Origin of the sequence: Saccharothrix ecbatanensis (genome assembly GCF_014205015.1) — a bacterium.
Lineage (GTDB): Bacteria > Actinomycetota > Actinomycetes > Mycobacteriales > Pseudonocardiaceae > Actinosynnema > Actinosynnema ecbatanense.
Map to the genome: position 1 here is coordinate 1 of NZ_JACHMO010000001.1, position 230,686 is coordinate 230,686.

Sequence of the window (230,686 nt, forward strand, 5' to 3'; positions counted from 1 at the left end):
CCGGACACCCTGATCCCAGACAGCGGTCTGGGGAAGGATGTCCCTCGTGTCAGGCAAGTCGAAGTACCCCGAGCAGTTCCGCAAAGACGCCGTCGAGTTGGCCCGCTCGTCGGACCGGCCGTTGCGGCAGGTCGCCCGCGAGCTGGGCGTGAACCACGAGACCCTGCGCAACTGGGTCCGCACCGCCGAACAGGCCCAGCCCGGGCCCGTGGACACGGCGGCGGTGGACCAGGAGGAGCTGCGGGCACTGCGCAAGCGCGTCGCGGAACTGGAGTTGGAGAAGGACATCCTGCGCAAAGCCGCCGCGTATTTTGCCAAGGAGATGGGTCGTTGACCCGCAGCTACCGGTTCATCTCCGAGCACCGCGCCGTCTTCGGCGTCACCCGGCTGTGCAGGGTCCTGCGGGTGCGGCGTCCGGGCTTCTACGAATGGCTCGCCGCCGCCCAGACCAGGGCGGAGCGAGCCGCGGACGACGAGCGCCTGGCCGCCGAGATCGGCGAGGTCCACGCCGATCACCGGGGTGCCTACGGGCGACCGCGGATCGTCGCCGCGCTGCGTCATCGCGGCCGCCGGGTCAACCACAAGCGGGTCGGTCGGGTCATGCGCGAACGCGGGGTCGTCGGTCTCACCCGCAGGCGGCGACGGTCACTGACCAGGCCAGACGTGGCCGCGGCACCGGTTCCGGACCTGATCGGCCGGGACTTCACCGCCCCGACCCCGGGGAGGCGACTGGTCGGCGACATCACCTAATGGGTGGGTGAGACCTGCGGCGATGGATCGTCTGTGGGTCGAGCGATTGGCAGGTGTCCACTGAGATATCACCGACCCGAGGTCTGGGAGGGTGTGCTCGTCGAGCCGCTGACGGGTGACCACTCCTGTTCCACCGACCATGAGGTCTCTAGGTAGACGGTGGCCCTGCCAGTCGCTGGGCTTGCAGCCGGCTGGTGAGGTGTCGTGCCTCGAGCACTGTCCATTAGGTCGCCGCGCAGGCCCTCGGGCTCGTCACACCCTGTCCGCGATCACGACCCCCGAAAGGGCACATGACGATCACCTGCGGGATCGATTGGGCTGAGGGACACCACGACGTCGCCTTGCTCGACGCCGACGGCCGGCGGATCGCGAAGTTACGCATCGACACCGGCCTGACCGGATTCACCGAGCTGATGACACTGCTCGCCGAGCACGCGACCGACCCGACCAGCGTGTCGGTCGCGATCGAGACCGACAAGGTGCTGATCGTCGCGGCACTACGCGCTGCCGGGTTCGACGTCTACGCGATCAACCCCCGGGCGGTGGCCCGCTATCGGGAACGGTGGGGCCAGGCGGGCGGGAAATCCGACCGCGGTGACGCCCTAGTGCTGGCCAACGTGCTGCGCACCGACCGCCACCTGCACCGGCTACTACCCGCGACCAGCGAGACAGGACGAGCGGTCAAAGTCCTTGCCCGCCAACACCAGGAGGCGATCTGGGTCAGACAGGCGACGGTGAGCCGGCTGCGTTCCCTGCTGATCGAGTACTACCCCAACGCCCTGACCGCCTTCCCGATCCTGACCCACCACGCGGCGTTGCACGTCCTGGCTGCCGCGCCGACGCCGACGGCCGCGGCCAGGCTGACCCGAACACGGATGGCGACCCTGCTTCGCCGAGCAGGCCGTCGTAACGACCCCGGCCTTGCCGAGCGGATCGTCGCACAGCTGCAGACGCCGGCCCTGCGGCAACCGTCACCGGTGGAAGCCGGCTACGGTCGCGCCGTCGCGGCGCTGCTGGCCGTCGTGACCGTGATGCAAGTCGGTATCGCAGACCTCGAGGCCGCGTTGGCGACCGAACTCGGCCGGCACCCGACCGCCGGACTACTGCGCTCGGTGCCTGGGCTGGGACCGATCCTGGCGGCGCGCGTGCTCGGCGAGATCGGCGATGACACCACCCGCTTCGCCACCGCCCAGAACCTGCGTGCCTTCGCCGGAACCGCACCGATCACCAAAGCCTCCGGCAAGTCCACGGTGGTCCGCGCCCGCCACATCCGCAACCGGCGCCTGGGCGACGCCTGCCACTGGTGGGCCTTCGCCTCGATCACCAAGTCCACCGGCGCCCGAGCCCACTACGACCAACGCCGCGCCACCGGCGACAGCCACAACGCCGCCCTACGCAACCTGGCCAACAAACTCCTCGGCCGCCTCTGGTGGTGTCACACCAACAACCAACCCTGGCGCGAAGACGCAGCCTGGCCGCAATCACAACCACCAAACAAACCCCCACTTGACACCTGACCCGCGTGAGGTGTCTACCTGCCCACGCGGGAGGGCTGGCTCTACCTGGCCACGGTGATCGACCTGCACAACCGCGAGGTCATCGGGCACGCGATGGCGGAGCACATGCGCGCCGAACTGGTCCGCGACGCCCTCGCCCTTGCCGTCCGACGCGGTCTGACCAGCGACGATGTGATCTTTCACGCCGATCGCGGGACTCAATACACCTCTGGGCTGTTCCGCTCCGCGCTCGCTGGTCACGGCATGCGGCTGTCGGTGGGGCGGACCGGGTCGTGCTTCGACTGTGAGACTGGTAGTTGCCACCAGGCGGCCTGACTCCTGTTTACGACTGACCCCGCAGTTCGGGTGTCCTTGCTGTTGATCTGTCGTCCGCCTGGTGGTGCACCACCCAGTGGTGCCGGCCGGACGGGCAGTGACCTCATAGGAGCCTGATCGCAGCAGGTCCCGTCACAGTCCCGTCCACCCGACCGGCCGGCGTCACGAACCCCGTGTCCCCGGTCCCGGAGGTGGAGCCCGCGATGCCCAGTGTGGAGCGCGATCCCAGGTTGCGTCGAGTCGTCATCGGCGTCGACACCCACAAGCACATTCACGTCGCCGTCGCCCTGGACGACATCGGCGGCCGCCTCGACACCCGGTCCTTCCCCGCCGACCAGGACGGCTATCGGCAACTGCTGGACTGGGCCGCCGGGTTCGGCGCGAAGCGGCTCGTGTTCGGCATCGAGGGCACCGGCTCCTACGGCGCTGATCGCGCTGGCGTGCTCGCAGCCGCCGGCGGGGCATGCCTGTGGGGTGTCAAAAGCCAGCTACGTGGTCTGACCTGCGGTTAGGCTGCCGTGGGTTCGTACTCGTTGATGAGGCCGCCGGTGTTGATGGCCGACGGATCGACCAAGCCGATCTCCGAAGTCGACATCGGCGACAAGGTCAAGGCAACCGACCCGACCACCGGGGAAACCACCGACCGCGACGTCGTCGCCACCATCGTCCACACCGACGAAGACGACATGACCCGCCTCAGCGTCGAGTCGGAAGACGGCACGACCGGCACCGTGGACGCGACGTCATGGCACCCGGTCTGGGTCGACGCCGAAGGCCGCTTCGTCAACATCGGCGACCTCAAACCCGGCCAGCACCTCACGTCGGCGGCACCTTGCCGACGGTCACCGCCGTCGACCGCTACACCCACTTCGAACCGGTCTACGACCTCACCATCGACGGCGTCCACACGTACTACGTGTTAGCAGGGCATGCCCCGGTCTTGGTGCACAATTGCGGCCCTGGTGGGGCACCTCGAACTTCAGACGGCAAGTATGCGAAGCGCGACGGCGAGCCAGGTCGGCATGGTGCAGGTCATGAGCAGGAGGTCTGGGACCTTCTTGAGGGCGAGGGCTACGACGTGATCCGCGGTGAAGTTCGCGTCCAAGGCGGCTGGAGTGGCGGTGTACGGATCTATGACGGAGCCATCCAGACTCCTAATGGCCTGATCGGCGTTGAAGCCAAAACCGACGGTCGCATACGTACCAGTCAGAGAGCCTAGGATGCCTGGATCAACACACCTGGCAATACAGGTGAAGTGGTCGGCAGGAATAACAGGGGTGCGAGTGTGATCGGAACCGTCATTGTGCAGATATTCCGGTGATCACGGACCGGGCAACCGCTAAACGGTCACTGGATGCAGCGCTTTCCGAGGAGGTTGATACCCCCGCAGCCGAATACGGCTTCCGTCGCCGATCAAATACTCTGGCGTATCGGCGCTCCGTCAAGAACGGACACCAACGACTGGTGTTTGATTTTGACTTGCACCCGCGGTATGCGAGGGACGGAATTCTGATGTTACCTTATGGAGAGGTCACGTTTCCCGAAGTGATGGAACTGACCGTGAAACTGGACCCTCCCCGGTATGTGTCCCGCGACTTCACCCTACGTTTCGACCTGCGAGAGTTCGCCGTGGGATCCAGGCGGGAACTCCTCGTCCGAGGTGATGAGGATTCGGTGGGTGTGGCGGGGTGGGTTGGCAGCTTGCTGAATGGGAAGCTTGGAATTCTGTTCGAAGAGTTGAACTCTCCGTCCTCGTTCATCGCGTGGGCGCATGGCGATCGAGGCGGTGTCGGAATCGATAATCATGGCTGGGTCGCAGTTGCGGCGGCTCACCTTTGGCTTGATGATCCAGCAGGGGCTTTGGCAACGCTGGCGACCCGTATCGATCCGGACGATCCCAACAACAAGAGGTATCTGAAGGCTTTCGAATTGGTCCGTTCGGCGAATGGATGACGGCGCTCCATTTCACATCCTGTCGTCCCGGCGACCAATTACAAAGTAAGGATGGCGTGTCGCCAACAACACCACCAGCGTGACCTTCGCGAGCAATGCGTGATCTTGGCACACTCCGGGTGGGAGCATATGAGCATGCCGCTGGGAAGCAGATCGAAACCCCGGCGATCAGGAAGTGGCTCGCGGCGCACCCGAGGTTCCACGTGCACTTAACCCAACCGGCTGGTCGTGGATCAACCAGGTCGAGCGCTGGTTCGGATTCCTCACCGACCGGATAACCACCCGATTGGCGAACGGCACGACCAAGCCGATCGCCGAGGTGAGAGTCGGCGACAAGGTCAAGGCAACCGACCCGTCAACCGGCGAAACCACCGACCGCGAGGTCGTCGCCACCATCGTCCACGACGACGAAGACGATATGGCACGCCTGACCGTCCAGTCGGAAGACGGCTCCACCGGCACCATCGACGCCACCTCCTGGCACCCGGTCTGGATCGACACCGAAGGCCGCTTCGTCAACATCGGCGACCTATCGGAGTCCGGACATTCGACGGTGCGTGTCATCATCAAGGATGATGACGCAAAGGAGATGGTCGGCGCCCTGCTCCGCAGGTTCGGGTGCTCATGGGAGATCGATAGGGCCGGGTACTTGTGGGCAATCGACGTCCCATCACACGTCGATTACGCTCCCATGAAATCCGCTCTCCTCCACATTGCCGATAATGGGAATATCGGCATCGAGAAAAGCGCCCTGGCAAGGGCTCACCGCCACCGGGTCGACTCGTTCGGTTCTGATCACTGAATGCCCTGTGAGAAGCCCCCGCGCGGGATTTGCCCCGGAGGGGTCCGGCATGGTCGACAATGCCAGGGCATCCTGCTGCCAAAGTCGCTGGGTGGCGACGGCAGAGTGGCGGCGAACATCGTCCGGCCCTGATGGAGTCACTTCTTCACTTGGCACCTCAAAGGTGATGGAAGTGGGGTTCCCTGAACCGCCCGGGTTCGATAGAGACTCGATCAGTTGACTGCGCCAGCCGCCGAAGATCAGCAGCGTGGTCATCCCGTGCTCCCTCGCGGGCCGTGTTCGCGGCTGTTGAGTCTGCGGGTGAGGTTGATGCCTGAGGAGATGACGCCGATGTGGCTGAACGCCTGCGGGTAGTTGCCGAGGAAGGCGCCGCTGGCGGGGTCGATCTCCTCCGGCAGCAGGCCCAGGTTCCCGGCACGCGCGCAGAGCGAGCCGTAGAGCTCCAGCGCCCGGTCGAGTTCACCTTGGGCAGCGAGGTTGTCCACCAGCCAGAAGCTGCACAGCAGGAACGCGCCCTCGTGACCGGCCAGTCCGTCGGGCGATCGCTCGTGCAGATAGCGGTAGAGCAGGCCGTCACCGGCGTCGAGGTGGTCGGCGACGGCACGGGTGGTGGCGATCATGCGGGGGTGGTCGGCGGGCAGGACGCGGCGCAGGGGGAGTGTCAACAGGCTGGCGTCGAGGCCGCCGCCGCCGAGTTGCTCGGTCAGCGAGCCCAGCTCGTCGTCCCATGCCTCGGTCAGGATCAGGTGCCGCAATGCCGCTGCCTCGGCCTCCCAGCCGTCCGCGTCGCCGGGCAGATCCTGCTTGCGGGCCAGACGGGCGGCGCGGTCGAGGGCGACCTGACACAGGGCCACCGAGTAGGTGAACGGGCGTCCTGGGCTGCGTACCTCCCAGATGCCGTGGTCGGGCTCGCGGGCCTTGGCCCGTGCGGTGTCGGCGAGCACCGCGAGCCGCTTCCACAGGTGGGGGTCCAGCTCACCACCCGCGCCTGACCACTGGTAGGCGCAGTCCAGGATCTCGCCGTAGACGTCGTTCTGGGTCTGCTCGGCGGCGGCGTTGCCCCACCGGACCGGTGTGGAGCGCCGGTAGCCTGCCAGCTCGGTGTCGATCCACTCGGTGGGTGGCTGTTCACCGTCGATGGTGTACATCACGCGTGCCACCCCGTCGCGCTCCACCGCGTCGAGCACCCAGCTGAGGAACTGACCGGCCTCGTGGGGCAGGCCGATGCGGCGCAGCGCGTACACGGTGAAGGCCGCGTCCCTGACCCAGGTGAAGCGGTAGTCCCAGTTGCGCTCGCCGCCGATCTCCTCAGGCAAGCTGGAGGTGGGCGCGGCGACGATCGCACCGTTGGGCAGGTGGTCGAGCAGCTTGAGGGTCAACGCCGACCGGCGCACCAGTGCGCCCTGCGGACCGTCGTAGTGGATGAGGTTGGCCCAGCGCCGCCACGCCTCGGCGGTGTCCCGCAGCACCCCGCCGCGACCCCGGCGCTCCTGCCGCGCCGAGCCGGGTGCCCAGCGCAGCACCACGTCGACCTGCCGGCCCGCGTCCAGTTCGACCACCTCGTCGAGGGCCAGGGGCTGCTCGACGGACAGGTGCAGTTCGACGTCGTCGCGGCCGTGGGGGCACAGGCGCCAGCCGCCACCCGAGCGGCTGACTCGCGCGCCGCCCCGCAACTCGACCCGGGGGCGCAGCGACACCCGCCCGGACAGCACCCGGACGCGGCGTAGCAGCTCGCCACGACCGGGTGAGGTCTCCTCCTCCAGCCTGGCGTGCGGGTGTAGCAGGAACGCGTCGGTGATCGCGGCCACGCCTGTGGCGGTGCGCACGGTGGTCACCACCACCCCGGTGTCGGTCAGGTACGACTGATCCGCCTCGACCACCTCCTGCGCCAGCAGGCTGATGACGCCGCCTCGTTCGGGGTCCAGCAGCCCGCAGACCAGCGGCGCGGAGTCGAACCGGGGCACGCAGAGCCAGCTGATCGCCCCGTCACGCCCCACGAGGGCGCAGCCGTGGCCGTCGCCGATCAGGGCGTGGTCGGCGATCGGCAGGTAGCCGTCCTGACGCCGCAGCGGTCGCAGGTCCGTGCCCGCCCGCACGATCTCGTCGAACTCATCCACCGCCGTCTTCCTCCTTCTCCGCGGTTCGGGCCGGTCCGTGTGCGGCGGTGGCGCTCCGCCTCGTGAGGCCGATCAGCAGGCCGCTGCCGAGGACGGCGGCCACGGCGCTGGCGGCGAAGATGCCCACCTTGGCATGGGTGATCAGCACCGGGTCGGTGTAGGCGAGGTCGGCGATGAACAGCGAGACGGTGAACCCGATCCCGGCCAGCGCCGCCACGCCCCAGACCAGGCGCATCGGCATCCCCGTTGGCAGGGTGCCCAGGCGCAGGCGCAGCGCCAGCCACGTCACGCCGCCGATGCCCACGACCTTGCCGACGAGCAGGCCGACCAGGACCCCCCATGCCACCTGGCTGCCCACCGCGTCGCCCAGGACCCCGCCCCGCAGGTCCACCCCGGCGTTGGCCAGGGCGAACAGGGGCACGACGGTGAAGGCGGTGATCGGGTGCAGGTTGTGCTGGAGGGAGTCGAGGACACCGCGGCCGTCCACCGGCCGCGCCGGAGTCATCAGGCCAAGCACCACGCCCGCGATGGTGGCGTGCACACCGGAGTGCAGCGTCGCGTACCAGACGAACAGCCCCACCGGGACGTACGCCGCGACCGAGGCGACACCCGCCCAGCGCATCACCGCGACCACGACCAGAGCACCCACCGCCGCGAGCAGCCACCCCCCGTCCAGCGCGTCGGTGTAGACCACCGCGATGATCCCCACCGCGATGATGTCGTCCACGATCGCCACGGACAGCAGGAACAGCTTCGCCCCGGCCGGGATGCGCGATCCCAGCACCGCCAGCACGCCCACCGCGAACGCGATGTCGGTGGCCAGCGGGATGCCCCATCCCCGCCCCTCCGGCCCACCGCCGACCAGCAGCAGGAACAGCAACGCCGGGAGCAGCACACCGCCCAGGGCGGCCAGTGCGGGCAGCGCCGCCGCGCGCCGGTCGCGCAGCTCCCCCACCACCAGCTCGCGCTTGATCTCCAAGCCGACGACGAAGAAGAACAACGCCATGAAGCCGTCGTTGACCCAATGCCGCAGGTCCTCGGTCACCGCCACGGGACCGGCCCCCACGGTCAACCGGAAGTTCCACAAGCCCTCGTAACCCGCCGCCGCAGGGCTGTTGGCCCACACGAGCGCCGCCACCGTGGCCATCAGCAGCACAACACCGCCCGCGGCCTCGTCGTGGACGAACCGCCGCAGCGGGTTCACCAGGCGCTGCGCCAGACCGGAACCGACTTCGCGGTCGTCGGCCAAGATCCCTCCCCGCTGATCGACCTCTTTCGAGGACGTCCGCACCCGGACGCGTTCGACGATCTCGGGATGGTGTAGCCGTGAGTCCGGGTCTCAACCGCGTCGAGCACCACATATCCCCCTGAAGTGGACTCGCCTCCAGGTGCACGGCATCTCGCCCAATGCTCCGGCGACGCAGTGGCCACCTGCTCGCTCGATTCGTCCCTGCACCGAGAGCACGGCGCCGGCGATGAGGAAGAGATGATCAACCCGGTGGCGTCGACGAGGGTGGTGACCGGGGGTGCGGAGATGACGGCGGGGTCGATGCCGACGCGTTCGGCCATCAGCGGCGTGGTGGCGCGATCGTGGCAGACCAGGAACAGATCAGCACCAGGGACAGAGTGACGGCGACGGCGACCGGGAAGTCGACCAGGAGGGTGCCGACGACGAGACCGACCGCGGCGAGCATGGTGCCGAGGAGCAGACCGACGCGACTTTCGCCGTCACCACGACGGCGCCGATCGCGCCTATGACCGGATCGGCGCGCACGACCACCGGATGGAGCACCGGACCTCGTGGGGCACCGACCCGACGGTAAGACACGGCACCTAAAGCGTTCACGGTCGACGGGCTCAGCACGACCGCCTGTACGAGCAGGTTTGACACCGATGGCGTCGGCTTCGAGTCGCGCACGCCGGCACGGATGGCCATCGATCGGCCGGCTGTTCCGAACCGTGTCGGCCAGGCGGACGTGCTGCGCACGCGGACCGCACTCCGCAGGAGACCAACGGGAATGGGACTGAACTGGGGACTGACATTTCCGCCCTGATGCCGGCCCTTCAACGGGAACAGGACTGACCTGCGGAAACGCTTGATCATTTTGGTGCCCCCGGCGGGAGTGCCAAAGGATGGGAACAGGGCTGACCAGCGGGTTTATCGCGGCAGCCTGGTGGTCGAAGACCGCTTTAGACTCCAGCATTCCGGGTGAGTAACTAGCGGTGGGTGGAGCGTGACCAAACCGCCCACCGCCTACCTGCTGCTCGGCTCCAGTGCACCCTGCCGGGACCGGATCGCAACAACAGCAGCTTCGTCTGCTAGCGGTGATGCGCCGATCTACCGCAACAGTCGTGATCGATGTGGATCGTGCTGAGCCGTGCCTTCTTGGAGCAGCCGCGGTGAGAGCAGGTCGTGTAGCCGGCGCTGCACCAGTCCCCATGCCGGTAGCCGCCGACCATGTGGGCGGCCTCATCCTGCTCGGTCCCGTACCGGATCCACTCGTCGACGGTCGGGCCGGGGACCTCGGCCGAGGACTTGGTGGTGTCTGGGCGACGTTTGGGGAATCCCAGCGCGTTCGTGATCGACATCGGCGGCCCTCTCGGGTTAGTTGGTTCAACGATAAGGGGCGGCGGCATGCCCTCCTGGCGATCGGTGATCCCGGTGCGTGCCGCCGCCCTGGCCGGACCTCGGGGAGGGCGCCAACCTGCGCGAGATTGTTGTGCGGAGGGCCGGACCTCGGGCGGGAGTACCAAGGATGGGAACAGGCCTGACCAGCGGATTCGTACCGGCAGCTTGGTTGTGGAGGCGCGCTTCGCGCTGGCGCGGCCGGATGTGCCAGGAGGCGGCGGAGGGTAGGTGCTGACCCGCTCGGTAAGACCAGTCGTTACGGACAGGCCTTAGCTTCGCGTGCCATGAACGTCCGCTTCTGCCGGAAGGCGGACGTTGCAGGTTGAAGTCGAGGACGGGTCGGCGACCCCGCCCGCGCGGCGCGGACCACACCGCAGTTCCTTGCGGACCTTCTTGTCCCCGGCGTCGCTCTCCGTCCATCCGGTATAGGCGACTTCCAGGACGATCGAGTCGATCCTGGAGACGATGTCCGGCACGATCTTGTGCAGGCCCCGTGGTGTGTTCTCCTCGACGATCTGTGTGAGCGCGCCGCGCTTCGGGTCGACGAGTGGCTCCAGCTCCTAGCTCTACGGCCACCCAGGCCTTCGTGGTGACCAGCCGTGATGAACGGGCATTGGCCGTTTCAGTTCCGCTGGTCTTCACGGTTCTTGCGGTAGCTGGAGAACAGCGTGATGCCGCTGGCGACGGCGATCAGTCCGAAAGCGGCGCTGATGTAGGGGCTCAGACCGAAGGCTTGAGTGGCAACGTTGGCCGCGACGCTACCCACCAGGACCGTCGCGAGCAGAGCTTGGCTGAGGGCGGGCGAGATGTTCATGACGAGGAAGTTAGTAGTGTTTGCCGGCGTCGCCGATACCGCTGGCTACCAGGTGTCGGGTAGAGCAGGCTGCACCTCGATTCTGTGCGCTGGTGCGATGAGTTCGAAGCGCAGCAGGACTTTGCTCGGTTCTGCGAACTCGTGTGCCGTCGGGATCGTGCGGACGCAGCAACGCGCCCGTGTCTGCCGCTGTGCCGACGACGGTGGCTGATGTCGCGCCGATGACGTCCGTGTCGTCGAATCCAGGCTGGGACTACCGCGGAGCAAGAGGTACAGCCTGCGCTACCGGAAGCCACCTGCTGCCTGGGTCGTTCCGGTGGCCGGGCGAGATTACCGTCCTGCCTGGGAAATCGACGAATAGGACCTCGGGTTTTTGTGATGTCAATCCATAATATGCAAGTTGACGGGTCTTCTGGTGCGGGCGTTGGCAGGCCCGGGCCGGCTGTGCGGGTTCAGGGCCTGAGAAAGGTCTACGGCACGGAACTGCAGGCGGTGACCGCCCTCGCGGGCGTCGACGCGATGTTCGAGCGCGGAACGTTCACCGCGGTGATGGGGCCGTCCGGTTCGGGCAAGAGCACGTTGTTGCAGACCGCGGCGGGTTTGGACCAGCCGACCGGCGGCCAGGTGTGGGTCGGCGACACGGAGCTGTCGCAACTGTCGGAGACGGAGCTGACGAAGCTGCGGCGGTCGAAGATCGGGTTTGTCTTCCAGGCGTTCAACCTCATCGGAGCGTTGACGGTGCAGGAGAACATCGTGTTGCCGCTGCAACTGTCGGGGAAACGCGCCGACGCCACCTGGGTGCGGCAGGTCGTCGATCGGGTCGGGTTGACCGACCGGCTGTCGCACCGGCCGTCGGAGCTGTCCGGCGGTCAGCAGCAGCGGGTCGCGATCGCGCGGGCGTTGGCGACGCGCCCGGAGGTCATCTTCTGCGACGAACCGACCGGTGCGTTGGACACCCAGACCGCGGCCGAGGTGCTGAGCCTGCTGCGTTCGGTGGTGGACGAGGCGGGGCAGACGGTGATCATGGTGACGCACGACCCGGTGGCGGCGTCGTACGCGGATCGTGTGATGGTGCTGGCCGATGGCCGGATCGTGCACGACATGCCGCAGCCGGGTGCGGAACGCATCGCGGAGCACTTGGCGATGCTGGGCCGCCGTCCGCGCGTGACGCAGGTGCGCTGACCGATGCTGAAGCTAGCCGCGAAGATGCTGCGCCACCGCAAGGGCAGCGCGGTCGCCACCCTGCTGGCCTTGACGGCCGGAGTCATGATCTTGATGTCGATGGGACTGCTCGTGGAGTCCGGCCTGCGGTTCGAGGCCGCGTCGCAGCGCTACGCCGCAACGGACGTCGTCGTCGCCAATCGCGACATCACGCTCACGACGAACGGCCAGGAGGCCACCGTACCGCTGCCTGAGGGAGGCACCGTCCCGGCCTCGATGGTCGAACGGCTCCGGCGGGTACCGGGCGTGGCCGGCGTCGTGGCGGACACGTCGGTGACGGCGATCCTGGCGAACGGCGGGGCCACCGGGCACGGGTGGAGCAGCACGGTTCTCACCCCCTACCAGCTGACCAAGGGTACCCAGCCGAACAACGACAACGAGGTCGCGCTGGACGAACGCGTGGCCGGCTCGGTGGCGCCCGGCGACGAGGTCCCGATCCTGATGGAGGGGACGGCACGCGTGTACCGGGTCAGCGGCCTCGTGCGCAACGCCGGTCCCCGGCCGGGCGCCGACGCGTCGCCCGCGGTGTTCTTCACCGACGAGCACGCGGCGGCCGTGTACCCGCGGAAGGGCCGGGTCGACGCCGTCGGCGTCATCGCTGAGCCAGGTGCCTCCAGCGCTGCACTGGTCGCCGACGTGCGCAAGCTGGCCACCGAGGCCGGTGTCAAGGCCCACGCCGGCGCCGAGCGCGGGCAGCTGGAACAGTCCGCGGACGTGGCGGCCGGCGCCATGCTGATCCAGCTCGGCGCCATCTTCGGTGGGTTCGTGGCGCTGCTGGTGATGTTCGTCGTGGTCGGAACCATCGGCCTTGCGGTCCGGCACCGGCGACGCGACCTCGCGTTGCTCCGGGCCGTCGCCGCGACTCCAGGCCAGATCGCCCGGTTGATCCTCACCGAGGTGGGGCTGCTCAGTCTGTTGTCGGTCGTGATCGGTGTGCCCTTGGGCTGGTTCGCCACTCGATGGCTGCGGGGGGAACTGGTCGACCGCGGGTTCATCCCGAACACGTTCCCGTTCAGCGGCGGTGCACTGACTGCGGCCGCCGTGGTGGGGGCGACAATGGCGGCGGCGGTGGGGGCCGCGCTGATCGCCGCCCGTCGGACGATGCTGATCCGCCCGACGGAGGCGCTCGGTGAGATCGCCGTGGAATCCAGTCGGAACAGCAAGATCCGCCTGTTCGTCGGGTTCGCCACCCTGGCGGGTGCCATCTACCTGACCACGCTCAGCACGACGCAGAAGGGGAACGCTGCCCTCGGCACCGCGCTCGGCATGCTGTTCGCGCTCGTCTTCGCGGTCGCCCTGCTCGCCCCCTGGATCAACCGGGTGGCCGCCCGCCTTCTCGGCCCGGTGCTGCGTGCGGTGTGGGGCGACAGCGGCTACTTGGCCGCGGCGAACCTGCGCGCCAACGCCCAGGGCATGGTCACCGTGCTGACCGCACTGGTGCTGACGGTCGGCCTCGGTGGCTCGATCTGGTTCCTCCAGGACAACCTGCAACGACAGACCGTCACCCAGAACCGCGCCGGGATGCTTGCCCAGCACTCCATGAGCTCCGCCACCAGCCTGCCTGAGACCGCCCTCGCAGAAATACGCGGGATTCCCGGCGTGGTGGCCGCCACCGGAGTGCGGAACACCTCGATCATCCTCGGCGGAGGCGGGGAAGGCGGCGGTGTGCAGGCGATCGATCCGGACGGCGTCGAGCACACCATGGACCTTCAGGTTCGCAGCGGCAGCCTGGCTGACCTGCGCGGGCCCGCCATGGCGGTGTCGACCCTGCAAGCCGATTCGAACGACTGGAAAGTCGGCGACCAGGCCGAGGTGTGGCTCGGCGACGGCACACCGGCCACCCTGCGCATCGTCGCGATCTACGACCGGGGCATAGGCTTCGGCGACTTCACCGTCACCAAGGACGTCATCGAGGGCCACACCGCCTCCACCGGCTACGAGCGGATCCTTGTCCGCGCCGAACCGGGCACCGACATCACCACCGCCCTGGCTGACGTCACCGACCGGCACCCCGGCAGCACCATGACGAACACGGCCGGGCTCACCGGCCGGCTTGCCAACGACCTGGCGCTGAGCGCCTGGTTGAACAAGCTGCTGATGGGCATGATGATCGGTTACGCCGCCCTGGCCGCCGCCAACACCATGGTCATGGCCGCCCTCACCCGTGGCCGCGAACTGGCTTCACTGCGCATGGTCGGCGTCACCCGGAAGCAGGTGAAAAGAATGGTCCACGCGGAACAGTCCGGCCTGCTCGGCGTTTCCCTGCTCATCGGCGGATCCATCGCCGCGCTCACCCTGGTATCAGTGGTGCGCACTCTCACCGGGCAGAGCGTTCCTTATGTCCCCACGCTGGGATGGGTGTCCATCATCGGCGGCACGGCGCTGCTCGCCCTGCTCACCACCATCCTGCCCATCGCACAACTGCTCCGGGTCCCACCGATCGCCGGCATCGGCGTCAAGGAGTGACGGTCACCGGGGACGGCAGACGTCCCTGATCCGGTTGAACGACAACCGAAGGGCGTGTCCGCACTGCGAGGACGCCCTTCGGTTGTGGTCGTCAAGCGTCCGGCCGGAGAGAGCGCTCGCGGCGGTCGAGCATCGAACAGCTGCGGTTGTTCCCCCACCGCTGCGTCACCGAGACGCGATGCTCAAGGCGGTGCTCACCGCCCATGCCGAAGACGGGGATGCTGCCCAAGCGCGAACACGGCTTGGCCGGGATCACCCGCCGCACACGCCGCACGACCGGAGCCGTATTCGTCCGGGCTGAGCCAGCCGAGTCCTTCTGGATGCGCTCGGTAAGCGGCGCTACCTCGGTTCGGTGCCTTGGAGGTAGCGCAGGACCGCGGTGACGCGTCGGTCGGCGCGGTCGTCGGGTGCGAGGTCGAGCTTGGCGAAGATGCTGCGGATGTGCTTGTGCACTCCTCCCTCGGTGATCACGAGCCGCTCGGCGATGGCGGTGTTGCCGAGTCCTTCGGCCATGAGCGCGAGCACATCCCGTTCCCGGGGGCTCAACCGGCCCAGCGCGCTGGTGTGCGGGTTGCGTGCCAGCAGCTGGCCCACCACCTCGGGGTCGACGGCGGTGCCGCCACCGGCCACCCGGTGCAGCGCGGTCAGGAATTCGTCGACCCGCCCCACCCGTTCCTTCAGCAGGTAGCCGAGCCGGTCGGCGCCGGTGGTCAGCAACTCGGTGGCGAACGCCTGCTCCACGTACGCCGAGAGCACGAGCACCGCGAGGCCGGGCCGGCGGCGGCGTGCCTCGACGGCTGCCACGATTCCCTCGTCGGTGTGGGTGGGTGGCATCCGCACGTCGACGATGGCGACGTCCGGCTCGTGCTCGGCCACCGCGGCCAGGAACGATCCCGGCGTGTCGGTGGTGGCCACCACGTCGAGCGACTCGGCGCGCAGCAGCAGCGCCAACCCCTCGCGCAGCAGCGGGTCGTCCTCCGCGATCACGATCCGCACGGCAGCTCCACTCGCATCGTCGTCGGCCCGCCGGGCGGGCTGTCCAGGGTGAATCGCCCGTCGTGCGCCTCGACCCGCCGGCGAATGCCGGACAAGCCCGACCCGCCGCGTTCGTCCGCGCCACCCCGGCCGTCGTCGCCGATCCGCAGCAGCAGCCGATCACCATCCCGGCACACCGCCACCACAGCGCTCGCGGCGCCGCTGTGCTTCGCCACGTTGGAGAGAGCTTCGGCCACCACGAAGTACGCGGTGGCCTCGACCGAGGCGGCGCAACGGCCCGGCACGTCCACCACCACCTCGCACGGCACACCGCAGCTGCCCGCGAGGCCGGCCACGGCGGTTGCCGCACCAGGGCCGCCTCACCATTCAGGCACTTGGCGTAGACCTTGTGCAGGACCTCCACCGAGTGCCCCGCCCACTCCGCCACTGTGGTCGACGGCACGCCCCGTTGAACCACGACACCGCAGCGTGCCGCAGGTCGTGCTCCAGTCCAAAGGAATCGGCATCAAGGCCGATGGCACGGTCGGCAGTGTCGTCTACGAGGACATCATCACGCGCCAACCCGACGGTTGGAAGATCAGCTACCGCAAGGTGACTGCCAGGCGATCGGCACTTGGCGACCACAAACCCGGTCCCCGCATGGCTCGGCGATCGATGCGCCGGCCGGCCATCTGTTCGCGTTCCCCGCAGAGGTTGTGGGATCTCGAATGCGACGGCGGATCTCGCGCTGGCAGGCAGTTGGCGGATACGTCATAGCGGCCAGGAATCCGCAGGCGAAGTCGAGTGTCGCAAAACGGTGAAGGCGAGTAGGAAACGACGCCCGAATGAGACTGATCTTGGTGATGTCCTGGTGAGACAAGCGGGAAACCCAGGTCAGCCGGCGAAGTCCCCGCGCCGTACGTCGTCCAGCACCGCACCCTCGAACCGGGTGCCGGTGAGGGTCGCGCCGAACAGGCTCGCACCCGTCAGGTCGCTTCGGGCGAAGTCCGCTCCGGTCAGGTCGGCCCCGGTGAACGCGGTGCCGCGCAGCCTGGCGTCGACGACGGTCGCCCCGGTCAGGTCGGCCATGGCGAGCAGTGCGCCACCGGCGTCCACGCCGGACAGATCGGCGCCCGCCAGGTTGGCGTGCGCGAGCGAGGCGTCCCGCAGCACCGCGCGCTCCAGACGGGCGGCCCCCAGGTCCACGAACTCCAACTCGGCGCCGGACAGGTCGACACCGGTCAGGTCCCGTCCCGCGCACGGCGCGGCGCGGAGGTCCCGGCCGTCGGTGTCCGCCACCTCCGGCAGCTCCACCAGGTGCGCCCGCCAGTCGCCGCCGGTCCGCAGGGCGGTCAGCGCACCGTCCAGCATGACCCTGCCCCGCTCGGTCAGCCAGCGCTCCCGGAGCAGGCGCTCCCGTCGACGCGTCTCGTCCAGCACGACATCTCCCCTGGTCAGCTACCGGGTGGCCATTCATGATACGGCGGGAACGAGCCGTGCCCGACCTCGTTGAGGAACCCGGCCAGCCGGTTGATCAGCCGGTTGACCTCGCTGAGCCGTTCCAACAGCACCGTCATGCCGCGCTCGGTCATGGTGTCGGGCGGGTTGTGGGCCTCGCGGGTCAGGGCCTCCCGCACCTTGAACAGGCCGTCGCACGCCTCTTGCAGGTCGCGGATGTGCGAGAACGGCCGTCCGTCGGACCTCCGCGCGACGACCTCACCCCGGGCTTCCCTCCGGGCGGCGCTGTAGTGGTTGTGGTTCGGTTCGCGGTTGATCTCGCCGACCGGGTTCCTCTTGAGGTTCTCCAACTTGGCGATGGCGTTCACGGCCTCCTGCCGCAGACCCAGCGACCGGTTCGGCACCGGCGGTTCCTCGACCACCGGCGGCTTCTCCGCCGGCGTCGGGGGCTCCTCGACGGGCGGCGGGCGCACCGGCGGCTCCTCCACCGGAGGCGGCCGGACGGGTGGTGGCGGCGGATCGACCGGTTTCGGCGAGGCCCGCAGGGACCGGACGATCCGGCCGCCGAAGAAGAGCACGAAGATCTGGAAGATGCCGCCGACCACCAGGTCGTACTGCTCCTGCGAGGACATCTCCCGGTTGCTGAAGAATCGCTTGCCCCGCGCGCCCTCGATGATCTGGGTGAGGCCGACCAGGCTGCCCACGCTCGCCAGCACGATCCCGGCGGTGACGCCCAACGTCTGCCAGAACCCCGACGTGGGCCCGTGTTCCGCCCGGTACGCCTCGGCTCTGGTGACGCACTCGTAGAGGAGCGCCCCGACCGCGAGCACCACGGCGGCGATCACCACCGCGGCGGTGAAGCTGATCGCGGCGACGATACCGAACTTGGCCAGGATCAGCGCGCCGACGAAGATCACCGCCGCGATGACCAGCGTGGCCAGGATCGCAGCGGCCAGGTAGAGCACGGCCTTGCCGATCGCGAGCAGCACCTTCTGCCACGCGGGCCGGTCGTACTCCTGCTCCGCCTCGGCTTCCGCGCGGGCCAGGTTGCCGTCCAGCGAGGCGAGTGCCGAATCGTTGTGCGCCAACGAATCCGTGACGCCGTCGGTGATCGTCGCGCGCGACCGGTCGTGGGTGGCGCCGACCTCGGCGACGGTCTTGCCGGACGTGTCGGCCAGCGCGGTCAGCAGCTGGTCGGCACTGCCCGTCGCCGCCTCCCGCCCCTGCCGGACCTGCCGGTCGGCCCCCTCCTGGACGCGGGCGGTCACCGTCGCCGTGGCCTGTCGCACGCCCGCCTGAGCCTGTTCGATCCCGCCGCGCGCCGTCCCCTCCAGCTCGGTCCCGGCCGTCCGACCCCGCACGATGACGGTGTCGAACTCCCCGCCCACGGTCGCGTCGAGCGCGTCCAGGGCGCCGATCGTCTGGGTGGCCACGCTGTCCACCGCGGTGAACCCGGAGGATCGACCGAGGGTGGCGAGCGCCGCGTCGTCCAGGCCGCGCAGCGCGAGGTCCGCGCCGTGCCCGGCCTGGTCCAGGGCCGCCCGTTCCACCGCGTCGACCTGGACAACGAGCCGCCCGCCCAGTTCGCGGGCGGTGGCTAGGGTGGCGGCCCGCAGGTCGCGGAGTTCCTGGACGGCCCGGGTCTCGATCGCGTTCAGGGCCTCGGTCGCGCCGGTCGCGCCGGTGTCCAGACCGTCCTGGACGGCCGCCCCGATGTCCCGGATGGCGTGCTGTCCGCCGGGCAGCGCCGCGTCGACCTCAGCGGCCACCTTGGTGGTCTGCTCGCCGATCCCGGCGGCGATCCGGTTCGCCTCGGTGAGCGCGAAGTCGGCGGCGGGCGGCGCGACCTGGCGCAGCTCGTCGGCCTGGGCGGTGCCGACCTGCCGCACCGCCTGGGCCCGGGCGGCGGCCCGGTCGGGGTCGGCATCGGTGATCGCGCCCACCCGGCCCTGGCCGCGCCGTGCGGCATCGGTCGCGTGCCCGGTCGCGGTGTCCCGGGCGCGCTGCGCCTCCGTCCGGCCCAGCTCGCGGGTCGCGGTCGCCTTGTCGGTGCCGGCCGCGCGCACGGTCGTGGCGTGGGCGTGCCCGTCGACGCCCAGCCGGGTGCTCTGCCCGGTCGTCGCCGTGGCGGCTTCGGCCCGGCCGGCGCCGATCGCGGTCCGGACGGCACCGGTCTGCTCGGCGATGTGGGCGCGCACCGCGGCTTCCGCCGCGTCGAACCCGTCGCTCAAGCGGGCAGTGAGGGCGCCGACCTCCTGGGTGGCGCTCTCCCGGCCGGCCGCCGCGCGCACCGCCACGGCCTGCCGCGCAGCGGACAGGGCGGCGGTGATCTCGCCCTTCTTCGCCGTGACGTGGGCGCGGAGCCGGGCGAGGGCGTTCCGCTGCCGGGGAGCGACCTCCACCGAGTCAAGGGCGTCGCCGTTGTCCGGCACGGGCGGCGCGGTCGGTTCGCGCGCGGTCCCCACGGGTGCCGGCGCGACCGCCGGCGCCGGGGCCTTGCGCTCCACCGGACCGGACGGCCGGGCAGGCTTCCGGGGCGGTGTGGCACGGGCCGGTTTCGGCGACTGGGGCGACTGGGGCGGCTGGGGTGACTTGGGCGGCGCGGGCTGGGGCGCCGGGGTGTACGGGGCGGGCTTGGCGGGCGGTGCGACGGGCGCCTCGCCACCGCGGAGCCGAGCCGGGAGCCGGTCGCCGAGTTCGGCCACGGCCCGCCGGCGCGTCTCCGGGTCGAGTGCCGCCAACTGCCGGCGCACCGCGCCCGTCCGGTCCTCGGGGTCCACCTGGAGCCGCGCCCGCAGCCGGGAGACGAGCGCCTCCTGCTCCGACCCCAGCGCCCCGGCGACCGCCGCGTTGCCCGCCGTGGCCTGCAACCCGAGCAGTCGGCGCACGGTCGGCGGTCCGCCCGGACTCGGGACGGTTCGCACCGGACGACCTGCGCGGGCGGGTTCCGGTAACCGGTCCGCGCCCTCGACATGTCCGCCCATGCAAGCCCGCCTCGATTTCTAGGTCCTCCGGGCAGGATGGCAACCGACCGGGTGCCCGACAACGGTCGCGGCGACGGCCAAACGGGCAGGAACCGCTGCCCTTCGCGGCACCGGTCGGCGCGCGGGACGCAACCCCGAACCGGGTGTGCTCCGTCCTGGTGTCAGCAAGCCGAACGCGTTGGTCACACCGAGGTAGGCCAGTCGGAGCAGCACAGCCGGTCATCATGCCGTGCTGGACGACATCACGCGGATGGCAACCGTGGCCCGTGAGCGCTTCGGGCACTCGGGCTACGTACGCCTTCTACCTGCGTGGATGAGGTTATCGGCATGCACAATGCCCTGCGCGGACAACAGCACCATCTGCGCCCGCCGCCACGTCACCACGCCGCCCGGAACAGGACCCGAGCGGCGTGTCACGTCAGGCCGAACGTTGCCTGATGCGGCACTAGGCCTCCCTGGACCACGCCTTGGAGAGGGCGAGCTTGCCGCCGGTGTGCAGCAGCGATCCCGAGTACACGCGGCTCGCCAGCAGCACGGTCAGCACGACCGTCCCGGCCAGCAACCCCATGGCCAGCAGCGGTTCCCACAGCGCCGCGTCACCGGCGAACAGTCGCACCGGCATCGCGATCGCCGACGAGAACGGCAGGAACGACAGCACGGTGAGCACGGTGACGTTGTCGGAGAAGAACATCACGCCGAAGTACGGTCCCATCACCAGGAGCATCACCAGGCCCATGCTCGAACCCAAGTCCTCCTGCCTGCTGACCAACGACCCTGCCACCGCCCACATCGCGGCCAGCAGCACGAAGCCCAACACCAGGAACGGCACGAACCAGCCCAACGCGGGCGCGACCAGCGCCAGCAGCTCCGAGTGGCCGCCCAGCCGCATCGCCACCGGCGCGGCCACCGCGATCACCAGCACCTGGCCGATCGTCAGCAGCGAGTGGCCCACGATCTTGCCCGCCAGCAGCGCGCGCACCGGCACCGTCGACACCAGGATCTCCACGATCCGCGTCTGCTTCTCGGTGACGGTGCTCTGCGCGATCGCCGTCCCGCCCATCCCGAACATGAGGAACAGCAACGCGAACACCATGATCACGAGCTGTCGCTGACCCTGGCCGACCTCGGCCGGGTCGAGCAGGTCGACCGGCGGCGCGGTGCGCAGCGCGGCCACGACGTCGGTCGGCGGGTCGGCCAACGCGACCACCCGGATGCCCGTGGCGGACTCGCCCGTGGTGTCCGGCACGACCGCCGCCTCCACCTCCTCCGACCGGATCAACGCCTCGGCGGCGGCCAGGTCCGCAACCTCGCGGACCTCAACACCGGTGTCCGTCAACGCCTCCGCGGCCTGCGAGCCGACCGTGGCCACCTTGGTCTCGCCGCCACCGAGCACGGTCGGCAGGATCGACATCGCGAACAACCCGACCACGATCACGCCGAGACCGATCCAGAACGCCTTGGCGCGCAGGAAGGTCTTCATCTCCCGCTCGGCGACCAGCCTGGTGGCCGCGGCGAACCCGCGCGACCCGCCGTCCCGCTCCCGCTCCGTCACACCGGTCATCAGATCGCCTCCATGAAGATCTCGCCGAGCGTCGGCACGACGGGGGTGAAGCTGCGCACGGAACCTCGGCGCAGGGCGGCTTCCAGGACCACCTGGTCCACCTGGTCCACTTCGGCGTCACCGTCCGGTTCGAACACCACGCGCGGGCCGTCGACGTCGACCACCCGGACGCCCGGCACGTCGCGCACCCACCCGGCGTCGGACGCCACCACCAGCTCGAACCGCGTGGTGCCGTACCGGGTCCGCAGCTCGTCCCGCGCGCCGCTGACCGCGATCCGGCCGCCGGAGATGATCACCACGTCGTCGCACAGCCGTTCCACCACGGACAGCTGGTGGCTGGAGAACAGCACCGGCACACCGCTCGCGGCCCGGTCGCGCAGCACCCCGAGCACCGTCTCGACCGCGATCGGGTCCAACCCGGAGAACGGCTCGTCCATGATCAGCATGACGGGGTCGTGCACCAGTGCGGCGGCGACCTGCGCGCGCTGCTGGTTGCCCAGCGACAGCTCTTCGAGCTTGTCCTTGGCCCGGTGGCCCAGTTCGAGCTGGTCGAGCAGGCGTTCGGTGTTGCGCCGCGCGGTGTCCTTGTCGAGGCCGTGCAGCTGCCCGAGCCAGGCGATCTGCTCGGCGACGGCCATCTTCGGGTACAGGCCGCGTTCCTCGGGCATGTACCCGAACCGCTGCCGCACCGAGCCCGTCACCGGCGAGCCGTGCCAGGCGACCGTGCCGCCGTGCGCGGCGAGGACACCGAGGACGATGCGCATGGTGGTGGTCTTGCCGGACCCGTTCGCGCCCAGGAACCCGGTCATGCGGCCGGGCCGGACCTCGAAGGACACCCCGTCGAGGACCTGGTGGTCGCCGAAACTCCGGCTCACCGACGTCACTGTCAACATGACCGCAACGCTAGGCCGCGCACGCCTCCGGCACGTCCGGCGCGAGATCGACTCCGGGGGTCATCCTCGCGGAGGACCCCCTTGGCCCGGTTCCACGATCCCGTGCTCGTAGGCGAACACGACGGCGTGCGTGCGGTCGCGCAGGCCCAGCTTGGCCAGGATGCGCGACACGTGCGTCTTCACCGTCGTCTCCCCCAGGTACAGCGCGCCGGCGATCTCCGCGTTGCTCGCGCCGCGCGCGAGGTGGACCAGCACCTCGAACTCGCGGTCGGTCAGCTCGGACGGCCGGCGCGCGGGCGTTGCCGGCGCCGGTCCGGTGAACCGGGCGATGACGCGCCGCGTGACCTCGGGCGACAGCAGGGCGTCACCCCGGGCGACGATCCGGACCGAGTCGACCAGGTCCTCGGGTGAGGCGTTCTTGAGCAGGAAGCCGCTCGCGCCCGCCCGCAGCGCCTCGAACAGGTAGTCCTCGCGGTCGAACGTGGTGAGGATGACGACCTTGATCGGGTTGCCCGCGCCTGCCGGGCCGAGGATGCGCCGGGTGGCCTCCAGCCCGTCGACGCCCGGCATCTGCACGTCCATCAGCACGACGTCCGGCTGGAGCCGGCCGACCACGTCCACGGCCTCGGCGCCGTCACGGGCCTCGCCGACCACCTCGATGTCGTCCTCGGTGCCGAGGATCACCCGGAAGCCCGCCCGCACCAGGTCCTGGTCGTCGGCGAGCACCACGCGCAAGGGGGTCGTCATGCCGGGAACCTCGCACGGACCCGGTACCCGGCGTCACGGCGGGGTCCGGCTTCCAGCTCGCCGCCGTGCACCGCGACCCGTTCCCGCATGCCGACCAGGCCGAACCCGGCGCGGCCCACCGACGTGCCCTTGGAGCCGCGGCCGTCGTCGGCCACCTCGACCTCCAGCGAGTTCTCCAGGAACCGCACCCGCACGTCCGCCTTGCGGGCGTCCGCGTGCTTCACCACGTTCGTCAACGACTCCTGCACGATCCGGTACACCGACAGCGCGACGCCCTCCGGCACCGGCCGGGGGTCGCCGTAAACGCCGTGCTCCACGTCGAGCCCCGCCGACCGCGCCAGTTCGGCCAGCTCGGACAGCTGGTCCAGGCCCGGTGACGACGTCTCACCCTCCTTGTCGCGGACCTCCTCCTGGTCGGCGCGCAGCACGCCCAGCAGCCCGCGCAGTTCGCCGATCGCGGTGCGCGCGGTGTCCTCGACGGTCCGCAACGCCTCGCGGGCCAAGTCGAGGTCGCGGTCGAGCACCCGCCGCGCCGCGCCCGCCTGCACGCCCATCACCGACACGTGGTGCGCGACGACGTCGTGCAGGTCACGGGCGATGCGGACGCGTTCGGCGACGATCGCGCCACGCGTGTTCTGCTCCTGCGACCGGCGCAGTTGCTCGGCGCGGTGCTCCAGCTCGGCCTGTCGGCGGGCTGATTCCCACGCCATGTCGCCGAAGAAGTACGAGGAGAGGAAGAACAGCAGGTTGAACCCGATGCCGTAGAGCACCGACGCGATCACCGGGTCCAGCGGACCGGCCGCTCCCTCGAACGACGGCGCGGGGCGCACCAGGAACCGCACCAGCCCGAACCCGAGCCAGGCGAACATCGCCACGATCACCGCGACCCGCGCCCACCGCGCCCGCGTCCGGTCCTGCCCCCACGCGCCGGCGCTGAACATGGCCAGGAACAACGCGACCGAGGGCACGAGGTTGTCGCCCACCTGTCGTGCCTGCGCCGCGATCAACAGCGCGCCGACCACGAGCAGCACGGCCACCGGGAACCGCCGTCGTGCCACCAGCGGCAGCGTCAGGGCCGCGCCCCAGGCGAGTTGCTCCGGCATCGACACCACGTCGTCGAACACCATCGCGCCCATGCTGTTGACCAGCACCGTCACCGCCGCCGCGCCCGCCAACGCCGCGAGCGCCAGCCAGACGTCGTGCCGCCGCTGGGCCGCAGTGGGGCCGGGACGCCGCCACTGCGCCCACACGGGCTCACGCGACCATTCGTCCGCCATGCCGAGAACGTAACCCGACCGGCGTTCGCCCAGCGCGCCCGACCACCACGGTCCAGCTGTGGTCACCGCGAGGCGTGGGAGGGTCGCGGGTGGTCACCGCCGAGCCGAACCCCGTGCTTGCCAAAGATGTAGTCCGGGCAGGTCAGGTGGCGTGGTGGTTACGCGTCCAGATCGTCGGCTGGCCAGTGGCCTGCGGGACGTTCCGTCGGCGATGCAGGCGTACCGCTCGCTCCATTGAGGACCGTCGTCCGGGCGGAGGCATGTCGGACCTGGCGACCCAGCTCCTTCGTTGGAACCACGAAAGTCGACTGGGGAGGACGACCTCCCGCCCATTGAGGAAGATGCATCTCACCGAGACCTGCGACGACCCATCGTTGTGGGATCGCCGCACTTGGTCGTGAAGGTGGTCACCACCGACGCGACCGTCACCGGACGTGCAAGTCCTCGGAGAACCGATGCCGAGCTCGATCGCCGCGAGCTGCTGCACACGGAGCACATCGTGGACGCCAGACACCTCCGTCGAACCACGCGGTCATCGGATCTTCGACTTGGCGGTGTTGCGCACTCGCTTGGTCCGGCCGACTTCGGCCAACACCTCCAGCACCGAAGGCCTGGTCAGGTTGTCGGCCACCTTGCGCTGCAACCAGTCCGACGCCTCTCGCAGTCGGTCGCGATCCGGTTCACCGCCCGCCACCAGATCCCGGTACAAGAGCCACTCGGCGACTCGGCGCGTCGGGAACTCGCGACCACCGAGCACCGGCAGCACCGCTTCCGCCCAGGTGTCGAAGTCCGGGTGTGACTCGCCCAATCGATCCAGGTGCCGCACGACGGCGGACACCGCCATAACCTGGTCCGGATCTCCGAGCACGCGCGTGATGACCTGGAGGTCGTCGGGTGGTGTGGCGTCCGCCAACGCACGCAGATACACCTCGTGCCGCACGTGTTCGTCGTGCACGCCCACGTTCACGTCCACGTCCTGGAGGCCGGTCGCCGCGACGAACTCCGGGAACCGATCGTGCTCGGTCACGACGACCCTCCTCCCGAGCCCTCGCAGGGTCGGTAGCGGCGCATGTCCCGGCGGATGGCGTTGCGGATCTCCCGGATGTGGTCGTCCACGACCTGCTGCTGCCTGCGTGACAACTCGGGGTCGCCCTCCAGCGGTTTGCCGTTCTGGCCGATCCGGGTTTCCGCGCCACCGCCCTTGACGTGGGCGTGCGGGGGAGCGTGGTCGTTGGAGTAGATCTGCACTCGCACGCCCCTGTCGTTGACGACCGTCCCGACCGGGCTGTCCTCGGTCAGACCTAGCGGGTCGAACCACGTGCCGGGGTTGCGGACGCAACTGTGCGGAGCGTAGCCGCCGCCGAGCCCCAGCGGATCGGCGGAGACGTACCTCGCGGTCCTGGGGTCGTAGAACCGGAAGTGGTTGTAATGCGGGCCGGTCTCCGCGTCGTGGTACTGGCCCGGGAAGCGCAGGGGCACCCGGTCGGCCTGGTCGGGCGTGATGCCCCACACCGTGGATCGGGCCCGCCACACCACGTCGCCCCGTGCGGAGAGCAGTTCGGTCGGCGTGCCGACCAGGTCGGTGACGATCGAGCGGACTGCTCATCCACGCGCTCCCGGTCCACGGGGACGCGCTCGACCTGCGTCACCGGCCGGTGGCTGTCGGGCAGGTAGTCCCACGTCGTGGTGCGGCCGGAGCGGGACTGCTCGACGAGCGTCTCGCCGTCCCGGGTGAAGTCCACCCGGTCGACCGGCGTGCTGGAGCCTTCGAGGATGTGCTCTTTCGCGATGCGCAGCCCCAGCGGGTCGTAGAGGTAGCGCCACGTGGAACCGTCCGGCGTGACGACCCGCACCAGGCGGTCGTCGCTGTCCCAGGTGTACCGCCATGTGACCGGGCCGTCGTGCCTGGTCACGAGACGACCCTGTGGGTCGTGCCGGGGGCCCGTGGATCAAGCCGCGCGCCCTAATGGAGGACCTCGCCGGTGCAATCACTTCATTGAAACACGGTATTCCCCTCGTGCTCACGGCCGTGGTGATCGTGGCCGTACAGCAGATCAGGGAGTTGGCATTGGCGTCGAAGTTCGGCGGGTCGACTTGGTAGCCACCGTGATGGCCTACGGCAAGGACGACACCGAAGCCTTCACCGGCATCGACAAACCCCAAACCCAGCAGCCCGGCAACGAGCCCTACAACTTCTACCGCTACAACGGCAAACGCTGGGACCGGGCGTCCGGCAGCTACGATATGGGCTTCCGCGACTACAACCCCGGCCTCAACCGCTTCCTCACCCGCGACAACTACAACGGCACCGTGGACGCGACGTCATGGCACCCGGTCTGGGGCGACGCCGAAGGCCGCTTCGTCAACATCGGCGACCTCAAACCCGGCCGGCACCTCACGTCGGCCGACGGCACCTCGCCGACGGTCACCGACGTCGACCGCTATACCAGCTTCGTACCGGTCTACGACCTCACCATCGACGGCGTCCACACGTACTATGTGCTGGCCGGTGGTCTCGACTTTCTGGTCCACAACTGTGGTACTGGCAAGTGGTCGTCGGATGACCCAGATGTAGGGGAGTTGGCCAATGCGATCGATGACCGCTACCCAGGTCATGTTTTGGCAGTGAACCGTACTCGCGGCGGCCTCGAACTCGACATTGAGACTGCGAACGCCACCATCGAGGCGAAGGGTGGCGACGGTCGCGGTCTGACGAGGCAGATCGTAGGTCGTCAAGGGCCGTCGGCTGTGAACCCCGAGCGGTCCTAATGGAATCGCTTCTTCTGCTCGTCGCGCGTGAAGTCGTGTTGGCTGATGTGGCAGACGTTCTCGCGAGGCGAGCCGTGCAGGTGGAGACCAGATCTGCGTCTGGTGATGAGTACCTTCTGTGTAGGTTCGGCGACCGGCCGTCATGGGAAGTATGGGTCGAAACGCCGAACTCGCCCACTTTCCATGAGTTGGAGGACGATGACCTTCGTTGCATCGACCGACTTGGGGCGCCCACGGTGGTTTTGATCGCATTCAGAACCACTGTCTTCGCTGACATCCACCGGATCTTGCGAGGTGTGGACTGGGGTGGTCCCGCGTGGTACCTCAGTCAGTGCCGAACGACCCGGGGCTGAAGGGCCGTGGTCAGGCTCCGGGCGGCTGCGGTGGCGTGTCGGCGTTCGACGAGTCACCCTGGTCGCGGGCGGCGGCGATGGCGGTGACGATGTTGTGGTAGCCCGTGCAGCGGCAGAGGTTGCCGGAGATCGCGGCGCGGATCTCGGCCTCGGTGGGGGAGGGGTTGTCGCGCAGCAGTTCCGTCGCCACGGCCAGCATCCCCGGTGTGCAGAAGCCGCACTGCAGGGCGTGGTGTCGGCGGAACGACTCCTGCAGGGGAGTCAGGGACGTGGCCGCCTGGCCCTCGACCGTGGTGATCTCGCTGCCCTCCGCCTGAACCGCCAGGACGCAGCACGAGCGGGCCGTCGCGCCGTCCAGCAGGACCGTGCACGAGCCGCACGCGCCGTGCTCACAGCCGACGTGCACACCGGTGAGGCCCAGATCGTGGCGCAGGAAGTCGGCGAGCGTGCGGCGGGGTTCGCAGTCGGCGGTGCGGGTGTGGCCGTTGACCGTGACGGTGATCTTCACTCGGCCACCGCCTGCCGCAGCGCCCTGCGGGTGAGCACGGCCGTCATGTCGCGGCGGTACGTGGCAGGGGCGTGCACGTCGTCGACGGGGTCGGTCGCCGCCGCCGCCGCGTCCGCCGCCGCGGTCAACACATCCGGTGTGAGGGCTTGGCCTCGCAGCAGCTCTTCCGCCGCGTGAGCACGGATCGGGGTGGGCGCCGCACCGGCCACGGCGATGCGGGCCTCGGTGACGACGCCGTCGGTGAGCGTGACCAAGGTGAAGACCGCCGTGATCGCCAGGTCGTTGGGGCGGCGGCTCAGTTCGGCGATGCCGTGCCGGGCGGTCGGCGGTGGCAGTGGGACGCGGATGCCGGTGAGCAGTTCGTCGGAGGCCAACGCCGTGCGGTGGGGGCCGAGGAAGAAGTCGTGGGCGTCGATCTCCCTTGTGCCACTGGGACCTTGGGCCGTGAAGACCGCGTCCAGCGCCAGGAAGACCGCGGGCAGTTCGGCCGCTGGGTCGGCGTGCGCGACGCTGCCGCCCACGGTGCCGCGGTTGCGCACGGACACATGACCGACGTGGGTCAGGGCCTCGGCCAGCAGCGGCACGGCCCGGCGCACGACCGGGGACGTCTCGGCGGCGCGCAGCCGGGTCAGTGCCCCGAGCACGAGCGTCGAACCGTCCTGCACGACGCGGGTCAACGGCAACCGGGACACGTCGACCACGACCTCCGGCCGTCGCGTCCGCGTGTTCAGCAGCGGGATGAGGCTCTGGCCGCCCGCCAACGCGACGGCGCCCCGCGCGAGCGCGTCCACCGCCATTTCCGCGGTGGATGCCCGGACGTAGTCGAAACGCGCCGCCTTCACCGCTCGGCTCCCGTCCGGATCGCGGCCAGCAGGTCCGGTGGTGTGATCGGCAGCGACGTGATCCGCACGCGGAACTCCGCCAGCGCGTCCTGCACGGCGTGCGCGATCGCCGCTCCGCCACCGATCACCCCGGCCTCCCCGGCTCCCTTGAAGCCGCCGGGGATGTGGTCGGCGGGTGTCTCCATGTGGCTGATGCCGAACGGCGGCACCACGCCGGCCGTCGGCAGCAGGTACTCGGCGAACGACCGGGTCAGCGCTTCTCCCGACGTGCCGTAGGCCAGCCGCTCGTACAGCGCGCCGCCGATGGCCTGCGCCGCGCCGCCCTGGAGCTGCCCCTCCACGATCATCGGGTTGATCATCGTGCCGCAGTCGTGGGCGATGAGGTAGCCGAGGAGTTCCACGACACCGGTCTCCACGTCGACGGAGGCGAGTACGGCCGTGCAGCCGAACGCCGTGGCGACGTTGACGGGGTCGTACACCTCGCGCTCGTGCAGCGTCGGTTCTTCGTCGTCGGGCAGCACGCCGTGCGGTCGTCGGTAGGCCGCGTCGCCGATGGCGGCCAAGGTCACGCTCCGCCCCGGCACGCCCTTGACCGATACCACGCCATCGCTGATCTCCAGGTCGTCCGGCGAGGCCTCGAAGACGTGGGCGGCGATGCGCAGCACCTTGGCCCGCAGTCGGGTGGCGGCGTTGAGCACGGCCGCGCCACCGACCGCGGCGGCACGGCTGGCCGCGGTGCCGTACCCGGTGTACGGAGCGGAGTCGGTGTCACCGGAGATCACCGTGACGTGGTCCAGCGGCACGTCCAGCGCGTGCGCCGCGACCTGCGCCAGCGCCGTGTGGATCCCCTGACCCATCGACGTTTGTCCGGTGTGGACGGTCACGCGCCCGGTCGAGTCGATGCGCACCGCGGCCTCGTCGAACCCGGAGTGGTCCAGCCCCGACATGTTGACGATCCGGGACGGCGCGAACGCGGACACCTCGTTGTGGAAGGCGTAGCCGATGCCCATGTGCGCACCCTCGGCACGCGCACGGGCCACCCGGTCGGCCCACCCGGCACGGCGAACGGCGTCACGGCACAGGTCCAGGCACTCGGCGTACCGGCCGCTGTCGTAGACGAACACCGGGCTCTGGTAGGGGAAATCGGTCACGAAGTTGCGCCGCCGCACATCGTGCGGGTCGAGGCCGAAGCGTCGGGCCACAGCTTCCACCATGTGCTCGTGCACGAAGTTCGCCTTGGGCAGCCCGTACCCCCGGTATGCGCCGTAGGGCGGCTTGTTCGTGACCACGCCGACGACGTTCAGCTCGACCGCCGGGATGGCGTACGGCCCGGTCATGATGGCGGCGGTCGTCCAGCACGGGCTGAGGCCGACGGTGCTGAAGTTGGCGCCGAGCACGCCGTGCACGGTGCCGCGCAGACCGGTGATCGTGCCGTCGGCCCGAGCCGCCACCTCGACGTCGATGCGCTGCTCCCGCGCGTGCACGGTGGCGACGAAGCTCTCCCTCCGGTCCTCGAGGAACTTCACCGGCCGCCCGGACACGCGGGACAGGACCGCGGCCACCACCTGGTCGCCGTAGAAGCCGGACTTGCTGCCGAAGCCGCCGCCGATGTCGGGCACGCGCACCCGCACCTTGTCCACCGACAGGCCGAGGACCTCGGCGAACAGCTCGCGGATCAGGTGCGGGCTCTGGGTGTTGACCCACGCGTCCAGGTGCGAGGTGAACGGATCCCAGGTCGCGACGACACCCCGCGTCTCCAGGGACGCGCCCCACTGCCGGGCGAAGCGGAACGTCTCCCGCAGCACCACGTCGGCCCGCGCGAACGCCGCCTCCACGTCGCCCTGCGCCACCACGGCGCGGCCCGCCACGTTGTCCGGCCAGTCCTCGTGCAGTCGGGGCGCGTCCGGCGACAGCGCCTGCTCCAGCGTCGTGACGGCCGGCAACAGCCCGTACTCGACGTCGATCAGCTCCAGCGCGTCCTCGGCAGTGGCGCGGTCGACCGCGGCGACGGCGGCCAGACCGTGCCCGGTGTAGAGCACCTTGTCGACCGCGAGCGGATACGCGACCGTCTCGGGCCCGTCCGGCGCCGGCCGCCAGATCAGCGGCTGTGGCCGCCGCACCATCGACTTCACGTCCGCGCCCGTGACGACGGCGAACACACCGGGGTACGCGGCGGCTGCGGTCGTGTCGATGCGCACGATCCGGGCATGCGGGTGCGGGCTGCGCAGGATCGCCGCCTCCAGCACACCGGGCGGCCGCACGTCGTCGATGAACACCGCCCGCCCCGTGAGCAGCCGCACGTCCTCCGCACGGCTCACACGAGCGCCGATCACCCCACCGCCCACGGTCACCCCCTGTCGTCCACCTCGACCCTGGCACTGACCGGAAGGGCGGGGAAGCACTCAGTCGGGTTACGTGTTGCGGCGGGAGGGGGATCACGCGGTTGCTGCCAGGTCAAGGTCTGCGGGTGACGTCGGCCGGCGTCCTGTCAAGGTGTGGCAGGACGCCGGCCGACAGGTTCAGCGGACCGGGACTATTCCGGTCGACGTGCGCTTTCCCACGAGTAGAATCGCGCGGCCTCGTCCAGCACCGATGGGCTGAGGTCCGTGTACCACTCCAGCGTCGTCTTCATGGACTCCTCGTAGTTGGAGTGGTCGTAGAGGCCGAAGTTCGTCGTGAGTTCCGTGAGGTTGGCGGTCAGCACGGCGCGTGGGGTCTCGCCGCTGCGCATCGGCAGGTACTTGATGCCGGCGTTGTTGCCGAAGTGCTCGTTGACGAGCGCGGCGACCTCGTTGACCGTCTTGCCGACGCCGCTGCCGCAGTCCGGCACGACGTCGGTGATGCACTGACGGGTGAACTTGATCGTCAGGTCGGCGAGGTCGCGGGAGTAGATCATGTCTACGATCTGCTCGCCGTCCCCGAAGACCTCGAGCGGGAGCCCGCGCATGGCCTGCGCGGCGAACGCCGGGACGATCTTCCGGATGGGGTGGAGCGCCTGACCGGGACCGTAGGCGTTGTAGTAGCGCAACGAGCAGATCTTGGTGTCCGGGTGTTCGAGGTTGGACATGCGCGCGAACTGCTCGGCGGCGTACTTGGTGATGCTGTAGGTGTTCAGCCAGACGTTGGGCTTGCCCGGGTAGAAGACCCTCGGCACCCCGTGCTCGACCGCGGTCTCGAACACCGCGACCGTGCCCTTGATGTTGACGTCGATGGCCAGTTCCTGGCTCTCCTGCAGCTCCGCCGTGCCCAGGACACCTGCCAGGTGGAACACCTCGTCGGCGCCGTCGAACAGCTCGGCGAGCAGTTCCCGGTTCCGCACGTCACCTTGGACGAATCGGCAGTCGACGTGCAGTCCTTTCGAGCCGGGTGGCAGGAGGTCGACCACCACCACCTCGTGCCCCTGCTCCAAGAGCAGCTGCGCGATCGTGCTCCCGAGGAACCCGCTACCCCCCGTGACGACAGATTTCACTTGGCTTCCCTCCTCGGATGCCGCCGCACCGGACGGTGCCGCGGAGAACATCCACCCCTGTGGTGACCGAATCGAATTGATCGTTGAGAGTCGTTCGTTGAACGCGTGCGTCTACTTGACGGACAGCGCACCCAGTTCGAAGTACTGGATCCCCCTGCTCACCAGCTCCTCGCGGAACAGGCCGAGGTTGTCGACGATCAAGGGCGGTGAGCTGAGCTTGGTGATGATGTCCGGCAGGTCGCGGTACTCGGCGTGAGCCGTGGCGACGACCAGCATGCGCACCTCGGCGAGCCCCGTCGGGTAGGCCAGCGGAGCGCTCCCGGTCAGATGAGTGGCTTCGTCCGGGGTGAAGTACGGGTCGTGCACCCGCACCTCCACGCCCAGTTCGCGGAGGCAGCGCGCCAGTGCGGCGGCGGGGGAGCCCTCGCTGATCCGGGCATCCGGCGCGTAGCTCACGCCCAAGATGCCGATCGGCCCATCGGCGAGGTCGCGGAGCTTGGCCGCCAACTGCCGAGGATAGGCGGCGGACCACTCCCGGGCCGAGTGCACGATGGGCATCGCCTGGCTCTGTGCCACGTCCTCGACGATGAACTCCGGGCTCAGCGGGATGCAGTAGCCGCCGATGCCGATCGAGGGATGGTAGGTGGGCATGTTCCACTTCGTGCCGGCCAGCTTCAGCACCTCGACGACGTCGAGATCCGGGTACGCCTCGGTCAGCTGGTTGGTGAGCACGAGATCCAGGTAGCGGTACAGGTTCTCGACCGGCTTGGTCAGCGCGGCGTGCGCCCAGTCCCGGGCGACGTGGACGTGCTCGGAGACCGACGAGTACAGCGCCTCGGCCAACGGTCGGGATTCGTCGCGCCAGGAGCCGACCACCCGGGGCAGGGTCTTCAGGTTCATGTCCGCCGACAGCATCCAGTCCCGGCGGGGTGCGGCGATCAGGTGAAGGCCCGGCCAGTCGGGGGCGTCACCCAGCAGCGTGGGCAGCACCTCCTCCCGCAACCACCGGACGTTGACCGTGCTCTCGATCGAGACGATCACCTCCCCGCCGGCGCCGTGCAGCGCCCGGATCCGGCGGAGCACGTCCAAGAGCGGTTCGACGACCGGTTTTCCCGAGCGGTCGGTGTTGACGCACACCACGTGGACGGCGGCCGGCCACGGGACCTCGTCGGGGAGACCCGCGCTCAGCCGCCCGTCGTCCACCAGCTCCCGTCGCAGTGGGATCCGGTCCTCGAACCCGGGCACCGGGACCCTGGCGTTGTTGATGGAGACGACGCGGTCCGCGTCGATGTCCACCACGTGGCACCGGAAGCCGACATCGGCGAAGGCGACCGCCGCCGACAATCCGATGAAGCCTCCGCCCCACACCATGATGGGCGCGTCGCGGCGAGCGATGAGGTCGGCTAGGCCGTGTTGCGTGTTGGGCCGGTCTGGCATGGGGTTCACCTATCGGTCGACGAAACTGTCAATTCGGGCGACTAAGAGGGTGCGTGGACGGCGGATGCCTTGCTCCGCAAGGGGACCTCGAACGACAGGCTGGCGTCTGCGGCGTTGCGCACCGTCACGGCTTGGGCTTCCTGTTCCCTGGAGCCGACCAGGGCGACCCAGACCCACGGGTCCGGTGGGATCCGGCGGGCGCCCCGGCCGGACCCGTGCGGCTGCCAGTGCTCCCGGACGTGGTGGCCGGCGGCCCGCATGTCGGTGGCGATGCGCAGGAACTGGTCCGCGTCGAAGTCCCCCAGCCGGTAGAGGTGCACCAGCGGTGCGCGCGGCAACGTGATGACACCGGCGATCCGCTCCGCGCCGCCGGCCGAGCTCCAGCACGATCGCGTGCCGGGGTCGAGTTGGCCGACGATGTGGTGGTACCCGCCACCGTCGGCGAGGATCCGGCCGTCGGCGCCGCGGAGGAGGAAGCTGAGACCGGCGTGGTACTGGGTTCCGTGCTGCCAGGACCAGTCCAGTACGACGTCGGTGCCGATCCGCCGGGATTCGGCGAGCACCGCGTGGATGTGGTCCGTCCGCTCCGCCAGGTGCGGTGCGGCTCTGCGCACCGCGATCAGCGCGGCCTCCGGATCCGACTTCGGCTGTGCCGCGGCACGCACGAGGCCGAGCCGGTCGAGCAGTTCTTCCGCCCGGTCGTCCTCCTGGGGAATCGCCTTGCGCTGCCGGTACAGGGCCAGGCGGGCTTCGCCGGGGCCGAGGCCGAGCTGTTCCGCCACGACGTCCACGACGCCGAAGTCCGTGTACACCGCCCGGAAAGTGACGTCGAGGCGCTGGAACACATCCGTCCACAACCGCGCCAAGGTGAGGTCGGCGGCCAGTTCCACCGGGTGCTGCCACATGACCGCGGTCAGGTGGGTCCAGCTCCGCAGCGGCTTGCGGACGTATCGGGCGATGAGCACCTCCCCGCTCGCCGCCACCGGTGCGCCGCCGTGGAGGAGTCCCGTGCCGTGCAGGGCGCGGAGCACGGCAGGCAGGGAGTCGGCGGTGAGGGCCAGCCTGCGTTCCTTGCGGTCCGGGAACACGAACATCCGCTCGTGCGCGGCCGAGCCGAATCGTTCGAAGGTCTCCGCGTACCCGACCGGCGCCGGCGTGAGCGGGATGAACCCGTAACGTGCCGAGATGTCCTGGAAGGAGCGCACGACAGCGGTGATGCGCTGCACGTCCTCGCCGGCGCGATCTACGAAGCCCCGGGGTGTTCGGGTGAAGGGGGTCTCCAAGGAATCGCTCCGTCCTTTGTCGACTGCGTCTGCACGCGCCCGTGAACGGGCGGGCCCTGTCCGGCCGTCGGTGCGTTCGTCCCTTCGCGACTCGCCGGGCCTGGTGAGCCGAGTCCCCGGCCGTCGCGGTGAACCGCTACCGGTGGTCGCCGGCCGCCTTGTCCCGCGTCGGGCGGACCGCGAGGTTGAGCCCCTGCCGCATGAGCGAGCGCTGGGCGAGGGTGACGTCGGTGCGAGTCCCGGTCGCGATGGCCACGTCCGAGCGGTTCATCGCGGAGAAGAGCAGTTCCGACGCGCGCCCGAAGGTCATCCCGGGGAACGAGTCGAGCAGCGCACCCACCAGGTTGTCGTAGGACAGGTCGTACGGTGAGTACCTGAGGTAGGTGGAGTACGCGCGCTCGCCCGGTCCGGAGACCTGCCACGGTTCGGGTGTCCCGAGCGACCAGAAGTAGGACTGCGGGTCGTTCCAGATGGGCGCGACGTGCTCCATGATCACGTCCGGGTTCCGGAGTTCTTCGGGCAGCAGGGTGCCGCCCGAGAACGCCTGCGGCGTGTCGTGGTCGCTCGTGATCCTCGTCGCGGCCGCCGAGCACCGCGGGCAGCCGGTGTCGAACCCGCCCAGTTGCAGCCGGAACTCGAAGTCGCTGTCCGGGGCGTGGACCATGTTCCGGAACGCGCCCCGGGAGTAGTCGTTGCGGATCCGGGCCTTGGCCAGCAACGCCGCCTGGTGGGCGTGGTGTTCGGTCTCGACGAGGAGGAGCTCGACCGGCTTGCCGGCGAACCACAGTTCGAAGACCACGTGTTCGAGCGGGTGCAGGTCCTTGCGGAGGTCGGACCAGCCGAGCTCGAAGTGCCTGGGCTGTGCGATGAACTCGTGTTGGCAGACGACGTTGAGGCCGGCATCCTTGACCGATTCGTAGATCTCGCTCCGCAAGCCGCACTCGATGGCCTCGGGTTTGATCAGTAAATATGATTGGCTGGTCATACGGAATGGTCTCCGTCCGAGTGGGGTCATCGGTCGAGGCGCGCTGAGGTGAAGCCGCGCCAATCCATTGCGCAATAGGCGTTCAGTGGTGCTCGACCGCTCAGCAGATTCGGATCGTCGGGGTTTGATACCCCTGATTCGGAATCAGCGCCGTTCGACGACCGTCGACGGTCGGTGGCGAAGAAAGGGCCGTGAATACTTACCGCACTGCGTCTTCACCGGCGTGGTATCGCCAAGTCGAGAGTACCGCAAACGGTGACGGAGGAAAAGGATTGACTTGTTGGAATTTCACTGCGGAACGCATGTGGTTCCGCTCCTGCTTGTTGTTCGGCTCTTGCTTGTCGTTCCGCTCTTGCTGCGATGACCGCCGGTGCCGTGGCCTGCCCGTGGTTCGACACCACGGGCAGGCCCGACCGCATCCGACGCGATCGCTACCGCGAACCGGTCGAGTTCGTCACGCGGGTTGCAGCGCTGCCTTCACCCGCTGCGTGAACTCGGCGACGGGGACCTCGACCTGCTCCTGGGCGACCAGGTCGCGAACGATCACCACGTCCCGCTCCCATTCCCGAACGCCGACGATCACCGCGACCCGCGCGCCGTCCTGGCTGGCGCGGACGAGTTCTTTGCCCAGTTTGCGCGGCTCGATCGGCACGGAGGTCCGCACGCCTTCCTGGCGCAGCCGACGTGCGAGTTCCCGGCACTCCGGCATGAGGGAGTCGTCGATCGGCACGACCGCCGCGTCCACCTCCGCGCCCGGCTGCGGGCGCAGCCCGTGCACGCTGAGGAAGTCGTGCAGCGTCACGTCGCCCATGCCGAAGCCGATGCCCGGGATCCGCTGCGTGGTGAACAAGCCCGCCAGGTCGCTGTACCGCCCACCTCCGAAGAGCGACCTCGTGTTGTCGGGGTGGAGGTCGAACACCTCGAACACGGTGCCGGTGTAGTACTGCAGGCCACGCACGATGAACGGGTCGAACTTGACCAGGTCCTTGGCCTCGCCCTTGAGCACCGTCGCCAGGTTGGACCGGCTCAGCGCGTCCGGCGAGATCTCGCCCAGCACGTCCTGGCCGCTCTGGAGCACCTCCTCCAGGCGGTGGAACTGCTTGTCGTCGATCCCGAGCTCCTCGGCGTCGGCGACGAGCCGCTCGCGGGGGACCTTCGCCCACCGGTCGATGAGCGAGGACGCCGGGGCGAGCTTCTCCCGTTCCACGCCGACGATGTCGATCAGGATGCTCTCCAGGATCACCCTGTCACTGGCGCGCAACACCCACATGTCCTTGGTGGCGCCCAGCGCGGACATCATGTCGTGGATGAGCTCGAAGATCTCGATCTCGCAGTTCGGGCTGTCCGAACCGAAGACGTCGACGTTGATCTGCCAGTGCTCGCGCAGCCGCCCGCGCTGCGGCCGCTCGTAGCGGTGGCAGTTCACGTTGCAGTACCAGCGCACCGGGAACTGGAGCTTCCCCGCGTTCCCGGCGATCATCCGAGCGGCCGAGGGGGTCATCTCGGGGCGCAGCGCCAGCCGTCGTCCACCGCGGTCCACGAGCGAGTACAGCTGCTGGTCCGCGATTTCCTGGCCGGACTTGGCCTCATAGATCTCGGCGGGTTCCAGAATTGGGCCGTCGTAACGGGCGTAGCCGTACTTCTCGATTGTTTCGAACAGGCGATGGAAGACCTGCTGCCGCACGGAAACCTCCGCTGGCAAGAAATCCCGCGTGCCCCGATAAGGCACGGTTGGCAGCAGCTGGCTCACAATTTGCCCCTTCTATCGAACCTGATTAGCCCATTCGATTATAACATAACGCATATGCAGTGGATCACCGGGTTCCGCGGAAAGCGAGGCGGGTGCCCGGCCCATCCGGTGACCCGGCTTTCGGTCGACTGGACCCCGTCGGTGGTGGAGCGTGGAACCAGGTCGTGGAAAGCGAGCCGCAGTCCGACGTCTCGTTGTTAATACCCGGCCCGGCGGGTCAGGTCGGTGCGAGGAAATGTCGAGCCGGCGACCTTGCGCCGGGTGCGGCACTGCAATGCAGTGTCGAACGGGGTGTTGCGGTTGTGCCCGCGGTACGAGAGGGGGCATGGCTACGAGTCCTTCCGTTCCAGCGCTCGGGCGCGAACCCAGTTGGTCAGCCACGCGCGGTCGGCCTTGCCGGTCGTGCCGGTGGGGATCTCGTCCAGGAAGTGGATGGCATCGGGCACCTTGTACCGCTCGACGCGTTCCGACAGCCACTGGCGCAGGTCGTCCGGGGTGCTCGTCGAAGTACCCGTCGGCACGACCACCGCGTGCAGCCGTTCGCCGAGCACCGGATCCGGGACGCCGCAAGTGATCGCCGTCGCCACACCGGGGTTCTCCTCCAACGCGTGCTCCACCTCGGTGGGCATGATCTTGTTGGCGCCCTTGACGATCACGGTGTTGGCCCGACCCCTGATGGCGATGCGCCCCTCGGGGAGGCATTCCACGAGATCGCCCGTGACGAAGTACCCCGTCCCGATCGCGTTCCTCGTCAGCTCCGGATCGCCGAGGTAGCCCCGCAACACCCCGGCACTGCGCACCCAGAGAGTTCCCTGATCGCCCGCGGCGGGCACGCGCCCGGGTGAGCCGAGGTGCCACCGCACACCGGAAAGCGCCCGACCCACGGAATCGGAATGCGCGTCGTACTCGTCCGCGGGAAGGAGGAACTCCGGTGCGCTGGTCTCCGTCAGGCCGTAGATGACCGCGATCCCGCTGTGCGGCAACAGCCGCCGGTACTTCTTCCCCAGTTCGGGGGTCAGCAGCTCACCACCAACGATGATCTTCCCGGGGGAGCCCACGTCGTGCAGCGCCTCGCGCACACCGCGGTCGTCCAGCAGCGGCAGCAACCGGCGGAGCATGGTGGGCACCATCGCCGCCCTGGCCACGGGCGCCGCGGTGAAGGCCGTGACCACGTCCTCCGGCGAGAAGCGTTCGAACAACCGCATCGAACCGCCGGTGCCGAGGGTCAGCAGCAGGTCCCATTGGCAGAACGAGAAGCTCGACCGCAATAGGGCGACGGCGTGTTCCTCCGGTCTGTAGTCCAGCACCTCCTGCAACATCGGGAGCTTGGCCAGGAGGTTGTCGTGCCCCAGGACGACTCCCTTGGGTTGCCCGGTCGAGCCGGACGTGAAGAGCGTCAGCGCCGCGCCGTGGAGCAGTGGATCCCGTGCGCCGTCCGGCGCCGGCAGCACCACGAGACCACCGGGGGCTGTTCGGCCCGACGAGGTGAGGTCCGCGCGGGACGTGGCCAGGTCGCCGAGGCTCAACAAGGTCGCCTTCGTCCGGGCGGCCGCCTTGGCCACCACCGGTGGCGGCACCGACGCGTCCAGCGGCACGGCGCACCGGCCGGCACTCCAGGCTGCGAACAGGCGGACCACGCTGTCGACCCGGTTGGCCATGAGCACGACCACCGGCCCGTCGTCCGCGGCGGCGCGGAGGTGCGCGGCGCCTTCGGCCACGGCCGCGTCCAACTCGGCGTAGGTGAGCGTGCGCCGGCCGTCGGACAAGGCGGTGCGCCCACCGTGGGCCCGGCACGCGAGCGAGAGGAACTCGGCGAGATCGGTCGCGCCCGCCGTCACGTCGAGGTGCGTCGTCACGCGTGCACCCCCTCGGTCGCTGCGGTGAGCGCGCGGAACGCGGCGGGCACGATGCTGCTGAACGTGCGCTCGTCACCGCACGGCATGGTGCGGCGGCGCAGGTGGTCCCGCAGGTCTTCGACCAGCTCGTCCGTCGGTCCGGAGAAGAGCCGCCGCCGGACGACGAAAAACGGGGTGTCGCCCGGCTCCGGGTCGGGCTTGCCGTCGACGGCGACCACGATGCGGTCACCCCGCTCATCGGGTCCGGCCGTCGCCACCTCGGCCGCGTCACCCCGGAGCTCGACGAACCTTGCGCGGCCGGCGTGCTGCACGACCACGCCGTCGTCCACGAGGTCGGCTTGGACCCCCTTCCAGCGCAGCTCCCGGTGCCAGGACCGCAGTGCCTCCCGCACCGCGTCGAGCGCCTGTTCGTCGGACAGCACCGGCTGGTCGAAGGTGGTCTTCTCCTTGGCCGGAACTCCCGCGAGCAGCCGGCGTGCGGGGAAGGACCGGGTCACGACGGCGCCGGACGCGACGATGCACTCCTCGCCGATGTCTGCGCCCGGCATGACCGAGCAGTGGTACCCGAGCCAGACGCGATCGCCGATGGAGACCGGCGTGAAAGCCGTGTGGTAGCCGTCGAGCACGCTGTGGGCGAAGTGGTAGCCGTGCGTCCAGAGGCTGACGTAACCACCGGAGCCGACGTCGGACCCGAGGGTGATCTCGCAGTTCGCGTTGAGGATGTTGTGCGGCCCGATCGAGACCCGGTCGCCGATGCGGACCACCGCGGTGGACTCCAGCGTGCCGCCGTACCCGACCACGGTGTGCGGTCCGAGGTAGAGGAGCCGACCGGCGTCGAAGGACCTCGCCACCACGTCGACGCCGGCGCAGACCCGGGCCGCGTCGCCGACGCGGAAGCTGTCCGCGCACAGGACCCTGACCCCGCCGGCGATCTCGCTCCCGGCTCCGATGGAGATCGTGCCGGCCCGCAGGTCGCTGTCGGCGCCGATCCGGACATCACGACCGAGGTGCACGGTCTCACCGACGAGGTGGACGCCGTCCCCTATTCGGACACCGGGTTCCACCCGCAAGTCGTGGGCGTGGACGACGACGCCGTTCCCGACATCGCAGTGGTCGGGGAGGACTGCGCGGGGAATGGTGCCTGCCCGCGTGGCTTCAGACATGGGAACCCTTCTTCTGCGTAGGTGGCGGAGGGTGTCGTCGCGGTCAGGACGGCAGCGCCGCGAGGGCATCGCAGATCCGCCGCACCGCGTCGTCGGACATGCTCGGGTGGAGGGGGAGTGACAAGGTCCTCGTCACAGCCGCTTCGGCGGACGGGAACCCGCGCGGGTCGAGGCCGAGTTCGCGGTGCAGCAGCGCTTCACCCTGGATCAGCCTGCTGGCGTCGATCCGTCGTTGCCGGAAGTGGCGGTGGAGGCGCTCGCGTTCGGCTTCGTCGGCGCACCGGAGCACGAACCGGTAGACCACGCGCTCCGCGTCGGGCAGCCCGATCGGCGCGAGCCGGGCTGGGCAGGCGGACAGGAACTGGTCGGCGATCCACGCGCGCCGGGCGCGAACGCCGTCGAGCCGGGCCAACTGGGAGCGGGCCAACGCCGCGTGCACGTCGGAGAGGGTGAGCACCAGTCGCGGCCACCGCCGGCTGCGGAACCCCGCCTCGGTGTAGCGGTGCATCCGCGCCGCGGCGTCGGGGTCTGCGGTCCAGCAGAAGCCACCGGTGGCGCCGGTGATCACCTTCGTCGCGTAGAGGGAGGACACGGCGATCTCGCCGAAGTTCCCGTGCTGTCCGTACGGGCCGTTCGTGCCGAAGGACTGGCAGCAGTCCTCCACCAACCTGGCGGAGTGCTGCCGCAGGTCGGGAAGTGGCGCGGTCGCGCCGTAGGTGTGCACGACGATCGCGGCGTCCACCGGGCCGAACCGGCGGCTCACGTCCGCCAGCGACTGCGGCGACATGGTCAGGTCGTCCGGGTCGACGTCCACGACCAGTGGGTGGCAGCCGGCGAGCCGCACGGCGTCGAGCAGGGCGACGCAGGAGTAGGTGGGCACGGCGACGGACGCGCCCTCCGGCAGGTCCAGCCCCACCATCGACAGGAAGAGCGCGAGCGTCCCCGACGTGGTGGCCACCGCCGCACCGCCGCCGAAGTGCCCGGTCAGGTCGGCCTCGAACCGCCGGCGTTCAGGTCCCGGCGCGATCCACCCCGAGCGCAGCACCCGGTCCACCGCGGCCCGGTCCTCGTCGGTGATCAGCGGTGCGTTGTGGTCGATCGACGCCGCCGTTTCGATCATCTGCGGTTCTCCTCGAGGTGTGGCGCGGCGACCTGGCGCAACCAGTCGAGGGTCGCGTGGTCCGGTGCGACCCGGTCGGACGACTCGTGCTCCAGCACCACCGCGGCCGGCCGGCAGGTGCGGATCACGTGAGCGATCACCTCGTGCGGCACCGCGGGCGCACGCCCGTGGCCCGGCGCCGGGTACGGGTGGTGCCCCGGCACGTCGGGGTCGGTGTCGTACAGGTGCACCGACTTGATGCGGTCGCCGACGAGGTCGGCGAAGGCGAGCACCTCGTCCGGGCCGGCGCGCAGGAACGCGTGGCCGACGTCGAGGCACAGCCCGAGGTCGGGCCACCCGTCGAGGACCTTCGCGTACTGCTCGGCACTGGAGCAGTGGGTGTTCGGCGTCAGGTTCTCCAGTAGCACCGTCACGCCGTGCTCGCGCGCGAGCACGGCGGCGAAGTCGAGGAACGGTCCGGCGAACCGGTCGAATGCGTCGGCCGGGTGCGGCGGGTAGGGCGTCGGGAAGTGCACGACGACGTGTTGCGCGGCGAGTTCGGCCGCGCAGCGGACGGTCGCCTCCATCGCCACGGCTGCCGCCTCGGCCTCGTCCGGGTCCGGCCCGGTCGGGCAGTACCGCGTGATGCCGGTCGGGTGCGGTGTCGGCGTGTGCAGGGCGGGCACGATCCCGTTGTCCGCGCAGAACTCGCTGATCACCGGTATCGCCGCCGGGGGATAGGTGTAGAACTCGACGATCTGCGGCCCGTACTCGAGCAGGCCGTCGAAATTCGCCTTGTCGACGAGGACGCTTGTGGACACACCGAGCATCACGGACCCTCCCCGGAGTCGGAACGCGCGATTTTCGAGGACGTCGACGCCGGTGCGCGCCGGCCCGCAGCGGACGACCGAGGAAGCCGCCGCGGAACGCAGGCGGCGGTGCCGCGCAACCCGCGCGCCTCGACCCGCTGATCAGGTCGAGCCACGCGTCTCACCCCGGAGCACACCCTCGAACGCCGTCAGGTAGGAGGACAGGGCCTTCGTGGACGGCCCGCCGGACGCTTCGACGGCGGCCTTGAGACCGGGACATCGGTCGACGAAGAACGGCGGGGAGACGGCGTCGAACTTCGCGTCGTGGCAGTCGACCTTCACCCACGTCGACTGGAACAGCGCGGCGCCGGACAGGTCGGCGCGGGACACGTTGGACTGGCTGAACCGGCTGTACGCGGCGTTGACGCCCCTCAGGTCGGCGCCCCGGAGATCAGCCGCGACGTACGCCTGGACCAGGATCGCCCCGGTCAACGAGGCGTCCGCCAGGCACATCCCCTGCGGCGGGTCGCCGGTGAGCATCGCGCGGTAGAGGTTGCTCTCGGACAGGTCCACGGCACGCAGGTCAACGTCGCGGAAGGTCGCGCACCGCGCGGTGAACCCGCGCATCCGGGCACCGCGGAACTGGCTCTCCACGACGTGGAGGTTCTCCGCCTGCGCAGCGGTCAGGTCGGCCTCCACGAAGGTGGAGTCACCGATGGACGCCGATACCAGGGACGCCGAGCGCAACCTGCTGCCGTCGAGGTTGCTGCTCCGGATCCGCGCACCGGTCAGGTCGGACTCGGACAGGTCGGCGCCGGGCAGCATGCACTCGGAGATGTCCGCACCGCGGGCGCCGAGGCGACGTGCCGCGACCTCCCTGCCGCGAATGCCGTTCAGGCGCAGCAGCGGCAGCACGGCGCCGGACAGCTCCAGGTTGTCGGCGCCGGTGGCTCGTTGCAGCACCACGCCCTGTCCCGCGGCACCGCGCAGGCTCAGCCCGCTGATGTCGCACTTGGTCACCACCAACTGGTCGCACTGGGCGGCGTCCAGGCGAGCGTTGCGCAGGATGCACTCGTTGATCGACGCACCCTGGAGGTTGGCCGCGCCGAGGTCCGCGCCGTCCAGGTCGCACTGGTAGAACGCCGCGCCCGCGAGGTGCCCGTCGGTGAGCTTGGCGCCACGCATAGAGCACCCGTGGAACAGGCTCCCCGTGGCATCCCGGATGTTGGAGAGGTCCGCGCGGTCCATCTTGCACGTCTGCGCCGCCAGCGCGTGCACGTACGCGTCGCGCATGCTGCAGTCGGTCAGATCGGTGCGCTCCATCCCGGGACAGATCATCGTGACCCGGTCGAGCTTGGCGCGGCGGAAGGACGTGCCGTGCAGCACGGCCCGGTTCAGCGTCGCCCCGGTGAGATCGGCCTCGGACAGGTCGAGGTTCGCCAGGTTGGCCTCGCTCAGCTGCAACCCGCGGCTGGTGGTCTTCAACAACAACGCGGTCAGCTCCGCGATGTCGGCAAGGACGTGCGCCCGGTCGTCTGCGGTGTCGAGCTTCTCCAGCAGACTCACGTGGTGGCTATCGGCCACACCAAGCTCCTCTCTCGACGTCGACTCGTGGTCTTGGGTTTGTGCTGTCGCACGTCCGCCAGTGGTGTTCGTCAGGTGGGGACGCCGCTCAACCCGTGTTGCCGTTCCACGACGAAGGCTTCGGCGCGGTCGCAGCCGCTCAGCCGTCCGTAGAACTGGTCGGTCGCATCGATCGGGAGGGGATCGACGGGGCGGAAGCCCGGCCTGGGCAGGGTGAACGGGTGAAGAGCCGCCGCCTTGACGTGGGTGTGATCGGTGATGTCGACGAACACGGTGGGAGAGAACAGCGCTGCGGCGGGGGTCTGCGGCTCTCCCGGACGGAACGCGTACAGGTCGATCTGGTGGTTGCGCAGCGCGGCCAGGGCGGCGTTCGCGGTCAGTCGGTGATCAACGTGCCCATCGCCCCTCCAGTGGGTGAGCACGGTCGACGGTCGGACTTCACGGAGGAGCTGGTCGACCTCCCGGACGGCCTGGACCTCACCCATCGCCTCGACCTGCAGGTAGCGCCGGGGGAGCCAGCACAGCTCGTAGCCGAGCGTGGCCGCGGCTTCCTCGGTGTGGCGCACCCGTTGGTCGGCGGAGTTCCCTTCCTCCGGGACCGTCATCACGGCGACGACCACGCGGACGCCGGCGCTGCGAAGCTTGGCGATCGTGCCCCCCACCGCGATCTCCGCGTCGTCCGGGTGCGCGACGAGCACCAACACCGGCGACCGGTCTCCAGGTGTCGAGATCATCGATCCGACAGGTCGTCGGACACCGGCCACCGTGAGCCCGTGTCGAGCGGCGGGTGCGGGCGCGGCACGCTCTCGAACGCCGCGGGCCAGGGGACTACCGACATGGGTTCACTCCTTCCGGTGGCGGTCAACGAAACGGGATGGTGGTGGAACCGGACACCCGGCTGCGGCGGCCGACGTCGAAGAGCCTGGTGAGGAAGGGGATTTCCCACCGCCCTGGAGCACCATCGGCGTGGCCGTACTCATCGAGGTAATCCAGGTTCGCGGGGCGGAGCGCGTCCAGCACGGCGCCCGGGACCAGGCCGTCGAACAGGATCTTGGTGTGGTGCAGGGAGAAGTACACGTGCTCGGCGACTCCCGCATCGACCGCCCGCCGGTGGAACAGCGGCCAGTCCCCGCGCTTGTCCATCTCGGCGCAGGTCAGCGCGACGTCCTGGAACTTCCGCAGCGTGAGGTCGGTGCCGGCCTTGATGTAGCGCAGGCTCGTCGCCTCCTTGTGCAGGTGCACGCACAGGTCGAGGAGCTCGTCCTCCAGCGACAGCGCTCGCGCGTCCGTCCCGCACAGGGTGAGGTCGACGGCGCGGTCCAGCAGCTCGTCGGTGTCGGGGTAGTTCCCGCCGACCGGGAAGATGCTCAGGCAGAGGTCGACGCTGTACTGATCGACGTCGTCGTGGTCGGCGGGTTTGACGTAGGGCAGCTCGTTGTTCAGGTTGAGCTGCCAGAACATGCGCGTGGCCCGCTCGAAGGGGATCACCCGAGTGCGGTTCCGGTCCAGCTTGCCCTGGTGGAAGCCCCGTTCGCTGAGCGCCTCCGCGCACGCGGGCAGGTCGGCCCGATTAACCAGGATGTCGATGTCGCCCATGTGGCGCACCCCGATGTCCCGGTACCGGTGTTCAGCGAGCACGGGCCCCTTGCGCACCGCGTACTTCACGCCGTGCGCGGCCAACGCGCGGAGCAGGTGACCGGTGTCGTCGGAGATGGCGCGGTTGCGCGACCGGTTGGACGTGTATGCGCCGCTGTACAGCCAGCAGTACGGGACCACACACCGGTTCTCGTCGTTGATGTTCACGTGGTGGCGCAACATGTTGCGACCGATGAGCGGGAGCACGCCGTGCCTGGCTGCCTGGTCGACGAAAGCGCCGAAGTCGAGCGCCTCGTGGTGCTCGGCCAGGAGGTCCCGGCACTCCTGCGCCTGCGCCGGGGTCAGCTCAGGCTTGGCCACTGCCAGGATCAGGGTCGACTCGGGGGAGAGGGTTTCCAGCGTCGGCATCCGCGACTCCAGTTCAGGCGAGACGAGCGTTGCGGTCGAGCAGCGTGAATGCGCCGGTGGCGGTGAGCAACCGGTCGTCGGCGTAGTCGGGTCGGTCGAATACAGGCCCCGCCGCGTGCACTTCAGCGGAATCGCGGCGGTAGTCCGGTGAATACCGGACGCCTGCACGAGTTCGCCAACGGCCGAGTGGATTTGCGTCGCGGACTGGTCCGGCGACCTTCCCTTGTCAGGAGCGGTCGCTCACAGCGGCAGCACGACTGGAATCGAGTCTGCCACGGATTCGCTTGGGGGACAAGGCTTTCGTTCCCTTCCGGCCTATTGTCAACGCATCAGTGCGGCACCCCGGTATAACGACGTCGAACACCCACCGAAGAACGCACACGCGAATTCGAATCCGGCACCGCTTCTCCAAGGTCTGGCGAGGTGTCGGCTATAGGGTGCCGCAATCAGCGCGTAAGGCCGGCCCCGCGGTCGAGCACGCTGTGCTCGCCGACCGAGGTCCACAACCGGTCGTTCGCGTAGTTGAGGCTGGCCGAGCGCAGGTCCCGGTAGATCCGCTCCAGTGGGATCGGAGAGTCCTTGCGATAGCCCACGGACAGTCCGGTCAACTGCACCAAACCGTCCACCGCTCGAAAGCTGAGCTCCGAGGCCGCCAGCTTCAGCGAGTTGATCGTGACCTGGACCGGCGGTCGGTCCAGGGTGCGGCCCGTCGCTCTGGCCGACTCCACCTCGGCACGTGCCCGGTCGAGGTAGGCGCCGACGAGTTCGAGGTCGACCCGGATCCGCCCGATGCGCTCCCGGGCCAGGTCGGAGGCCAGGTTCACGCGGATCGCGGGGTCGCGCTTCCGCACGGCGTTCATCACCCCGGTGAAGGCGCCGTTCGCCGCACCCAGCCAGCATGCCGCCCAGCCCAGGTGGCCCACGGGGATCATGCTCTCGACGGCCACTTCGCGGAAGCCACCTGGAGGTCCTACGACCTGCCAGTCGGGCACGCGGCCGGTGATCCGCAGCGCCACGCTCTCCGTGCCGCGCATGCCCAGCGTGTCCCACCCGCCGGTCTCCTCCGTGGCCACCTGGGACCTGTGCGCGTAGACAAGCGTCGTCTCGGTGGCGGCGGCGCCCGGGGCGTTCCGAGCGGTGAGCAAGTACCCGTCGGCGTGCGCGCCGCCGGTGACCACCGGGGCGTCGCGATCGACCACGATCTCGTTCCCGTCCGCGGTCAGCGCCGAATCGGCGCTGAGCAGGTGCCCGCCCTTGCCCCGCTCGGTCGTCACCGAGGCCAGGTAGAGGCCGTCCCGCGCCACTCGGGGCAGCACCTCGCCGCGCAGCCGCTCGGATCCGAAGCGCACGACGGTGTCGACCTGTTGGCAGTGCATCGCCCAGATCAGGGCGGTGGACAAGCAGCCCGAGCCCAAGCCGGCAGCCGTCCTGGTGAACTCCGCCAGCCCGCCACCCAGTCCGCCGTACTCCTCCGGGACCATCAGCCCGAACAGACCGCGCTCCCGCAAGGCGGCGATACCGCGTCGGGGGAAGTGGGCTTCCCGGTCGACTTGGTCGGCCTCCTGGGCCAGGACGGCCACCAGCTCGCCCAACTCGTCGTCTCGGCTCATCGGACGCCCTCGCGCTCGGCCAGGGGACCGCGGCCGAATTCGAGCCGCTCGGCGGACACGACGTGGTCGCCGTCGAGGACCACGATCCCCGGCATCGGTCGGCTCAGGAACGCCAGCAGGCTCGCGTGCAGCCCGTAGGCGCCGACGTTCGGCACAGCCAACGCCGAGTCGACGTCGGGCACCATCGTGATCCGGCTGCGGGCCAGCACGTCCAGTGGCGTGCACAGCGGCCCGACCAGCGCCGCCTCCCGGGGAGCGCCGACCAGTTCCAGGTCCAGCGGCACGGCGCGCACGCCTGTGGGCATCAACCTCCCGAGCCCGGACATGCCGCCGAGCGCGTTGGTGCCCGCATCGAGCACTACCTGAGTGGTGCTCCGGCTGGTCTTGACGTCGGTCACCGTGCACACGAGCGTGCCGCAGTCACCGACGAGTGCGCGGCCGGATTCGAACGCGATCCGCGGCGCACCCTCCCGCCAGCCCGGCAGTCCGGTGTGGAGCATGTCCGACACGGCCGCACGCAACGCGGAGTAGCGCGGTCGCGTGCCGGGCTCGGCGAAGGGAGCCGCGAACCCGCCGCCGAGGTTCGCCTGACCGCCGACGATCCCCAACCGCCGCCGGACTACCGCGGTCACTTCGACGCCGACCGCGAACTCCGCGATCAACTCCTCCTCAGTGCGCACATTTGTGCCGAGGAAGACGTGGGTTCCCACAATGTCGAGGCTGTCCTGCCTGACCGCCATGAGTTCGTCCAGGTTGCCGAGTTCGATGCCGAACTGGGAGGGCTTGCCGGACATTCGCAACCCGGTCCCCGCCGCACCGCGCTCCGGGTTCACCCGGACCAGGCACCGCGACTGGACGGCGTGAGCGGCTGCCGTGCGGGCCACTCGCCGATAGTCCCCGACCGATTCGACCGAAAACAGCCGAATGCCCGCCAGGAGGGCGTTGTCGATCTCTTCTGCGGTTTTGCCCGGTCCCGTGTAGAGGCACTGATCGGCGCGGTAACCCGCGGCCAGGGCCGCAGTCAGTTCTCCCGCCGAGCTGACCTCCGCGCTGAATCCGGCACCGGCGAGTTCGGCCGCGATCGGGACCTCCGGGTTCGCCTTCAGCGAGTAGTAGATCAGCGCATCGTCGGGCAGCGACGCCTTCAGGTCGGCTGCCGCGCGCCGTACCCTGTCGAGCCGGTAGACGTAAATCGGGCTTCCGTAGCGCTCGCGCAGAGCTGCCAGGGTCTCCCGTTCCCGGGCTTCCAGCGAGGCGCGGTAGTTGTCGTCAACCACGCAGCACCGCGCCATCACGCAGCGCGGAGATCGCGGTCCACAATGCCGCGGGCGTGGCGAACACCTCGAACGTCAACGCCTCGTCGGGGAACTCGACGCCGTAGGTCTGCTCGATGTCCATCAGCATCTCGACTGTGCCCAGCGAGTCCAGTCCGGCAGCCCGCAGGTCGAGACCCGCGGTCAGCGGCTCGGACTCGGGCAGTTGGGACAGGAAGCCGCGGAGCAGGTGCTCGAACCCCTCGTCCACCGTCTGGTCGTTGGTCCGCTGTTCAGACATCGTGTCCCCCGGATCGTGCGGTGTTCTCGACGAGCAGTTTGCGGTCGACCTTGCCGTGCGCGGTCCGGGGCATGTCCCGCAGCGGGACACAGCGGTCGGGCACGCGCGCCGGGTCCAACCGCGTGGCCAGCGTTATCCGCAGCGCTGCCTCCGCCAAGTCGCCCGTGTACCACAGGACGAGGCCGGCGTCGGGAACGTCCGCGACCGCGGCGGCCTCCAGCACACCGCCCACCGCCAGCGCGGCGGCCTCGATCTCCGTGGTGCTGACACGGACGCCGCGTCGCTTGAAGATGTCATCGCGGCGGCCGACCAGGTGCAGGTCGCCATCGTCGTCGAGCCAACCGTAGTCACCAGTGTGCAGTTGCACGGCTCCGGTGACCGGATCCCGGCGGAAGCGCTCGACGGTTTCCACGGAGGCGTTCCAGTAGCCCGCCATCACGTGGGAGCCGCGCACCAGGATCTCGCCAACGGCGCCGGGCCGGACCTCGGCGCCGCTCTCGTCGACGATCGAGACCTCCGTGCCCTTCAAGGGCTTTCCCACGGTCCCCGGCCTGAGCAGGTCGTCGTCGGGCTCGGAGATGGTGATGCGCTTGCACTCCGTCATGCCGTACATCGAGATGATGTCCGCACCGGGAAAGGCGGCACGCAATCGCCGGGTGTGCTCAACGGTCAACTCCGCGCCCGTGTTGGTGAACCGTCGCACCGAGGTCGGGCGCGGGTCGCGGGTGACCAGCAGGTGCAGAGTGGTAGCCAGCGTCGGCACGAGCGGGACCACGGTGACACCGTGGTCCCGGATCTGCTGGAGCGCCTCCAGATCGGTGGGCTTACGGGGCAGGGCCAGCGAAGCCCCCGTCAAGGCCGCCAGCAAGATCTGGTAGAGGCCGTAGTCGAAGGAGAACGGCATCCTGCCATACACCACGTCGGTCGGCCGGTACCCCAGGCGTTCACCGATGGCCTTGGCCGCGAAGACGACCCGATCGTGTGGGCAGACAACGCCCTTCGGTGCTGCGGTGCTCCCCGACGTGTAGACGAGCAACGCGACGTCGTGCGGGGACACCTCGGTCAGCGTCTCGTCCACCTGTGTGCCCGCCGCATCGGCCACGGCCGCCGCCACGTCCATCGAAGGAACACTGGTGCTTCCCCATTCCGCGTCATCACTCTCGACGACGGCCAGGGTGGGGGTGCAATCCCGCACGATGTGGTCCAGCTGCGGAGCCCGCAGGTCGGGGCTGACCGGTACGACCACCGCGCCGAGCCGGAGCACCGCGTGGAACAGCGCGACGAACTCCCGGCTGTTGGTCAGCCGCAGCAGCACGCGGTCGCCGCGCCGGACGCCACGGGTCCGAAGCCAGGTCGCGAACCTGCCGCTGTGCGTCCAGAGCTGCCCGTATGTCAGGTCTCCACGGTGGTCGCGTACGGCGACGGCGTCGCGGTGCTTCCCGACCGCGGCCGCGACCACCTCGTGGACGAGCGCGCCGCGTGCGGGTCGAGCAGTCGGGATCGCACGCCCTTGTGCGCGAATTTCCTCATGTATCAAGTGTTTCCCCCATTGCATACCTGGCGGCGCGGTGGACGCTTCGGCACGGTGGCTTGCCGTCACCCGTACGCCTATCAAGCCACTAGGACAGTCCGCAGCCGACCCTCCCCAGCCGACATGGTGCGTCGGAAAGCGCTTGCTCCCGGGGTCGACTGCTCAACACGTCACCCGTGTGGGTCGTATCGGTAGTGGCGTTGCAATTCACGTTGCCGCACACGTCTGTTTCGAACTGCGGACTGGTCGGACGCGTTCCTGGTGCTGTGTCAGCAGTGGAACGGATTCCCTGCAGCCGTGTCGGCGGCGTATCAGGTCCAACGAACGTTACCGTGCCGCGCCCGACGGGATCAAGCCCTCGGCCGGCTTCACCAATCGTCGTAATCCACTCCGACTGGCGGTTGACCGCCTGAGCGGTCTGCCTCCGCCGAACCGCCCCGGCGATAGTAAGGACGAGAATCGTCGGTTTGCGCAACAGTTGCGCAAGAGTGCGTCGGAGTTTCACGAATATCGTCTTGAGGATGTGAGCCAGGGTGTGCTTTGATGGCGAGAGGGGCTTTCACGGGGGTGAGTCGCCGGTGCTGAACCGGCCGCTCCGTGGTATTAGAGAAAACAAGGGGGCACGTCATCGCTTTCACATTTGTGAACCACCTCGGTTCCACGGGATGTCCGAGTTCACCGGTCGGGACGGTCGGAGATACCCCTTCCAGTCGGCGGAAGTTCCTTGAAGGTCGTCCTCGCAGCTCGGCGTGAGCACGGCCGGCTCGGACGATCAAATCCGATCGGAACCAACCGACTGCGGGAGCGGAATGTCGACGTCAATACCGTTGCTGCCGAACCAGAGATGGTTCTTCGAAGAGCTGTATGGAACCATGGTGAATCCCGGCCGTTGGACGATCGGGGCCATCTACCGGCTGACGCCGGGAACCACTGAGCACATCACCCGTGACGCGGTGTCCCACGTGCTGGCCCAGCACGAGTCATTACGCGTCCGGTTCCGACGCGACGACGGCGAGTGGCGCCAGTGGGTCGCACCGCCGGACGCCCCTTTCGCGTTCCGGGTGGTCGACCTGTCGCTGGTGCCACCGGCGAGCCGGAAGACGTACATCGGACGCCTCGCGGAGCAGCTGGGCGCGGCCGTCAACATCGATCAGGGCGCGTTGATCCAGTTCGCCTACGTCGACCTGGGTGTGAGCGAACCGCCGAGACTGATCATGATCGCCCATCACCTCCTCCTGGATGCGTTCTCCATGCGCATCATCGTCAAGGACCTGGCGCTCGCGTTGAAGTCGCTCCGTGACGGCACCCCGGTGCGGTTGCCCCGCGGCACGGCTTTTTCGGATTGCGTAGCCATGCTCCACCGCTACGGCGAACAAGGCCTGCGCCAGGAGTTGGAGTACTGGAGGTCCATGTCGCGGCAGGGAGCTGTGCGGCTACCCGTGGATGCCGATCAGGAACCGTCTGAAGCCATCAGGCTGTGGGACACCACCGCGTCGGAAGTGGAGTTGCCCGCGGTTTCCGGCACAGGGGCCGGCGAGGCGCTCGACACCGTTGTATTGGCCGCTGTCGCGGGTGCTGTGACGACGTGGGCGGGCGGTCCTGTCTGGGTGCGCTCGGTTCACCACGGCCGCGATCTGGTATCGGCCGGCGAGAGTTCCGAAAGGGTTCTCCCGACCCGGTCCATGCGGACCGTCGGGTGGTTCGCCACGGCGGGTCTGCATCTCCTCCCCGTGCAAGGGAACGATGACTTGTCCTGCTACATCCGTGCCATATCCGGCGCCGTGAACGCCCCGCCGAACCACGGGATCGGGCTTTCCCTGTTGCGCTGGCTACCGGTGGACGGAGACGTGGATCCTGCTGTTGCCGACATCTGGGCAAAATCGGGGTTCATGTTCAACTACATGAGTGTCACGCGGGACCAGTCGTACGAAGGAATCGCGAGAAGCGATGAGCCCATCGGCGGCTACCGCGACCTCATGGAGCCGCGGCTGGCTCTGCACGTGCGGGCACGCGCCAAGCCAGGGCGCTTGTCGGTATTCTGGGATTTCGACCCGACCCGGCGGGCCGGTAGCACGATCGAGCGGCTTTCCGAGAACGCGAAGACCACCCTCGCGGCACATTCACTCGATTCAGTCAGTTGACACTTGTCCGGTGGTTTCGCCGTGCACCGGGACGATCCCGATCGCACGGCTTGTCGATAGTGCGACTCGTCTTCGACCCACGAGCACCGACCTTTGGCGCCAGACGACTTGCGGGGGCACCATGACAACCTTGACCCCTCCTGTGGCGGAGCCCGCGGCGGCCACTGCACTGCAGGCATTGCGGGTCACCTGGTCCCACTGGATCGAAGAAGCTGTGCGCTCGCGGCTGCGGATCGTGCGGCTGTTGCCGTCCGGGGGATGGGGCCTGGTCGCGTTCCTGGCCGCCTTCAACGTCTTGCTGGGATTGTTGCCGGTGGTGTTCGTGGTGGTGACGAGCATCCTGGTGGGCGGGGTGCCGGCCGCGATCGCCGGTGGTCTCGACAGCGCGGCGTGGGAGCGGCTCACGGCGCTGTTCCTGCTCGCCAGCGCCGTGTTCTTGGCCAACCAAGTCCTGGCCCCGGTGGCGAATGCGGTGAACCTGCGGTTGCGACGTCGGGTGGACGGCGTGCTGCGGGATGAGGCGATGGCGTTGATGCTGCGCCCGGTGGGCATCGGCCCGCTGGAGGACGAGCGGACCCTGGACGAGTTGAGCGAGACCGTCCGCAACTTCGACCGGGACTGGGGCACACCCGGCCAGGCTTGTGTGGGCATGCTGGTGCTGGTTGCCCGCTACACGCGCCTGCTGGCCCTGGTCGTGGTCATCGGGGTGGCGATCGCCTGGCCGGCCGGACTGGCGGTAGGCGTGGCGGTGCTGTTGTTCCGGTACGGCCAGCGCGGTGGGCTGCGGAAGTACTCACGCGTGTCACGGGAGGTGGTGGGCCGCAATCGGGAGATCGAGTACCTGCACCAGGTCACGATGACTGCCGTCGCGGCCAAGGAGATACGGTTGTTCGGCCTTACCGAGTGGTTGGCGGACCGCTACTCCACGGCGTACGAGGCCGTGCAGCAGCACAAAGAGCGGGCGCGTCGACGCGTCTACCTGGCTCCGTACCTGGTGTTGACGTCGGTGGGCGTCGTGTTCGCGGGCTTCGCGCTGGTGCTGGCCGCGGAGTTGGCGACGAGCGGCCGAATCGACCTGACCGAGCTGGCCCTGGGCGTACAGGCAGTGGTGTTGGCGATCGCGCTGGGCGGGTACTACGCCGAGGCGGACACGAGCACCCAGTACGCGATGCTGTCGCTGTCGGCGCTACAGCGGCTGCGGGCGCGGCTGGACGAGTTGGAGGCGGGGCAGCGGCGGCCACCCGGTCGAGACCCAGTCGCCGCGAGCACCCCGAGCGCCGCCCTGGTCTTCGACTCCGTCGGTTTCCACTACCCGGGGTCGAGCCGGACCGTGCTCGACGGCATCGACCTGGAGTTGCCCGCCGGGCAGTGCACCGCGGTGGTCGGGGTGAACGGGGCGGGGAAGACCACTCTGGTGAAACTGCTGACGCGGCTGTACGAGCCGACCTCGGGCACCGTCCGCGCCGACGGCACGGACATCGCCGGGTTCGACCCGGTGCTGTGGCGGCGGCGGATCGGGGTGATCTTCCAGGACTTCGTGCGCTACGAGCTGACCGCCGCGGAGAACATCGAGTTGGGTGCCGCGCACGCATCGGCCGACCGGGCGGCGGTGCTGCGCGCCGCCGAGCGCGCCGGGATCGCCGAAGCTCTGCTAGCCCTGCCGGACGGCCTGGACACGCCGCTGTCGCGCGCCTACCCCGGTGGCACGGACCTGTCCGGCGGCCAGTGGCAGCGCATCGCCATCGCCCGCGCGTTCTACGCCCTTGAGGCGGGGGCCACGGTGCTGGTGCTGGACGAGCCCACCGCAGCGCTGGACGTCCGCGCTGAAATGGCGTTCTTCGAACGGTTCGTCGAGATGACCCGAGGAGTGACTTCGCTGCTGATCTCGCACCGGTTCTCCAGCGTCCGGCGCGCCGACCACATCGTCGTCGTGGACGGCGGGCGGGTCGTCGAGCGCGGTTCGCACGACGAGCTGATCGAGGCGGGCGGCCACTACGCCCGCCTGTTCGCGTTGCAGGCGGAGCGGTTCGCCCGCGGGCTGGACGCCGATGGCGACAGCCTGGAGGCGGGAGTGGGGGAGGAAAGCCGGTGATCGACGTCGTCCGCGGCGGTTGGGAGCTGTTCGCCCTGTCCTGGCGCGAAAGCCGGTACCGGCTCGTGCTCTCTGTCGTGCTCATGATCGCCCAGGCCGCAGCGATGCCCCTGGCCGCACCCGCCCTGGCCGCGCTGACCGACGCGGCGTTGGCAGGGGACGCACGCGGCGCCACCGCGGCAGCCGCACTCGTCGCGGTCGCGGTGGTCGCAGCGCTGACCGCCGGACACTTCGCGCACATCTTCTACTTCGAGCTGGGCGACCGAGCCGTGCTGCGCCTGGAACGCGAGTTGATCGTCCTGTCCAACGGCTCCGCGGGGTTGGAGCACCACGAGCGCCCGGAGTACGCCGACAAGCTCCAGGTCCTGCGGCAGGAACTTCACCGCGCCGCCTGGGGATCGATGGAAGGGCTGCTCAACAGCCTCGGCCTGCTCGTGGCCATCTCGATCACCGCGGTCCTGCTGGCCAGGCTCAACCCGCTGCTGTTGCTGCTGCCGCTGGCGGCCGCGCCACCGCTGCTGCTCGGGCGGCGGGCCGAGTCGATCGTCAACGCGGCGCGCGAGCGCGCCGCGCCACCGTCGCGGCACGCCAGGCACATGTTCGGACTGTTCGGGAACGCGGCGTCGGCCAAAGAGCTGCGGGTCGGCGGGCTCGGCCCGGGTTTCCGGATCCGCCAACGACATGCCTGGGACAGCGCGTCCGAGAAGCTGTGGAACGGTGAGCGCCGGGCCGTGCTGCTGCGCACCACCGGGCAGCTGATCTTCGCCGTCTCCTACGTGCTGGCCACGCTGCTCGTCGTGCGCGACGCGGTGGCGGGCCGGCACAGCGTCGGCGACGTACTGCTGGTGCTGACCCTGGCGGGTCAGGTGAACCAGCAGGTGGCCTCGGCCGTGAGCGCCCTCCAGGAAATGCAGCGCACCACCCGGGTCATGTCCACCATGCGCTGGGTACGTGCGCTCCTGGCGGGCATGGAGCCGCCCCCGCCCGATCGGGAGCTGCCCGACCGGATCCGGCACGGCATCGAGCTGCGCGGCGTCTCGTTCGCCTACCCCGGCACCGACCGGGCCGTGCTCGCCGACGTCGACCTCACCCTGCCCGCCGGCACCACGGTCGCGATCGTCGGCGAGAACGGCGCGGGCAAGACCACGCTGATCAAGCTTCTGTGCCGGTTCTACCAAGCCACCACGGGCGTGATGACGCTCGATGGCACGGACCTGACGCGCTTCGACTTGGCGCGGTGGCGGGCCTGCATCGCCGCCGGATTCCAGGACTTCGCCCGCTTCGAACTGCTCGCCCGTGAGAGTGTCGGAGTCGGTGAACTTGCCGACATCAAGTCCACCGAGGACGTGCGCAAAGCACTGCGCCGCGCCCGCGCCGAGGACATCCTGGACCGCCTCGACAACGGCCTGGAGACCCAACTCGGCAAGTCCTACGCCGACGGCGCCGAACTGTCCGGCGGCCAATGGCAGAAGCTCGCCCTGGGCCGTGCCATGATGCGGCAGGCACCCTTGTTACTCGTTCTCGACGAACCCACTTCCGCCCTCGACGCGCAAGCCGAACATGAGCTGTTCGAGCAGTACGCAGCGGGAGCACGACGCGTCGGCCAACGCACCGGCGCCATCACCGTGCTCGTCTCCCACCGGTTCTCCACGGTGCGCATGGCCGATCTGATCCTCGTGGTCGCCGACGGCCGCATCAAGGAACGTGGTTCCCATGACGAACTCATGGCCGCAGGCGGCCTGTACGCCGAGCTGTACGGCATGCAGTCAGCGGCCTACGCATGACACGCCTCACGTGTTCTGCATCCGACCGGCGGGACACAGAACACGTGAGACGGTCGCGTGCCCTCAGGGTCACGGCCGGTCCGGTCGGGCCGCCGCATCGGCGAAGTCGAGCACGGTCCACACCAGTCGTCGACCGCCCTGCTGGAGCGTGACGAGCACCGGCAGCAACCCCACTCCGCTCGACAATGACCCGAGTGCCTTGCCGAGGACGGCTCCGAAGGACCACAACCGGTCGTGGTGGGCCAGTCCCGTCCTCGGTTGCTCAGATCTGGTACTTCAGCTCCGCCGCGATGGCGCGCATCCTGGTTCGGACCTCCCCATCGCGCACGTGGGTCGCCAGGCGGTCGATGTTGTCCAGGGCGGGACCGGCGACCTGGGGCAGGCCCGCCGCTTGCGCCGTCTCGGCCCGGGTCAGGTGGAGCTGGGCCAGCATGGCCAGGAGCGGGGTGATCCGGCCCGCCTTCTTGAACTCCGCGATCTCCGCCTTGGCCTGCGCGTAGGTCAGCGGCTGAACCGCCAGCGTCCACACCTCGCTCCGGACGAGGTTGACGCTCTGGGCGCGGTACTCGACCGTGTGGCTGCCCTTGCCGACCGTGACCGGGCCCTGGTACTTCGTCCACGCCCCGCCGTCGACCCGGTACTCGATGGCCGCCACGCCGTGGCCGCCCGTCAGCGTGACCGTGCCCAGGCTCACCGTCGTCGTGATCGGCCCGCCGATGTAGGCGAGCGGCTCGACGCTCTCCAAGGTCGGCACGACCTTCCGGATCGAGCCGTCGGGCTCGAAGTGCAGCCGGTCGATCGTGGTCTCCCGGTGCGTGCCGTCCCCGCCTGGGATGGCGAACCGGTGGTAGGCGATGTACCAGTCGTCGGTCCCGGGCACCTGGACGATCGAGTGGTGGCCGGTCCCGAGGATGCCGTTGGCCGTGTCCTTGGTGAGGATCTCGCCGCGCGAGGTCCAGGGGCCGGTCGGGCTCGGGCCGGTGGCGTAGCCGACCCGGTAGTTCTCACTGCGGGTGTCGTCGATGGACCAGGACAGGTAGTAGACCCCGGCCCGTTTGTTCAGGAACAGGCCCTCGCGGAAGCCGGTCAGCCCGCTCAGCCTCTGCTCGGTGCTCTTGTCCAGCGACACCATGTCCGCGTTCAGCTGCGCGATGCGCGGGGTTCCGTTGCCCCACAACAGGTAGCTGCGACCGTCGTCGTCGGTGAACACGGCCGGGTCGATCTGCTGGGCGTTGTCGTAGCCGGCCTTGTCGACCAACGGCCGGCCCAGCGGCTCGGTGAACGGCCCGAGGGGCGAGTCGGCCACCGCGACGCCGATGTTCTGGTCGGCGGAGAAGTAGAAGTAGTACTTGCCGTCCTTCTCGATCGCGGTCGGCGCCCAGGCCCGGGAGTCGGCCCAGGACACGTCCGGTCCCAGGTCGAGGATCGTGCCGTGCTCGGTCCAGTCGACCAGGTTCTTCGACGACCACACCTTGAACGACGAGCTGCTCCAGCCGGGGAACCCGTCGGTCGTGGCGTAGATGTAGTACGTGTCGCCGAACCGCACGATGTTCGGGTCGGCGTTGAGGCCGGGCAGCACGGGGGATCGCATCTCCAGTGCCCGCACGGTCCACTGGCGTGACGTGCCGTCCTTCGCGGTGACCGTCACCGTGACCGGCTTGGAGTAGTCCTGCGGACCGGACGGGGTGACCGTCGACCCCGATGCCACGACGAACCGCGGGGCGAGGGTCTTCAGGTCGGTGCCGGGGCGTACCGGCAGCACCACGGTCCCCGCGGCGGTGTCGATCCGCGCGTCGATCTTCAGGCTGTCCAGCCCGACCCCGATGACCCCGGTGGTGTTGCCGCTGAGCGACGCCACGTCCTCGGCCGACAACGCCCTGGCGTACAGGGAGAAGTCGCGCACCTGACCCTTGAGGTACTTGTCGGCGGCGTACAGGGACCGACCGATGTAGTTGGCCGTGGAACGACCGCCACCGATGTCGCCAGGATCGACGGTGACCCCGGTCTTGGCGCCGACGAGCACGCCGTCGAGGTAGACCTTGGCGGTGTCCGCCTTGTCCAGCGTGTAGGTCAGGTTCCGCCAACCGCCGCGGGGGACGGCCGCCCCGGACGTGACGGTCTGCTCACCGGTCCAGTTGCCCGGCGAGATGGACGACCGGTAGCTGTCGCCGGTGGTGAACAGGTAGCCGTCACCCGCGTTGTCGGTCGTGTTGCCCAGGCCCCAGATGAAGTAGGGCGTCGGCTGGGTCGGGTCGATGTCGACGTCCAGCGAGACGGTGATCTCGTCGAGCCCGGTCATGATGTTGTCCGGCAGGCGCACGTGGCCGTTGGCGCCGCCCAGCTTCAGCGCGCCGTCCGACCAGGTGGCGTCCCCGGAGAGGGTGGCGTTGTAGCCGTTGCCGGACGTGTCGTCGACCTGTGTGCCGCCGGCCTGGTCGAGGTCGTAGTGGGCGACCAGGCCGTTGGAGTCACGCTTGACCGGCTCCGGTGGGATCGGGCCGTCGAGCGCCTTCAGCAGTGCGGTGTGTTCGGTCGCGGTGACCGGCACGACGGTGCCGTGCCGCGGGCTGGCGGGCAGGTCGAACGCGGCGGGGACTCGCCAGTCGGGCGCATCGAGGTCCGCCGTGCCCAGCGGGATGTAGCCACGGCCGCCGTACTCGTCCACGAACAGGTAGTACGGGGAGCCGGACTTGTCGCCCGGGTTGGCCTTGAACACCGTCGGACCCTCGACCGCGGAAGTTCCCGCGTCCCGGCCGATGCAGCCCTTCTGGAACTCCCACGCCGGCGTGCCGGGCAGGTCGACCGCGGTCAGCGAGGTCGCTTTCTCCTGGATGATGTCCGAGCAGCCCGTGCCGCCCGCGCCCTCGTCCTTGGTGAACCGGTAGTAGATCCCGTTGTCCCTGATCACGGTGGAGTCGATGCGCGAGGAACCGCGGTCCTGCCAGATCTTCGGCTCGCTGAAGGTGGTGAAGTCGCGCGTGGTGGCGTAGAGCATCCGGTTGTACGTGCTGCCGACGTGCTGCGGGTCGTTGTCCGCGTACAGCTTGGACGCCCAGAACACCACGTACTGCTTGATGGTGTCGTCCCAGTACGCCTCGGGCGCCCACGTGTTGCCCGCCGTGGGCGGGGATACCTTCACGTGCCGCTGCGCGGACCAGTTCACCAGGTCCGTGGACTCCCACACCTCCAGGTACAGGCTGCCTTGGCGCTGCGCCCGGTCCCAGTCGCCGTCCCGTCCGATGGACAGGTCGGTGGCGATGAGGAAGAACCGGTCTCCCTCGGGCGAGCGGATCAGGAACGGGTCCCGCAGGCCCTGCGTGCCCTTCGTGGACGTCAGCACCGGGGCGCCGTTGTTCAGTTCGTCCCACTGCAAGGCGTTGTTGCCGCGACTGGCGGCAAAGTAGATCTTCTCGCCGCTGATGGAGTTGCCGGTGAAGTAGGCGAACGCGTAGCCCGCGTAGGGCTCGGCCTTGGGCAGTTGGCGCACGGTCAGGTCGAACGTCCTGCTCACCGTCGCGGCGCCGACGGTGACGGTCGCGGTGAGGTGGACCGCCGCGTCACCCGCGCCGTTGGCGGGCCGCGTCACGACCCCGTCCGTCGCGACTACGGCGGGCGCCGACGACGACCACGCCACGGTCGCGTTGTTCAGGCCCGTGGTTGGCAGGGTGAGGTGGCCGCGCACGTCATCGGCGTGCGCCACGCTCAGTGCGGCGGCGGCTTCCTCCGCCCTGGAACGGTCGCCGGGCAGGGGGAGCACCGTGGCTCGGAAGGACCTCTGCGCGGTCGAGTCACCGCGGGTCAGCGTCGCGGTGAGCATGACCTGGGCCGGGTCGGCATCCGGTGCGGGCCGCGTGACCTTGCCGCTCGACGCGATCACGGCGGGGTTGTCGGACGCCCAGGTGATCGTCGAACCGTACGCGGCCTTGGCGGGCAGTGCCAGGTCGGCGGTGACGGCGGACAGGTCGCCGAGCGAGAGATCGGTGAAGTCGCCCTGCAACCGCTCGGCGTCGCTAAGCGCGATCGTGGCGACCTCGGCGTCGTCCAGGGCACGGTTGTAGATCCGGAAGTTCTTGACCTTGCCGCGCAAGGTGTTGTCGGCGGCGTAGTTCGACTCGCCGAGCACGTTGACGGTCGTCGTGCCGTTGCCGATCTGTCCGGGCTGGACGGTCACCGAGGTGTTGCGCCCGACGGCGACGCCGTCCTCGTAGAGGGTTCCGGTCGTGCCGGCCTGCGTGTAGGTGACCGACTTCCACACACCCCGGTCGAGCCTGCCACCGGAGGACCGCGCGGTCACCTGCTCGCCGGACCAGTTCGTTTTCGACGCTGCCGCCCGGAAGTTGTCACCGGCGGCGAACAGGTACCCGTTGCCGGAGGAGGATGTCGCCGGGTTGCCCAGACCCCAGATGAAGTACGGCGTGGCCTGCGCGGGGTCGATCAGCACGTCCACCGAGACCGTGATCGAGGACAGGCCGGTGGCGATGTTGTGCGGGATCTTGACGTGGTCGTCCACGCCGTCCAGCGCCAGCCCTCCGGGGCCGAACCACGTGCCGCCGGCCAGCGTGCCGTTGCGGCCGTTGCCGGAGCTGTCGACCACCGTCGAACCCGAGGTCTGGGCCAGGTCGTAGCGCAGCAGGAGGCCGTCCGTGACGTCCTCCGCCGCAGCGGCGGCCTGTGGTATCGCGGCTATGCCCCAACACAACGTGACGGCCACGCCCGCAGCCAGTTGTCGGAACGTCCGTCTGTCACTGGCCAAGCGCAGCATGCGGTCCTCGCTACGTCGCGGGTGATGTTAGCGTTAACGCAACGAGTGTGGTTTGCCCGCTCTGGCCATGTCAACAGGCCTATTGGCGGTAGTGACCGCTAATAGCTGCCTGGCTACCGGCCGCTTCTGCCGACGACAGTGCGTCGTGGTTATGACTCTGGGGCGCACCAACTACCGCTGATCTCGCGTTGCTTAGGCGCACGGAGGGCGGTTCGCCTTGGCTCAGCTGCAGAGCTCGATGCCGTGAAAACTGCTTGTCCTGTGTGGACGTGGTTGCGGTTGTTGTGGCCGTATGTGGGTCGGGGTGTCGGATGCGGATCCAGACGGCGTATCCGATGGCGGGGACGACTACAACCCCAAGGCCTCAAGCGCCTGGACGCGGCGCAGACCCCCTGATCCGTTCGACCAGCTCGTCCCGGTACTCGGTGGCCGCCTGGAACTCCGGCTCGTCGCCAACCGCTTTCTTCAGCGCGCCTTCCATGATCTTCAACCCCTGGCGGTCGTCACCGTGCGAGTCGGCCATGCGCGCGGCGTTCTCCATGGCCTTGGCCAACCGGGTCGTGGCCTCGGGTTCCGCCTGCGCCCTGGTGATCCGGATCCAGTTGCCACCCGGATCGACGACCGCGAATCCGGTGTAGCGGTCGTTGCGCAGCCGGGGTCGGGTCATCCGCGGGATGCCGGAGATGAGCAGCTTCCCGTGCGTCTTGCGCATGGCCGCCGCGAACTCCTCGAACAACGCGTGGATGTCCGGCACGACGACGATGCACGTGCTGTAGGACTGCGCCGGGTCGTAGTCGTCCATGCCGAAGAAGTGCAGGTTGATGTCTTCCCGCCGCACCGCCAGGTACGGGTTCGGCCGCGTCTGCCGATAGGTCACCTCGAAGCCGAGCATCTCGTAGAACGACGCGATTTCGTCGATGGAAGGACAGGGCAGGGCCGGAATCGTCAGTTCGTTCGCCACCGCCCGAACCTAGGCCCGAACCGGCCGAAACGACACGGAGCTATTTGCTCAAGCACATGGATGTGGAGTGCAGGGGGAGCGTCCCGTGCTGTCGGGCATTGCCCGGGGCGCCACGGACGAGGATGTCAGTGGGCGGCTTGGCGTTGCCCTCGTGCGACGGTCAGGCACAGTGCGGCCAGTGCTGCGATGATCGGCGCCCAGCCGAAACGTTCCCACGGGCTGGGCGAGGCCAGGTTCATCAGTGTTCCCGCCGTGAGCAGCCCGACCAACGCCCACGTGCCGACCTTGGCGATTTGTTCCGGTATCCACCGCACGCGGTAGCCACCTCGCCGCAGCACCACCGCTGCGGCCACGAGCCAGAACGCGGTGGCGACCCCGCTGGCCATCCGCAGGGTGTCGGGCAGTTCGGCCGACGCGCCGCCGTACGCTGCCCGGCCCAGCGGGACTCCGGCAGCCAACAGTGCTTGGAACGCCGACACCACAGCGAAGCCTGTTCCGGCAGCGGCGGCGGCCCGTCTCAGTCGGTGAGTGGACGTTGTCGTCATGAGGTTCTCCCTCGTCGTGTTTCGGCTGTGTCGTCGAGTTCGGCGAGAATGGACAGTGCTTCGTGGGCCCATTCCCGCGCGGCGCGGGCGGAATGTTCTCCCGCGGAGACGGTGAGCAGCCAGTAGTCGCGGTCCTCGCTGTCCTGGCCGTCGATCTCCGAGCGAATCCGCGCGTACCGCTCCAGCGCTTCCTGTGCTTCGGTCAACGTTGCCTGGACCAGCGTCCGGCAAGCGGCGGGGCCGAGATGACGGCCGAAGTACAGTCGCAGCAACAGTCCGTTGCGTGGTGGCGTGGCCTGTACCGGCTGCGCCAGCAACTCCTCCAGGTGGCGGATTCCCGCTGGTGTGATCGCGAACGTCGACGCACGGGCCCGAGCCGCGTCCTGTCGGCGCACGAACCCCTGTTGTTCGAGGTTGGCCAGGGTGGGATAGATCTGGCCGTAGCTCTCGCTCCAGAAATGTCCCAACACGTCCCGGATCGCTTCCCTCAGCGCGTATCCCGTCATCGGCTGGATGCTCAACCCGCCCAGCACGGCGATCTCGGTCTGACTCGCTCTCGCCATCACGCTCCTCTCTGCCAGATATATCTATCAGAGACATGGGTTGATCGGCAAGACTCTCGCATCGACCGGAAGTCCACCGCTTCAGGTGATCGACATGGCGCCCAGTCCACGCCATGCGGTCGGGCGGGGACCTCCCGGCGCAGCGCCCGACACGGCTGATCGCACGAGTCGACCAGCCGGACACGGTGAGGGTTCGCCTGTGCACGCCGCCACCCGTGCAGGGCGCTTGGGTCATGGACGAGACGCCGGCCGGGGCCCGGCCGTTCCGCCCTGACGAACGGCCCGGTGTCAGCGGCTTCGCCGATCAGAAATCCTCCGCCACGTCGTCAGTTCTGGTAGCCCTCTCGCACCGGTGGAAGGATTGACGACCATGACCGACGCAAGACCGCTGGGCGCCGACGAGGCCACGTTCATCGCGGCGGTCCGCTCGGGCGATCCGGCGCGGTTCGCGCTCATCACGGAGCGCCACCGGCGCGAGCTCCAGGTGCACTGCTACCGGATGCTCGCGAACTACGAGGACGCCCAGGACATGACGCAGGAGACGTTCCTGCGAGCGTGGAACAAGCGGGAGTCGTTCAAGGGGCACGCCGCGCTGCGGACCTGGCTGTACCGGATCGCGACGAACGCCTGCCTCGACTTCCTGGAGAAGCGCAACGACCGCACACCCGTGCCGTCCGAGCTGTCGGACTCCGGCTCCGAGGCGCTGTACCTCCAGCCGTACCCCGACCGGATGCTCCCCGAGGACCCGCAGGAATCGGTGGTGGCGCGGGAGACGATCGAGCTGGCGTTCGTCGTCGCCGTCCAGTACCTGCCGCCGCGGCAGCGGGCGGTGCTCATCCTGCGCGACGTCCTCGGCTGGCCGGCGTCGAAGGCCGCCGACGCCCTCGAGCTGACCGTCGCATCGGTGACCAGCGCACTGCAACGGGCGCGCGTGACGATGCGCGAGCAGCTGCCCGACCGCCGCCTCGACTGGCGGAGCCCCGCCACCCACGAGCTGACGAATGACGAGCGCGGAGTGGTGAGGTCGTACATCGACGCCCATGAGCGCAACGACCTCGACGGGCTGACGTCCCTGCTGCGCCACGAGCTGCGCTTCGCGATGCTGCCCGAGTTGGGCACCTCGGTCATGACGGCCAAGGACGCGGTGGACGGCTGGGTCTCCGGCGGGCTCTTCCAGCGCGGCCACGACGACTGGCGCGGTGTCGCCACGACGGTCAACCGCATGCCTGCCGCCGTGCTGTACCTCCGCACACCCGACGACCCGGAGTACCGGCTGTTCGCCATCGCGGTCCTGCACATCGTCGACGGGAAGATCGCCGAGCTCACCGGATTCGACGCCGCCGGCAAACCATGGCTGGACCTGCCCCCGACACTGTGAGCGCCCTGACCGCCTGAACACCGACGCGAACACCACCGCCCCGCCGGCGTTACCGGCGGGGCTGGAGCCGGCGTCACGAGCCGGGCATGTGGCCTGTGCTCATCGCCTCGTCTCGTACCGGGTCAGCACCACGCCGCCGGGGAACGTCCGCGTCTCCACGAGGTTCAGGTTCACCCAGCTGTCCAGCGCCGTGAAGAACGGCGTGCCGCCGCCCACCACGACCGGGTAGGTGGCCAGGGCGTACTCGTCGATCAGCCCGGCCCGCATGGCCGACCCGGCGAGCGTCGCGCCGCCGATGCCCATCGGGCCGCCGTCCTCGGCCTTGAGCCGGGTGATCTCGGCGACCGCGTCGCCGGTGACCAGGCGGGTGTTCCAGTCGACCTCGTCGATCGTCGAGGAGAACACCACCTTCGGCGTGTCCCGCCAGTTCCGCGCGAACTCGATCTCCGCCGGGGTGGCGTCGGGCTGCTGGTCGCCGGTCGGCCAGTAGGAGCTCATCGTCTCCCACAGCTTGCGCCCGTACAGCGACAGGCCGTGAGCCCGCTCCTGGTCGAGCCACCACTGGAACAGCTCGTCGCTCGGCGGCCCGCCCCAGCCGATGTCGTCGCCGGGCGCGGCGATGTAGCCGTCCAGGGTCACGTTCATGCCGAAGATCAGTTTCCGCATCGTGCCAGCCTTCCGTGAGTCGATCTCACACATACAGACGGGCGCGGCACGAAAACCTGATCGGTGCGCGATCCGCGTCCGCAACGGGGACGGGCATGGTGTGGCAGCGGCGGCTTCCAGACCATGCCCGTGTGCGGGATCAGGCGTGTCAGATCCGGGTGGTCAGGGGGAGGCCCAACTGGAGCACGGGTCCGGGCGGCCCGACTGACCGGCGGCCGGCCGCCACCGCCACCCTTCTGACACATCCTCCGGCAAGGTCACCTCACGTGCGGCTGGGGCGGGCGACTTCGTGTAAACGTTTACTGCTGGTGAACCGGAAACCAGGTAGGCCAGCTGCATGTCAAGATCCAGCGGTCGCAAGGGTTGCAGGCGGATGGACTGTTGACAGAGGCTGACGATCCTCTACTCTGAGCCAGAGGCGTAAAAACGTTTTAACTGCTGGTCCTATTTACCGCTCGAGCCACGTTGTTAGCGCTAACAGAACGAACGCCGCGCAGGGCACGACTCCGAGGGCGGTCCCACCCTCCGTTCAAGACTCGGCCGGCTCGCCGCAGGTCGTCCGAACCTCATCCGTTCCCGTCATCAGGAGTGGTCATGATGCTCGTCCACCGGCGCGGTGCGAGCCAGCGAGCCCTGTCGTTCGTCGCCGCGCTCGTCGTCGCCCTGTCCGTGATCACGGTGGGCCAGGACCGCGCAGACGCAGCGCCCGGCCCTTCGTTCACCAACCCCGTCGTGCCGGCTCCCAACAGCGCCGATCCGACGTTGGTGCAGTACAACGGCCAGTACTACTACGTGGCCACCACCTGGACCTCCGACATCCTGATGCGGCGATCCGCCACCATCGCCGGGCTGCGCAGCGCGCCGGAGCAGACGATCTTCCGCGCCTCGCAGAACGAGGGCTGCTGCACGATGTGGGCGCCTCACCTGGAGCAGATCAACAACCGTTGGTACATCTACTACTCGGTCGAGCCGCGGGCAGGGTACGGGTCGCGCCGCACGCACGTGCTGGAGAGCGCCGCGAACGACCCGGCGGGCCCGTACACCTACCGCGGCGTGCTCAACCTCATGCCGAACAACGGTTGGGCGATCGACGGCGCGGTGCTCAAGCTCAACGGCGCCCTGTACTTCCACTACTCGGCGTTCCACGCGGACGGGCTCCAGTCGATCTACATCGCGCCGATGAGCAGTCCGACCACGGTGTCGGCCTTCGGTACCCGGATCTCGGCGCCGACGCTGGCGTGGGAGCGGCAGGGGCAACCGGTCAACGAGGGGTCGTTCGCCCTGCAACGGGACGGTCGCACGTTCCTGACCTACTCGGCCAGCTACTGCGGCACCGCCGACTACAAGCTGGGCATGCTGGAGTACCGCGGCGGCGACCCGTTGGCGCAGAGCTCCTGGACGAAGCACGCCAACCCGATCTTCCAGCGCAACAACGCCGCGGGCGTCTACGGTCCGGGCCACCACTCGTTCTTCACCTCGCCGGACGGCACGGAGATCTGGATCGCCTACCACGCCAACTCCTCGGCGTCCCAGGGCTGCGGCACGAGTCGAACCACCCGCGTGCAGAAGATTTCCTGGAACGCCGACGGCACACCGAACCTGGGAGTTCCCGTCTCCACCTCCACGGTCCTCGCGGGGCCTTCGGGTGAGACCGGCGGGTCCGGCACGCGCGTGCGCATCCGCAACCAGCACAGCAACCTCTGCCTGGACGACTACAACGCCGTCACCACACCGGGTGCGGAGGTGCGGCAGTGGACGTGCAACGGGCTGGCGGTGCAGGACTGGTCCCTCACGCCGACCGACAACGGCTACTACCGGATCGCCAACGTCCACAGTGGCCTGTGCCTGGACAACAAGGACTGGGCAACCACCGCGGGTTCGGTGGTCCAGCAGTGGACCTGCAACGGCTTTTCCGTGCAGCAGTGGCGGCTGACCACCACCAACGGCACCACCACCCTGGTCAACCGGTACAGCAACCTCTGCCTCGACAACTACGCCTGGGGCACGACCCCCGGCTCCGAGGTCCGGCAGTGGACCTGCACCGGCGCGGCCAACCAGCAGTGGGTGATCGGCTGACCGCCACACCCGGACCACCCCGCCGCCACGGCAGCCAACCTCATACGAGATCAACTCATACGAGATCAACCTTGTGGAGAAACCATGGCACCACGTGGAGACCGGTCCGAGGACTCAGGTTCGCGGCTGCTGAGGCGGCGGTCATTGCTGGCGGCAGGCGCCGCGCTGCCGGTGCTGGCGGTGACGCCATCAGCCTCGGCGGCGACCAGGGTGGTCGTCGAACCGTCGATCGTGCAGCAGACGATCCTCGGCTTCGGCGGCATGAACCACCCGGGCTGGATCGGCGATCTCACCGCCGGCCAGCGCGAGACGGCCTTCGGCAACGGCGCGGGGCAGCTGGGCTTCACCGTGCTGCGCATTCCCGTTCCCGAGGACCGCGCCAACTGGAGCCGCGAGGTCGCCACGGCCAAGCGCGCCGGTGAGCTCGGGGCCAAGGTCTTCGCCTCGCCGTGGAACCCGCCGGCTTCGATGTCCGAGACCTTCTCCGGGGGCAAGCGGCTGCGCTACAACTCGTACGGCGCGTATGCGCAGCACCTGAACGACTTCTCCACGTTCATGAGGAACAACGGGGTGAACCTGTACGGGATCTCGGTGCAGAACGAGCCGGACTACGCGCACGACTGGACGGCGTGGACCCCCGGCGAGATGGTGAGGTTCCTGCGCGAGAACGCCGGTTCGATCAACACCAGGGTCATCGCGCCCGAGTCGTTCCAGTACCGCAAGAGCACCTCGGACCCCATCCTCAACGACGCCGCCGCGTTGGCGAATGTGGACATCATCGGCGCCCACCTCTACGGCACAAGGCACGAAGACTTCCCCTACCCGCTCTTCCGCGAGAAGGGCGGCGGCAAGGAGCTGTGGATGACCGAGGTCTACCACCCGAACAGCTCCGACTCGGCCGACCTCTGGCCGCAGGCGCTCGACGTGGGCGAGCACATCCACCGCGCGTTGGTCTACGGCCGGTTCCAAACCTATGTGTGGTGGTACATCCGCCGTTCGTACGGCCCGATGCGCGAGGACGGGCAGATCAGCAAGCGCGGCGCCAACATGGCCCACTTCTCGAAGTGGGTCCGCCCCGGCTACTCCCGGATCACCGCGACCGCGAACCCGCAGTCGAACGTCTACATCACGGCGTTCAAGAGTGGGACCAAGATCGTCATCGTCGCCATCAACAAGAACGCATCGGCGGTGTACCAGCCGTTCACCATCCGCGGCGTCGTTTCCGCGACGATTCCGACCTGGGTCACCACCGCGACACGCACCCTCGCGCAAGACAGGACCATCACGACGTCGAACGGCTCCTTCGACTCCCAACTGCCGGCCCGCAGCATCAGGACCTTCGTCGCGGGTTGACGACTCTCGCTCAATTCATCCGCTCAGACCCCTCGCCGCCGCTGGAGGAGGAACTGTGAAACTTTCGCTCTGGCGACGTCGGCAGGCCGTACTGGCGGTCCTGCTCTCCGTGGTCGGCTTGGTCGTGGGGTTGAACACCGCCGCGTCCGCGTCGACCGCAACCGCCTCACCCGACACCGAGTCCGGCTTCGAGGTCGGTAGCCTGCCCAGCAGGTTCCGCTGGAGTTCGAGCGGGCCGATCATCGCGCCGAAAAACGACTCCACCCACAGGCTGTCCGCGATCAAGGACCCGTCGGTGGTGTTCCACAACGGCAGGTACCACGTGTTCGCGACGGTCACGAGCTCGACCGGCGGCTACGGCATGGTGTACCTGAACTTCACCGACTGGTCGCGGGCGGGCTCGGCGACGCACCACTTCCTGGACCGCACGCCCATCGGCGGCGGCTACAAGGCGGCGCCGCAGATCTTCTACTACTCGCCGCAGCGCCTGTGGTACCTGGTCTACCAGACCGGCAACGACGCCTCGTACTCCACCAACCCCGACATCGCCAACCCCGCCGGGTGGACCGCCCCCAAGGGCTTCTACGGCGGCATGCCGCAGATCATCCGGGACAACATCGGCAACGGCCACTGGGTCGACATGTGGGTCATCTGCGGCTCGGTGAACTGCTACCTGTTCTCCTCGGACGACAACGGCCACCTCTACCGGTCGCAGACGAGCATGGCCAACTTCCCGCGCGGGATGAGCCAACCCGTCATCGCCCTCCAGGACAGCAACAAGTACGCGTTGTGGGAGGCCGCCAACGTCTACAAGATCTCCGGCGCACAGCAGTACCTGCTGATCGTCGAGGCGATCGGCTCCGGTGGCCGCCGCTACTTCCGGTCCTGGACCACGACGGCGATCAACGGCGCGTGGACGCCACTGGCCGACACGCAGACCAATCCCTTCGCCGGCAGCGCCAACGTGACTTTCGCCAACGGCACCGCCTGGACCAACGACATCAGCCACGGCGAGATGATCCGCAACGGCTACGACCAGATGTCGACCATCAACCCGTGTCGGATGCAGTACCTCTACCAAGGCCGTGACCCGTCCGTCGACACCGGCAGCTACAGCACCCTGCCGTGGCGGCTCGCGCTGCTCACCCAGACCGACTCCACCTGCTAGAGGCACGTGGGGCGCGTCGCCGTCGTGCCCCCGGCGTCCGTCCCGGGTAACGGTCGGACGCGACCACCAGCACCATCCTGTGTGGACACGCCGCGGAACTCCGGGGCGAGGCAGGCGGCGGTCAACCGTGACACCCGATTAGCCCAGCGGGCGACGTTACCGCTGGTCAGAGAACAGTTGCGCCACTTTGTTGCCGGCCCATACAATTTCGTGGGTAAGACGGTCGACACTCAGAGTGGAGTGCACATGCGCCGCCGCACAGGTTTTCGACCTCTCCTGACAGTCTTGGCCCTGCTCGCCGGTTCCGTCGGGGTCACCGCCGCTCCGACCGCCCACGCGGGCTCCGACTGCTCGCTCCCGGCCCCCGGCCGCTTCCAGGACGCCACCGGCTCGGCCACGCTGAGCGTGATCGCCGTCGACGCCCAGTGCCTGCGCACCTACCGGCTCGTCAGCTCGATCACCGGTGAGCGGCTCTTCCGCGAGCTGCCGGGCACACCCGTGCTGCGCACCGGTTCCGCGATGCTCGACGGCCTGTACGCGATGGCCCACGACGACGCGGAGCTGAACAAGACCGACCAGGTCAGCGACGGCTCCTACAACTTCGGCAACCCGACCCCGTGCCCCGGCGGCTGCTACATCACCGGCAAGAGCTGGACCTACGTCTGGACCCGCGACGTGTCCTACTCCGCCGACCTCGGGCTGGCCGCCGTCGATCCGGCGCGGATGCGCGACACGCTGCTGTTCAAGCTCAGCGACCGCCGTGACGGCTCGGGCGACACCCAGATCATCCAGGACACCGGCACCGGTGGCAGCCACCCGAACTCGACCGACCGGGTGGTGTGGGCGCTGGGCGCGAGCGAGATCCTCGACTGGCTGCCCGACGGCGAGCGGCAGTCCTTCGCCACCAAGGCGTTCGACGCGATCCGCAACACCGTCGAGTACGACCGCAAGGTCGTCTACGACCCGACCGACGGCCTGTACCTCGGTGAACAGTCCTTCCTGGACTGGCGCGAGCAGTCCTACCCGGCGTGGACGAAGGACGACGTCGCGCCCATCGCGACCTCCCGAGCCCTGTCGACGAACGTCGTGCACTGGTCGGCGCTCGACGCGGCGGCCCGGCTTGCGTCGGGTGCGGGAGACCACGGCGCCGCCGCGAAGTACCGGGGCTGGGCCGACAGCCTGGCCACCGCCATCCGCACCCGGTTCTGGCTGCCGCGGCAGGGGCAGTTCTCCCAGATGCTCACCACCGAGCTGGACACCGCCCCGGTGCGCCGCTACGACGCCCTGGCGACGTCGCTCGCCGTGCTGACCGGTGTCGCGACCGCGGACCAGGCCGCCCAGGCCGTGCGGAACTACCCGATGACCCCCCACGGACCGGCGGTGATCTGGCCACAGCAGCAGGACATCCCCGCGTACCACAACAACGGTATCTGGCCCTTCGCCACCGCCTACCTGATGCGTGCGGCTGCCAAGGTGGGCAACGACGGCGTCGCCACCGCCCAGGCCCGATCGCTCGTGCGCGGCGCCGCGTTGTTCGGGACCAACAAGGAGAACCTCAACCTCCTCACCGGCGGCACCGACACGGAAATCAACTCCGATCGGCAGCTGTGGAGCGTCGCCGGGATGATGTCGATGGTGCAGCAGAGCGTGTTCGGCGTCGATGCCCGTCCGGACGGGCTGCGCGTCGCGCCGTTCGTGCCCGCGCAACTGCGCGTGGAGCACTTCGCGGGCAGTGACCGAGCCGTCCTGCACAACCTGCGCTACCGGGGCCGGACGCTGAACGTGGAACTCCGGTTCCCGCAGACATCGATCAGGCAGGGCGCGTACGTCGTGCGCTCGTCGACCCTGAACGGCAGGCAGATCCCGGCGGGCACGGCCATCACCGAGAGCATGCTGGGCAGCGGCGAGTCGACGTTGGTCGTCCAGCTCGACCCGCCGACGTCGTCCACGGCCGCGCCCGTGCCGGTGGACACCTCGGCCAAGGAGGCGCTGTACGGCCCGAGGACACCGGCGGTCCGTGACGTGTCCGTTGTGGACGGCCGGGTCCGGCTGGGAGTCGACGCGGCCGGCGAGGACCCCGCGCGGGTCACCATGGACGTCCTGCGTGACGGTTCGGTGATCGCGCAGGGTGTTCCGGTCACGAGCACCTGGACGGACGGCGGTTCGGCGGGGCTGGGGACGGACTCGTACTGCTACAGCGTCCGCCTCACCTACACCTCCAGCGGCAACACGTCGCAGCACGCGCAGCCGAACTGCTACTGGGGACCTGGCTACGACCGCGTCCTCAAGGTCGCCGGCGACGGTTTCGAGGCGGTGGGCGGCTACCGATCCGCCAACGCCAACGGCACGTACTACGCGAACTGGGGCAACGCGCCCGGCGACCGGCTCACCGCCCGCATCCGGCCCACCGTGACCGGTGACTACCTGCTGCAAGCCGACGCGGCGGTCGGCAAGCCGATCAACACCGGGGTGGGCGGCGGCATCAAGCTGCTGCGGGTGGTGGAGGACGCCTCCGGCGCGGTCGTCACGGAACGCCCGATCGCGATGCCCAACACCGGGTCCTGGTCCCGGGTGAACCACTCGACGTTCGTGGACGCCCACCTCACCGCCGGCCGCGAGTACCGCGTGGAGCTGGTCAACGACCGGACAGCGGTGAACATGAGCTACTTCACCACGAACGCCGCCTACAACGACACCATGGGCGGCCACTTCAACTACAACGACGTGTTCGCGATCAAGGCATTGCTGAAGAAGGCAACCGGTTGATCGGTGGCGGGTCCAGGCGGTCGGTGGCATCGTCGGACATCCTCGTGGTGCGCGCTTTCGTCCGTGGAGGTATCAGGTGGCCGTGATGCCGTGGTGGACGCGGTAGGGGAGTCCTCGCCGGCGTGGCGGCGGCCGACGCCTGGCGAGCACCGGTGGCCGGCCGCCGTGACGGTCGTGGCGACCGTGGCACTTCACGCGAGCCTTCCCGCTCATCTGGTCGGACCTGCGCGGTGGCCGTTGGCCGGGTTGGCGCTGCTGCTCTTCGCCGTGCTGGTGATCGCCGATCCGGGTCGGATCAGCCGGGAGTCGGCGTCGCTGCGGGTGGTCGGTCTCGGTCTGATCGCGGTCATCAGCGCCGCCAACGCCTGGTCCGTCGCCTTGCTGGTCGACTGGCTGATCAGCGGGCCGGGCGCGCCGAACGCGACCGAGTTGCTGCGCTCGGGAGCGGCGGTCTGGCTGACCAACGTGTTCGTGTTCGCGCTGTGGTACTGGGAACTCGACCGCGGGGGACCGGCCGCGCGGTCGGCCGGACGCCGGGACCTGCCCGACTTCGAGTTCGCGCAGATGACCGAGAAGTCGCTGGCGCCGGCGGACTGGGAACCGCGCCTGGTGGACTACCTGTACCTGTCGTTCACCAACGCGACCGCGTTCAGCCCGACCGACGTGTTGCCGCTGTCCCGGTGGGCGAAGCTCACGATGATGCTGCAATCCGCCGTGTCGCTGGTGACCGTCGCCCTGGTGATCGCCCGCGCCGTCAACGTCCTCAGCTGAGGCGCCGGTCCGCCTCGTCTCAATGGCGATGCGGCGCGGAACGGCCTCCCGCACAATGGAGCGCGTCGCGCGACGGGATCCACGGCGAGCGGAGGCCGACCCTGTCACGGGTGGTGAGAGGAAGGGGCGTGCGCTTTGCTCGAGTTCCTTCAGCGGATCGGTGGGCAGGTCGGCGCCTGGTTCTACCTCATCGCCGGTGGCCTGGCGTTCGCTGAGGCGGCGGTCATGGTCGGCCTAGTGCTGCCCGGCGAGATCGCGTTGCTCGTGGCCGGGTTCGCGGCCCACCAGGGCTGGATCGGACTGTGGCCGATGGTCGCGATCGCGGTCGGCTCGGCCGTCCTCGGCGACAGCGTGGGCTACGAGGTCGGCCGCCGACTCGGCCCCGGTCTGCGTGCCTCCCGCGTGGGCCGTTGGGTCGGTGAGGACCGCTGGCGGCGAGCCGAAGGGTTCCTGCACCGCCATGGCGGCAAAGCGGTGTTGCTGGGTCGGTTCACCGCCCTCTTGCGCGCACTCACCCCGGGCATGGCCGGCGTGGTCCGCATGCCGTATTTGCGTACTTTTCTGCCCTGGAACGTAGCCGGCGCGGTGATCTGGGGTGCGGGCTGCGTCCTGCTCGGCTACGGCTTCTCCGCCTCGCTGACCGCAGTCGGGCGCTACCTCGCCTACGGGCCGCTCGTGCTGATCGCACTCGCCCTGGCCGGTTACCTGCTGCTTAGACGACCCCGGCGCCCCACCACGTGACCGGACGCAGAGCCACCTCGGTGCACGCGCAGCTGACGCTGTGGTGACGACATCAGGCAGGAGGAGCCACGTGGATCTGGTGATCGACCCACCGCGAGGTGTGGGGCCGTTGAGGGTCGGAATGCCGTTCGTCGAGGGCGTCGAACTTCTGCGCTCCCTCGACGGGCACCGACCGCCGAGTCCGGGACGCAACAGCCCGCCGGGATTCGCGCATTACGAGTCCGAGCTGACCATCTCGCTCGGCCCTGACCGGGACGGCCGGGTGAAGGCCATTGAGCTTTACCGGCCCGAGCGCGACGTCACCGTCGTCTTCCGGGACATCGAGGTGTTCGGCACCCCCGCCGACGAGGTGATTCGGCGTCTTTCAGAGGTCACGCGTCTGGAGGTCGAGGACGATGGGGTCCGCGTGGTCGCGCCCGACCTGCTGCTGGCCCTCGGGCGACCGTTCCGGTCGGACAGCGCCGAAGAGCCTGAGGGATGGTATTTCGAGTCGGTGCTTGTCGCTGCCCCTGGGTATTACGACGGACTGAAATGACGCAGCACGGCGGCCTTGTGCCGCAACACCAGACAACAGTCGTAACGCTACGGCTCACGATCATGTCCCCGTGGCCATGGCCACGTTGCCGACGACGGATCCGTGGGCGGGCCGGTTGACTGAGCCGGCCCGCCCACGGATCGGGTTTAGCGGACGTAGATGTTCGGTTGGGGTGGGGTGCTCATGCCGCCGCCGAGGAAGAAGCTCGGGTGGGGCGGCTGGTTGTAGGCGGTGTTCTGCCACGCGATGGCCACGCGGTACTGGGAGTCGTGCATGAGGGTGTGGATCCGCCGGTCGGTCTGCGTCGACGTGGCGTAGATGCGCAGCGCGGCGTTGTCGTCGCGCGGCAGGATGACTTCCTCGCGCCAGTCGCCGAACAGGTCGCCGGAGAGCGACGGGGTCGACTTGGTGCCGTTGATGGAGTGCGCCCCGGTGCCGGTGAGCAGGCGGGTGTCACCGCCGGTGCCGTACTTGTCGACGTGGTTGCCGTCCAGCAGTTCCCGCACCGGGTCGGCGTCCCACCAGGCGAGGAAGTTCGCGCTGCCCGGTGAACGCCCGACGTTGCCGCCGGAGCCGTTGAACAGGCTGGTCAGCCCGGTGCCCCTGCCCCAGAACTCGGCGCCGGCGTTCCCGGCGTGCACGTCGCCGGCCGCGCCGCGAGCGGGACCCTCGCAGCTGCAGGTGTTGTTCTTCTGCATGATCGTGGCGCCGCTGTTGCCGTCCCGCAGGGTCGCGGCGGCTCCGGAGCTCTGCTCGTGGATCATCCAGATTTCCTTGCCTGGGCGGCTGGGGATGAAATCACCGACGTGCAGCGCGTCACCGTGGGCGTAGAAGTTGGTGGTGTACCGCCCGGTGCCGTTGGAGTTGATGGTCATGCCGCCGTAGATGATCTCGTCGGTGCCGTTGCCGTCGACGTCGGCGATGGACAGCGAGTGGGCGCCGCGACCGGTCCACTGGCTGCCCGCGGAGCCGGAGTCGAACTTCCAGCGCCGGGTGAGCTGCCCGTTGCGGAAGTCCCACGCCGCGATGGTGCTCTTCGCGTAGTAGCCGCGGCCCATGATGATGCTGGGACGCTGTCCGTCCAGGTACGCGGTGCCGGCCAGGAACCGGTCGCCCCGGTTGCCGTTGCAGTCGCCCCAGTCGCAGATGTTGCCGCGGGCGGGGTCGAAGGGCACCGTGGACATGGCGGCGCCGGTGAGCCCGTTGAACACGGTCAGGTACTCGGGTCCGGTGATGATGTAACCGCCGGAGTTGCGGTGGTCGGCGCTGCCGTTGCCGATCACCTGACCCGTGCCGGACACCGAGCCGTCGCCCGTCTTGACCGCCATCTCGGCCCGACCGTCACCGTCGTAGTCGTACACCTGGAACTGGGTGTAGTGCGCGCCGGCGCGGATGTTGCGGCCCAGGTTGACGCGCCACAGCCGCTGTCCGTTGAGCTTGTAGGCGTCGATGTAGACGTTGCTGGTGTGACCGGACTGGGAGTTGTCCTTCTGGTCACTGGGGTCCCACTTGAGGAAGATCTCGTACTGGCCGTCACCGTCCGCGTCACCGACGCTCGCGTCGCCGGCGGAGTAGGTGCTTCCCGGCCGGGAGATCGGCACGTCGAGGTAGTTGCCGCCGGAGAAGCGCAGTGACGCCTCGGACGGCGCCTGTTCCACCCCGCCCACGACCGCGCGGACCGTGTACGACGCGTCCCCTGCCGCGCCGGAGTCCAGGTAGTTGGTGGAGTTGGTGATCGGGGAGGCGTTCAGCTTCGTCGCGCCCCGGTAGACGTTGAACCCGGTGGAGGTCGGCTCGGTCCCGAGCAGCCGCCACGAGACCAGGTTGCCGGTCCCGGAGCGCACGCTGACCAGGCCGCGGTCGAGGTCCTCCATCTGCTTGCCGGTGGGCGGGTCGCCGGCGGCGTCGATCTCGAGGTAGTCGACGTTCGCCAGGCCGGCCGCGGTGGTCGGGCTCAACCGGATCGTGTTCGTGCCGGCGTTCACCGGGACGGTGAGCGTCTTCGTGACCCACGTGGTCCAGGCGCCGGTCGGGTCGAACGCGGTGCCCGAGTGGGCGACCGCACCGTTGACCAGCACGTCCGCGGGTCGGTTTGCGGTAGCGCCATTGGCGTAGCGGATGGCGATGGTCGCGGAGCCCGCCGCGGATGCCGTGACGGTGAACTGCGCTGCCGCGCCGACCGCGTTGTCCGCGTTGCAGAACCCGCTGCCGGAGTAGCCGGCGTGGTTGGACTCGATGGCTCCGGCGCAGGTGGCCGGCGAGCTTTCCGCCTCGTAACGGGTCGGAGCCGCCGAAGCCGGGGAGATGACTACGCCGCTCCCGGCGACGGTCAAGGCGACGCCGGCAGCGAGCAGTGCGGCGCGCTTTCTGTTTAAGGGCATGACGGACCTCTCCAACAGGTAAGTCGGATGACATCGGGGTTGTGGAGCACAGACCGGTGGCGGGGTCGGCGGGGAATCCGGGCCGACCGACCGAGCGCTAGAAGACGGTGCGGACACCGTGCGGCGTTACCAGCCGATCTGACGGTCCGTGCGTCGTGAGGTCGTCACGGCAATAGCTTGCACTCTGAACAAGATTGGTGAGCACCGTTGCTCCTCCGTCGCAGAGTCTGGGAACGCTCCCAGAAGTGGCGAGGCGCATCCCGCGGCCAGCAACGCCGCGAGGATGGCACCAGGCCGGATGTGAAACGATTCAATTGGCCTGACAATACCGTGGAAAGCGCTATCCAGCCAGTGGACACCTCGGCCGTCAGGTCGTGCGGCGGCTTCGGTCATCGTCCGATTCCATTGGCGCCTATGATGTTCGAGCGCCAACGCTGCTGAGGTAGACCGTACGAACGCCGCCGTGCCGCTGTCAACAGCCTCGGCGAAATGTTTCGGATGGGGTTGGTGTCAGGGCAGGACCGGCAGGTCGAACACGCAGGCCCTTGACATGAAGGCAGGAAAGCGCATTCCATGAGCTCGCGCCTCCACCGCGGGCCGGTCCGGTCAGTCGCTCCGGCGGATCGGCCGGTTCGACGACTCGTTCGACACCGTCCCGCCGACGACCAGGGGTATTCGATCGTGATTGAAATCCCGGCCGCCGAGGGCCGGCCGTTCGACCGCAACCACTTCGACTACTCCCCTTGGTCCTTTTGGGACGAGGCCGACGAGCGGGCGAGGCAGCGCCAGCTCGACGTCCAGCAGGACCTCGTCCGGCACCGCGGTTACGAGATCGGCGAGCGCTGCTTCCTGTCCGAACTGGCCTCCGTGCAGAACGAGGAGTTCCGCCTCGGCCACGGCAGCTACGTCGCCGCGGGCGGCTACCTGAGCGGGTCGCTGCGCGCCGGGCGTGACTGCACGATCAACGCGTACACGGTGGTGCGCGGCGACATCCGCCTGGGCAACGCCGTGCGCATCGGCGCGCACACCTCGATCCTCGGTTTCAACCACACCGCCGAGGATCCCGACACCGAGGTGTTCCGGCAGCCCCTCCGCTCGCTCGGCATCACCATCGGCGACGACGTCTGGATCGGCTCGCACGTCGTCGTCCTGGACGGGGTGGCGGTCGGCGACCGGTCCGTGATCGCCGCCGGCGCCGTGGTCACCAAGGACGTCCCGGCCGGCGCGATCGTCGGGGGCAACCCGGCCAGGGTGCTGCGTTGGCGCGTGCCCGCGCTCGCTCCGCGGTCGGACGACCTCGTGGGTGCGCTCACCGCGTTCACCGAGACCGTCCACGCCCAGGCGCACCAGGTGCTGGCGCGGTCCTGGGACCCCGGCGTCGGTCTGTTCGCCGACCGACCAGGGGCCGCGCCGACCGTCCGCGCCCAGTGCGACGCGATCGAGATCGCCGACCTGCTGCTCGGCCGTGCGCCCGACCAGCTGCCCGCCCAAGCCCAGGTCGACCGGTTGCGCGGCTGGCAGGACCCGGAGACCGGCCTGGTCGGCGCGCTCCGACCGGACGGCACCGTCGAGCGTGCCCGCGACGGCCTGTCCGACCCGGACGCCGCCTATCACGTCCTGTCCGTCGGCTATGCGCTGGACCTGCTGGGCAGCGGATTTCCCGAGCCGATCCACGTCGCGGCCCGCGCGAGCGCCGAAGACGTGGTCGCCGGGCTGGCGCGGCAGCCGTGGACCACCAACGCCTGGTCCGCCGGCGCCTGGGTGGACGCCCTCGGCACCGCGCTGCACTGGAACCGGCGGCGCGGTGACCTCGGCACCCCCGGCGCGACCGAAGCCCTCTTCGGCTGGCTGGTCACCACCGTGGACCCCCGCACCGGAACGTGGGGCCGACCGGCGTCCGACGACGGCCTGCTCCAGGTCGTCAACGGCTTCTACCGCGCCTCGCGCGGCACGTTCGCCCAATTCGGCCTGCCCGTGCCCCACCCGGAACGGGTCGTGGACACGGTCCTGGAGCACGTCCGCGACGCCCGCTTCTTCCGGACCGAGAGGCAGAACGCCTGCAACGTCCTCGACGTCGCCCACCCGCTCTGGCTGACCCGCCACACCGGGCACCGCGCCGACGAGGTCCTGGAGGTCGCACGCCGCCTGCTCACCGACGCGCTCGGCCACTGGACCGACGGCGCCGGCTTCGGCTTCCAGGCGCCGCACCCGACGACCACCGGCCTTCCCGCCACGGCGCCGGGTTTGCAGGGCACCGAGATGTGGCTGGCTGTGATCTGGCTGCTCGCCGACCTGCTGGGCCTCGCCGACACCCTGCGCTACCGCCCGCGCGGCGTCCACCGACCCGAACCCGCCATCAGGGCCTGAGCTGCGAGTTCAAGCCCGGCAGGCACCTCACGCCGGCCGACGGGACGATGTCGAGAGAGCGATTGGTGGTGATGCACGGGTGGTTGACCCGGCTGGGTATGACAAGGACATGCCGCTTGTCCAAGAGCATCTGACGAAGTTTGATCGGGCTGTGGCGAAGGTGCGCCAGACCCACAGCGGCCGTCCGGTGGATGAAATTCGGCCGGCCCTCCTGGAGGAGTTCGAGTTGGAGGGTTTGGTTGTGTGGAGGGAAGTGGCGGATGATGCGGCCTTTCACATCTCGCGAGTGCCGGGTGCCGGTTCTCGACCGGCACCCGGCACTGCCGGGTCGCCTTAGATGAAGCGCCAGAGGTGGTCGTTGGTGCCGTTGTCGTCCCAGATGACGATCTGTGCGCCGCGCGTGGCCGAGGCGCCGGATACGCCTAGGACGCGACCGCCGTTGGCGCACTGGATGCGGAAGTAGCCGTTCGTGCCGTAACGGAGCCGCCAGCGGTGGTCGTTCGTTCCGTTGTCGGCCCACTGGAGCACACGGGAGCCATTGGCGGTCGCGGCGTTCTCCACTCCGAGGACCTTGCCGCTGTGCGAGTTGCGCAGCTTGAGGTACCCCCCGGTGTCGGGCACGGCGGTCCAGAGGTGGTCGGCGGTGCCGCTGTCGTCCCACTGGACGGCCAGGCCACCATCCACAGTGGACATGTCCTGCACGCCGAGCACGAGACCGCTGTTGAGGTTCTGGATGCGCCGGACGCCATTGGGCACGAAGCGCCACCGGTTGTCCGCGCTGCCGTTGTCGGGATCCTGCACGGCCTGCGCGCCGGCGGCCGTGGAGCCGTTGAGGATGCCCAGGAGCTTGGCGCTGTTGGCGTTACGGATGCGGTGCGTGCCGTCGCCGTTGTCCAGCACGGTCCAGCGGTGGTCAGCGGTGCCGTTGTCGGTCCACTGGAGCACGCGGGCATTGTCGGCGGTCGACATGTCCTGCACGCCGAGCACCTTGCCGCTGTTGCCGTTGCGGAACCGCACCGCCGAGCCGTCGACGATCAGCGCCCAGTTGTGGTCCGGCGTGCCGGTGTCGTTCCACTGAACAGCCGCGCCGCCGTCCGCGGTGGACATGTCCTGCACGCCGAGGACCAGGCCGCTGGAGGCGTTGACCAGCCGGTAACCGGCGGTGGTCGTGCCGCCTTGACCGGCCGCGCGCCAGTAGACGGTGTAGTTGTGGCCGTGGGCGTCGTAGAACGGTCCGAGGTTCACCCTGGAGCCGTTGGCGACCGCGGTGAACGCCAGCGCGGTGGTGCTGGTGCGGGTGATCGACGCGGGGTCGAGGGTGGGCAGGGTGTTGAACGCGGTGTTGCCGTAGTTGCCCGACAGCACGACCGGGCCGTAGGTGACCGCGGAGACGCCGGGGTCGTCGTTGGCCGCCCGCATGACGACCCGCATGGGCAGGCGGACGGTGACGGTGTCGCCGGGCGCCCAGTTCCGGGTGAGGGACGCGTAGCTGCCGGGCGTGGTGGTGATGCTCTGCGCGACGCCGTTGACGCTGATCGCCGCGCCCTCGGTCCAGGAAGGGATGCGGACGCGCATGGTCCACGAACCGGCCGCGTTGCCGGTGACGGTGAGGGCGGTGGTGTCGCTCGCCGGGTAGGTGGTGGTCTGGGTGACCGTGATCCCGCGTTGCGACCAGTTCAGCACCGACGGCAGGAACAGGTTCACCGTCAGCGTGGCGCCGTTGTGGAAGTAGATCGAGTCCATCAGCTTGGTGTTGGTCTCGATGCCCGTGCCCTGGCAGCACCAGAACGTGCCGTAGTCGGTGCTGAAGCTGCCGCCGCCGACCACGGGACCGGCCTGGCCGCGGCGTCCACCCGGGTTGAGCGCGGTGAAGTAGCAGACGTGGCCGTGGGCGGAGGCGGGGTTCTGCTGGCCGATGAGGTGGTTGAGCAACGCCTGCTCGTAGTAGTCGAAGTAGGCGGCGTTGTCCGGTTGCAGCTGCCACAGCTCGCGGGTCAGCTTGAGCATGTTGTAGGTGTTGCACGCCTCCGCCGTGTCGGGCAGCAGGTACCGGGCGATGGCGCCGGGCGCGCGGAAGTGCTCGGCCTGGCTGTTGCCGCCGATGGCGTAGGTGTGGGCGGACACGGTGATGTTCCACGCGTTGGTGGCGATGTCGCGGTAACGGGTGGTGCCGGTGGCCTTGTACTCACGCGCCGCGCCGACCCACTTGGGCACCTGGGTGTTGGCGTGCAGCCCGTCGAGCCGGTCCTGGCCCGCCGCCAACGGGTCGAAGACGGCGGCGTGGTCGAACCGCTGCGCCACCGTGAGCCACCGCGCGTCGCCGGTCTGCTGGTACAGGTCGGCCAGGACCTCGTTCATGCCGCCGAACTCGGTGCGCAGCGTGATCTGCATCTGGCTGTACGACAGCCTGGCCGTGCGCCAGTCCACCCAACCCGCGAACCGCAGCAGCACGTCGCGCGCCTGCGTGTTGCCGATCAGCCGCCACACGTCCAGCAGACCCGCCAGGGTCTTGTGCAGGCAGTAGTACGGCACGCCCTTGCGCGTGCCCTGCTCGACCGTGTTGAAGTCGGACTCCGGGAACCCGGACAGGTAACCGGCGTTGAACCCGGCCGCGGCGTTGTTCGCCTGGCACTTGGCCAACTCCGCCACCATGTGGTTCGCCTTGTCACGGCAGACGGTGTCCTCCAGCACCGCCCACGCCTGCGCCCACGCGGTCAGGAAGTGCCCTTGGCTGTGGGTGCGGAACTCGAAGTTCGGCGCTTCCCACCCGCCCAGCGCCGCCGCACCGCCGGTGGACAACCGGTGGTTGGCGCGGAAGTTGTAAAGCAGCCGGTTGACGTCCACGAACCGCAGGTAGGTCAGCGTGCGGTTCTGGTTGTCCAGCCAGCGGCTCGCGGTCAGGCGCACTTGGCCGAGGTCGAACGCGAACGCCGAGACGCCGGTGTCACCGCGCACGGGCGGCACCACGGCGGCCAAGGCACTGCCGGCGCCGACAGCGACGGGAAGGGCGGTGGCAACGGCGGTCGCGCCCGCGGCCTGCAACAGAGCACGTCGGCTGAGCGAAGGGGACACGAGAACGCTCCAGGGAGGTGAAGGGAGGAGGAAGGCGTTGGAAGGCGCGCCAAACCGCTCCGGGCCGATGAGTTCCTTCTTCATCGGCCCGGAGAGAGGCTGTCGGTACTGCCGGTCGTATCGCCGGACCTGGTTGCCGGGGTGCGGGTTCAGCTCGTCAGTCGGAAGGTCGCGTCGGCGCGTTCGGTGGCGTTGGTGATCGGGTCCAGTCGGAGCTGGTACGCGTAGTGACGGATGTAGCGGTCGGGGAAGTTGTAGGACTGGAACGACGACCACGACGACGAGGCCAGCCCGGCCACTTGGCGGAAGGTGGAGTCGGCCTTGAACGTCGCGCTGCCGTCATCGGCTGCCAGGACGAAGTCGTAATTGCTGTGCCGCAGGTAGTAGCCGGGGTAGTTGACCGACTGGAAGGAGACCGTGCCCGAGCCGGCCAGACCGGCGACGACGCGGAACTGGGCGTCCTGGGCGGGGCTGACGTTCGAGTCGATGCGCACGTCGTGGTCGGCGTGCCGCACGTAGCGGTCCTGGAAGTTGTAGGACTGGATGCGGTTGAACGGCGCGGTGGTGCCCCACTTGGCCAGCACGCGGCTCTCCTCGGCCCCGGTGAGGTTGAGGATCGAGCCGTGGCGCTTGCGCGCGACGCCGAGGTTGTAACCCGTGACGGTCTGGAAGTTGCGGGTGCTGCCGAGGTTCGTCGACGTGATCGGCATGTAGCCGCGGCTGGTGGCGTACTGGTCCAGCCAGAGCGCCCACTCGTTGCGGCCGTTGAACTGCATCCACATCGGACCCTCGACGACGTTGCCGCCGCCGGTGCCGTTGGAGATGCCCATGTGCGACAGGTTGCCGATGGTGGTCCACGAGCCCAGGACCGAGTTGCTGCCCTCGATCGTGATGTGGCCGTCGGCGGAGGCGCGGTAGAAGCGGTAGCCGCCGACGCTGCCGGGCGACTCGATGATCTGGGTGTCGATGATGCCCTGGCCTGCGCCCCGGTCGATGTAGAGGACGGGGGAGGTGAACGAGCGGAAGTCGCGGGTGCGCACGTAGTAGATGCGGTGCTTCTTGACGCCGTTCAGCGTGGCGTTGGTGGCCCAGTAGACGACGTAGTCGCCGGACGCGGGGTCGTAGATGGCTTCCGGCGCCCAGGCGTCGCCCGCGCCCGAGATGCCCGCGGCCACGTTCAGCAGGCGCGGGGCGGACCAGTTGACCAGGTCGGTGGACTCCCAGACGACCAGTGACGTGCTGCCGCGGTTGGCGGCGTCGGACCACGACGTGCCGGACGCGATGCGCAGGTCGGTGGCGATGATCCAGTACCGGTCGCCCGCGGGGGAGCGGAGGAGCGCGGGGTCGCGCACACCTCGCGTTCCCACGGTGGACAGCAGCACGGGCGCGCCGTTGTTCAGATCGGTCCAACGCAGACCGTCGCGGCTGTGCGCGAGGTAGATCTGCTCGCCGTTCGAGTGCTCGCCGGTGAAGTGCGCCATCAGGTAGCCGGTGAACGGCTCCAGCGCCTCGGCCCGCCGGTCGGTCGTGACCGACCAGGTTGTGAACAGCAAAGCCACGGCCGCGACCAGCGCGCCCAGCTTCGTCAGTGCTCGTGACATGGGTGATCTCCCTTGATCACAGGGTGGGGACGATCGGGGCGATCGTGCCGTCGGCGTTGAACGTCATGCGGTCGACGGCGGTCTCGCGGTTGGTGCCGTTGCCGGCCGGCACGGCGAAGCGGTGGTAGGCGACGTGCCAGGTGTCGCTGGTCGGCGCCTTGACCACGGAGTGGTGGCCGGGGCCCTTGATGCCCGACTCCAACCGCTTCTGGAGCACGACACCGCGCTTCGTCCACGGGCCGAGCGGTGAGGTGCCGGTGGCGTAGGCGACCTGGTAGTCCTCGTCGCGGGTGTCGTTCTCCGACCACATGAAGTAGTAGGTGCCGTTGCGCTTGAACACGAACGACGCCTCGCGGTAGCCGGTGGGCGTGATGTTGCGGACCTTGGCCGGGTCGAAGGAGACCATGTCGGCGTTGAGCGGGACGACGTACGCGGTGCCGTTGCCCCAGTACAGGTACGACTGCCCGTTGTCGTCGGTGAACACCATCGGGTCGATGGCCTGTCCGGAGTAGGCGCCCGCGCGGATCAACGGCCTGCCGAGGGCGTCGCGGAACGGACCGGTGGGGGAGTCGGACACGGCGACACCGAGGTGCTTGGCCGTGTCGCCGGAGGCCGCGCCGCCGCTGAAGTACAGGTAGTAGCGGCCGTTCTTGGCGATCACGGCGGGCGCCCAGGCGGAGTTGTCGGCCCAGGACACGTCCGGTCCGTGGTCGAGGATCACGCCGTGGTCGGTCCAGTTCACCAGGTCGGTGGAGGAGAACGCCTTGTAGTACGGCGACGCCCAGCTCGCGTAGCCGTCGGTGGTGGGGTAGAGGTAGTAGCGGCCGTTGAAGTTCGTGATGTGCGGGTCGGCGAACAGGCCCGGGATCACCGGCCCCTTGGTGGTCTTCGGCGTCCACGGCGCGGTGAGGCGGAACGAGCTGTCGGCGCGGAACAGGGCGGTGTCCTGCCGGACGTCGATCCACAGCTCGTTGTTGCGGTGCCTCAACCGCCGGTCCGGGAAGTTGAACGAGGCCAACGACATCGAACCGGACACCGACCCCGGGACGGCGCAGAACGTGGCATCCGCGCGGAACTGCGCCGTGCCCGTGTTCGCTTCCAGGTGCACCCGGTAGTCGCGGTGCCGAAGGAAGTGGCCGTTGCGGGCCTGGAACGAGTAGCACGACGGCGAGGCCAGCCCGTTGACGACGGTGAACGTGGCGTCGGACTTCACCTGGTCGGTGCTGCCGGACGTCACCGGGTCGAGCCGGCCGAGGTAGTCGGCGTGCCGGACGAACCGGCCGGGGAAGTTGACCGACTCCAACGACCGCGCGCCGGTCGGCAGCACGTCGGCGGATGCCGTGGGAGGTAAGGCGATCGTCGCGGCGATCAGGGAGAACAGCACCGCGCACGTGCGTGTTCGATGGCGCATGGTCAGCTCCAGGAAACGTCGGTACGTGAAGTGGGAAGTGGCGTTCGCGCACGAGAACGTCGCGCCCGCGAAGACCGGCGCTGTTGCCGTGTGGGGGCGACCGGGTGGAAAAGGCTAATCAACACCTGATGGTCTGCTCGCGCCGATGCGGCGCGTCGGGTTCTGTCGCCTGACGGCTTCCACCCGGCCATGAGATGCGCGCACTGCCATGCCTCGCCTCCTTGCGAGCTGGTCCAAGCGTGCTCCAAGGCCCGGCCGGGTTCCGGGTGCGGTGGAGCGGCGCCCCGACCGTAACCGTGGCCCTCGTAGCGGGCAATACTCCGGCGGTAGGAAATGTTAGCGATAACAGGGAGTAGTGACCTGCGGGAGCGGTCGGTGAGTGCTGCGGCCGGTACTGCGACGGGCGGCTACCCGACCACATCTGGCCTGGTAGCCGCCCGGAGATCGGCAAGGTCGTGCAGGTTGGACGCTACGACCTGTTAGCGCTCACAGCTCATGCTCCGGCGTTATCGCGGTTGGTGCGCGAGAGCGCTCGGCCGGGCACCCGACCGGGCGGAAGACGGCGGGATCTCTCCCGAACCGCGGCGCACGAGGGTGGCCGGGACGACGGCGTGCGTCGGTGGGGACTGGTCGCCCCGGATGCGGGCGAAGATGAGTTCCGCGGCCATGCGGCCGAGTGCGGGGACGTCCTGGCGCAGCACGGTGACAGCGGGTTCGAGCATGTCGGCCAAGGGGAAATCGTCGAAGCCGATCAAGGCGACCCGGTGGTGCAGGTCGCGTTCGCGCAGGGCCCGCATCGCGCCGACGGTGACGAGGTTCTGGGCGGTGAACAGCGCGGTCGGCGGTTCGTCCAGGTCGAACAGCGCGGCGGTGGCGGTCTGGGCGGCGTCGGGGCCGTGCAGGTCGGTGCGGACGAGTTCTTCGTGCAGCGTCAGGCCGGTGTGGGCGAGCCCTTCGAGGTAGCCGGTGTAGCGCTCCTGGCTGGTCCACAGGGTCTGCCGGTCGCCGAGGAAGGCGATGCGCCGGTGACCCAGGCCCGCGAGTTGGACCACGGCTTCCCGTGAGCCGTCACGGTTGGTGGTCGTGACGCTGTCGGTGCCGCCGAAGGTCGGTGGTCGGTCGACCAGCACCATCGGGGTGCCGCGTTCGCGTTCCTGCTGGAGGGCGTCCTGGTGGCCGCCGACGGCCATGACGACGATGCCGTCGACCCGGCGGGTGGCCAGGGACGTGAGCAGTTCGCGTTGCAGGTCCGGGTCGTCCTCGTTGCTGCCGGCCAGCACCAGCACGTCGTCCTGCCGCGCCCGGTCCTCGACCGCGCGCAGGAGGGCGGCGTCGAACGGGTTGGACAGGTCCTCGAAGAGCACGCCGATGGTGGCGCTGCGCCGGTCGGAGCGGCGCAGGCTGCTGGCGGTCAGGTTGGGCCGGTAGCCGAGGCTGCGCGCGGCGGCGCGGACGCGCTCGACCACCTCGGGACCGGCGCCGGGCAGGTCGTTGATCACCCGCGACACCGTCTTCGTGCTGACCTTGGCGAGTGCGGCGACGTCCCTCATGGTCGGCTCGCGCCGTGCACCCCGTGGATCCATGATCCCCTGCTCCATCCTGCGTAACGCTTGCGTAACGGCGACTTGTCGTGACCTGCACCACGAAGCTAGCGTCAACGATGACTTAACGAAAGCCCCACTTCCTCGAACGGTCCGCACAGGTCCGGAAGTACGGCATTCGCTGCTGTTATTCGCGTGATGGGCAACCCGGGTGGTAATCGCATCGTGCCCGCAGGCCCATTACGTCAACGTTGACGTAGGAGGAGACATGACCGGACGGTCGCGTACGGGCGTCAGGCTCACGGCGCTGGTGTCGGCGTCGTTGCTGGCGCTGGTCACCGGGTGCGGGGACGGCGGCGACACGGCCGGCGGCGGCACGCTGGTCGGGTTGGTCACCAAGACCGACACGAACCCGTTCTTCGTGAAGATGAAGGAGGGCGCGCAGCAGGCCGCGGGCAACTCCGGCGCGACGGTGCAGTCGTTCGCGGGCAAGCAGGACGGTGACAACCAGTCCCAGGTCGACGCGATCGAGAACCTGATCGGCGCGGGCGCGAAGGGCATCCTGATCACGCCGAACGACTCCAAGGCGATCGTGCCGTCGGTGGACAAGGCCCGCCAGGCCGGTCTGCTGGTCATCGCCCTCGACACCCAGCTGGAACCGGCCGACGCCGCCGACGCGACCTTCGCCACCGACAACTACCAGGCCGGGCTGCTGATCGGGCAGTGGGCCAAGGCGAAGTTCGAGGCCGAGGGCAAGCAGGCGAAGATCGCGCTGCTGGACCTCAACCCGAACCAGGTGTCCGTCGACGTGCAGCGTGACCAGGGCTTCCTGGAGGGCTTCGGCGTCGACGTGAAGGACAAGAACCGGATCGGTGACGAGAGCGACCCGCGGATCGTGGGCCACGACGTGACCGACGGCGCGCCCGAGGGCGGCCGGACGGCGATGGAGAACCTGCTCCAGAAGGACCCCGGCATCAACCTCGTCTACACGATCAACGAGCCGGCCGCGGCGGGCGCGTACGAGGCGTTGAAGGCCGCGGGCAAGGAGAAGGACGTCGTGATCGTCTCGGTCGACGGCGGCTGCCCCGGCGTGGAGAACGTCAAGTCCGGCATCATCGGCGCGACCTCGCAGCAGTACCCGCTGAAGATGGCGCAGCTCGGCGTCGAGGCCATCGCGAAGTTCGCCCAGGACGGCACCAAGCCGCAGAACACCGCGGGCAAGGACTTCGTGGACACCGGCGTCACGCTGATCAGCGACCAGCCCGCGTCCGGGGTGGAGTCGAAGGACTCCGCCTGGGGCCTGCAGAACTGCTGGGGCTGAGTCATGTCGACGACGCTGTCCACGAGCCACTCGCCGGGCGGGAACCCCCTCGGCGGTGACGACGCCAAGCGCTCGCCCCTCGCCCGGCTCCAGCACCTGCTGCACGCCCAGGCGACCATCGGTCCCGCAGTGGTGCTGCTGGCCTCGGTCGTCGTGTTCGCGCTGCTGTCCGAGCGCTTCCTCACGCCCGGCAACATCTCCCTGATCGTGCAGCAGGTCGCGGTCGTCGGCACGCTCGCGGTCGGCCAGACGATCGTCATCCTCACCGCCGGCATCGACCTGTCGTGCGGCGCGATCATGGTGCTCTCCTCGATCGTGATGGCCAAGGTCGCCGCCGACACCGGACTGCCCGGCCCGTTCGCGCTGCTGCTCGGCTTCCTGGTCGGCACGCTGTGCGGCCTGCTCAACGGACTGCTGGTCACGCGGCTGAAGCTGCCGCCGTTCATCGTCACCCTCGGCACGCTCAACGTGTTCTTCGCACTCAACCTCTGGTACTCGGAGAGCGCCACCATCCGCGGCACCGACATGCCGTCGCTGCTGCTGTGGACCGGCCAGACGATCAACATCGGCGGCACCCGCATCACCTACGGCTCGATCATGATGGTGGTGCTGGTGGCCGCGATGGCGTTCGCGCTGAAGAACACCGCCTGGGGCCGCCACGTCTACGCCACCGGCGACGACCTCGAAGCCTCACGCCTGTCCGGCATCCGCACCGGCCGCGTGCTGCTGAGCGTGTACGCCGCGGCGGGGGCGGTGTACGCGCTGAGCGCCTGGATTCTGATCGGCCGCATCGCCTCCGCAAGCCCGCAAGCCGGGCAGATGGACAACCTCGACTCGATCACCGCCGTGGTCATCGGCGGCACCAGCCTGTTCGGCGGACGCGGCGCGATCGTCGGCTCGCTGATCGGGGCGCTGATCGTCGGCGTGTTCCGCAACGGCCTCGCGCTGGCCGGGGTGGACGTGCTGTGGCAGACCCTCGCCGTCGGCGTGCTCATCATCGTCGCGGTCTCGCTGGACCAGTGGATCCGGAAGGTGAAGCCATGACGACACCGGTGTTGCAGGCCCGAGGCCTGGTCAAGCGCTACGGCCGGGTCACCGCGCTGGCCGGCTCCGACCTGGAGCTGCTGCCCGGCGAGATCCTGGCCGTCATCGGCGACAACGGCGCGGGCAAGTCCAGCCTCATCAAGGCGCTGTCCGGGGCGGTCGTGCCGGACGAGGGCGAGATCCTGCTCGACGGAGAGCCGGTGTCGTTCACCTCGCCGATCGACGCGCGCGACGCCGGCATCGAGACCGTGCACCAGTCGCTGGCGGTCGCGCCGTCGCTGGACATCGCGGCCAACCTGTTCCTGGGGCGCGAACGCCGCCGTAAGGGCGTCCTCGGCTCGGTGTTCCGCATGCTCGACCGCAACGGCATGCGTGAGGAGGCACGACGCCAGCTCGACGCGCTGGGCATCATGACGATCCAGAACCCCAGCCAAGCCGTGGAGACCTTGTCCGGTGGCCAGCGCCAAGCCGTCGCCGTGGCCCGCGCCGCCGCGTTCGGCAGCCGCGTCGTCATCATGGACGAACCCACGGCAGCGCTGGGCGTGCGCGAGTCCCGCGCCGTGCTCGACCTCGTGCTCCAGGTCCGCGACCGCGGCCTGCCGGTCATCCTGATCAGCCACAACATGCCCCACGTCTTCGAGGTCGCCGACCGCATCCACATCCAGCGCCTCGGCCGGCGCAAAGCCGTCGTGGACCCGAAGACCATCTCGATGTCCGACGCCGTCGCGATCATGACCGGCGCCATGGAGCCTCCCGACCAAGCCGCCTGACCCCGCGGCGCACGGGCCTGCCTACGTGGTGGTGGAGCCCGGCTCCAGCTCCACCACCCCTTCGACAAGGAAAACCTCACATGATCATCGTTGGTGGCGAGGCCCTCGTGGACCTCGTGCCCGACCGCGCCGGCGGCTACCTCCCCATCCCGGGTGGCAGCCCCGCCAACACCGCCGTCGGCCTCGGCAGGCTCGGCACGCCGACCGCGTTGCTGGCACGGCTTGCCGACGATCGCCTGGGGGCGCTGCTGCGCACCCACCTCGAAACCTCCAACGTCGACCTGCGCTACATCGCCACGTCGTCCGCGCCGACCACGCTCGCCGTGGTGGGCGTCGACCAGGACGGCGTGGCCGACTACTCGTTCTACATCGACGGCTGCGCCGACGGCGGCTGGCAGGTGACCGACCTGCCGGACGCCCTGCCACCGGACGCGGCACTGCACGTGGGCGGGTCGTTCGCGCTCGCGGTCGAGCCGATGGCCACCGCGTTCGAGACCCTGCTGTCGCGCGAACACCCGCACCGCGTCGTCACCCTCGACCCCAACATCCGACCCAACCTGATCGGCGACGACACCGCCGTGCGCGCCCGATTGCGGCGCTGGCTCGGGATGGTGGACGTCGTCAAGGTCAGTGCCGACGACCTGCGGTGGATCGCCCCCGACCGTTCACTCGCCGATGTCGTGTCCGAGTGGCACGACCAGGGGCCCGTTCTCGTCGTCGTCACCCGTGGAGCGGAGGGCGTGTACGCCTCCGGACCCAGCGGCCACGTCGACCTCCCCGCCCTGCCCGTCGACGTCGTCGACACCGTCGGCGCGGGAGACGCCTTCATGGCCGGCCTCCTGGCCGCCTTCGACCGCAACGACCTGCTCACCCGGACCAACCTGACCACCGTGACCCGCGCCGAGTTGACCGACACCGTCACCTACGCCCAACGCGTCGCGGCCATCACCTGCACCCGCACCGGCGCCGACTCACCGTGGTTCGACGAACTGCTCCCCACCGAAGTCCGCTGCGCGACCTCCTGAAGTCCGGTCGACCAGCGCACGCGGCCGGCCGGACCAAGCTCCCTTCCCATTGACGTGAAGTGAGGCCAGCATGCGCAGATCCACCTTCCGGCGCCACATCACCGCCCTGTCGGCAGTGGCGATCCTGATCGCGATCGCGGCAGTCGCCGCACCCTCGGCGCAGGCGGCGCCCTACCCGGAGTACCCGTACGACGCGACGGACTACAACGAGCCGATCCGCGGCCAGTTCCACTTCAGCTCGCAGGGCGGCTGGATGAACGACGTGAACGCGCCGCTGTACTACAACGGCGTCTACCACCTCTTCTACCAGCACAACCCGCACGGCGTGTACTGGGACACGATGCACTGGGGCCACGCGACAAGCAGGGACCTTGTGCACTGGACCCAGCAGCCGATCGCCCTTGAGCCGAGCTTGCACAACGCCACGCTGTTCTCCGGCGGCGGCTGGGTCGACCACAACAACGTCACTGGTCTCAAGACCGGCACCGACGCCCCGATCCTGCTGTTCACCAACACCGACGGCGTGTCCATCGCCTACAGCACCGACGGCGCCCGGACGTTCCGCATGCACAACGGCGGCGCCAAGGTGATCTCCACCCCGTACGAGTCCCGCGACCCCAAAGTCATCTGGGACGCCGCCCGCAACCGGTGGAGCATGGTCTTCTGGGGCAACGAAGGCGGCAACGTCGCCAAGTTCTACAGCTCGACGAACCTGCTCGACTGGACCTACCGCGGCGAGTTCCGCGCCGACTGGCTGTTCGAGTGCCCCGACCTCTACCAACTGCCGGTCGACGGCAACACCTCGAACCCCAAGTGGGTGCTCCAGGACGCGAGCGGTGAATACGTCATCGGCACGCTGAACAGCGCCGGCGTCTTCGTGGCCGACCCCGGCTGGTCGCGGCCGCAACGGATGGACATGGGCCGCACGGCCTTCGACGGGACCGCCTACGCCGGCCTCACGTTCACCAACATGCCCGACAACCGGGTGGTCCAGATGTTCTGGCAGCCCGGCAACAAGGGCGCTACCTGGACCGGCAACGCGTCGTTCCCCGCGCGGCTCGGGCTCAGGACGTTCCCGGGCGAGGGCATCCGGGTGACCCGCAACCCCGTCAGCGAGATCTCCACCATCCGCCAGCCGTCGCAGACCTGGAGCAACCTGACCATCTCCAACGACCTCGCGACCAACCCGTTCAACGGCATCGCCGCCGACACCTACGAGATCGAGGCGACGTACAACCTGACCGGAGCGACAGCGACGGACTTCGGCTTCGAGCTGCACCGACGTGCCGACGGCACACGTGACGCGGCGATCGGCTACGACCGCGTCCGGCAGACCCTCGCCGACGCACCCATGCCACCCGTCGACAACCGGGTGAAGCTGCGGGTCCTCGTCGACCGCGGGCAGTTGGAGACCTTCGGCAACGACGGCAAGGTCTCCGTCACCGACAACGTGGACTTCGACTCCTCCAGCCACAGCCTCGGCATCCGCACGTACGCCAACAACGGCACGGTGCGCATCGAATCGCTGACGTTCCGGCGACTGGGCAAGGCGTGGACGAACGCGCCCAGCGGACCGGACCAGGGCGTCGGCATGATCAAGCACAACGGCGCCGACAAGTGCGTCGACCGCGACAACGCCACCGCCGTCGTGCAGGTCTGGGATTGCTGGAACAGCGCCAACCAGCGCTGGACGTTCACCGCCGCCGGGAAGATCAAAATCGGCGACGAGTGCCTCGACCAGCCCGGGGAGACCATCGGCAACGGGGCGAAGCTCAAGACGCACCCGTGCTGGGGCGGCGACAACCAGCGGTGGATCCGCATCGGCGCGAACCAGTACCAGAACTCGTGGTCGAAGCGCTGCCTGGACCTCGAAGCCGGGAACGCGACCAACGGCCGCCAGTTGCAGGTGTGGGACTGCGTCGGGGGTCCGAACCAGAGCTGGAGCATGCCGGCCTGACTGGTCCGTACGGGTCCAATCGCCCCGGTTCCGTCGCCGGGGCGATTGTGGGCGGTTATTTTCTAACTGCCTACCAGGCGAAGCTGAGCCTGACCTGATCGCGTTCCACCGCCCGGCAAGGGGTTTCGCATGCTCAAGCTCATCTCTGCCGTCCTCGCCGCGTGCGTGGTCGCCGTGACGGTGCAGGGCGCGACCGCGACGGCCGACGTCTCGGTCGCCGCAACCGAGTCGACCTTCCCGCTGGCGGACCCGGACACGGTGCGCGCGGAGGACGGTCGTTACGTCACGTACGGCACGACCGTCGGCGCCGGTGTCGGCAACCGGTGCGGCGCCACCGGAAAGCTGTTCGTGCCGGTGCTCGTGCACGGTTCGGCGAACACGGTCGGCATGTCCGACTGCGCCGCCGCCGACGCGATGCCGGGTGGTCCGGGCACGTGGGCCGAGGGCAACATCTGGGCGCCGGGCGTGGTGCGCTTCGGCACCCGCTACTTCATGTACTACACGGCGTCCAAGCGCGGCACGGGGCAGAAGTGCATCGGCCGGGCGGTGTCCGACGGCGCGCGCGGCCCGTTCACGAACGCGGGTGGCTGGGCCTGCCCGCCGGACGGCCGGTGGGCTCTCGACGCCAACCCGTTCGTCGCGGACGGGCGGCTGCACGTCGCCTACCGGGACGACGCGATCGCCGCGGGCGCGGAGACCGGCATCTCCGTGGTGGCGACCGACGCGAACGGGTGGGCGGTCTGGTCGACCCGCCGGGACGCGTTGAAGAGCACCGACATCACCTGGGACACCGCGGGGACCAGCGGCGGCACGCACGTCGTGGAGAACCCGTCGATGTTCCGGGCCGCCGACGGCCTCTGGTACCTGGCGTACTCGGGCAACAACTGGGACAGCGCCCGCTACTCGACCGGCATCGCCAGGTGCGGCGGCCCGCTCCCCGGATCGCGTTGCACACCGCTCCAGAACGGCGTCGAACGGCCGTACTTCGGGTTCACCGGAACCGGCGGCCTCAACCCGTACCGAGGCCTGCCCGGCAACCACCGCGGCCCCGGCGGCATGGACGTCTTCACCGCGGCCGACGGCAGCCACCGCGTCGTCTACCACTGGTGGAACGGCAGCAGCCGCTTCCCGATCACCGGTGTGCTCGGCCGCGACGCCGGCGGCTTCCTTGTCAGCTGACAGTCTCGTCAGCTGACCGTCGGGACAGCCGGGAACATCGGCAACGCGCTCCTGGCATCTGTCAACCACCTCTAGTCGGTGTCATCCGGGCGTCGGAAGGGGTTGACTTCCGGGACTACGCTGCTTGGAGCAAGGAGTGCACATGCGCACAGCAACCGTGGCCGCGGCAGTTGTCGCCTTGGCCGCTGTGACCGCGTCGCCCGCGTTCGCGATCAACACCTACAACGCCGTACCCGCCCCGGAGCGCACCGAGGTCGGCGCCCTGGTCGCGACCTGGGACAACGACGACAACCCCGCCACGCCGGACCGCGTCGACTGGGTGTGCAGCGGCACGATGGTCGACGCCGACACGTTCCTCACCGCGGCCCACTGCGTCGACGGATTTGCCTCGAACGTCAAGTTCTACGTCTCGCTGCTCCAGGACGTGCAGGGCGCGCTCGACGCAGCGACCGGGACTCCGGCGCAGAAGGCGGCGGCGGTCGGCGTGCCGGGCACGGCCCACGGCGACCCGGCCTATCCCGGCAACTCCGCCGATTCGCACGACATCGCGGTGGTGGAGCTGCCCGCCAAGCAGATGGCGTCGCGCTGGAGTTTCACGCCGGCCACCCTGCCGACGGCGGGCAAGCTCGACACGATGAGCCCGAAGGCGCTGGACGCCACGGAGTACACCGTCGTGGGCTACGGCACGGAGGAAGCCAAGAGGGGCCCCGGCGGCCACACCCATCCTGGCGGCGGCGTGCGGATGAAGGCTCCGCTGGGCTTCAACGCGCTCAACAACACCTGGCTGCGACTGTCGATGAACGAGTCGCAGGGCAACGGCGGAGCCTGCTACGGCGACTCGGGCGGTCCGAACTTCGCGACGATCGACGGCAAGCGCGTCCTGGTCGCGACCACGATCACCGGCGATGCCCCGTGCTACGCGACGAACGTCGTGTACCGCCTGGACGCCCCGTCGGCCCGCTCGTTCCTGACCCCGTTCGTCGCACTTCCGTAGTACGAATCCACCACGCAGCGCTGGTTCCCACCGCACCTCGGGGACCAGCGCTGTCGTGTCGGCGCACTTTCCTCCGTCGGTGGCCGCTTCAGGCCGCCGCCCGGCGTTGTGAGCGCTCACTGCGAGCCTGCCACGCAGTCCAGCGCCCGTGCACCCGGTTTTAACTATCCCTTGACGGTCACCTCTGTTAGCGCTCACACTCGCCGGTGGTAAACGCTGGCATTTCCCACGGCGGTGGAACTCAGAGTGGAGCACGCCTCATGACGACAGCGCAGCGGACGGTCGGCAGACCGGGCCGACGGTGGCTCAGTGCCCTGGTGGCCGCGGCTCTGCCGGTCACTCTCGGGGTCACGCTCTCCACGGTGGCCGCCCCCAGCGCGGGGGCCGTCGAAGGAGAGACGTGGACGGACGACTTCGCCTCGACGGCACTCCGGTCGGAGTGGGAGATCGTCAACGAGGATCCGGGCGGGTGGACCCTCCTCGACGGCTCGCTGCGGGTCACCGGCCAGACCGGTGACACCTACCAGGCGGTCAACACGGCGCGGAACGTGTTCATGGTCGACATCCCGGCGGGCGACTTCACCGCCGAGGTGACCGTGCGGGCCCAGGTCGCCAAGGTCTACCAGGGCGCCGGGCTCATCGCCTGGCAGGACATGGACAACTACGTCCGCTCGGGCCTGACGTTCGTGGGCACCCTGGCCGCGTCCGGGATCGCGATCGAGAACGACATCGAGACCGCCGCGGCGTTCCGCGCCGAGCGGTTCGTCGACCGGCCGGGCTCGACCGGCGAGACGTTGCAGCTCCAGCGGGTCGGCGACACCATCACCACCCGGTACAAGGACGCCTCCGGAGCGTGGGTGGACGCCTCGGCGGTGAACGCCGGGTTCCAGACGACCCAGGTCGGCGTCTACGCCCTTGGCGCGCAGGACGGCACGACGCTCGACGCCGCGTTCGACGACTTCCGGGTCACCGCCGCCGCGGGCCGGGACATCCAGCCCGGCGGCACGTTCTCCATCAAGAGCGCCGCGGGCGCACACCTGGTCGAGACCGAGGCCGGGCTGGCGCTCTCGCCCGAGCCGCCGCTGTCGACCCTGGTCTTCACCGCCGCGGCCCAGGCCGACGGCGCGGTCCACCTGCGCACCGCCGAGGGCGACCGCCCGGTCGTCGTCACGGACGGCCGCCTCGCGCTCGGCCAGACCGGCGGCGCGGCCTCGCCCGTGCGGCTGACCGACGCCGCGGGCGGCGAGCTCTTCCTGCGTGACGCCGAGGGCGCCGGCTACGCGGGCGGCACGGGTCCGCTGGTGTTCGGCGACAAGGCCGCCGCGGTCCGCCTCAAGCTCGCCCAGGTCAACACGTCCAACGCCGAGCTGGCCATCGACGGTGACGCGTCCGCCGCGCAGATCAGCGACACGATGTTCGGCATCTTCTACGAGGACATCAACTACGCGGCCGACGGCGGCCTCTACGCCGAGCTGGTGCGCAACCGGTCGTTCGAGTTCAACTCCTCGGACAACGCGAGCTTCACCGGCATGACCGGCTGGGAGGTCGTCAACGGCGGCGGCACGGCTCCGGAAGCGCTGGTCGTCAACGACGACACCCGGCTCAACGCCATGAACCGCAACCACTTCCGGCTGATCGCCGACGGTCCCGGCGACGGTGTGCGCAACCTCAGCTACAACCGCGGCTTCGCGGTCAAGGCGGGCGCGACGTACGACGCCTCGGTGTGGGCGCGCACCACGACCGCACAGAACCTGGCCATCCGCCTGGTCAGCGCGGACGGCGCCGTCACCTACGCCGAAGGCGCCGTGGCCGTTGACGGCTCGGACGCCTGGAAGCAGTACCCGCTGACGCTCACCGCCACCGCCACGACCGACGCCGCACGCCTCGTCGTCACCGCCGGCGTGGCCTCGACCGTCGGCCTCGACATGATCTCGCTCATGCCGCAGGACCGCTGGGTCGGCGCGGTGAACGGCAAGTCCGTGCTGCGCAAGGACCTGGCCGAGAAGATCGCCGCGATGAAGCCGACCTTCCTGCGCTTCCCCGGCGGCTGCGTCACCAACGTCGGCACGTTCCGCACCTACGAGGAGAGCGGCTACACCGACCGGCGCCGCACCTACCAGTGGAAGGAAACCATCGGCGCGGTCGAGGAGCGGCCGACCAACTGGAACTTCTGGGGCTACAACCAGACCTACGGCATCGGCTACCTCGAGTACTTCAAGTTCGCGGAGGACCTCGGCGCCGAGCCGCTGCCGGTGGTGTCGGTGGGCGCGAACGGCTGCGGCAGCAACATCCCCGAGATGAAGGACCCGGCGATGATCGCCCGCTGGGTCGACGACACCGTCGACCTCATCGAGTTCGCCAACGGTGACGTCACCACCGAGTGGGGCGCCAAGCGGGCCGCTCTCGGCCACCCGGAGCCGTTCGGGCTGAAGAAGATCGGCCTCGGCAACGAGGAGAACACCACGACCTTCGAGGCGAACTTCCCGGCCTTCCGGGACGCCATCGAGTCCCGGTTCCCGGAGATCACCATCATCTCCAACTCCGGCCCGGACGACGCGGGCGCGCGGTTCGAGACCTTGTGGGACTACAACCGCCGCCAGAACGTCGACATGGTCGATGAGCACTACTACAACGACCCCGACTGGTTCCTGCTGAACAACCACCGCTACGACAGCTACGACCGCAACGGCCCCAAGGTGTTCCTGGGCGAGTACGCCTCGCGCGGCAACACGTTCTACAACGCCTTGGTCGAAGCCTCGTACATGACTGGTTTGCAGCGGAACGCCGACGTGGTCCAGTTGGCGTCCTACGCGCCGCTGCTGTCCAACGAGTCGTACGTGCAGTGGAACCCGGACGCGATCTGGTTCGACAACGACGAGTCCTGGAACACCCCCAACTGGGAGGTGCAGAAGATGTTCGGCAACAACGTCGGTGACGAGGTCGTGCCGAGCACCTTCAACGGCTCCGTCAACAAGTCGGTCATCGACGGCGGCATCTTCTTGTCCACCTGGAACACCGCCGCCGCCTACGACAACGTCCGGGTGACCTCCAACGCCGGCGGTGAGACGCTGTTCTCCGACGACTTCGCCAACGGCGACCAGTGGAACCAGGTCGCCGGCAGCTGGGGCGTCTCCAACGGCGAGTACGTGCAGTCGTCCGCGACGACCACGGACGCCCGCAGCATCATCGACGACGCGTACGCGAAGGACTGGACGAACTACACGCTGGAACTCGACGCCAAGAAGATCTCCGGCGCCGAGGGCTTCCTGATCGGGTTCGGCGCCAAGGCCACCAACGACTTCTACTGGTGGAACCTCGGCGGCTGGAACAACACCCGGTCGGTGCTCCAGAAGGCCTCCGGCGGCAGCGCGGTCGAGGTCAAGTCCGTCGAGGGCCACAGCGTGGACACCGGCGCGACCTACCGCGTGAAGATCGTCGTCGCGGGCAACACCATCTCGCTGTACCTCAACGGCGAGTTGCAGATGACCTACGAGTCCGGCGCGGACGAGAAGCTGTTCCAGGTCGTCACGCGGGACAAGGCCAGCGGCGACATCGTGGCCAAGGTGGTCAACACCTCCACCGAGACCGTCCGCACGCGGGTCACCGTCTCGGACGCGGGAGTGCTGCCCGACGGCGAGATCACCCAGATGACCGGCGCGCCCGGCGACACCAACACCAAGGGTGATCCGACCAAGGTGGTGCCCGCGACCCGGCAGATCGGCGGGCTGTCGAACGACTTCAGCTACGACTTCCCCGCGCACTCGATCTCGTTCCTGCGGATGCACACCACCGACGGCGTCGCTCCGGTCGTCGATGACGTGACGTTGCGGGGCACGACCGTCAACGGCTGGTACGGCGACCCGGTCACCGTGTCGGCGACCGCCACCGACGACCGGCGGCTCGACCGGATCGAGTTCCGGGTCGACGGCGGCGCGTGGCTGCCCGGCACGGAGGTCCAGGTCAGCGGCGACGGTCAGCACACCGTGGAGGTGCGCGCCGTGGACGCGGCGGGCAACGTCGGCGTGGTACGTCCCGTCACGTTCGGCATCGACAGCGCCGCTCCGGTCTCCAACGCCACCGTGGACGGTGCCGCGCGCACCGTCGCGGTCCGTGCCGCGGACTCCGGAGTCGGGGTCGACCGGATCGAGACCCGGATCGGCACGGCCGACTGGCAGCCGTACACGGCCCCGGTCGTGGTCGGCGACGCCGAGACCGCGGTGCAGTTCCGCGCGGTCGACCGGCTGGGCAACGTCGAGCAGCCCGGAACCGTTGTGGTGCCCGCGAAGCAGGCGCAGCTGAAGTCGACCACGACGACGGTGACGCCGTCGAAGCCGCGGGTCGAGCAGGGCACCGCCCTCCCGCTGACCGTGAAGGTCGGCAGCACCTCCGGCGGCACGACGCCGACCGGCGAGATCCGAATCCTGGAGTCGTCCGTGCCACTGGCATCAGCGACCTTGACCAACGGAACCGCGACGGTGTCGCTCGACACCAGCGGCCTGAGCATCGGTGACCACACCCTCGTCGTGCGCTACCTCGGCGACGGCGGGCACAGCCCCTCGCAGACCAGCGTGGTCGTGCGGGTCACCAAGCGGAGAGGGTGATCGGGATGAAGATCGGCATGCGGAAACGGACCACCCTTGTGCTGCTGGGCGCCGCACTACTGGCGGGCGGGCTCACCGCCATGCCTGCCCACGCGACCGGACCGCGCCTGATGGCCGCGTACGCGGTGGAAGAGACGGCGCAGGCGGCGGTCGACGCCGTCACGCTGACCGACGCCGCCGGCGTCCGGGGGAACCTCACCCTTCCCCTGACCGGCGTCAACGGCGCGACGTTGGCGTGGCAGTCGAGCGACGGGAATGTCGTGACCGACACCGGCGAAGTCACCCGGCCCGCGCACGGCAGCGAGCCGGTGACTGTGGACCTGACCGTCACCGCCACGCTGGGCGGCGGCACGGCGACCCGCACGATCCCGGTCACCGTGCTCCCGTTGCCCGCTCCGGCGGCCAGTGAGGCGTACTTCTTCCCGTACTTCGTCGGTGAGAGCACCGAGGACGGCGAGAAGATCTACTTCGCCGCGTCGAAGGGGAACGACCCGCGGTCGTGGGACGAGCTGGGCAACGGCCGTCCCGTGCTCAACTCGACCATGGGGGAGCAGGGTCTGCGCGACCCGTTCCTCATCCGGTCGCACGAGGGCGACAAGTTCTACCTGCTGGCGACCGACCTGAAGATCTTCGGTGGCAACAACTTCAGCGAGGCGCAGGAGTCCGGCAGCAAGCACCTGGCGGTGTGGGAGTCCACAGACCTGGTGCACTGGTCCGAGCAGCGGATGATCAAGGTGTCGTCGGACTTCGCGGGCAACACCTGGGCGCCCGAGTCGTTCTACGACGAGGCGTCGGGCAACTACGTCGTCTACTGGGCGTCGAACCTCTACCCGACGACGGACGTCGCCTCGCGCGACTTCCGGACCTCCTACAACCGGATGATGTACGCGACCACGCGCGACTTCCGCACGTTCAGCGAGGCGAAGCCTTGGGTGGATGTCAAGCGGGGCAACGGTCTCGGCATGATCGACGCGACCGTGGTGCGTGACGGCGACACGTTCTACCGGTTCATCAAGGACGAGGCGTCCATGACGGTCCGGCAGGAGAAGTCGGCCGACCTGATGGCCCCGGTCACCGGGACGCTGCCGACCACGACGTCCACGCCGTGGTCCCTGGTCCGCGAGCGCATCGGTGTCGGCCAGCCCAACCCGTGGGGCGGGACGTTCACCGGCGGCGAGGGCCCGACGGTGTTCCGCGACAACGTGGTGCCCGGTCGCTGGCACATGTTGATCGACCAGCCGAGCTACCACGGTGGTCAGGGGTACATGGCGTTCCAGACCGATGACATCGCCTCGGGTGTCTGGACGGCGGTTCCGGACTCGGCGCTGCCGCGCAGCCCGCGGCACGGCACGGTCATCCCGATCAGCCAGGCCGAGCTGGACGGGCTCCGCGCGGCGATGCAGCCGAACCTGCTGGCCAAGTCGGTCGCGTCGGTGTCGGTGCGCACCCGCGAGGGTGTGGCTCCGCCGCTGCCGTCCACTGTGGACGTGACCTACGCGGACGGCTCGACCCGTGCGACCGCGGTCGACTGGGCCGACGTGGACCCGGCGCAGTACGGGACTTGGGGTTCGTTCCAGGTCTCGGGCACGCTCCTGGGGCAGGCGGTCCGCGCGACGGTGACGGTGATCGTGACCGACCGCCTGGACCCGACGGTGTCGTTGAGCACGACGCCCGCTTCGCCGACCGGCGACTGGTTCACGGTTCCGGTCGACGTGAAGGCCACGGCGGCCGACGAGACCGGCGTGCAGTCGGTCGAGATCGCCGTGGACGGCGGTTGGCGGACCACTGACGTGGTGACGTTGACCGATGGCAGGCACACCGTGCAGGCGCGGGCGACGGACGTCACCGGGAACGTGTCGAGCCTGGTGACAAGGGAAGTCAACGTCGACACGCAGGCGCCGGTCAGCCGTGCTTCGTGGAACACCGCGGCCCGGTCCGTGTCCATCGCGGCAGCCGACGAAACCTCCGGCGTCACGCGGGTCGAGTACCAGGTGGGTGACGCGGCCTGGACGACGTACACCTCGCCGCTGACCTTCGGCGACGTCGCCACGACGGTGCGGTACCGGGCCGTCGACCAGGCGGGCCTCGTCGAGGAGATCAACACGATCTCCGTGCCGAGGGAGACCCTCGACCCGAGCACCACGACCGCCACCCTCAACCGGGACGCGGTCAAGCCGGGCGGCGACGCCTTCGCGCGGGTCGAGGTGAAGGGTGGCCCGTTCGCCCCGACGGGCGCCGTCCGCATCATCTCCGGCGGTGACCTGGAGGTGGGTCGCGCGACCCTGGTGAACGGCCGTGCCGGCGTCGCCATCGACACCGCCACGCTCGGTGTCGGCCGGTGGCAGCTGACCGTGGTCTACGACGGCGACGCCAACCACGCCCCGTCGTCTACGACGGTCGTGCTGAAGGTGAACAAGCGCTAGTGCCCTCCGGGAAGCGGCCGTCCTGACAACTGTCGGGACGGCCGCTTTTCTTTGTCCGGAGCACGTTCAAGAGTGAAGGCGACCTGGTCGCCGTTCCGGCGGGAGGCGACAGGACATCGGAGTCAGCTCTCCCACGGTCGCCAGGTGACCGCCGATGACCTGTCACCGGAGATGGGGAACGCCCCCGACCGATAGTGGCGGCCGGGGGCGTTCCGTCGTCGATGGTCAGGCGTCGAGTCGATCCGCACCTGTCCCTACTCGTCGCCCCGCTCGAGCCGTGTACGAGACCAGGTGCGGATCACCGGCCATTGTCGGGCATGGAACCTACAGGCCCCACGTCCGCCAGTTGACGATCGTGGACCGCTTACCATCGGTGGCGACGAGGTCGTGGGCGGCCCTGATCACGTCGGCCAGCGGCAGCTCGGAGTCGGAGGGCCACTCCCGGGCGTGGGCCTGGTGGTCGTAGAGGACGGGTTCGCCGTCCGGGTCGCCGCCATTGGTGGTGATGTAGGAGCCGGTGGCGTCGGCGTGGGCGATGAAGCCGCGGTCCTGGGCGATGCCCAGCCGGACGGCGACCCAGCCCTCGGCCCACGGGTCGGGGCGGGCCAGTTCGACCATCGGCGGGACCGGGCCGCCCTGCGCGGCGAAGTCGGCGGCCATGCGTTCCAGCAGCGCGTCGAGATCGGCCGCGCTCGTGATCGGAGTCGGCTCCTCGCCTCTCTTGTACCAAGCCATCAACGACGCCACGGCGGCTTTCCTCCGGTGAACTTCTTGTAGTAGCCGTCCGGGCCGTACACGGCGAGCGTGTAGCCCTCGGGCAGCACTGCGGGCAACAGACTGTCACAGCCGAACGGGCCTACGCACGGCGCGTAATTCAGCGCCAGCGTCAGGTGACGCATCGCAGGATCGAGGGTGCCCTGCTCCCGCATCCGCGCGGCCAGCTTTAGCTCCACGTCCGCATCGGTGACCACCGGCAACCGCGGACATCCCTCGGCCGCCAGCGCGGCGTTGACCTTCGGCGTCCACTCGTCGTGCCCACTGACCGCGCGCTGCGTCGACCCGTCGGGAGCGGTCCACCGGCCGTGGGTCTTCTGCCCGGTACCGCCGATCACTGCCGGCGGCAGGTCGCGCAGTAGCTCCTCGACGCGTTCCGGGGGAAGCGGCGGTGGTGGGGAGGCCGGTGCCGCTGGCGGTTGCGCGGCGGATGGCGGTCTCGATGGGGCTTCCGGCGGCGGAGCACCGGTTCCCCGGATGGCGTCGAGCGCGGCTTGGGCGTGGTCCACGCCCTTGGACAGGACCTTCCACAGTTCCCTGACGCCGTCGACCACCGCTTGGAGGCTGGCCAGGACCTTGTCCTTGTCGCCCGTGGTGTCGCCCTCCAGAGCGGACCCGAGGACCGCCTGGGCGTCCTCGGCCAGATCTCCGGCGGTGCCCAGGGCGTCTTTGCACTTCGACGCCTTGTCGCACGCGGCGGCGATGGCCGCGTTCACCTCTCCCAGCGACGCCATCGTGTCCCCTTTCGCCGCGAGTCCCCGGCGATTCCACCATGCCGCAGGTACGGTGCGTGACGGGTCGGAGGATCCCGGAGATGGGGAACGCCCCCGGCCGATAGTGGCGGCCGGGGGCGTTCCGTCGTCGATGGTCAGGCGTCGAGTCGGTCCGCCTTGATCGCCGTTAGGAACGCGGCGAACGCCGGGCCCGACACCCGCAGGTGTCCGGCCTGCGGGTTTTCGAGTCCCGCAGGCCGACGGTCGGCGCGTCGGGCCGGGCGACCTCGACACACTGCCCGTTGCTGACGGACCGGCTCGACTTCGGCCAAGTCCACGTGTTCATGGTTGGTACTCCCTCCACGACGACGGGACGACGACACCAACGGCGCCACGGTCACCCCCTTCGCCCGATGTGCAGGCGATGGCCGATCGTGCCGGGTACGGTGCCAAGGCGGGTCCAAGACCCGAACAGCGCGATGCCCCGGCCGCCATTTTCGGCCGGGGCATCGCTGTTCGAGCAGTCAGGTCAGGCGCGGCCGTCCCTGATCGCGGTGAGGAACGCGCCGAACGCGGCCGGGGACACCCGCAGGTGTCCGGCCTGCGGGTTCTTCGAGTCCCGCAGGCCGACGGTCGGCGCGTCGGGCCGGGCGACCTCGACACACTGCCCGTTGCTGACGGACCGGCTCGACTTCCGCCAGGTCCACGTGCTGCTCATGGGTGGTACTCCCTCCGGATGGTGTCGATCAACGCCAGCGACTCCCGTTCGGATAGTGCCTGCTCCAGGAGCCGATCTTCGAGCTGCGTGTACTTGGCGATGAGGTCAGTATCGTCCCTGTACCGACCACCCGACAGGTCTTCGAGGTAGACGACACCCGGATCGCGCTCGATGGGAAACTCCAGCCGGGTGAACGGTCCTTGCAGCGCGGGGTGCACGTCGCCGGCGTACGGGATCACGCGAATCGTCACGTTGTCGCGCTCCGCTACGCCGAGCAGGTAGGCGGCCTGTGCCGCGGCGACTGCCCGACCGCCGAGTTGCTTGCGCAGGACTCCCTCGTCGATCACTGCCGTCAGGTGCACGCCGGGTCGGTCGAGGATCGCCTGCCGGGCTGTGCGGAGGCGCACGCGTCCTTCGACCTGTTCGTCGGTCAGGTCGTCGCCGAGGTGCGCTCGGCGGATCATGGCCGCCGCGTACTCAGGGCAGTGCAGGATGCCCATCACCACCACGGCGTCGTAGGTGAAGATCCGGCTCGCGCCCTGTTCCAGGCCCACGTACAGGTCGAAGCCCGTCAGCAGGTCCAGCGACGGGTCCAGTTCGAACGTGTTGCCTGCCCTCTCTGCCTCACGCACCTGCACGATCAGGTCCTGGATGCCTTCGATCAGGTCGGGTGCGCCGTAGAGCGTCAACAGCATGTCGACCTCGGGCAGCTTGGGCATCGTCCGCCCGTTCTCCAAGTGCCCGATCCTGGCCTTGCTGGTGTCGATGTGCTTGGCGGCGTCGGGCTGACTCAGGCCGGCGGCTTCGCGTAGCCGTTGCAGCTCGAACCCGATGTAGCGCTTCACCACATTGGGTGCAGTCGATAGCGGCACGTGACTGTCCTTTCTGCGCAGGTCACCCCATCGGTCGACTAGCCTCCTGAGACCCTCAACTCTAGGGTCTCAGGAGGAGGGTCTAGGCGCTAGCGGTGCAATCTTGATCGGCGGCAACTCTCCCACAAGCCGTGAGCGGCCCTGTTCATGCCCCGACCTGGCCTGGCGCGGATCGCTCACGGTCCACCGGAACCAGGGAGGCGTGTGTCGTGAGCCTGAGCGGATGCCATGCCGATCAGCCTGAGACGGTCCGCGGGGAGGCTTCCGCGCCCTGGGCTCGGCCCAGCCTCCCGCCGACGTCGACCGTCGCCTCCTGGGCGGCCCGTGCCGGTTGTCCGACCGCAGCGGCGCGGGCCGCCTTCCACATGCGGCGCCTGGCGGCATTCGGCGGACCGGCCCCGGCGAGGCGGTCATGAGCACCTGGCCGGGCGCGCGGAGCGACCTGTCGCGGTGGTGGGACGACCATGACAAGGGCACAGGTGATCGGCCCAGGCCGGGGACGCGCGTGCTGATCCGGGACGGCCGTAGCGGCACGGTCCAGCCATACGAGGGCTGCTGGAAGTCCTGCACGTTCCCCGTGCTGGTCGACCGGACCATGCAGTCGCTGATGCTGTCGACCTCCGACGTGACCGAACTGGCAACCGGTGGCAAGCCCGCCGACGCGGTCGAGGACGCGGGGTGACCGCCGTGACCGAGGCCACCGACGCGGTCACCGACGACGGCGCCGACTACGACACTGCCGCCGGGAGTGCCGGGCACCTGCCGGGCATGTGGGATGTGTTGCTGCACAACGGCTTCCGGCTCGATTCGGTCCGCTGGATGCGGGCTGCCGGGCGGATGCGGTCACTGGAAGGTGCCCCGGTGACCGGTGATCAACCAGGAGAGGAATCAGAGGTGTCGGTGAAGGTGTACGGCAACGGGCAGGTGGGGACGTCGTGAGCTGGACGGGAGAGCAGATCGTCACGAGCATGGGGATGCGGCTGGACGAGAGGATGTCGATCGACCTGCGCGGCAGCCTGGAGACCCAGGCGTTCCTCACGATCGGGAGCAGCGTCGAGATCATGCTGGGCGAGGTCCACGTGCGGACCCTGCGCGACCAGAGTGCGGCGGCGCTGGACGACATGGCGCTCGTCGAGGCGGCCGAGAACGTCGTGGGCGACGCCTACCACGCCGGCGCGCAGGCACTGACCGCCGCCGCCCTGGCGCGGAAGAACGCCGAAGCCGCCAGGGCGGCCGGCGCCGACGAGCAGGCCGGCGTGGCGGAGCAGGCAGCCACACGAGCTTCGGAAGCGGCGGAACGCGCCCAGACCACCGCGCACGCTGCGGCCGAGGCGATGGGCCTGGCGGACGAGGCGGCTGAAGAAGCCAGGGCGGCGGCGACCCTGGCGGCCCAGGCCGCCGGCCAGGAACCGCCCGACGAGCAGGCCGGGCCGAACCTGCACCTCGTGTGACGGGCCGGCGCAATGGCTCGCACGATCCGACTCCGCGCGGACGTGTTCAGCAAGGCGGCGCGCTTGGCGGGCTACACCTCCGACTACGGGCTGTCCAAGGCCATGGAGGTCAACCGCAGCACCGTCGCACGAGTGCTCGCCGGTGAACTCCAACCCGGACCGGCGTTCATCGGCGGCGCATTGACCGCCCTCGCGCCGATGCAGTTCGACGACCTCTTCACCGTGGTGCAGCTCGAAGCCGCCGACCAGGAGTAACGCCGATGATCGCAGCACGGCGGCCTTCGCATCTCAGGACGCGAAGGCCGCCGTGCTGTCGGCGCCCAGGAGGTGGCGGCGTGCCCAGCACCTGCAACGGATCAGGGACGGCCGCTTCCCGGACTCACGGCAAGATGGTCCGCCGTGCCCTGGCGAGGTTGGAAACCAGTTCGGTGCGGGTCTGGTACTCGTGCGCTACCCATGCGGGTTGACCGGGACCGCTGCGCCACGACTCGCTGAGCGGGCTGTTGTCGGCGGTGTCGAATCCGAACTGGTCGTACAGTCGCGTCACGAGTTCCACGGCTTCGGGAAAGTCGCTCGAGACCGACAGCGCGTGACGGCCGGGGGTGGCCGCCGCTTTACCCGTGGTGGTGATGCGGGGAGCTTGGATGTGGCTGAAGGCCTTGACGACCTTGGAGCGTGGAAGGTGCTCTTGGCGTAGCTCGTGAACTGTCTTCTCACCCGAGTCGATGACCGGGATATGGCCATCCCGCCAGACCATGTAGTTGTTCGTGTCGAGCACGATCTTGCCCGCCAGTTCCTCCACCGGCATATCGTTGACGACCTTCAGGGGGACGGCGACGACGGCGAACTCGCCGGCGGCGGCAGCACCGGCAGCGGTCGCGGCACGCGCTGATGGCCCGAGTTCGTCGATGAGGTCCTTCAAGGTCTCGGGTCCTCGTGAATTGGCGATGACGACGTCGTAGCCGTTCATGATCGCCGCACGCGCGATCTGGCTACCGACCTCGCCCGCGCCGATGATGCCGATCACGGTCATGGGTCCTCCGCCTCGACCAGGGTCTCCGGAAGTCAGATCTGGTTCAGGCCGCCGTCGACGTACAGGCTCGAACCGGTGATGAAGCTGCTCTGCTCGGAGGCGAGGAAGGCCACGGCGGCGGCGATCTCCTCCGGACGCCCGAGCCTGCCCAGCGGCACAAGCGTGGCCAGGTGCTGCTTGAGGCCTTCTGCCTGCTCCGGATCGGGAGCGAGCCCCGACAGGCCAGGCGTGTCGGTCGGGCCGGGTGTGATGGTGTTGACCCGGATGCCACGTCCCTTGAGTTCGTTGGCCCAGGTCCGGGCGAACGATCGAGTGGCGGCCTTGGTCGCCGCGTACACGCCGAACGCCTCCGCGCCGACGTCCACGTTGGTCGAGCCGTTCAAGATCACCGAGGCGCCGTCGTTGAGCAGGGGCAGCGCCTTCTGAACGGTGAACAGCGTGCCCCGGACGTTGATGCCGAAGATGGTGTCGAAGTGCTCCTCGGTGACCTGTTCAAGCGTGGCGAACGTGGCGACGGAGGCGTTCGCGAACAGCACGTCCAGGCCCCGTCCGCGGCCGCGGATCGTTTCGTAGAGCCGGTCCAGGTCGGCCGGGTTCGAGATGTCGCCGACCACCGCGGTGGCCGCTGAGCCGATCACCTCGACGGCCGCGTCGAGTTCGGACTCGCGCCGGCCGGTGATGAACACGTGCGCGCCCTCGGCGGCCAGTCGTACCGCACTGGCCAGGCCGATTCCGGTTCCGCCTCCGGTGACGAGAGCGGTCTTGCCTTCGAGAAGTCCCACCTGGACCAGCCTCCGACGAGTTCTGTAGCAATCGATGCAGAACTCGACCGTAGCACGTTCTGTATCGATTGATGCGGAAGTGGTAGCCTGGTCCAGGTGGAGACGAAAAAGTCCCGCCAGACCGGCCGGCCGCGAGGATTCGACGCGGACGAAGCTCTTGAGCGCGCCATGCTGGTCTTCTGGGAGCTGGGCTACGAGGGCGCCAGCCTGTCCAACCTGACCGACGCGATGGGTATCTCCACCACCAGCATGTACGCGGCCTTCGGCAACAAGGAGGAGCTGTTCCGCAAGGCCTTGGAGCGCTACACCGAAGGTCCGAGCGAGTACCTGGCAGGGGCCTTGGAAGAGCCGACCGCCCTCGGCGTCGCCACCGCGATCCTGGCCGGCGTCATCCGGACCACCACCCGCCCGACAGGCCCCCACGGGTGCCTGGGCGTCCAGGGTGCCCTGGCCACCGGCGAATCAGGGCATGCGGTCCGCGACCTTCTCGCCGCCTGGCGCAACAACGGCTGCTCCCGCGTCCGAGAGCGCTTCCAGCGGGCCGTCGATGACGGCGACCTGCCTCCGGAGACCGACCCGGCCCTACTCGCCCGCTATGTCACCACGTTGGCCTTCGGCATCGCCGTGCAAGCCGCGAGCGGTGTCGACCGCGGTGAACTCCAGGAAATGGCCGACGCCGCCCTGCGCAACTGGCCGCTGGCCTGAAGGCGGATCAGGCCGCACCCGGACCTGCTCGGACATCGTCCACACTGGACACTTGCGCGTCGGCCAGGCTGGTGGCTATGATGCGTGACATCTCGTTCTCGTGGCCGTAGGCGGCTCTGCCCCACCCACGAAATCCTCTTCACCGATCCCGGCTCGGACGTGGCTCGACGCAGCCTTTCCCGACGTGTCGCCGGGTCCCACCGCGGCGTGGCCGCGGTATCCACCATTCCCGCGATCAGGGAGAAACCCTTGAACCACAACGATTTTACTGAAACTCGACTCGTGTCCGGTGTCCTCGACGTCGTGAACCAACGACCCGTGCTGCGGACCGACGGTTACCTGCCGGGCCCTGACGACGCCACCGTGCCGCCGCGGCTGGTGGCCGAACACGGGTTGCGGCGGGGCGACGAGGTCCACGGCCGGGTCGCGCCACCGCCACGTGACGGCAGGCCGCCGTCGCTGGTCACCGTCGAAGCCGTCAACGGCGCGCACCCGCGCTACTCCCGGGCCCGGCCGGCCTTCACCGACCTCGTGCCCACCCACCCGCAAGAGAGGCTGCGGCTGGAGACCGAGCCGCATGAGCTGACCACCCGAGTGATCGACCTGCTCATGCCGATCGGCAAGGGACAGCGTGCCTTGGTCGTCGCGCCGCCCAAGGCGGGCAAGACCACGGTGCTGCGGTCGATCGCGCACGGCCTCGCCAAGAACCACCCGGAGTGCCACCTGATGCTCGTGCTGGTCGGCGAACGCCCGGAGGAGGTCACCGACCTGGCGCGCGCCGTGCCGGCGGAGGTGGTGGCCGCCACGTTCGACCACCCACCCCGCGACCACACCGTGCTCGCGGAACTGGCCGTCGAACGCGCCAAGCGCCTGGTGGAGCTGGGCCGTGACGTGGTGGTGCTGCTGGATTCCGCGACGCGCCTCGGCCGTGCCTACAACCTCGCCGCGCCGGCGTCTGGGCGGACCCTGTCCGGTGGCGTGGACGCCGGTGCCCTCACCGCGCCGAAGCGGTTCCTGGGCGCGGCGCGCAACGTCGAGGGCGGTGGGTCGCTGACGATCATCGCCACGGCGCTGGTCGACACCGGCTCGGTGGGCGACGCGCTGCTGTTCGAGGAGTACAAGGGGACCGGCAACGCCGAACTGCGACTGGACCGCAAGACTGCCGCACGACGGGTGTTCCCGGCCGTGGACGTCCACCAATCCAGCACCCGTCGTGACGACCTCCTGCTCACGCCGGCGGAGATCGCGTCGACCCGACTGCTGCGCCGTGCCTTGGTGGGCAAGGAGAATGCGGTGGACGCACTGCTCGACGGCCTGCGCAAGACGGGCGACAACGCCGAGTTCCTGACCCGCCTCACGGCCACCACTCCCCGCTGAGCGCCCGATGCGACGGGGAGCAGGCACGACGCCCGGAATGCACTTCAACGGGGAAGGCCTGACCGGCCTTCGGTGAAGAAGGCCGGTCAGGTCGTTCACCACTGGAACCTGGGTCAGCTCAGGACCAGCGACAAGCCGTAGGCGGACAGGATCGGGTTGACTTCCTGGTAGTACGTGGTCCCGCCGGTCGAGCAGTTGCCCGAACCGCCCGAGGTCACGCCTTGGGCCTGGTTCGAGCTGAGCCACGAGCCGCCGGAGTCACCGGGCTGGGCGCAGACGTTCGTGCGGGTCAGGTTGTAGACGACGCCCTGCGGGTAGTTCACGGTCTGGCCGCGGGCCTGGATGTAGTTGCACCACATGCCGGTGGTCGAACCCGAGCGGCACACGCCGGAGCCCACCGGGACCTGCGCGGAGCCGCGCACGTAGTACCAGTAGCCGTTGTAGCCCTCCATGTAGCCATGCAGGTTCACACCCGCGACGGTCCGGACCCACGCGTAGTCGTAGTAGGGGAACGTGCGGCCCGCGAAGTAGCCGTAGAGCGCGCCGTTCTGGTCGGTGGCCTGCGATCCGACGGTGCCGCAGTGGCCCGCGGTCACGAAGCCGCCGTGCACGGCGAAGCCGATGGAGCACCGGCCCGCGTTGTTGATCCAGTACGGCCAGCCGCCGACGACATCGGCGTACGGCACCGGCGAGTGGTCCTCCTCGACCACGCGCACGGCCCCGTGGGCAGCCTTGGCCTCATCGACGAACGTGCTCACCGCGGCGTCGACCTTGTTCCGGTTGACGTTGACGACGACCGTGTTGGTCTGCACGTCGACGTACCAGCCGTTCACGCCCTCCGGAGCGGCCTTGCCGGCCTTCCGGTCGATGGCGGTCTTGGCCGCGTCGAGCTGGGCGTAGCTGTGCGCGACGGGCACGACGGTGACGTCGAGACCGGTCTTGTCGCTCGCAGCCTTGCCTGCGACCGCGACGGCGAGCTTGCCGGTCGCGGGGTCGAACCAGCTACCCGCGTACGAGGAGCCGTAGTACTTGCGGGCGACGACCTCGGCGCCTCGGGCCTTCTCCTCCTGTGCCAGGCGAGTGGTGACGCCCTCGGCTGAGAGTCCGAGGTCGCGCTTCATCGCCTCGGCCATGCCGAGTGCGACGCGCTGCGCGGACGTGGGGGGAGTGACGGCCACATCGTTGGGCGCGGCGACCGCGGGTAGCGAAGGAATGGCGAGACCGATCGCGAGTACGACCGCGCTCGCTAATCGGATCGTGCGTGAAGAAGTCACTTGGGCAGCCCTTTCACACAATTCGGCAGGGATTACACCGATCGGTTACCCGGGATGTGCACGTGAAGACCCGGGGCGGCCGGTGTCGCCGTCGGGGAAACCCGGCGGAATTGGAACGATACTTTCCGCGCCGGGCGTGCCCATACCGCCGAGACGGTGGCGTCTGAAGCCTGTTTGCCCAGTTCAGTGCACATGGAATCATTCGGTGGCGTAGGTTCGGACGTCCATGTGCTGAATTCGTTATTCCGTAGTGACCGGCCCGATGGGGTCGAGTAAGAATCGCGCGGTCGACACCCCCTCAAATGGGGTAATCAATCACCGGCATCGGGACGAACGGAGCAATCCCGTGACGTCTTCCGGTCGACAATTCGGATGACGGGCGGATTCCACCTCGCATTGCGCGGACTACGGGGCGCCGAGTCGGCGCCCCGCAGTTCAGCGGAGAGGGGTCGGCACCCGGAGTGCCCACCTGCGCACTTGTGCGGAGTAGAGCCGGCGGGTCAGCGGACCGCAGAGAACGGCCACGACGTCGGCCGCACGGGGGCGGATGCCGAGGCGCAGCAGGGATCGCAGGTGCGCGACCGTGGTGCGTTCCGGATCGGCTCCCCGCTGGAACCGCCGCCACTCGCGTGCTCGCGTGAGGTCGTCCGCACCGACGAGGCGCACGGCGAAGGCCAAGCGCGCGCGCCGCACGGGCGCCGAGGCGTCCGGGTCCTCCGCGTCGAAGCGGCGGTTGACCGGGTCGGCGCAGAACCGGTGCTCCGGCCACGTGCCCGCGCCGGGTCGGTCCGTCGCGGCGGTCAGGGGCGCGGCCGGGTGGGCGGCGGGCCACCGGTGGTCGACTTCCAGGCCGCACCACCAGCACAGCGCTCCCGGGTCCACCGCGGACGGCGCCTGGTTCGGCGGCGCTGCCTCACGGTGGGGTCCGGAGGGAGAAGGCGTGATGTTGACGGCGAACTCCATAACCGCAAGTTACCGCCGTTCGGGGTCCCGCACCTCCGTGACGATCATGGTGCGCCGAAAGTTCGGTAGAGGTGATCGGCTCTACCGATCACCTGGCGTCCACCCTGGACCGTTCCTCACGTCAGAGTGCTCGCCCACCGCTCCGATCACGCATTTTGGGGCAGATCCGCTCGCTTGACCCCCGCCTGTTCCTGGCGGCGCACCGCGTCGGCGAGCCGCGCCGTGTCCTCCAGCACGTAGTCGTCGACCATGCGACCCCACCGCAGTCCGACCCACTGGATGCCTTCGTTGCGGTAGGCCGTCCCGTCGGCGAGCGTCGCCTCGGCCCGGAACCGGGTGACCACGGTGGTGTTCCACGGCCAGCCCTTCACCACGATGTCCCCGGCCGTGATGCGGAGGCCGGGGAGCACGGCCTCCACGTCGCGGAACCACTGGGCGAACGCCTCCCGCCCGGTGAACTCCGCGCCGGGCGGCCCGTCGCCGACGAACCGGAAGTGGACGTCGGGAGCGGCGAGCCCGACGGCCGCCTGGTAGTCGCCGTCGGCCATGCGAGCCCAGAGTGAACGAACTTTCGCGCGCACGATCGTGTGGTACATGGAGTCCTCCCCGTAGTGGCTTGCAATCAGCAAGTCACCCGCGACGCTAGTCCGGTGACTTGCCCATCGCAAGGCACTACGGTCGGAGCCGTGAACAGAGACCGCTTCACCGCGATGGCGTGCTCTGTGGCGCGCACGGCGGGCTTGGTCGGCGACCCGTGGACCCTCCTGGTCCTCCGTGACCTCTTCCTGGGCCTGACCCGCTTCGACGAACTCCACCGCGACCTGGGCGTGGCCACGAACGTCCTGACCGACCGCCTCGAACGGCTGGTGGCGGCCGGCCTGGTCTCGCGCACGCCGTACCAGCGCAATCCCGTGCGCTACCGGTACCAACTCACCGAGCCGGGGGAGCAGCTCTACGGGATCGTCCTGAGCCTGCTCGCCTGGGGCGACACCCACTTGGCGGACGAAGGTCCGCCCATGCACCTGGTGCACACGACGTGCGGCTCGTCCACGACGCCCGTCGTGACGTGCGACCACTGCGGCGGCGAACTGGCCGTCGACAACGTGGAGGTGCAGCCCGGTCCCGGCGGCAGGGCCGCGCCGGGCACGGTCGTGATCGCGGAAATGCTCACCGGCAACGCGAGCTGAGCCGGTTCACGAGGGTCGCCCGCCTAGGCCGGCGTCCGCAGGGACGCGATGGCCTTGGCGATGCCGGTCTTGTCGTAGCTGTTCGTGGGCATGGTGGCGCCGTGGGCGTGGCGGATGACGCCTTGGCGGTCGATGAGGATGCTGCCGGACTGCTGCATCGAACCGAAGACCTTCCTGCCGAGTCCGATCATCTCGTGCGGGCTCTCGCGGCGGCCGGTGAGGACGGGGAACGGAATCCGGTGTTTCGCCTTCCACGCGCTCGCCTGTTCGCGATCTTCCGGGACCGCCAGGAGGACGCGGACGTTGTCGGCCGCCAGCTCGTCACCGCGGTTGACGAGATCTCGGACGTGCCGGTTGCAGACCGGGCACGACGTCGATCGCACGAAGTAGAGCAGGACCGCGTGCGCACCCTGGTAGTCGGACACGCGGACGGTCTCCCCGGTCGTGTCTTCCAGGACCATCTGCGGTGCGGGCGAACCGGTTTCGAGCATGGTGAGGTTCCTTGTCTCCGGAGCGGGGTTTGTCAGGACGTCGGGTCAGATGTGGGTGGAGTCGTGGGGACCTTGGTCGCACTCGACGCCGCCACGCAGGCTGAGGCGGAGCGTGGTCCTGGCCCGGTGCAGGTGGGACTTCATCGCCGCGGTGCTCAGCCCGAGCGCTTCGGCGACCGTTCGTCCCGGGTGGTCGAGCACGTCACGCATGATCAGCACGCGGCGCTGGATGTCGGGCAACGCCCGGATCGCCTCCGCGACGCGTTCGGCTTCCAGCCGCTTGAGGACTTCGTCCTCGGCCGATGCCACCGGGCCGTCGCCGTTGCCGCCGCTGTCGCCGGACGTGTCGTGGTGGTCGAGCAGGCGTCGGGCACGGCGCAGGCACTCGTGCCGGACGATTCGGAACATCCACGAGGCGAGCGCCGCCGTGGCGCGCAGCGAACCGATCTTGCGGTAGAGGATGATCAACGCTTCCTGCGCCGCGTCCTCCGCGTCCTGCGGTGACGTGCACAGATGTTCGGCGAAGCGCCGCACGTGCGGATGAGCGCCGTGCACCACGGCGACGAGCGACTCCGGGTCGCCGTCCTGTGCGGCCTTGACGAGCTGCTCACTCGCCCAACTCCGGTCAACCACGTCCCACCCCCGCAGCACGTGGCGAACCCGTCGCACGTGTCCCTCTCGACGTAACCATCACCCATAAGAGGGTCCGACGTCGCGAAAGGGTTCACCCCGACGAACCGGCCGCAACCGCTACACAAAGTTTCGTTGAAGTTTCGCTGAGTGACGTATAAGGTGATGAGTGCTCTGGGAGCGCTCCCATGTTTGATCACACCGCCGCTCAATCATCGTCGATTGAATGGAGGACCATCCATGCGTATGCGCAGCACCTCCGGGTCTGTTGTCAGACGACGTGGAATCATCGTATTGATCGTCAGCTTGCTGGCATGCACGTTCGTCTGGACCCCGACGGCGTCGGCGCACGGCACCATCGTCGGTCCCGCCACCCGTGCCTACCAGTGCTGGCAGTCCTGGGGCAGTCAACACACGAACCCCGCGATGCAGCAGCAGGACCCCATGTGCTGGCAGGCCTTCCAGGCCAACGCCGACACCATGTGGAACTGGATGAGCGCGCTGCGGGACGGACTCCGGGGGAACTTCCAGGGATCGACCCCCGACGGGACGCTGTGCAGCAACAACCTGTCGCGCAACAACTCCCTGAACAACCCGGGCCGGTGGCGGACCACCAGCGTCGGCAGCAACTTCTCGGTGCGCCTGTACGACCAGGCGAGCCATGGTGCCGACTACTTCCGGGTCTACGTCAGCAAGAACGGGTTCGACCCGACCACCCAGCGCCTCGGTTGGGGCAACCTCGACCTGGTCACGCAGACCGGCAGGTACGCACCGGCTCAGAACATCTCGTTCAACGTCCAGACCAACGGCACCTACAGGGGACACCACGTCGTCTTCACGATCTGGCAGGCTTCGCACCTGGACCAGGCGTACATGTGGTGCAGTGACGTGAACTTCGGCTAGAAGTCCCGTCAACCAACCGGAATTCGGAAGTGCCCGGTCCGGCGTCGGCAGCACCGGCGCCGGACCGGGTCGGCCGCGTTGACCTCGCCAAACGAGATGCCAATCGTCTTGACGCCGGCGAAATCGAAGCGCTTAGCTCTTGATCAGCACGTCGTCCCGGGCAGTCCGCCCGGCGCCGAGGCGACGGGCCGCCGTGGGTCGGGCCGGCCGCAGCCCTGTGACCCCTCCTGCCCTCGGAAGGACACAGATGCACGTCACCCGTCGTAGAAGCCGGTTGGCTGCCGCCATCGGAATCATCACCACCGCGACCGCCGCCGTCACCCTCGCCACGATCCCGGCCCAAGCCGCGGCGGGCTGCAGGGTGACGTACCAGGTCGGCAGTCAGTGGCACGGCGGCTTCACCGCGAACGTGAACGTCACCAACCTCGGCGACCCGGTCCCGAGCTGGCGGTTGACGTGGTCGTTCACCGCGGGCCAGGCGGTCACCCAGCTCTGGAGCGGCAAGGCGGCCCAGTCCGGCGCCCGGGTCACGGTCGACAACGCGAGCTGGAACGGCTCCCTGGCGACCGGTGCGAGCACGGCGTTCGGCTTCAACGGCTCGTGGAACAACTCCTCGAACCCCGTGCCCTCGGACTTCGCGCTCAACGGCACCCCGTGCAACGGCAGCACCACCACTACGACGACAACCACCACCACGACCACCACCACGTCCACCCCGCCGTCGGACGTCCTGGCCCAAGCGCACACCGCAGGCCGGGTAAAGGTCGACGGCAGCTCCGCGCAGTACACCTGGCCCGGCGTCTACTTCGAGGGACGTTTCCGCGGCAATGGTGTCGGGATCGTGCTCAACGACCCCAACAACGACTACGACGTCCAGATCGACGGGACGACCGTCGCCACCCTGGTCACGCCCGGCCGCATCACCCACCAGGTCCAGGGCCTGACCGACGCCACGCACACCGTGCGGTTGGTCAAGCGGACCGAAAGTCCTTGGGCCGCGGGAGAGTTCGGCGGTTTCGTCGCCGCGCCCGGCGGTGAGATCCTCGCCAAACCCGCCGCCCGCCCCCGGCAGATCGAGTTCATCGGCGACTCCCTGACCGCCGGCTACGGCAACACCTCCACCACCCGCGACTGCTCGGCCAACGGCGGCGTCAACCGCAACACCAACACCGACCTGAGCTTCGGCGCCCTCACCGCCCGCGGCCTCAACGCCGACTACCAGGTCAACGCCCACTCCGGCCGCGGCGTGGTCCGCAACTACAACGGCGGCGAACCCGGCACCGACTTCCGCACGTTCTACGACCGCGCCCTCCAGCACGTTCCCGGCGACGTGTGGCGCAACCCCGGCACGTGGCGACCGCAGCTCGTCGTGGTCGGCCTGGGCACCAACGACTTCTCCACCGCGATCAACCCCGGCGAACCCTGGACGTCCGACAGCCTCGTCGCCGCCTACAAGAGCGCCTACCAGGGCTTCATCGACAAGCTCCGGACCCAGTACGGTCCCGGCGCGGTCATCGTGGTCAGCGCCTCGAACCTGTTCGCCCAGACCGCCGAGCAGGTCGTCCGGGACCGCAACGCGCGGGGCGACGACCGGGTCCGGTTCTGGAACAACGACGACCCGAGGCTGGACCGCCTCGGCTGCGACTGGCACTTCTCCCTCAACGACCACCGGCTCCTCTCCACCCTGCTCACCGACTACATCGCCACCCTCCCGATCACCTGGTGACCACACCCGCGGGTTTGGGGACACTGGCTCCATGGGGATCGAGCTGTTCGACATCGAGGACGCCGCAGAAGGGGATCTTCGGAGCGTTCACGGGGTGATGCTGGCCGCGCAGGCGGTCGACCGGCCGGACGAGGTGCCGGTGACGTTCGAGGCGCTCGTGGGGAGCATGCGGACGCCACCGGCCGGGTTCGGTCCGCGCAGGTACTGGGTCGCACGACGCGACGGCGGGATCGTGGCCGTCGCGTTCGTGAACCTCCCGGACGCGGAGAACAGCCATCTCGCGCTGGTGACGATCACGGTGCACCCGGACTTGCGCCGCAACGGAATCGGCACAGCGTTCCTGCGGGACTTGTTGCCCCGGCTGGAAGGCCGGACGGTCGTTGAGGGGTGGGAGATCACCAGCGGTGGCGCCGGTGAGCACTGGGCAACGTCGGTGGGGTTCCGGGTCGTCAACACGATGGTCTTGCAGCTGTTGCCGGTGGCCGAGGTCGACCGGACCACCTGGGACGTTCCGGTGCCCGCCGGTTACCGGGTCGAGGACTGGGCCGGTGCGGCGCCCGACGCGATGCTGGAGTCCTTCGCCCGTGCGCGCAACGCGTTGCGCGACGCTCCGTTCGGCGAGATCGACTTCCAAGCTCCACTGTGGACTGCCGACCGGGTGCGGGAGGCAGAGGCCGACTTGCGTGCCCGTGGTGTCGAGCAGCGGGTGGCGGTGGCGGTGCACGAGGAGTCCGGTGACGTCGTGGGCGTCACGGAGGTCGAGGTGCGGCCACACCGACCGCACTGGGCGTCGCAGCGCGAGACGTCGGTGCTGCACGCGCACCGCGGCCACGGGCTCGGCCGGTGCGTCAAGGCGCACATGGCGCGGCGGTTGACGGCCGATCGACCTGACATCGACCGCTTCTACACCACGACGAGCGCGGACAACACGCACATGATCCGGGTCAACGAGGCGATCGGGTACCGAACCGTCCGGACCCAGGTGTCGGTGAAGCAGGACGTCGTGGTCCTCACCCTCGGCGGCACCCAGTGACCGACCCGCTGACCGGAGGCAAGGGCGAGGTGGGAGCCGCCGCCGTCCCGCCGCGCACCACCACCCTGGTCGTGGACGACGGCACCGAGATCGCCGTCCACCAGTGGGATCCCGACCCCGGCACCGAGCCCGACCCGGTCCCGGTCGTGCTCCAGCACGGCTTCACCGTCAACACGATGGTCGAGTGGGCCGGACGCGGCATGGTCGCCGACCTCACCGCCGCCGGACGTAGTGTCGTGGGAGTCGACGCTCGCGGCCACGGCCTGTCGCGGAAGTCCCCCGACCCGGCCCGTTACGGCGAGAGGCGGATGACCCGTGACCTGCGCGCCGTCATCGCCACCCTCGACGCGCCCGCCGTGGACCTCGTCGGCTACTCGATGGGCGCCATCATCGCCCTCCTCACCGCGGCCGAGGAACCCGCAGTGCGCCGCTTGATCGTCGGAGGGGTCGGTGCCGGAGTGGTCGAAGTCGGGGGCGTCGACACCCGCGCCCTGCCCAACGACGTGCTCGCCGAGGCGTTCCTCGCCGACGACCCGGGCACCCTGCCGCCCGAGATCGCGGGCATGCGGGCGTTCGCGGAAGTGGTGGGGGCGGATCTGCCCTCTTTGGCCGCACAAGCGCGCTCCGTGCACCGGGACGGCGTGGACTTCGCCGCTATCACCGCCCGGACGCTCGTCATCGCGGGGAACGACGACCCGCTCGCCGAGCGCCCACACGTGCTCGCCGACGCCATCCCCGGGGCCCGACTGCTTGTGGTGGCGGGGGATCACGGCGCCGCGGTCGGCAGTCCCGACTTCCGGTCCGCGATCGTGCTGTTCCTGCTGAGTTGACGCGCTCCCGGCCCATTGCCCGGGTTGATCAACTCGGGTAACCGGGACATGTTCCTGTCATTCGCCATACAGAATGGTTATAGGTCTAGCGCCTGGATTGCCCGGAACAGGGCATCTCACGGACGGGCGGGCATTCCTCGTGGGTGACATCGGCGGACGGTGGAACGTCCGCCGCGACGCGCCATCAATGCCTGCCGCGGGACGGCGTGGGGTTCGAAGTCGTTCCGTGCCCCGGCCGCCCGCGCCGATGGCCGACAACTTCGCCGAGCGCACACTTCGCCTCACTCACCGTGAAGACCGCGCCCGGCGGTGTGTCATCTTGTGTTCGCTTAATTGTCGACTGCGGTTGCGAGCAGCTTCTCCAGTCCGTCGAGGATCAGTTCCAGGCCGAACTCGAAGTCGGCGTCCTGGTATTCCGCGTCGATGATCCGCTGGGCGAGGGCGTGGACGTGCGGGTACTTCGCGGGGTCGATCTGCGGCATGTTGCGCTCGACCCACGCGTCCATTTTGTCCGGGTCGAACGGCAGGTCCAGCCTCCGGACGAGGAAGCCGAAGACGTGGCTGTCAATCAAGGAGAGGGCGTGGCCGGCGAGTCGGTACGAGAACCCGGCTACGTGCAGACAACCGAGAGTGGCGTCGTAATGCGCCAGTTGCAACGGTCCCACGAGCTGCCTCGAAGCGATCATGCCGACCGCCCAATGGTGCTGCCGGAGCACCTGGTGCGCGGAGACGGCGCGGCGGTGCATTGCGTTACGCCACGGTTCGCCTACGGAGGGTGTGTTTATCTCTCCGATAACCAGATCCGATACTCCGTCGAAAAGGTCTTCCTTGCTCGTCACGTGGTTGTACAGTGACATCGCCTCGACACCGAGTTCACCAGCGAGCTTACGCATCGACAGGGCATGCAGCCCCGATTCGTCGGCGAGCTGAATCGCGGTCGTCAGCACCCGGTCCCGGGTCAACCGCATGCGTTTCAAAATTTCTCGCACCTCCCTGTTGACAGCCTTACTGCGTAAGTGTAACTTACCGCCAAGACTTACGATGTAAGCTTCGGGGTGTGCCGTGAAGGGTGTGACCCACCCGTACGGCCGTGGCGGGAAATCAGCAGATCAGAGCTAGTCAGGGCGACGGGCGCACACAGGGGTTTCCCGAACCGTCCTCGACTCCCGGCGATACGCCATGGGCGGCGCGGGCGTGCGGGGTCGGGACAGCCGTGCGGTGACCAGCGTGGTTCGTTCATGATCAGAAAGCACAGTGGGGGGTCCCGATGACAATTGTGACCGAGAGCAAGAACCTTCTCCAGGGCAGCGCCTTGGGACGTCTCGACATCGAGACGGTGCACGGGTTGTTCCGGTGGTGCGCGCAGCGGTGGCCGTCCGCGGTCGCGATCGTGGCCGGTGACCGACAGGTGACTTACCGCGAACTGCAACTGCTCGCGGACGATTACGCCGTCGAATTAGCGAACAAGGGCGTCAGACGGGGCGACCTGGTGCCGGTGCTCATGCCGCGCACGCCCGAGTTCATCGCGGCGTTGCTCGCGGTGCTGGAGTGCGGCGCCGCCTACGCCGCCCTCGACGTCCGGTGGCCGCAGGAGCGGCTCACCTCGCTGATCACCGCGTTGGACGCGAAGGTGCTCGTGACCGCCGCCGAGGGCGCGTGGCCGGTGCCGGTCGCGGCGCCGCCCAGCACCGAGAGCGCCACCGGTCGCCGGCCGCACCGGATCGAGCTGCGCGGCGACGAGCCGTGCGCCGTGTTCTTCACGTCGGGCTCGACGGGCACGCCGAAGGCGACCGTCACCCCGCACAGCGGCATGGTCCGCCTCTTCGCCGACTGCGACTTCGCCGATTTCGGCCCCGGCAACGTCGTGCCGCAGCTCGCGCCGGTGTCCTGGGACGGGTTCTGCCTCGACGGCTGGGGCGTCCTGCTCAACGGCGGCACGTCGGTGTTCCTCGACGACCCGGTGCTGGTGCCCAGCACGCTCCGCCGGTTGGTGTCCGAGCACGGGGTCAACGGCGTGTTCCTGACGACCACCCTGCTCAACATGATCATCGACGAGGACGTCGACGCGTTCGCCGGCGTCCGCTGGCTGCTCACCGGCGGGGAACGCGCGTCGGCCGCCCACATGGGTCGACTGGTCCGACGCTTCCCGGCCATCGAGCTGAACAACATGTACGGACCGGTGGAGTCGACCTCCGTGGTGACCGCACGCCGGGTCACCGTCGAGGACTGCGTCGACCCCGGTGGCGTTCCGCTGGGCCGCGTGCTCAACGGGACGCAGATCTTCGTGCTGGACGGCGACCGCCCCTGCGGTCCGGGCGAGACCGGTGAACTGTGCATCGCCGGCTCCGGGCTCGCGTTCGGGTACATCGGCGACCCGGAACTGACGGCGGAGAAGTTCCCCGACATCACCGTGGACGGCCAGACCCACCGGGTCTACCGGACCGGCGACCTCGGGCACTACTCGACTGACGACGTCCTGTACTTCGACGGCCGCCTCGACCGCCAGGTCAAGATCCGGGGCCACCGGATCGAGCCCGCCGAGATCGAGTTCGCCGCCGCCCGCATCGCCGGTGTCACGGCGGCCGTGGTGGTGCCGATCGCGGACCCGGAGGGCCGAGGCCGCAGCCTGTGCCTGTGCTACTCCGGCAGCGGTGACGACGTGCCGGACGAGCGGGCCGTGCGCGCCGAACTGGCCGAGCGGCTGCCCGCCTACCTCGTGCCCGACCGGATCCGCCTGTTGGCGGAGATGCCGTTGTTCTCCAACGGCAAGGTGAACCAGCGTGCCCTCGAACAGATCGCGACCGAAGAGGACCACGCGGACGACCACCTGCCGGACGCGCAACCCCTGCTGGACCCCGTGGAGGCGCGTCTGGCGGCCGTCTTCGGCCAGATCCTCCAGCGTGGCTTCGTCCCGCCGGACTCCTCCTTCTTCGAGCTGGGCGCCAACTCCCTCGACGCGGCCCGGTTGTGCGCGAAGGTCGAGGCGGAGTTCGGGGTCGCGGTGCCGGTCTCGCAGGTGTTCGCCACCTCGACCGTGCGTGAACTCGCGGCGTCGCTGAAGCCGCGGCTGGACGACGTCGTGCCGGCCGATGTCCCCGACGCGACCACGGAAGCCGGCGTCCGTTCGGTCGAGTTGCCCGTGCACTACGCGTTGGCCCTGTGGGAAGGGATGTCCGAGGCGTCGGATCTCGCCTACCTCTGCACGATGGCCTGGTGGATCGACGGCGCACCGGATGTCGACGCGCTCTCCCGGGCGATCCTCGACGTCCACCACCGGCACGAGGCCCTGCACTCGCGGTACGTGATGGACCCCGGTCCGATCGCGATGCCGTCCGACGACGTGCCCGGCCCGGACCTGACGCTGCTGCCGGATGCGCCGACGGAGGACGCCGCGCTGGCCGCGCTGCACGCCGAGCTGTACCGGCCGCTGTCCATCGCGGAGGGCAAGATCTGGCGTTGCGCCCTGGTCCGGAGTGCCGACAGCGGACGTCTGGCGTTCGGTCTCACCGCGCACCACGTGGCGTTCGACGGCGCGTCCCAGGAGCCCATGGCCGCTGACCTGGGCACCGCCTACCAGGCGAGGCTGCGCGGAGAGGCTCCCGTGTTCGCCGAGCCGGCCGAGACGCTGGCCGAGATCGCCGACACCTACCGCCGGCGGCGCGCGGCGGCCGACCTGGACGCCCAGATCGACTACTGGAACAAGGAACTCGACGGCCTGCCGCAGATCACCCTGCCGGGGCGGTTGTCCGCGGAGACCATCGACGGTCCCAGGGTGACGGTCGCACGGCACGTGTCGGCGCAGGAGATGGAGCCCTGGGACGAGGCTGCCCGCGAACTCGGGTCGACCCGACTGGTGGCGCTGTCCGTGGCCTACGGCTCGGTGCTGCGCCGGCTGTCCGGTCAGGACGACTTCGGCATCCTCGTGCCGTTCTCCAGCTGGATCGGGGACCCCGGCCGGTCCATCTCGACCCGGATGGACATGTTGTGCCTGCGCATGCGTCCGGCGTCGGCCGGGAGCGACATGTGGGACAACGTCGGCAAGGCGGTCGGCGCCGCGCTCGTCGCCCAGGACGTCTCGTTCGTCGAGGCGGCCATGCCGGTGATCACCGCGATCGGCGACGACGCCATGGGCAGGCTGCCGGTGCTCCTCGTGGAGAACCTGGCCGACCCGGAGCTGACGCTGCCGTCCTGCCGCACCGAGTTCGCCCATTTGGGCGCACCCACGACGATGAGCGAGCTGGAGACCGAAGTCTGGTACGCCCCCGATGGTGGCGTGCGGCTCAACGTGGCGGTGTGGACCGACTACCTCCCCGTAGAATTCGCCACCGAGTTCGCCGAGGAGTTCCAGCGCGTCCTGTGCGCCGGGCCGGCCGCGTTGGCCGCACCGGCCGACGCACCGTGAGGACCGCCCTGGTCCCCGGTGCTCGGGACGAAGGGGGATCAGGGTGATCACGACCGATGTCGAGATCGCGGACGGAGTCGTCCGCGGCTCCCAGGGCTCGCGCGCGCTGCGGTGGCGGTCGATTCCGTACGCGGCCGCGCCGGTCGGGGAGCTGCGGTTCCGCGCGCCTCAGCCGGTGCGGCCGTGGGTGGGTGTGCGTGACGCCACCAAGTTCGGGTATCCGGCCGTCCAGCGCCGGAACCCGATGGTGGGCTTGCGCCGGACGGACGAGGACTGCCTGACCCTGAACGTGACCACGCCGCCGGATCCCTCGACGCGGCCGCGACCGGTGATGGTCTTCATCCACGGTGGCAGTTACGTCTCGGACACGGCGTCCCGGTACCCGGGCGACTCGCTGGCGGCGCGTGGCGACGTGATCGTCGTGACGCTCAACTACCGGCTGGGCGCGTTCGGGTACGTCGACTTCACCGAGTTCTCCACCGCGGACCGGCCGATCGAGTCGAACCTCGGTCTGCGGGACCAGGTGGCGGCGTTGCAGTGGGTGCAGCGCAACATCGCCGCGTTCGGCGGGGACCCGGACAACGTCACGATCTTCGGCGAGTCGTCGGGCGCGGACGCGGTGCTGACGCTGATGACGACCCCGTCCGCGGCCGGGCTGTTCCACCGCGCGATCGCGCAGAGCTCGGCCGCGGACTGGGCGGCAGTGGACGTGGAGGAGGCCCGGCGGTTCGCCCGCCGGGTCCTCGGCAAGCTCGACGTCGCACCGGACGCGGCGGCGAAGGCGTTGGCCACGACGGGTGCGCAGGACCTCTGCGAAGCCGCCCACCGGGCGTTGCTGGACGTGCTGGGCGCCTATCCCGGCACCTTCCCGGTGGCGGTGGTCGTCGACGGCGACTTCCTGCCGGAGGACCCGTTGGACGCGTTCGCCGCGGGTCGGTCGCACCCGGTGCCGCTGATCGCCGGCACCAACCGCGATGAGTGCACCCTGTTCCAGTTCGACCCGACGGTGCCGACGAGCGAGCCGATGCTGCGGGCCGCGCTGGAGCGGTGCGGCGCCGACTACGAGCGGGTGGTGGCCGCCTACCCCGGTTACCCGAAGCGGTCGGCCGCGGTCGAGGTGAGCACGGATTTCGTGCTGTGGCGGCCGATGCAGGCGGTGCTCGAAGGGCACAGCGGCCGGGCGCCGACGTTCAGCTACCGACTCGACTTCGCTCCACGCGTGTTGCACCTGCTCGGGTTGCGGGCACTGCACGGGCTGGAGCTGCTCGCGGTGTTCGGTGGCGTCGACAGCGTGCCCGGACGGCTGTTGACGCTGGCGGGCGGACGGCAGGGGTTCCGGGCCGTGCAGGACGAGTTCCAGGACAACTGGCTCACGTTCGCCCGCACCGGCCGGACCCTCCCGTCGTGGCCGGAGTACACGGTGGAGCAACGCAACACCCGCATCATCGACCACCCGTCACGGGTCGAAGTGGACCCGCAGCGGGAACGCCGGCTCGTCTGGGAAGGCATCCGCATCCCGGCGTCGGAGTAGGGACCGTTCGAGCTCAGCTCGACGGTTCCACGATGGCGACCTCGGGGTAGCTCGCCGACGGCCCGTCCAACAACGGCTGCGGCTCGCCGCGCAGGTGCAGGTCGAAGAACGCCCGGACGTAGGTGCGGGTGATCGCCGCGCCGCGTGCCCAGCCGACGTCCGCGCCGAAGTCGAGGCCGAGTTGCGCGCCCAGCACCCCGATGTCGGTGAACGACGGGTGTTCCATGCCCGCGACCACCAGCCAGCGCTTCCACCCGGTCAGCAGCGGCCAGTTGTCCTCCCAGGTGTCGGCCGCACCACCGGGCGTGCCGGGGGAGTAGGTGTTCTGCCGCCCCAGGAGCATGAACGGGCGCGACAGCCCGGGGTCGGGGATCGGCGTGGAGATGCTGCCGTCGACGTTGATCCCGGCCAGGATGCGGGAGTCGGCGCGCAGGGCGGCGAGGCTGCTCGCACCACCCACGGAGTGGCCACCCATTGCGATCCGCGACGCGTCGACCAGGTTCGCCCCACGTCGGTGGCGCAGCGGCCCGGTCAGCTGGTCCAGCACGAACGACACGTCCGCCGCCCGGCCACGCACCAGCTTCTCCCAGAACGCCAGGTCGTAGGAGCCGCAGGCCTCGCAGCTGGTGACCCGCCCGTCGGGGAAGGTCGTGGCGACGTTCTCGTAGGTGTGGTCGATCACCACGACGACGTAACCGTGGCTCGCCAGGTCTTCGGCGAGCGTGCTCAGCGTGGCGCGTGGCCTCTTGAAGCCCGGCGACAGCACGACCAACGGCAGGCTGTGCCTCTTGCCCGCGGTCGGACGTGCGTCGACCACGGCGTTGGTCCGGGCCGTGCTCAACACGTCGGGCGGCACGGTCGTGATGCCGCCTTCCTCCAGCACCGCGGCGGACTCCGCCGGCGTCATGTACTGCTTCTTGAGCCCACGCGCCGAGGCCGCCGGGTAGAACACGGAGACCATCAGCTCCCTGTCCCGCGAGGGCACCCACGGGTCGGGCCGCGCGGTGTCCGTCAGGTGGAACGACGTCGTGCCGACCGGGTGGCGGCCGGTCGGGGCGGGTAGGTGCAGCGAAGTGTCGGCCGCGGCGGGTGATGCGGACACGGCGAGCGTCAGTGCGGTCAGGAACACGAGACGGCGCATGGATCTCTCTCTTCCGTGGGGAGTCAGGACAGGTGGCGTAGGCCGCGGAAGCAGAACCACGTCAGCAGTGCCGACAGCGCGAGGAACATCCCCAGCTCAAGCCACTGGAACGGCCAGAAGCGGCTCGCCGGCTGGTAGACCAGGTGCTGCCGGTAGCCGTGGTCGGACAGCCGGGCGAAGCACGTGTGGATCCGCTCGAAGTCCAGCACGGCCGGGGTTTCCGCCGATGACGGTGGGAGGCAGTCGCCCACGACGTCGGGCAGCGGTCGGACCACGGCGCCGTTCGCGTCCACGGTCTGGTTGGCCAGCACCCACGCGCCCGCGGGTTCGAGGACGAAAAGCGACTGGGCCACGACACCGTCGTCCGCCTGGATTCCGGCGATGTTCCGCGCCGTGATCGTGACCGCTTCCTCGACCGGCGGAAGGATGTGGGGGCGCACCGCGAGAGGAACGGCTAGTTGCACGGCGGCGTACACCACGAGGGTGACGGCCATGGCGGTCACGGTGCGGCGCAACAGGATCGCGACGGCGATCCCGAGGACGAACGCGAACGCGGCGTACCCGATGGGCGCGATACCGCGTGCGGCGAACACCATCGGCGTGAGGCGGGGCGTGATGTTGTCTTCGACCTTCGCGCCGGCCGCGCTGTCGACGGGGTCGGCCCACCAGGTGACGGCCAAGCTCAGCAGTCCCGCCGCGACCATGGCCGCCGGCACGCCGACGCCCAGCTTGACCGTGAGCCAGCGGGTGCGGGTGATGCTCTGGTTCCACACCAGGTTGTGCGTGCCGGTCTCCAGCTCCCGGGCGATCATCGGCACCGCCCAGAACACCCCGAGGAGGGCGGGCAACAGGTGCACCCCGACCTGGGCGCCCGTGTACAGGGACTCCTGGTGGGTGGAGTACGTGCCGTCGGGACGCGTGACCGCGAGGATCACGCCGGCGACCGCGAGGAACGCGTACACCGACAGCACCGGGACGCGCAGCTGCCGCCACGCCAACCAGGTCATCGCACTACCCCCAGCGCCGGACGTGCCGGGCCGGTGTTGCCCATGTAGGCCAGGATCAGGTCCTCGAGGTCCACCTCGCCGACGTCCCACGTGGGGTCGAGGACGGGTGCTCCGGTGCGGACGAGCGCGGTGGTCTGGCGGTCGGTCTGGCGCACCGAGACGACCTCCTGGTCGCCGGGCAGGGTGTCGACGCTACGCCGCGGCCCGGTCAGCCGGCGGTGCGTGGCGAGCAGGTCCTCGACCTCGCCGGCGATCCGGACCTGCGAGTTCACCAGCACGATCAGGTGATCGCAGACGCGTTCCAGGTCGGCGACCAGGTGCGAGGACATCACCACGCTCAGGCCGTGCTCGGCGACGGCTTCCATGAGGTCCTGGAGGAACTCCCGCCGGGCCAACGGGTCGAGCGAGGCGACCGGTTCGTCGAGCAGCAGCAGCTCGGGGCGTTTCGCGATGCCGAGGGTGAGCGCGAGCTGGGCGCGCCGGCCGCCGGACAGCCTGCCCGCGCGCAGTTCCGGGTCCAGCCCGATCCGGCCGATCCGGTCGCGGGCCAGCTTGTCGTCCCAGCCGGGGTTGAGGCGAGCGCCGAGGCGAAGGTGCTCTTCGACGGTCAAGCCCGCGTACACCGGGGCGTTCTGCGCGACGAAGCCCACCTTGGCCAGCTGCGCCGGACCGCTGCCCGGCATGCCGCCGCACACCTCGATGGCGCCGCTCGACGGTTCGATCATGCCGGCGGCGAGGCCGAGCAACGTGGACTTGCCCGCGCCGTTCGGGCCGACCAGGCCGGTGACGTGGCCGGCGGGGATGTCGAGCGTGCAGCCGGTCAACGCCCAGTGGCGCGCGTACTTCTTGCCCAGTCCTCTGGCACGCAGCACGGTCACGCTATGTCCTCTTTGGACGCGGCGCGAAACGTGGTGGTGAACAACGCCTCGATGCCCTCCTCGTCCAGCCCGGCGCGGCGGGCCTTGGCGAGCCAGCGCCTCAGGTCCTGCCGCAGTGGCGCGAGGGCGGTCAGCGGTGCGCCGGACAGCGTGCCCGTCACGAACGTGCCCACTCCCGGGCGGGCGGCGACCAGGCCGTCGTGTTCGAGCTCCCGGTAGGCCTTGAGCACCGTGTTCGGGTTGATGGCCAGGTCCGCCACCACGTCCTTCACCTTCGGCAGCTGGTCGCCCTCGAGCAGCAGGCCCAGCCGCAACGCGTGCCGCACCTGCCGGACCAGCTGTTGGTACGGCGAGAGGCCCGACTTGCCGTCCAGGTGGAACCGGATCACGACTACCCCCATTTATCTAGCTACCTAGCACTATAGCATCCTGATCAGGCGGACGTATGTCGCAGGTAGCCGGAGGTCAGCCGCCGGAGGACCGGAAGTGACGAGTCCGGTGACCGTGGGGTCGCCGGACCGCCGCCCGGCGACGGCGCGCAGGTCGGCCACCAGCTGCCGGCTTTGGTGCTCCTGCTCCTCGGGCGGGTGGGCGGCACGGGCGGCGGGGTCGGTGAACCAGCGGTGCACGATGTAGCGCCGGTCGCCGGAGAGGCCGGTGTGGTCGCCCGTCAGCAGCACGGCCGCCTCGTTCTGCGCGAGGACTTCGCCCAGGTCGGACAGCACCACGGCCGGGGTGTCGCCGAGCCGTCCCGCCAGGCTCCGCCCGCGGCGACCGCTACCCGTCCACGTTCATGGCCGACCTCGGCGTGGGCAACTGAGTCCGGCTCTCCGGCGACGCCCGCTCCGAAGCGGGTTCCGCCGGGAGCCGCAGGCGTCACCGCTGGTCGGAGTCGCAGCCCGGGTTGTCGAGCGACGTCAGTCGAACGCCCTGGCCGTGCTCCCAATCCCGTCGCAGTGGGCGGAGAACCACTGCTGGAGGAAGCCGAAACCCTCGGTATTGATGTGGACCTCCTACGGCTCGACCCTCAGCAGGCCTTGACCCAACTGCACTCCAGGTCGACGTCGAGCTGCCGCCTCTGGTCGTCGGACAGCTCCGGAATGACGTACGCACCCGGCGGGGTCTGCCCGCTCCGGTTGCCCGCCAGCCGGACCGCGACCGCGTCCTCCAGCGGTTTCGCGGACGTCAGCGTGTTGTTGCTGATCATGGAGAACACCAGCGGGGTGCCGTCGGCGGTGGTCACGTAGCCCGACAGCGCGCTCACGCCGGTCAACGAGCCGGTCTTGGCCCGCACGTTGCCCTCGGCCGGCGTGCCGCGCATCCGGTTCCGCAACGTCCCGCCGGTCATCCGGTCGCTCACCCCGGCGACGGGCAGCGAGTCGTACCACGCCTGGAACCACGGCTTGCCCTTGGCCGCGAGCAGCAGCCCGGTCACCTGGCCGGGCGCCACCTGGTCCATTCTGGACAGACCCGAGCCGTCCCTCAGCGAGATCACCGTCGAATCCATGCCGAGCCCGCCCAGCCGCGCCGAGATCGCCCGCAGACCGGCACTCCAACTGCCCTCGCCGAACACGGCACGCCCGGCGGTCTTCACCAGGATCTCGGCGTGCATGTTGTTGCTGAGCTTCATGAACGGCACCATCAACCGCGACAGCGGCATCGACTGGTGCTCACCCAGGACTCGGGCATCCGCCGGTGTCACGCCGACGCCCGTGCCGGCGAGCACGCGGACCCCGTGCCGGGCCAGGGCGTCGTGGAACAGTGACGTGACCAGTCCGGTCGGCTCCCAGACGGTGCTCCACTCGGTCTCGACGGCGCCTCCGGCGGGGATCGAACCGCGCACGTCGATCACGTTCGTGCCGTGCTGCCGCTCGACGGACACGCTGGACGTCGACCCGGGCGCGCCGGTCACGGCGGTGTTGGCGATCGTGACGTAGCTCGTCGGAGGGTCGGTGGTGACGGAAGCCGGTTCGCCGGCCGCCCCCGGCGCGACCCGCACGATGATCGATCCCGCGTCGTAGTCGGTGTCCGGTGAAACGGTCAGCGCCGAGATCTGGGCGTTGTAGTAGTACGGCTCGTCGTCCCAGGCCCAGCCGGTGCCCAGGCGCACGGAGTCGAACCAGGTGTCGTCGGCGACGAGCCTGCCGCGGACCAGCTTGATCCCGTCGGCCGCGACCTTGGCGGCCAACGCGTCGTAGTCGGCGGCGAGGATCGTCGGGTCCCCGGTTCCGCGCAGGTGCAGGTCGCCCGCCAGCACTCCGCCAGTCGTGCGTCCGACCGCCGACACGCTGGTGGTGAACCGGTGGTCGGGACCGAGGATGTCGAGCGCGGCGGCGGAGCTGATCAGCTTGCCGTTGGACGCCGGCTGGCGGCGCTTGTCGCTGTCCCGGGTGAACAACACGGCGCCGGTGTCGGCGTGCCGGACCACGAGACCCACGTCGGCGCCCTTGAGCCCGGGAGCGGCGAGGATCGCGCTGAGATCCTGGTAGAGCGTGTCCTGGGCCTGTGCGGACGCGTCGGTGGCCAGATCGGACGCCGGAACCGCGGTGAACAGGGCGGCGGCCAGCACAAGGGCGAGGGATCGCGGTCTGGGCATGGGGACTCCCTGAGGCGCCGAGGATGGTTCGTCAAGGATTCTCCACAAACTCGGGTGTTCTGTGAAGCTTTGACACACGGTCGGCGGGGCGGCTGCCGTCGAACCGGGGTTGGCCGGCGGCGGGTCGGCGATTCCGGTGTCCGGGCTGGTCGCGGCACGATGTTACGCATGTGAGCGCTAACAGATTTGGTCATACGGCGGGTGGTCGCCGAAACGGTCGGACACGTGGGCAACGGGAGCCAGCGGCGAAGGTACTGATGCCCCTTGAGGCGGACCACGGCTCCTGTTAGCGTTAACACCTCGCAGTGACGCGAGTCACTACCCCTGTCCCAGGTCATCCGAGGAGTGGTTGTGCTGTTCGCTCAACGCAGAGGAACGGCATGGCGGGCCTTGTCGCTCGTCGCTGCCATCGTCGCCGGGCTGTTCCTGAGCCCGATCAGTCAAGACCAGGCGGAAGCCGCGCCCGGCCCGTCGTTCACCAACCCCGTAGTCGGTGCGCCGAACAGCGCGGATCCGACCCTGGTGCAGTACAACGGCAACTACTACTACGTTGCCACGACGTGGTCGTCCGACGTGGTCATGCGCCGATCCGCCACGATCGCGGGCCTGCGCAGCGCCCCTGAGCAGCTGGTGCTGCGCACCGGCGGGGACACCATGTGGGCGCCGCACCTGGAGATGGTCGGCAACCGCTGGTACCTGTACTACTCGGTGGAGATGTCCGGAGCGCCGCGGCGGACGCACGTCGCGGAGAGCGCCGGGTCGGACCCGATGGGCCCGTACACCTACCGCGGCGTCGTGAACCTGATGCCCAACAACGGGTGGGCGATCGACGCGAGCCTGTTGAAGCTCAACGGGGCGCTGTACATGACGTTCTCGGCGTTCTCGCCGGTCGACAACCTCCAGTCGCTCTACATCGCGCCGATGGCGAGCCCGGTGCAGGCCAGTGCGTTCGGGACGCGGATCTCCGCTCCGACGCTGGCATGGGAACGGCAGGACGGCGCGGTCAACGAGGGGACGTTCGCGTTGCAGCGCAACGGCCGCACGTTCCTGACCTACTCGGGCAGCCACTGCAACGGACCCAACTACAAGGTCGGCATGCTGGAGTACCGCGGCGGCGACCCGTTGGCGCAGGGCTCCTGGTCCAAGTTCGCCAATCCGATCTTCCAGCGCAACGACGCCGCCGGCGTCTACGGCCCGGGTCACCACTCCTTCTTCACCTCGCCGGACGGCACCGAGACCTGGATCGCCTACCACGCCAACTCCTCTGCGTCCCAGGGCTGCGGCACGAGTCGCACCACCCGCGTGCAGAAGATCTCCTGGAACGCCGACGGAACGCCCAACCTGGGTGTCCCCGTCTCCACCTCCACCGTCATCGCCGGCCCGTCGGGCGAGACCGGCAGCACCCCGCGGGTGAAGATCCGCAACCAGCACAGCGACCTCTGCCTGGACGACTACAACTTCGGCGCCGCCCCCGGCGCCGAGGTCCGGCAGTGGACCTGCAACAACCTGCCGGTCCAGGACTGGTACCTGACCGCGGTCGGTGACGGCTACTACCGGATCGCCAACGGCCACAGCGGCCTGTGCCTGGACAACAAGGACTTCGGCACCGCACCGGGTTCCGTGGTCCAGCAGTGGACGTGCAACGACCTCGCCGTGCAGCAGTGGCGGCTGACCACGACCAACGGCCGCACCACGTTGGTCAACCGGCACAGCGGCCTCTGCCTGGACAACTACAACTTCGGCACCGCACCGGGCTCCGAAGTGCGGCAGTGGACCTGCAACGGCCTCGCCGTGCAGCAGTGGAACGTCGCCTGACGCCTCCTCAGGCGCGAGGGGAACGGGGCATCAGGCCGATTCGGCTTGGTGCCCCGTTTCTTCGTGCCAGGAGTTACCGGTGAGTTAAACCGTTTGCATAGGTGCCTCCCTCTTGACACAGGACGGTGTTGCCTGGTTCTCTGCGGATCGCATAGTAAACGTTTACACACCCGCCGCCGCCACCAAGTGCCGAGTGTCGAGGTGCTAGGCCGCCTCGACCTGTTGAGGGGCAGTGATGAAACGACTGACAAAGACGTCCGCCGTTGTAACCGCGGCGACCGTCCTGGCCGCCATGGTCACGACAGGAGTGTTCGCACCAGCCGTGCACGCCGCGACCGCCAGGTACGAGGCGGAGTCCGCGCCGGCCACCTGTGACGGGGCCATCGCGACGAACCACTCCGGCTTCTCCGGCACCGGCTTCTGCGACTCGACCGGCACGGTCGGGGCCGCCGCGCGGTTCACCGTCGCCGCGACCGCCGCCGGCAGCGCGACCCTGGACATCCGCTACGCCAACGGCAACGCCGTCGGCCGCCCCGCGAACGTCACCGTCAACGGGACTGTGGTGCACAGCGCCACCCCGTTCGACAGCACCGGCGGGTGGAGCGCCTGGGCCACCAGGACGATCACCGTCCCGCTGAACGCCGGCAGCAACACCATCGCCCTGTCCGCGACCACCGCCGGCGGCCTGGCGAACATCGACTACCTCGACGTCACCACCAACGGCGCCGCCGTGGGCAGGCGGATGGAGAGCCTGGGCCGCGGGGTCGTCGCCGTGCGTTCGAGCAGCAGCGCGGTGCTCGTCAGCTGGCGACTGCTGGGCCTCGACCCCGCCGGGATCGGGTTCAACGTCTACCGGTCCACCGCGGGTGGCGCGGCCGTCAAGCTGAACTCCTCCGTGCTGACCGGTGGCACGAACTTCACGGACTCGACGGCCAACCTGTCGCAGGCCAACAGCTACCACGTCCGGCCGGTGATCGGCGGTGCTGAGCAGGCTTCGAGCGGGGCGTTCACGCTGACCGCGAACCACGCGACCGAGCCGGTGGTGCGCGTGCCGCTGCGCGCGGGCGGCGTGGTGAAGTTCCTGTGGGTGGGCGACCTGGATGGTGACGGCGAGTACGACTACGTGCTCGACCGGCAGACGTCGCCGCAGAAGATCGAGGCCTACCGCCGTGACGGCCGGTTCCTCTGGCAGGTCGACATGGGCCCCAACAGCACCAACCAGAACAACATCGAGGGCGGCTCGTCCACGATCAACGTCGGCCACAACGACGGCGTCACCGTCCAGGACCTCGACAGCGACGGCCGTGCGGAAGTCGCGGTGCGGATCGCCAACGGCGTCACGTTCGGCAACGGCGTCAGGTTCACCGACAGCAACAACAACCGGCAGCACATCGCCATCCTCGACGGCATGACCGGCGCACCCCGCGCCACCGCCCCGGTGCCGACCGACTACCTGGCCGACGGCCCGATGTACGCGCGCTTCGGCGTCGGCTACCTCGACGGCGTCAACCCCAGCCTCGTGGCGTTCATGAAGAACCGGATCGGCAGCGGCGACTTCAACCTCATGTTCGCCGCCTGGAGGTTCACCGGCAACGCGCTGACCATGCAGTGGAAGTTCCTGCGCGGCAACCAGAACCTGCCCGACGGGCACAACACCCGCATCATCGACGTGGACGGCGACGGCAAGGACGAGATCGTCGAGATCGGGTTCGTGCTCAACGGCGACGGCCGCCTGCGCTACTCGCTCGGCCCGCAGGGCATCGTCCACGGCGACCGCTTCCACATCGCCGACATCGACCCGAGCCGTCCGGGGCTGGAGGGCTACGGGGTGCAGCAGAACAACCCCAGCGGCCTGCGCGACTACTACTACGACGCCGCCACCGGCAACATCATCTGGCGGCACTCCGCATCCGGCACCGCCGACGTCGGCCGCGGCATGGTCGGCGACATCGACCCCCGTCACCCCGGCATGGAGGTCTGGGCCTTCTCCGGGCTCTACAACGCGTCCACCAACCGGCTCACGCAGTCGAGCACGTCGTTGCAGCCCTGGCCGCAGTTGGGCCTGTACTGGGACGGCGACACCACGATGGAACTGCTGAACGACGGCAAGTTCGAGAAGTGGAACCCCACCAGCCCGACCACGACCAACAGCGTGCCGCGGCTGCTCACCACCGGGAACTACGGCGCGGTCGACGCGGCACAGGGCAACTCGCCCGTCATCTACGGCGACATCTTCGGCGACTGGCGCGAAGAAGTCCTGTACACCAACGCAGCCTTCAACGAGCTGATCATCTTCACGACGAACCAGCCGTCGAACACCAGGTTGTACACGTTGGCGCACAACCCCGCCTACCGCAACGCCATGACGTTCAAGGGCTACATGCAGTCGCACCACGTCGACTACTTCCTCGGCGCGGGCATGGCCACACCTCCCCGGCCGAACATCACCTACCAGCCGCGATAAGCGCCACCGCTCCGGCCGGGTCGTGGAGACCCGGCCGGAGCACCGGTCAGACGCGGGCCCACCGCTGATTGGCCTGCCCGTTGCAGGACCACAGGATGAGCGCCGTGCCGTTGGCCGTGCCCGCCAGGTTGGCGTCCAGGCACAGGCCTGCGTGGACGTTGCGGACGGAGCCGTCCGAGTTGAACGTCCAGCGCTGGTTGGCCTGTCCGTTGCACGGCCACGTGATCACCCTGGTGCCGTTCGCCGTGCCCGAGTTGTCGGCGTCGAGGCACATGGTGCCGAAGACCCGGATCTCACCCGTGCTCCAGCTGGTCCACAGCTGGTTGGCGGCGTTGTGGCAGTCCCAGAGCAGGGTCGTCGCACGGGCTGCGGTGGAGGCGTTGTCCACGTCCACGCAACGGCCCGAACCGACACCGCGAAGACGGCTCGTGGTGTTCGGGAGGGTGCTGCCGCCACTGATCCGGAACACGGCCACACCGTGCGCGGGCACGTTCGCCGAGATGGTGCCGCCGGTGCCGAAGACGCTGCCGGTCCACAGGTCGGTCGCGGTGAACGACCCGCCCGACAGACCGATCTGCGCCGCCGTGGTGGAGATGGTGGCGCTGCCACCGCCCCGGTTGAACAACCCGACCGCGACCGAACCGTCGGACAACGGCTTGGCGAAGACCTCGGTCGCGCCGTCGTCACGGACCCGGCGTCCGCCCGCGCCCGACCGGTCCTGGTTCACCGCGAGCAGGTGGGGGTTGCGCAGGATCGCGCTGACGTCACCGGACATGGTCCGGATGTCGTTGCCCGCCATGAGCGGCGCGGCCATCAGGGCCCAGAGCGCGAAGTGCGAGCGGGACTCGGTGAGGGTGAGGCCCGGCCTGCCGACGACGAGCATGTCCGGGTCGTTCCAGTTGCCCGGACCGTTCTGCGCGGCCAGGGGAGCGGTGACGTCGACGACGTTGCCCACGCCCATGGGGTAGCTGTTGGTGTTGCCGTTCTGCCAGATGTCGAGCAGGTCCTCGGTGGTGCGCCACAGGTCGGCGACCTGGCCCCAGTTGTACTTGTCGCCGGTGATGGCGTGCAGGCTGTTGGGGTTGATGCTGTAGACGATCGGGCGGCCGGTGGCGCGCAGGGCGTCGCGCATCGCGGTGAACCGGGCGACCTGCTCGTCACGGGTGCCCCAGGGGTTGCACCAGTCGTACTTGAGGTAGTCCACGCCCCACGAAGCGAACGTGCGGGCGTCCTGCGCCTCGCGCCCGCCGCTGCCGGTCGAACCGGGGTAGTTGCCCACGCGCTGCGCGCAGGTGCGGTCGGTCGGGGCCATGTAGATGCCGAACTTCAAGCCGCGGCTGTGGATGTAGTCACCGAGCGCCTTCATCCCGCTCGGGAAGCGGGTCGGGTGCGCCCGCAGGTTGCCCTGCGCGTCGCGGTTCGGGTCGAACCAGCAGTCGTCGACCACCACGTACTGGTAGCCGGCCGCCCGCATCCCGGAGCTCACCATCGCGTCGGTCGCCTGGCGGATCAGGGTTTCGCTGATGTTGCAACCGAAGGTGTTCCACGAGTTCCAGCCCAGTGGGGGCGTCAGCGCGGGGCTGCCGGGGGCGGCCGTGGCGGCCTGTGGTGCTAGCAGGACAGCTGCGGCTGCGGCAGCCGTGGTGAGGAGGTGGAGCAGTCGTCTACGCAAGCGAGTGGGCGTCATTGCCTCTCCTTGAACGTTCCATGTCCCGCTGACGCTCGAAGTCGGTGTGCGTCAGGGTTGTGAACGCTAACAGGGGGCTTGGAGCGATTCAATATCTTGGCAGGGTCGAGCAGGTCCACTACGCTGCCTCAGCAACATATCCCGTCCGCCGGTGAGCTTCGGACAGGTGTATGAGAGCGATAACAGCCGAGCTGCTGACGCCCGCGCACGCCCGGACGGCCGGCCCCGGAACAGGGCCGGCCGCTCGGGGATCACGAGACGCCTACCGCTGATTCCCCGCCTGAACGGGTGCCCCGACCTCGGTGAGCCCGGTCAGCGCCTGCGGCAACGGGCTCCGGTGCAGGACGCCGAGGCGTTGCGTGGCACGGGTCAGGGCGACGTACAGCTCGGCCGCGCCGCGGGGGCCGTCGGCGATGATCCGCTCCGGCTCCACGACCAGGACGGCGTCGAACTCCAGGCCCTTGGTCTCCGACGCCGGCACCACACCCGGCACGCCGGGCGGCCCGATCACGACGCTGGTGCCCTCACGACCGGCCTCCTCCCGCACGAACTCCTCGATCGCGGCGGCCAGTTCGTCCTCGGTGACCCGCCTCGACCACGGCTGCACGCCGCACGCGCGGACCGACTCGGGTGGCTGGACGTCGGGCGCGAACTCGGCGAGCACCGCGGCGGCGATGGTCATGATCTCCGCCGGGGTGCGGTAGTTCACCGTCAGCGACCGGTAGACCCAGCGGCCCGGCACGTACGGGTCCAGCATCGTGTCCCACGAGGTCGCGCCGGCGGCCGAACGGCGTTGGGCGAGATCGCCGACCACCGTGAACGAACGGCCCGGACAGCGCCGCATCAGCACCCGCCAGTCCATTTCGGACAGTTCCTGCGCCTCGTCCACCACCACGTGCCGGTACGTCCAGTCCCGGTCGGCGGTGGCACGTTCGACCAGGTCACGCGTGTCGCGCTCCAGGACGCGATCCGCCAGGTCCTCGGCGAAGAGCAGGTCCGTGGCGTACAGGTGGTCCTCGTCGTCCATCGAGTCCTCGCGGTTGGCGAGGCTGTCCAGCACGCCGGAGGCGAACTCGGCCTCGGCCTTCCGCTTCCGCTCGGCGGCCTCGTCGACCGACTTGTCCCGGCCCAGCAGGTCCACCAGCTCGTCGAGCAGCGGCACGTCCGACACCGTCCAGGGGTCACCGTCGGCGCGCAACAGCGCCAGGTCGGCGCCCGCGGCGCGCAGCCGTTCGGGGGATGTGAACAGCGGCCCCAACAACGATTCCGGCGTCAGCACCGGCCAGAGCTCGTCCAGCGCGGCGACGAACTTCTCGTCCTGCGCCAGCTCCTTGGTCAGCTCCGTCCGCATCCGCTCCCATGCGTCGCGGTCGTCGCGGGTCAACCAACCCTTGCCGATCCTGGGGATGGCCCGTTCGGTGAGCACGTACGTGACGATCTCGGCGAACACGGTGCGGGCTTCGTTGTGCGGCAGCCCGCTCGCTCGCGCTTCTTCCCTGGCCCACTCGGCGGTCCCCGCGTCGATCCGCACCGTGACGTCCGACAGCCCGATCGGCAGCGGCTCCTCCGGCAGTAGCTGACGGTCGGCGATCGCCGCCCGGAGCACGTCCAGGATCTTCAGCGAGCCCTTGAGCCGCGCGGCTTCCGGGGTGTCCTCGGCGGTCGCGCGCAGACCGGGCACGAGATCGCCGGTGGTCATGAACACCACGTCGGACTCGCCCAGCGACGGCAGGACGCGGCCGATGTGGTTCAGGAACGCCGGGTTCGGCCCGACCACGAGCACACCGTGGCGTTCCATCCGCTCCCGCTGGGTGTAGAGCAGGTACGCGACGCGGTGCAGCGCCACCACGGTCTTCCCGGTGCCCGGTCCGCCCTCGATCACGAGCACGCCGGGGTGGTCGAGCCGGATGATCCGGTCCTGCTCGGCCTGGATCGTGGCCACGATGTCGCGCATCCCGGCGCCGCGCGGCGCGTTGACCGCCGCGAGCAGGGCCGCGTCCCCTTGCGCGTCACCGCCGGGGCGTCCGAGCACCTCGTCCGTGAAACCGGCCACGTGACGCCCGCGCGTGTGGAACTGGCGGCGGCGACGCATGTTCTCCGGGTTCGCGGCGGTGGCGACGTAGAACGGGCGCGACGCCGGCGCCCGCCAATCGAGCAGCACCGGCTCGTAGCCGTTCTCCTCGTCGAAAAGGCCGATCCGGCCGATGTACGAATGCTCGCCCGAAAGGCTGTCCAACCGGCCGAAGCACAGCCCGTTGTCCGCCACGTCGAGCCGCTTCGCCTCCTTGGCCAGCGCGCGCACCTCGTCGTCACGTTCCATGGGCGTCCCGCCGTTGCCCCGCAACGCCGCGCCGTACGCGCCCTTCACGCGTGCGCGCTCGGCGTCGAGCCGCAGGTAAAGCCCCTCCACGTAGCTGCGTTCGGACCGCAATTCGTCTTCGTAACCCTGAGTTGACACATGCCCCTCACAGCGGCTAGCCTGGAACCAGGTTCGGCGGATTCTCCATTGGATTACGGAGAGCACGCCGACTTTTTATTGTCCATCTCCTGTCAAGTCGGCTTGCTTTTCGCGGCTGCCGGCACGGCTTGCACTAGTGCACAGCAGGGCTTTTCCCGTCGCGGCCGGTGGAGTTGGCGATCTCCTCCATACGGTGATCACATGAAGTATCTGGAAGGGCCTTTCGCGCCCGTCACCGAAGAGGTCACCGCGTTCGACCTCCCGGTCACCGGGAGCATCCCGGCCGAGTTGAACGGCCGCTACCTGCGCAACGGGCCGAACCCGCTGGGCGTCGAAGATCCCGCCGTGCACCTCTGGGGCATGGGCCAGGGCATGGTGCACGGCGTGCGGCTGCGTGACGGCCGGGCCGAGTGGTACCGCAACCGGTTCGTGCGCACGCCCGGCTACGCGCCCATGGTGCACGTGATCGAGCACGCCCGGCGCACCTTCGCCCTGGCCGAGGGCGGCCTGCCGCCGACCGAGCTGGACGACGAGCTGAACACTGTGGGCGTGTGCCCTCTGGGCGGCACGGCGGAGGGGTTCACGGCGGGCGCGCACGCCAAGCACGACCCGCTCACCGGCGAGCTGCACTCGCTGTCGTACATGGTCGGCCGCGACTTCGTGCAGCACATCGTGACCGGCGTCGGGGGAGACGTCGTCCGGTCCACCACCATCCCCATGACCCGCACGCCGTTCATGCACGACTTCGCGCTGACCGAGAACCACGTGGTGTTGTGGGACACGCCGCTGGGCTTCGACGGGTACGAATGCCGGTGGCTGCCGGAGCACCCGACGCGAGTCGGCGTCATGCCTCGCACCGGCGGTGACGTCCGCTGGCTGGACATCGACCCGGTGCACGTCAGCCACACGCTCAACGCCTACGACGACGGCGACTCGGTCGTGGTCGACCTGGTCACGGCCGACGGGCCGTTCGACCCCTCCGACCCCGGTGCGATTCGGCCCACGCTCGATCGCTGGACGATCGGGCCGGACAGGATCGACCAGCGACGTATCGACGACCGGCCGCAGGACTTCCCGCGCCTGAACGAGGCACGCGCCACCCTTCCGCACCGGTACGGCTACTCGGCCGCGACCGCCCTGTACGGGATGCCGTTCACGCCCGAGGGCACGCCGCCGGACGGGGCGTTCACCAACGCCCTGGTCAAGCACGACTTCGAACGCGGGACGGCCGAGGTGCACGGGTTCGGCGCGGACGAAGCGGTGGGGGAGGCCGTGTTCGCCGCCGCGGGGGCGGGTGAGGACGACGGATACCTGCTCACGTACGTCCACAACCCCCTGCGCGGCGCCGGTGACCTGGTGATCCTCTCGGCCGAGGACTTCACCGGCGAGCCCGTCGCGCGGGTCCACCTGCCGGCCAGGGTGCCGCTCGGCCTGCACGGCAACTGGCTGCCCGACCGCTGAGCCGTGGCAGCATGACGCCGTGACCGATCCGCGACCGCCGTACCTCCGGATCGTCGCCGACGTCGAGCGGCGGATCGCCGAGGGGGAGCTGCTGCCCGGCCAGCCCGTCCCCACCACCAGGGCGATCATGCGCGAGTGGGGTGTCGCCATGGCGACGGCGACGAAGGCGCTGGCCGCGCTCAAGCAGGCGGGCGCCATCGAGTCCGCGTCCCGGGTCGGCGCCGTGGTCGCCGCGCGGAGGCTGCCCTCGCGTTCGGCCGGCGGTCTCGAACGCGACCGCGTGGTCCGGGCGGCCATGGAGATCGCCGACGCCGACGGCCTGGCCGCGCTGTCCATGCGGACCGTCGCGGCCAGGCTCGGGGTCGCCACCATGACCCTCCACCGGCACCTCGACGCCGACCTGCCCCAGCTCGTCGCCGATGCCGCGTTCGCCGAGATCGAGTACCCGGAGCCGCCGCCGGGGTGGCGTTCCCACTTGCGGGTGTCCGCTCAGTTGCAGTGGGCGGCCTACCAGCGCCACCCCTGGCTGCCGCGGCTGGTGTCGATCACCCGGCCGGCCACGTTGCCGGGGCTGTTGGCGTACGCGCAGTGGACCCTGGGCGCGCTCGACGGCCTGGGGCTGGACCCGGTCACCCGCCTGCACGTCTACGCGACGGTGGTCAACCACGTGCGGGGGACGGCGATGAACATCGAGCCCGAGGCCGGCGCGGAGCTGGACACGGGGATGACCAGCAAGCAGTGGAACAGGGCCAGGCTGCCGATCGAAGGGCCGCTGATCGCGCAGATCACGGACGTCGGTGCGGAGCTCGACCTGGAGTCGCTGTTCGCCTTCGGCCTGGAACGCGTGCTGGACGGCCTGACCACCGTGATCATGCCCCGGAAAGTCCGCCGATAGCCCGGGGCCGGAGTGATCGGGCGCATGCGCCGTCACAACCTTCGGCCACGCGATGTGGTCCTGACCGCCGGCGGGTACGCGTGGCGCGCAATCGCACTGCCCGTCCGTGCCGGACGGTGTCCAGGGGGCGCGCCGTGCACTCGTCCGGGCGGAGTCGGGGCCCGTCGGTGTGACTGCTCTCGCGGGATGTCCTGGTGGTTGTTGTGCTGGCGGGTGTGTGCCGTGACATCGGGGCCGACTGGCCCCGCCCGGCCCGATACCCGGAGGTACCGATGCGTCGTCCCATTGCTGTTCTGGCCGCTCTGGCGGCATTGCTGCCGGCGCTGGTCGCGGCACCCGCCCAGGCTGCCGACCGCCCCGCCCCGTCGCGTGCGGCCGTGGCGGAGCAAGGGGTCGATTTCGAGTTCATCGACATCACCAGGGAGAAGTTCGTCTTCCGACTCACCGATCCGGACAAGATCGAGCACGCCAGGCGCATCATCAGCGGAGAGGAAACCGAGGTCGTCCACGTCATGGGGCGGATCACCAAGGTGCCCGCCGACTACAACCGCAAGTGGAGTTACCACCTCAAGTCGGACAGCGTCAGCTTCTTCGACTACGGCATCGAGGTCTGCGACGCGACCATCCCCTACGTCGAGGATCACCTGGACGAGGTGGGCGGGGCGTTCCTGCCCGGCCTGTTCTGGTGCCCGTGGACGTCGAAGTTGACCCGCGAGGTCGGCTGACCCCGACCGCTCGCCGAGGGGGAGGTGGCCGGGCGCCCAACTTTGTGTCACGCTAGTGGTACAAAGTTGGGGGGCGCCGTGGAGTCGGTTCTGCTGTACGGCGTTCTTGGTGTCGCCTTGTTGGCCGTGCTGTGGCCGACGAGATCCACCGCGCTGCGATTCCTCCGGCGATGGGGTGTGGCGGACCCGGACGAACGGCAGGGCGCGCTCGCGGTGAAGTACCTGCGGGACCGGCGGTTGCTGTACCCCCCGCTGTTCCTGCTCGCCCCGACCGTGACGGCCCTCGCCGCGCACGCGCTGGGACTGCCCGACAGCGCCTCCGGCTCCGCCCGTTCCCTCGCCACCCTGATCATCGCCTTGCTGCTCGCGGAAACCGTCGCGGCGCTGCGTCGGGCACGCGGTCCCCGGGTTGCGACGCTGGCCCGTCGGCACTGGCGCGACCTGGTGCCGGTGTGGGCGATCGGCCTCATGCTCACGTTCGGCTCCGTGGCCGCGCTGCTGGCCGTGGCGGGCATGATCGCCCAACCGCGAGTGGACCGGATCGTGGCGCTGATACCGGCGGACGGCGTTTGGGAATCACCGGACAGCGGGACGTTGACCGTGTCGCCTCAGCACCTCGCCGAACTCACCCACCCGACCTCCGTGGTGGCGCTCATCGGGGTGGTGGTGGGACTGGTCGCCGCGCTGGGCGTCGTGCGGCTCGCGGTCCGGCGTGGCCCGGTCGGCGATCCGCGGGTGGACGCCGCGCTGCGGACGCGCAGTGCCCGGGTCGCGGTCGGCATGGGCATCGCGTGGGCCGCGTCGATGATCTTGATCGCCAACGGCCGGCTCGGGCTCCTGCGCAACGTCGACTTCCGCGGCTTCCCGCAGCCCCCCGACTGGCTGGAGCTCACCTCGTCCACCGACCTCCTGGGGCTGCCGGTGCTGTTCATCGCCATCGCCGGCTGGATCTGGGTGGCGAATCCGCCCCGCCGCTTGCCCTACGTGCAGGGCGCGGCGTGACGCGAATCGTCGTCGACCCCGACAGCGGCGTGGCGTCGTGGCGTCAGGTGCGCGACCAACTCGTCCACCTGATCCGCGTCGGCGAACTCCCGGTCGGCAGCCAGTTGCCGTCGATCCGGCAACTGGCCCGGGATCTCGGGCTGTCGGTGGGGACCGTGGCACGTGTCTACCGCGAACTGGAGACGGCGGGCGCCCTGCACACCGCGAGGCGCAACGGCACGGTCGTCGCCGCCGTGCCGAGTGCGGACACCGACGTCGCCATGGCACTGGCAAAGGCGGCAGCCGACTACGTCACCAGCGCCAAGGCACTCGGTGCCGACCGACAGGACGCGGTGCAGGCGGTACTGCACGCCTACCAGTAGTCAGTGGCCGTTCCCGGTCATGTCCATCCCGCCGGCGCCGCCCCGGCCCTCGGGTGTGGACTCGTCCGCCTGCGTGTTCGGCGTGTTGGCCTGGTCGTCCGCGAACGTCGGCCGGCTGTGCTCGTCGGCGAAGTCAGGCTCGTGCTCCACATCGGGCACGGTGGGGTCGTTCTCACGTGGGTCCATGCAGGTGGGGCTACCCGCTGACGGCCACCTCGACGCCTGCCGCCAGTCATCGGCGGGGTGGGGCGACGTCCTTGTCGGCTTTCAGCACGACCTCGCGGCGTTCCCGCGCGCGGTAGCCGTAGGTCGCTTCACGGACGGTGATGTCGTCTTCCAGACCCGACCCGACCGCACCCGCGATCGCGCCCAGCACGCTGGCCATCAACGCGATGACCACGTAATCCGTCACGCCGACCGGGTGGCCGAGCGTGGTGGCCAGGTACGAGGGCGGGACGACCAGCGCCACCGCGGCGAGCGCGACGGCGAACATGGCCACGAAGAACGCGGCGCTGCCGGCGGCGATCGTGATGACCGTGCTGGCGTTGCGCAGCCGCACGTCGGGATCGTGGCCGCCGTGGCTGCGTTCCCACAGCTCGTGCGAGACGATGATCCAGACGGTCATCGTGGCGACGGCCGCCGTGGTCACGCCGGCCAGTCGGACCGGGCTGAGCGAGTCCGCGAGCGTCCAGATCGTGGAGTACAGCACGCCGAACGCGATACCGGTCAGCGCACCGGCCAGCGCGGTGGACAGACCGCGCAGCAGCTGCCACGGCCGGTTGACCCGGACCATCCCGGCCAGCAGGTGCGGCACGCCGCGCCGGCGGGCGATGTGGACGTGCGGCGAGCCGGGTTCTTCCACTCTGATGGTCCGCGACGACAACTCTCGCCGGAGTTCGGCGAGCGCCGCCGACCCGGGCGGTGCGGCGAGGTAGCCGACGATCGCCACCACGGCCGTGCTCAGCCGACGGCGCAGGTGCCATCCGCCCAGCGCGGGCAGTGAGATCACCGCGACCCGGTCGGCCGCGTGGAGGTCGGCGATCACGACCGAAGCGCCGTCCGGCATCGGCTGGTCGGTGATGCAGACCACCAGGTCCCACCCGGTGTCGCGGACGTGCTCGCGCGCCTTCTCCACCAGCGGGTTGTAGTCCGGGTACATCGCCTCGAACGGCTCGTGCATCGTGTCGACGTGCCAGGCGACCCCGTCGTCCACCTCGGCGCGGAGGCGTTCGGGGAGCACGTCACGCAGCCGGTCGGCGAGGATCGCGGGCAGACCCGGGTCCGCGAGCACGCCGACCGACACCCTGCGTGACGGCACGTCGTCAGGTCGTCGGTGGTCGTCGGCGTCGGTCATCGGTCGCGGTCCGGGGTCACGGAGCGTTCCTCCAGCAGGGCGTCGTCCCCGAGGCCTACCCGCTGCCGCCGGTCGGAAACCCGCCGCGTGGCCGGCCTCACCGGCCGAACGAGAACCCGCGGGTCGACCGCCGGTGGTGCATTCGGGTGGACGAACACCCCTCCAAGAGTGGCTGACCTCCTCCGCACGGGTGGATAGCGTCGAGGTCGTCGGGGGACATCGCCACTTCCGGTCACACCGCCACCGCGGGGTCTGCGGCGCCTCCCGACCGCGCGATCCACAGCGCACCACCGAAATCGGGAGGAAAACCCTGTGTTCAGACCTCGAAAGCGCGGTAAAGCCCTGGGCGCCGTCGTCCTGGCGGTCGGGCTCGTCGCCGCACCGGTGACCGGAGTGGCCGGTGCGGAGCCGGCGCCGGCGGGCGTGCCACCACGGACCGTCACCCTGATCACCGGCGACCGGGTGGTGGTGACCGGCACGGCGGTCGGCGCGTTCCAGCCCGGTCCCGGCCGTGAGGCGACGACCTTCCACACCGTCCACCGGGACGGGCGGCTGCACGTCGTCCCCGAGGACGCGGCCAAGGGCATCGCCGCGGGCAAGCTCGACCCGCGCCTGTTCGACGTGACCGGCCTGATCGAAGCCGGCTACGACGACGCCCGCAGCGACCACGTGCCGCTCATCATCACCGGCACGCCCACCACGGGCCTGCAAGCCACCCGGGCGTTACCCGGCGCAGTGGCCGCACAAGCGCCCAAGACCGGGGCCGCGTTCCAGGACCTGCTCGCCGATCCCGGCGTGACCAAGGTGTGGCTCGACGGCATGCTCCGCCCGACGCTCGACCGCTCCACCACCCAGATCGGCGCGCCCACCGCGTGGCGGACGGGCTTGACGGGCAAGGGAATCCGGGTCGCCGTGCTCGACGGCGGCGTCGACGGCGACCACCCCGACCTGGCGGGCAGGGAGATCGCCGAGCGCAACTTCACCGACGACCCCGACAGCGCCGACCTCGACGGCCACGGCACACACGTCGCCGCCACCATCGCCAGCGGCAACCGGACGTACCGGGGCGTGGCGCCCGACGCCCGGATCCTCGACGGCAAGGTCTGCGTGAACGGCGGCTGCCCGCAGTCGTGGGTGATGGCCGGTATGCAGTGGGCGGTCGACGAGGGCGCCGACGTGGTGAACCTCAGCCTCGGCGGCTACGACTCCCCGGACATCGACCCGCTGGAGGAAGCGGTCAACCTGCTGTCCGAGAAGACCGGCGCCCTGTTCGTCGTCGCGGCGGGCAACGGCGGGCGGTCCAGGTCGATCGACTCGCCTGGCAGCGCCGACGCCGCGCTCACCGTCGGCGCCGTCCGGCATGACGACGATCTCGCCCACTTCTCCAGCCGCGGTCCGCGCAACGGCGACGGCGCGGTGAAGCCCGACATCACCGCGCCCGGCCTGAACATCGTCGCCGCCAGGGCCGCCAAGGCGATCATCGGCACCCCGGTCGGCCGGCGGCACCTGTCCCTGTCCGGCACGTCGATGGCCACCCCGCACGTCGCGGGCGCGGCCGCGCTGCTCGCCCAGCAGCACCCCGACTGGACCGGCACGCAGCTCAAGTCCGCGTTGATGGCCTCGGCCAAGCCGAATCCCGGGCTGGGCGTGTTCGACCAGGGCACCGGCCGGGTCGACCTGCCGCGCGCGATCACGGCGACCGTCGGCGCCGCGCCGGTGAGCGTCACGTTCGAAGAGCAGCTGTGGCCGCACCACGACGACACCCCCGTCACCAAGACGGTCAGCTACCGCAACAGCGGCAAGGATTCCGTCACCTTCGACCTCGTCGCCGAGCTGCGCGGTCCCGACGGCCGGGCCGCGCCCGAGGGCCTGGTCATCGTCACCCCCGCGCGGGTCACCGTGCCCGCCGGCGGCACGACCGCCGTGGCCGTCACCGCGGACACCAGGGTCGGCGGCCTCGACGGCGTCTACTCCGGCGCCCTGGTCGGCGGCCCCACGCGAACTCCGGTCAGCCTCGCGCGAGAGGTCGAGAGCTACGACATCGCGGTCGAACACGTAGACGCCGAAGGCAACCCCGCTTTGGACCACACGACCGCGCTCGTCGGCATGAACAACGACGTCTACACGAACGTGTACGGCGGCAACGGAACTGCCACCGCGCGCGTGCCCAAGGGTGAGTACATGGCGCGTTCGGTGGTGCGCACCGGCGCCGAGGTCGCGGTACTCGCCCGGCCGAGCATGACCGTCGACGCCGACCACACGCGGTTCACGTTCCACGCCGCCGTGGCCAAGCCGATCCGCGTCACCGCGCCCGATCCCGCCGCGCTCGCGGTGATCAGCGACATCAACGTCGCCAGGGTGTTCAACGGCCGGCGCGTCGTGCTCAACACGGCGTTCTTCGCCGGCTTCGACGGCATGTCGATCGGCCACGTCGGCCCGACCCTGCCCGAGGACCAGTTGGGCGTCTCCATCGGCGCCCAGTTCCAGGCCGCGCCGGTCGACGGGACGCCGGTGCACTACCGGTTCCGCTGGGTCGAGCACGCCGTGCCCGACGGGTTCACCCGCGCGCCCACCATGGACGAACTGGCCGAGGTGCGGACGAGCTTCGCCCCCGGCCCGGCCGACCGCAGGCACCTGCACAGCGGCAACGCCAGCCCGTTGGACGGTTCGGGCGGCTGGTCGGTGCTGCTGCCCGTGCCCGCCGGCGGCACGGTGGTCGACCGCATCACGCCGGATCAGCTGACCTGGGGCTGGTCCTACACGCGGCAGTCACCGGAGTACCGGACGGAGGCCGACTACTCGTCGTTCAACCGCAAGTACGCGCTGGGCGGCGACTACGCGGAGCGGTTCCTGTTCCCCGTGCTCGGGCCGGGCCTGTCCGGCTACTCGGCGACCTACCTGGGCCTGTACGAGGACCGCATCACGGCGCAGGTGCCGCTGGTCAACGACCGCGCCGGCAACCTGGGCCGGGCGAGCCACGAAACGGCGCGCACCTCGCTGCACCGCGACGGGCGGCTGGTCGGCCTGGCCCGCGACCAGGTGGCCGAGTTCACCGTGCCGGCGGGGGAGGCCCACTACCGGCTGGAGCACGACGTCGTCCGCGATCCGAAGGCCAACGAGCTGACCACGCGGATCAGCGGGGCGTGGACGTTCCGGACGGACGTCCTGCCCGACGGCCACGGCCGCCGGCTGCCGCTGTCGGTGGTCCGGTTCACGCCGGAGTTGGACGCCGCCGGTGGCACGCCCGCCGGTCGCCTGTTGCGCGTGCCGCTGACCGTGGAGCAGCAGGACGGCGCGGACAACGGCGAGGTGCGTGAGGTGCGGGTCGACGTGTCGTTCGACGACGGCAAGAGCTGGCGTCGGGTGCCCGTCGTGGAGGGTGCCGCTTTGGTGCGACACCCGCACGCGGCCGGCTACACGTCGCTGCGCGCGTCCGGTTCGGACAGTGACGGCAACACGTTCGAGCACACCGTGATCCGCGCTTACAAGATCACAGGGTAGGGCGTTGCCGACGTGCCGGGAGGGACCGCACCCCTCCCGGCACCGGTCCACCCGCTCGGCCGCCAAGTCCCGCCTCGGCACGGACTCGTCCCCGTCACGGCCTGATCCCGTCAGGCGGCAACCCGGCGGGAACGGGTCAGCGCGAGCCCGCCGAGGACCATGGCCGCCACGCCGATCACCATGGCCAGGACGGCGCCGGCCAACCCGTTGCCGGTGCCCAGACCACCGGCGGAGTTGGCGGAGTGCAGGGCGCCGACGACCAGCGCGACGAGCCCCGCCACACCGGCCGTGAGCGCCCCGCCCCGCCCGTTGCCGGTGGCACGACGGGCAGCACGCAGGGCCAGCGCGCCCAGGACCACGCCGACCAGCCCCAGCAGCGCGGCCACGGTGGGCAGGAGCCGTCCGGTGCCGATGCCTTCGGTGGTCTGCGCCGCGGCAACGGCTACGGGGATCAGGGCCTCTGGTGAACTCATGTCTTCTCCTCTTCCGGCTTTCCTTGCCCGCTGATCATGTCGCCGGGCACGCCGTGGGTCGTCTTGCAGACGGATGCCATTCGCGCTGCGACCGGTGCCGCAGCGCGCTGCCGCCGATGTCGCAGGAGCGGGGCGAACTACTGCGCGTGCGGTAGTCGAGAGGTCGTCTGCGAGGAGGAGTCGTCGGCGGGAGGATCGGGTTACGGTGCGCGCATGAGGACAGGACGGTCCGGCGTTCCGGCGGGTGTGTGGGATTGGGCGATCGCCGTCGGCGTGGCGGCCACGCTGCTCGTCGCCGGGCTGTCCGGGGACCACCCCGCCGACCCGGTCGGCTATGCGCTGTTGGTGGCCGGCGGACTGGCGTTGGCCGCACGCCGTCACGCTCCGGTCCTCGTCCTGGCCGTGACCGGGCTGTGCGCGGTGGGCTACCAGGCGGTCGGTTTCGACGTGGCCGCCGTCGCGTTCCTGTTCGCCGTGTACGCCTCCGTGCGGGCGGGCCACCACGTCGTCACGATCGTGGCCGCTGTGATGATGTTGGCCGCGCTGCCGTTCGCGGGTCTTGTGGTGGGACAGGACATGCCCGTCGGCGAGGCGCTCGTGCAAGCCCGGGGTGCTCTCGAAATCGCTTGGCTGGTCGCGGCCGGCGCGGCGGGTGAGGCGCTGCGGCAGGCCGAACGGCGGGCGGACGAAGCCGAGCGCACCAAGGAGGAGACCGCGCGGCGTCGCGCCAACGAGGAACGGCTGCACATCGCGCGAGAGCTGCACGATTCCCTCACCCACCAGATCTCGATCATCAAGGTGCAGGCCGGAGTCGCCGTCCACCTGGCCCGCAAGCGCGGTGAACAGGTGCCGGAGGCGTTGCTGGCGATCGAGGAGGCCGGTCGTGAGGCGACCAGGGAACTGCGCGCGACCCTGGAGGCGCTGCGCGATGACGGCACGACACCGCCGCACGGGCTCGCGCACGTGCCGGAACTGGTGGAACGGGCCCGCACGACCGGCCTGGACGCGACCCTGACGATCGACGGGCAACGGCAGGACGTGCCGGCCGCGGTGGACCGGACCGCCTACCGGATCGTGCAGGAGTCGCTGACCAACATCACCCGGCACGCCTCCGCCGCCACGGCGTCCGTCCGGATCGACTACCGGCCGGAGGCCCTCGCCATCCGGGTGGACGACGACGGCAAGGCCACACCGGACACCGTCGCGTTGCCCGGTGTCGGCCTGCTCGGGATGCGCGAACGCGTCAACGCTCTCGGCGGTCGCCTGCGGGCGGAACCACGCGGCGAGGGCGGCTTCACCGTCCACGCCGAACTCCCGGTGGACCGGCAGTGATCCGCGTCCTGCTGGTGGACGACCAGCCGCTCCTGCGCAGCGGGTTCCGTGCGCTCCTCGACGTCGAGGACGACATCGAGGTGGTGGCCGAGGCCGCGGACGGGAAGGAAGGGCTGGCGCTCGCCCGGGAACACCTGCCGGACATCGCGCTCATCGACATCCAGATGCCGGTGATGGACGGCATCGAGGCGACCCGGCGCATCGCCGAGGACCCGGCGCTGGCCGGGGTGCACGTCGTCATCCTGACCAACTACGGCTTCGACGAACACGTGTTCAACGCGTTGCGAGCCGGGGCCGCGGGGTTCCTCGTCAAGGACATCGAACCGGAGGACTTCCTGCACGCCGTACGGGTGGCCGCGCGCGGTGACGCGTTGCTCGCGCCGTCGATCACCCGCAAGCTGATCGACCGTTACGTGAGCGAGCCGCTCCACGTGGACGCGGACGTCGGCGGGCTGACCAACCGTGAACGGGAGGCCGTCGTGCTGGTCGCGCGCGGCCTGTCCAACGACGAGATCGCCGACCGCATGGTGATCAGCCCGTTGACCGCCAAGACCCACGTCAACCGGGCCATGACCAAGCTCCACGCCCGTGACCGCGCGCAACTCGTGGTGCTCGCGTACGAATCGGGTCTGGTGTCGCCGCGCAACCGTTGACCGCGCAACCGTTGACCGCGCAACCGTTGACTGCGCGGCCGTCGACTCAGAAGTCCCAGCGCGTGGCGCCGTACGGCTCCGAGACCAGCCAGCCGCCCGAGCGGTAGTGGAAGCCAGCGCCGTCCCCGATTGACGGTCCCGCTTTCGAGGCATCGACACCGGGACCATTCGGTTGAAAACTCAGTGCCCAGGGCAGGCTTCGCCCAACGGAAAGAGTCGATCGTGTCTCGTTCAACGATATTGGTGGCGCTGGACAACAGCACGGGTGGTCTGGTGTCACGAGACCAACTCGAACGGATCTGCGATCAGTTGCGCGAGGAGGACCACGAAGTCGTCTGGGCGCGCACCGCGGAAGACGCGCTGGCGTTGACGCAGAGCCGGGCCGACCTGTCGGCCGCGCTGGTGTCCTGGGACCTCGACTCCCCGGAGACCGTCCTCAGGGCGCTGATGGGCCGCTTCACGAAGCTCCCCGTGTTCCTCGTGACCACCGCGACCTCCGTCGACGACCTGCCGCTCTGGGTGTCCGAAGTGGTCTCCGGCTACGTCTGGTTGCTGGAGGACACCCCGGATTTCGTCGCCGGCCGGATCGGGGTCGCGGCACGCCGGTACCTCGACGGCGTGCTGCCCCCGTTCTTCCGGGAGATGCGCCGCTTCGAAGACACGCACGAGTACTCGTGGCACACCCCCGCGCACGCCGGCGGGGTGGCGTTCCTCAAGTCACCGGTCGGGCGGGCGTTCTTCGACTACTACGGCGAGCGGCTGTTCCGCACCGACCTGTCGATCTCCGTCGCCGAGCTGGGGTCGCTGTTCGAGCACTCGGGCCCCATCGGGGACGCCGAGCGCAACGCCGCCCGGATCTTCGGCGCGGACCTCACCTACTTCGTGCTGCACGGCGACTCCACAGCCGACCGGATCGCCTGCCACGCGAGCGTCGCCACCGACGAACTCGTCCTGGTGGACCGCAACTGCCACAAAGCGATCTACCACGGCCTGACGATCACCGGCGGCCGACCGGTCTACCTGGTGCCCACGCGCAACGGCTACGGGCTCATGGGTCCGATCCCGCCGGCCGCGATGAAGGCCGAGGCCGTCGCGGAGCAGGTGCGCCGCAGCCCGTTCGCGGAAGGCGCGGCGAGCCCGGACCCGGTGTACGCCGTGATCACCAACTCGACCTACGACGGGCTGTGCTACGACGCCGTCCGCGTCGCCGAACTGCTCGGCGCCACCGTGCCACGCCTGCACCTGGACGAAGCGTGGTTCGCGTACGGCCGGTTCAACCCCCTCTACGCCCGCCGCTACGGGATGTCGGTCGACGCCGACGCCCTCCCCGACGACGTGCGGCCGACGGTCTTCTCCACCCAGTCCACGCACAAGCTGCTGGCCGCCATGTCGCAGAGCGCGATGGTGCACGTCAAGAACGCGCCGAGGTCGCCGGTCGACCACCGGCAGTTCAACGAGACGTTCATGATGCACGCCACCACCTCCCCGCTGTACCCGATGATCGCGGGCCTCGACGTCGCCGCCGCGATGATGGACGGCCCAGGCGGCCGGTGGCTCACCGACGAGGCCATCACCGAGGCCATCCGCTTCCGCCAGGCGGTGGTGCGGCTGGGCAGGCGGATCAAGGACGCCGGCGACCGGGCCGACTGGTTCTTCGGCGCCTGGCAGCCGGACGAGGTCACCGATCCCGCCACCGGTCAGGTGTACTCCTTCGCCGACGCCCCGCTCGACCTGCTCCGCACCGAGCCCCGCTGCTGGACGCTGGAGCCCGGCGGGGAGTGGCACGGCTTCGAGGGCATGGAGGACGGCTTCTGCCTGCTCGACCCGATCAAGGTCTCGATCACCTGTCCCGGCGTGGACGCGCTCGGCAACGTCGGCGGCATGGGGATACCGGCCCGGATTCTCACCATGTACCTGGAGACGCGCGGGATCGTGGTGGAGAAGACCGACGCGTACACGTGCCTGATCCTGTTCTCGATGGGCATCACCAAGGGCAAGTGGGGCACGCTGCTCGACGCGTTGCTGGACTTCAAGTCCCTGTACGACTCCGCCGCCACCGTCGCCGACGTCCTGCCGGGCCTGCTGAAGGAGCACCCCGACCGCTACCAGGGCCTCGCCTTGCCCGCGCTGTGCGACCAGATGCACAACCAGATCGGCAAGAGCGAGCTGACCTCGTTGCTGGACGAGGCTTTCACGCACCCGACACCGGCCGTGTTCACGCCCGCGCAGACCTACCAGCGCCTCATCCGCGGCGGCACCGAGCCGGTCCGGCTGGCCGACATCGCCGGCCGCACCGTGGCGACCATGGTCGTCACCACCCCGCCGGGGATCCCGGTCCTCATGCCCGGCGAGAGCACCGGTGAGGCGAACGGTCCCGTGCTGCGGTACCTGCACGCGCTGGAGACGTTCGACCGGGAGTTCCCCGGCTTCCCCAGCGAGACCCACGGTGTGGCCAGGGATTCGGCCGGTGACTACTGGATCGCCTGCCTGCGTTGACCGCCTGCCCGCGTTGACGGCCTGCCCGCGTTGGACGCCTGCGTGCGTCAGGCGGCGGCGCGCTCAGACGGCGGCGTCGCGTTCGCGCCAGGCGCGTTCCCACCGCCGGGTCAGCATCGGGTAGATGACGATGTACCGGAAGGGAGCGATGGCGGCCATGTAGATCCGTCCGAACCTGCCGTTGGGCTTGACGAGGACGGTCATCCGCAGTTCGTGGTCGCCGTCCTTCCCCTCCGCCCAACCGAGGTGCATCACGGTGTGCACGGTCTTGTTCGCCAGTTCGCGGGCGGACTCGTTGTGGAGTTCGTAGACCGCCTTGAGCGGCATGACGGCGGAGTCGTGGCCGCGTGGAGCGTCGCGGAGGTCTTCGGGCATGTGGTCGCGGAGCGAGGCGACCCGGTCACCGAAGCCGTCCGACGGTTTGTCCCAGCCCATGAGCGCACCGAGCTTCCAGCGTGCCGTGAACAGGAACCGCACCGGCCAGGACTGCTTCGCGATGCTGCCGCCCGCCCGCATCGCGGCGAGCATCACCGGGAAGTCGTCCGGTCCGGCGCCCGGCGTGCGGAACGCCCACGCGTCCTCGACCCGGAAGTCGTCGTCGGTGATCTCGTGGATGCGCCACGGCATTTCCGTGTACGTCGTCGTGTCGAGTTTCGTCATGGTCATTCGCCTCGTTCGGTGTCCCATTCGGCCATCAGGGTGAGCAGATCGGTCTGCGCCAACGCGGCCAGGTCCGGGTCGAGTTCACGGTAGCGCTGGTAGATGTTGACCACGATCCGTTCGGGGTCCAGCCAGGTGGCGTACTCGGCCAGGTCGACGGTCGCGGCGGCCTCGCGGAAGGGCAGGCCCTTGGCGTGGGCGGCATCGGCCTGATCGATGACGTGGGTCAGGTAGCCGCGGACCGCGCGGATGCCGTCGGCGTCGGTGATCGGACCGTGGCCGGGCACGACGGTGTGCGCCTCCAACGCCAGCATGGTGTCGCACGCGGCGATCCAGTTGGCGATCGGCCCCTCCCACACGATCGGGGTGCAGCCGATGAAGAGCAGGTCCCCGGCGAACAGCACGCCCGCGTCCGGGATGTGCACGACCGAGTCGGCGGACGTGTGTGCAGGTCCGAGGTTCAGCACGCGCACCTCGCGGCCACCGATGTCCAGGGTGAGATCGCGGTCGAACGTGGTGTCCGGCATCCGCAGCTGGATCCCGGTGAACTCGAACCGGCCGAAGCGTTCCCGCATGAACGGGCCGAGCGTCGGACCCATGTCGGCCAGCGAAACGGCGGCCAGCATGTCGGGCGGGATCTCGCGGTGCATCTGCTCGGCGGTGTCCGCCGCGGCGATGATGCGGACGGCGTCGTCGAGCAGTTGGTTGCCGTGGGTGTGGTCGCCGTTGGCGTGGGTGAGCACGGCGTGGGTCAGCGGGTTCCGGTCGGTGATCGGCTTCATCGCGTCGAGCATCTCGCCCGTCAGGAGCAGGTCGAAGAGGGTGTCCACGAGCAGCGCGGCACCCTTGCCCGCGACCAGTCCGGCGTTGCTCCATCCCAAACCGCCGTCGGGGAGCAGCCAGGCCCACACGTCCGGGCCGATCTCGTGCAGGCCCTTGGTGAACGGGAGTGGCGACTTCGCCGGGTTCACGCGGTGCCGTGGTGGTGTGGCGTCGGGGTTGTGCCGGGCGGCGATCCGGTGCGGGGTGGGCGTGGCGACGATGGTCTGCCGGACCTCGCCCAGGCCCTGGACCCGGAGTTCGACCACGTCGCCGGGCTTCAGCCAGCCGCGGAACGAGGGCAGGTCGTGGAGGGAGAAGTGCTCGATCAGGCAGCACGTCGGCACCGTGCCCGACCCGAACACGTCACCCGGCACCAGTTCGACGCCGCGTGAGGCGTACGAGATCACTTCGCCGAACGTCCAGTCCATGGTGTCGGTGTTGCCGCGGCCGACGCGCTCGCCGTTGACGGTCGCCTCGACGCTGAGGGTGAGCCTGCCGTCACGCCGGGGGAGTTCGTCGGGCGTCACCAGGTACGGGCCGAGGGTGGTCGCGGAGTCCTTGCCCTTGGCCTGGCCGATGGCCAGGCCCGACTCGCGCATCTGGAGGTCACGGGCGGACCAGTCGTTGTAGATCGTGTAGCCGATGATCGAGCGCTCGGCCTCGTCGGGCGTCAGGTCGCTGCCGCCGACGCCGATCACCGCGCCGATCTCCAGTTCGAAGTCCCACCACGAGCTGCCCGGCGCGATCGGCACCGGCTCGTACGGGCCGAGCACCGTCGACGGGCAGGCGAAGTAGAAGGCGGGGATGGCGTACCAGGTGTCCTTCAGCTTCCGGCCCACGCCCATCACCTCCTGGCAGTTCCGCATGTGCTCCAGGAAGCACAGGGAATCGCGGATGGACGGTGGCCGGGGGATCGGCGCGCGCAGCGTCACGTCGGCCAGCCGCACCACCTCGTGCGGGTGCGCCACCGCGCTGTCGCCCGCCGCCTGGAGGCCGTCCGCGCCCCGTCCGACCAGCTCGATCAGCTCCGCACCGGGTGCCAGCGCATAGACGTCGTCGCCTTGGACGAGACCGACCCGATCGCCCTGGTCGGAGCGGTAAGTGACCCACTTCATGCGCACCCCCGGCGGTTCTATGTTGGCTGACATAGGGAGTGTTGCATAGTCAGTGACCTGACGGGTAGCCAGGGATAGACTCGCCGACTGTGACGACTTCACGGGCCACTCGGCGGGCGGAGACGACCCAGGAGAGCCGCCGGCTCCTGATCGCCGCGGCCACCGACCTGTTCGCCGAGCGTGGTTACCGGCAGACGACGTTCGAGGACATCGCGGCCAGGTCGGGGGTGAGCCGCGGTTCGATCCCGTGGCACTTCGGCAACAAGGAAGGGCTGCTGGCGGCGGTCGTGGAGCAGGTGGTGGAGCAGCTCAGGGTCGATGCGGACGCGCTGGAACCCGGCTCGGTCGACCAGGCGCTGGACCGGCTCGTGGAGTTCACGCGGAGTCCGTCGACCAGGCTCTTCGTCACGCTGCTGGCCGAGGCGGTGGAGCCGGATTCGCCGCCGCACAAGCGGTACGGCGACCTGCACCGGGCGTTGCGCGACCAGGTGCGGGCCAAGGTCGAGGAGGTCGACCTGCCGGACGGGGTCGGCGCGGAGGAGCTGAGCACCGTCCTGCTCGGCGCGATCATGGGCATCCACCTCCAGTGGCGCATCGCACCGGACGCCGTCGACCTGGAACGCACCTACTCGACGGTCGGTGCGCTGCTGCGCTCGGTCATGCCGTTCGGATCATGACCGTCGTCTGGTCGGAGTTGGAGCACAACTACGGCGACGCGTCGGACATTCCGGAGTTGCTGCGCGGGTGTGCGAGCCAGGACGCCGAGGTGGCGGGTCGGGCGCTCTACGAGGTGTCCAACAACCTGTACCACCAGGGTGGTTGGGTGTGCTCGGCCGCTTCAGCCGCGTTGCCGTTCCTGATCGACCTGGCCGCAGGCGGGGCCGCGCACCACCGTCCTCACGTGGTCGAGGTGATCGGCCGGCTGGCCCGCGAGGCCGTCGCGGTGGAGCCCCGGTTCGTGGACCCGGCGTGGCAGCCCGCGTTGGACGCCATGAGGCCGCGGTTGCTCGCACTGCTGGACGACCCGGACCCGGAGGTGCGTCGGGAGGCGACGCTCATGCTCTCCGACGGCGTCCGACACCCGGAGTCGGTGGAGGCGCTGCGCCGCAGGTGGAGCGCGGAGACCGACCGGACGACCCGGTGCGACCTCGTGCGGGCGTTCGGTGTGGTGCTCACGTGGGCGCCGGACGAGTCGCTGCGCGCCGAGCTGGTCGCGCTGCTCAGCGGTGACGACCTCCAACTGTGCCTCGCCGCCGTGCACGCGCTGGCCGAGTCCGACCCCGCCGTCGCGCCGCCGCACGTCGACATGCTGGTGCGGGCAGTCCTTGACCCCGACGCCGCGCTCTGGCGGGACTCCGCGTGGATCGGTGGCGCGCTCGTCCGCACCACGGGCGACTTGCTGGCCGTCGACCCGGTCGCCGCCACCGCGTTCGCCATCGGGATCAGCCAGGACAGAGAGGTCGACGGGCGGGTGGCGAGCCTGGGGCAGGCGGGCAGCGTGTTGTCCGAGTGGCGCACCGCGACGGGCGCGATCCTGCCGCTCGTCGGTCGCCGCTTGCACGATGACACCCCCGAGGTCCGCTATCGGGCGGCGGCTCTGCTCGCGTGCCTTGGGCTCGACGCGAAGCCCTACGCCGACCACCTCGCGGCGCTTGCCGCCGACCCGGCCATCCGAAACTCCCGCCGCGTGACCACCGTCGGCGACGCGGCGGTGTGGGCACTGGCCCGCCAGGACGACCCCCGCTGCCTACCCGGCCTGGTCGAACGGCTGTCCGGCGACCGACTCGGCTTCGGCACCGCCGGCGCCTACCACGGGCGGCTCCCGCACCTGATCATGCAGCCCGCCATCCACGAAGTGCTGATCCCGTTGCGCCGGCACGTCGACGTCCTGCTGGACGCGGTCACCGCACGCCTCGCAACGGCCCGCGAGGACGACGTGCTCGGGTGGACCCTGTGCGATGTCGTCGCGGCGTGGGGCCCGGCGGCCGAGGCAGCCCTCCCGGCTGTCGCCCGCCTCCTCCACGGCGAACGTTCGCTGCCCCGGGCCGCCAAGGCCATCGGCGCGATCGGCCCACCCGCCGCCGACGCCGCGAAAGCACTGCGGAACAACACAACGGAACCCACCGCGGCGTGGGCGTTGTGGCGGACCGGCGCGGACCCGGACTTCGGCATAGAAACCTTGGTGCACCACGTAGCCGAAGGCCGCGGCTACCACAACGCCATCGCACTCCTGGCCGAGCTGGGACCCCAAGCCGCCGCCTCCACCGACCACCTCCGCGACCTGACCCGTTCCGACAACGACTGGACCCGCGTAGAGGCCGCACACGCCCTATGGCGCGTCACCGAAGACCCAACCGCCCCCATAACAACCCTGACCGACCTCGCCGAGCCGCTGTCCACCGGCGACTGCCTCCCCGTCCGCATCGCCGCCCTCCGCTACCTCGCGGACATCGGCGCGTCCACCGAACGCGTGACAACGCTGGCCCGAGCCATCCTCGACAACCCGCGCCGGATCGCCTACTCCGGCGGTTGGCACACGTTCGCCGAGGACGAGGAGATCCGAGCGGCAGCGACCCGGCTGCTCAGCTGACTTCGGACACGGTTCAGCGGGTGCCGGTGACTACGAGCATTTCGCACGGGCCGGTGAAGCCGGTGGGGGTTTCGAACTGGGCGAGTTCGTCGGTGATCTCCTGCCACGCGGCTTCTCGGGCGGGGTCGGTCAGGTTCGACAGCATCTGGTGGAGGGCGCCGAACGACTCGCGTTCGAAGCGGACGCATTCGGCTGCGCTCGGCAGGCGGACCGGTGAGGGGACCGGGGTGACGGTGATGTCCTGGAAGCCGGCGGTGGTGAAGGTTTGTTCGGCTACGCCGGGCGCTCCCAGGCTGAACGGGCCGGGCTGGCCGGGTGCGGGCGGGGGGAGTTGGGCTCGGCGGCGGATGACGCCTACGGGGATCGAGAAGAAGCCGTTGCGGTCCGGGGTGGAGTAGACGACGGCGGAGAACCTGCCGCCGGGGCGCAGGGCACGGCGGATGCCCGCCAGGGCGGCCTGCTGGTCGGGGAAGTAGATCAGGCCGACGCGGGAGATGGCGGCGTCGTAGCCCTGTTCCGCGACCTCGGACAAGTCCTCGCCGTCGGCTTCCAGAGTGGTCACGTTGGCCACGCCCGCCTCGGCGGCCACGTGCTCGGCGTAACGCAGGATGCCGGGCGAGATGTCGGTCGCGAGCACGTGACCGGTGGGTCCGGCCAGTCTCGCCGCGGCGATTGTCTGGCCGCCTGCCCCGGCGGCTACGTCCAGGACGCGGCTGCCCGAGGTGATCCCGGCGGCGCGGAGCATCTCGTCGGTGGCGGCGCCCAGCCAGTCCTCGATGGTCGGTCCCCACCGGTGCCACGCCTCGGCGGCGTTCTCCCACTGCGCACGGGTGGTCTGCTTGAAGGTGGCGGGGTCGAAGGTGACGGTCATGGTGGCCTCCTCAGTGGACGGTTCCCACCGAGGACACCACCGGCCGGACAGTCGCTACTAGTACAGGTTCTGGACTGACCTGGTACAAGTCCTGTACTGCGGCGCACAATGGCACGATGCGCGATTACGCCCAGTACTGTCCGGTCGCACTGGCCAGCGCGGTGCTCGCGGATCGGTGGACGCCGTTGATCGTGCGCGAACTGGTCCTCGGCAGCCGCCGGTTCAACGACATCGACCGCGGCTTGCCGGGCATTTCACGGTCGCTGTTGCAACAGCGGCTCCACCACCTGGAACGCAAGGGCGTGTTGGAGCGGATCCCGGTCGCCCGTGGCCACGAGTACCAGTTGACGCCCGCCGGCAAGGACCTGGAGGGCGTCATCATGGCGATCGGCGAGTGGGCGGTCCGCTGGATGTTCGCCGAGCCGCAGCCGCGCGAGGTCGACCCGGTGACGCTCACCTGGTGGCTGTCCCGTCGACTGGACCACGACCGGCTGCCCGATCAGCGCGTGGTCGTGGAGTTCGACTACCGGGGCGACGCCCCCGCCCGGCTGTGGCTGGTGCTGGAGAAGCACGAGTCGTCGGTGTGCACGGAGCACCCGGGGTTCCCCTCGGACGTCGTGGTGACGACCGCGCCGGTCGCGTTGATGCGCGTGTTCTCCGGGATCACCACGCTGGCACGGGCGACGGCCGGCGGCGAGGTCGTCGTCACAGGAACGCCGCGGTGGGTCCGGGCGTTGGGGGACTGGTTCCTGTGGAGCCCGTTCGCGCCGGCCGTGCGTGAGCGGCTGGTCGGAGCCTGACTGCCGGAGCCTGACTGCCGGAGCCTGACTACCGGAGCCTGACTACCGGCTCGCTTTGAGCGCGTGGGCGATCAGCTCCAGCGCGGGGCGCGGTGGGGTGGGGAGCAGAGCGGCCAGGTCGTCGCCAGGGGAGTCCAGCAGGCCGGCGGCGATGTTGGCGAACAGCGAGAGCGTGTGCCCCACCTGGTACGGCTCCAGGTCTCCGGCGGCCAGGGCTTGCCTCATCCCGGCCAGTGACAGCGGCTGGTACGTCACCGGACGTCCCAGGGCTTCGGTCAATGCGCCCGCGATGTCGTCGCCGCCGATCGCGGTCGTGCCCGCCAGTTCGTACGTGCGCCCGGCGTGACGGCTGGGTCGGCCGGCGGCGAGGTCGGCTTCCGTCTCAGCCGCGACGCGGGCGGTGACGTCGGCCAGGTCTTCCCTGGCCACCACCGCGATCCGGCCGTGGCCCATGGGCGCGGTGAAGACGCCGGTGGTGGCCGCGGATTCGGCGGCGCTCGTCGCCAGGCCCGCCGGGATCTCCGCGTACAGGCCGTTGCGCAGCACGGTGACGTCGAACGGGGCCTCGGCCAGGCGGGCTTCGGTCCAGCGGTGGGCCAGCGCGAGGCTGAGTTGGTCGCCCGAGCCGGCCAGGCTGGTGTAGATCACGTGCCGGACTCCAGCCTCGGCCGCCGCGTCGATCACCGCACCGTGCCGCGCCAGCACCACGTCGTCCTCGGCGTAGCCGGCGGAGACGAACACCAGCACCCGCACGCCGGCGAAACCTTCCGCGAGCGTGGCCGGGTCGTCGAAGTCGGTCCGACGGGCAGTGCCCGTAGCCGCACGCGTGCCGGCCAGCACGTCCAGGCCTGACGCGCCGAGCCGGTCGAAGACCAGCCCTCCGAGCGCGCCCGACACACCGGTCACCAGAATCATGGAATACCCCTCACCGCGGTTCGGTTGCTGCCCATAGGTTCGTGACCACCGACCGGGACCGTAAGGAGGCACTTCCGTGTCCGTCGCGCACACCGCGGTAACCCCGCAGGTCAGCGGTGCCGAGCAGGCCGGGCCGTGTGGTGAGGACGACTGCGGTGTCCGGGACGTCCTCGATCGCATCGGCGACAAGTGGACCGTGCTGGTGATCGTGGAACTCGCCAAGGGCATTCGCCGCTACCGCGAGTTGCAGCGGGCGATCCCGGGTATCTCGCAACGGATGCTCACCGTCACCACGCGCCGCCTGTGCCGTGACGGCCTGGTCGAGCGGACCGTCTACGCGACCGTCCCGCCGCAGGTCGAGTACGCGCTGACCGACGTCGGCCACAGCCTCGCCGAGACGATCGCCCGCCTCGCCGACTGGTCCCGCGACCACAAGGACACCATGGCCGCCGCCCGTGAGCGGTGGGACGCCGAGCACCCCGACGACGCCGAGCGCTGAGCTGTCCGACGCGCCTGCCGGGCTGGGCGGGCGCGTCGGACAGGGGCTACGCGTTCAGCTTGGCCACGGCCTGGACGAACTCCGCGTCGTGGGTCAGGAGCCGACCGCCCGCGGCGACGTTCTCCAGCGGGTAGTGGTTCATCAGGATCAGGGTCTCGTCCGTGTTGGCGATGGCCCGGTACGCCTCGTCGACCGCGGCGTGGATCTTCGCGGCCATCTTGGCCTTGACGTCGAGGCTCGCCAGCTCGGGAGCTTCGAGGAAGCACACCGGCTTGATCGGCTCGGCGTCGATCCGGCCGTCGTGGGAGACGTTGCCGGTGGGGTGCTCGCGCAGCCAGACCCGGACGTCCGCGACGCCGTAGGCCTCGTCGATCGCCTCGGTGATCTCCCGCATCATCTTCCGCTTGGCATCGGGTTGGACTCCGGTCGGAGCCTCCACGAAGAACTGTGGCATGTCGGTCGCCTCTCAGTTGGTTTCTTTTGGGAAGTAGCTACTTTCTAATGGGAAGCACGAAGGGTGTCAAGGGCAAGTGGTCGTCTGTACGATCGAAGCCATGGCGACGAACCGCCGGTACGGCGACGGGTGCGCGATCGCGTCCGCGCTCGACTACGTGGGCGAGCGGTGGGCACTGCTGGTCGTGCGCGAACTCCTGTTGGGCCCGAAGCGGTTCACCGACCTCCAGGACGGACTGCCGGGCGCGGGCTCCAAGGTGTTGGCCCAGCGACTGCGGGAACTGGAGGCCGCCGGCGTCGTGCGGCGTCGCACGCTGCCTCCGCCGGCCAGCTCACAGGTGTACGAGCTGACCGAGTGGGGCGCGCGGCTGGATGCCGTCGTCGTCGCGCTGGGGCAATGGGGAGCGGGCGCGCCGGAGCAGTCGGAGGACCCGGTCGGCGCGGACGCGGCCATGATCAAGCTGCGCAGCTTCTTCAGCCCGCAAGAGGAACGACCGTGGACGGCCACTTACGAGATGCGCCTCGGCCGCTACCGCTTCACGGTCGGGGTTGTCGACGGCCGGCTGGACGAGATGGGCCGCGGGGAGCCGCGTGAGCCCGACACGGTCATCGGCACCGACCCGGACACGTTGGATCGCGTCATCGGTGTGGACGGCGCGCTGACGGAGGCCGTCGACAGCGGGCGGCTCACCATGACCGGCGACGGTGAGGCCGGTCGACGCCTGTTCGGCGCGGTCCGGATGCCGACGTCCGCCTAGAAATGCCGGTGTGCCCCTCACATCGCTGCGAGGGGCACACCGGCACCCGTCACGGAGTGGCGCAGGAAACGGTCGGCGCCGCCCACTGGCCATTGGCCATCACGGTGAAGCCGAACGTCGTGCTCGCGCCCGCGGCCAAACTGCCGTTGCCGCTGGGCTTCATGGTCATCACCAGACCACTGGAGTCCCAGGTCGGCGTGCCGCTCCACGTCGCGGACACGCGCTGCGGGGACGTCAGCCTGACGGTGGCGGTCCAGCTGGTGATCGCCGAGGCGCCCGCCCGGATCGTCACCTCGCCGTTGAACCGGTCACCCCACTGCGTCGACGTCCGGTAAGTCGCCGTGCACGAACCGCCGGCCGGCGGGGGCGTGGTGGTGGTCGTGCCCGGCGGGGTGTCCGTCGGCGCGACGGCCCGACCGGTGGACGGTGAGATCATGCCGGCGCACAGGCCGCGGCTGCGGAGGTTGGACGCGATCTGGGGGATGGCGTTGATCGTCGTCTGGTACCCGTCGTGCATCAGGATGACGCCGCCGTTCTGGAGGGTCGACGCCGCCTGCGCGATCTGGGCGGTGCTCGCGTTGTTCCAGTCCTGCGAGTCGACGTTCCACAGCACCTCGGTCAGGCCGTACTGCGCCTCGACCGACTTGAGGGTGGCGTTGGTCTCGCCGTACGGCGGCCGGAACAGCTTCGGCGCGACACCCGTCGCCGACTGGATCGCGTTCTGCGTCTGGGAGATCTCCGACGCCATCTGCGCCTGGCTGAGCTGCGTCATGTGCGGGTGCGACCAGCTGTGGTTCTCGACCCACATGCCGGCGTCACGCTGGCTCTTGGCGAGCGCGGCGTTCCCCTGGACCTTGTTGCCCTGGTTGAAGAACGTGGCCCGGAGACCGTTCTGCCGCAGCGCGTTGAGCAACGTGGTCGTGGTGGCCGCGATGGGGCCGTCGTCGTAGGTCAGCGCGACGTAGCCGTTGGCGCAGTTCGCGGCGGGCGGCGGAGTCGTGGTCGTGGTCGGCGGCACGGTGCCGGCGGCGTTCAGCGCGTTGAGGACCGACGTGTACGCGGCCTTCTTGTTGCCCGAGCTGTCGAACAGCAGCGGGGTGCCCGAGGCTCGCCACGAATCGCTGTCCCTGATGCCCCACACGGTGATGCCGTTGCAGCGGGTCACGGCGAGGCAGGCCTGGACGATGCCCTGGTACTGCTGTGCCTGCGAAGAACCTGAGCCCTCGATGTCCAGCTCGGTGATCTGCACGTCCACGCCCAGCGCCGCGAAGTTCTGGAGCGTGGTGTGGTAGTTGCTCGGCACCGGGTTGCCGCTGTTGAAGTGGGCCTGGAACCCGACGCAGTCGATCGGCACGCCGCGCGCCTTGAAGTCCTGCACCATCCGGTAGACGGCCTGCGTCTTGGCGTGCGACCAGTTGTCGGTGTTGTAGTCGTTGTAGCAGAGCTTCGCGGACGAGTCGGCCGCACGGGCCGCCCTGAAGGCCGCCTCGATCCAGTCGTTGCCGGTCCGCTGGAGGTTCGAGTCACGACGTGCGCCCGAGGTGCCGTCCTGGAACGCCTCGTTCACCACGTCCCAGGAGTGGATCTTGCCGCGGTAGTAGGTGGCGACCTTGGTGACGTGGTTGAGCATCGCGTTGCGCAGCGCGGTGCCGGACATGTTCTGCATCCACGTCGGCTGCTGCGAGTGCCACGCCAACGTGTGGCCGCGCACGCGCATGCCCTGGCCGACGGCGTGGTTCACGATCCGGTCCGCGTTGGTGTACGTGAACTGGCCCTGGGTCGGCTCCAGCGCGTCGATCTTCATCTCGTTCTCGGCCGTGACCATCTTGAACTCACGGTTGAGGATGCCCACGTAGGTGGAGTCGCTCAGCTTGTTCGCCGCGACGGCGGTGCCGAAGTACCGGCCGCTCTCCGCCGCCGACGCGCCCAGCGTGGTGCCGGCGCTCGCCACGCTGGGCAGCACCACGGCCAACGCGCCGAGCAATCCCACCGCACCGGCCAGGGCCGCGACACGTCGCGGCCCTACTCGCGCCACCGGCCTGCCGGCAACGGTGACAGCATTTCTGGACATCACTTCCTCCAAGGGGTCGTCGCGGGGCGCAGGAAGATCCGAAAGTTTCGGGCTTTTCTGGACCAGCTTTCGAAAACTAGGACGAATGATCTCCGGAGTCAAGCACCGAGATTCACCTATAGAGACGCAAGATCCCAGGTAGAGCACCGCTCGCTGGCAGATGCACTACCTTCCACGGGTTACGAAAGTATCGAAACTTGTGTCCGTGGCGTGGTTGCAGGACTCACCGAAACTGATCCTGATCTGCCGGTATCCCCGGCCGCTCCGGCTGCATCTCCCCTCTGTTGGTCCCACCGGTCGAAGGGGAGAAGCTGATGCGGAAATCCACACGGCGGCGCATGACCGCGGTGCTTGGCGGGGCGGTGGTCCTGGTGATGGCGTCCGCGGGCACGGCGCTCGCGGACCAGGATCGAACGAAGCCCAAGGACACGAAGCCGACGACCACGGCGCCCGCGGGCACCTCGGCGGAGACCGGGCCCGTGCCGGGCGGCTTCAGATCCTGGGGCGAGTTACGGGCCATGCAGCAGAAGCTGAACGCCGCCGCGGACCGCGTCACCGCCGCTGGTGGCGACGGGCTGGCCGGCATCGTGGCCGCGCCGGAGAACCGTGAGCTGCGGGTGTACTGGGCGGGCAAGACCTCAGCCGCGGTCACCGACCTGCTGAGTGACCTGAACCGGACGGTGCCGGTCAAGGTGCTGCCCGCCGCGCACAGCCACCGGTCGTTGCAGGCCGAGGCCGCCCGGCTCGTCCGGCAGCCCGGCGTCACGTCCGCCGCCCCGAAGGTGGACGGCAGCGGTCTGGTGCTCGGCGTCCGGGACTCGGCCCGCACGCAGGCGCTGTCCACTTCGGTCCCGGTCGAGCAGGTCGCGTCGGCGCCCGAGTCGATGGCCTCACGCGGCAACGACTCGACGCCGTACTGGGGTGGCGCGCGCTGGAACGGCTGTTCGACCGGCTTCGCGGTGTGGCACGGCGGCGTCACCAAGATGCTGTCCGCAGGCCACTGCGGCAGCCACGGGCAAGGCGCCTACGACGGCGGCGGCGACTACATGGGGCTGATCGAGGGCGACAACGACGCCTACGACCGGCTGCTGATCAACACCTGGTCGTCGGGCCGGACCTACGACGGCGGCGTGGGCGTCAACGAGTTCTCCAAGCCCACGGCGAGCGCGGCGCACAGCTACGTCGGGAACTGGGTGTGCAACTCCGGCGCCTACTCCGGCGCGTGGTGCGGCATCCAGGTGAAGTACACAAACGTGACCGTCAACGTCGGCTACCTCATTTACCAGACGGTGTGGGCGGAGCAGGTCGACCGCATCGCGCCGGTCGGCAACGGCGACAGCGGCGGCCCGGTCTTCGACCTCACGCCGGACCACGCCCGGACGATCGCCAAGGGCACCAACACGGCGATCGACCTGTCCACGCAGGCGCCGTGCCGCGGCGTTCCGGAGGGTGCGAGCCGCAAGTGCGCGTGGCGGTTCTTCTACGTCGACGTCGTCAACTCGCTGAACGCGTACGGCGCATCTATCGTTACTGGCTGATCGCACGAAACGGCGCCGGCGTCTCGACGCCGGCGCCGTTCCCTTTTCGGCAGGAGCAGCGAATGCCCTCAGTCGTCGAGCAGTGCGGCGATCGAAGGAATGCGGCGAATCCTGGCCAGGCAGCGCTGGCGGGTCGGGCCGATCGACCCGCGTGGGATGCCGAGGTTCTCCACGATCGTGTCGTAGGGCGTCGGCGGGTCGGAGAACAGCAGCGAGAGCAGCGTGCGGTCGCGTTCCGGCAGCAGGACGAGCGCCTGGCGCAGGGCCTCGTGCCGCTCGGTGTCGAGCAAGGACACGTCGGCGGCGGGCTCCGACTGGTCGACCGGCTCGTCGTCGGTCGGGGTGTGGCGGTGCCTGCCACGCATCAACATGAGGCATTCTCGCCTGGTCGTGGTGGCGAGCCAGCCCGGCAGCGCTTCCGGCTGACGAATGGTTCTCAGGTTCAGCACGAGGCGCAGCCAGACGGTGGCCCCGACGTCGTCGGCGTCCGCGCCCCGGATGCCGTGCCGCAGGCACACCGCCCGGACCAGCGGGGTGTAGCTGCGCACGATGTCCCGCCAGGCCGATTCCCAACCGCGCGCGGCGTGGTCCAAGAGCAGCGTGTCCGTTGTGTTGTGACTCATCGCAGGCCCCCAATTTCGTTGGTCGGGTTCGACCGCTTCACGATTTCGGTTCGCCCTGCTCGCAGACCTTGCGGCGACCTTGCGGAGCGACAAGCATCGATTGATATGGAATTCCGGTTGTTCGGTGAGGTACGGGTGCTCGCGGGCGACCGGCCGCTGGACGTCGGAACGCCGCGGCAACAGGCCGTGCTGGCAGCCCTCCTTGTGGACGCCGGCCGTCCGGTCGACATCGAGACCCTCATCGACCGGGTCTGGGACGAAGCGCCGCCCGTCGAGGCGCGGAACGTCCTGTACTCGCACCTCAGCCGCATCCGGCGGCTGCTCGCCACCGCCAGTGGGCACACCGGCGTCCGGGCCCGGCTGGAGCGTCGCAGCGCCGGGTACGTGCTGGACGTCGATCCGGACCTCGTGGACCTGCACCGGTTCGCCCGGCTGACGGCACGCGGCCCGGCGGGGGACACGGCCCGCGCGGCGGCGTTGACGGAGGCGCTGGACCTGTGGAGCGGCCCCCCGCTCGCCGGGATCTCCGGTGACTGGGTCGACCAGGTCCGGAACAGCTGGCGGCGGCGCAGGCTCGACGCGGTGACGGCGTGGGGCGAGGTGGAGCTGCGGCTCGGCCGGGCCGACGCGGTGACCGCCGCGCTGCCCGACGTCCTCGCGGAGTACCCCCTCTCCGAGCCGCTGGAGGCCCTGTTCATGCGGGCGCTGCACGCGGCCGGGCGGGACGCGGAGGCGATCGAGCGCTACGCCGTCATCCGGGCCAGGCTCGCCGACGAGCTGGGCACCGATCCCGGCGCCGAGCTGCGCGCCCTGCACAGCGCGATCCTGCGCGGTGAACTGCCGCAGTCCGAGCCGGACAGTCCACTCGCGACACCCGCCCAACTCCCACCGGACATGCCCGGTTTCGCGGGCCGCGAGGAGGAGCTGCGGCTGCTGGACGACCTGGCGGGCGGCAGTGCGACGGCGGTGCGGATCGTCGCCGTGTCCGGCACAGCGGGCGTGGGCAAGACGGCACTGGTCGTGCACTGGGCACATCGGATGCGCGGGCACTTCCCCGGTGGGCAGCTGTACGTGAACCTGCGCGGGTTCGACCCGACCGGCTCACCGGTCACGCCCGCCGAGGCGGTGCGGCGGTTCCTGGACGCGTTCGAGGTGTCGCCGCAACGCATTCCGGTCGGCTTCGAGGCGCAGGTCGGCCTGTGCCGCAGCCTGCTCGCGAACCGCCGGGTGCTGGTGGTGCTGGACAACGCCCGCGACGCCGAGCACGTGCGCCCATTGCTGCCCGGGTCGCCGGACTGCCTGGTGCTGGTGACCAGCCGGGACCAGCTGTCCGGACTGGTGGCCGACGGCGCCCGGCACCTGACCGTGGACCTGCTCGAAGCCGACGAGGCGCGGCGGCTGCTGGCCGGACGGCTCGGCGCCGAACGGATCGCGGCGGAGCCCCGTGCGGTGGACGAGATCGTGGCGCTGTGCGCGCGGCTGCCGTTGGCGCTCGCGGTGGTGGCGGCCCGTGCGGCAACGCACCCGAAGTTCGGGCTGGTGGCGCTGGCGCGTGAGCTGCGCGCGGCGCGGGGGAGTCTGGACGAGTTCTCGGGCGCCGATCCGGCGACGGACCCGAGGGCCGTGTTCTCGTGGTCCTACCTCCAGTTGACCGCCGACGCGGCCCGGCTGTTCCGGTTGACGGGCCTGCACCCCGGACCCGACCTCGGCACCCATGCCGCGGCGAGCCTGGCCGGACTGCCGTCGCGCGCGGTGCGCCCGTTGCTCGCCGAACTGTCCCGGGCGCACCTCGTCACTGAGCACAGCCCCGGTCGCTACACCTGCCACGACCTGCTGCGCGCCTACGCCTCCGAGCAGGCGCAGGTGCTCGACCTCGAGCCCGACCGGCGTGCGGCCCTCCGGCGGACGCTGTGCCACTACCTGCACACCGCGAACGACGCGGACCGGCTGCTCGACCCGCGCCGGGAGGAACTTCCCACGCTGACGGCACTTCCGCCGGGCGTCACGCCCGAACCGGTCGCCGACCGCACGGAGGCACTGGCCTGGTTCGACGCCGAACACCGCGTGCTGCTGGCGGCGATCCAGCAGGAGCCGGCGTTCGACGTCGAGGTGTGGGAGCTGATCTGGGCGATGCGGCGGTTCCTCGCGCACCAAGGCCACTGGCAGGACGAGATCGACTCGCTGAACGTGGCGCTGGCCGCCGCACGACGCCTCGGCGACCCGCTCAAGCAGGCGTTCGCGCACTGCTACAAGGGCTGCACCTACGTGTGGTTCGGCAAGTACGAGGACGCGTGTGCCGAACTGGATGTCGCGCTCTCCCTCTACCGCGAGGCGGGCGATCGCGTCGGCGAGGCTTACGTCCAGTTCTACCACTCGTGGCTGCTCGACCGGCAGGAGCGCAACGTCGAGGCGCTGTCGCACGCCGAGCAGGCGTTGGAGCTGTTCCGGGCGGCGGGCCACCAGGCGGGCCAGGCCAAGGTGCTGAACGCGGTCGGGTGGTTCCACGCGCTGCTCGGCGACCACGAGACGGCCATCGGGTACTGCCGCAAAGCCCTTGACCTGCAAACGGAACTCGGCGACCAGCTCGGGGCGGGCCAGACCTGGCACAGCCTCGGCTACGCCTACCAGCAGCTCGAAGACCACGGCCGGGCGGTGGCCTGCTACCAGGCCGCGGTGGACCTGTTCGAGGCGTCCGGCTACCGGATCAACGAGGCGCACGTGCTGTCGTCCCTGGGCGACGCGCTCCACGACGCGGGGGACGTCGACGCCGCCCGTGACGCCTGGCAGCGGTCCGTCGACATCCTCGACCAGCTCAGCCACCCGGACGCGGACGACACCCGGGTCAAGCTGACGAAGTCCACATCGGACACATGAGAGGCAAGGAACAATGACCGAATCGTTCATCACGGCCGAAGACATCGAAGAACTCTTCGCGAAGCTCGACGAGGTGGAGCTGAACGACCCGCAGCGCGCCCTGCTCTCGGCGATCCTCAAGGTCGCCGGCGACGTCACCGATGTCACCGACCTGTCGGAGGAATCGGAGGAATCGGAGGACAAACGTTCGTTCAGCGACCAGTTCGCGACCTCGTTCACCCCGCACCAGGCCGCCTTGATCGTCGAGTACGTCGAGGCTCCCGCGGGCCCGAGCCTGATCAGCCGGGTCACGCCGCCTTGTCCGCCGCTACCGGCCGGTTCCGCGACCCCTGCGCTGATCAGCAGGCTGATCAGCAGAAACGTCCGCCCGGACAGCTCGCAGCCGTGACCGTGCCGACGGTCCTGGTGTCGATGCCGTTCATGCAGGTCGATCGTCCGTCGATCCAATTGGGACTGTTGAAGGCGATCGGCGAGGCGAACGGCTTCCCGGTGCGCACCCTGCACGCGAACCTCGACTTCGCGGCACGGATCGGGCCGGACTACTACCGGCTGCTCGCCGAGCACCGGGGCAGGCAGATCGGCGACTGGCTGTTCTCCGTGGAGGCTTTCGGCGCTGCCGCACCGGACGTAGACGGCGAGTTGCCCGCGGAGTTCGCCGACGAGTTGGCCTACTTGGCAAGGGAGTCCGGGTCGGTGCGCGACCGGCTGGTGCGAACGCGCGACCACGACGTGCCCGCGTTCCTGGACGCGTTGGTGGACGGGTTCGACTGGCACGGCACGAGGGTCGTCGGCTTCAGCTCGACGTTCCAGCAGAACACCGCCTCGTTCGCGTTGGCCCGGCGGCTGAAGGAACGGTTCCCGGACATCGTCACGGTGTTCGGCGGCGCGAACTTCGACGGCGAGATGGGCCTCGAACTCGTGCGTTCGGTGGACTGCGTCGACTACGCGGTCATCGGTGAGGGGGACCGGGCGTTTCCGCAGCTGTTGGCGGCATTGGCGGCGGGAACGGATCCCGCCGAGGTTCCGGGCGTCGCCCGCCGTGCCGGTGACCGGGTGGTGGCGGCCGTCGCGTCGCCACCGCTCGAGCACCTGGACGACCTGCCCGCGCCGGACTACGGCGAGTTCTTCGAACGGTCGGCTTCGTTGGGCCTGCCGACCGCGGAGGTGTGGCTGCCGTTCGAGTCGGCGCGGGGCTGTTGGTGGGGAGCCAAGCACCATTGCACGTTCTGCGGCCTCAACGGCACCACGATGAAGTTCCGCGCGAAGTCGCCGCAACGCGTGCTGGACGAGCTGGTCGGGCAGTCGCGGCGCTACCACGCGTTCCGCTTCGAGGCCGTCGACAACATCCTCGACCCGGCCTACCTGAAGGAGCTGTTCCCCGCACTGGCCGCCGGCCGCCACGACTTCGAGATCTTCTACGAGGTCAAGGCGAACCTGACGAGGGAACAGCTGAAAGTCCTGGCGCACGGCGGTGTCACGCACCTCCAGCCAGGGTTGGAGTCGCTCAGTTCGGCCGTGCTCCGGCTGATGGACAAGGGTGTGCGGGCGGCGCAGAACGTCAACCTGCTGCGTTGGGCCCGGTACTACGGCTTGCAGGTGGGCTGGAACATCCTGTGGGGCTTCCCCGGTGAAACCGAGGAGGACTACCTGGCCCAGGCTGCCGTCGTGCCGCACCTCGTGCACCTGCAACCGCCGGCGAGCGCCGCCGAGATCTGGCTCGAACGCTTCAGCCCCCTGTACACGCGGCCCGACCGGTTCGGGCTGCTGCGCCGCAGTTCCGAGGCCAGCTACCGGCACGTGTACCCGGACAGCGTGGACATCGACCGGGTCGCCTACTTCTTCGACTACGAGTTCGCCGACGCCCTGCCGCCGTCCGCTTATGCGCTGTTGGCGAAGGCGGTGGCGGAGTGGTCGGAGGCGTGGTCGCACAGCCGGCCGTCGCTCACGTTCCGGTCCACGCGCGGGTTCCTCCAGATCGACGACCGGCGGCAGCAGGGGCACGACGGCACGTACACGTTCCACGACACGCTCGCGGACATCTACCTCGCGTGCAGCGAACGACCGACCACGGCTTCGGCCGTCCACTCCGCGTTGGGGCTGGACCGGCCGGTGGCGGACGTCGAGGCGGCGTTCGAGCAGTTCGCGGAACGCGGGCTCATGTTCCTGGACGGCAACCTGGCGCTGTCCCTCGCGCTCCCCGCCACGCCTGGGCGCTGACGAGCAGCCCGGCGGCCACGGTGACCGCCACGAACATCCAGCCGCCGGTGTGGACGCCGTGGCGTTCGCTGACGAGCCCGAAGACGATCGCCACGGGGAGAAAGGCGATCCAGGACAGCGTGCTGACGCCGGACGCGACTCCCGTGCGGACGGTGGCGGGGACGGCGTCGTGCAGGAGGCGTGAGACGTGGATGCTCGCGGCCACGACCAGCAGTGCGAGCAGGATCTGAGCACCTGTCACGACGAGGACGTGCGCGCTGGTGGTGAGCGTCAGGCCGGCCGCCGTCATCAGCACGGCCACGGCTGCCGCTGTGCGTGGCCGGTCGAGGTCGAGTTTTCCGGCGAGCAGCCCGCCGAGTCCGAGGGCGGAGACGAGTCCGGCCCAGTACGGGCCGTACAGGAGCGCGGGTGCGGCCGGCGCCACCAGCCACAGCGGTCCGAATTCGAGCAGCAGTTGCAGGATGAGCGCGGCCAGCACGGCCATGGTGACGACCGGCAGCAGTCGGCCGCCTCGGGTCAGGGTGCGGCAGGTGAGGGCGACGTGCGCGCTGAGTGAGGTCGTGCCCGTGGCACGGTGCAGCTGCGGCTCGGTGAACCGGAGGAGGGCGACGATCGACAGCGCCACGAACGGCACCGTCACCAGGTACGTCGTGCGGGTACCGGCGAGCCCGGCCAGCGCACCGCCCGCGAGCGCGCTCGTCACCAGGGCGGCGCTGTTGACCAGTCGGACACGGCCGAGCTGCCGCTCGAATCCGTCGCTGTCACCGGTCTCCTCCAGGACGGTGTCGTACACGACGGCGTCCATCGTTCCCGAGTACATCGCGAAGAAGACGCCCAGTGCCAGCGCGCTGAGGAAGTACATGGGCACGCTGTGGCTGAGGCCGCCGAGCAGTGCGCTGACCATGAGCGCCACGCTCGACAGGACGAGGACACCGCGACGGCTCCACCGGTCCGCGAGGATTCCGGATGGCACCTCGATGACCGGCACGATCGCGGCGTACGCGGCGGCCATCAGCCCGATGCTCGCCGCGTCGAAACCGATCTCGTTCATGAACAGCTTCTCGACCGGCACCCAGAAGCCCACGCCTTGGAGGAACGCGGCGGCTTGCAGCGGGAGCAGGCGTCGCTTCAGCCGGGATCGCTGGACGGTGGTCACGGCAGGCTCCTCTTCGACGGCATCGCGGGGACATCGGCGCCGACGACCGGTTCTCGACATCGGTCCGGCCGGGATGTCGAGATCGGGGTGGTCGGCCACGATGTCCCCGTGAACGGCGTCCGCACGAGCGAGGAGCGAACCGGTGAAGTTCATGCTGATGATCTGGAGCAACCCGGAGAACTGGGACGCGTTGCCCCCGGCGGACCGGGCGGCGTTGGCGGGTGACGCGGTGGCCGAGCACGCCGCCATCGACGCCGACCTGCTCCGCTCAGGCGAGCTGGTGATCTCGGCGGCGTTGGCCGACCCGATCACCTCCCGCGCCGTCCGGGTCCGCGACGGGGTCGTGACCAGCACCGATGGGCCGTATGCGGAGGCGAAGGAGTACTTGGCCGGGTACTACCTGGTCGACTGCGAGAGCGTGGACCGGGCGGTGGAGATCGCGGCGCGGATACCGGACGCGCGGTGGGAACGGGTCGAGGTCCGGGCGGCCATGGACGTCGCGGGCCTGGAGATGTGAGTGGACTCCGTCGAGGCCGTGCTGCGTGAGCAGGCGCCGCACGTGCTCGGGGCGTTGGTGCGCCATCACGGGCGGTTCGACGCGTGCGAGGACGCGGTGCAGGAGGCGTTGCTCGCAGCGGCCGTGCAGTGGGGTGAACACGGCGTGCCGGAGAGCCCGCGCGGCTGGCTGATCACCGTTGCCTCACGTCGGCTCACCGACCAGTGGCGCAGCGACACGGCACGTCACGTGCGTGAGGCTGCCGCACTGCCCCACAAGCAGATGGCTCCGGCGGCGGATGCCGTGCCCTCCGGGGAGGACGACACGTTGGTGCTGCTGTTCCTGTGCTGCCACCCGTCGTTGTCCCCGCCTTCACAGGTGGCGTTGACGCTGCGGGTGGTCGGCGGGCTGACCACGGCCCAGATCGCCCGCGCGTTCCTGGTCCCCGAGGCCACGATGGCGCAGCGGATCAGCCGGGCCAAGCAGCAGATCAAGGCGGCCGGGGCGCGGTTCGACCTACCGCCGCAGGACGCGTGGCGGCAGCGGTTGGACGTGGTGCTGCACGTGCTGTACCTGGTGTTCAACGAGGGCTACGTCGCCACATCAGGCCCGGACGTGCATCGCGCCGAGTTGACGGACGAGGCGATCCGGCTCGTCCGGCAGATCCGGCGCCTGCTGCCCGACGACGGCGAAGTGGCCGGGCTCTTGGCGCTGATGCTGCTCACCGACGCACGGCGGCTCGCGCGCACCCAATCCGACGGAAGCCTGATCCCACTGGCAGAGCAGGATCGCCGCCAGTGGAACCAGGACGTGCTGAGGGAAGGCGTCGGCATCGTCACCGAAACCCTGACCCGGTCCCGGATCGGCCCCTACCAACTCCAGGCCGCGATCGCCGCCGTGCACGCCGAGGCACGGCGTGCGGAGGACACCGACTGGCCGCAGATCGTGGCGCTCTACGACGTGCTGACCCAGTTCTCGCCGAACCCGGTGGTCACGCTGAACCGTGCCGTAGCGGTGGCGATGGCGCACGGCGCGCAAGCGGGCCTCGACCTGATCGAGGAACTGGCTGGCGACCGGCACTTGGCCGACCACCACCGCCTCCACGCCGTCCGCGCCCACCTGCTGGAGCTGGCCGGCCGTCCGGAGCCCGCCCGTGCCGCGTTCGAGGAGGCCGCGCGGCGGACGACGAGCACACCTGAACAGCGTTACCTGCGTGCGCGGGCCGACCGGCTCTCCTAGCGGGACTGGAGGGCGTCCGTCGCGACGGCCTGCGCGATCACCACGCGGCGGTCGATGTACGGGTCGGCGACCTGGACCAGGTAGTGGTCGCGGACCCAGGTCTTCTTGTCCACGCTGAACACCGGCTGACCGTTGCGGACGTAGTCGAAGTGGTAGCGGAACGGGACCGGGATGTTGTTGACCAGGGGGATGAAACCCCACAGCCGGCGCAGGATCGCGAGGCCCGCGTTGCGCTCGCTGCCCGTGGCCGTCGGCGCGCCGGGGACGTCGAGGTGCCAGGTGGAGTTCATCAGGGACTTGCCGAAGTCCTTGCGGAAGTGGCCGATGGATCTGCCGTCGCCGTCGGTCACGTCGTAGCCGCTGCCGAGGTCGATCACCTTGCGCGCGCGGAAGCCCGCGAGCACCTGGCTCTTGCTGGAGTCGGTGTAGATCGTCACTTGCTCCTTGAACGCCATCCGCTTCTGCTCGACGAACGCGACGAGCTGGCCCGGCTCGCCGCCCTGGTCCGCGAAGATCTCGTAGCGGTTCACCATCAGGGTGACCTTCTGGTGCATGTGCAGCACGTTCATCGCCTGCGAGAGCATCGTCGTCCCCTTGACCTTCGGTGGAGCCGCATTTTCACACCCGACCCGACCAAGATCCCCAGAGGGACCGCCGTGCCCGCTCTGTCACCGTTCGGTCACCCAAGCCAGATATGACCGTGGAACGACAGGTACCGATTGACATTCGATAGGCAACGAGCGAGACTCGATGCATGATCGCAGAGCGTTGGGCGGTAGCCCTGCTGAGGGTTTTCCTCGTGTTGTTGTTCGGGGTCCTGGTCGTGTTCCAGGTGATGTCCCTGCCGGGGCAGTTCGCGCACATGGCGCAGGAGTCGCCGGACATGGCCCACCTGAGGTGGCCGCTGACCGCCATCACGGTGTTCTGGGTGCTGTGCGTCCAGGTGGTCGTCGTGTCGACCTGGAGGTTGCTGACCCTGGTCAAGAACGACCAGATCTTCAGTGAGGCGTCCCTGAAGTGGGTGGACGCGATCGTGTGGGCCATCGCCGCCGCGTGGGTCGTGTTCGTGGGCGTGTTCCTCTGGGTCGGCTTCAACGCGGACGACCCCGGCGTGCCGCTCATGCTGTTCCTGATGCTGATCGGCCTCAGCGTGCTGGGGCTGCTGATGGTGGTGATGCGGGCGCTGCTGCGGCAGGCCACCACGCTGCGGGACGACATGGAATCGGTGATCTGATGCCGATCATCGTGCGCATCGACGTCGAGTTGGCCAAGCGCAAGATGAGCGTCGGCGAGTTCGCGGAACGCGTCGGGCTCACGCCGTCGAACGTGGCCGTGCTGAAGAACGGCCGGGCCAAGGCCGTCCGCTTCAGCACGCTGGAAGCCATGTGCCGGGTGCTCGAATGCCAGCCCGGCGACCTGCTGGAGTGGGTCGACGACGGCGACGAAGAAGGACAGCAGTGATCGAGGTGCGCGGCCTGACGAGACGCTACGGCGACGTCCTGGCCGTGGACGACCTGAGCTTCGACGTGGAACCGGGCAAGGTCACCGGGTTCCTCGGGCCGAACGGCGCCGGCAAGTCCACCAGCATGCGGATCATGCTCGGCCTCGACCGGCCCACCTCGGGGACGGCACTCGTGAACGGGCGTCCGTACGCGACGTTCACCGAACCGCTCCGGGAAGTCGGGGCGCTGCTCGACCCCGGCTCGGCACATCACGGCCGCACCGGACGCAGCCACCTCCGCGTGGCCGCCAGGTCCAACGGCATCCCCGCACGTCGGGTGGACGAGGTGATCGAACGCGTCGGGCTCGACCGCGCGGCCCGGCGTCGGATCAAGGGCTACTCGCTGGGCATGCGGCAGCGTCTCGGGATCGCGGCGGCGCTGATCGGCGACCCTGGCGTGCTGCTGTTCGACGAGCCGATCAACGGGCTGGACCTCGACGGCGTCCGGTGGATTCGCGGGCTGCTGCGCCAACTCGCCGACGAGGGACGCACCGTGCTGGTCTCCAGCCACCTGATGAGCGAGATGGAACAGGTCGCCGATCGCCTGGTCGTCATCGGTCGTGGCCGGTTGATCGCCGACGCCACGACGGAGCAGATCATGAGCGGGCTGGGGCACGTCCAGGTGCGGGTTCGCGGGCCGGAACCGGATCGGCTCCTCACGGCGCTCCGGGAGCACGGCTTCCAGGCTGAACGGGTCGACGCGCTCGAGGTGCAGGTCGAGGACAGCACCGCCGAGAAGGTGGGCGAGCTGGCCCATGCCCTGCACATCCCGCTGCACCACCTGTCCGAGGTGCGCCAGTCCCTTGAGGATGCCTACATGGAGTTGACCAACAACAGCGTCGAGTACCACGGGCGTGAACTGGTGGGGACGACGGAGGTGGCGCGGTGACGGCCGGGGTTGCTCCGGGGGTCTCCGTCGGCCGGGTGTTCGCCCGTTCGTGCGCCGCCGAGTGGACGCGACTGTGGACGGTCAAGGCGACGTGGTGGTTCCTGGCCGCGGCGGCCGTGACGATGGTCGGGGTCGGTGTCATCGCGGGCTTGGAGGCTGGTTCGGATCCCGTTCCGCCGCAGGGTGCGTCGGCGTGGCTGGCGGCGTCCGTGGCGGGTATGCCGGTGCAGTTCGCCCTGCTGGCGCTCACCCTGATCGCGGTGACGTCCGACTACTCGACCGGCGGGATCATCCCGGCCCTCCAGTGGACGCCTCGACGCAGCGTCTTCTTCCTCGCGCGCATGACCGTGACGGTGGGAACGGTGACGAGTGTCGGCGTGCTGCTCGCGGTGGCGTCCACGTGCACGGCGTTCGTCGCGGCTCATCCGGTGCTCGACGTTCCGTTGGACGACGGGTTGGACGTGCTCGGCAATGTCGCTTTCGTCTTCGCGGCCGGGTCGGCGTTCGCGATCGGGCTCGGCTTCCTGCTGCGCAACATCGCCGGGGGCCTCGTCACGGCGTTCCTGCTGATGCTGGTGCTGCCGCTGATGCTGCCGAACTTCGGGTACGAGTGGATGTCCGCGGTCGCCGACCTCCTGCCCGGGTCGGGCGCGGCGTTCCTGCTGATCGGGGAGGTGCCGGGGATGACGCGGACGTCCTCGGTGGTCACCATGCTGTGCTGGGCGGGCGGCGCCCTCCTGTTCGGCTGGCTCCGCTTGGCACGCGACGACGCAAACCCCTGACCCAAACCCCGTGAGTCCTACGTTCAGAACGCGTGAGTCGTACCTTCAGAACGACCGTGTCCTACGTTCAGAACGCCTGAATTCAACGCTCAGGACGGTGGGCGGCGTCCTGAACGTTGAACTCGGGGGTCCGGAACGTAGGACATGGTCGTTCTGAACGTAGGACTCACGCGACGCGAACGTAGGACTCGCGCGTTTGTGAAAGCGAACGGTGGGGCTGTCGTGCGGCGGTGGAGGTTGGGGGAGAAAATTTTGGCTGCCGTGTCGATCCGCGGCTCCCACCGTTCGACCTAGGGGTGAGAGGGTCCGAGCGGGACCCGGACAGACCCAGGAGAGACTGAGCCATGAAGTACATGCTGATCATGCGTGCGACCGACGAGGCCTACAAGAACATGGGCGAGATCGACTTCAACGAGATGTTGGAGACGGTCGGCAAGTTCAACGACGAGCTGATCCGGGCCGGTGTGCTGGTCGCCGCGGAAGGCCTCGCCGAGGCGGAGGAAGGCGTGGTCGTCGACTACTCGTCCGAGCCGCCCGTGGTCACCGACGGCCCGTACGGCGAGACAAAAGAGCTGTTCAACGGGTTCTACATCCTCAACGTGACGTCGAAGGAAGAGGCCGTCGAGTGGGCGAAGCGGTCGCCGATCAGCGGTCCGGGCTTCAAGACCGAGATCCGCCGGGTCGCCTCGATCGACGAGTTCCCGCAGGACAACGAGTGGGTCCAGAAGGAGCGGGCCTGGCGCGAAGCCACCGGCCAGCTCTGAGCGGACCGACCGGAATGCCCGCACCCACCGATCGCGCCGCCCGTGACGCCGTCGCCGCCGTGTGGCGGATCGAGTCGGCACGGATCGTCGGCGCCCTCGCGCGGTACACCGGCGACTTCGCGCTGGCCGAGGACATCGCCCAGGAGGCGTTGGCCGAGGCACTCGTGAGCTGGCCGCGTGACGGCGCGCCACGCAACCCCGCCGGGTGGCTGCTCACCGTCGGGAAGCGCCGTGCGATCGACGTGTTCCGCCGGCATTCCGCCCTGGACGAGAAGTACGCCGTCCTCGCCCGTGACCTGGGTGAGGGCGGCGCCTTCTCGGGCAGCACGTCCGAGCAGGCCGAAGACGTGCTGTGGGACCCGGACCAGATCGACGACGACGTGCTCGCGCTGATGTTCACCTCCTGCCACCCCGTGCTGTCACGGGAGGCGAGGGTGGCGCTGACGTTGCGCGTGGTCGGGGGTCTGACCAGCGACGAGATCGCCAAGGCGTTCCTCATCCCGCCCGCCACCGTGCAGGCCCGGATCACCAGGGCCAAGAAGACGCTCGGTGCGGCGCGGGTGCCGTTCGAGGTGCCGCCGGCCGAGGAACGGCGCAAGCGGCTCGGCTCGGTGCTCAACGTGATCTACGTGATCTTCACCGAGGGGTCCACGGCGAGTTTCGGCGGTGACCTGATCCGGCTGGACCTGGCCAGCGAGGCACAGCGCCTGGCACGGGTGCTGGCGCGGCTGATGCCGGACGAGCCCGAGGTCCACGGCCTGCTGGCGTTGCTCGAACTGACCGCGGCCCGCTTCCCCGCCCGCACCGGGCCGGACGGCGAGCCCGTGCTGCTGGACCACCAGGACCGCCGCCGCTGGGACCGTGCCGCGATCCGCCGTGGACGGGCCGCCCTCGCCCGTGCGGAGCAGGTCGGCCGCGGTCTGGGCGCGTACGGCTTGCAGGCGGCCATCGCCGAGTGCCATGCCGTCGCACCGTCCGTCGAGGCGACGAACTGGGACCGCGTCGTGCTCATCTACGAGGCGCTGGGTCGGCTCGCGCCGTCGCCGGTGGTCGACCTCAACCGGGCGGTGGCCGTGTCCATGGCGAAGGGACCGGCCGCCGCGCTGTCGATCGTGGACGACCTGGTGGCGGCGGAGACCCTGGCCCACTCGTACCTCCTGCCGAGCGTCCGCGGTGAACTCCTCATCCGCCTGGGACGTGCGGAGGAGGCGCGCACGGAGCTGGAACGCGCCGTGCGGCTGTGCGGCAACGAGCGTGAACGCCTGGTGCTGGAACGCAAACTCGCCGACCTCGCCTAGATCGTCATTTTCCCTATGTTGGAGAGCCGGGGGACCTTCCCCGGTGATCCGAGGGGGATTGATGGGCGACACCGGAACGGCTCCGGAGGCGGCGGTCGGTCGTGGCAAGTGGCGCGACGCGGGGGAGTTGCTGGCCGACCGGCGGTTCCGGCGCTTCTTCCTGGGCTACGCCACATCGCTCATCGGGTCGTCCATGGCTCCGGTGGCGATGGCGTTCGCCGTGCTGGACACCGGCGCTTCGGCGACCGCCCTCGGCCTGGTGTTCACGGCGGGTGTCGTGCCGTCGATCGTGTTGCTGCTCGCGGGTGGGGTGCTCGCGGACCGGGTCTCGCGGCGGACCGTGATGGTGGTGGCGGACATCGTGTGCGCCGCCGCCCAGTTCGTGTTCGCCGCGCTCATCTTCACCGGCACGGCGGAGCTGTGGTCGATGATGCTGCTGGCGGCCGTGCGGGGTGGCGCGGCGGCGTTCTACCAGCCTGCCATGGCCGCCATGCCACCCGATCTGGTCAAGCCGGACCGGTTGCAGCGGGCCAACTCGTTCCTCGCGCTGGCGAAGGCGATCCCCGACGTGGCGGGTCCTGCCGTCGCCGGTGTGCTGGTGGTGCTGGGCGGTTCCGGCGTGGTCCTCGTGGTGGACGGGGTGAGCTACCTGCTGAGCGCGGTGTTCCTGGCCGGTGTCCGGGTTCCGCGGCGGGTGGTGCCGGCTCGGGCGTCGGTCGTGCGCGACTTGCGGGAGGGCTGGACGGAGTTCCGTTCCCGTAGGTGGGTGTGGACCGGTGTCGTGCAGTTCGCGTTGTGGAACATGGCCGTGGTGGCGCCGTTCATGGTGTTGGGGCCGGTGATCGCGCGCAATGAGCTGGGCGGTGCGTGGGCGTGGGGCACGATCGCGGCGGCGCAGGGTGCGGGGGCTGTTCTGGCGGGCGTCGTGCTGCTGCGGGTGCGGGTACGCCGACCGTTGGTGACCATCGTCGTGGTCCAGTTGAGCTGGGTGTTGCTGCTGGGCTTCCTGGCGTTGCGGCTCTCCCTGCCGGTGGTGGCCGTGGCGGCGTTCGCCGTGGGCATCGGCTCCGGCGTGTTCATCGCCCTCTGGCGCACCACCGAGCAGACCCTGATCCCGCGCGACGTGCTCTCACGGGTCACCTCCTACGAACTGCTCGGCGCGTACGCGCTGGGACCGGTGGGCCTCGCGGTAGTGGGCCCGGTCTCCGACGCGCTCGGCATCGCCCCGGTCCTCTGGTTCGGCGTCGCCTGGCAACTCCTCAGCAGCGCCGCCATCCTCCTACTCCCCGAAGTCCGCTCAATCCGCCTCGACCGGTCCTGACGTCCTGGGTGACACCCGCAGGGTGTGGCTAGGGCGGCGGGGGTGGTTGAGACTATGGCCATGGACGCGAAACGCCGGCTCGGGGAGTTCCTGCAGGCCCGTCGTTCGCAGTTGCGGCCGGAGGACGTGGGGCTGGTCGACCACGGTGATCGGCGGCGGGTGGCCGGGTTGCGGCGGGAGGAGTTGGCGATGTTGGCCGGCGTGAGTGCCTCCTACTACTCCCGGTTGGAGCAGGGGCAGTCGTCGAACGCGTCCAGCGAGGTGTTGGACGCGGTGGCTCGGGCGTTGCGGTTGGACGAGGCTGAACGTCGTCACCTGCACGAACTGGCGGCGGGAAGTCGGCGGAAGCCGGTTGGACGGCGGCCGGCGGTCGAGCGGGTGACGCCTGCCGTCCGGCAGCTGTTGGCGATGATCGGCGACGCGCCCGCACTGGTGCTGGGACGTCGTAGCGATGTGTTGGCGTGGAACAGCGCCGGCCACGCCCTGTTCGCCGGACACCTCGACCCGGCCGCACCGGACCAGCCCGAGCAGCGGCCGAACATGGCGCGGCTGGTGTTCCTGGACGAGCACACCCGCGAGCTGTACGCCGACTGGCCGACCAAGGCGAGGGCCGTGGTCGGGGCGTTGCGGCTGGCGTCCGGGCAACACGTGGACGATCCCGCGCTGGCTTCGCTGGTCGGCGATCTGTCCGTGCGGAGCCGGGAATTCGCGTCCCTGTGGGCCGACCACCGCGTCAAGTCAAGCGGTGACGCGGTGTACGAGATGCGGCACCCGCTGGTCGGCTCGCTCACCGTCACGCAGCAGAGCCTGCGTACCGAGAATGACCAGCACATCGTCGTCGGAACCACCGTGGTCGGGTCGCCCTCGCACGCGGCCATGACCCTGCTCGCGCACAGTCTCGATCCACAGCGGACTGCCGAGCCGGCGCGCGAACCATCGTCGCGCGAATAGCGGTTCCAACGCTTTTCTGAATAACGACCTGACCCACCTTGCGTGGGGCGGACGGTCGTGCGCGCCCGAAAACACATGAGAATGGGAAAAGAATGCGCAGAAAGGCCATCATCACCGTGATCCTGACCGCCGGAATGGCAGTCACGCTCGCCGCCGCACCAGCGTCGGCCGTCGGCGCGGGTCCGCAGGCCGCGATGACGCAGTCGCGGCCGGTCGAGGCCACTCACGTGGTGCGATCGCGGATCGCGAACCACTTCGACGTGCTGGCAGGGCAGCTGCCGGAGAACGTCGCCCTCGCACCGGACGGCACGGCTTACGTCACGTTCGCGGGGGCACGCCAGGTCGCCGCGGTCATCCCCGGCGGCGCCACCCGGATCCTCGCCACCCTGCCCGCACCGGCCGACGGCGGCGTGAACACCCCGGTGTTGAAGTTCGCCCTCACCACGGGGATCGTGCGCACCGCCGACGGGACGCTGTACTTCCTCTACGCCAGCGGTGACGCCGGGTCCACCGGGCTTTACCGGCTCCGTCCCGGCGGCGCACCGCAGCGCATCGCCGCGTTGCCCGCAGACGGCCTGCCCAACGGGCTCGCCCTCGACGAGCGCACGGGAACGTTCTACGTCACCGATTCCGTGCTCGGCACGATCATGACCGTGCCGCTGCGCGGTGGCACGGCGGCGGTCTGGTCATCGGCGCCGGAACTCGCGGCCACCGGTTTCCTCGGCGCCAACGGCGTGCAGGTGCGCCACGGCGCGGTGTGGGCCACGAACCTGGACCAGGGCACCCTGCTGCGCATCCCGGCGCGGCACGGACGTCCCGGCCGGGTCGAGGTCCGCGCCACCGGTCTCGTCGGCATCGACGACTTCGCCTTCTTCGGTGACGACGTGCTGGCCGCGCTCAACGGGCCGAACCAGGTGGCGCGCATCGCCCCCGACGGCACCTCCACCACGCTGCTCGACGCCGCCGACGGCTTGCAGAACCCCACGTCGGTGGCCGTGCGCGACAACACCGCGTACGTGTTCAGCGCCGCCTACACCACCGCCACCGACCCGAACCTGTTGCTGGCAAAGCTGTCCTGCCGTTAACCGGTCATAGGGATCCCGGCCCGGACGACACCCGTCCGGGCCGGCGTCCTCGGCGGGTGGTGCTGGATCGATTCGACCGTAGCCCCGGCCGGGTCCGGACGGCGTCTGCCGGACAGCGCAACGAAGTCGTGCCCCCTGCGGCACCGCGGGGACGGTGGCCGTCAGGGGGCACGAGCCGTGTCACCACGGCATTCCGGTGTGTCCTCCGGAGGTCAGATCGGATCGGGTCGGATCAGCCGGCGGCGCAGGACACGGACGGCCAGTTCCAGTTGCCGTTCGCCTGGATCGTCACACCCCAGTTGTTCCCGCTGCCGTTGGGTTTCGCGGTCAGCACCTGCGCGCTCGGGTAGCTCGCGCTGACGTTCCAGGTGGCGAGGACCTTCGCCGGCGACGGCACGTTCATCGTCACCGTCCAGTTGCTCGAACCGCTGACCGCGACGTTGAGGTTGTACCGGTCGCTCCACCGGTCACCGGCGGAAAGGGTCGCGGTGCAGCCGCCGCCACCGGTGGGAGGCGGCGTGGTCGTGGTGCCGCCGACCGTGATGTTGGAATTGCCGCTGCTCTGGTAACCCTCGGTCGCCATGATCATGTAATCGTGCGAGCCGAGGTTCATCCCATTACGGGCCCACGCGTCGAAGTGGTTTCCGGACGTGATGGTGCCGCCCGTCCGCTTCGACTGCCGAACGCTCCAGTACTGGTCGAAAGTCCGGGTGCCCTCGATGGAAGGCTGGTTCACCCGCGTCGTCTTGTAGATGTCGTACGTGCCGCCGTCCGAGGTGACCGTGCCCTTGTAAGTCCCGGTAGGCCGGTAAGTGCCCCAGTTGTCGACGATGTAGTACTCGACGAGCGGGCCCCTGGTCCAGCCGTAAAGGGTGAGGTACGCGTTCCCGGACGGGTTGAAGCTGCCCGAGTAGCTCACCGCCCGCCGTCCGCCGGTGCTCCAGCCCTTGCCCGCGACGAAGTTGCCGGTGTTGCGCCACGAGGTGCTGTAGTTGCCGCCGGAACCCAGCTCCATCGAGACGGTGCCGGAGCTGTCGGTCCAGAACGAGTAGAAGTAGCCGTTGTTGGTGCCGGTTTGGTTGGAGGTCACCGCGGCGTAGGCGTTGGGCGCTCCGAATACGACGAGCATGAATGTGATCGCCATCAGCGGGATCATTCTCCCGCGTCTGATGTTGACCGACATCGGCGAGTTCCTTCCGGTGCAGGGGTTTTGCCGCACGTGCGCTATCGACGTGAAATAGAATCAAGCCGGTCGCCGGAACATGTCAACAGTTTGCGAAACTTGTCGTCAATTCCCGACACAGGTGAGCACCGGCTTGCCGGGCGTCCCGGTGGACGTCCCGAGGAACCCGAACGTGGTCGTGGCCCCGGCCGCCACCGTGCCGTTGTGGGAGACGTTGCGGGCCGTGGCCACCGTTCCCTGGGTGGTGACGGTCGCGTTCCACGCCTGGCTGATCGCCTCCCCGGAGCCGAGGGTCCAGGACACGGTCCAGTTGCTGATCGCCGACGTGCCCGCGGTGACGCGGACTTCACCCTGGAACCCGCCCGGCCACTGGTTGACCACCGTGTACGTCGCGCTGCACCGCGCCCCGCCGGGAGTGGTGGTGGAAGTCGAAGTCGAAGTCGAAGTCGAAGTCGACGTGGATGTCGATGTGGAGGTGGAGGTCGGCGTGGTGGTGGACGTGGGTGTCGTGGCGCCGCCCCAGCCCGACGCCGAGTCCAGCCACGCCGAGCGGCGCTGCATCCAGTCCCGCATGAACTGCACCTGACCTTGCCACGTGGGCGCGGTCGGCGTGTTGAAGAAGCCGATCATCGCGGTGGAGAGGTTGGGCCAGCGCTGGAAGTTGCGCTGCGCGGCGTTGGCCAGCGGTCTGGTGAGGGTGTCGATCCGGCTCTGCACGGCGGAATCGGCGAACAGGCCGCGGCGCAGCGACTGCCAGCGCGACTTGAGCTGGTTCACGAACGCCGGGTCACGGAGGAGCTGGGCGTACCAGTCGTTCGCCGACGGCTGCCGGGTCTGCAAGTGCTGCCAGCCCGCGGTCTGGTCGTTCTGGAAGTACCCGCCCACACCGAACGTGAGGTCGAAGTCCCACAGCGGACCGGCGAAGATCTTGGCGTCCCGGTCCTTGTAGAAGTGCGCGCTGCGGAGGTACGCGTCCATGCCGCGGCTCAGCTCGTTGATGATCATGTGGTCGATGAACGACGGCACGTCGATGTACTTCTGGTAGCCGTTGACCGGATCGGCGAAGTTCGGCGCGCGCAAAGCGTTGTGGAACTCTTGGATGTGGTTGCGCAACCAATCGCGCTGCGCGGGCTGGAGCGGGTCCGGGTCGGCCACTTCGAGGTAGTTCCAGCACGTGTTCGTCGGCCCCGTGCAGGCCAGCGTCGGCTCCTCGGCGGCCATCCACTCGAACTTGAAGATGTACCCGCCCGAGATCCGGGGCAGCGTCGTGTCGTCGGCGTTCAGCTTCTTGAGGTCGAGCCGGTCCTTGTCGTTCTTGATCGTCTCGACGAGCATGTAGACGCCCATGTAGTCGTTGGCGGCCACGGGACTCGCGTCGGTGTTGACGTAGAGCTCCGTGAACGCGTACCGCGGCGCCTTGAGGCCCATCTCCCGGCCGAGGTCGTAGATGAAGGCTTCCCGGATCAACGACTTGTCGGTGAACGGTCCGCGCAGCACCCAGTCGGACTCGGCGGGCATGCCGAGCACCGGGTAGGAGGCGTCATCGTTGTCGTTGTCCCACAGTTCGACGCGGTAGGGCGTCTTCTCGAACGAGGCCGAGGACTGGCCGCGCAGCTTGAACCCGGCGCGGGTGGCGATCGTGGGCGTCCCGGCCAGCGACGTCGTCCCGCCCGCGCTCGGCTGGAAGATCATCGCGGTGGCGTGGAAGTACTCACGGGCGGGCTTCCCCGCGCCGTACGAGTCGATCAGGGTCACCGGCAGGTCGTGCGCCGTGGTGACGTTCTGGGCGGCGTACATGGCGGTTCCGGGCCGTCCGGACGCCGTTCCGCCGACGAACGCCTGCGCCCGTAGCTGCGTGCTGCGGGTGAACTGCAACGGTGAGCCTTGGTAGAGCGTCGACTGCCCGTTGGGCAGTTGACCGTTGGTGGTGTAGCGGATCTGGGCGCCGGCGATCGCGGTGCTCAGCGACACCGACACCTGCCCCTGGAAGGTCCGGCTCGGAACGGAGAAGACGATGTCGCCGACCAGGTCCTCGGCCGAGGCGGCGGCGGTGATGGCGTCGGCGGCTGCCGTGCTCGCGTTCCGCGTGGCGGGGGAGGGCGCGGGTTCCGGTTCGGCGCCGGCCGATAACGGGATGAGCAATCCGGCGAGGAGCACGGCGGCGACCGCGAGTCCCGTGGTGCCGTGGGTAGCCGCGGCGCCGTTGCTGCGGTTGGTCAAACGCACGATGCCTCCTGTTCGGGTCGGTGGGACATGGTCGGTGTCGGGTCGACCGACGACGCGACGCCGCGGAAGTGGCGACGCAGCGTCCGTCGCCACGGCACGTCGGGCAGGTCGTGCCGGAGCGCGGCCAGACCGGTGGCGTACTTGGAGATGCGGGCCGGCCGCAGCCCTCGTTGCCACAACATCCGGTCGACCGGTGTGGCGGCTGAGGCGGTCTTCGTCTCGACCACGGCCAGGTGGGGCAGGCGCAACGTCGAATCCGCGTCCCGCCAGGACAGCTCGGTGTCGATGGTGACCCGGCTCAGCGTCCCCGGGAGCAGCAGGGTGGCCCGGTGGTAGTCGGTCACCAGGACCGGGTCGAGCGAACTCGCCGTCTCCGGGCCGATCGACTCGCGGCCGAGCGCCTCGTCGACGAAGTCGCGTCCGGGGTGGACGGTGCCGCAGTCCCGGGAGTGGTACGGCAGCCGGTGCTTGGTGATGCTCCCGCGCGCGCCGCTGATCTTGACCTCCAGCCAGCACTCGCCGGAGTCCAGGTAGGTGCGGGTGCGCACCTTGAACCGGCGGCGGCGTCGGTACGCCGCGCAGTAGTAGCTGGCCAACCGGGGCGTGTCGAAGTACACCGACTCGTAGCGGAACGTGCGTTCACCGTCGATGTCCAACGCCTTGGCGTACGGCGAGAGCTGGTCGAGCAGACGCGGCAACGCCTCCGTGGGCACGAGGTACTTGCGGTCCACCCTGGTCTGCAACGCGGCGCGGTCGACCAGTTCGGCGAGCCCGACGGGCGCCAGCCGGGCCAGCGCGCGCGTGATCGGCATCGTGGTCATCGGCGCGCTCCCGTGTGGGTGGGCACGCCGGCTTTGGCGGAGGTCAGGCCGCGTGCGGTGATCGCGTACCGGACGTCGACCACAGTGGTCTCGTTGACCAGGTCGAGCCGCTGGACGTTGACGGCGTGCACCCTGGCGTGCAGCAGCTGTTCCAGGTGCGCGACGAGTGCCACGTGGTCGGTCATCGCCGTGTCGAGCACCAGGATCTGGTGCCGGTAGTGGCGGAACAGCCGCCGGTGGTCGCCCAGGAACATCACCAGGACGATGAGTGCCATCAGGCCCGCGTTGAGCCAGACCGCGGTGGTGCCCAGCGCGCCGAGGAGACCGAGGGCGAGGGCGGAGAAGTAGTACGCGACCTCGTGCTGGTCCAGTTCCGTCGAGCGCAGTCGGATGATGGACAGCACGCCGAACAGCGCCATCCCGAGTCCCAGCCCCGCGCCGACGTTGCTGGCGCTCAGCGCGCTGGCGACGGCGAGGACGCCGATGTTGACCCCGAGGTAGGCGACGACCAGGTCGCGGCGGCGATGTCGGGGGAAGTAGAGCCCGAACACGAGCAGTGCCACTGCGCAGATGTCGATCGCGAACAGGACGAGTTGAGACATCTCGTTCGTTCCTCCTGAGCCGGTGCCGGTGTCGGCTGGGCACCGCCCGCTCCATGGCGGGGGTCGCAGGACGGTCGCCGAAACTTTCGTACATTAGGGTAAACTTTCGGGAACTACTGCGAAACGATAGGGGGACCAGCAGTGTCGCGTCAATGAACTTCAGGTGTGTGACTGTGGGCCAAAAGGAGCAATTCTCGCTGGTAAAGCGCGAGTTGTTGCCACTCTCGCCGTCATCCGGGTGAAAGCGCGGAGCACGCCAAGTCGCCATCTGTCCTGGGTGTAGGCGTTCGAAACTTTCGAAGCGGTGCGACGTGGGTCGGTCACAGGTCGTCAGCAACGGGCGTCGGGGGCGGTGACCAGAGGTGTCAGGCGTTCACCGGACAGTGGTGGAGCGCCCGCACCCCTAACCTGAAGATCGATGGCGGTGACGTCCTGGTGCTTGTCGCCGGAGGGGTCGGCAAACACCGGATCCGCACACCGAGAGGGGCCACACGGCGCCGGGGTGCGCCAGTTCCGGATCGCGTTGCGGGGTGCCAACCGCGGGAGTGGTCCGGATGGCGGAATCCTCGGCCCGCAGACCCGGCCGGTTGAGCGCGTGGGGGGCTCAGCCGGCCGGCCCGGACTGCAGTTGCGCACGGCGATCGAACGCGATGTGCCGGAGTCGCACGTAATAACCCTGTCCACTGTGGACTCGGAGGGCCGGCCGACGTCCCGCGCGTGGCACGTGCGGCTGCGGTACGAGCGCGGTGACGACGGGTGGACCAAGGCCCGGCTGTGGCCGTGACGGCGCCGTCGTACGGTCGGCACGGACGGTGACCGGGGGCCTACTCTGAAATTTCGAGGCGATCGAGCATGGCGCTGGAGCGGTCCGCGCGGTAGAAATAGCCAACCGTTGCTCCCATGTCCGATCCCGGCAGGTGCAGTTGTGAGAGCGCTCTCTCGCATCGGCGGCCGGTCGGTCGGCGTTACTACCCCCATAGAGGCTAGTCAATGACGATCATGCCCCACGCAAGACGTGAGAGCGCTCCCACGCGCCGAGGTCGGGTGTTCGTGCTCGGCCTCGCGCTGGCCGCGACCGCCGTGACGATCGCACCGGCCGCGAGCGCCGACCCGCCCCGCCCCGGCACACCCGACCAGCTCGGCGTGAACGTCAAGGTCTTCGACCCGAGCATGCCGGTCGCCGAGATCCAGGCCGCCCTCGACGCCACCCACGCCGCCCAGGTGGACAACGAGATGGGCACCGAGCGGTACGCCTACCTCTTCAAGCCCGGCCAGTACGGCACCGCCGAGCAGCCGTTGCAGATCAAGGTCGGCTACTACACCGAGATCGCCGGCCTGGGCGCCTCACCGACCGACGTCGTCATCAACGGCAAGGTGGAGGTCTACAACCGCTGCCTCACCGAGGGTGGCACGGCCAACTGCCTCGCCCTGGTCAACTTCTGGCGCACGCTGGGCAACCTGACCATCAACATCGACGGAGCGGGCCAGGACGGGTGCCGTGCGGGCGCCAACTTCTGGGCCGTGTCGCAGGCCGTGTCGTTGCGGCGGCTCAACGTCACCAGCGGGACGATGTCCCTGATGGACTACTGCACCGCCGGTCCGCAGTACGCCAGCGGCGGGTTCATCGCCGACTCCCGGCTGCCCTCCACCGTCAACGGCTCGCAGCAGCAGTGGCTGACCCGCAACAGCGAGGTCGGGAGCTGGTCCAACGGCGTGTGGAACCAGGTCTTCTCCGGTGTCGTGGGCGCTCCCGACGACGCGGAGTTCCCGACCCCGCCGTACACCACGCTCGACACCACTCCGCTGAGCCGTGAGAAGCCGTACCTGTTCGTCGACGCGTCGGGCGCCTACAACGTCCGTGTTCCGGAAGCCCGCAAGAACACCAGGGGCGTCTCCTGGGCGGACGGCATGACCGCCGGTCGCACCATCCCGTTGTCCGACTTCTTCGTCGCGACGCCGGCCGACTCGGTGCGCGACATCAACAACCAGCTCGCGCGCGGCAAGCACCTGCTGCTCACGCCAGGTGTGTACGACATCGAGCGCAGCATCGAGGTCAAGCGCCGCAACACGGTGGTCCTCGGTATCGGCCACGCCACCCTCACCGCCGTCAACGGCTCCACCCCGGTGGACGTCGCGGACGTGCCCGGTGTCGTCATCGCCGGTGTCACGGTCGATGCCGGTACCGAGCTGTCGCCCGTGCTGATGCGGGTGGGCAAGAAGCACGGCAACCGCCCGAGTTCGCCGGCCAACCCGACCACGCTGTCCGACGTCTACTTCCGCGTCGGCGGGCCGCACGTCGGCAAGACCGACACGGCGCTGGAAGTCAACAGCGACAACGTGCTCATCGACCACACGTGGGTGTGGCGCGGTGACCACGGCGTCGAGGGCTTCACCGACACCGAGCGCTGGAACACGAACATCGGCCGCACCGGCGTGGTGGTCAACGGCGACCACGTGACGGCGACCGGTCTGTTCGTCGAGCACTTCCAGCAGTACAACACCGTCTGGAACGGCGAGCACGGCACCACCGTGCTCTACCAGAACGAACTGCCGTACGACCCGCCGACGCAGGCCGACTGGATGAACGGTGACGTCGAAGGCTGGGCGGGCTACAAGGTGGGCGACCACGTCCGGTCGCACACGCTGCACGGCGGTGGCATCTACGTGTTCAACCAGAACAACCCGTCGATCCACACCGAGAACGGCTTCGAGGTCCCGGAGACCCCGGGCGTCAAGCTGCACCACATCATGACGGTCAACCTCAGCGCGGGCGTCATCGACCACGTCGTCAACGGCGTCGGTGACGCGGCCGACATGACGAAGATCGGCGTCCCGGTCTACGTCGCGGAGTACCCGGCCCCGTAAGCCCCGGCCGCACAGGAACGTGAGCGGTGTCCGACCCGGCAGTCGGACACCGCTCACCCTTGTGTGCGGACTACTCCCGATCAGCCGGTCGTGATCACCCAAAGTTACGGGCAACGGCGTGCGGTGGGACGCCGTATAGGGGGTGACCGAGTGGAGGAGGTGTCGCGTGCACGATCGGGACCGCGAGTTCCGGGCGTACTTCGAGGCACGGGCGGCTGTCGTGCGGCGGACCGCCTACTTGTTGTGCGGTGACTGGCACAAGGCCGAGGACCTGGCGCAGACCGCGCTGGCCAAGGTCTACGTGCACTGGGGGCGATTGGACAGGGACGGGCGGATCGACGCGTACGTGCGCAAGGTGTTGGTGCGTGCCGTCATCGACGAGTCCCGGTGGCGGGGGCGTCGGCCGGAGACGGTCGTGGAGGCCGTGCCGGAGTCGGGCGCGTCGGTGACGGGGGTCGAGGAGGCCATCGACGTGCGGCGGGCGTTGGCCGCGCTGCCGCCGAGGCAACGGGCCGCGGTCGTGCTGCGGTACTGGGAGGACCTGCCGGTCGCCGAGACGGCGGCGGCGCTGGGGTGCAGCGAGGGAACGGTGAAGAGCCAGGTGTCCAAGGGTCTGGGCACGCTGCGCCGGGCGTTGGAGACCAGGCGGACCGTGGCGTGGGAGGGCTTGTGAGCGACGAGGTGCGGGACATGATCCGATCGGCGCTGGCGGACGAGCCGGGGTTGGGCCTGGAGTTCGAGCGGGTCGTCGCGGACGGGCGCAGGCGGCGGGCGAGGCGGCGTTTCGGCGCGTTGACCGCGGTCGCGGTGGGCGTCATCGCCGTCGTCGGGGTCAGCACGATGTTGACGGGGACGCCGTCGCAACCCGCGGGCCTTGCGTCCACGGTGCCGACGACCACGCCGCTTCCGGTCAACCCCGGCTGTGTGGTGCCCAAGATGACAGGCGGCTTCCCAGACCAACCGCGTGGCACGGCGAACCCCGACGAACTGGCCGAGTCCGGTCGGCTCACCGAGGCGTTCAAGCGGTTCGCGCTACCGGCTGATGTCCAGGCGAGTCCGCTGGAGCTGTGCGTGGTGCGGGGGAGTTGGGGCGGCACGTTCACGGTTGCCGGCGACCGGTCGGTCACGGTGTACGTGAGGCAGGTCGGTGGCCAGCCACCCGGTGAGTGCGTGCACTACAACCCGACTACGCAGTGCTCGACCAGGACGCTTCCGGACGGCTCGACGGCGCGGGTGATCGTGGAGCCGATGCCGGACGCGACGCTGGTCACTGCTGACGTGTGGCGGACGGACGGCACGTACGTGCACGTCGTGGAGACCGGCAGCCAGGGCTTGACGACCAGGGTGTTGAACGATGATCAACTGATTGCCCTGGCCACTGCCCCGCAACTGAGGGTGCAGTGGACCGGCCGATCGGAGCCCGCGGCGCCGTCCGACCGCCGTGCGGCCGAACTGGACCCGGTGTTGGCAGGTGCGCTGCCTCCCGGCCTCCGCGCCGAACCGATCCCCGGCGTGTCCGCCCAGCCCTTGAAGTTCCGCATCAGCCAGGGCGGGTACCGGGCGATGGCGAACCTGTCCGACGCGGCCGGTAGCGGGTGGCTGCTGGTGAACCTGGAGAAGCCCGGTGATGGCGAGGTGACCTGCGGCGACCGGGCGACGTGCGAGATCGTGGAGCTGTCCGACGGTCGCAAGGCGGCGATAGAGTCCAACACCGAGGGTGGCGTGAGCCGACTGTTCCTCAACACGAAGGCAACGGACGGCACCGTGATCAGCATCCACTCCACCAACGCCGCCAACACCGGCCCAGGCCGCGCCACCCCAACCCGCCCCTCCCCACCGCTGACCGTGGCCGACTTGGTCCGGATCGCCGAGCTTCCGGACCTTCACTGGTAGATCCGGGAGTTGCCGGACGGAATCATCGGCGGTGACGAATCAGGAAGTGATGTTCTACCTCAGCATCTCGAAGCACTCACCCTCGGACCGTGCACGGGCGCGCTTCGAGGGTGATTGCGTCTGGACGGAATTCGACGAGGTCGGCACCGTCTTCGACGGCCGTGAACTGACGTTGCAGGACTACCTTGAGGTCGAGGACCGATACGTACGCGTGGTGCGCGCGGTCATGGATTCGCTCGGCTCCCAGCGGGTGGTGCTGCGGCACGTCTTCGTGGCTGAGCTTCCGCCGGAAGAACTGGGTGAGCTGTACAACGGGCGTGTCGTAGACCGGCAAGAGGTCGAGATCCTGCTCCGCAACCTGCTCAGGGGAGCGGATTACAACGCCCAGTTCGACCTGGGTGACGGAGTGCACGTGCACGTCAGCTGGGACTTCTACCTGAGCATGTCCGGACCGCGCGATCTGTCGGCGTTCATCGAAGTCGCCGGTGAGTGCGGTCTCTACGTCAACCACAACTTCGAGGAGAAGGACGATCCGGACGATGACCCAGATCCGCCTCCTCTCGCGGATCACGACTTCTGGTCGTCGGTTCGCGGCGTGATCGAGGCGTCTGCCGGGCCGGTGTTGCTGATGGAACGGCGGGCAGGGGGGCGCTACGGGGAGGATTGGTACCTGGTCGGTGCCGAGGATCTGGACGACGTGGTGTCCCGACTCAGGGCCGGCGCGGAGGTGTTGGTCTACCCCGACCTGAAGGTGACCACCACGACGCCGGATGCCCTGGTCGAGTCCGTCGCCTCATCGGTCGGGTCGTTGGCGAGCATCGTGCTCTTCCGCCGGCCACGACCACGGCCCCGGTTGGACTACTTGGGGTTGAGCGAAGGGCTGGGTTCGACGGTTCCGGAAACCTTGCTGGGAGCCGAGGGCGTCGGCTACTTCTTGGACCCGGACCTGGAGGCGGACGACACTCGCTGTTTGCGGGCAGTTGTCTGAGTCAGTTGCGTCACACCGACCGGCAGAACGGCTCGGCCCCCGCGATACGGGTGTCGGTGTGCAGGTACAGGTTCCGATACCCCGGCGTGTCCGCCACGAACGCCGTCGCCATGTCGACCAAAGCCCGCGCCAACCCGCACCGGCGGTGATCAGGGCGCACGTACACCCGGAACAGTTGCGCAGTAGTGCGGCCTGCCCACTGACGCATGGAGGCCCGCACCCAGATGTTCGGGTGTGGGCCTCCTGCTGGAGTACGAGCGTCAGCGCGACGTGTTGGTCGCCGTCACGAACCGCCGCACGGCACCCGGCCCGGAGAACGCCAGCGCTGGACCGCCGGCGTCCTTCGAGTCCCGGATCGCGGCCAGGTCGTTCCGCAACTCGACGCAGTTCGTCGCCGTGTTGCTTCTGCTCGATCTCCTCCAATTCGGTGCGTTCATCGCATCCTCATCAATCGATCTGGCGAAGAGCGTCGTCGATGAGCGCAGAGGTCTGGTCCGCGCTCATCGCGACGTTCAACGCCTCGGTCGCGGCCCTGTCGAATGCCGCGATTTCCTCCGGCTGTTCGAGGAACAAGCCGGAAGTCTGGTTCTCCAGATGGACCACAGATTTCGCTGCGGAAATCGTGATGAGGCTGAACGCGCCGGCCAGAGCGGGGTTCCACTCGTCGTCGGTCGGGACTGCGCGAAGCTCTACATTGGGCAGTTGAGCCATCTTCAGCAGGTGCTCCAACTGCTCGCGCATCACGGCCGGGCCACCGAATCGCTGCCGGAACACGCCTGCACCGATCGCTGCGGTGAACTGAACCGGAGCCGACCTCGTCAGCACGTCGCGCCGACCCATGCGAATCGCGACGCGTGTTTCGATTTCGTCGTCGGGCACACCGCCCCGGCGCATGATGCTGCGGGCGTATCCGCCGACCTGGAGAAGGCCCGGCACGACGAGCGGGCTGATGTCGACGATCGCGCCGGCCAACTGCTCGATCTTGAGCAGAGCATGCAGCTGCTGCCGCTGCCCCGGTAGGTCTACTGCGAGCCACGCCAAGCTCGCGTCGTCGGGCTCTTCTCGTGCGAGAGCCAGCGCTCGCTCGCGATCAGGCCCGGTGACACCCAGCGCGCCCAGGAGGGCCGCCGTCAGCTCAACGTCCGGCGGGCGTTCACCGCTCTCGATTCGCGACATCGCACCCACTCCCAGACCCACCTGCCGCTCCAAGGCGCGCTGGCTCAGCGGCGGCTCGACCGCCTCGCGGCCGGCTTTGATCAAGGCGCCGAGGGCCATTGCTTTCGGGGTGCTGCGAACCATGCAGCACAGCATAGGGCCGGTGACAGCCGTCCTAGAGACGCCCGATCGGGGTATCGACAAGACATGCTGCGCAGCAGCACCCTTGTGTTGCGCAGCACCGCGCAGCGCAGGTCGAAGCAGCCCCCCACTCCGCTCGGAGGTCCCGATGGCGTTCAGTCGTAAGTTCCTTTGCCGAGACACCCTCGGCAGGCCGGCCACTACGACGGTGGCCGTCGACCAGGAAGCGTTCAGGAAGCTCCCGGGCGCTCGGTGATGGACCTACTGTTCGGTGCGGCGGTCGGCCTGCTGCCCGCACTCATCCTGCTGATCTCGACAAGGCGACGCGGTCCTTCGTTCGCCGAGCCCGGCGGCTACCTCCACCCAGAGCCACTGGCCACCCCTGGACCGGGTGGCCGGACATGCGCGGCGGGCGGTGGAGCAGCCGAGGTCTGGTCGGCGCCCGCCTCCGCCGCGTCCTCAGCTACCGCAGTGAGATGTGATGGCTGGGCCTCGACACCGCGCCTGTCTGTGTCCTCCTGGTCCAGGCAAGTGCGGCCGGAGGTGGGCACGTCTCCTCTTCCAACTGACGTGCCCGCCGCCTCCACCCGACCGGTGATGCAGTGATGACCCGCCAGGGACAGGTTTCTGATGTGCGGACCCTTGCCGGGGCGAAGTCCGCGCTGTCCCGGCTGGCACCGCCACCCGATGCGTCACCCGACCAACGGCGGGCCTTCCACGAGTACGCCGGCGGGGTGTACCGGCGGGTCGCCGAAACGGACCAGGACCACCACTACGAGGCGATGGCCTACGCGTACGTCGAACGGGAGATCTATGCGCCGCGGGCATCGTCAGCAGCAGCAGTGCAAGTGCCCGATCCCACCGACCTGTGACAGGAAAGCCGATGGTTACCGAGATCGCCGAGAAGATCCACAGGCAGCCCAGGCTGAGTACCGCGCTCAGCCGCGAACTGGGTGAGGAACTGCGCAAGATCCGGCGCAGGGCACGGATGGGTTCAGCCGAAACGGCCGACGCCCTGGGCTGGTCGTTGGGCAAGCTCAGCAAGCTGGAAACCGGCAGCCGGGGCACGAGCCCCGGCGAGATCGGCGCGCTGCTCGGCCGCCTGGGCACCGCCCCGCCCACCCGCGACCGGATCCTCGCCATCGCCGGCGAACCCGCCACCGGCAGCTTCATGCGACCGCACCGCACCGCCCCGGACACCCTGACCGCCCTGTCGCTGCACGAACGGATGGCACGGACCATCACGACCTACGAGCCGTTCACCGTCCCCGCCCTGGCCCAGACCCAGGACTACACCCGCGCCCTGACCGGTGACAGCGCGATCGCCGCCGCCCGGATAGCCCGACAAGAGGCACTTCACGCGCTGCACAACCTCAACCGCCCCCACACCATCCTCTACCTCCACGAGAGCGCAGTGCGCGGGATAGTCGGCGGCCCGGCGGTCATGCGGGACCAGATGCTGCGACTGGCCATGATGTGCGAGACGACACGCGTCACGCCGCGACTCATCCCGATGGACGCTCCGTTCGACCAAACCGTCCTGCGCCACGGCGCACTGCTGACCTTCGCAGAGCCGATCAAATCGCTGGCCTACGCAGAAACCGACACCGCAACCGTGTTCCACGAAGCCCCGCAGATCATCGCCCACTACGAGACCAAGATGCTGCGACTCGACACCCTGGCCCTGCCCCAGGCCCAATCCAGGGACGCCTTCACCTACTGGGCCGACGTGTACGACAAGGCCACCTGACTGGACCTCGGGCTTCATCATCGGCCCCGCGCAGCGGTCGATGAGTGAGGGTGCTGGACTGGTGGGCAGACGGAGGCCGCCTGCCCACCGGCAAGACCTCAGCGTCCCAACGGGATCTCGAAGTGGACGGTTTGGAAGGTAATCGGGTCGCCGTCACGGGCGTCGTGCACCTCCTCGGCCACCGACCGCCAGAACGGCTCGGCCCCCGCGATACGGGTGTCGGTGTGCAGGTACAGGTTCCGATACCCCGGCGTGTCCGCCACGAACGCCGTCGCCATGTCGACCAAAGCCCGCGCCAACCCGGACCGACGGTGATCGGGTCGCACGTACACCCGGAAAAGTTGCGCAGTAGTGGGCTCCGGGTAACGGGCCGCCAGCCAAGCCGGATGCGGTGGGCTGGAAGGCGCCGTCGCACGCACACCAGTGGTCGCCACCACCTCGTCGCCCTTCACCGCCACGAACAACGCGTGCCGCGAAGGCCGCACGTACGCACCCTGCAGATCGATCACGTCACCGTGCCATTCCGGCCGATACCCGTAGCCGAACTCCTGGTAGAACGTATCCAGCATGACACTGCGCGCCCCCGGCAAATCAGCCGCACGCGCCCGACGGACCTCATAGGGCCCCACTTCACGGTGGTACTCGGTCATGTCCTCTTCTCCTCTGTTCCTTCCATCGCTCGACCCAACAGGCCGATGGTCACCGGGTGCGTGGGGGCGCCCAGCACGTCGCCCGCCGCACCGTGCTCGACAAGTTCTCCTTGGTGCAGCACCGCGACGCGGTCCGCCAGCCGCGCAACCACGGCCAGGTCATGGCTGATCAGCACCAAAGTGCACGTCAACGCCGCAAGCTGGTCCAACAAACCAGCCTGCGTCAACGTGTCCAAACCGGACGTGATCTCGTCGCACACCAGCACGTCCGGCCGGGCGAGTAGCGCGCGCACCAAAGCGGCCCGCTGCAACTCGCCACCCGACAACCCCGCAGGTCGACGCGCCACGGTCTCCGAGTCCAGCCCCACGGCCGCCAACTCGGCCAGAGCCAACGCGCGAGCATCAGCCACGCCGCCCAGCCGCACGGCAGTCCGACTGACCTGGTCCAGCACCGTCCGATAAGCATCGAACGACGCACGAGCGTCCTGGAACACGTACTGCACAGCAGCCAACTGCCCCCGCGAACGCCGTCGCAACGACCGGGGCAGCGGCCGGCCGTCGAGCAGCACCTCCCCGTCAAACGTGGGGTGCAACCCGGCGATGCACCGCGCCAGAGTCGTCTTCCCACTCCCGGACCGACCCACGACAGCAAGCCGCTCACCCGCCCCGACCCGCACATCAACGGAACGCAGCACAGTCGTGGACCGGTGCCGGGCGGAAAGTGAACGGGTCTCCAGCCGAGGCGAAGCAAGCCCACGCGCAGTCGGAACAGTGACGCGGGGCTGGGCGGCGACCAAAGCGGCCGTGTAAGGGGAACGGGGACGTGAGAGCACGTCAGCCGTAGACCCCGCCTCCACCACCTGACCCGCACGCAGCACCACCACCTCATCCGCCAACGCGCGCACCACGTCCAAGTCATGCGTCAGCAGCACCAGAGCAACTCCCTGCGCCACCACCGACGCCAGCTCGTCCACCACCTCCGCCCGCGTAATCGGGTCCTGACCGGTAGTGGGCTCGTCCGCGACAAGAACCGCCGGATCACCCACCAGCGCCTGCGCCAACACCACCCGCTGCTGCTGCCCACCGGACAGCTCATGCGGATACCGCCGCAGCAACTCCACCGGCACCCGCGCCCGACGCAACGCGGTCGAGATCAACGAATCAGGAACACCCGGGTGCAACGCCGCGATCTCCCGGAACACACCCCCCAACCGCCGCACCGGGTTCAAAGCGGCCGACGGCTGTTGCGGCACGAACGCGACCCGCCCGGTCACCGTGACCCGCCCGCTCACCGACACCCCCGGCGCGTGCTCCCCGAGCAACGCCAACCCGGTCGTCGTCTTCCCGCTACCGGAGGCACCCACCAAAGCGACCACCTGCCCGGCGGACAAAGCGAAGCTCACCCCGTCGACCAACGTGTGAGACCCCGCCACCGCACGCAGACCCTCGACATGCACGACAGTCATGCCCGAGCCTCCGCCCGCAGCGCACGGTCGAACACCAGGTTCAGCCCCACCGACAACGCCACGATCAGCAACGCCGGCACGACCACCGCCCACGGCTGGAGGAACAGCCCCACCCGGTTCCGGTCGACCATGACCGCCCAGTCCGCCGCATCCGGCGCCACCCCCACCCCCAGGAAACTGGCCGACGCCACCAGATACAGCGCACCGGTCAGCCGCACGCCCGAGTCAGCCGCCAACGTCCGCAGCATCGACCGTCCTGTGTAGACGATCGACGTCCGCCACCACGTCTCGCCCTGCAACCGCATCGCCTCCAACGCCGGACGCCCGGAGATCTCCAACGCCGAAGCCCGCGAAATCCTTGCCACATCAGGAAAGTTGACCAGCGCAACCACCAGGACGAGCACCGACAGACCCGGCCCGGCAATGGCCGCCACCAGGATCAGCACGAGCAGCGACGGCACCGCGAGCAGCAGGTCCAGCGGCCGCATCAGCACCTCGTCAACGATCCGAACCCGCGACATGGCCGCCACAACGCCCCACGGCACGCCCACCAGATAAGCGAGCAACGTCGCCAGCAACGCGACCAACACCACCGTCTGCCCACCCGCGAGCACCTGGTGCCACACGTCCCGGCCCACGAAATCCGTGCCCAACGACGAGTTCGCCACGAACGGCGCCCCGCGCGTCAACGAATCCGGCACGAACAACGGCCCGAGCAGCGCCAACGCCAACGGCACCACGACGAGCAGCGCACCGACGCCCCTCATGCGATCGCCACCGATCGCGGCGCGAGCCGGAACACCACGAGGTCGGCGACCAGGTTCACCACCACCGTGGTGACCGCGAAGACCACCGCCAAGCCCTGCACCACCGGCAGGTCACGGCCCGCGACCGCGTCCACCAGGATCGTGCCCAGGCCGGGAATGACGAACACCGCCTCGACCACGATCACACCGCCCAACAGCCAATCAACAGTCCGCGCCACCTGCTGCACGGCCGGCGCCAAAGCGGACGGAAGCGCGTGCGCGAACCGGACTCGCGTCACACCGATCCCCAGCCGAAGGGCGTGGCGGACGTGGTCCGAGGCCAGCGCGTCGATCATCCCCGCCCGCACCAACCGGCTGATCGAGCACAACGGCCGGGCCACCAGCACCACCAGCGGCAGCACCAGCACGGCCGGTGAAGCCAACAGGTCCGCCCCCACCGCCGTGGGCGGCAGCCACCGCAACTGCACCCCGAACACCGCGATCAGCACCACGGCCAGCGCGAACTCCGGGATCGAGTGCAGGCCCACGGTGACGGTCGTGACCACCCGGTCCAACGGCCCGCCTTCACGCAACGCCGCCAGCACACCGAGCAGGACCGACAACGGGATCAGCAGCACCAAGGCCAGCAGCGCCAGCACGAGCGTCGGCCCGAGCCCGTCGTGCAGGAACTCGGCGACCGGTCGACCGGAGAACAGCGACACCCCGAAATCGCCGTGCGCCAGCCCCCACAGCCACGAGCCGAACCGGTCCAGCGCGGGCCGGTCCAGCCCCATCGCGACCCGGATCTCCTCGATCCGGCGCGGGTCCGGGTTGTCGCCCGCCAACGCCACCGCCGCGTCCCCTGGCAACGCCTGCACCAGCAGGAACACCACGGTTACGACGGCGAGCACCTGGATCACGCCGATCGCCAGCCGCCGAAGAGCGTACCGGCGCAGGCTCACCCCAACCACACCTTGTCGAACCGCGCCCAGTCGAGCGTGTTCGCGGGCGCGGTGGAGATGCCGCCGACGTTGGGCGCCGCGCCGACGATCCAGTCCGCGAAGCCCCACATCAGGTAGCCGCCCTCGGCGTGCAGGGAACGCTGCATGTCGCGGTAGACCGACGTGCGCTCACCAGCATCCACAGTAGACACCGCGCGGTCGTAGAGCGCGTCGAACTCCGGCCGCGCCCACTTGGTCACGTTGGTGCCCGAACCGCTCAACAGCCGCTGCGCGATGTGCGTCTCGATCGGCATCGCACCGGACCGGAAGCTCGACATGGACCCGTTCTTCAGCGTGTCGGCCCAGTAGCTGTCCTTGTTGCCGGTGACCACCTCGATGGTCAGCCCCGAGCCCTTGACCTGGTCGGCGAACACCGTGGCCGCCTCCACCATCCCGGCCGCGGCGGTCGACGTGTCCAGCTTGACCGTCAGCCCCTCGGCACCGGCCCGGCGGATCAGGAACTTCGCCTTGTCCAGGTCACGCGTGCGCTGCGCGATGTCGTCGGCGTAGTGCTGGTAGCCCTTGCCGAACAGGTCGTTGCCCACCTGCCCCGCGCCCGCGAGCACCGACTCCACCAACTGCGGACGGTCGGCCAGCAGGAACATCGCCTCGCGCAGGTCCCGGTTGTCGAACGGCGGCCGGTCCACCTTCATCGCGAACGCCTGCACGGCGCTGTTCGGCGCACGGTGGATCGCCAGCCGGTCACTGCCGCTGTGACTGCGAGCGGTGGTCGGGGTCAGGTCGTGCGCGTACTCCACCTGCCCGCCGAGCAGCGCGTTCGTCCGCGCCGACTCCTCGTTCGCGATCACGAACTCCAGCTCGTCCAGGTGCGGCGCGCCCTCCCAGTACTCGGCGTTGCGCTTGAGCAGCACCGACTTGCCGGGCTCGAACGACACGAAGCTGAACGGCCCGGAGCCGACCGGCGCCGTGAAGTCCTCGGCCCCGGCGGGCACGATGTACGCGCCGAACGCGGCCAGCACGTTGGGGAACTCCACGAACGGCCGCTTCAGCGCGAACTCCACCGTCCGGTCGTCCACCGCACGGCTGTTCGCCAGATCGATCAACGCGAGGCTGGACTTGGCCCGGAACGCGCGGTTCGAGTCGAGGATGCGGGCGTAGCTGGCCAGCACGTCCTCCGCGCGCACCGGCTGGCCGTTGTGGAACGTGGCCTCACGCAGGGTGATCCGCCAGCGGGTCAGTGCGGCGTCCGGTTCCCACTTCTCGGCGAGTCTGGGCTGCGCCGAGACATCCGGACCGAGGTCGGCGAGCTTGTCGTACAGCGCCTTGGACCGCGCGGCCTCCACGAACAGGTTCGCCAGGTGGGGGTCCAGCACTTCCTTGGCTCCGCCGCCCGCGAACGCCGCACGCAGCCGTCCGCCGGCGCGGGGCGTGGAAGGGGCGGACGTCTGGGCGCCGGTGGTGCCGCACCCGGTGAGGGTGGCGATCGAGAGACCGGCGGTGAGGCCGAGGAAGCCGCGGCGGTTGAGGGAGTGCATGGTCGATTCCTTCCAGTGACGTCAGGGGCGGAGGCGCGCGACGAGGTGCAGCCGGTCTCCGGACAGGTCCTCGCTCAACTCGGCGTCGGCGGTCCACGGCTCGTCGGTGCGCGGCCCCGGCGAGTCGAACAGGGCGATCACGTCGAATCCGGCCTGGTCCAGCACGTGCCGGAGTTCCTGCGGGAACAGCAGCCGCCACGCCGAGCGCTGCACGAGCGGCTGGGCGCCCGGCCACCACCACTCGCGCCGACGGCGCAGCAACTGGGCGGCGTGGTCGATCCAGAGCCGGGTGTGGGAGGTGTACGAGACGCCCTCCCAGACGACGGTGCGGCTGCGGGTGCCGTCGAGCAGCTCGGTGTTGCCGAGGAAGAACGCGCCGTTGCGCATCTCCGCGACCAGCAGCCCGCCGGGGGAGAGGTGGTCGCGGCAGCGGCGCAGGAAGCCGTCCAGGTCGGCGTTCGTGTGGCAGTACAGCAGCGCGCTGTCCAGGCACGTGATCACATCAAAGCGTTGACCGAGCGAGAACGTCCGCATGTCGCCGAGCACGAACGTGACCGCCGGGTGGTGCTCCCGTGCGTACTCGACCATCCGCTCCGAGCTGTCCAGCCCGACCACGTGGTAGCCCAGACCGGCCAGGTGACCGGCGTCCCGGCCGGTGCCGCAGCCGACGTCCAGCAGGTCACCGGACCGGCCGCCGAACCTGGTCACGACGTCGTGCGTGAACCGGGCGGCGACGTGGTCGGGATCGGGGAACTGGTGCTCGTAGAGCGCGGGGTTGTCGGTCAGCAGGTTCTCGCCGGCCGGGTTGTCGTACAGCGTCATCGGGCCACCTCTCGCTTGACGGTCAGCACGCCGCGTCGGTGCAGCCAGGCCACCGCCACCGCGCAGCCGACCCCGACCGCCACGCACAGCAGGGACGCCAGCCAGCCCGACCAACCGAACACCCAGCCGATGGCCGCGTTGCCCACAGCCGCCGCGACACCCGAGACCAGGTAGAACACGCCGAAGTACGTGCCCGCCAAACCGGTCCGCCCGAACTCCGGGATCAGGTCGTAGACGAACGGCTGCGCGATCATCACGCCGACCGACAGCAGCAGCGCCGCGACCAGCACGGGCGTGATGCCGCCGAGCGGACCGACGTGACCGACCGCCGTCGAGACGAACCCCGCCCCCATCACCGCGAGCCCCAACGCGATCGCCCGGCCGCGCGCCACCCGCTTCAACCACCTCGTGATGCGCACCTGGAACAGCAGAGTGGCCACAGTGGACACCAGGAACACGGCAGCGACGGCGAGCGCGGAGTCCGTCAGCCGCTGTGCCTCCAGTGGCAGCACCAGGTAGAGCTGGTTCTGGAGGACGAACATGCCGGTCAGCGCACCGGTGAACGCCAGGAACCGGCGGTCGGCCAGGCACTCTCGCCAGTCGTCCAGCACGGTGCCCTGACGCGGCGCGGCCGGACGGGCGGGCAGCACGGCTGCCTGCACGACCGTCAGCACGGCGAAGATCCCGGACGCCACCAGCGCCGCGATCCTGAAGTCCCACAGCATCAGCAGGCTGCCCAGCAGCGGACCGGTCAGCGCACCGGCCTGCCCGTAGAGGTTGAACAGCGCGAACGCCCCGGCCCGGTCCTCCGACTCCTCGGCGATGTAGGCGCGTACTGCGGGGTTGAACAACGCACCGGCCAGTCCACTGAGGACGGACGCGGTCAGCAGCACCGCCACCGACCCGCCCGCCGCGAACAGCCCGAACCCGATCGCCCGGACCGCGCAGCCCGCGATGATGACGCGACGCGGCCCGAGCCGGTCGGACGCCGAGCCGCCGAGCAGGAACAGCCCCTGCTGGCTCAACGTCCGCACGCCGAGCACCAGACCGATCGTCGCCACCGACAGGCCGAGGTCGCCGAGGTGCGTGGCCAGGTAGGGGATGAGCAGGTAGAAGCCGGTGTTCACGCCGAACTGGTTGACCAGCAGCACGCGCACCGACAGCGGGAAACGCTTCATCGCCGCTCAGCCCTGGTGGGCACGTCGCCGAGACCGGGCACGTCGCCGAGACCGGGCACGACGCCGAGACCGGGCACACCGGACAGCCGCAGCGTGCCGTCATCACCGCCGATACCGGTCCACGGGTCGTCCGCGAGCAGGAGGTGGCCGTCCAGGTCGACCCAGCGGGCGTGGCCGGTCAGGTGCACGGCGGGCGCGATGCCGAGCGAACTCGCCACCAGGCAGCCCAGCATCACGTCCAGGCCGGACGCGCGGGCGATGTCGATGATCTCGCGGGCGGCGGTGATCCCGCCGCACTTGGCCAGCTTGACGTTCACCCCGTCGACCAGGCCCGCCAGCGCCCGCACGTCGGCGGCGGTGGCCGCGTCCTCGTCCGCGATCAACGGCACCGGGCACCGTTCACGCAGCCACGCCAGATCATCCCACTGACCTGGTGCGATCGGCTGTTCCAGCGCGTCGACGCCGGTGAGCTGGTCGACCACCCGCACGGCCTGCTCGGCGGTCCACCCGCCGTTGGGGTCGAGGATGAGCCGGACGTCCGGCGCGGCGGCCCTGACCGCGTTGACCGTGGCCACGTCGTGCTCCGAGCCGACCTTGACCTTCAGCACCGTGAACCCGCGTGAGGCCAGGTAGGCGGCCTGAGACGCGGCGTGCGCGGGGTCGCCGATGCCGATCGTGTAAGCCGTCGGCACGTCCGTCCACTGTGGAACGCCGACGAGCTGGTGCACCGGAATCCCTTGCCGCAACGCCTTCAGGTCGTGCAGCGCGGTGTCCACGGCGGCCAGCACACCGGGTGGCAGCTCCGGCAACGCCAACTCGGCTGGATCTGCGCATGCGGCCATCACGGGCACCAAGTCCCGCAGAAGACCCGTGATCCGTTCGACGTCCAGCCCGTAGTACTGGCTCGTCACCACCTCGCCGTGCCCGCGCACCCCATCGCACTCGATCACCACGCGCACCGCGTCACGCCGGGCCATCACCGACCGCGAGATGCGCAGCGGCGACCGCAACTCCAGCCCGTACACCGTCCAGTCGAGCTTCACGCCGGCACCCCGACTGCCTTGGGCGCGTACACCGACCGGCACCTGGCCCAGCTGGTGACCTCGATCTCGGCCGTGTCGGCGATCTCGACCGGTCGGTCCTCCGGCGTCCCCAGCAGACCCCGTGACCGGCAGAAATCGTCGTCGAAGATGGTGCCGAGGTAGCGGTGCGGACCGTCCGGGAAGATCGTCACCACGGTCGCGCCGGGCTCGACGCGCGCCACCCACGCCGACACGAGGGCCACTGCCCCGGTGCTCCAGCCGCCGGTGACGAAGCAGTCCCGCGCCAACCGGCGGCAGGCGTCGACCACCTCCACCGGACCCAGCCAGTGCACCTCGTCGAACTCCTCGTAGGCGACGTTGCGCGGATGGATGCTGCTGCCGAGCCCACGCATCACCCGTGACCGGGCGGGCTGGCCGAAGATGGTCGAGCCGACCGTGTCCACGCCGATCAGCCGCACGTCCGGCCAGTAGCGGCGGAGAGCGGTGACGACGCCGGCGCTGTGCCCACCGGTGCCCACGCTGCACACCAGCACGTCGGCGCGCTCCACCTGCGCGGCCAACTCCTTGGCCAGACCCGTGTACCCGGCGGGGTTGTCCGGGTTGTTGTACTGATCCGGCCAGTACGCGCCCGGCAACCCGCGCAGCACCGACCGGAGCCGGTCCAGCCTGGCCTGCTGCCAGCCGCCGGTCGGGTGCGGCCGGTCCACGATCTCCAGCCGTGCGCCGTGGGCGTGCAGCAGCGCGCGCATCGACGGTTCCAACTCGTGGTCGACCACCAGCACGATCGGGTGCCCCAACGCCTGACCGGCGAACGCCAATCCGAGGCCGAGGGTGCCGCTGGTCGACTCCACGACGACCGCGCCGGGACGCAGTTCGCCGCGTTCACGGGCCGCCAGCAGCATCGCGACCGCCGAACGCGCCTTCATCCCGCCCGCGCTCAGGCACTCCAGCTTCGCCCAGAAACCGCCGTGGCGGTGGGGGAGCGGGGTGTCGATGCGCGCGACGGGCGTGTTGCCCAGCAAGTCGAGCAGGTAGTGGTTGCGGCGTGGAGACAGCACGGTCACCCGACCTGTTCGGCTCGGTAGTGGTGCAGGGTGGTCGGGCCGCCGTGCAGCCAGAAGAACGGATATGGCTCCGCGGACACCGCCGTGACGCCCGAGCCGAGGAACCACGGCACGATCGCGCTCGCGGTCTGGGCGAACACCACGACCGGCCGGTCGGCGGCGACTGCCTTGCGCAGCAACGGTTCGAAGCTGCCGTTGCCGACCGTCATCCCGGACGCCAGCACCAGATCGCAGTCCGCGACGGCGGCCTCGGCATCGGTCACGACCGGCTCGTCCCACTCGGTGCGACCGCCCTTGAGGTCGCACGGCACGTACCGCAGGCCACGCGCGCGCAAGTGGTGCAGCAGCGAGTTCACCACGCCCACGACCAGCACCCGTTGTCCCGGCACGGCGTCCAGCAGGTCGACCACGGCGGACGCCCGTTCCATCGACTTGGCCAGCGAGTCACCTGGTCCGACGAGTACTTGCCGTGCGGACGACGTCGAGTGCGGGTGCGCGTTCATCAGGTACGCGTCCAGCACCGCCGTGCGGATCGCGGTGTCGGGGTGGGCGAGCAGGCCCGCGACGCTCTCGCCGACGCAGTCCGTCACGTCCGCTCCCGCCCAGTCGGGCTCGACGGCGCACGATCCGACCGCTTCACCGACTCGCACGCTGATCACGGTGTTGCGGTACGCACGGCCGCGCGAGACGTGCCGGGCGCCCTGCCTCGTGGTGAACGCGACGCTCACCCGGGACTCGGCCGGGTCCGGACCGATCGCTCCCGAACGGGCCAGCTCGACGAGTTCCGTGATGCCGGTCAGGGTGCGACGGTTTGCTTGGGTCGTCATTCCGCGTACCGGACTTCCAGCGTGTTCACGACCTGTTCGGCCCGTGCCCGCGCGTCGGCGTCCGGTGAGGTGACCATGACGTGGCCGAGGTAGCTGTTGTTGCTGGTCGGCTCGCCCGCGCGGTGCCCCGCGGGCTTCAGCGCCCAGCCCACCACGTCGGGGTTCGCGGCCAGGGTGTCGACGCCGTCGATCCCGGCCAGCACCCCGGCGTGCGGCGGCAGGAGGAACGAGATGGCCGCGCTGCGCACGCCGGTCTCCCGTGCCCGCAGGTCGGGTTGGTGGCCGACGGCGAGCTGGGTGAACACGGAAGGCAGGTCGATGCCGGTGACGCGGCGGACCAACTCGGTGATCTGGTTGCCCGCCGGGCGCGGGTTGACCTCGATCAGCCGGGGGCCGTCTTCGGTCAGCTTGACCTCGGTGTGCGCCACGGCGCTGTCCAGGCCGAGCGCTTCGATCGCCGCCACGGCCGTGTCGATGGCCGCCGCTTGGTCCGTCTTGCTCAAGCGGGCCGGGAACATGTGGCCGCTCTCCACGAACCACGGGTGTCCGGCCAGGCTCTTGTCCGTCACGCCGATCACGCGCGTGATGCCGTCCACCGTGACCGTCTCCACGCTCACCTCGGGGCCGACGAGGAGTTCTTCGAGCAGCACGGTCGGCACCCGCTCCTGGCCGCGTGCGTTGACCGGGAACGCCTCCAAGGCCAGGAACGCCTCGCGCAACGCGGCCTCGTCCCGCACCTCGCGGACGTGCATCCCGGCGCACAGGTCCACCGGCTTGACCACCAGCGGGTAGCCCAGCTCGGCGGCGGCTTTCGCGGTGGCGGGCCAGTCCTGGGTGAGGCTGAACCGGGGGCCGGGCACGCCCGCGTTACGGGTGGTGGTGCGGGTGAGGTCCTTGCGGTAGGCGCGTTCCACGGCTTGCGGGTCGGGGCCGGGCAGGTTCAGGTGCGCGGCGACCGTGGCGACGGTGGCCAGGTAGTAGTCGCACGAGGAGATCACCCCGTCGAACGAGAGCACGTCGTGCATTCGCTCCACATAGGACAGAAGCGCGGGCATGTCGTTCGTCTCGGTCGTGAGCACGTTGTCGGCCGCCAGCAACGGGTGCGGGTGGGACGGTGCGGCGCGCAGGTAGTGGTGCAGGTCGCGGGTGAGGAAGGAGAACCGGTGGCCGGACTCGTGGATCGCCCGTGGCAGCAGCGAACTCATCGCGCCGACCCAGCTCTCGATCATCAACAAGTGCGCCACGCGTGCTCCTCCGAGGGGACGTCCGACCGGGCCTAGGGAATGGTAATCATTATCAGTGTCGTTAGGTTTCCGCCAATTGAGTGATCTGGCTCACGACCGCGTACGAAAAGGCGCCACCCCCTCGGCGAGGGGATGGCGCCAGTGACGTGCGGTTGGTCAGCAGGTGATGGAGGCGGACGCCCAGTCGGCGTGGTCGGAGTCGTTGCCGTTGCCGCCATCGGTGACCTGGAGGTCGAGCATCCGCACGCCGGTCAGGTCGGCGTCGATCGGCACGGCCGCCGCACCGCCCAGCAGGACTGGAGTTGTGGCGAGTTCACGACCGTCGCCCACGACCCGGAACGCCACGCTGCCGCGGCCTTCCTTTTCGTCGTCCACGCCGACCAACGCGGAGAACTTCGTGCACGCGGCGCCGAGGTAGATCCGCACGGACGAGGTGGCGTGAACGCCCAGGCCGGTGGCGTACTGGACGCCGCCGATGGTGATCGTCCGGCCGTCGGCGGCGGATTGCTCGCCGTTGCTGCGATCGCGTTCAACCGGGCCCCATCCGTTGAGTTCGGACACGAACGGGAGTCCGGAGACCCCGTTGGAGCCCTTGGGCGGCGCGGTGACCAGGGGTGGCGCGATCTCGCTCCAGCGTGCCTGTGTTCCTGCGGTGGTGCGGTAGCCGGCGGCTGCGGTGATCTTCACGGTCGCGGCGGCCATGATCGGTCGGGCCGTGACGGTCCACGTGGCGGTGAAGCTGCCGCCGGGCCGCACGGATGGCGTCTCGCGCACCGCGCTGCCGTCGAGCACCCAGCCGTCCGGCACCTGGAGCTGCACCCTGGCCGCCATCAGCGGTGACGTGCCGTCGTTGACCAGGCTGGTGGAGACCGTGAACGGGCGATCGGCTTCGACCAGCTCCGGTCCGGTGAGGGTGAAGGAGGTCAGCGGGCCGAGCTTCGCGCCGCCCGTCCACACCCGGTACGTGACCGCGCCGTGTGCCGGTACTCCGCCGCGGATCGTGCCGGCGCTCGCGTGCTCCTCTTTGCTCCACAAGTCTTTGACTCGGTACGTGCGCGCGGCGGGCAGACCGAGTTCGGCTGCGGTCGCGCCCACGGCGGCGTTGCTCGTGCCCCGGTTGAGCAGGACTACCGCGACCGAGCCGTCGGACATGCGCTTGGCCCAGACCTCCTGGTCGCCGTCGTCGCGGACCTTGCGACCCTGGGCGCCGGACCAGTCCTGGTTCACGTCCAGCAGGTCGCGGTTGAGCAGGATGCGCTTGGTCGCGTCGTCCATCGAGCGGATGTCGTTGCCCGCGATCAGCGGGGCGTTGAGCACGGCCTACAGGGAGAAGTGGGCGCGGTACTCGGCGTCCGTCATGCCTCCGTTGCCGACTTCCAGCATGTCCGGGTCGTTCCAGCCGTTCGGCCCGGCGTACTGCTCCAAGCCGACCTGCTGGTCGAGGATGCCCATCACCGACGTCCAGTTGTCGGAGATGTCGCCGGTGGTCCGCCACAGGTGTCCGCCGACTTCGCGGCCGAGGCCCTCCCAGGGCTTGTTCTGGCCCCACTCGCACAGGCTGTAGACGATGTCGCGGCCGGTTTTGCGCAGGGCTTCACCCATCGCGCGGTACCGGTCGAGGGCGGGGCGGTCCTCGTTGAAGCAGTTGTCGTACTTGAGGTAGTCGACGCCCCAGTCGGCCCACGTCCGCGCGTCGACGTCCTCGTGGTCGAGGCTGGCGGGGTAGCCCGCGCACGTGTGCGTGCCGGCGGACGAGTAGATGCCGAGCTTCAGGCCCTTGGCGTGGACGTAGTCGGCCAAAGCCTTGATACCGCCGGGGAAGCGCACCGGGTCGGCTTGAAGTCGGCCTTCGGTGTCGCGTTCGCGGGCCATCCAGCAGTCGTCGATGTTGACGTAGCGGTACCCGGCGTCGCGCATCCCGGACGACGCGATGGCGTCCGCGGTCTGCCGGATCAGGTCTTCGTTGATGTCGCAGCCGAACTTGTTCCACGAGTTCCACCCCATCGGGGGAGTGGACGCGAGGTCGGCTGGTGCGGGTTCTGCGATCGCTACCGCGGTGAGGGAAAGGGGGAGCAGAGCGGAAATGAGCAGCGCTAGGGCACGACGCATGAACACCCTCCTTGGTGCTCGGAAGCACCGGGAGGTGACCGGCGCCCTGTCGAGTGCGGCGCTGACGCTAGCCGGGGTGGAGCGGCGTTTTCAAGAGTTAATTTCTAAGTGGTAGTAACTCGGGCGCGGCGTTCGGCGGCGGTCGTCGGCGGGTCAGGCCTTGCGGGCGCGGTAGGCGGCGACGGCGATCCGGTTGCCGCACGTGGTGCTGCAATAGCGGCGCGAGCGGTTGCGGGACAGGTCCAGGACCAGTCCGTCGCAGGTGTCGTCGGCGCAGGTGGAGAGCCTGCTCAGCTCGTCCGCGCGGATCACGTCGATCATCGCCATGGCCGTGTCGACGGCGATCCGGTCGGCGAGCGGGGTGGTCGGATCGGTGGCGTGCAGGTGGTAGTCGAGGCCGTCGTGGCGCACGAGCTGGGGGACGGCTTGGTGCGCGGCGAGGATCGCGTTGACGATCTCCACGGCGGTGTCCCGGTCGCTGGTGAGGAGTCGCCGCAGGGTGGGGCGCAGCGCGCGGATCGCGTCCAGCTCGGCGATGTCGTGGGTGCGTGAGCCGGTGTAGGCGTGCTCGGCGACGAACGCGTCCACGTGTGCCGGGTCGGTCATCGTGTCCGGCTCTTCGGCGGAGTTCACGAGGGCGACCGTGGCGACGAGGGTCGCGGTGGTGTCATGGGTGAAAAGCACATTGACAGATTACCTCTTCGGTCCATAGCGTCATGTGTCATGGTGACGATGACGCATGACAGGGTGACCGGTCGGCTACGGGCCGGGGTGGGGTTCGCCATGCTTTCGGCGTCGTCGTTCGCGCTGTCCGGGCCGTTGGCCAGCGGGTTGATGGACGTGGGGTGGTCGTCGGCCGCGGCGGTGGCGGTGCGGGTGCTGCTGGCGGGTCTCGTGCTGACACCGATCGCGCTGGTCCAGTTGCGCGGTCGGTGGCAGGTGCTGCGCCGGACCGCGCCGTTGATCACGGCGTACGGGCTGCTCGCGGTCGCGGGGTGTCAGCTGGCCTTCTTCAACGCGGTGGCGCACATGGAGGTCGGGGTCGCGTTGCTGGTCGAGTACACGGCGCCGGTCGCGGTGGTCGTGTGGCTGTGGCTGCGGCATGGTCAGCGGCCGGTGCGGCTGACGGTGCTCGGGGCGTTGTTCGGGCTGGTGGGGTTGATGCTGGTGCTGGATCTGATGTCCGGCGCGCGGGCGAACGTGGTCGGCATCCTGTGGGCGTTGGGCGCGATGGTGGGCGCTGCGGCGTACTTCGTGCTGTCGGCGCGGGATGGTGACGGCTTGCCGGGGACCGTGCTGGCGGCCGGGGGTCTGCTGCTCGGCGGGGTGGCGTTGGTGCTGGCCGGTGCGGTCGGGATCGTGCCGTGGGCGGTGTCGACGGAGTCGGTGGCGTTCGACGGTGCGTTCGGCGGGTTCACCGTGGCGTGGTGGCTGCCGGTGGTGGCGCTCGGCGTGGTGACGGCGGCGGTCGCGTACGTGGCCGGTATCGCGGCGACCCGTCGGCTGGGTTCGCGGCTGGCGTCGTTCGTGGCGTTGACGGAGGTGCTGGCGGCGCTGGTGTTCGCGTGGCTGCTGCTGGGTGAGGCGCCCGGTGCGATCCAGCTCGTCGGTGGTGCGTTGATCATGGCCGGGGTGGTGGCCGTTCGGCTGGGTGAACGCGTTGGGTGAACGCCCGGTGGCACGTTCTGAGCGTTGAACTCGGGGGTCCCGAACGTAGGACACGGTGGTCCTGAACGTAGGACTCACGGGTTCTGAACGTAGGACTCGCGCGGGTGCTTGTCAGGGGTGGCGGGGGTTCCTATGCTCGGAAAGCGCTTGCCTGATCCCTCGACGACGGGTGGACCATGGATTTAGCTCAGCGGATGCGGATCGGCGCCCTCGGCGCGGTGGCGGCTTTGCTGGTCAGCGGCTGCTTCGGCGGTCGGCCGGCCGAAGGCGGGAGCGGCGGGGACGGTCCGATCCGGATCGGCGTCTCGCTACCGCTGACCGGCGACTTCTCCGAACCCGGCAAGGGCGTCCAGCGCGGTTACGAGGCCTGGGCGAAGCACGTCAACGACAACGGCGGCCTGTTGGGCCGTCAAGTCGAGCTGACCGTCCTGGACGACCAGTCCAACGCCGACCGGGTCGCCGCCGACTACGAGAAGCTCATCAACTCCGACCGCGTCGACCTCGTCTTCGGCCCCTTCTCCACCCGTCTCGTCATCCCGGCCGCGCAGGTCGCCCGTGACTACGGCTTCCTGTTCGTGGAACCGGCGGGCGCCGCGGCCGAGGTGTTCAACCAGGGCTTCGACAACCTGTTCTACGCCGCGCCGGCCGTCGCCCAGGACCACTACGACTACCTGGCCGAAGCGATCATCGCGATGCCCGAAGCCACCCGACCCCAGACGGCGGCGTACGCGGCGATGGACGACCCGTTCGCCCAGGGCACCGCCAACGGGCTCAAGGAGAAGCTGGCCAAGGCCGGCGTCCGGACCGTCGTGGACGAGGTGTACCCGCCCAACACCACCGACTTCGGCTCCATCGCCGCCAAGATCGCCGACTCACGCGCGGACATCGTGGTCGGCGGCACGCAGTACCAGGACGCGGTGAACCTCATCGTCGCGTTGCGCCAGCTGAACTACCAGCCGAAACTGGCCGCGTTCTCCACCGCGCCGACCAATCCCGAGTTCCCCGAGGCGATCGGCGCGCAGACCGAGGGCATCCTGTCCCCGACCGGCTACACGCCCAAGGCGGACTACCCGTCCAACAAGGAGTTCGTGGACTTCTACACCCGCGAGCACGGCGCCGCGCCGACCGAGGACGAGGCCAACGCCTGGACCACCGGCCAGGTCGTCGCCGCCGCAGTCAACGCCTCGGGCTGCGCCGACCCGTCCCCGGAGTGCCAGCGGAAGCTGATCGACTGGCTGCACGGCAACGAGGTGCAGACCGTCGTCGGACCGTTGAAGTGGGACTCCGCCGGCCGCCCCCAGGGCGCGCACCTGATCCAGCAGTACGTGGGCGGCGAGATCCGCATCGTGCTGCCCGCCGACGCCAAGGAAGCAGAGCTGGTCTACCCGAAGCCCGCGTGGTGAGGCCGGGTGTCCCTCGTCTTCCAGAGCCTCGTCCTGGGCGTGCTCATGGGCGGTCTCTACGCCCTGCTGGCCGCCGGTCTCACGCTCTACTTCGGCGTGATGCGGGTGGTGATGATCGCGCACTCCGCGTTCCTCGTGCTGGCCGCTTACCTGGCCTGGACTTTCACCGTCCATACCGGACTGGACCCGATGCTGTCGTTGCTCGTGACGGTGCCGCTGTTCTTCGTTCTCGGTGTGGCGGTGCAACGGCTGCTGGTCGCGCGGCTGCGTCCGGCGACGTTGACGATGATGTCCGTGCTGCTGACGTTCGCCGTGGCGCTGGTGGTGGAAGGCATGCTGGGTTTCGTCTTCAGCGGCACGCACCGGCGCATCCCGCTGTCCTACTCGGGCGCGCGGTTGGAGCTGTTCGGGGCGAGTGTGGCGCTGGTCAAGCTGATCGCGTTCGGGCTGGCCGTGGTGACGTTGGTCGGGTTGCACGTGCTGCTGAAGGTGACCCGGTTCGGCCAGGCGCTGCGGGCGACGATGCAGCACCGTGAAGCGGCACGGCTGCTCGGCGTGGACACCGACCGGGTCGCCGGGTTCGGCTTCGGGCTGGGCTTGGCAACCGCGGCCGTGGGCGGCACCGCGCTGGCGTTGGACTCCACGATCTACCCGTCGCTGCACTGGCACTGGATCGGTCCGCTGATGGCGATCATCGTGGTCGGTGGGCTGGGGAGCGTGGCGGGAGCGGCCGTCGCGGCGTTGCTGCTCGGCGTCGGCCAGAACCTGCTCCAGATCCCGCTTGGCACGACCTGGGCGCAGACGTTCTTCTACGCGGCGCTGTTCCTGACGCTGATCCTGCGTCCGCAGGGGTTCTTCGGAGGCCGCCTTGCGCAGCGGTTCTGAGACTTTCGTGAAGGCGGCCGGGTTGGTCGCGTTGGCCGGGTTGGTGGTCGCGTTCCCCAGCCTCGCCTCGGACCCGTTCGTGCTGTCGGTCGGCGTGGTGATCATCAGCTACGCGGTGCTGGCGACGGCGTGGAACTTCGTGGGCGGGTTCACCGGGTACATCTCGTTGGGGCACGCGGCGTACTCGGGTCTGGGCGGCTACGCCACCGGGCTGCTGATCCTGCGTGCGGACGTGAACCCGTGGGTCGCGTTGCTGCTCGGCGGGCTGGTGGTGGCGGTGTTCGCGGTGCCCGTCGGTATCGCCGCGCTGCGGGTGCGGGGTGCGTCGTTCGTCATCGTGTCGATCGCGTTGGTGCTGGTCCTGCTGCTGGTGTTCCAGAGCTGGGAGTCGGTGACCGGTGGTTCGGACGGGCTTCGGGTGCCGCGTCCGTTCGACGCCGACGTGCTGCGGCCCGAGCAGCACCAGCGGTTCTTCCACCTGCACGCCGTGCTGCTCGCGGTGATGCTGCTGTGCTGGTGGGTGATTGACCGGTCGCGGTTCGGCATGGGGCTCAAGGCGATCCGGGAGGACGAGGACAAGGCTCGTTCGCTCGGTGTGCCGACGGTCCGGTACAAGCTGGCGGCGTTTGTGGTGTCGGCGTTCTTCACGGCTTTGGGCGGTGGCCTGTACGCGTTGTGGTTCGGGTTCTTGGATCCGATCTTCCAGTTCTCGATCCTGGTCGGCTCCAACATGGTGTTGATGAGCCTGCTCGGCGGGGTGCGCAGTCTGTTCGGGCCGCTGGTCGGCGCGGTCGTCGTCGGGTATGCCACGGAGTTCTTCAAAGCCCAGTACGGCGATACGCAGATGCACTTGGTGGCGATGGGTGTGCTGCTCGCGGTGGTGGTGTTGTTCTTGCCGGACGGGATCATCCCAGCTGTCCGAGGGCTCTTCGTTCGCCTTCGGCCTGGTCAGGCGTCCATCCGTGAGGTCACGCAGGAGGAACTGGCCGAGGAGGTGCGCCGGTGAAGGGGTTGCGTGTCGCGGGTCTGACGAAGTCGTTCGGCGGCGTGCGGGCGGTGGACGACGCGTCGGTGACGTTCCAGCACGGCCGGATCAACGCCCTGATCGGGCCGAACGGGTCGGGCAAGACGACGTTCTTCAACTGCGTCACCGGGATGGTGAAACCGGACGCGGGGATCGTTACCTACCACGACCGTGACATCACCGGACGGGGTGCGCACAAGATCGCGCACGAGGGTATCGGGCGCAGTTTCCAGCTGTGCCGGGTGTTTCCTCGGTTGACCGCCGTGGAGAACCTGCTGGCTGCGGTGCGTCCCGGCTCGATTGTGCGTGCTCTGGCACCGGCTCGTCTGAAGTCCGATGTGGACCGGGCGCTGGAACTGCTGACCCGTGTCGGCATCGAGCACCTGGCCGACGTGGAGGCGCGTGACCTGTCGTACGGCCAGCAGAAGTTGCTGGAGTTGGCGGGGGTGTTGATGGCCGACCCGGAGACGATCCTGCTGGACGAGCCCGCCGGCGGGGTGAACCCGGCGTTGATCGAGCGCATCGGGGTGTTGGTGCGGGAGTTGAACGCGGAAGGCCGGACGTTCCTGATCGTGGAGCACAACATGGACGTGGTGATGAGCTTGTCCGATCACGTGGTGGTGTTCGACCGGGGACGTCCGATCGCCGAGGGGCCACCGGACGTGGTGCGTGCCGATCCTCTTGTGCTGGCGGCTTACCTTGGCGGCTGACCTGCTGGAACTCGTCGACGTCGAGGCCGGGTACGGGCGTGCGGCGTTGGTGCTGCGTGGGCTGACGGTGCGCGTGCCGCCCGCGTCGGTGGTGTGCCTGGTCGGGCCGAACGGCGCGGGGAAGTCCACGGTGCTGAAGGTGGCCAGCGGGTTGCTCGCGCCGCGTGCCGGGCGGATCGTGCTGGACGGGCGTGACGTGACCGGTCGTGGGCCGCAATCGCTGTTGGGCGCCGGGTTGTCGCACGTGCTGCAAGGGCACAGCGTGTTCCCCGAGATGACGGTGGGGGAGAACGTCCTGCTCGGCGCGTACACCGTTCGGGACAAGGCTCGGGTGGCCGAACGGGTGGACTTCGTCCGGACGCTGTTCCCGGTCGTGGGCTCGCGTTGGGACGCGCTTGCGGGGGCGTTGTCGGGCGGGCAGCAGAAGCAGGTCGAGTTCGCCCGTTCGTTGATGGTCAGCCCGCGCGTGGTGCTGCTCGACGAGCCGTCCATGGGCCTGGACCCGAAGGCCACCGCGACCGTGTTCGAGCAGATCACGCGCATGCGTGACGCGGGCACGGCCGTGCTCCTGGTCGAGCAGAACGCCCGCCGTGCTCTCGAAATCGCCGACCAAGGCTGCGTCCTGGACCTGGGCCGCGTCCACATAGCCGGCCCCGCCCAGGCTCTCCTAACCAACCCCCGCCTCGGCGACCTATACCTAGGCCGCCGCCCGTGAGTCCTACGTTCAGACCCCGTGAGTCGTACCTTCAGGACCACCGTGTCCTACGTTCAGGACCCCCGAATTCAACGCTCAGAACAGTTGATCTTGTACTGAGCGTTGAATTCGGGGGTTCCGAACGTAGGACTCACGCGTTCCGAACGTAGGACTCACGGGTCCTGGGGGTTCGACACGCGGGGTCTGGGGGTTCGACTCGCGTGGGTGGGTCAGGGTTGGGTGGTGCGGAACTTGTCCAGAACTCGGCGTTCGCGCTTGGTGGGGCGGCCGGCGCCGCGTTCACGGCGGGCGACCTCGGCGGGCGCCTCGGTGGGTTTGGGCGGCGGCGGGGTGCGGTCGATCAGGCACGCTGCCGCGTCGGCGGCGCCCACGCGTTTCTGGATCACCCGCACGACCTCCACGATCCGGGTCGTGCCACCCACTCGCGCACGCACCTCGTCACCCGGCACCACGGTCGTGGCGGGCTTCGCCGGACGGTCGTTGACGCGCACGTGTCCACCCCGACAGGCCGCGGCGGCGTCGGATCGGGTCTTGGTCAGTCGGACCGCCCACAACCAGCGATCCACACGGGTGGACTCCACGTCGTACATCATGGCCTGTCCACGCCCGAACCGGGCAAGTCGACCCCGAGCCCTCACTGCCGTTGCGAACGGTTACCGTTCGTGGCACGTTGTAGTGAGTTCGACCTGGAAGACCGGCGGCCCGCACGCCCGCTGCACATCCGGACCACTGCGCTCCCCGCCGGCCACGACCGGCGAGGAGGAGTGCGCATGACTCGACACCGCCTGGTGTCCGTCCCGTTGGCAGTCCTGTCCCTGGTGGTTCCGGCTTTGGTCGCCCTACCGATACCGGCAGCCGCGGACGCTCTGTCGCTGTCCAACTTCCAGCTTCGCCCGAACGCCTACGGCACCGCGCTGCGCGACCGAGCCGACGCCCTACCCCTGGTGAAGGCCACCGTCACCGACGTCATGAACGACCTGAACCGCCAAGATGACGACGACCCGGCAGGCCTGGGCGAAGCGTGCGAGCCGGCCTCCGTGGCCGGTGGCAGCACGGTGGCGATCGCCCAGAGCGTTTGCTTCAACGACGGCGACAACGCGACTTCCGAGTGGTACCCGCAGGGCGTCACCACGGTCGCCGACATGCAGGCCGACCAGCAGTGGGGCGACGGCCACCAGCCCGTCCTGGTCAGCTGGTACGACCACGACAACAACGCCGACGGCATGGTCAAGGGCGTCCGGATCAGCTTCATGAACCGCGAGACCGGCGCCTACCGGCACGTCCTGCTGGTCTACCCGCGCGAGGTCTCCGGGATCATCGACTACGACTCGATCCGGGTGTCCCAGGACCCCACCAGCGGCGACTACACCACGGCACTGCACGCCGGCGGCATCGTCTGGTACGGCAACTACCTGTTCGTCGCCGACACCGCCCGGGGCTTCCGCGTGTTCGACGTCCGTCGGATCTTCGACCTCGGCGCCTCGGAGAACGGGACGACCGATGGCCCCCACCTGGTCGGGTACCACCAGGGCACCTACTACGGCTACGGCTACCGGTACGTCATGCCGCAGATCGGTTCCTGGACCCGGACCGCCGACACGGGCGCCAAGTGCACCGAGTCGGACCAGTCGCCGAACTTCTCGCACACCTCCCTCGACCGCAGCGGCACGGACCACCTGCTGGCGGGCGAGTACTGCGCCGGGGGCGAGGCGACGAACGGCCGTGTCGCGGCCTGGCCGATCGCGGGCGCGTTCAGCGGCGGTGAACTGGTCATGGACCCGAACTACCGGTGGAACGCCGACGCCGCGTACCGGCTCCCCGTCAGCAACGTCCAGGGCGCGACCCGGTTCGACGGCAGGTGGTACCTGAGCCAGAGCAACGGCGTCGACAACGCCGGCACGCTCTACACCACCGCGAGGCCCGCTTCGACGACCGGCACGCTCCAGGTGGCCGGCAGCCAGTCGCTGAGCATCGGCCCGGAAGACCTCTCGCACTGGCCGAACGGCACCGCCACCAGCCCGACGCGGGGCACGTTCTGGACGGTGGGGGAGCACCCCGGCAAGCGGATGGTCTACTCGGTCATCCCGGCCACTTGATCATCCCGGCCACCTGATGCCGCCCCGGCGGGCACACGTGACGTCGTGCCCGCCGGACGAGGTCAGTTCGTGCGGCAGAGCGCGTGGTCGATCAGGTCGACCGTGACGTCCCTGTCCGGCTTGGGCACGCCCGGCTTCGCCACCATGGAATCGGTGTTGATCGACACCATCACGCTGCGCGTGCCGTCCGACGTGACGCCGTTGCGGGTCATGAAGCCGGGGATGTCGCCGCCGTGCGACCAGTGGCCACCGCACGAGTTCGGGATCCACATGATCCCCAGGCCGTACCGGGCGCCCTGCCACGCCGGGTCCAGAGCGGGCGTGCGCAGGGTGTTCGTCATCTCGGCGAGCTGAACGGGCCGCAGCACCTTCCCGCCGAGCAGCGCCTTGAGGAACTTGTTGCCGTCGTCGGTGGTGCTGATCATGTCACCGGCCGCGCCGCCGAACGACGGGTTGTACGTGGTCACGTCGATCGGCTCGCCCAACCGCGGGTCGTTCGGGTCGGCCTCCAGACCGTCCTCCCGGAACCGCTCGTAGGCCACGGCGTGCGGCCTGGGCAGGAACGGGGACGTGCCCGGCAGGTACGTGTCGCGCAGGCCGAGCGGTTCGACGATTCGGGTGCGCACCTCGTGCTGCCAGGTGTGCCCGGTGACGCGTTCGACGATCATGCCCGCGAGGATGTAACCGGTGTTGGAGTACGCCCAGTCGGCGCCGGGCGCGAACGTCGGCGCCTGCTGCATCGCCAGTTCGACCAACCGCTCCGGCGTCACGGTCCGGAACCGGGTCCGCTGGAACTCCTTCTCCACGAACAGTTCCGGCATGCTGCCCACGTAGTTGGGAACGCCGCTCGTGTGCTGCAACAGCTGCCGCACGGTGATCTTCGTGCCGTCGTTGCCATTCCCGCCGACGACGCCGGGCAGCCAGCGGTCGACCGTGTCCTCAAGGGACAGTCGACCTTCGCCGACGAGCTGGAGCACGGTTGCCGCCACGAACGTCTTGGTGTAGCTGCCGATGCGGAACTTCGCCCGCCACGGCACGGGAGTCCGCGTTTCGACGTTGCCGTGACCACTCCGGACCCGCACGTCACCGCGTGGTGTGTCGACCTCTACCAGCACGCCCGGTGCGCCTTGGTCGAGCAGCGCGTCCGCGTGCCGCTGGAGGGCGCTTTGGCGGTGGTCGGCGCTGGCCGTGCCCGCCGTGCCCGCCGTGGCGATGCCCAGCACCGCGATCATCACTGCCGCACAAAGTCGTTTCATGTCACCGAACGCTAGGCACACGAGGTCCCCGCGTCGTCGCCCCACGACGGCATCTTCGCCTACCCCCGTGGGGGTAACAGGTGGTCCACCCACAGGGTGGCGACGGACGCCCCGCCCCGCCACTACCGTGGACTGGTGCTGGCGAAACTCAACGCGATCCGGCTGGACGTGCTGCTCGCGGCGGTGCTGACCTGGTTGACCCTGGCCACCACGGTGAGCCACACCGGCGGTCACATCGGCTGGGTGGCGTACGTGCTGGCGGCGCTCACCGTCGCGCCCATCGCGCTGCGCCAGGTCGCGCCCGTGGCGACGATGACCGTCATGATGGGCGCGCTGGCGGCGTACAGCCTGCTGGAGTTCGACGGCCTGCCCAGCTCCGGGGTGGGTGCGTTGGTGGGCATGTTCACCGTGGCGACGTTGCGTTCCCGGCTGGTGGCCGCGCTCGTCTTCCTGGCGGCGGCGTCCGTCGTGGTGGTCGCCTATCTGCGGCTTCCCGGGACGATCGCGTGGTCGGAGGTCGTGCAGTCGATCGTCGTCGTGATCGGGGCGTGGGTGTTGGGCGAGGGCACGAAGCGGTGGGCGGAACGCGCCGAACGGCTGGCCGAGGACGCGGCGCGGGCGGTCGCGGACGAACGGGTGCGCATCGCGCGCGAGCTGCACGACATCGTCGCGCACCACATGTCGGTGATCTCGCTCCAGGCGGGTTTGGCGCAGTACGTGCTGGACACGGACCTGCCGACCGCGCGCAAGGCGATCACGACGGTCGGGGACACGAGCCGTGAGGCGTTGACGGAGATGCGCCGCCTGCTGGACGTGCTGCGCGTGGACCAGGACGACGACTACCGTCCGCAACCGGGTCTGGCGGCGCTCGACGACCTGGTGGAGCGGGCGCGCAGCGCGGGGCTGCCGGTGGACGTGGTGGTCACCGGGGACGTCCGCGAGCTCCAGCCGGGACCGGACCTGTGCGCGTACCGGGTGGCGCAGGAGTCGCTGACGAACGTGCTCAAGCACGCCGGGCCGGCCAAGGCCAGGATCGATGTCGACTACGGCGAGCAGACGCTCGTGCTCAAGGTGACCGACGACGGCGTGGTGGAGAAGGGGGCCGCGTCCACCCACCCGTCGCACGGCATCCGTGGGATGCGGGAACGCGCCGAGCTGTACGGGGGAGTGCTCACCGCCGGCCTGCTGCCGGAAGGCGGGTTCGGCGTGGTCCTCCGCCTGCCGATGGCCGAGGTGGCGGCCCGATGACGATCCGCGTGCTCGTGGCCGACGACCAGGCGCTGATCCGCGCCGGCCTGGTCGCCCTGTTCACCGCCGCGCCCGGGTTCGAGGTCGTGGGCGAGGCCGCCGACGGCGAGCAGGCCGTGACCCTGACCGCCGAGAACGCGCCCGACGTGATCCTGATGGACATCCGGATGCCTGTGCTGGACGGCATCGGCGCCACCCGCCGGATCATGGCCCAACACCGTGACGACCCTCCGCGCGTGGTCATGCTGACGACGTTCGACCTGCCGGAATACGTCTACACCGCGTTGGGTGAGGGCGCCTCGGGCTTCCTGGTCAAGGACACCCCGCCGGAACGCATCATCTCGGCGGTCCGCACCATCGCCGCCGGTGACATCCTGATCGCGCCGCACATCACCCACCGGCTGATCGAGACCTACGCCCAACACCATCGGGCAACGGCCGTGGGCGCACCACAACTGGCCGCCCTGACCACGCGGGAGACCGAGGTGCTGCGCCTGGTGGGCAACGGGCTGACCAACGGGCAGATCGCCCAACGCCTCGTGCTCAGCGAGGCCACGGTGAAGACGCACGTCAAGCACATGATGGGCAAGCTGGCCCTGTCCAGCCGTGCGCAGGCCGTCGTGGTGGCCTACGAAACCGGCCTCATCGTCCCGACCTCGATCGTCCCGACTTCGCCGAACGCCGAACGGTCCAGGTGACCGGGGGAGGTCAGGGGCGGCCTCGGGACGGCGTCTGGCTGGGCACACCATGCCGCAGCGGTGTGCTGGGGTCGGGGGACTGGGCGGGTGACACGGGCGAGTCGTGCGCTGTGGAGGTGGCGCCGGGGGCGTTGCGCTGGTCGCCGCCGGACGGTTCGGCGCCATCGTCCAGCTCGGCCTGGCGGGCGGTCAGCACTTGGATGACGGGTGCGCGGTCACCGTGTTGCCGCTCGTGGTCGAGCACCTGGTCCAGCTGGTCACGGGTGAGCGACCGGACGCGGTGTCGCAGGTCGCCCAGGGACAGTTGGTCGTAGTCCGGGATCGGGAGTTCGTCGCTCATGTCCGGCGGCTACCCGGCCGACCGATGGGCAAACAGGCGGCAGCTGGTGGTGTGGCAGAGCGGCGGGCAGCGGGCGGGCAGACCGGCGGGGCGGTGGCAAACCTGCGGGCAGCTGCCGGCGGGGCGACCGACAGGCCACGAGCGGGCGGACCAGCAGGGCGAGGGCGAGGGAAACGGGCGGGTACTAGCTGGCGGAGCAGACCGGCGGGGAGCAGTGGGGCTGGGAGAGCGCAATCAGTGGGCGGCTGGCGGGGTAACGGCGGGCCGTGCGCGGACCGTTGGGCGGCTGTCCTAGCATCCGCGGGTGGACAAGACGCGGGTCGGATGCTGGTCGGTGGCTGTGCTTGTCCTGGCGCAAACGCTTTCCACATTGCTGTCCGGCGGGCCGCCTGAGCTGCGGTTCACCGGCGTCGCGTTCAACGCCGTCGCCGCGTTCTCCACCTTCCTGCTGCTCCGCCGGCCCGACCGCAACCGGTGGCCGCTTGTCGCCTGGGCCGCCGGTTTCTTCGGCTGGCACGTGACCGGCCTGCTCAGCCTGGCGGGCGTCGTCACGACCGGCCTGGACCCGGTGTTCAGCCTGGGCGTCGCGCCCCAGCTGTCGGTCCTCTACCAAGCCGTCCTGGCCACGTTGGCGGGCTTCGCCGTCCACCTGCTCCTGCCCCGGCCACCCCGGCCGAAGGAACGCTGACGGTCAGGCATCGCGCAGCCGGAGCATCAGACCACCCCCCGCCAACGCGCCCGCCGCCCACAGAGCGAGCACCCCGAGACCCGCCCAAGGACCGATCGGCAGGCTGTCGAGACCGGTCGTCGACTGCACGGTCAGGCCAGACGTCATCGGGCTGATCCGCTGGAGGCGCTTGACCCAGTCCGGATCCGACACCACGGCGGCCACGATCGGGAACAGGTACAGCAGCCCGAGCACGATCCCGATCGCCGCCGCCGCGTCACGCACGACCGTCGCCACGCCCAGGCTGAGCAGACCCACCAGCACCAGGTAGAGGACCGAGCCGACCGCCGCACGCAGCACCGGTTCGTCGGACAACGACAGCACCGCGTGCCCATGGGCCTCGGTGAAACCGTTGCCCGGCAGGATGTACCGCCCGGCCAGCACCGACACCAGCACCGCCGCCGAACCGGCTACCAGCACCAGCACGCCGACCACCGCCGCCTTGGCCGCCAGCACTGTGGACCGGCGCGGTATCGCCGCGAACGTCACCCGGATCATCCCGGTGCTGTACTCACCGGCGACCGCCAACACGGCAAGCACGGCGACGACTGCCTGGCCGAACGCGATCCCGGCGAGGCTGATCTTCGCCGGATCCTGCCCGCAGCCCACCCCGGAGCAGCTGACGGCGAACGACGACGCCACACCCAGCGCCACCGTCAGCAGCACCACGGCCGCCAGCAGCCAGCCCGTCCCCGCCACGGTCCGCAGCTTCGTCCACTCCACGTGCAGCGCTTCCTTCACGCGTCCCTCCTCCGCAGCACGTACGCCGCCACGCCGAGCGCGAGCGCGGTGTAGGCGCAGAGCACCGCGAAACCCCCCAACGGGCCGAGCGGGAAGTAACCATCGGCAGGCGTGTAACTGGCCGTGACCTGCGCGTACTCAGGCAGGCTCTGCTGCACGGCGAACGCGGCGGCCGGCGTGATCCGCAGCAGCCAGTCCGATGGGCCGGTCGGCAGGACCGACGCGATCGCCAGGATGTACGGCAGCACGATCGCCACGATGACCACGCTCACCGCCCCCGCGCTGCGCCGCAGCACCGTGCCGACCGCCAGGCTGAACACCGCCGCGACCGCCAGCAACGCCGCCGTGCCGACCACGACCCGCAGCTCCGTCGCGGTGGGCACGGTGAACATGAAGTGCCCCTTGCTCCGCTGCACGGCCCGGACCAGCGGCACCGCGACCGACGAGGCGACCAGCCCGGTGACGAACGTGACCGACCCGATCACCACCGCCTTCGCCGCCAGCACCCGACCACGCCGAGGGCTCGCGCTGAGGCTCGTGCGGATCAGCCCACGCCGGTACTCGGACGTCATGAACGTCGAAGCCACCACGATGATCGCGATCAGCCCGGCGAACGCGCCCACCAGCCCGCTCTCGACCGTCATGCCGAGACCACCCCGGCCGGCCACGATCGGCGCGATGTTGCCGGACCCGCTCACCGTGACACCGTCGCCGGTCTGCTGGAGACCGTCGGCGTCGCCCGGCCCGCCACCGATGTCCTCGCCGGTCCACGTGCCGTCCGACCAGCCGCCTTGGAGGGAGATCCGGTCGAACTCGGCGGTCGCCCGCGTCGGGAAGCTCATGCCGCTCGCGCTCGCGAACGACTCGGTGATCACCTCGTGCTGGGGTGACGCGGCGAACATGCCGGCGCGCACGGTCGACGGCAGTCCGGGCAGCCTGACCGTGCCGACGATGTCCCAGTTCGCGCCGTCGGCCGACTCGTGGCCGGTGATCGTGTCGCCGGACCGGGTCAACCGCAGCCAGCTCGGCCGCGCGGACAGCGTGCCCGCGATGTCCCCGGTGTAGTTGTGCTGCATCCGCACGCCGTGCTCACCGGTGACCGCCAGCGCCGCGTACTGGGATCCAGGAGTGGTGCTCTCCTTGATGATGATCCCGGCCTTGGTCCACGGTTGCATGGCGCTCGCCGTGTCCTGATCGTCCGAAGAGGACACAGCGGTCAGGGATGTCATCCGGACGGTGATGCTGCCGTCACCGGCCAAGGACCGATGCGCGAAGGAGAAGTGGTCGTTCACCGGCACGCCGTTCGGACCGATCGGCGGCGTCATGCCCGCGCACTTCCCGCCGTCTGGCCCGCTGCACGAGATGTTGCTCGCCGCCGCCCCGAACAACCCGATCAGCACGGTGACCAGCGCCGCCGCCACGAGTCCGATGACCCAGCCGCGCACGGTCCGGAACTTCGTCCACTCGGCGCGCAGCAACTGCCCGAACCCGTCCCGCCCGACCTGTGCTCCGGACCGGAACGGCGTCGTGGTCGTGGTCATCGCGCGGACTCCTGGATCTCGGTGGCGTGGTACTCGACTGCGTCCCTGGTCAGCTCCATGTAGGCCTCCTCGAGCGACGCGCGGTGCGCCGACACCTCGGAGAACGGCACCGCGCTCCCGCCGAGCAGCGCCACCACGCGTTCGCCGGACAGCCCGGTGACGGTGAGCGTGTCCGGCCCGGTGACGGCGACCGTGGCGCCCGCGCCGGCGAGGAGCGTCACGGCCTGGGTCCGGGCGTTGGTGCGCAACGTGACCCGGTCACCCGACGCGGACTCGATCAGGTCTGACACGCCGACGTCCGCGATCACCTTGCCCCGGCCGACGATCACCACGTGGTCGGCGGTGTCCTGGAGCTCGCTCATCAGGTGGCTGGACACCAGCACCGCCCGGCCCTCGGCGGCCAGCGACCGCAGGAAACCGCGCATCCACCGGATGCCCTCGGGGTCCATCCCGTTGACCGGCTCGTCCAGCACCAGCACCGGCGGGTCGCCGAGCAGCGCCGCCGCGATACCCAGCCGCTGTCTCATGCCCAACGAGTAGCCGCCTGCCTTGCGCCGGATCGCCGACGTCAGGCCGACCTGCTCGACCACCTCGTCCACCCGCCGCCCGCCCAGGCCCTGCGAGTGGGCCAGCCACAGCAGGTGGTTGCGACCGGTGCGGCTCGGCTGGAGCGCCGCCGCGTCCAGCAGCGAGCCGACCTGCCGCAGCGGGTGCCGCAGGCTCCGGTACGGCCGGCCGCCGACCAGCGCGTGGCCCGCGTCGACCGAGTCCAGGCCGAGGATCGCCCGCATCGTGGTGGACTTGCCCGCCCCGTTGGGACCGACGAAGCCGGTGACCTTGCCCGGTGCGACGGTGAACGTCATCCCGTCCAGCGCCACGGTCGAGCCGAACCGCTTGCGCAGCCCGGTGACTTCGATGGTTGCTTCCATGCCGAGAAGGCTAGGGAGCGGGGGTGGGTCCGGTCGTCACGCTGGGGAGCCGTTTCGGCGTGGCTGACGTGGGGGATAGCCGGGGTCAAGCGTCCCTCACAAGAGGGATGACAGAGTCACCACCTGTGGTGACGCGGGTTTGCCGGCGGACGGCCACAATGATCGGGTGAGCGAAGAAAGCGACTGGGTACTGCGGTTCGCCGCGTCCCCGCGCGCCCCGATCGCGGCCGGGGTGCTGCTGGGCGCGGTGGCCGTCGCCGAGTCGGTCGTGCGGGCGGTGACCAGCGGTGTGGACGTCCAACTCGTCCTGGTGTTCGGCTTGCTGGCGGCGGCCACCACGGTGCCGCTGGCCATCCTGCGGCCCGCTCCCGCCGCCATCGCCACCACGGCGGCGGCCGTGCTGTCGCTCGGGCTGTTCCACAGCTTCACCACCGCGGGCCTCTGCGCGCAGGTGATCGTGCTGTACCGGCTGGCTCGGGCCGGCGGGCACAACCTCGCCACGGTCCTGGCCGCGCCGTACCTGGTGCTGGCGCTGCTCGGCGGCGGCTTCCTGGCCGTGCTGGCGGCCTTTTTCGGGTCGATCGCGGTGTGGTTGGGATTCGCCCTGTCGGCACGCGGTGAGGCGCAGGTGCACCACGCCGCCAGGCAGGCCGTCGTCGAAAGCCTGCGGGAGCACACCGCGCGCGGCGAACGGGCGCGGATCGCCCGGGAACTGCACGACGTCGTCGCGCACCACATCTCCATGATCGCCGTGATGGCGGAGACGGCCCGGCTGACCACGCCCGGGATGCCCGCCGCCGGCGCGCAGCGGCTGTCCGAGATCGGCGACACCGCACGGGCCGGGTTGACCGAGATGCGTCGGCTGCTCGGTGTGCTGCGGGAGGACGCGCCGGACGAGGTGGCGGACCGGCGGCCCCAACCCGGCCTGCAACAGCTCAACGAACTGCTCGACCAGGCCAGGGACACGTCCGGCGCGGGCGCTCGGCTCATCGTCTCCGGCAGCCCGGCGGACCTCGACCCGGGCGTCGAGCTGGCCGCGTACCGGATCATCCAGGAGGCCCTCACCAACGCGCGGCGGCACGCTCCGGGCGCGGCGGTCGACGTGGAGCTTCACTACACGGATTCGGTGCTGCGCTTGCGAATCCGCGACAACGGACCCGGTCCACCGGCCACCACACCGCCCGGCGGGCACGGGCACGGGCCTGGTCCTGGGCATGGGCTGACGGGTATGAGAGAACGGGCGGCGGCCGTCGGCGGTCGGTTGCACACCGGTCCTACCGCCGTGGGCGGCTTCCTGGTCGAGGCCACCCTCCCGGCCGGGGAGTCCCCATGACGAGCGTCCGCGTAGTGGTCGCCGACGACCACGAGGTGATCCGCGCCGCGTACGCCTCGCTGCTCGACACCCAGCCGGATTTCACCGTGGTCGGCACCGCGGCCGACGGTCGGGAGGCGGTGCGGCTGTGCCGTGACCTGTCGCCCGATGTCGTGCTCATGGACGTGCGGATGCCGGGGATGGACGGCATCGAAGCGACCCGGCAGCTGGAAGCCGGGCCGCGGGTCCTGATCCTGACGACCTTCGACCTGGACGAGTACGTCTACGACGCGTTGCGTGCGGGGGCCAGCGGTTTCCTCCTCAAGGACGTGACGGGAGAGCAGCTGTTCGACGCCGTGCGCGTCATCGCGCGCGGGGAGGCGTTGCTGGCGCCGACCGTCACCCGGCGCCTGATCACCGAGTTCACCCGCCTGCGCCCTGACCAGCCCGCCCCCACCCTCGCCACCCTCACGCCGCGCGAGACCGAGGTGTTGCGGCTGGTCGCCGAGGGCCTGTCCAACCCCGAGGTCGCGGCCCGGCTGTTCATCACCGAGGAGACGGTGAAGACGCACGTCAGCCGGTTGCTGAACAAACTCGGCCTGCGCGACCGCACCCAGGCCGTGGTGGCCGCCTATGAGTCGGGCCTGGTGGTGCCACGCTTCCGGTCCCCGTGACGAGACCCCCGTTCCGGCGGTGCCGGAACGGGGGCAGGAGAACGGGGGCAGGAGAACGGGGGCAAGGGAACGAGGGTGGGAACAGGAACGGGGGCTGCGGAACGGGCGCTGTCGGCGTGTGGCTACCGGTCCACCCGGGCCGGCGGGAGCTTGTCACCCACCAGGGCCAGGTTCTGGATGGCGGCGAGACCGTACTGGGCGGACGCGTTGGTGGATACGAAGGCTGCCTCGTCGACCGGGCGCAACGCGTTCGGGCCCTCGACCCGCGTGGACTTCCACGGCAATCCGGGACCGTAACCGTCCTGGCCCGCGAAGAACTCGTTCCACGCCCGTTGCGCCAACGCGTCGTCCCCCGTCCGCGCCGCCGCGTACGCGGTGAGGCGGGAGTGCAT

General features: G+C 69.6%; 200 protein-coding genes and 3 pseudogenes (1 of these 203 cut by a window edge). 96 read left to right on the plus strand and 107 right to left on the minus strand.

Annotation, left to right across the window (positions count from 1 at the left end; translation table 11 throughout):
- Positions 1-46: 46 nt before the first annotated feature.
- The 9 genes from F4560_RS00005 to F4560_RS00045 all read left to right on the plus strand — a co-directional run bounded on the left by F4560_RS00005 (position 47) and on the right by F4560_RS00045 (position 5,337).
- Positions 47-334 carry a transposase gene (locus tag F4560_RS00005; protein WP_184914414.1) on the plus strand — a complete coding sequence of 96 codons (288 nt, stop codon included), beginning with the start codon at positions 47-49 and terminating at the stop codon, positions 332-334.
- Entirely contained in the window at positions 331-750 is a 420-nt protein-coding gene (locus F4560_RS00010) for an IS3 family transposase (RefSeq protein WP_184914417.1), read from the plus strand. Before F4560_RS00005 ends, F4560_RS00010 begins: the two co-directional genes overlap by 4 nt.
- Before the next feature lie 290 nt (positions 751-1,040).
- On the plus strand, positions 1,041-2,267 hold the full coding sequence (locus tag F4560_RS00015) for an IS110 family RNA-guided transposase (protein WP_184914420.1): 1,227 nt from the start codon (positions 1,041-1,043) through the stop codon (positions 2,265-2,267).
- 18 nt (positions 2,268-2,285) lie between these two features.
- Complete coding sequence (locus F4560_RS00020; RefSeq protein WP_281392026.1) at positions 2,286-2,582, plus strand: DDE-type integrase/transposase/recombinase; 297 nt, start codon at positions 2,286-2,288, stop codon at positions 2,580-2,582.
- 203 nt (positions 2,583-2,785) lie between these two features.
- Entirely contained in the window at positions 2,786-3,094 is a 309-nt protein-coding gene (locus tag F4560_RS00025; protein ID WP_184914425.1) for an IS110 family transposase, read from the plus strand.
- 42 nt (positions 3,095-3,136) lie between these two features.
- A complete protein-coding gene (locus tag F4560_RS46425; RefSeq protein ID WP_376775408.1) occupies positions 3,137-3,505 on the plus strand; it encodes a Hint domain-containing protein in 369 nt (122 codons plus the stop codon).
- Positions 3,415-3,801: an intein-containing protein gene (locus tag F4560_RS00035; RefSeq protein ID WP_184914431.1), complete on the plus strand. Its 387-nt coding sequence runs from the start codon at positions 3,415-3,417 to the stop codon at positions 3,799-3,801. The genes F4560_RS46425 and F4560_RS00035 overlap by 91 nt, the downstream gene beginning before the upstream one ends.
- 98 nt (positions 3,802-3,899) lie before the next feature.
- Positions 3,900-4,535, plus strand: a complete 636-nt coding sequence (locus tag F4560_RS00040) for a hypothetical protein (RefSeq protein ID WP_184914433.1) — start codon at positions 3,900-3,902, stop codon at positions 4,533-4,535.
- Between the two features lie 175 nt (positions 4,536-4,710).
- Positions 4,711-5,337: a DUF4265 domain-containing protein gene (locus F4560_RS00045; RefSeq protein ID WP_184914436.1), complete on the plus strand. Its 627-nt coding sequence runs from the start codon at positions 4,711-4,713 to the stop codon at positions 5,335-5,337.
- Between the two features lie 251 nt (positions 5,338-5,588).
- Here the strand turns inward: F4560_RS00045 and F4560_RS00050 are convergent, their stop codons facing one another.
- From F4560_RS00050 to F4560_RS00070, 5 genes and pseudogenes are all read right to left on the minus strand, one after another.
- Positions 5,589-7,454, minus strand: a complete 1,866-nt coding sequence (locus tag F4560_RS00050) for a glycoside hydrolase family 15 protein (RefSeq protein WP_221483262.1) — start codon at positions 7,452-7,454, stop codon at positions 5,589-5,591.
- Positions 7,447-8,703 carry a Na+/H+ antiporter NhaA gene (gene nhaA, locus F4560_RS00055; protein ID WP_221483263.1) on the minus strand — a complete coding sequence of 419 codons (1,257 nt, stop codon included), beginning with the start codon at positions 8,701-8,703 and terminating at the stop codon, positions 7,447-7,449. Before nhaA ends, F4560_RS00050 begins: the two co-directional genes overlap by 8 nt.
- Positions 8,704-8,939: 236 nt before the next feature.
- Positions 8,940-9,205, minus strand: a pseudogene (locus F4560_RS00060) (magnesium transporter); the annotation flags it as partial.
- 568 nt (positions 9,206-9,773) lie between these two features.
- The gene (locus F4560_RS00065; RefSeq protein ID WP_184914439.1) at positions 9,774-10,043 is read right to left on the minus strand and encodes a hypothetical protein; all 270 of its coding nucleotides are present in this window, start codon (positions 10,041-10,043) and stop codon (positions 9,774-9,776) included.
- A gap of 662 nt (positions 10,044-10,705) precedes the next feature.
- Entirely contained in the window at positions 10,706-10,897 is a 192-nt protein-coding gene (locus F4560_RS00070; RefSeq protein WP_184914441.1) for a hypothetical protein, read from the minus strand.
- Between the two features lie 393 nt (positions 10,898-11,290).
- On the opposite strand from F4560_RS00070, the gene F4560_RS00075 reads away from it, so the two are divergent.
- Positions 11,291-12,079 (plus strand): ABC transporter ATP-binding protein, encoded by a 789-nt coding sequence (locus tag F4560_RS00075; RefSeq protein ID WP_184914444.1) that lies wholly within the window; start codon positions 11,291-11,293, stop codon positions 12,077-12,079.
- Between the two features lie 3 nt (positions 12,080-12,082).
- A complete protein-coding gene (locus tag F4560_RS00080; protein WP_184914447.1) occupies positions 12,083-14,584 on the plus strand; it encodes an ABC transporter permease in 2,502 nt (833 codons plus the stop codon).
- A gap of 339 nt (positions 14,585-14,923) precedes the next feature.
- Here F4560_RS00080 and F4560_RS00085 read toward each other — a convergent pair whose 3' ends face one another.
- From F4560_RS00085 to F4560_RS00130, 10 genes are all read right to left on the minus strand, one after another.
- Entirely contained in the window at positions 14,924-15,580 is a 657-nt protein-coding gene (locus F4560_RS00085; protein ID WP_184914449.1) for a response regulator, read from the minus strand.
- Entirely contained in the window at positions 15,568-15,915 is a 348-nt protein-coding gene (locus tag F4560_RS00090; protein WP_221483264.1) for a sensor histidine kinase, read from the minus strand. The genes F4560_RS00085 and F4560_RS00090 overlap by 13 nt, the downstream gene beginning before the upstream one ends.
- 538 nt (positions 15,916-16,453) lie before the next feature.
- Positions 16,454-16,999 (minus strand): pentapeptide repeat-containing protein, encoded by a 546-nt coding sequence (locus tag F4560_RS00095; RefSeq protein ID WP_184914452.1) that lies wholly within the window; start codon positions 16,997-16,999, stop codon positions 16,454-16,456.
- 14 nt (positions 17,000-17,013) lie between these two features.
- Entirely contained in the window at positions 17,014-19,941 is a 2,928-nt protein-coding gene (locus tag F4560_RS45900; protein WP_184914455.1) for a polymorphic toxin type 28 domain-containing protein, read from the minus strand.
- Between the two features lie 505 nt (positions 19,942-20,446).
- A complete protein-coding gene (locus tag F4560_RS00105) occupies positions 20,447-21,562 on the minus strand; it encodes an ABC transporter permease (RefSeq protein WP_184914458.1) in 1,116 nt (371 codons plus the stop codon).
- A complete protein-coding gene (locus F4560_RS00110) occupies positions 21,562-22,455 on the minus strand; it encodes an ABC transporter ATP-binding protein (RefSeq protein ID WP_184914460.1) in 894 nt (297 codons plus the stop codon). The genes F4560_RS00105 and F4560_RS00110 overlap by 1 nt, the downstream gene beginning before the upstream one ends.
- Positions 22,456-22,515: 60 nt before the next feature.
- Positions 22,516-23,202, minus strand: a complete 687-nt coding sequence (locus tag F4560_RS00115) for a response regulator (protein ID WP_184914463.1) — start codon at positions 23,200-23,202, stop codon at positions 22,516-22,518.
- Positions 23,199-24,479 carry a sensor histidine kinase gene (locus F4560_RS00120; RefSeq protein ID WP_184914466.1) on the minus strand — a complete coding sequence of 427 codons (1,281 nt, stop codon included), beginning with the start codon at positions 24,477-24,479 and terminating at the stop codon, positions 23,199-23,201. Before F4560_RS00120 ends, F4560_RS00115 begins: the two co-directional genes overlap by 4 nt.
- 532 nt (positions 24,480-25,011) lie before the next feature.
- Positions 25,012-25,506, minus strand: coding sequence for a hypothetical protein (locus tag F4560_RS00125; protein WP_184914469.1), 495 nt, complete (start codon positions 25,504-25,506; stop codon positions 25,012-25,014).
- Positions 25,503-26,069, minus strand: coding sequence for an RHS repeat-associated core domain-containing protein (locus F4560_RS00130; protein ID WP_312869829.1), 567 nt, complete (start codon positions 26,067-26,069; stop codon positions 25,503-25,505). Before F4560_RS00130 ends, F4560_RS00125 begins: the two co-directional genes overlap by 4 nt.
- 519 nt (positions 26,070-26,588) lie before the next feature.
- Here F4560_RS00130 and F4560_RS00135 point away from each other — a divergent pair.
- Positions 26,589-27,248, plus strand: a complete 660-nt coding sequence (locus F4560_RS00135) for an RHS repeat-associated core domain-containing protein (RefSeq protein ID WP_184914474.1) — start codon at positions 26,589-26,591, stop codon at positions 27,246-27,248.
- A 363-nt stretch (positions 27,249-27,611) separates the two neighbouring features.
- On the opposite strand, the gene F4560_RS00140 is transcribed toward F4560_RS00135, so the two are convergent.
- The 20 genes from F4560_RS00140 to F4560_RS43320 form a co-directional block, all read right to left on the minus strand.
- Entirely contained in the window at positions 27,612-28,109 is a 498-nt protein-coding gene (locus F4560_RS00140; RefSeq protein ID WP_184914477.1) for a (2Fe-2S)-binding protein, read from the minus strand.
- Entirely contained in the window at positions 28,106-28,951 is an 846-nt protein-coding gene (locus F4560_RS45905) for an FAD binding domain-containing protein (protein WP_184914480.1), read from the minus strand. The genes F4560_RS00140 and F4560_RS45905 overlap by 4 nt, the downstream gene beginning before the upstream one ends.
- Positions 28,948-31,302 (minus strand): xanthine dehydrogenase family protein molybdopterin-binding subunit, encoded by a 2,355-nt coding sequence (locus F4560_RS00150; protein ID WP_312867870.1) that lies wholly within the window; start codon positions 31,300-31,302, stop codon positions 28,948-28,950. The genes F4560_RS45905 and F4560_RS00150 overlap by 4 nt, the downstream gene beginning before the upstream one ends.
- Before the next feature lie 182 nt (positions 31,303-31,484).
- Positions 31,485-32,420 (minus strand): NAD-dependent epimerase/dehydratase family protein, encoded by a 936-nt coding sequence (locus tag F4560_RS00155; protein ID WP_184914483.1) that lies wholly within the window; start codon positions 32,418-32,420, stop codon positions 31,485-31,487.
- A 111-nt stretch (positions 32,421-32,531) separates the two neighbouring features.
- A complete protein-coding gene (locus F4560_RS00160; RefSeq protein WP_184914487.1) occupies positions 32,532-33,857 on the minus strand; it encodes a UDP binding domain-containing protein in 1,326 nt (441 codons plus the stop codon).
- Positions 33,858-33,898: 41 nt separating this feature from the next.
- A complete protein-coding gene (locus tag F4560_RS00165; protein WP_184914489.1) occupies positions 33,899-35,140 on the minus strand; it encodes an ATP phosphoribosyltransferase regulatory subunit in 1,242 nt (413 codons plus the stop codon).
- 136 nt (positions 35,141-35,276) lie between these two features.
- Positions 35,277-36,125, minus strand: coding sequence for a hypothetical protein (locus F4560_RS00170; RefSeq protein ID WP_184914492.1), 849 nt, complete (start codon positions 36,123-36,125; stop codon positions 35,277-35,279).
- Positions 36,126-36,579: 454 nt separating this feature from the next.
- The gene (hisS, locus tag F4560_RS00175; protein WP_184914495.1) at positions 36,580-37,875 is read right to left on the minus strand and encodes a histidine--tRNA ligase; all 1,296 of its coding nucleotides are present in this window, start codon (positions 37,873-37,875) and stop codon (positions 36,580-36,582) included.
- A gap of 329 nt (positions 37,876-38,204) precedes the next feature.
- Positions 38,205-39,731: a class I adenylate-forming enzyme family protein gene (locus F4560_RS00180; protein WP_184914498.1), complete on the minus strand. Its 1,527-nt coding sequence runs from the start codon at positions 39,729-39,731 to the stop codon at positions 38,205-38,207.
- The gene (locus F4560_RS00185) at positions 39,728-40,894 is read right to left on the minus strand and encodes a DapH/DapD/GlmU-related protein (protein ID WP_184914502.1); all 1,167 of its coding nucleotides are present in this window, start codon (positions 40,892-40,894) and stop codon (positions 39,728-39,730) included. The genes F4560_RS00180 and F4560_RS00185 overlap by 4 nt, the downstream gene beginning before the upstream one ends.
- Positions 40,895-40,937: 43 nt before the next feature.
- The gene (locus F4560_RS00190) at positions 40,938-42,014 is read right to left on the minus strand and encodes a DegT/DnrJ/EryC1/StrS family aminotransferase (RefSeq protein ID WP_184914505.1); all 1,077 of its coding nucleotides are present in this window, start codon (positions 42,012-42,014) and stop codon (positions 40,938-40,940) included.
- A complete protein-coding gene (locus tag F4560_RS00195) occupies positions 42,011-42,823 on the minus strand; it encodes a sugar phosphate isomerase/epimerase family protein (RefSeq protein WP_246477979.1) in 813 nt (270 codons plus the stop codon). Before F4560_RS00195 ends, F4560_RS00190 begins: the two co-directional genes overlap by 4 nt.
- A gap of 141 nt (positions 42,824-42,964) precedes the next feature.
- Positions 42,965-44,386 (minus strand): pentapeptide repeat-containing protein, encoded by a 1,422-nt coding sequence (locus F4560_RS00200; protein WP_184914511.1) that lies wholly within the window; start codon positions 44,384-44,386, stop codon positions 42,965-42,967.
- A gap of 71 nt (positions 44,387-44,457) precedes the next feature.
- Entirely contained in the window at positions 44,458-45,120 is a 663-nt protein-coding gene (locus F4560_RS00205; protein WP_221483267.1) for a PIG-L deacetylase family protein, read from the minus strand.
- Between the two features lie 127 nt (positions 45,121-45,247).
- The gene (locus tag F4560_RS00210; protein WP_184914513.1) at positions 45,248-46,390 is read right to left on the minus strand and encodes a nucleotidyltransferase family protein; all 1,143 of its coding nucleotides are present in this window, start codon (positions 46,388-46,390) and stop codon (positions 45,248-45,250) included.
- Between the two features lie 446 nt (positions 46,391-46,836).
- The gene (locus F4560_RS00215) at positions 46,837-48,000 is read right to left on the minus strand and encodes an acyl-CoA dehydrogenase family protein (protein WP_184914516.1); all 1,164 of its coding nucleotides are present in this window, start codon (positions 47,998-48,000) and stop codon (positions 46,837-46,839) included.
- Entirely contained in the window at positions 47,997-49,277 is a 1,281-nt protein-coding gene (locus F4560_RS00220) for a type III PLP-dependent enzyme domain-containing protein (RefSeq protein WP_221483268.1), read from the minus strand. Before F4560_RS00220 ends, F4560_RS00215 begins: the two co-directional genes overlap by 4 nt.
- Positions 49,270-49,554, minus strand: coding sequence for a phosphopantetheine-binding protein (locus F4560_RS00225; protein WP_184914520.1), 285 nt, complete (start codon positions 49,552-49,554; stop codon positions 49,270-49,272). Before F4560_RS00225 ends, F4560_RS00220 begins: the two co-directional genes overlap by 8 nt.
- Positions 49,547-50,950, minus strand: coding sequence for a class I adenylate-forming enzyme family protein (locus tag F4560_RS00230; RefSeq protein WP_246477981.1), 1,404 nt, complete (start codon positions 50,948-50,950; stop codon positions 49,547-49,549). The genes F4560_RS00225 and F4560_RS00230 overlap by 8 nt, the downstream gene beginning before the upstream one ends.
- Positions 50,947-51,084, minus strand: coding sequence for a hypothetical protein (locus F4560_RS43320; RefSeq protein WP_221485434.1), 138 nt, complete (start codon positions 51,082-51,084; stop codon positions 50,947-50,949). The genes F4560_RS00230 and F4560_RS43320 overlap by 4 nt, the downstream gene beginning before the upstream one ends.
- Positions 51,085-51,912: 828 nt before the next feature.
- Here F4560_RS43320 and F4560_RS00235 point away from each other — a divergent pair.
- The 3 genes from F4560_RS00235 to F4560_RS00245 all read left to right on the plus strand — a co-directional run bounded on the left by F4560_RS00235 (position 51,913) and on the right by F4560_RS00245 (position 57,102).
- Positions 51,913-53,226: a condensation domain-containing protein gene (locus F4560_RS00235; RefSeq protein WP_184914526.1), complete on the plus strand. Its 1,314-nt coding sequence runs from the start codon at positions 51,913-51,915 to the stop codon at positions 53,224-53,226.
- A 130-nt stretch (positions 53,227-53,356) separates the two neighbouring features.
- On the plus strand, positions 53,357-55,318 hold the full coding sequence (locus F4560_RS00240) for an ABC transporter ATP-binding protein (protein WP_184914529.1): 1,962 nt from the start codon (positions 53,357-53,359) through the stop codon (positions 55,316-55,318).
- A complete protein-coding gene (locus tag F4560_RS00245; RefSeq protein ID WP_184914532.1) occupies positions 55,315-57,102 on the plus strand; it encodes an ABC transporter ATP-binding protein in 1,788 nt (595 codons plus the stop codon). Before F4560_RS00240 ends, F4560_RS00245 begins: the two co-directional genes overlap by 4 nt.
- Before the next feature lie 262 nt (positions 57,103-57,364).
- Here F4560_RS00245 and F4560_RS00250 read toward each other — a convergent pair whose 3' ends face one another.
- The 4 genes from F4560_RS00250 to F4560_RS00265 form a co-directional block, all read right to left on the minus strand.
- Entirely contained in the window at positions 57,365-61,855 is a 4,491-nt protein-coding gene (locus F4560_RS00250) for a family 43 glycosylhydrolase (RefSeq protein ID WP_184914535.1), read from the minus strand.
- Positions 61,856-62,228: 373 nt separating this feature from the next.
- Positions 62,229-62,825 carry a bleomycin resistance protein gene (locus F4560_RS00255; protein WP_184914538.1) on the minus strand — a complete coding sequence of 199 codons (597 nt, stop codon included), beginning with the start codon at positions 62,823-62,825 and terminating at the stop codon, positions 62,229-62,231.
- A gap of 125 nt (positions 62,826-62,950) precedes the next feature.
- Positions 62,951-63,370: a hypothetical protein gene (locus F4560_RS00260; protein WP_184914540.1), complete on the minus strand. Its 420-nt coding sequence runs from the start codon at positions 63,368-63,370 to the stop codon at positions 62,951-62,953.
- Complete coding sequence (locus tag F4560_RS00265; protein WP_184928800.1) at positions 63,367-63,933, minus strand: PadR family transcriptional regulator; 567 nt, start codon at positions 63,931-63,933, stop codon at positions 63,367-63,369. The genes F4560_RS00260 and F4560_RS00265 overlap by 4 nt, the downstream gene beginning before the upstream one ends.
- 370 nt (positions 63,934-64,303) lie before the next feature.
- Between F4560_RS00265 and F4560_RS00270 the strand changes: the two genes are divergently transcribed.
- On the plus strand, positions 64,304-65,311 hold the full coding sequence (locus F4560_RS00270; protein ID WP_184914543.1) for an RNA polymerase subunit sigma-70: 1,008 nt from the start codon (positions 64,304-64,306) through the stop codon (positions 65,309-65,311).
- Positions 65,312-65,410: 99 nt separating this feature from the next.
- Here the strand turns inward: F4560_RS00270 and F4560_RS00275 are convergent, their stop codons facing one another.
- On the minus strand, positions 65,411-65,977 hold the full coding sequence (locus F4560_RS00275; protein WP_184914546.1) for a dihydrofolate reductase family protein: 567 nt from the start codon (positions 65,975-65,977) through the stop codon (positions 65,411-65,413).
- 594 nt (positions 65,978-66,571) lie between these two features.
- On the opposite strand from F4560_RS00275, the gene F4560_RS00280 reads away from it, so the two are divergent.
- The 7 genes from F4560_RS00280 to F4560_RS00310 all read left to right on the plus strand — a co-directional run bounded on the left by F4560_RS00280 (position 66,572) and on the right by F4560_RS00310 (position 75,387).
- The gene (locus tag F4560_RS00280; protein ID WP_184914548.1) at positions 66,572-68,053 is read left to right on the plus strand and encodes a family 43 glycosylhydrolase; all 1,482 of its coding nucleotides are present in this window, start codon (positions 66,572-66,574) and stop codon (positions 68,051-68,053) included.
- 84 nt (positions 68,054-68,137) lie between these two features.
- Positions 68,138-69,406, plus strand: coding sequence for a glucuronoarabinoxylan endo-1,4-beta-xylanase XynC (xynC, locus tag F4560_RS00285; RefSeq protein ID WP_184914550.1), 1,269 nt, complete (start codon positions 68,138-68,140; stop codon positions 69,404-69,406).
- A gap of 55 nt (positions 69,407-69,461) precedes the next feature.
- Positions 69,462-70,574: a glycoside hydrolase family 62 protein gene (locus F4560_RS00290; protein ID WP_312867892.1), complete on the plus strand. Its 1,113-nt coding sequence runs from the start codon at positions 69,462-69,464 to the stop codon at positions 70,572-70,574.
- Positions 70,575-70,859: 285 nt separating this feature from the next.
- On the plus strand, positions 70,860-73,340 hold the full coding sequence (locus F4560_RS00295) for an MGH1-like glycoside hydrolase domain-containing protein (protein ID WP_184914552.1): 2,481 nt from the start codon (positions 70,860-70,862) through the stop codon (positions 73,338-73,340).
- A gap of 63 nt (positions 73,341-73,403) precedes the next feature.
- Positions 73,404-74,111, plus strand: coding sequence for a DUF1345 domain-containing protein (locus F4560_RS00300; RefSeq protein WP_221483271.1), 708 nt, complete (start codon positions 73,404-73,406; stop codon positions 74,109-74,111).
- 135 nt (positions 74,112-74,246) lie between these two features.
- Positions 74,247-74,852 carry a DedA family protein gene (locus F4560_RS00305; protein WP_184914554.1) on the plus strand — a complete coding sequence of 202 codons (606 nt, stop codon included), beginning with the start codon at positions 74,247-74,249 and terminating at the stop codon, positions 74,850-74,852.
- A gap of 70 nt (positions 74,853-74,922) precedes the next feature.
- Positions 74,923-75,387, plus strand: coding sequence for a hypothetical protein (locus F4560_RS00310; protein WP_184914556.1), 465 nt, complete (start codon positions 74,923-74,925; stop codon positions 75,385-75,387).
- Positions 75,388-75,533: 146 nt separating this feature from the next.
- Here the strand turns inward: F4560_RS00310 and F4560_RS00315 are convergent, their stop codons facing one another.
- Positions 75,534-77,768, minus strand: coding sequence for a rhamnogalacturonan lyase family protein (locus F4560_RS00315; protein WP_184914558.1), 2,235 nt, complete (start codon positions 77,766-77,768; stop codon positions 75,534-75,536).
- Between the two features lie 1,110 nt (positions 77,769-78,878).
- Here F4560_RS00315 and F4560_RS46435 point away from each other — a divergent pair.
- Positions 78,879-79,034, plus strand: a pseudogene (locus tag F4560_RS46435) (DapH/DapD/GlmU-related protein); the annotation flags it as partial.
- Positions 79,035-80,468: 1,434 nt separating this feature from the next.
- Here F4560_RS46435 and F4560_RS00325 read toward each other — a convergent pair.
- The 4 genes from F4560_RS00325 to F4560_RS00340 form a co-directional block, all read right to left on the minus strand.
- Complete coding sequence (locus tag F4560_RS00325; RefSeq protein ID WP_312867901.1) at positions 80,469-83,207, minus strand: beta-L-arabinofuranosidase domain-containing protein; 2,739 nt, start codon at positions 83,205-83,207, stop codon at positions 80,469-80,471.
- A gap of 149 nt (positions 83,208-83,356) precedes the next feature.
- A complete protein-coding gene (locus F4560_RS00330) occupies positions 83,357-84,808 on the minus strand; it encodes a glycoside hydrolase family 43 protein (RefSeq protein ID WP_184914566.1) in 1,452 nt (483 codons plus the stop codon).
- A 16-nt stretch (positions 84,809-84,824) separates the two neighbouring features.
- Positions 84,825-86,219: a family 43 glycosylhydrolase gene (locus tag F4560_RS00335; protein WP_184914569.1), complete on the minus strand. Its 1,395-nt coding sequence runs from the start codon at positions 86,217-86,219 to the stop codon at positions 84,825-84,827.
- A 506-nt stretch (positions 86,220-86,725) separates the two neighbouring features.
- On the minus strand, positions 86,726-87,802 hold the full coding sequence (locus tag F4560_RS00340) for a LacI family DNA-binding transcriptional regulator (protein WP_221483272.1): 1,077 nt from the start codon (positions 87,800-87,802) through the stop codon (positions 86,726-86,728).
- A 226-nt stretch (positions 87,803-88,028) separates the two neighbouring features.
- Between F4560_RS00340 and F4560_RS00345 the strand changes: the two genes are divergently transcribed.
- The 9 genes from F4560_RS00345 (at position 88,029) to F4560_RS00385 (ending at position 103,074) form a co-directional block, all read left to right on the plus strand.
- Positions 88,029-89,081, plus strand: a complete 1,053-nt coding sequence (locus tag F4560_RS00345) for a sugar ABC transporter substrate-binding protein (RefSeq protein ID WP_184914575.1) — start codon at positions 88,029-88,031, stop codon at positions 89,079-89,081.
- Positions 89,082-89,084: 3 nt separating this feature from the next.
- Entirely contained in the window at positions 89,085-90,125 is a 1,041-nt protein-coding gene (locus F4560_RS00350; RefSeq protein WP_184914578.1) for an ABC transporter permease, read from the plus strand.
- Entirely contained in the window at positions 90,122-90,895 is a 774-nt protein-coding gene (locus tag F4560_RS00355; protein WP_184914581.1) for an ATP-binding cassette domain-containing protein, read from the plus strand. The genes F4560_RS00350 and F4560_RS00355 overlap by 4 nt, the downstream gene beginning before the upstream one ends.
- Positions 90,896-90,975: 80 nt before the next feature.
- On the plus strand, positions 90,976-91,920 hold the full coding sequence (locus F4560_RS00360; RefSeq protein WP_184914583.1) for a carbohydrate kinase family protein: 945 nt from the start codon (positions 90,976-90,978) through the stop codon (positions 91,918-91,920).
- A gap of 70 nt (positions 91,921-91,990) precedes the next feature.
- Positions 91,991-93,877 (plus strand): ricin-type beta-trefoil lectin domain protein, encoded by a 1,887-nt coding sequence (locus tag F4560_RS00365; protein ID WP_184914586.1) that lies wholly within the window; start codon positions 91,991-91,993, stop codon positions 93,875-93,877.
- A gap of 129 nt (positions 93,878-94,006) precedes the next feature.
- A complete protein-coding gene (locus F4560_RS00370; protein ID WP_184914589.1) occupies positions 94,007-95,056 on the plus strand; it encodes a family 43 glycosylhydrolase in 1,050 nt (349 codons plus the stop codon).
- Positions 95,057-95,198: 142 nt separating this feature from the next.
- Positions 95,199-96,050: a trypsin-like serine protease gene (locus F4560_RS00375; RefSeq protein ID WP_184914592.1), complete on the plus strand. Its 852-nt coding sequence runs from the start codon at positions 95,199-95,201 to the stop codon at positions 96,048-96,050.
- Between the two features lie 260 nt (positions 96,051-96,310).
- Positions 96,311-100,651 carry an alpha-L-arabinofuranosidase family protein gene (locus F4560_RS00380; RefSeq protein ID WP_184914597.1) on the plus strand — a complete coding sequence of 1,447 codons (4,341 nt, stop codon included), beginning with the start codon at positions 96,311-96,313 and terminating at the stop codon, positions 100,649-100,651.
- A gap of 5 nt (positions 100,652-100,656) precedes the next feature.
- Positions 100,657-103,074, plus strand: coding sequence for an OmpL47-type beta-barrel domain-containing protein (locus tag F4560_RS00385; RefSeq protein ID WP_184914600.1), 2,418 nt, complete (start codon positions 100,657-100,659; stop codon positions 103,072-103,074).
- A gap of 324 nt (positions 103,075-103,398) precedes the next feature.
- On the opposite strand, the gene F4560_RS00390 is transcribed toward F4560_RS00385, so the two are convergent.
- The 5 genes from F4560_RS00390 to F4560_RS00410 all read right to left on the minus strand — a co-directional run bounded on the left by F4560_RS00390 (position 103,399) and on the right by F4560_RS00410 (position 106,151).
- Complete coding sequence (locus F4560_RS00390; RefSeq protein WP_184914605.1) at positions 103,399-103,821, minus strand: Imm1 family immunity protein; 423 nt, start codon at positions 103,819-103,821, stop codon at positions 103,399-103,401.
- On the minus strand, positions 103,809-104,582 hold the full coding sequence (locus F4560_RS00395; RefSeq protein WP_184914607.1) for a DddA-like double-stranded DNA deaminase toxin: 774 nt from the start codon (positions 104,580-104,582) through the stop codon (positions 103,809-103,811). The genes F4560_RS00390 and F4560_RS00395 overlap by 13 nt, the downstream gene beginning before the upstream one ends.
- Before the next feature lie 166 nt (positions 104,583-104,748).
- Positions 104,749-104,907, minus strand: coding sequence for a DUF397 domain-containing protein (locus F4560_RS46440; protein ID WP_184914610.1), 159 nt, complete (start codon positions 104,905-104,907; stop codon positions 104,749-104,751).
- Positions 104,908-105,090: 183 nt separating this feature from the next.
- The gene (locus F4560_RS00405) at positions 105,091-105,279 is read right to left on the minus strand and encodes a DUF397 domain-containing protein (RefSeq protein WP_184914613.1); all 189 of its coding nucleotides are present in this window, start codon (positions 105,277-105,279) and stop codon (positions 105,091-105,093) included.
- The gene (locus F4560_RS00410; RefSeq protein WP_184914616.1) at positions 105,276-106,151 is read right to left on the minus strand and encodes a helix-turn-helix domain-containing protein; all 876 of its coding nucleotides are present in this window, start codon (positions 106,149-106,151) and stop codon (positions 105,276-105,278) included. The genes F4560_RS00405 and F4560_RS00410 overlap by 4 nt, the downstream gene beginning before the upstream one ends.
- 412 nt (positions 106,152-106,563) lie before the next feature.
- Between F4560_RS00410 and F4560_RS00415 the strand changes: the two genes are divergently transcribed.
- From F4560_RS00415 to F4560_RS00430, 4 genes are read left to right on the plus strand one after another with little or no spacing between them, the layout of a single operon-like run.
- A complete protein-coding gene (locus F4560_RS00415) occupies positions 106,564-106,833 on the plus strand; it encodes a hypothetical protein (RefSeq protein WP_184914619.1) in 270 nt (89 codons plus the stop codon).
- Positions 106,830-107,090: a hypothetical protein gene (locus tag F4560_RS00420; RefSeq protein WP_184914622.1), complete on the plus strand. Its 261-nt coding sequence runs from the start codon at positions 106,830-106,832 to the stop codon at positions 107,088-107,090. Before F4560_RS00415 ends, F4560_RS00420 begins: the two co-directional genes overlap by 4 nt.
- The gene (locus tag F4560_RS00425) at positions 107,087-107,602 is read left to right on the plus strand and encodes a hypothetical protein (RefSeq protein ID WP_184914625.1); all 516 of its coding nucleotides are present in this window, start codon (positions 107,087-107,089) and stop codon (positions 107,600-107,602) included. The genes F4560_RS00420 and F4560_RS00425 overlap by 4 nt, the downstream gene beginning before the upstream one ends.
- A gap of 12 nt (positions 107,603-107,614) precedes the next feature.
- Positions 107,615-107,857, plus strand: coding sequence for a transcriptional regulator (locus F4560_RS00430; RefSeq protein WP_184914628.1), 243 nt, complete (start codon positions 107,615-107,617; stop codon positions 107,855-107,857).
- 124 nt (positions 107,858-107,981) lie between these two features.
- Here the strand turns inward: F4560_RS00430 and F4560_RS00435 are convergent, their stop codons facing one another.
- Positions 107,982-108,635, minus strand: a complete 654-nt coding sequence (locus F4560_RS00435; protein WP_184914631.1) for an NADPH-dependent F420 reductase — start codon at positions 108,633-108,635, stop codon at positions 107,982-107,984.
- A 32-nt stretch (positions 108,636-108,667) separates the two neighbouring features.
- A complete protein-coding gene (locus F4560_RS00440) occupies positions 108,668-109,417 on the minus strand; it encodes an SDR family oxidoreductase (protein ID WP_184914634.1) in 750 nt (249 codons plus the stop codon).
- A 96-nt stretch (positions 109,418-109,513) separates the two neighbouring features.
- On the opposite strand from F4560_RS00440, the gene F4560_RS00445 reads away from it, so the two are divergent.
- Entirely contained in the window at positions 109,514-110,122 is a 609-nt protein-coding gene (locus F4560_RS00445) for a TetR/AcrR family transcriptional regulator (protein WP_184914637.1), read from the plus strand.
- Positions 110,123-110,404: 282 nt separating this feature from the next.
- On the plus strand, positions 110,405-111,499 hold the full coding sequence (locus F4560_RS00450; protein ID WP_312867923.1) for a transcription termination factor Rho, short form: 1,095 nt from the start codon (positions 110,405-110,407) through the stop codon (positions 111,497-111,499).
- 113 nt (positions 111,500-111,612) lie between these two features.
- Here the strand turns inward: F4560_RS00450 and F4560_RS00455 are convergent, their stop codons facing one another.
- The 3 genes from F4560_RS00455 to F4560_RS00465 all read right to left on the minus strand — a co-directional run bounded on the left by F4560_RS00455 (position 111,613) and on the right by F4560_RS00465 (position 114,332).
- The gene (locus F4560_RS00455) at positions 111,613-112,773 is read right to left on the minus strand and encodes a S1 family peptidase (protein ID WP_184914641.1); all 1,161 of its coding nucleotides are present in this window, start codon (positions 112,771-112,773) and stop codon (positions 111,613-111,615) included.
- A 435-nt stretch (positions 112,774-113,208) separates the two neighbouring features.
- Positions 113,209-113,736: a hypothetical protein gene (locus tag F4560_RS00460; RefSeq protein WP_184914643.1), complete on the minus strand. Its 528-nt coding sequence runs from the start codon at positions 113,734-113,736 to the stop codon at positions 113,209-113,211.
- Between the two features lie 146 nt (positions 113,737-113,882).
- A complete protein-coding gene (locus F4560_RS00465) occupies positions 113,883-114,332 on the minus strand; it encodes a nuclear transport factor 2 family protein (protein ID WP_184914645.1) in 450 nt (149 codons plus the stop codon).
- A 90-nt stretch (positions 114,333-114,422) separates the two neighbouring features.
- On the opposite strand from F4560_RS00465, the gene F4560_RS00470 reads away from it, so the two are divergent.
- Positions 114,423-114,923, plus strand: a complete 501-nt coding sequence (locus tag F4560_RS00470) for a winged helix-turn-helix transcriptional regulator (RefSeq protein ID WP_312867926.1) — start codon at positions 114,423-114,425, stop codon at positions 114,921-114,923.
- Positions 114,924-114,946: 23 nt separating this feature from the next.
- Here the strand turns inward: F4560_RS00470 and F4560_RS00475 are convergent, their stop codons facing one another.
- Both F4560_RS00475 and F4560_RS00480 read right to left on the minus strand, forming a co-directional pair.
- Positions 114,947-115,414, minus strand: a complete 468-nt coding sequence (locus F4560_RS00475; protein ID WP_184914647.1) for a peroxiredoxin family protein — start codon at positions 115,412-115,414, stop codon at positions 114,947-114,949.
- A 45-nt stretch (positions 115,415-115,459) separates the two neighbouring features.
- Entirely contained in the window at positions 115,460-116,047 is a 588-nt protein-coding gene (locus F4560_RS00480) for an RNA polymerase sigma factor (protein WP_184914649.1), read from the minus strand.
- A 291-nt stretch (positions 116,048-116,338) separates the two neighbouring features.
- Here F4560_RS00480 and F4560_RS00485 point away from each other — a divergent pair, with 291 nt between their 5' ends.
- The 4 genes from F4560_RS00485 (at position 116,339) to F4560_RS00500 (ending at position 120,536) form a co-directional block, all read left to right on the plus strand.
- Complete coding sequence (locus F4560_RS00485) at positions 116,339-116,947, plus strand: lytic polysaccharide monooxygenase auxiliary activity family 9 protein (protein WP_246477697.1); 609 nt, start codon at positions 116,339-116,341, stop codon at positions 116,945-116,947.
- 247 nt (positions 116,948-117,194) lie between these two features.
- Positions 117,195-118,673 (plus strand): cellulose binding domain-containing protein, encoded by a 1,479-nt coding sequence (locus tag F4560_RS00490; RefSeq protein ID WP_184914653.1) that lies wholly within the window; start codon positions 117,195-117,197, stop codon positions 118,671-118,673.
- A 31-nt stretch (positions 118,674-118,704) separates the two neighbouring features.
- Positions 118,705-119,706: a GNAT family N-acetyltransferase gene (locus F4560_RS00495; RefSeq protein ID WP_184914655.1), complete on the plus strand. Its 1,002-nt coding sequence runs from the start codon at positions 118,705-118,707 to the stop codon at positions 119,704-119,706.
- A complete protein-coding gene (locus tag F4560_RS00500; RefSeq protein WP_184914657.1) occupies positions 119,703-120,536 on the plus strand; it encodes an alpha/beta fold hydrolase in 834 nt (277 codons plus the stop codon). The genes F4560_RS00495 and F4560_RS00500 overlap by 4 nt, the downstream gene beginning before the upstream one ends.
- Before the next feature lie 329 nt (positions 120,537-120,865).
- Here F4560_RS00500 and F4560_RS00505 read toward each other — a convergent pair whose 3' ends face one another.
- The gene (locus F4560_RS00505; protein ID WP_184914660.1) at positions 120,866-121,504 is read right to left on the minus strand and encodes a TetR/AcrR family transcriptional regulator C-terminal domain-containing protein; all 639 of its coding nucleotides are present in this window, start codon (positions 121,502-121,504) and stop codon (positions 120,866-120,868) included.
- 299 nt (positions 121,505-121,803) lie between these two features.
- Between F4560_RS00505 and F4560_RS00510 the strand changes: the two genes are divergently transcribed.
- Both F4560_RS00510 and F4560_RS00515 read left to right on the plus strand, forming a co-directional pair.
- Positions 121,804-124,938, plus strand: coding sequence for a non-ribosomal peptide synthetase (locus tag F4560_RS00510; protein WP_184914662.1), 3,135 nt, complete (start codon positions 121,804-121,806; stop codon positions 124,936-124,938).
- 43 nt (positions 124,939-124,981) lie between these two features.
- Complete coding sequence (locus F4560_RS00515) at positions 124,982-126,469, plus strand: carboxylesterase/lipase family protein (RefSeq protein WP_184914665.1); 1,488 nt, start codon at positions 124,982-124,984, stop codon at positions 126,467-126,469.
- A 13-nt stretch (positions 126,470-126,482) separates the two neighbouring features.
- Here the strand turns inward: F4560_RS00515 and F4560_RS00520 are convergent, their stop codons facing one another.
- The 6 genes from F4560_RS00520 to dacB all read right to left on the minus strand — a co-directional run bounded on the left by F4560_RS00520 (position 126,483) and on the right by dacB (position 132,091).
- Complete coding sequence (locus F4560_RS00520) at positions 126,483-127,610, minus strand: alpha/beta hydrolase family protein (RefSeq protein ID WP_184914667.1); 1,128 nt, start codon at positions 127,608-127,610, stop codon at positions 126,483-126,485.
- 23 nt (positions 127,611-127,633) lie between these two features.
- Complete coding sequence (locus F4560_RS00525; protein WP_184914669.1) at positions 127,634-128,617, minus strand: ABC-2 membrane transporter-related protein; 984 nt, start codon at positions 128,615-128,617, stop codon at positions 127,634-127,636.
- Positions 128,614-129,495, minus strand: a complete 882-nt coding sequence (locus tag F4560_RS00530) for an ABC transporter ATP-binding protein (RefSeq protein WP_184914671.1) — start codon at positions 129,493-129,495, stop codon at positions 128,614-128,616. The genes F4560_RS00525 and F4560_RS00530 overlap by 4 nt, the downstream gene beginning before the upstream one ends.
- Complete coding sequence (locus tag F4560_RS00535; RefSeq protein WP_376775409.1) at positions 129,492-129,884, minus strand: GntR family transcriptional regulator; 393 nt, start codon at positions 129,882-129,884, stop codon at positions 129,492-129,494. Before F4560_RS00535 ends, F4560_RS00530 begins: the two co-directional genes overlap by 4 nt.
- Positions 129,885-129,914: 30 nt before the next feature.
- The gene (locus F4560_RS00540) at positions 129,915-130,253 is read right to left on the minus strand and encodes an MmyB family transcriptional regulator (RefSeq protein ID WP_221483871.1); all 339 of its coding nucleotides are present in this window, start codon (positions 130,251-130,253) and stop codon (positions 129,915-129,917) included.
- Between the two features lie 269 nt (positions 130,254-130,522).
- Complete coding sequence (dacB, locus tag F4560_RS00545; RefSeq protein ID WP_184914676.1) at positions 130,523-132,091, minus strand: D-alanyl-D-alanine carboxypeptidase/D-alanyl-D-alanine endopeptidase; 1,569 nt, start codon at positions 132,089-132,091, stop codon at positions 130,523-130,525.
- Positions 132,092-132,442: 351 nt separating this feature from the next.
- On the opposite strand from dacB, the gene F4560_RS00550 reads away from it, so the two are divergent.
- Together F4560_RS00550 and F4560_RS00555 are read left to right on the plus strand one after the other, a co-directional pair.
- Positions 132,443-133,906 carry a family 43 glycosylhydrolase gene (locus F4560_RS00550; protein WP_221483276.1) on the plus strand — a complete coding sequence of 488 codons (1,464 nt, stop codon included), beginning with the start codon at positions 132,443-132,445 and terminating at the stop codon, positions 133,904-133,906.
- A 235-nt stretch (positions 133,907-134,141) separates the two neighbouring features.
- Complete coding sequence (locus F4560_RS00555; RefSeq protein WP_184914679.1) at positions 134,142-136,370, plus strand: rhamnogalacturonan lyase family protein; 2,229 nt, start codon at positions 134,142-134,144, stop codon at positions 136,368-136,370.
- A 46-nt stretch (positions 136,371-136,416) separates the two neighbouring features.
- On the opposite strand, the gene F4560_RS00560 is transcribed toward F4560_RS00555, so the two are convergent.
- On the minus strand, positions 136,417-138,057 hold the full coding sequence (locus F4560_RS00560; protein WP_184914682.1) for a glycoside hydrolase family 27 protein: 1,641 nt from the start codon (positions 138,055-138,057) through the stop codon (positions 136,417-136,419).
- Positions 138,058-138,319: 262 nt separating this feature from the next.
- Positions 138,320-140,515 carry an RNA polymerase recycling motor ATPase HelR gene (gene helR / locus F4560_RS00565; RefSeq protein ID WP_184914684.1) on the minus strand — a complete coding sequence of 732 codons (2,196 nt, stop codon included), beginning with the start codon at positions 140,513-140,515 and terminating at the stop codon, positions 138,320-138,322.
- A 201-nt stretch (positions 140,516-140,716) separates the two neighbouring features.
- On the opposite strand from helR, the gene F4560_RS00570 reads away from it, so the two are divergent.
- The 5 genes from F4560_RS00570 (at position 140,717) to F4560_RS00590 (ending at position 144,960) form a co-directional block, all read left to right on the plus strand.
- On the plus strand, positions 140,717-141,976 hold the full coding sequence (locus F4560_RS00570; RefSeq protein ID WP_184914687.1) for a carotenoid oxygenase family protein: 1,260 nt from the start codon (positions 140,717-140,719) through the stop codon (positions 141,974-141,976).
- 19 nt (positions 141,977-141,995) lie between these two features.
- Positions 141,996-142,871, plus strand: a complete 876-nt coding sequence (locus F4560_RS00575) for a GntR family transcriptional regulator (protein ID WP_184914690.1) — start codon at positions 141,996-141,998, stop codon at positions 142,869-142,871.
- Positions 142,872-143,143: 272 nt separating this feature from the next.
- Positions 143,144-143,596: a BP74-related protein gene (locus F4560_RS00580; protein WP_184914693.1), complete on the plus strand. Its 453-nt coding sequence runs from the start codon at positions 143,144-143,146 to the stop codon at positions 143,594-143,596.
- A 78-nt stretch (positions 143,597-143,674) separates the two neighbouring features.
- Complete coding sequence (locus F4560_RS00585; protein ID WP_184914696.1) at positions 143,675-144,598, plus strand: hypothetical protein; 924 nt, start codon at positions 143,675-143,677, stop codon at positions 144,596-144,598.
- Positions 144,595-144,960 (plus strand): GntR family transcriptional regulator, encoded by a 366-nt coding sequence (locus F4560_RS00590; protein WP_184914699.1) that lies wholly within the window; start codon positions 144,595-144,597, stop codon positions 144,958-144,960. Before F4560_RS00585 ends, F4560_RS00590 begins: the two co-directional genes overlap by 4 nt.
- On the opposite strand, the gene F4560_RS00595 is transcribed toward F4560_RS00590, so the two are convergent.
- Together F4560_RS00595 and F4560_RS00600 are read right to left on the minus strand one after the other, a co-directional pair.
- Positions 144,961-145,146, minus strand: a complete 186-nt coding sequence (locus F4560_RS00595) for a hypothetical protein (protein WP_184929741.1) — start codon at positions 145,144-145,146, stop codon at positions 144,961-144,963. It lies immediately after the preceding gene.
- Positions 145,147-145,192: 46 nt separating this feature from the next.
- Positions 145,193-146,314: a hypothetical protein gene (locus F4560_RS00600; protein WP_184914702.1), complete on the minus strand. Its 1,122-nt coding sequence runs from the start codon at positions 146,312-146,314 to the stop codon at positions 145,193-145,195.
- 312 nt (positions 146,315-146,626) lie between these two features.
- Here F4560_RS00600 and F4560_RS00605 point away from each other — a divergent pair, with 312 nt between their 5' ends.
- The gene (locus tag F4560_RS00605) at positions 146,627-149,815 is read left to right on the plus strand and encodes a S8 family serine peptidase (protein ID WP_184914705.1); all 3,189 of its coding nucleotides are present in this window, start codon (positions 146,627-146,629) and stop codon (positions 149,813-149,815) included.
- Positions 149,816-149,925: 110 nt separating this feature from the next.
- Here the strand turns inward: F4560_RS00605 and F4560_RS00610 are convergent, their stop codons facing one another.
- The gene (locus tag F4560_RS00610) at positions 149,926-150,288 is read right to left on the minus strand and encodes a DUF6223 family protein (protein ID WP_184914708.1); all 363 of its coding nucleotides are present in this window, start codon (positions 150,286-150,288) and stop codon (positions 149,926-149,928) included.
- A gap of 213 nt (positions 150,289-150,501) precedes the next feature.
- Here F4560_RS00610 and F4560_RS00615 point away from each other — a divergent pair, with 213 nt between their 5' ends.
- From F4560_RS00615 to F4560_RS00625, 3 genes are all read left to right on the plus strand, one after another.
- Entirely contained in the window at positions 150,502-151,620 is a 1,119-nt protein-coding gene (locus F4560_RS00615) for a histidine kinase (RefSeq protein WP_184914711.1), read from the plus strand.
- Positions 151,617-152,273 carry a response regulator gene (locus F4560_RS00620; RefSeq protein ID WP_184914713.1) on the plus strand — a complete coding sequence of 219 codons (657 nt, stop codon included), beginning with the start codon at positions 151,617-151,619 and terminating at the stop codon, positions 152,271-152,273. Before F4560_RS00615 ends, F4560_RS00620 begins: the two co-directional genes overlap by 4 nt.
- A gap of 222 nt (positions 152,274-152,495) precedes the next feature.
- Positions 152,496-154,769 carry an Orn/Lys/Arg family decarboxylase gene (locus F4560_RS00625; RefSeq protein WP_184914716.1) on the plus strand — a complete coding sequence of 758 codons (2,274 nt, stop codon included), beginning with the start codon at positions 152,496-152,498 and terminating at the stop codon, positions 154,767-154,769.
- Between the two features lie 63 nt (positions 154,770-154,832).
- Here the strand turns inward: F4560_RS00625 and F4560_RS00630 are convergent, their stop codons facing one another.
- On the minus strand, positions 154,833-155,429 hold the full coding sequence (locus F4560_RS00630; protein WP_184914719.1) for a DUF2867 domain-containing protein: 597 nt from the start codon (positions 155,427-155,429) through the stop codon (positions 154,833-154,835).
- Positions 155,430-155,431: 2 nt separating this feature from the next.
- Positions 155,432-157,366, minus strand: coding sequence for a fumarylacetoacetate hydrolase family protein (locus F4560_RS43900; RefSeq protein ID WP_184914722.1), 1,935 nt, complete (start codon positions 157,364-157,366; stop codon positions 155,432-155,434).
- 89 nt (positions 157,367-157,455) lie between these two features.
- Here F4560_RS43900 and F4560_RS00640 point away from each other — a divergent pair, with 89 nt between their 5' ends.
- Positions 157,456-158,043 (plus strand): TetR family transcriptional regulator, encoded by a 588-nt coding sequence (locus F4560_RS00640; RefSeq protein ID WP_184914725.1) that lies wholly within the window; start codon positions 157,456-157,458, stop codon positions 158,041-158,043.
- On the plus strand, positions 158,040-159,956 hold the full coding sequence (locus tag F4560_RS00645) for a HEAT repeat domain-containing protein (RefSeq protein ID WP_184914728.1): 1,917 nt from the start codon (positions 158,040-158,042) through the stop codon (positions 159,954-159,956). The genes F4560_RS00640 and F4560_RS00645 overlap by 4 nt, the downstream gene beginning before the upstream one ends.
- A 13-nt stretch (positions 159,957-159,969) precedes the next feature.
- On the opposite strand, the gene F4560_RS00650 is transcribed toward F4560_RS00645, so the two are convergent.
- Positions 159,970-160,827 carry a class I SAM-dependent methyltransferase gene (locus tag F4560_RS00650; RefSeq protein ID WP_184914730.1) on the minus strand — a complete coding sequence of 286 codons (858 nt, stop codon included), beginning with the start codon at positions 160,825-160,827 and terminating at the stop codon, positions 159,970-159,972.
- Positions 160,828-160,943: 116 nt separating this feature from the next.
- Here F4560_RS00650 and F4560_RS00655 point away from each other — a divergent pair, with 116 nt between their 5' ends.
- Positions 160,944-161,627: a winged helix-turn-helix transcriptional regulator gene (locus F4560_RS00655; RefSeq protein ID WP_184914733.1), complete on the plus strand. Its 684-nt coding sequence runs from the start codon at positions 160,944-160,946 to the stop codon at positions 161,625-161,627.
- A 42-nt stretch (positions 161,628-161,669) separates the two neighbouring features.
- Here the strand turns inward: F4560_RS00655 and F4560_RS00660 are convergent, their stop codons facing one another.
- The gene (locus F4560_RS00660) at positions 161,670-162,542 is read right to left on the minus strand and encodes an NmrA family NAD(P)-binding protein (protein ID WP_184914736.1); all 873 of its coding nucleotides are present in this window, start codon (positions 162,540-162,542) and stop codon (positions 161,670-161,672) included.
- Between the two features lie 76 nt (positions 162,543-162,618).
- Here F4560_RS00660 and F4560_RS00665 point away from each other — a divergent pair, with 76 nt between their 5' ends.
- Entirely contained in the window at positions 162,619-163,041 is a 423-nt protein-coding gene (locus F4560_RS00665; protein WP_184914739.1) for a winged helix-turn-helix transcriptional regulator, read from the plus strand.
- 46 nt (positions 163,042-163,087) lie between these two features.
- On the opposite strand, the gene F4560_RS00670 is transcribed toward F4560_RS00665, so the two are convergent.
- The gene (locus F4560_RS00670) at positions 163,088-163,495 is read right to left on the minus strand and encodes a tautomerase family protein (RefSeq protein WP_184914741.1); all 408 of its coding nucleotides are present in this window, start codon (positions 163,493-163,495) and stop codon (positions 163,088-163,090) included.
- Positions 163,496-163,595: 100 nt separating this feature from the next.
- Between F4560_RS00670 and F4560_RS00675 the strand changes: the two genes are divergently transcribed.
- Entirely contained in the window at positions 163,596-164,252 is a 657-nt protein-coding gene (locus F4560_RS00675) for a winged helix-turn-helix transcriptional regulator (RefSeq protein ID WP_184914744.1), read from the plus strand.
- Positions 164,253-164,301: 49 nt separating this feature from the next.
- Here the strand turns inward: F4560_RS00675 and F4560_RS46445 are convergent, their stop codons facing one another.
- Entirely contained in the window at positions 164,302-164,769 is a 468-nt protein-coding gene (locus F4560_RS46445) for a cellulose binding domain-containing protein (RefSeq protein ID WP_376775411.1), read from the minus strand.
- Positions 164,770-164,877: 108 nt separating this feature from the next.
- Positions 164,878-166,323, minus strand: a pseudogene (locus F4560_RS43340) (endo-1,4-beta-xylanase); the annotation flags it as partial.
- 314 nt (positions 166,324-166,637) lie between these two features.
- Here F4560_RS43340 and F4560_RS00685 point away from each other — a divergent pair.
- Entirely contained in the window at positions 166,638-167,861 is a 1,224-nt protein-coding gene (locus tag F4560_RS00685; protein WP_184914749.1) for a chymotrypsin family serine protease, read from the plus strand.
- 68 nt (positions 167,862-167,929) lie between these two features.
- Here the strand turns inward: F4560_RS00685 and F4560_RS00690 are convergent, their stop codons facing one another.
- Positions 167,930-168,484 (minus strand): RNA polymerase sigma factor, encoded by a 555-nt coding sequence (locus F4560_RS00690; RefSeq protein WP_184914751.1) that lies wholly within the window; start codon positions 168,482-168,484, stop codon positions 167,930-167,932.
- Between the two features lie 105 nt (positions 168,485-168,589).
- Between F4560_RS00690 and F4560_RS00695 the strand changes: the two genes are divergently transcribed.
- The 3 genes from F4560_RS00695 to F4560_RS00705 are packed head-to-tail and all read left to right on the plus strand — an operon-like array spanning position 168,590 to position 173,575.
- Positions 168,590-171,358, plus strand: a complete 2,769-nt coding sequence (locus F4560_RS00695; RefSeq protein ID WP_184914753.1) for an AfsR/SARP family transcriptional regulator — start codon at positions 168,590-168,592, stop codon at positions 171,356-171,358.
- A 13-nt stretch (positions 171,359-171,371) separates the two neighbouring features.
- A complete protein-coding gene (locus F4560_RS00700) occupies positions 171,372-171,746 on the plus strand; it encodes a hypothetical protein (RefSeq protein ID WP_184914758.1) in 375 nt (124 codons plus the stop codon).
- Complete coding sequence (locus F4560_RS00705) at positions 171,743-173,575, plus strand: RiPP maturation radical SAM C-methyltransferase (protein ID WP_312867966.1); 1,833 nt, start codon at positions 171,743-171,745, stop codon at positions 173,573-173,575. Before F4560_RS00700 ends, F4560_RS00705 begins: the two co-directional genes overlap by 4 nt.
- Here F4560_RS00705 and F4560_RS00710 read toward each other — a convergent pair.
- Entirely contained in the window at positions 173,514-174,731 is a 1,218-nt protein-coding gene (locus F4560_RS00710) for an MFS transporter (protein ID WP_221483279.1), read from the minus strand. The two genes, F4560_RS00705 and F4560_RS00710, sit on opposite strands and share 62 nt — an antisense overlap.
- A 151-nt stretch (positions 174,732-174,882) precedes the next feature.
- Here F4560_RS00710 and F4560_RS00715 point away from each other — a divergent pair, with 151 nt between their 5' ends.
- Together F4560_RS00715 and F4560_RS00720 are read left to right on the plus strand one after the other, a co-directional pair.
- A complete protein-coding gene (locus F4560_RS00715; protein WP_221483877.1) occupies positions 174,883-175,248 on the plus strand; it encodes a YciI family protein in 366 nt (121 codons plus the stop codon).
- Positions 175,249-176,466, plus strand: a complete 1,218-nt coding sequence (locus F4560_RS00720; RefSeq protein ID WP_184914763.1) for an RNA polymerase sigma factor — start codon at positions 175,249-175,251, stop codon at positions 176,464-176,466.
- On the opposite strand, the gene F4560_RS00725 is transcribed toward F4560_RS00720, so the two are convergent.
- Positions 176,463-177,050, minus strand: coding sequence for an LURP-one-related family protein (locus F4560_RS00725; RefSeq protein ID WP_184914765.1), 588 nt, complete (start codon positions 177,048-177,050; stop codon positions 176,463-176,465). The genes F4560_RS00720 and F4560_RS00725 overlap by 4 nt on opposite strands.
- Positions 177,051-177,220: 170 nt before the next feature.
- On the opposite strand from F4560_RS00725, the gene F4560_RS00730 reads away from it, so the two are divergent.
- The 9 genes from F4560_RS00730 to F4560_RS00770 all read left to right on the plus strand — a co-directional run bounded on the left by F4560_RS00730 (position 177,221) and on the right by F4560_RS00770 (position 185,057).
- Entirely contained in the window at positions 177,221-177,700 is a 480-nt protein-coding gene (locus F4560_RS00730) for a DUF2975 domain-containing protein (RefSeq protein WP_184914768.1), read from the plus strand.
- Positions 177,700-177,927, plus strand: coding sequence for a helix-turn-helix domain-containing protein (locus F4560_RS00735; RefSeq protein ID WP_184914770.1), 228 nt, complete (start codon positions 177,700-177,702; stop codon positions 177,925-177,927). The genes F4560_RS00730 and F4560_RS00735 overlap by 1 nt, the downstream gene beginning before the upstream one ends.
- Entirely contained in the window at positions 177,924-178,856 is a 933-nt protein-coding gene (locus F4560_RS00740; protein ID WP_184914772.1) for an ABC transporter ATP-binding protein, read from the plus strand. The genes F4560_RS00735 and F4560_RS00740 overlap by 4 nt, the downstream gene beginning before the upstream one ends.
- Positions 178,853-179,638, plus strand: a complete 786-nt coding sequence (locus F4560_RS00745; RefSeq protein WP_184914776.1) for a hypothetical protein — start codon at positions 178,853-178,855, stop codon at positions 179,636-179,638. The genes F4560_RS00740 and F4560_RS00745 overlap by 4 nt, the downstream gene beginning before the upstream one ends.
- Positions 179,639-179,982: 344 nt before the next feature.
- The gene (locus F4560_RS00750; protein WP_184914779.1) at positions 179,983-180,402 is read left to right on the plus strand and encodes a YciI family protein; all 420 of its coding nucleotides are present in this window, start codon (positions 179,983-179,985) and stop codon (positions 180,400-180,402) included.
- Between the two features lie 14 nt (positions 180,403-180,416).
- Positions 180,417-181,700: an RNA polymerase sigma factor gene (locus F4560_RS00755; protein WP_184914782.1), complete on the plus strand. Its 1,284-nt coding sequence runs from the start codon at positions 180,417-180,419 to the stop codon at positions 181,698-181,700.
- A gap of 61 nt (positions 181,701-181,761) precedes the next feature.
- Positions 181,762-183,021, plus strand: coding sequence for an MFS transporter (locus tag F4560_RS00760; protein ID WP_184914785.1), 1,260 nt, complete (start codon positions 181,762-181,764; stop codon positions 183,019-183,021).
- Between the two features lie 60 nt (positions 183,022-183,081).
- Positions 183,082-183,972, plus strand: a complete 891-nt coding sequence (locus tag F4560_RS00765) for a helix-turn-helix domain-containing protein (protein ID WP_184914788.1) — start codon at positions 183,082-183,084, stop codon at positions 183,970-183,972.
- A 92-nt stretch (positions 183,973-184,064) separates the two neighbouring features.
- Complete coding sequence (locus F4560_RS00770) at positions 184,065-185,057, plus strand: hypothetical protein (protein WP_184914791.1); 993 nt, start codon at positions 184,065-184,067, stop codon at positions 185,055-185,057.
- Between the two features lie 232 nt (positions 185,058-185,289).
- On the opposite strand, the gene xynA is transcribed toward F4560_RS00770, so the two are convergent.
- The 4 genes from xynA to F4560_RS00790 form a co-directional block, all read right to left on the minus strand.
- Complete coding sequence (xynA, locus tag F4560_RS00775; RefSeq protein WP_281391863.1) at positions 185,290-186,201, minus strand: endo-1,4-beta-xylanase XynA; 912 nt, start codon at positions 186,199-186,201, stop codon at positions 185,290-185,292.
- 144 nt (positions 186,202-186,345) lie between these two features.
- A complete protein-coding gene (locus F4560_RS00780; protein WP_184914794.1) occupies positions 186,346-188,466 on the minus strand; it encodes a CotH kinase family protein in 2,121 nt (706 codons plus the stop codon).
- Complete coding sequence (locus F4560_RS00785) at positions 188,457-189,287, minus strand: polyphosphate polymerase domain-containing protein (protein ID WP_221483281.1); 831 nt, start codon at positions 189,285-189,287, stop codon at positions 188,457-188,459. The genes F4560_RS00780 and F4560_RS00785 overlap by 10 nt, the downstream gene beginning before the upstream one ends.
- Positions 189,284-189,889: a DUF4956 domain-containing protein gene (locus F4560_RS00790; RefSeq protein WP_184914797.1), complete on the minus strand. Its 606-nt coding sequence runs from the start codon at positions 189,887-189,889 to the stop codon at positions 189,284-189,286. Before F4560_RS00790 ends, F4560_RS00785 begins: the two co-directional genes overlap by 4 nt.
- A gap of 628 nt (positions 189,890-190,517) precedes the next feature.
- Between F4560_RS00790 and F4560_RS00795 the strand changes: the two genes are divergently transcribed.
- The 5 genes from F4560_RS00795 to F4560_RS00815 all read left to right on the plus strand — a co-directional run bounded on the left by F4560_RS00795 (position 190,518) and on the right by F4560_RS00815 (position 195,635).
- Positions 190,518-190,673, plus strand: a complete 156-nt coding sequence (locus tag F4560_RS00795; RefSeq protein WP_184914800.1) for a hypothetical protein — start codon at positions 190,518-190,520, stop codon at positions 190,671-190,673.
- A gap of 215 nt (positions 190,674-190,888) precedes the next feature.
- Entirely contained in the window at positions 190,889-192,754 is a 1,866-nt protein-coding gene (locus tag F4560_RS00800; RefSeq protein WP_184914803.1) for a pectate lyase-like domain-containing protein, read from the plus strand.
- 166 nt (positions 192,755-192,920) lie between these two features.
- Entirely contained in the window at positions 192,921-193,427 is a 507-nt protein-coding gene (locus tag F4560_RS00805; RefSeq protein ID WP_184914806.1) for a SigE family RNA polymerase sigma factor, read from the plus strand.
- Positions 193,428-193,444: 17 nt separating this feature from the next.
- Positions 193,445-194,647 (plus strand): hypothetical protein, encoded by a 1,203-nt coding sequence (locus F4560_RS00810; protein ID WP_184914807.1) that lies wholly within the window; start codon positions 193,445-193,447, stop codon positions 194,645-194,647.
- 31 nt (positions 194,648-194,678) lie between these two features.
- On the plus strand, positions 194,679-195,635 hold the full coding sequence (locus F4560_RS00815) for a hypothetical protein (protein WP_184914810.1): 957 nt from the start codon (positions 194,679-194,681) through the stop codon (positions 195,633-195,635).
- A 10-nt stretch (positions 195,636-195,645) separates the two neighbouring features.
- Here the strand turns inward: F4560_RS00815 and F4560_RS00820 are convergent, their stop codons facing one another.
- The 3 genes from F4560_RS00820 to F4560_RS00830 are packed head-to-tail and all read right to left on the minus strand — an operon-like array spanning position 195,646 to position 196,934.
- Positions 195,646-195,843 carry a GNAT family N-acetyltransferase gene (locus tag F4560_RS00820; protein ID WP_184914812.1) on the minus strand — a complete coding sequence of 66 codons (198 nt, stop codon included), beginning with the start codon at positions 195,841-195,843 and terminating at the stop codon, positions 195,646-195,648.
- Between the two features lie 52 nt (positions 195,844-195,895).
- Entirely contained in the window at positions 195,896-196,072 is a 177-nt protein-coding gene (locus tag F4560_RS00825; protein WP_184914815.1) for a DUF397 domain-containing protein, read from the minus strand.
- A gap of 10 nt (positions 196,073-196,082) precedes the next feature.
- Positions 196,083-196,934, minus strand: a complete 852-nt coding sequence (locus F4560_RS00830; RefSeq protein ID WP_184914818.1) for a helix-turn-helix domain-containing protein — start codon at positions 196,932-196,934, stop codon at positions 196,083-196,085.
- Between the two features lie 629 nt (positions 196,935-197,563).
- Between F4560_RS00830 and F4560_RS00835 the strand changes: the two genes are divergently transcribed.
- Together F4560_RS00835 and F4560_RS00840 are read left to right on the plus strand one after the other, a co-directional pair.
- Positions 197,564-197,803, plus strand: a complete 240-nt coding sequence (locus F4560_RS00835; RefSeq protein WP_184914820.1) for an AMED_5909 family protein — start codon at positions 197,564-197,566, stop codon at positions 197,801-197,803.
- Between the two features lie 11 nt (positions 197,804-197,814).
- Positions 197,815-198,681, plus strand: coding sequence for a helix-turn-helix domain-containing protein (locus F4560_RS00840; protein WP_184914823.1), 867 nt, complete (start codon positions 197,815-197,817; stop codon positions 198,679-198,681).
- Positions 198,682-198,779: 98 nt separating this feature from the next.
- Here the strand turns inward: F4560_RS00840 and F4560_RS00845 are convergent, their stop codons facing one another.
- The 14 genes from F4560_RS00845 to F4560_RS45910 form a co-directional block, all read right to left on the minus strand.
- Positions 198,780-199,331, minus strand: a complete 552-nt coding sequence (locus tag F4560_RS00845) for a GNAT family N-acetyltransferase (RefSeq protein WP_184914826.1) — start codon at positions 199,329-199,331, stop codon at positions 198,780-198,782.
- Positions 199,328-200,797: an ABC transporter ATP-binding protein gene (locus F4560_RS45345; protein ID WP_184914830.1), complete on the minus strand. Its 1,470-nt coding sequence runs from the start codon at positions 200,795-200,797 to the stop codon at positions 199,328-199,330. Before F4560_RS45345 ends, F4560_RS00845 begins: the two co-directional genes overlap by 4 nt.
- A complete protein-coding gene (locus F4560_RS00855) occupies positions 200,794-201,564 on the minus strand; it encodes an ABC transporter permease (protein ID WP_184914834.1) in 771 nt (256 codons plus the stop codon). Before F4560_RS00855 ends, F4560_RS45345 begins: the two co-directional genes overlap by 4 nt.
- Positions 201,561-202,505 (minus strand): ABC transporter permease, encoded by a 945-nt coding sequence (locus F4560_RS00860; RefSeq protein WP_184914838.1) that lies wholly within the window; start codon positions 202,503-202,505, stop codon positions 201,561-201,563. Before F4560_RS00860 ends, F4560_RS00855 begins: the two co-directional genes overlap by 4 nt.
- A complete protein-coding gene (locus tag F4560_RS00865) occupies positions 202,502-204,040 on the minus strand; it encodes an ABC transporter substrate-binding protein (RefSeq protein ID WP_184914841.1) in 1,539 nt (512 codons plus the stop codon). Before F4560_RS00865 ends, F4560_RS00860 begins: the two co-directional genes overlap by 4 nt.
- A gap of 21 nt (positions 204,041-204,061) precedes the next feature.
- Positions 204,062-204,862, minus strand: a complete 801-nt coding sequence (locus tag F4560_RS00870) for a class I SAM-dependent methyltransferase (protein WP_184914844.1) — start codon at positions 204,860-204,862, stop codon at positions 204,062-204,064.
- Positions 204,859-206,040, minus strand: coding sequence for an MFS transporter (locus F4560_RS00875; RefSeq protein WP_184914847.1), 1,182 nt, complete (start codon positions 206,038-206,040; stop codon positions 204,859-204,861). Before F4560_RS00875 ends, F4560_RS00870 begins: the two co-directional genes overlap by 4 nt.
- Positions 206,037-207,083, minus strand: coding sequence for a dipeptide epimerase (locus tag F4560_RS00880; RefSeq protein WP_312867994.1), 1,047 nt, complete (start codon positions 207,081-207,083; stop codon positions 206,037-206,039). Before F4560_RS00880 ends, F4560_RS00875 begins: the two co-directional genes overlap by 4 nt.
- Positions 207,080-208,141 (minus strand): PLP-dependent cysteine synthase family protein, encoded by a 1,062-nt coding sequence (locus tag F4560_RS00885; RefSeq protein ID WP_312867996.1) that lies wholly within the window; start codon positions 208,139-208,141, stop codon positions 207,080-207,082. The genes F4560_RS00880 and F4560_RS00885 overlap by 4 nt, the downstream gene beginning before the upstream one ends.
- 2 nt (positions 208,142-208,143) lie before the next feature.
- Positions 208,144-208,974 carry a Rossmann-like domain-containing protein gene (locus tag F4560_RS00890; protein WP_184914852.1) on the minus strand — a complete coding sequence of 277 codons (831 nt, stop codon included), beginning with the start codon at positions 208,972-208,974 and terminating at the stop codon, positions 208,144-208,146.
- Positions 208,971-210,218 (minus strand): ATP-grasp domain-containing protein, encoded by a 1,248-nt coding sequence (locus F4560_RS00895; RefSeq protein WP_184914854.1) that lies wholly within the window; start codon positions 210,216-210,218, stop codon positions 208,971-208,973. The genes F4560_RS00890 and F4560_RS00895 overlap by 4 nt, the downstream gene beginning before the upstream one ends.
- A gap of 156 nt (positions 210,219-210,374) precedes the next feature.
- Entirely contained in the window at positions 210,375-211,535 is a 1,161-nt protein-coding gene (locus F4560_RS43925; RefSeq protein ID WP_312867999.1) for an NPCBM/NEW2 domain-containing protein, read from the minus strand.
- A 3-nt stretch (positions 211,536-211,538) separates the two neighbouring features.
- A complete protein-coding gene (locus F4560_RS43930) occupies positions 211,539-212,327 on the minus strand; it encodes a glycoside hydrolase family 27 protein (protein ID WP_246477698.1) in 789 nt (262 codons plus the stop codon).
- A 153-nt stretch (positions 212,328-212,480) separates the two neighbouring features.
- Complete coding sequence (locus tag F4560_RS45910; protein ID WP_184914857.1) at positions 212,481-213,011, minus strand: CGNR zinc finger domain-containing protein; 531 nt, start codon at positions 213,009-213,011, stop codon at positions 212,481-212,483.
- 48 nt (positions 213,012-213,059) lie between these two features.
- Between F4560_RS45910 and F4560_RS00910 the strand changes: the two genes are divergently transcribed.
- The 6 genes from F4560_RS00910 to F4560_RS00935 all read left to right on the plus strand — a co-directional run bounded on the left by F4560_RS00910 (position 213,060) and on the right by F4560_RS00935 (position 218,732).
- Entirely contained in the window at positions 213,060-213,995 is a 936-nt protein-coding gene (locus F4560_RS00910; RefSeq protein ID WP_221483282.1) for an EamA family transporter, read from the plus strand.
- A gap of 176 nt (positions 213,996-214,171) precedes the next feature.
- On the plus strand, positions 214,172-215,398 hold the full coding sequence (locus tag F4560_RS00915; RefSeq protein WP_184914863.1) for an amino acid ABC transporter substrate-binding protein: 1,227 nt from the start codon (positions 214,172-214,174) through the stop codon (positions 215,396-215,398).
- 6 nt (positions 215,399-215,404) lie between these two features.
- Entirely contained in the window at positions 215,405-216,283 is an 879-nt protein-coding gene (locus F4560_RS00920; protein WP_312868002.1) for a branched-chain amino acid ABC transporter permease, read from the plus strand.
- Positions 216,267-217,289, plus strand: a complete 1,023-nt coding sequence (locus F4560_RS00925) for a branched-chain amino acid ABC transporter permease (RefSeq protein ID WP_221483283.1) — start codon at positions 216,267-216,269, stop codon at positions 217,287-217,289. The genes F4560_RS00920 and F4560_RS00925 overlap by 17 nt, the downstream gene beginning before the upstream one ends.
- On the plus strand, positions 217,286-218,017 hold the full coding sequence (locus tag F4560_RS00930) for an ABC transporter ATP-binding protein (protein ID WP_184914865.1): 732 nt from the start codon (positions 217,286-217,288) through the stop codon (positions 218,015-218,017). The genes F4560_RS00925 and F4560_RS00930 overlap by 4 nt, the downstream gene beginning before the upstream one ends.
- The gene (locus F4560_RS00935) at positions 217,977-218,732 is read left to right on the plus strand and encodes an ABC transporter ATP-binding protein (protein ID WP_312868005.1); all 756 of its coding nucleotides are present in this window, start codon (positions 217,977-217,979) and stop codon (positions 218,730-218,732) included. Before F4560_RS00930 ends, F4560_RS00935 begins: the two co-directional genes overlap by 41 nt.
- 209 nt (positions 218,733-218,941) lie before the next feature.
- On the opposite strand, the gene F4560_RS00940 is transcribed toward F4560_RS00935, so the two are convergent.
- On the minus strand, positions 218,942-219,325 hold the full coding sequence (locus tag F4560_RS00940) for an Hsp15 family ribosome-associated heat shock protein (RefSeq protein WP_184914868.1): 384 nt from the start codon (positions 219,323-219,325) through the stop codon (positions 218,942-218,944).
- Positions 219,326-219,502: 177 nt separating this feature from the next.
- Between F4560_RS00940 and F4560_RS00945 the strand changes: the two genes are divergently transcribed.
- Positions 219,503-220,828: a hypothetical protein gene (locus F4560_RS00945; RefSeq protein ID WP_221483284.1), complete on the plus strand. Its 1,326-nt coding sequence runs from the start codon at positions 219,503-219,505 to the stop codon at positions 220,826-220,828.
- Between the two features lie 62 nt (positions 220,829-220,890).
- Here the strand turns inward: F4560_RS00945 and F4560_RS00950 are convergent, their stop codons facing one another.
- Positions 220,891-222,084, minus strand: coding sequence for a serine hydrolase domain-containing protein (locus F4560_RS00950; protein WP_184914871.1), 1,194 nt, complete (start codon positions 222,082-222,084; stop codon positions 220,891-220,893).
- Between the two features lie 135 nt (positions 222,085-222,219).
- Here F4560_RS00950 and F4560_RS00955 point away from each other — a divergent pair, with 135 nt between their 5' ends.
- Positions 222,220-223,332 (plus strand): sensor histidine kinase, encoded by a 1,113-nt coding sequence (locus tag F4560_RS00955; protein ID WP_312868008.1) that lies wholly within the window; start codon positions 222,220-222,222, stop codon positions 223,330-223,332.
- The gene (locus F4560_RS00960) at positions 223,329-224,030 is read left to right on the plus strand and encodes a response regulator (RefSeq protein ID WP_184914874.1); all 702 of its coding nucleotides are present in this window, start codon (positions 223,329-223,331) and stop codon (positions 224,028-224,030) included. The genes F4560_RS00955 and F4560_RS00960 overlap by 4 nt, the downstream gene beginning before the upstream one ends.
- A gap of 10 nt (positions 224,031-224,040) precedes the next feature.
- Here F4560_RS00960 and F4560_RS00965 read toward each other — a convergent pair whose 3' ends face one another.
- A complete protein-coding gene (locus tag F4560_RS00965) occupies positions 224,041-224,370 on the minus strand; it encodes a DUF8129 domain-containing protein (RefSeq protein WP_184914877.1) in 330 nt (109 codons plus the stop codon).
- 334 nt (positions 224,371-224,704) lie between these two features.
- Between F4560_RS00965 and F4560_RS00970 the strand changes: the two genes are divergently transcribed.
- Positions 224,705-225,058: a hypothetical protein gene (locus F4560_RS00970; protein ID WP_184914880.1), complete on the plus strand. Its 354-nt coding sequence runs from the start codon at positions 224,705-224,707 to the stop codon at positions 225,056-225,058.
- Positions 225,059-225,061: 3 nt separating this feature from the next.
- Here F4560_RS00970 and F4560_RS00975 read toward each other — a convergent pair whose 3' ends face one another.
- From F4560_RS00975 to F4560_RS00985, 3 genes are read right to left on the minus strand one after another with little or no spacing between them, the layout of a single operon-like run.
- Positions 225,062-225,838 carry an ABC transporter permease subunit gene (locus F4560_RS00975; protein ID WP_184914883.1) on the minus strand — a complete coding sequence of 259 codons (777 nt, stop codon included), beginning with the start codon at positions 225,836-225,838 and terminating at the stop codon, positions 225,062-225,064.
- Positions 225,835-227,379 carry an ABC transporter permease subunit gene (locus tag F4560_RS00980; protein WP_184914886.1) on the minus strand — a complete coding sequence of 515 codons (1,545 nt, stop codon included), beginning with the start codon at positions 227,377-227,379 and terminating at the stop codon, positions 225,835-225,837. The genes F4560_RS00975 and F4560_RS00980 overlap by 4 nt, the downstream gene beginning before the upstream one ends.
- The gene (locus F4560_RS00985) at positions 227,376-228,308 is read right to left on the minus strand and encodes an ABC transporter ATP-binding protein (RefSeq protein ID WP_184914889.1); all 933 of its coding nucleotides are present in this window, start codon (positions 228,306-228,308) and stop codon (positions 227,376-227,378) included. Before F4560_RS00985 ends, F4560_RS00980 begins: the two co-directional genes overlap by 4 nt.
- Positions 228,309-228,474: 166 nt before the next feature.
- Here F4560_RS00985 and F4560_RS45915 point away from each other — a divergent pair, with 166 nt between their 5' ends.
- Positions 228,475-229,641, plus strand: coding sequence for a sensor histidine kinase (locus F4560_RS45915; RefSeq protein WP_184914891.1), 1,167 nt, complete (start codon positions 228,475-228,477; stop codon positions 229,639-229,641).
- Positions 229,638-230,294: a response regulator gene (locus F4560_RS00995; protein WP_184914893.1), complete on the plus strand. Its 657-nt coding sequence runs from the start codon at positions 229,638-229,640 to the stop codon at positions 230,292-230,294. Before F4560_RS45915 ends, F4560_RS00995 begins: the two co-directional genes overlap by 4 nt.
- A 122-nt stretch (positions 230,295-230,416) precedes the next feature.
- Here F4560_RS00995 and F4560_RS01000 read toward each other — a convergent pair whose 3' ends face one another.
- Positions 230,417-230,686, minus strand: partial view of an exo-rhamnogalacturonan lyase family protein gene (locus F4560_RS01000; RefSeq protein ID WP_184914896.1) — the end only. 2,460 nt of this gene lie beyond the right edge of the window; the window shows 270 of its 2,730 coding nt (coding positions 2,461-2,730); the start codon falls outside the window, past its right edge; the stop codon is at positions 230,417-230,419.

Bases quoted from the DNA above. Each gene is read 5' to 3' on its own strand.
- F4560_RS43930 (WP_246477698.1), bottom strand. From the start codon at position 212,327: ATGCGTCGTGCCCTAGCGCTGCTCATTTCCGCTCTGCTCCCCCTTTCC.
- F4560_RS00120 (WP_184914466.1), bottom strand. From the start codon at position 24,479: ATGGCGGACGAATGGTCGCGTGAGCCCGTGTGGGCGCAGTGGCGGCGT.
- F4560_RS00080 (WP_184914447.1), top strand. From the start codon at position 12,083: ATGCTGAAGCTAGCCGCGAAGATGCTGCGCCACCGCAAGGGCAGCGCG.
- F4560_RS00685 (WP_184914749.1), top strand. From the start codon at position 166,638: ATGCGGAAATCCACACGGCGGCGCATGACCGCGGTGCTTGGCGGGGCG.
- F4560_RS00115 (WP_184914463.1), bottom strand. From the start codon at position 23,202: ATGACGACCCCCTTGCGCGTGGTGCTCGCCGACGACCAGGACCTGGTG.
- F4560_RS00190 (WP_184914505.1), bottom strand. From the start codon at position 42,014: ATGATCGAAACGGCGGCGTCGATCGACCACAACGCACCGCTGATCACC.
- F4560_RS00185 (WP_184914502.1), bottom strand. From the start codon at position 40,894: ATGTCTGAAGCCACGCGGGCAGGCACCATTCCCCGCGCAGTCCTCCCC.
- F4560_RS00800 (WP_184914803.1), top strand. From the start codon at position 190,889: ATGCCCCACGCAAGACGTGAGAGCGCTCCCACGCGCCGAGGTCGGGTG.
- F4560_RS43900 (WP_184914722.1), bottom strand. From the start codon at position 157,366: ATGAAGTGGGTCACTTACCGCTCCGACCAGGGCGATCGGGTCGGTCTC.
- F4560_RS00945 (WP_221483284.1), top strand. From the start codon at position 219,503: ATGACTCGACACCGCCTGGTGTCCGTCCCGTTGGCAGTCCTGTCCCTG.
- F4560_RS00520 (WP_184914667.1), bottom strand. From the start codon at position 127,610: ATGCGCCGTCTCGTGTTCCTGACCGCACTGACGCTCGCCGTGTCCGCA.
- F4560_RS00570 (WP_184914687.1), top strand. From the start codon at position 140,717: ATGAAGTATCTGGAAGGGCCTTTCGCGCCCGTCACCGAAGAGGTCACC.
- F4560_RS00315 (WP_184914558.1), bottom strand. From the start codon at position 77,768: ATGCCCTTAAACAGAAAGCGCGCCGCACTGCTCGCTGCCGGCGTCGCC.
- F4560_RS46445 (WP_376775411.1), bottom strand. From the start codon at position 164,769: ATGCACGACGGGTACCAGACGACGATCAACGCCATCCCCCAGATCGCG.
- F4560_RS00475 (WP_184914647.1), bottom strand. From the start codon at position 115,414: ATGCTCGAAACCGGTTCGCCCGCACCGCAGATGGTCCTGGAAGACACG.
- F4560_RS00865 (WP_184914841.1), bottom strand. From the start codon at position 204,040: ATGCACTCCCTCAACCGCCGCGGCTTCCTCGGCCTCACCGCCGGTCTC.
- F4560_RS00785 (WP_221483281.1), bottom strand. From the start codon at position 189,287: ATGACCACGATGCCGATCACGCGCGCGCTGGCCCGGCTGGCGCCCGTC.
- F4560_RS00415 (WP_184914619.1), top strand. From the start codon at position 106,564: ATGAGCACCTGGCCGGGCGCGCGGAGCGACCTGTCGCGGTGGTGGGAC.
- F4560_RS00340 (WP_221483272.1), bottom strand. From the start codon at position 87,802: ATGGATCCACGGGGTGCACGGCGCGAGCCGACCATGAGGGACGTCGCC.
- F4560_RS00195 (WP_246477979.1), bottom strand. From the start codon at position 42,823: ATGCTCGGTGTGTCCACAAGCGTCCTCGTCGACAAGGCGAATTTCGAC.
- F4560_RS45345 (WP_184914830.1), bottom strand. From the start codon at position 200,797: ATGACTGTCGTGCATGTCGAGGGTCTGCGTGCGGTGGCGGGGTCTCAC.
- F4560_RS00435 (WP_184914631.1), bottom strand. From the start codon at position 108,635: ATGACCGTGATCGGCATCATCGGCGCGGGCGAGGTCGGTAGCCAGATC.
- F4560_RS00465 (WP_184914645.1), bottom strand. From the start codon at position 114,332: ATGTACCACACGATCGTGCGCGCGAAAGTTCGTTCACTCTGGGCTCGC.
- F4560_RS46440 (WP_184914610.1), bottom strand. From the start codon at position 104,907: ATGAACACGTGGACTTGGCCGAAGTCGAGCCGGTCCGTCAGCAACGGG.
- F4560_RS00915 (WP_184914863.1), top strand. From the start codon at position 214,172: ATGGATTTAGCTCAGCGGATGCGGATCGGCGCCCTCGGCGCGGTGGCG.
- F4560_RS00555 (WP_184914679.1), top strand. From the start codon at position 134,142: ATGAAACGACTGACAAAGACGTCCGCCGTTGTAACCGCGGCGACCGTC.
- F4560_RS00890 (WP_184914852.1), bottom strand. From the start codon at position 208,974: ATGACGACCCAAGCAAACCGTCGCACCCTGACCGGCATCACGGAACTC.
- F4560_RS00105 (WP_184914458.1), bottom strand. From the start codon at position 21,562: ATGACCGGTGTGACGGAGCGGGAGCGGGACGGCGGGTCGCGCGGGTTC.
- F4560_RS00495 (WP_184914655.1), top strand. From the start codon at position 118,705: ATGGGGATCGAGCTGTTCGACATCGAGGACGCCGCAGAAGGGGATCTT.
- F4560_RS00610 (WP_184914708.1), bottom strand. From the start codon at position 150,288: ATGAGTTCACCAGAGGCCCTGATCCCCGTAGCCGTTGCCGCGGCGCAG.
- F4560_RS00170 (WP_184914492.1), bottom strand. From the start codon at position 36,125: ATGACCAGCCAATCATATTTACTGATCAAACCCGAGGCCATCGAGTGC.
- F4560_RS00075 (WP_184914444.1), top strand. From the start codon at position 11,291: ATGCAAGTTGACGGGTCTTCTGGTGCGGGCGTTGGCAGGCCCGGGCCG.
- F4560_RS00275 (WP_184914546.1), bottom strand. From the start codon at position 65,977: ATGCGGAAACTGATCTTCGGCATGAACGTGACCCTGGACGGCTACATC.
- F4560_RS00750 (WP_184914779.1), top strand. From the start codon at position 179,983: ATGAAGTACATGCTGATCATGCGTGCGACCGACGAGGCCTACAAGAAC.
- F4560_RS00525 (WP_184914669.1), bottom strand. From the start codon at position 128,617: ATGACCTGGTTGGCGTGGCGGCAGCTGCGCGTCCCGGTGCTGTCGGTG.
- F4560_RS00910 (WP_221483282.1), top strand. From the start codon at position 213,060: ATGACGCATGACAGGGTGACCGGTCGGCTACGGGCCGGGGTGGGGTTC.
- F4560_RS00870 (WP_184914844.1), bottom strand. From the start codon at position 204,862: ATGACGCTGTACGACAACCCGGCCGGCGAGAACCTGCTGACCGACAAC.
- F4560_RS00600 (WP_184914702.1), bottom strand. From the start codon at position 146,314: ATGACCGACGCCGACGACCACCGACGACCTGACGACGTGCCGTCACGC.
- xynA (WP_281391863.1), bottom strand. From the start codon at position 186,201: ATGGCGATCACATTCATGCTCGTCGTATTCGGAGCGCCCAACGCCTAC.
- F4560_RS00215 (WP_184914516.1), bottom strand. From the start codon at position 48,000: ATGAGCCGAGACGACGAGTTGGGCGAGCTGGTGGCCGTCCTGGCCCAG.
- F4560_RS00430 (WP_184914628.1), top strand. From the start codon at position 107,615: ATGGCTCGCACGATCCGACTCCGCGCGGACGTGTTCAGCAAGGCGGCG.
- F4560_RS00350 (WP_184914578.1), top strand. From the start codon at position 89,085: ATGTCGACGACGCTGTCCACGAGCCACTCGCCGGGCGGGAACCCCCTC.
- F4560_RS00845 (WP_184914826.1), bottom strand. From the start codon at position 199,331: ATGACCGAGTACCACCGTGAAGTGGGGCCCTATGAGGTCCGTCGGGCG.
- F4560_RS00995 (WP_184914893.1), top strand. From the start codon at position 229,638: ATGACGAGCGTCCGCGTAGTGGTCGCCGACGACCACGAGGTGATCCGC.
- F4560_RS00810 (WP_184914807.1), top strand. From the start codon at position 193,445: ATGATCCGATCGGCGCTGGCGGACGAGCCGGGGTTGGGCCTGGAGTTC.
- F4560_RS00505 (WP_184914660.1), bottom strand. From the start codon at position 121,504: ATGCGGTTGACCCGGGACCGGGTGCTGACGACCGCGATTCAGCTCGCC.
- F4560_RS00265 (WP_184928800.1), bottom strand. From the start codon at position 63,933: ATGGCGAGAGCGAGTCAGACCGAGATCGCCGTGCTGGGCGGGTTGAGC.
- F4560_RS00840 (WP_184914823.1), top strand. From the start codon at position 197,815: ATGGTTACCGAGATCGCCGAGAAGATCCACAGGCAGCCCAGGCTGAGT.
- F4560_RS00985 (WP_184914889.1), bottom strand. From the start codon at position 228,308: ATGGAAGCAACCATCGAAGTCACCGGGCTGCGCAAGCGGTTCGGCTCG.
- F4560_RS43320 (WP_221485434.1), bottom strand. From the start codon at position 51,084: ATGAGGAAATTCGCGCACAAGGGCGTGCGATCCCGACTGCTCGACCCG.
- F4560_RS00730 (WP_184914768.1), top strand. From the start codon at position 177,221: ATGATCGCAGAGCGTTGGGCGGTAGCCCTGCTGAGGGTTTTCCTCGTG.
- F4560_RS00725 (WP_184914765.1), bottom strand. From the start codon at position 177,050: ATGCTCTCGCAGGCGATGAACGTGCTGCACATGCACCAGAAGGTCACC.
- F4560_RS00950 (WP_184914871.1), bottom strand. From the start codon at position 222,084: ATGAAACGACTTTGTGCGGCAGTGATGATCGCGGTGCTGGGCATCGCC.
- F4560_RS00345 (WP_184914575.1), top strand. From the start codon at position 88,029: ATGACCGGACGGTCGCGTACGGGCGTCAGGCTCACGGCGCTGGTGTCG.
- F4560_RS00160 (WP_184914487.1), bottom strand. From the start codon at position 33,857: ATGCCAGACCGGCCCAACACGCAACACGGCCTAGCCGACCTCATCGCT.
- F4560_RS00630 (WP_184914719.1), bottom strand. From the start codon at position 155,429: ATGACGAAACTCGACACGACGACGTACACGGAAATGCCGTGGCGCATC.
- F4560_RS00580 (WP_184914693.1), top strand. From the start codon at position 143,144: ATGCGTCGTCCCATTGCTGTTCTGGCCGCTCTGGCGGCATTGCTGCCG.
- F4560_RS00405 (WP_184914613.1), bottom strand. From the start codon at position 105,279: ATGAGCAGCACGTGGACCTGGCGGAAGTCGAGCCGGTCCGTCAGCAAC.
- F4560_RS00210 (WP_184914513.1), bottom strand. From the start codon at position 46,390: ATGCCGACGCTGGAAACCCTCTCCCCCGAGTCGACCCTGATCCTGGCA.
- F4560_RS00365 (WP_184914586.1), top strand. From the start codon at position 91,991: ATGCGCAGATCCACCTTCCGGCGCCACATCACCGCCCTGTCGGCAGTG.
- F4560_RS00790 (WP_184914797.1), bottom strand. From the start codon at position 189,889: ATGTCTCAACTCGTCCTGTTCGCGATCGACATCTGCGCAGTGGCACTG.
- F4560_RS00560 (WP_184914682.1), bottom strand. From the start codon at position 138,057: ATGACGCCCACTCGCTTGCGTAGACGACTGCTCCACCTCCTCACCACG.
- F4560_RS00335 (WP_184914569.1), bottom strand. From the start codon at position 86,219: ATGCGCCATCGAACACGCACGTGCGCGGTGCTGTTCTCCCTGATCGCC.
- F4560_RS00755 (WP_184914782.1), top strand. From the start codon at position 180,417: ATGCCCGCACCCACCGATCGCGCCGCCCGTGACGCCGTCGCCGCCGTG.
- F4560_RS00510 (WP_184914662.1), top strand. From the start codon at position 121,804: ATGACAATTGTGACCGAGAGCAAGAACCTTCTCCAGGGCAGCGCCTTG.
- F4560_RS00690 (WP_184914751.1), bottom strand. From the start codon at position 168,484: ATGAGTCACAACACAACGGACACGCTGCTCTTGGACCACGCCGCGCGC.
- F4560_RS00830 (WP_184914818.1), bottom strand. From the start codon at position 196,934: ATGGTTCGCAGCACCCCGAAAGCAATGGCCCTCGGCGCCTTGATCAAA.
- F4560_RS00650 (WP_184914730.1), bottom strand. From the start codon at position 160,827: ATGACCGTCACCTTCGACCCCGCCACCTTCAAGCAGACCACCCGTGCG.
- F4560_RS00855 (WP_184914834.1), bottom strand. From the start codon at position 201,564: ATGAGGGGCGTCGGTGCGCTGCTCGTCGTGGTGCCGTTGGCGTTGGCG.
- F4560_RS00460 (WP_184914643.1), bottom strand. From the start codon at position 113,736: ATGGAGTTCGCCGTCAACATCACGCCTTCTCCCTCCGGACCCCACCGT.
- F4560_RS00765 (WP_184914788.1), top strand. From the start codon at position 183,082: ATGGACGCGAAACGCCGGCTCGGGGAGTTCCTGCAGGCCCGTCGTTCG.
- F4560_RS00225 (WP_184914520.1), bottom strand. From the start codon at position 49,554: ATGTCTGAACAGCGGACCAACGACCAGACGGTGGACGAGGGGTTCGAG.
- dacB (WP_184914676.1), bottom strand. From the start codon at position 132,091: ATGCCCAGACCGCGATCCCTCGCCCTTGTGCTGGCCGCCGCCCTGTTC.
- F4560_RS00260 (WP_184914540.1), bottom strand. From the start codon at position 63,370: ATGACGACAACGTCCACTCACCGACTGAGACGGGCCGCCGCCGCTGCC.
- F4560_RS00380 (WP_184914597.1), top strand. From the start codon at position 96,311: ATGACGACAGCGCAGCGGACGGTCGGCAGACCGGGCCGACGGTGGCTC.
- F4560_RS00360 (WP_184914583.1), top strand. From the start codon at position 90,976: ATGATCATCGTTGGTGGCGAGGCCCTCGTGGACCTCGTGCCCGACCGC.
- F4560_RS00715 (WP_221483877.1), top strand. From the start codon at position 174,883: ATGCTGATGATCTGGAGCAACCCGGAGAACTGGGACGCGTTGCCCCCG.
- F4560_RS00025 (WP_184914425.1), top strand. From the start codon at position 2,786: ATGCCCAGTGTGGAGCGCGATCCCAGGTTGCGTCGAGTCGTCATCGGC.
- F4560_RS00770 (WP_184914791.1), top strand. From the start codon at position 184,065: ATGCGCAGAAAGGCCATCATCACCGTGATCCTGACCGCCGGAATGGCA.
- F4560_RS00960 (WP_184914874.1), top strand. From the start codon at position 223,329: ATGACGATCCGCGTGCTCGTGGCCGACGACCAGGCGCTGATCCGCGCC.
- F4560_RS00375 (WP_184914592.1), top strand. From the start codon at position 95,199: ATGCGCACAGCAACCGTGGCCGCGGCAGTTGTCGCCTTGGCCGCTGTG.
- xynC (WP_184914550.1), top strand. From the start codon at position 68,138: ATGGCACCACGTGGAGACCGGTCCGAGGACTCAGGTTCGCGGCTGCTG.
- F4560_RS00875 (WP_184914847.1), bottom strand. From the start codon at position 206,040: ATGAAGCGTTTCCCGCTGTCGGTGCGCGTGCTGCTGGTCAACCAGTTC.
- F4560_RS00825 (WP_184914815.1), bottom strand. From the start codon at position 196,072: ATGAACGCACCGAATTGGAGGAGATCGAGCAGAAGCAACACGGCGACG.
- F4560_RS00940 (WP_184914868.1), bottom strand. From the start codon at position 219,325: ATGATGTACGACGTGGAGTCCACCCGTGTGGATCGCTGGTTGTGGGCG.
- F4560_RS00070 (WP_184914441.1), bottom strand. From the start codon at position 10,897: ATGAACATCTCGCCCGCCCTCAGCCAAGCTCTGCTCGCGACGGTCCTG.
- F4560_RS00675 (WP_184914744.1), top strand. From the start codon at position 163,596: ATGGCGACGAACCGCCGGTACGGCGACGGGTGCGCGATCGCGTCCGCG.
- F4560_RS00280 (WP_184914548.1), top strand. From the start codon at position 66,572: ATGATGCTCGTCCACCGGCGCGGTGCGAGCCAGCGAGCCCTGTCGTTC.
- F4560_RS00615 (WP_184914711.1), top strand. From the start codon at position 150,502: ATGAGGACAGGACGGTCCGGCGTTCCGGCGGGTGTGTGGGATTGGGCG.
- F4560_RS46425 (WP_376775408.1), top strand. From the start codon at position 3,137: ATGGCCGACGGATCGACCAAGCCGATCTCCGAAGTCGACATCGGCGAC.
- F4560_RS00330 (WP_184914566.1), bottom strand. From the start codon at position 84,808: ATGTCACGAGCACTGACGAAGCTGGGCGCGCTGGTCGCGGCCGTGGCT.
- F4560_RS00670 (WP_184914741.1), bottom strand. From the start codon at position 163,495: ATGCCACAGTTCTTCGTGGAGGCTCCGACCGGAGTCCAACCCGATGCC.
- F4560_RS00270 (WP_184914543.1), top strand. From the start codon at position 64,304: ATGACCGACGCAAGACCGCTGGGCGCCGACGAGGCCACGTTCATCGCG.
- F4560_RS00015 (WP_184914420.1), top strand. From the start codon at position 1,041: ATGACGATCACCTGCGGGATCGATTGGGCTGAGGGACACCACGACGTC.
- F4560_RS00695 (WP_184914753.1), top strand. From the start codon at position 168,590: ATGGAATTCCGGTTGTTCGGTGAGGTACGGGTGCTCGCGGGCGACCGG.
- F4560_RS00490 (WP_184914653.1), top strand. From the start codon at position 117,195: ATGCACGTCACCCGTCGTAGAAGCCGGTTGGCTGCCGCCATCGGAATC.
- F4560_RS00655 (WP_184914733.1), top strand. From the start codon at position 160,944: ATGCGCGATTACGCCCAGTACTGTCCGGTCGCACTGGCCAGCGCGGTG.
- F4560_RS00595 (WP_184929741.1), bottom strand. From the start codon at position 145,146: ATGGACCCACGTGAGAACGACCCCACCGTGCCCGATGTGGAGCACGAG.
- F4560_RS00205 (WP_221483267.1), bottom strand. From the start codon at position 45,120: ATGATCTCGACACCTGGAGACCGGTCGCCGGTGTTGGTGCTCGTCGCG.
- F4560_RS00735 (WP_184914770.1), top strand. From the start codon at position 177,700: ATGCCGATCATCGTGCGCATCGACGTCGAGTTGGCCAAGCGCAAGATG.
- F4560_RS00820 (WP_184914812.1), bottom strand. From the start codon at position 195,843: ATGCGTCAGTGGGCAGGCCGCACTACTGCGCAACTGTTCCGGGTGTAC.
- F4560_RS00645 (WP_184914728.1), top strand. From the start codon at position 158,040: ATGACCGTCGTCTGGTCGGAGTTGGAGCACAACTACGGCGACGCGTCG.
- F4560_RS00965 (WP_184914877.1), bottom strand. From the start codon at position 224,370: ATGAGCGACGAACTCCCGATCCCGGACTACGACCAACTGTCCCTGGGC.
- F4560_RS00135 (WP_184914474.1), top strand. From the start codon at position 26,589: ATGGCCTACGGCAAGGACGACACCGAAGCCTTCACCGGCATCGACAAA.
- F4560_RS00065 (WP_184914439.1), bottom strand. From the start codon at position 10,043: ATGTCGATCACGAACGCGCTGGGATTCCCCAAACGTCGCCCAGACACC.
- F4560_RS00395 (WP_184914607.1), bottom strand. From the start codon at position 104,582: ATGGCGTCGCTGGGAGAGGTGAACGCGGCCATCGCCGCCGCGTGCGAC.
- F4560_RS00370 (WP_184914589.1), top strand. From the start codon at position 94,007: ATGCTCAAGCTCATCTCTGCCGTCCTCGCCGCGTGCGTGGTCGCCGTG.
- F4560_RS00980 (WP_184914886.1), bottom strand. From the start codon at position 227,379: ATGACCACGACCACGACGCCGTTCCGGTCCGGAGCACAGGTCGGGCGG.
- F4560_RS00760 (WP_184914785.1), top strand. From the start codon at position 181,762: ATGGGCGACACCGGAACGGCTCCGGAGGCGGCGGTCGGTCGTGGCAAG.
- F4560_RS00110 (WP_184914460.1), bottom strand. From the start codon at position 22,455: ATGTTGACAGTGACGTCGGTGAGCCGGAGTTTCGGCGACCACCAGGTC.
- F4560_RS00385 (WP_184914600.1), top strand. From the start codon at position 100,657: ATGAAGATCGGCATGCGGAAACGGACCACCCTTGTGCTGCTGGGCGCC.
- F4560_RS00355 (WP_184914581.1), top strand. From the start codon at position 90,122: ATGACGACACCGGTGTTGCAGGCCCGAGGCCTGGTCAAGCGCTACGGC.
- F4560_RS00700 (WP_184914758.1), top strand. From the start codon at position 171,372: ATGACCGAATCGTTCATCACGGCCGAAGACATCGAAGAACTCTTCGCG.
- F4560_RS00660 (WP_184914736.1), bottom strand. From the start codon at position 162,542: ATGATTCTGGTGACCGGTGTGTCGGGCGCGCTCGGAGGGCTGGTCTTC.